A 230686-nucleotide genomic window follows, 5' to 3' on the forward strand; every position below is an offset into this window, starting at 1 on the left:
AAGATAAGGGAACTAATTAGTGCAGAGATAAAAAATCCGAACCGCTTATATAGGGAGCCGAAAATAATTTTACGAAACACTATTTCCTCGAGAATGGGTCCAATCACACTTACTACGATAATGACAAGAGGTGCAGCATTAATAAGCTGCATGATTTGCTCTGTGTTTTCCGATCCAGCTTCTATGCCTAATAGTCGTTCGATTATGCCTGCAAAGGTTTGTGCAAATAAAGATAGAAAAATCCCCCCAATTGCCCAGCCGATAGAAGAAGGAATATTCATCATATCGGAGCGCATTGGATTTCTCATTTCTTTTCTTAACAGAAAAAGACAGATTATAAGGGTAACGACAAAACTAAATATCAACCAAATAATGTTAGATTGAAATTGAATCGCTTTAGATGCTGGGTTATATCCAAGCAAACCAGCGATAAAGAGAATAACAGGAACTCCAACAAAAGTAGAGAGCTGCATGGCAATGTAAGCTATGATGATAATCCAATATTCTTTTTTCAAAATAAAAGCTCCTTTAAATAATGATGGTTTAAAAGTTTGTGACAAAGGAATTATATCTAACCTAATCTGTCTTATTATATTGAAGATAACAGACAATCATACTTTCTATTCTACTAATAAGGAGTGCTTTGTTTCAAATAGTAGCAACTAAAATAATAGAAAGAATGAATATTTAAGGCGTAAAGGTATATACTTTGTAAGGGCAAAAGCAACTAGAAAAAAATTTACAAAAAAATAAGTCTTGTCTCTTGCATTCTGAGAAAAGATTAATTAATATAATAATTGTGTTAGCACTCATTGTGATTGAGTGCTAATAATAAAAATTTGTATATAATTTGAGGAGGTTGTTTCACTTGTTAAAGCCATTAGGAGATCGCATTATTATTGAGCTTGTTGAAACAGAAGAAAAAACTGCAAGTGGTATCGTATTACCAGACTCTGCTAAAGAAAAGCCTCAAGAAGGTAAAGTAGTAGCTGTAGGAACTGGTCGTGTACTAGACAACGGAGAACGTGCTGCGCTTGAAGTATCTGTTGATGACCGCATTATCTTCTCAAAATACTCTGGTACTGAAGTGAAGTACGAAGGGAAAGAATACTTAATCCTTCGCGAAAGCGACATTTTAGCTATTATTGGCTAATTTTATTTTAACATAAGAGATTACTGATTATAAAAATACATGAGATAACAATACTTGAGGAGGTTTTTCAAAATGGCTAAAGATATTAAATTTAGTGAAGAAGCTCGCCGTGCAATGCTGCGTGGGGTAGACGCTCTAGCAGACGCTGTTAAAGTAACGCTTGGACCAAAAGGACGCAACGTGGTTCTTGAGAAAAAATATGGTTCACCACTTATTACAAATGATGGTGTAACAATTGCAAAAGAAATCGAATTAGAAGATGCGTTTGAAAACATGGGTGCAAAACTAGTTGCAGAAGTAGCAAGCAAAACAAATGATGTTGCTGGAGACGGTACAACAACAGCAACAGTTCTAGCACAAGCAATGATTCGTGAAGGACTTAAAAACGTTACTGCTGGAGCTAACCCAATGGGTATCCGTAAAGGGATGGACAGAGCAATCTCAACTGCGATTGAGGAATTAAAAGCTATCTCTAAACCAATCGAAGGCAAAGCTTCTATTGCACAAGTTGCTGCTATTTCTTCTGCAGATGAAGAAGTAGGACAATTAATTGCTGAAGCAATGGAACGCGTTGGTAACGATGGTGTTATCACAATCGAAGAATCAAAAGGTTTCACTACTGAGCTAGACGTAGTAGAAGGTATGCAGTTCGACCGTGGATATGTATCACCTTACATGGTAACTGACTCAGATAAAATGGAAGCTGTTCTTGAAAATCCATATATCTTAATTACAGATAAAAAGATTACAAACATTCAAGAAATTTTACCAGTGTTAGAGCAAGTTGTTCAACAAGGTAAACCATTATTAATCGTTGCCGAAGACGTTGAAGGCGAAGCAAATGCTACATTAGTATTAAACAAACTTCGCGGTACGTTCACTGCAGTAGCTGTTAAAGCTCCTGGATTCGGTGATCGTCGTAAAGCAATGCTAGAAGATATCGCTGTTTTAACAGGCGGTCAAGTAATTACAGAAGATCTTGGCTTAGAGCTTAAGACAACATCTATTGAATCATTAGGTCGCGCTGCAAAAGTAGTAATCACAAAAGAAACTACAACAATTGTAGAAGGTGCTGGTTCAACAGAAGATATCCAAGCACGTGTAAATCAAATCCGTGTTCAATTAGAAGAAACTACTTCTGAATTTGACCGTGAAAAATTACAAGAACGTCTTGCAAAACTTTCTGGTGGTGTAGCAGTAGTGAAAGTTGGTGCTGCAACAGAAACAGAATTAAAAGAACGCAAACTACGTATCGAAGATGCTCTAAACTCTACTCGCGCTGCTGTGGAAGAAGGTATCGTAGCAGGTGGTGGTACAGCACTTCTAAACGTATACAATAAAGTAGCTGCTATCCAAGCAGAAGGCGACGAAGCAACTGGTATCAATATCGTTCTACGCGCGATCGAAGAACCAGTTCGTCAAATCGCATTCAACGCAGGTCTAGAAGGATCCGTAATCGTTGAAAAATTGAAAAACGAACCAGTAGGAACAGGATTCAACGCTGCTAACGGCGAATGGGTAAACATGATTGAAGCTGGTATCGTTGACCCAACTAAAGTTACTCGTTCTGCATTACAAAACGCAGGTTCAGTAGCTGCAATGTTCTTAACTACAGAAGCTGTCGTAGCTGACAAGCCAGAACCAGCTGGTCAAGGTGCTGCAATGCCTGACATGGGTGGCATGGGCGGAATGGGCGGCATGATGTAGAATAGCTAATAAAACCTTATTATATCAAGGTTTTACAGGCTAGTATGTCTTAATAGGCACCAAAAAGGTGCCAACATTCCGAAATTAGAAGCTTCTCATTAGTTCCGCAAACTTTTGAGAGGCTTCTTTTTTCTGTCTTTAGTAATGTGAAGATAAACTTGTGTAGTTATTTCATCTTCTGTATGTCCCAACCGATCCATGATTTGAAGTAATTCAATGCCATAAAGCTTAGCGGTTACACTATTTTTTATTTTATTTCCCCACTCATTTGCGAATTTTTCTTTTTTTAAATCAGTGTGGTTCTTTACAGAGTCCATTCACATAAATCAGAATGTAGTCATAATTTTTAGAATCCATAGTTGTAATAGTAACTTATCAATATTTTACATTTTCCGCTGTATAAACAAGTTTCTCTTGTTTCTTTTTAACTTTTCTTCTTCCTCAGCTTTCTGTTCTTTCTCTCGTTCCTTTTCAATGGGGAGGATTTTTACAGTGGTGTAGATAGTGGGATTTTTATACCTTTATAATTGTAGCTCTAAATTATCTGATAAAATAATCTATATAGATTAGAAAAGGAGGCCATCCATTGTCAAAAGGTCTTATTCACCATATTGAAATATATGTTTCAAATTTGAAAAGTTCAATCACCTTTTGGGGGTGGTTTTTAGAGGAATTAGGATATGAGTCTTTTCAATCGTGGGAAAGTGGACATAGCTGGAAACTCGGAGAGACATATATTGTTTTCGTACAAGCAGAAGAACGGTTTATGGACACACCTTACCATAGATGTCGGGTAGGTCTAAACCATTTGGCATTCCACGCAAGTTCTCGTCAACAAATAGACGATATGACAAGAAAGTTAGAACAAAAAGGTGTTAAAATCTTTTATACCGATAAGCATCCTTATGCAGGAGGGGAAAAACATTACGCGGTTTATTTTGAAGATCCGGATAGAATTAAGGTTGAATTGGTAGCACCTTGACCACTATATTTATAGAGCTTTTAACATCTCAACAGTTGTGTAACTGGATTTTTGACATGCTAAAATAGTATTTCATTAAAGAATAGAACATTTATAAGGAATAAAAAGTGATGGAAAAACTCCATCACTTTATAGGCTTCTCATCAGTTCACCAAGCTTTTGAGAGGCTTCTTTTTTTTCTGTCATTAGTAATGTGTATGTTCCTACCGGTCCATGATTTGAAGTAATTCATTTCCTGCTTCTGCTAAAAGAAGTGTGATATCTTAATGAATGAGGGTTAATCGTTTGTGGATAGCTGGCGTTAATGGTATGTTCTTCAAAGTCAATACCTTTCCACTTAAAGGCTTATAATCCTCCAGCCCGCAATCTAGGTATAGGCAAGAATTAAGAAAATTACATAGTCATTTGGATATTCGAGCTTTTGGCTGCATCAAGGAATATCATCATTTTTAATCCTTCGGGAGGGAGAGAAGGAAAGGCATAATTGTTTCATAAAAGTAAATCAATAAAGGTTCCAATGTATTACTGTACAAAATTTAATAAGCCCAGCACGGAACTGGATGTTCTGAACCACCACAGTCAGAAATCATTGGTTTCACATCTGAACCAAATACTGGTGATGACACAGAGAAAATTAATCCAAAAACCATTGAATTTTCAAGAGATTTTTTTTCATGAATTCACCGCCTTTCAAACGTAATAAGTATATTTATGGTATATCAAATACTGGAATTATTAAAGGAATAGAATTCCACAAAAAACTAAAAGATTCGACATGAAGTGAAAACAGATAACTAAAGTGAAGCAAGGAGGAGTAAAGTTGGCTAAGGTTTTAGACGATGTCGTGGGAGTATGGTGTTTTAGTTTGATATAGAAAATGAAGACATCGTTTTCATGAAATTAACAAGAATTAGATACGGAAATATGTGATGGACGAAAGCTAATAGTTAAACGTAAGGAAAGTAGATAACAGCTGTGCAATCGGAAAAGAAAAGCTCTAATTTAATACAAAAAGCGTGAGAGAATTCACGCTTCTATTATTACTGACGTTTTTTTAATTGGAGATTCCCTTTAAAGATAATAACAGCATTGAAAGCTTCATATAAAGCATAAACGGGATAGCAAAATGCTAGGAAAATTATTGCTGTGGGGATTTTTTCCGCAATAGGAAAGAAGTTAGTTAAAAAGTTTTTGACAGTGACACCAAGTAAAATAAAGAGAGGAATTATGATTATTGCTACTAAAATTAATATTGGTGTCATCTTTGTTTCTTTTAACTTAGCCTTACAATGCGGGCATTTCATATTAAATGGTGATGGGAAATCTTCAAAATGTTCGATTGTAAGAGATTTATTACAGTTAGGGCATGGGGTAGATGTTTTCATAATTCATTTCTTTCTCCTTAGTATAGATTTAAATACATTATAAGTTGTAATTATTTTAATAGAAAGTAAATTTTATACAAAAACAACTTAAATGAACAGTACAAAGCTTATCCGCAGAAAGGAGAGTAAGAGATGATCAATAAAGAAGTATGTTGACGAGAACTTCTAGACTATAGTTGGTTTATTTAGCCTAAGTTGGATTTTTGATTTTTTACATGTAATCCATAATCTTCAGCATTCATTTTAACTGGCTGTGGCAATTTCCTTAATGTAGAATTTAAAATCCAAAAAATTGATATGAATAAAAATCCAAAACTTAATAATCCGAAGACTAGGGTAATATCAAGAATTGTAGCAACGTAACCGCCTAAAAGGGAACCGATAGGCATCATTAAAGTCCCGATACTAGCTGCAACCGTAATAGTTCTCGCAACCAATTTCTGTGGAATCATTCCTAATATAGCTGAATTCATGACAACATTGGTTACACCTAAAGGTATCCAAGCAAAACCAAACAATATAATAGATAAAGTTTTTGAAGGCATAAAGATGGAACTAATCCAAAAACAAAATCCTATAATAAATGCTATAATTGTCAGAGTACCTAAAGGGAATTTTCCCATAATACTCCCCAATAGAGCTCCTATTAATGTTCCTGCTGATAATGCTGCCATTAAATATCCATATGTCTCAGAACCACCAAGGTATTCACCGTATACTGGTAAAATAGCAAGGGTCGCCCCAATTGCAAAGTTTGCAACAACTATCGATACAAATAATTTAGCAATGATAGAACCAAAAACAAATTTAAATCCATCAGTTAATTCTAACCAATAATTCTTAAGTAATTGTTTCAGTTTTCTTTGTTTATTATCTGGTATTAAGACATCTGGATCCTCATTAACAGAAATTCTAATTGATAAAAATAATACGGCAGCAATAAAAAATACTATGGAATCTATAATGAATAACGTTACTACTCCTAATAATGAAATTAGTATACCCGCAATTGCATTAAAAGCCATATCAATGCCTTGATAAGCAAAACTAAATAATGAATTACCTTTAACTAATTCATCTTTTTTTAATATCAAAGGTAAAGCAGCTGTTTGAGCCGGGTATGCGAATTGATTTAGCAAAGATATCAAAGGAATTATAATTAGTACTGTAGTTACATTTAAATAATTGAATTGATGCGCAATCGGAATAATAGCTATAAGTATGCCTTGAACAAGCTGAGTAATAAATAGGATTTTTCTTAAAGACCAACGATCAACCAATGGACCTGCTAAAAATTGTATTGCTTGTGGTAACAAGGCTAAAAAGCCTGCTAATCCAGTGTGAAATGCTGATCCTCCTAATTCATATACTAACCACATTGCTGCAATATAATAGATACTGTCTGCCATATTAGTTATAATTCTTCCGGAAAATAATCGTGTAAACCTCCAGTTTCTAAATAAGGATATCATTTTAAAATTCACCTTTTTCCTTTTTTACTTCGAAACCTACACTTGAAATATAAAAAGTGCTTATATCTTCTTGGTCCGTATTTTCCATAATTGCTAATTCATTTAAAAGATTATGATACTTTTTTTTCCACTTCATAAACTGTTGTCGATTAATATTAACTTTTGTTTGAATAGAAATTAATGGCCAATCCATATATTCTCCTGAAGATATTGAAAATGATTCCTCGGGAGCAACAATTGCCTCATTTCTTGCATTTGACAAAATTGAATATATTGAAGTTCTAATTGATTCATTCATTTCATTGAGGTGAGGAAAAAGCTTTTGGTCGATAACAATATCTGTTCCATAAGTCTTATAAAATTTCTGTGCAATCCCATTTAGTAATTCCGTTTTTTCAATATATATTATCTTAACTTTTTCAAGTTCCTTTAAATGGTAATGTACCTTAGGGGCAGGGATATTTAAAATATCCCCAATTTGTTTCCCCGTTTTGGATTGGTTTGTTATTTCGGAAAAGATTCTTATTCTTAAGGGATCACTAATCGCTTTTAATTGATCGTAAGATTTAATCAATAATAAATTTGTAGAGGACATCCTTCAATACTCCTTTAACGTTCAAATTTGTTTGAATGTTATTATATAATTTTTAGTTTTACAATTATTTTATTTATTTAGATTAAAGAGAACTTCTTCTTTTAAAAGATACATTTGGAATTTATTAAACTTTATTTCTTGTATTAATGTTTATAGAGGTAAAAATGAAAGCGAATTTAGGGATCCTCTATTCAAATAAAGCTTCCAGTAAAAGTACTAAAAGGAACAATAGCTTAAAAGATTGTTTAGTAGATTATTTTTCTGTTTATTATGTCAACGGGTTGACATATGGAACCGGTTGACATAGAATGATCATTGAAAGTGCTTTCAGTATTTGTTTGGGTTTGTTTTTCTAAATTACTGTAAAGGAGATATGAAAATGAAGAGTTCAAAAAGTCTTTATTGGAAATTAAGTGCATATTTTTTCTTTTTCTTTTTCACTTGGTCATCCAGCTATTCCTTATTTTCAATTTGGTTAGGGCAAGAGGTTAATTTAAATGGGGCGGAAACAGGTATTATCTTTTCTGTAAACGCTATCTTTGCTTTGTGTATGCAACCGTTATATGGATATATTTCAGACAAAATTGGCTTAAAGAAAAACATCTTATTTTTCATTAGTTTATTACTTGTATTTGTTGGACCTTTTTATATCTATGTTTATGGGCCATTATTACAATACAATGTAATGGTGGGTGCAATCGTAGGGGGACTTTACCTAGGTTCTGCCTTTCTAGCAGGAATTGGAGCAATTGAATCGTATATTGAAAAAGTAGGACGTAAGTACAACTTTGAATATGGGAAATCAAGAATGTGGGGCTCTTTAGGCTGGGCGGCAGCGACTTTTTTCGCTGGCCAATTATTTAATATTAATCCTAATATCAACTTTTGGATTGCTTCTGTCTCAGCTATAATCTTAGTCGCCATCATTATTTCGGTACAAGTTGAAATTTCAAATCAGGAGATGGAAAGAGCAGATTCAGTAAAATTAAAAGATGTTGGACAATTGTTTCTTTTAAAGGACTTTTGGTTATTGATGATGTATGTAATTGGGGTCACCTGTGTTTATAGTGTTTATGATCAGCAGTTTCCAATTTATTATTCATCTTTATTCCCAACAAAGGAATTAGGAAATCAAGTATTTGGATACTTAAATTCCTTCCAAGTTTTTTTAGAGGCAGGAATGATGTTCCTTGCTCCGTTTATTGTAAATAAGCTTGGACCGAAAAAAAGTTTACTCTTAGCGGGTTATTTAATGGCTTTCCGAATTGTTGGTTCGGGGCTAGTTGCAGGACCAATCGGAATATCAGCAATGAAATTGATTCATGCAGTTGAACTGCCAATCATGTTAATTGCAATCTTTAAATATTTGGCAGCAAACTTCGATACACGCTTGTCATCTGTGTTATATTTAGTTGGTTTCCAATTTTCGTCACAAGTTGGTGCTTCGATTCTGTCGCCTGTAGCGGGTAATTTATATGATAGTATTGGCTTCCGTCAATCGTATATCATTATGGGAATTTCAGTACTTTTATTTTCCACTATTTCAATTTTTACTTTATTAAATTCAGATAAAAACATAGTCAATAAAACTTCAAAAAATTTGAAAGAGATTAGTTAGGAGGCTTTTCAGATGAAAACAATTGATAAACTGTTACAAGCGGAAGAAGCTCTTCAAAATGCAAAGAAAAAAATCAACAATCGTTATCGTTTAGGTTACCATATTATGGCTCCAGCAAACTGGATAAATGATCCTAACGGATTAGTACAGTATAAGGGAGAATACCATGTATTCTATCAACATCACCCATATGATGAAAATTGGGGGCCTATGCATTGGGGGCATGTGAAAAGTAAAGACTTGGTTCACTGGGAACACTTGCCGATTGCTCTTGCTCCAACAGAAGATTATGAAAAAGATGGTTGTTTTTCAGGAAGTGCAGTTGATCATAACGGGATCCTGACATTAATTTATACAGGGAATATCTTTATTGATCAAGAAAAAGATATTCTTGATCAATCACAATGTATCGCGACAAGTACTGATGGTATTCATTTTACAAAGGAAATTGCAAATCCAGTGATTACAAAGCATCCAGAGGAAGGGTCCGGGCATTTTCGCGACCCGAAAGTGTGGAAACACGGGGATTATTGGTATATGGTATTAGGTACTCGAAAAGGGGATATTGGAAAAGCAGTTCTTTATAAATCAATAGATTTAAGAAAATGGGAGTATCTTGGTGTTTTGGCTGAAAGCGATGGAACTCTTGGATATATGTGGGAGTGTCCTGATTTCTTTGAACTGGACGGAAAGTATGTCTTATTATTTTCGCCACAAGGGATAGAAGCAAAAGGAGATTTATATAATAATTTATTTCAAACAGGATATTTGGTGGGTGAATATAATTACGAAACAAATGAGTTTGTACACGGTGCTTTTATTGAGTTGGATAATGGACATGATTTTTATGCTGTTCAAACATTCCTGGATAATAAAGGTCGCCGTATCTCCATTGGTTGGATGGATATGTGGGAGTCAAACATGCCATCGAAGGAAGATGGATGGTGTGGAGCGTTAACACTGCCAAGGGAACTAAAATTAGGGGAAAATAATAAAATTTTAATGTATCCTGTTGAAGAGTTAACTTTATTGCGGGAAGCAGAGAGAACTGTATGTAAAAATCATATTTTATCCAGTGTTTATTTCGTTGAAATAAAAGAGGATCTACTTGAATTGAGAGTAGAGTTTGACTTGGCAAAAACATCAGCTGAGGCTGTCGGCTTAAAAATTTGTGGGATCAATCAAGAAAAGACAACCATCATGTATCAAAAAGAGAATAAAAAGTTAGTATTGGATTGTTCAAAGTCTGGTAAGGAGGAAGATGGGATTAGAAGTACAATGCTTAAATCAGACCAGTTACTTTCTCTCAGGGTGTTTATTGATCGATCCTCTATAGAGATATTCGCCAATGATGGAGAGGTATCAATGACTAGTCGAATATATCCAAAGGAGGAAAGATTAGGTGTAGAACTTTTTCTGGAAAATGGCGAAGCACAAGTAATTGATTTTACTTATTGGGTATTAAAAGATATTTGGAGATAAATAGCTAAGGAACAGGTGTTATCCACTTGTTCCTTATTTTATATTTCCTAATAAGTCAATTCTGTTTAGACTATTCAAGTTTTTACTAATAAAATACTAGACTATTAATACGAGAGATCTCCGATAGATATAACATCTTCTATATTACTCAATCCAAATTCTGAAGATAATGTGAACTCTCCCAGAGTATTTGCTTAAAGCAAAAAAAGACGTATAATTATTAGTATTAAAAGATAGAAATGGAGTAAACAAATGGTCCAATCAATTAATACAAAAGTCGATTTAGTTATGAACGCAACCTCACACACAGGAATCTCAGAATATGGGAAGATTATGATTGGGGACAAGGGCTTTGAATTCTTTAATAGCCGTGATGCTCGCAAGTTTATCCAGATTCCTTGGGAAGAGGTGGATTATGTAATTGCTTCTATCATGTTCAAGGGGAAATGGATTCCGCGTTATTCTATCCAAACGAAGCGAAATGGGACATATACATTTTCCTCTAAAGACCCGAAAAAAGTTTTACGGACAATTCGTGAGTACGTTGATCCGAAGCGTATGGTTCAATCGTTGAGTTTCTTTGATGTTATTAAACGCGGATTAAAGGGTAAGTCGAAAAAATAATAGATCCGCAGTAGAATGGATAGAGGAAAAAACTATTGCAATTAAAGAATCATAGCATTGTTTGGGAGAGAGGGTTTCAGAAAATGATAGCGGAATCAAAAAAAATAATTTCCCTATTGAAAGAGAAAATCCAGTGTGCTATAATTTTTTTGCAAGCTTACTAAAGTGAAGCAGAAGGATATTAATTACTCCGTTTAAAGCGTTTACAGAATAAATTGAATAACTATCGTCATTATTTTACGTGTTACTGATTCGATCAGGCATGAGTAAAAAAGTATGATTGAATGAAGGGAATAGGGGCATTCTATACCTATAACTTCATTTAAATCGACTTTTTACTCATGCCTTTTTTATTTTTATCAAACACTGTAATCGCTTTTATGTAATCGCTTTAGATGAGTTGGAAAAATGCAGCTTGATAGCTGTAAAAATAATAATGGGAGGTAAAAAGATGGTAGGAATTATCATTGCTAGTCATGGTGAATTTGCCAGTGGTATCTTGCAATCTGGAGCAATGATCTTCGGAGAGCAAGAAAATGTAAAAGCTGTTACATTGATGCCAAGCGAAGGACCTGCAGATGTAAAGGCAAAAATGCAAGAAGCGATCGCCTCTTTCGATAACCAAGACGAAGTACTATTCTTAGTTGATCTTTGGGGTGGAACTCCTTTCAACCAAGCCAATAGCTTGTTTGAAGAACATAATGAAAAATGGGCAATTGTTGCTGGTATGAACTTACCAATGTTGATTGAAGCTTATGCATCACGCTTTACAATGAACACTGCACATGAAATTGCCGCACATATTTTAGGAACAGCTAAAGAAGGAGTTAAAGTAAGACCTGAAGCTTTAGAACCAGCAGAAACAGCTGCTAATACGACTGCTCAGCCAGCAAGTGCAGGTGCTCCTGGAAAATTTGAATATGTGTTAGCACGTATTGATTCTCGTTTACTTCATGGACAAGTAGCAACTGCTTGGACAAAAACGACACAGCCTACCCGTATTATTGTTGTCTCTGATGAAGTAGCGAAGGATGAACTTCGTAAGAAATTAATCCAACAGGCTGCTCCTCCAGGAGTAAAAGCACATGTTGTTCCAGTGAAAAAAATGATCGAACTTGCAAAAGATGATCAACATTTTGGTGGTCAACGCGCTTTACTACTATTTGAAAATCCACAAGATGCTCTTAGAGCAGTTGAGGGTGGTGTTCCATTAAAGACAATCAACGTAGGTTCTATGGCACACTCACCTGGTAAAGTTCAGCCGAATAAGGTGTTAGCTTTTAACCAAGACGATATTGATGCATTTGCGAAGTTAAAAGAAGCTGGTTTAAGCTTTGATGTACGTAAAGTTCCGAATGATTCAAAAGGTAATATGGATGAAATAATCAAGAAAGCACAAGATGAATTAAATAGACGAAAATAATCCGAATATCAAAGAAAAAGGAGGATTAATAAACATGGATTTAAATATGATTCAAATATTATTAGTCATTATTGTAGCGTTTTTAGCTGGTGTTGAAGGAATCCTGGATGAATTCCACTTTCACCAACCAATCATTGCCTGTACGTTAATCGGCTTAGTTACAGGAGAATTAGTACCATGTCTTATCTTAGGTGGTACCCTTCAAATGATCGCTTTAGGTTGGGCGAACATCGGGGCTGCAGTAGCACCGGATGCTGCACTAGCATCAGTTGCATCTGCCATTATTTTAGTTTTAAGTGGTCAAGGAGATGCCGGTGTATCTTCTGCTATTGCGATTGCAGTTCCACTTGCAGTTGCTGGTTTATTATTAACTATCATCGTTCGTACAATTGCAACAGGATTGGTGCATTTGATGGATGCGGCGGCGAAAGAAGGAAACATTAAAAAAGTTGAACTATGGCATATTTTTGCGATTATCTTACAAGGATTACGTATTGCTATTCCAGCTGCATTAATTATCGCTATTGGGGCAGGTCCTGTGAGTGACTTACTTACAGCAATGCCAGATTGGTTGACAAACGGTTTAGCAATCGGTGGGGGAATGGTTGTAGCTGTTGGTTACGCAATGGTTATTAACATGATGGCTACAAAAGAAGTATGGCCATTCTTTGCGATTGGTTTCGTATTAGCGACTGTTTCACAAATTACACTTATTGGTCTTGGGGCTATCGGTGTGGCTCTTGCTCTTATCTATCTTGCGCTTTCTAACAAAGGCGGTTCTGGTAATGGCGGAAATGGGAACACTGGTGATCCACTAGGCGATATTATCGATAATTACTAAGAAGGAGGGGACAGAAAATGGAAAAAGCATTTAAATTATCAAAAAAAGATCGTATTTCGGTTTGGTGGCGTTCCACGTTTATTCAAGGTTCTTGGAACTATGAACGTATGCAAAACGGTGGTTGGGCATTTGCCATGATTCCTGCTATAAAAAGATTATATAAATCAAAAGAAGATCGTGCGGAAGCACTAAAACGTCACTTAGAGTTCTTTAATACACATCCTTATGTGGCTTCACCTATTCTTGGTGTAACATTAGCACTTGAAGAAGAGCGTGCTAATGGAGCACCAGTGGATGATAAAGCAATTCAAGGGGTTAAAGTCGGAATGATGGGACCATTAGCTGGTATTGGAGATCCAGTTTTCTGGTTTACAGTGAAGCCAATCCTTGGTGCTTTGGCTGCTTCTCTTGCTTTAACTGGTAATATTCTTGGACCAATTATTTACTTCTTTGCTTGGAACCTTATCCGCATGGGATTCACTTGGTATACACAAGAAGTTGGCTACAAAGCTGGTTCAAAAATTACGGATGACTTATCTGGTGGGTTGCTACAAAACATTACAAAAGGGGCATCGATTCTCGGGATGTTTATCCTCGGTGCACTCGTAAACCGGTGGGTATCGGTCAAATTTACCCCTGTTGTATCGTCAGTAGAGCTTGATGAAGGTGCTTATATTGATTGGGATAAATTACCTGCTGGAGCAGAGGGGATTAAGACCGCCTTGGAACAGCAAGCTGCTGGTCTTTCATTAGATCCAATAAAAGTAACTACATTACAAAGCAACTTAGATAGCTTAATTCCTGGTTTAGCTGGATTATTGTTAACACTTCTTTGTATGTGGCTGCTTAGAAAGAAAGTTTCTCCAATCGTTATGATTCTTGGCTTATTCGTGGTAGGTATTGTATTCCACCTAATTCACTTAATGTAAGTAAGACAATATAAAAGAGAAAAGCACCTCCTAGTATGATTTTTTTAGGAGGTGCTTTTCACATGACAAATAGGAAGAAAAATGGGATAAATAGTATAATAAATAAATTTTTAGGAGGCTGCTATGCTTACTATTGGTTATATTGGAAATGGGAAAAGCACAAACAGATATCATCTGCCGTTTGTATTACAAAGAGAGAATATCAAGGTAAAAACAATTTACCAAAGAAATCCAAAGCGTGAAAGCTGGGATCGAATTGCAGGAGTCAATTATACATCTGATTTAAATGAATTATTAAATGATAAAGACATTCAATTAATTGTTATTTGCACAAGACATGACAGTCATTTTGAATACACTAAATTAGCACTAGAACATAATAAACACTGTTTAGTTGAAAAACCTTTTATGGAAACTGCCGAACAGGCCAGAGAAATATTTGCATTGGCGAAAGAGAAGAATTTAATTGTGCAGGCGTATCAAAATAGACGTTTTGACAGTGATTTTCTGACTGTGCAAAAGGTCATTGAAGAAGGAAAACTAGGGGATTTGCTGGAAGTGGAAATGCACTACGATTATTACCGTCCGGAAGTGCCAGAATCTGCACAGACCTTTAATCCTGCGGAGTCATTTTTATATGGACATGGCTGCCATACGCTTGATCAAGTCATCAGCTATTTTGGCAAACCTGATCATATTCATTATGATGTAAGGCAATTATTAGGACAAGGAAGAATGAATGATTATTTTGATTTAGATTTATATTATGGGAAGATGAAAGTGTCTGTAAAGTCTAGTTATTTTAGATTGAAAGAAAGACCTAGCTTTGTCGTTCATGGAAAAAAGGGATGTTTTGTGAAAGAAACAAAAGATCGTCAAGAGGAACATTTAAAATTATTTTACATGCCGGATAATAAAGATTTCGGGATAGATACGATAAAACATTATGGAGTATTAACCTACATTGATGATGAAGGGACAATCCATGAAGAAACAGTGAAATCGGTAAACGGCGATTATGGAAGAGTGTATGATGATTTATACAAAGCGATTATAAATGGGGAAGATAAGACCATAACAGACGAACAAACGTTATGGCAAATGGAAGTATTAGAAACTGGCATAAAAAACTTAAAATAGTGAATTTTGGATTAAGACCCCTTATTGGGGTTTTTTCTTTTTCTGCAGGAGCCTTTTCTTTAAAGTTTCTTAAGCAATAGATGTGTTTCTCTTCTTTTTGCATGAAAGCTAAATAAAAAAGAAATAATAACAATATTTAGTGTGCTAAGGAGGAGAATAATGAAAGTGGATGAGAATGCTTTGTCGTTTTTTGCATTAGGCGGAATAAATGAAATCGGAAAAAATATGTATGTCGTTCAATATGAGGATGAAATTTTTGTTATTGATTGTGGAGGAAAATTTCCTGATGAAAGCTTATTGGGTATTGATTTAATAATTCCAGATATAACCTATTTGGAGGAGAATCAGGATAAAATTAAAGCTTTAATCGTTACCCATGGTCATGAAGACCATATTGGTGGAATCCCCTATATTCTAAGGAAATTAAGCATTCCTATTTATGCTACAAGATTTACCTTAGGTTTAATAGAGCTTAAAATCAATGAGCATAAGCTAAACGGAGAGACAAAATTAATAACTATTGATTCTAGCTCCAAGCTAGAGTTTGGAGAAGTGCAAGTTTCCTTTTTTAAGGTAAGTCACAGTATCCCAGACTGTCTTGGAGTTGTTTTCCACACCCCAGAAGGAAATATTGTTCACACAGGTGACTTTAAATTTGATTTAACCCCGGCGAATAACCAATATGCTGATATACATAAAATGGCGGAAATCGGGCAGCAGGGAGTTTTAGCATTAATATCAGAGAGCACAAATGCAGAACGAAAGGGGTTAACTCCTTCTGAACAAATGGTTGGTTCTCATTTAGATGAAGCCTTTATGAAAGCAGATGGGAAAATTTTCATTTCGACATTTGCTTCGAATGTTAATAGAATACAACAAGTAGTAGAGTCTGCTATAAAAACGAATCGTAAATTAGCATTGCTTGGCCGCAGTATGGTAAATGTGGTGAACGTTGCTATAGAACGTGGCTATCTTCATATGCCGGAGGGAATGTTAATTGATGTCAGTCAAGTAGACCAACTGCCAGCAGAGAAAGTTGCCATTCTCTGTACAGGTAGTCAAGGAGAACCAATGGCTGCTTTGTCACGTTTAGCAAGTGGGAACTTTCGCGATGTTACAATATATCCGGGGGATACTGTTATTCTAGCAGCATCTCCAATCCCTGGAAATGAAAAAGACGTCTCTAAAATCATAGATAATTTATTATAACTTGGGGCAAAAGTAATTTATGGTTCTGGCAGTACAACCGGTATGCACGTTTCTGGTCATGGCTATCAAGAAGATCTAAAGTTAATGTTAACCTTAATGAAACCAACCTACTTCATTCCCATTCATGGAGAATCTCGTATGCTCTACCATCATCGAATATTAGCAGAATCAGTGGGAGTGGAAAAAGAAAATACTTTTATTATTAAAAATGGAGAAGTTGTCGATATCAAAAATGGAGTAGCCCGTCAAACACGCTTTGTCCCAGCAGGAGACACATATGTAGATGGGATGGGTGTTGGGGATGTTGGCGATATTGTGTTAAGAGATCGAAAGCAGCTATCGGAAGATGGGATGCTTGTTGTTATTATTACCATCAGCAAGGGCGACAGGAAGATTATTTCTGGCCCAGATACGATTACGAGGGGATTTGTTTATGCCCGTAACTCTGATGAATTACTGAAGGAAGTAAACCGTTTGGTCAAAAAGACTGTCAATGACTTGCAATCAGAGAATATTCATAAATGGAATGTAATGAAACAAAATATTAAAAAATCGGTTGGCCAGTATTTATTTAATCAAACAAAGAGAAAGCCAATGATTCTTCCGATTATTATTGAGATTTAGCATGAAAAATTTGATATTTTCTAAAAAGCAATGGGAGCAATAGATTAAGCACCCATTTCTTTTTAGTTTAGAAGCAACCTAGCGGGATTTTATTGTAAACGGATTCAGTTATGTTCGTTAAAAATATACTTATTCATAAAAGTATTGCGAAACTTACCTTGTGGGTCGTACTTAATAAGTAATTGCTGGAATGCGGGCATTTTTTCATATAGCGATTGTATTTTGGAAGGGGCGGTAGTAAATAGCTTCCCCCAATGTGGCTTTGCCTGAAAAGGCTCGAGCTTGGATTCGATTAACGGGAGTACTTGCTGAACTTCCTTCCACTTATCTTGCCAAGTAAAGTGAATAGCGATGGAATCCTGTTTATAGGATGGGCTTAACCACAGTTCGTCCTTCGCAATTGTCCGCACTTCCGAAATAAATAAAAGGGGTGCGATGTATTCACGTATTTCACTAAGGGCACAAAGAGCGTTATAAGCATGCTCTCGCGGGAATATATATTCACTTTGCAGCTCTTGTCCCTTACTTGGAGTGAAGTCCATCCGGAAGTGTGGCATGCGATCAAGCCAATCTCCTGGAACACCAAGCTGTGCCGTGCAATTAGTTGCAGCGACTCCTCGTACTGGATGAAGATTTTCTTTGGCTGCTTTTGCTCCGTAAAAGTCATCACCTAATGAAAAAGTCTGGTCATCTGTCAGCTTACTCTTTAACCACACTTGATTAAATGTTTCGTCCTGCCAATCTGTAAACAGACTGACACTATAAGCACTGGAAGAAATGGTGTCAAAATGATGAGCTGTTTGAGCAAATGGAAGATTTTCATAAACATCTTGCCGCATTAGATGACTTGGATGAATATCTAAGGTGAGTTTTGTAACAATACCAATTCCTCCTAATCCAACGACTGCACCATGTAATTCCTCTTCTGACTTTTCTCTTGAAAAAGTTATGATACAACCGTCCGCTGTAACGACTTCCATAGCGGAAACTGCAGCAGCTAAATTTTGATTGCTATTACCTGAACCATGAGTTGCTGTAGCACAAGCTCCAGCAATCGAAATGTGTGGAAGGGATGCAAGATTATGTAAGGCATAGCCATGCTGCTGAAGCACGTGGCAAAGATCTCCATACTTCATTCCTGCTTCTACCGTTACTGTTTTTTCTTCGCTATTAATAGCAATAACTTTATTCAGTTTTTGCAAAGAGACGATATTCTCCTCTGAATCAGCGATGCTATTAAATGAGTGACGAGTTCCAATTACACGAAGCTTTTTTAATTTTAAAACTAATTGTTGAATTTCCTCCACTGATTCTGGTTCGTGCCAGTTAGTTGCACTATATTGAAAATTCCCTGCCCAATTCCTTTTCAATCCCATAACGCCACTCCTTTATTGAGTTTATTATACAATTTAACTATATACGTAAAGAGAGAGAATTTTCAAATATTATCATTTGGAAAAAACAAGGTAATTAGACCTATTTTTTGTTTCTTTTATGTGAAGAAAAAATACTGGTATCGACAAAAAATGACAAGTTCCTTATAATGGAATAGTAATATGTATATATGCTATTAGTACTATTGTTTTCCTGAAATTGAAAAAGGCAAACTTATCGAAAGGTAAGGACGCAAAGCTACGAGTCTAAAATCCTTCTGGATAATGATAGTCGGGTTGCCAGGTATACTTTAAGCAATTATTTGGCTATCCCTATTTATGTATGTCTAGGATAGCTATTTATTTTTGCTTTGGACTTGTGGAGAACAATAAAAAACATAAACTATAGAAACTTAATAGAAAAGGAGATTTGAGATGATTGTTGTAGACAAAAAGAAGTATAAAATGGAAATAGATGAAAACTCAAAAGAAGTACGTGTCCAGGTACATGGATTGATGAGAGAGGAAGACGCAGAGGGGTATATGGTTGATTTACAGGATACGATAAGTAAAGTATCTAAAAAGGATTATACTTTTGTCGTGGATGGTACTCATCAAACGCCTGTTCCATCAAAGGTGGTACCTCAGTTAGAACAAACAATGCAATTTTACTCTAGCTTAGGTTTTAAGGATGTTCTTGTAATTAAACCTTCGTCAAAAATTGCCCAAGTGCAAATTAGAAACGCCCTAGAAAGAATTGATTTTGCAGGTACATTTATTGATCGTGCCTCTCATTCTAAGTAATGCCAGGTTTTAATAAAAAAGCTATTTTTTAATCCGATTTGAAAGGGAGTTATGAAGTGCAAAAGGTAGAAATGTCGTATAAATATGAAATTATAACAAAGGAACAAACGGATCTAATCGAAAAGGCTGCTGACTGTCTTGCAAGCTCATTTATTGGAGTGGATATTGCTGGGAAATGGGTTCAAGAGCCAATGGTTGGTCAGTTAAATATAGGCTATGAGGATTTCTATCAGTTCACGAAAGATTATATAGATGCTACTGTGGAGCAAGGATATTGTGCAGTTGCAATAGATAATAATCAAAAGGTTGTTGGTGTTCTTGCTGGAGATACCAATGCTCCAGAGATTATTGGAGAAGATGTATTTGAAGGCACCTTTTTAGATATGAATGTTATTCTGCATGTTCTTGAGGATGTAGATAAACGCTTTTTGGATGATTATAAGCAGCGCACTGGAAAAGAACTGCAGGATGGCGAGATACTTCATTTATTCATGTTAGGAGTAACTGCTGAACTTGAGCGTCACGAAATTATTAAGCAATTAGGAAATAAATTAATAACGAAAGCATCTGAACAGGGATTAAAGGCTGTTGTAGGAGAAGCAACAAATCCTAAGTCTATGCGTGTCATGGAAAAATATCATAATATGAAGAAATATAGAGATGTTAAAGGAAATTATATTGTTCATAAATATCAAGAAAATAGCAGATTAAAAGATATTCCTGCAACAATCGCTGACGGCACTTATATCATTATGAAAGAGTTTTAAAATTTCAGTATGTCTAAACAAATATATAAATAGGAGAGTTATTTATTATGGAGGCTATATTGCTAGGTATTATTGTTATCTTATTGGTTACCACCGTGTATTTTGCTTATCGATATTTTACATTGAAACATCATCCTTATATTAATAAAGAGATCATGAACGGGATGAAAGAAATAGCTGCAGGCAGTATGAGCAGCAAAGTAGAAGGTTCAAGTTCTTATCATGCTACCTTTAATCAATTAATTGAATTTTTAGAGCGTGTAAGGGGAAAGTTCTTTTCTTTTTCCAAAAATGTACATAAAAAGGGAGAAAGTTTAACTGAAATTGGTGAATACGCGATGGAAAAAGCGGACATTGTTAGAGCAGCAATTGACGAGGTTGGCAGAGGCTTACAGAAACAATTAGTCGCTACAGAGGAAAGCGCCCTTTCAATGGAAGAAATGGCTCAGGCGATTGAGGATTTATCCATAAGATCCAATCAAATTTCGGAACAGTCCAATACTACATTAGAATTAACGCAAGAGGGAGACGAAAAGTTAAAGGACTCTTTAGTGCAAATGGAGCAATTTAATCAAACAATTAATACAACTTTTCATGCCATCAATAATCTTGGAGAAAAATCTAAAGAAATTGGAACAATCGTAAAAGTAATTACAGGTATTTCCGAACAAATTAATTTATTGGCTTTAAACGCAGCGATAGAAGCAGCTCGGGCCGGTGAACACGGTAAGGGATTTGCTGTTGTAGCAGATGAAGTACGAAAATTGGCTGAACAGTCCCGTCAGTCCTCTTCAGAAGTATCGAATATTGTGAAAAATATTCAAGAAGAAACGAATATAGTTGTTAAATCAATGCAACAGGGCACAGAAGAATTTAAAGAGACAAATACTAACATCTTAGAGGTTGGAACAATGTTTGAACAGATTCTGTCGACGACAAAGGTTATTGCGGAAAATAATGAGAATTCCTCTGCAAGTACAGAAGAACTATCGTCTGCTTCTCAACAAATCATGGCGACAATTGTACAGATAGCTTCTATCTCACGAGAATCGGTTGAAATGTTTGAGGAATTAATCGAAATCAGCGATGATGAATTACAAACAATTCAAGGTCTAGTACAAGAAGCCGAAAATCTTTTAGAATTGAAAAATGATGTAGATAAACTATTATCCACGTGGAATCAAGCTTCAGAACAAAAATCACATGCTGAAGGTGATATTACTGTAGCGGTTTAAGTTAGAAAAAAGCTTCTCATCGGTATTCAAACTTGTGAGAAGCTTTTACTTTAATTCCACTTTTAACGTAAATAACAGTATTTTGTTATATTCCTTCGAAAATAGCAAACTCATTGAAAAATGAGGACGCAAAGCTGCGGGCCTAAAGAAGTATTTCCATGGTAGCCAGGGTTGCCAAAAGGGTTGGATATTTGCTTATAAAGCAATAGATTGCTTTTTTATGTCCTCCTTCGTGTGGACTTTTTTATTTGGATTTGAGTTTCTAGCAGAAGGGATTGTATGTTGCAACAGGAAAGGGAGTAATTATGTCACAACAAGAGCAATGGAGATCAAAAATAGGATTTGTTTTAGCAGCAGCCGGATCAGCGATAGGATTGGGGGCTATTTGGAAATTTCCTTACGTCGCTGGAACAGGGGGAGGAGGAGCCTTTCTCTTACTTTTTTTAGTATTTACTTTGGTGTTGGGTATGCCCTTATTATTAGGAGAGTTTATGATTGGGAGAATGGGGCAAAGTAATGCGATTCGAACATATGGCAAGCTAGCCTCTAATCCTAAGTGGAATTTTATTGGTAAACTCGGTGTGTTTACAAGCTTTTTACTTCTTTCGTTTTATAGCGTTGTAGGCGGCTGGATAATCCTATATATTGTAAAGGTTTTGAGCGGTGGTTTAGCTGGACTGAGTCAAGATCAATACGGAGAGCTGTTTGGCGAAATTATTTCCAACCCTTATTCCACTATATCGGCACAGCTTGTATTTATGCTAATCACGATTCTTGTTGTTGCCCAAGGTGTGCAAAAAGGAATTGAATTAGCAAGTAAAATTATGATGCCTGCATTAGTTATTTTATTTTTAATATTAGTGATTCGCTCTTTAAGTTTGGATGGAGCAATGGAGGGAGTAAAGTTCCTGCTTGTGCCAGATTTTTCGAAGCTGACATCTGAGAGTATTTTATTTGCATTAGGACAAGCGTTTTTTACCTTGTCATTAGGTGTTTCGGTTATGCTTACATATGCTTCCTATTTACCTAAGTCTCAAAATCTACCCCGTTCGGCCATTTCGATCATTATCTTGAATATCGTTATAGCTTTATTGGCGGGATTAGCTATTTTTCCAGGAGTTTTCTCCTTTGGTATGGAGCCAAATGCAGGACCTGTGTTAATATTCTCTGTTTTACCTGCAGTGTTTGCTCATATGCCCTTTGGTATGGTTTTTTTCTTGGCCTTTTTACTATTATTCTTATTTGCAGCTCTCACTTCCGCATTCTCAATGATTGAAATTATAGTTGCAGCAGTTACTAAAAATGATGCAGCTAAAAGGAAGAAAGCTACTTGGATAATTGGATTCCTTATTTTTATTGTTGGTATTCCATCTTGCCTATCGTATGGTGCTCTTTCCGAAATCTATCTATTCAATAAGACAATTTTTGATTTGATGGATTATCTGGTTAGTAACATCTTAATGCCTCTAGGTGCATTATTAATTGCTATTTTTGTTTCTCAAAAAGTTTCAAAGGCTGATTTATTTGCAGAATTAAAGCGAGGATCAAATGTAGGATATGTATTTTTTATGATTTGTTATGTTCTGTTGAAATACGTTGTTCCTATTGCCATTGTTATCGTTTTTTTAGACGCAGCAGGCTTATCAGATTGGATTATTACTTTGTTTAAATAAAAAATACTTCTAGGAAAAACGTCAAGGAGGTCAAATAAAATGAAGGAAATACAAGCATTGTTTCCTAGCATGGACGGAAATGACTTTCAACGAGAGGAATTACTGTCCTACTTTAAGACAATTTTAACAAAAATAGATGAATTAAAGGATCCTGACAAATTAACACTTGGAGAAATGCCAGAGTACACCGAGGATTATTATAATCGTGTGATTCAAAATGCGAATGTTCCTCAAGCAGGGGTGTCGATCGATGAAGTAATCAAAGAGCTTCTAAAATTGGTAGAAGGTCATCGCTATGTCAATCGTAATTATGTGGCCAATGCAGCACCTTTGCCGAATATTGCTAGTATCATAGGTAATTTAGTCATGGTGCTTGTAAATGGGAATAACCTTTGGGATGTAGAAGGCCCGGCCGCAGCTGCAGCTGAAGTGGAAATCACAAGTATGCTGTCTAAATTAATCGGATATGACGAAAATTTAAGTGCGGGCTATACAACATGGGGAGGGCAAGGAGCTGTTTTCAATTCTTTACGCATCGCTATTGCTCGTTATGCTCCTTCCTCTAACCAAATGGGCATTCCGAAAAATCTTTACTGCTTTTGTTCTGAGTTATCCCACTACAGCTTATATAAATCTGTAGAAGCAGCCGGAATTGGAGTAGAAAATATGGTTAGAGTTAAGGTGAACCAAGATCATTCTATGAATCTAGAAGACTTAAAGGAGAAAATAGAGCAAGTTATTGCAAAAGGTGGGGTGCCTCTTTATATTCTTGCAACAATGGGCACAACGGATACCTTTGGAATTGATGATATAGCAGGAATTAAGCAGCTAGCGGAGGAGCTAGAACGCAAGCATTGTCTAAGCCCGCTCTATATTCATGCAGACTCAGCGATGGGAGGAATGTACACCTTCTTTAATGACTATGATTTTGAGAGAAATGCCCTTCAATTGGAAGATGATGTTAAGGAAGTTTTGCAATCCTATCAACAGAAGTTTAAACAGATCAAGCATGCTGATAGTATGGTATTTGATTTCCATAAGCTAGGACAAACACCGTATATTACAAGTTTATTTTTGATTAAAAACAGAGAAAGCCTTAAGTATGTTGATTTAGACGAAGAGGAAACTCCTTATGTTGGCAATCGTGGTTACGGCAGCTACCATACAGGCTATACATTAGAATGTTCGCGAATGGGAAGTGCGTTAGCAATTTATGCATCGTTATTAGCATTTGGTGTGGAGGGATATCAAATGCTGCTAGCTAACTATATTCGTGTGAATAGTAAATTTAGAGAAACGCTGACAAAAGAAATCCCGAATGTTGCCATTACGAATGAGGTTTCACCGATTACCACTTTCCGTTTTTATCCAGAAGAGCCAAAATGGAAAGAAGAAAGGAACGGTCTTTTAACTGCTGAGGAAATGATTGAAATTAATCAATTTAATGATGCGTTTGCAGAAATAATCGGTGCTGAAAGAGATACGATTTTCTTTGGGAATACAAAAAAGCAGTGCCTAGTAAAAGCAGCAAATTCAAACAAGCAAATCCCTGTATATGCGCATAAATTTTTCAGCATTTCACCATACTCTACAGTAGAAGAGATTGACCGTTATGTGGCATTTTTAAAAGAACACTTATCATTTTTTATGAAAACAACATCAACTTATGACAGCATTTCCCTGCTATAAGGAAGGACTTTTTTTAATTACAAAAAAGCCCTATAGTTTATTTAAGTATATAATGAATTTAAAAAACTTTCTCTTTACAAGGGAAGGTTTTTTAGTTTTCATGACCTTATATATCAAGTGATAGACACTCTTTTATTAAATAGTAGTCTATATTATATGCTGATTATTTCTCCTTAATGCTGTTTTGCCATTTATGATAGAGAATGGAGTCTGTTTTTGTCTCTTTAGAATGAGCAGTTTTTTATTTAAGTACTACGATAACAATTAACCCTATAACCCCTTGGAGGAGAATATGAAAAAAGGCAAATTCAGTTTACAAGCTATCATTATTATTTTTGTATGTATTGTTGTTGCTTTCTCCCTTGGAATTACGGATTTGATTATCAGTAATAGCATTACCTCCAGCGTGGAAGAAACACAGAAAGAGAAGGCACTGGATGTTGCGAGGATGATGGCGATAACTCCGCAAGTAATAGGAGTTCTTGAAGGTCGAGAGAATAGGAAGATGTCCAAGTATTTGCCAATCAAATTAAAACCCAGACGAATGTGAACTTTGTTGTGGTGATGGATATGAACGGAAACCGTCTATCCCATCCGGAAGCTAGTAAAGTTGGAAAGCATTTTAGCGGAGGAGATGAAGGACCAGTGCTTAATGGAAAGGAGTATGTGTCCATTTCCAAAGGAACGCTCGGAAAATCGATGCGGGCATTTACGCCAATAAAAAACGCTGAGGAAGAGCAAATTGGTGCGGTGGCAGTAGGAATTTCTTTAAAGAGTGTAACAGAAGCTGTCCACAAAGGACGGATGGGGATTGGAATAGGGACTTTAATAGGAATTCTCATCGGCATAATAGGGGCTGTCGTGCTGGCGAGGTATTTCAAGAAAATTCTGTTAGGGCTTGAACCCTTTGCTATTGCTAAGCTTTTGGAAGAGCGTAGCTCGATGCTGCAGTCTGTACGTGAAGGAATTATAGCCATTGATCAGGAGGGAAAAATCACGCTTGTGAACAAAGCAGCTAGTAAGCTTTTTCAAAAAGCAGGCATTGGGGAGGATGCTATTGGAAGGAAGATTGAAGATTATTTACCAGAAACTCGGTTAACACGCATCATAAAATCTGGTGAAATGGATTTGGATCAAGAGCAGAACTTGCATGGGGTAACCATTTTGGTAAATAGAGTTCCTGTAGTGGTAGAAAATCAAGTAGTTGGGGCTATTGCCACATTCCGTGATAAAACAGAGGTTCAACAATTAGCTGAGCAGCTGACAGGGGTGCGCAATTATGCAGATGCGCTCCGTGCTCAGGCGCATGAGTTTATGAATAAACTCCATGTTATCCTTGGTTTAGTTCGTACGGAACAATATGAAACCCTTGCTAATTATGTAAGTGAAACGGTTAATCATCGGGAAACAGAGGTAGGCTTTGTTACGAAGAAGGTTCAAGATCCTGTACTTGCTGGATTTTTGATTGGTAAGCTAAGCTTTGCTAGAGAATCAGGCGTTTCCCTTTCCTTTGATTGTGAAAATATCCTTCCAAAACCAGCAGACCCGGAGATCACAAATGAACTAATTACGATTATCGGAAATATCTTTGATAATGCAATAGAGGCAATGGTAGACAGCATAAACAAAAAGATAGATCTCACCTTGGATTATGCAGAAGAAATTTTAACGATCGAAGTGAAAGATACTGGAATAGGAATGACAAATGCACTTCAAAATAAAGTGTTAGATAAAGGCTTCTCTACTAAAGGAAATAATCGAGGATTTGGATTGTACTTATTAGTAATGGCGATTGAAAGGTTGGAGGGGGAGCTTATTATTTCGTCCAAGCCTGGGAAGGGCACCACTTTTGCCGTATATATACCATATAAAGCAGAGGATGAATAAAATGATTAATGTGATGATTGTAGAAGATGATCCAATGGTAGCAGAAATTAATAAACGATATCTTTCTCAAATCAATGGGTTTCATTTAACTGCAACCGCCAATTCAGTAGATGATGCGATTACTTTATTAAAAAAAGAAAAAATAGAGCTTATCCTTTTAGATATTTTTATGCCTGGAAAGATTGGGCTGGAGCTATTAGCTTATCTTCGAAAAAATGATCTTGCTATTGATGTTATCGTGATTTCGGCTGCTTCCGATCTTGAGCGCATTAAGAAAGCTTTAAGACATGGTGTAGTCGATTATTTAATAAAGCCGTTTGAGTTTGAAAGATTTAACACAGCGCTGACAACTTATCTAGAGCAAGCTAGGATTACCAATAAGCAAGCTTCCATTAGTCAACAAGAGTTAGATACGCTTCTTTTACATAGGGAAGAATCTGTGACAGTGGAAGAATTGCCGAAGGGATTAACAAAGGATACGTTAAAACAAGTATGGGAAGCAGTTCAAAAATTAAAAGAGGAACCTTTCTCGACCGATGATGCTGCGAACTTAGTAGGTATATCAAGAGTATCTGCTAGAAAGTATTTAAATTTCTTAAAAGATTTAGGAATACTGGAAGTTAAGGTAATCTATGGCACGATTGGAAGACCTGTTTATCAACATGAATATAATCGCTTAAAAGAACACAGAATAAAAAACTTTTTGTAAGCAGCATGAAAGCTGCTTACTTTTTTTATTTACAAAAAGAATTATTAAACTTTCATAAACTATGAAAGCGTTTAACTGGAGAGTAAGATGAACTTGTAAAAAACAAAACGTTTTGGGCTTAACAATCTCAAACGTATTGATAGAGGCTCGAATGAAGTCAATAGGGAGTAAAAACTTTGTTAGGAGGATTAAAATGCATATTCCAATTAAGAAGACGCTTGATAAAATTCCAGGTGGTATGATGGTTGTACCGTTATTTTTAGGGGTATTAACGAACACATTTTTCCCGCAATTTTTAGAAATTGGTCATTTTACAACAGCTTTATTCAGCAAGGAAGCATCATCCACCATTCTTGCATTATTTATGTTTCTGATTGGTTCACAAATTAATTTCAAACTTGCCCCAAAGGCAATCAAAAAGGGTGCCATCTTACTAACAGGTAAATTTATAGTAGGTGCGGGGATAGGGATTGCAGTCGCCATGCTATTTGGACCTGCTGGAATATTAGGGTTATCGCCATTGGCAATTCTTGCAGCCCTATTAAATGCGAATGGAGGATTATATGCATCGCTTGCTTCTTCTTATGGTGATGAAACAGATGTAGGAGCATATGCATTATTTTCTTTAAAAGACGGACCATTTTTCACGCTAGTTGCACTAGGAGCATCCGGTCTTGCAGCCATTCCTTTTCAGGCACTTGTAGGTGTCTTAATCCCAATTTTGATTGGAATGATCTTGGGAAATATTGATCCAGACATGAGAAAGTTTCTTGGTAGCAGTAAATTATTATTAATTCCATTCTTTTCTTTCCCATTAGGAGCAGGAATGGATCTTAGAACCATTGTAGAAGCAGGAGGGCCAGGGTTATTACTAGGATTAATAGCTGCGTTTACAGGAATTGGAGCTTATCTTCTTTTGAAATTATTTAAAGAAAATCCAATTGTTGGCTTAGCAACAGGCTCTACTGCTGGGAATGCTGTCGCTACACCAGCTGTGGTTGCAGCCGCAGATCCGACCTTATCTTCAATAGCCCCAGCAGCTACTGCTCAAGTTGCAGCAGCATGTGTTGTATCTGCCATTATCTGTCCGATTATTGTTAGCTATGTATTTAAAAGGTCGCAAAGAAAGAAGACCAAAAAGTCGATGGCGAGTGCAGCATGACAGATAAAAACGAGTACTGCATTATTTAGTTACAAAATAATGAATTTAAGTTAAATAACCTAGTGAGAAAGTACAAACAGTAATAACATAGGAATAAAAAAAGCGATCTTTTAATCATATTTTAAATAGAAAGAAGGATTACCCACAATGACTGTGTCAGATAATGTAATTATCACAACGTTAAAAGGAAAAGAAATTCTCTCTAATCCCTTTTTAAATAAAGGAGTAGCTTTTACGAAAGAGGAAAGAGAAGACCTTGGTCTAGACGGTCTGTTACCGCCACAAGTACTTACGCTTGATGAACAAGTAAACAGAGTCTATGAGCAATATTTGATGAGGACCACTAATCTTTTCAAAAACGGCTTACTGAATGATTTATATAATCGCAATGTCGTTCTATATTACCGACTTTTAAAAGAACATCTTGCAGAAATGCTGCCAATCGTTTATACCCCGACTGTCGGTGATGCTATCCAGTCTTACTCTCATAGCTATCATCGTCCAGAAGGATTATATCTTTCCATTGATCATTTGGAAGGGGTGGAAAAGGCGTTTCGTAATCTAGGAAAAGCCAAAAATGATATAGATTTAATTGTTGTCACTGATTCGGAAAGTATCCTTGGAATTGGAGATCAAGGAGTAGGTGGTATTAATATTGCAATAGGAAAACTAGCGGTATATACAGCAGCTGCTGGTATTGATCCTAGCCGAGTTCTGCCGGTTGTACTAGATGTTGGTACAAATAATCAGTCTTTAATTGACGACCCTATTTATATTGGTAACAAGTTTGCCCGTGTTCGTGGGGAACGTTATGATCAATTCATTGATTTATTCATTGATACTGCAAGAAGGTTTTTCCCAGAAGTGCTTCTTCATTGGGAGGATCTTGGCAATGTGAACGCCCGCAATATTTTGGATAAATATGGGGACAAAATTCTTACCTTTAATGATGACATTCAAGGAACAGGTGCTGTAACGCTTGCAGCGATTATGTCTGCATTAAAAGTCACAGGTGGAGCATTGAAGGATCAGCGCATTGTTGTCTTTGGTCCGGGTGCTGCTGGAATCGGTAATGCGGACCAAATGGTTGATACAATGGCTCTAGAGGGACTTACTAAAGAAGAAGCCTATGACCGTTTCTTTGCAATTGACTATCGAGGATTACTGACAGATGAAACACCAGGTGTTTTGAAATTTCAAATGCCTTATGTAAGAAAAGCAGAAGAAGTTAAGCATTGGAATCGAAATGAAGATGGAATCATTTCCTTAATGGAAGTAGTTAAAAGGGTGAAGCCAACCATCTTAATTGGTACTTCTGGCCAAGCGGGTGCTTTTACGGAAGAAATCGTGAAAGAAATGGCAAAGCATGTTGAACGTCCTATTATTATGCCGATGTCCAATCCTACTAATCTGGCTGAGGCTATGCCGGAAAACTTGATTAAATGGACGGATGGAAAAGCATTAATTGCAACAGGAAGTCCGTTTGCTGATGTAGAATATAATGGTGTTTCCTATGAAATTGGGCAGTCGAATAATGCATTTGTCTTCCCAGGTTTGGGACTTGGTGCTATTGTTGCAAAAGCGCAAATTATTTCCAAAGGAATGTTTGCTGCAGCCGCTAATGCGGTCGCCGAAATGTGTGAAACGAACCAACCAGGGGCATCGTTACTTCCTTCGATTGAGAAATTACATGATGTCTCTATCTATGTGGCAGTGGAAGTCGCAAAAGCGGCTATAGAGGAAGGAATTGCAAGAGCCGAGATTACGGATGTAACAAAGGCTGTGGTCGATGCAGTTTGGCAGCCTGAATATAAGAAAATTAAAAGTGTTGGAATGTGGGCCAATGTTTAATGAAATTATAAATTAGAAAAAATGCCTCTACTCCTGGTAGAATCGGATTGTTCGATTAGCCAGTGGTGGTAGGCATTTTTATTTTACAAATTATAAGCCGTTTGTCGTTTTAAAATTCATGGGTTTCTTTCTTTTTCCTATATTGTATAACATCCGTAATTACCCATAGAGGGATAATAAGAACAACAAAAGCAATTTTCAACCAATAATCAACAAAACTAAAGAGAATAAAAAGTATAAATAGAACATAACAAACAAATTTCAAAACTAAATTTACTAATTCAGATTTAAACATCGTTATCAATACCATTCGCTATTTTTACTTTCCTATACGAATAATGAAATCAATAAGTTTTGTTAACCTCGAACAAAATCCACATTTACAAAGCACACTCCCTGATTTTATTTATTTTTAATATGGAAGATAACAGAAATAAAGGCAAAGGAAATGGAGAGACATCCTCTGTGCCCAAAAGGAAGAGAAGCAGAGGAAAAAGGGAATAGAGAAAAACAAACAAACTGGAGCAACTCCTATTCGGAGAGGCATTTTGTCTTTAGTATAATTTGCTTTTACTTAGCTGTTAGCAATCTTCCAAGGTCTTTTCAAACTAACTTAACTTTCTCCTTTTTAAATCGCCATGTATTTTAATCAAATGTAAATAATTTACGCTTCTTTTACAAAAGCTCGCTTTTTTCCTGTAAAATCAATCCCTTCAGCTTAAATAATCAGAATTTTATTTAATGATTTCTTTACACTACTCCCTAATGTAGCTTTATATTTATTTTCTAAAATTTAAATTAATAGAGAAATTAAAGTAATCAAAAGGAGTGAGGTACTTTTATGCATTTTGCGTCCACACTAGCTTGGGCTTATCCGGTAGATCAAGTGGTCCAGCTTGCTAAGCAGAGCGGGTTATCAGGATTAGAAATTTGGGCAGAACATGTATGGTTTCATGGTACAGATCCAAACAAAATTCGTGAAGCGAATCGGAATCAGTCTATCAACCTAACCATGCATGCGGCGAGTTGGGACTTAAATATTAGTTCTCTAGAAAAAGAAATAAGAGAAGGCTCTGTAAAGCAGATCCAGAATTCTATTAAGTTAGCAGATGAGATAGGGGCAGACTCGATAACGTTTCATCCGGGGAGGTTGACACTTCCGCAGATAAAACAGGAAATATATGAATCTTTCATGATGGAATCTATTTTGACATTAATCGAAACAGCAAAGCGGTACAAGAAAACCTTAAGCATAGAATTGATGGAGGTAAAGGCAAAGGAATTCGTGACAACTCCAGAAACAATGAATCGACTGATCGCGGGCTTCTTGCCGGAACTGAAAACAACCTTTGACGTTGCTCATATTTCAGAAGGAACTCCACAGCAAGCCTTTGCTCAGTTAATAAATGTGGACAAAATTCATATTAGTGACAATTCTCGGGGGCAGCTGCATGTTCCTCTTGGTACGGGTATTCTTGATAGAAATATGCTGAAAGAATTTATATCGATCAATGATCTTCCAGTTGTAGTAGAGGGCTTTGATGCATCAGAAAGCTTGAACTGGTGGAATCATAATCTTCATTATTTAAAAAGCCTGGCAATGATGAAGGAGGTACCACAATGAAAGTGCTCGTAACAAACGATGATGGTATTTTTGCTCCAGGTCTCCAGGCACTAGTTGAAGTGCTTCAGCATTTTGCAGATGTTTATGTGTCCTGCCCAGATCAGGAAAGAAGTGCTGTCAGTCATTCGATAACATTAAGAGTTCCTTTAAAAGCAAAACCACTCCCGCTTTTTCCTGGTGTAAAAGGCTGCTGGGCTGTTAATGGAACTCCGGCAGATTGCGTCAAGCTTGGAATAGAAGTGCTGATGAAAGAGCCGCCAGACTTTGTTATTTCAGGGATAAATCTTGGGCCAAATTTAGGGCGTGATCTTTATTACTCAGGCACCATGGCTGGAGCGGTGGAAGGGCTGCTTTATGGCATTCCAGCTGTAGCAGTATCGTTAAACGCTTTTTCTGATATAGATATCAATTATGAAAAAGTGAAAAAGCTGCTTTATCCTATTGTGGAAGTACTTCTGCAAAACAAGATTCCAAAGGGAGTCTTTCTGAATGTGAACTTACCATACCTCTCGAGGGAAGTTTATAAGGGAGTTCGTATTGTTCCTCTAGATATGGATGTTGCCAGGTATTCATATGTTGGACTGAATGATCCGCACGGACAAGTGTACTACTGGCTGAAGGATCAGCTTCATAATATGAAGGACCTTAAAGCAGATAGTGATTACACTTTGTTGAGAACAGGCTATGTGACCATATCGCCAATCGAGTTTAGAACATTTCATAGAAGAAAAAAAGAACAAATTGAACGTTGGTTTGCTCATTTAAATATTGCTAGTACAGATGAGGAGGAAATAGATTATGCGTAAGTGGATGCTTGTATTAATGTTTGGAATACTGATGGTTTTTACAGCAGGCTGTGGCAGTAAGGAAAGCAGTGAGCCCAGTAATGCCTCTAAAGATACAGGTTCATCAGAATCGAAGCTAGAGGGATCCCTTCATTTTTATACCTCACAGCCCGATGCAGATGCTGCTAAATTAGTAGAAGGATTTCAAGCTAAATATCCTGATGTAAAGGTAGAAACATTCCGTTCAGGAACAGAGGAAGTCATTTCAAAAATTAAAGCGGAAAAAATGGCTGGCAAGATTCAAGCAGATGTTCTATTGGTAGCAGATGCAGTAACATTTGAAAGTTTAAAAGAAGAGGATATGCTCAAAGCATATGAATCAAAAGAAGCTGCTGAAATTCCTGCTGAGCTTGTTGATCCAGATCATACTTACTATGGAACGAAGGTCATGGCAACTGGATTAGTTGTAAACACGCAAAAAGTAAAAAAATTGCCAACAAGCTGGAATGTCCTTACTTCTAAAGAAGCAAAAGGGAAAATTATTATGCCAAGTCCATTATATTCCGGTGCTGCTGCCTATAATTTAGGAGTGTTTACTCGCCAAGATAAATTAGGATGGGACTTTTACAAAAATATTGCTGCAAATGATGTAACGGTTACAAAAGGGAATGGCGATGTACTTAAAGGTGTTGCTGGTGGAGAAAAAGACTATGGGATGGTTGTAGATTATCTAGTTACACGCGCGAAAGCAGAAGGATCTCCAGTGGAGCTAATTTATCCTGAAGAAGGGGTGCCTGTTATCACTGAACCAATAGGAATTATGAAGGACGCAGACAATGTAGATGCAGCACAAGCCTTTGTTGATTTCGTTCTATCCGAGGAAGGACAAAAGCTTGCTGCCGAGCTTGGATATACACCAATTCGCAAAGGGGTTGAAGCTCCTGAGGGACTTAAAACGATAGATGAAATGAAAGTCCTTTCTACTGATGTGCAAGAATTATATCGTGCCAGAGACGGTGATAAGAAGGAATTTGAAACGGTAATCAGTGAATAGAACACTATTTATGAAGGAGTGGACATAATGAACTCATCTATTCAGAGCGCTGAAAGGAAGACGGAAGCATTATTTCCGCTCTCCTTTTCTTATCTTTCCCGTAAGTGGTGGGGGATTCTTGGATTTTTGCTGCTTATCTTTGTTTTTTTACTTCCTGTTTGGCGTCTTGTCTGGCTGAGCATATCCTCTGGAGAAGGAATTAGTCTGGAGCTTTATCAGGAAGTATTGGTAGAAAGGGCTACGTGGAAGACGATTCAAAATACTGTTATCATTACGGTCTCAAGTACATTGCTTTCCCTTGTTTTAGGAGTAGGGCTTGCATTTACCATGGCATATTTGAATATTAGGGCAAAAAAGTGGCTGCAATTACTTATCTTTTTACCCTTTTTGATACCATCGTATATCTCAACCCTTGCGTGGGTACAGTTCTTTGGAGGAAATGGACCTATCCAATTTCTTTTCCATCAATCAGTTAATTTGTACAGTATGGGAGGAATCATTTTTGTTCTTGGGCTTTCCCATTATCCCCTTGTTTATTTGATGAGTGTGGAAGTATTTCGCAGGATACCAAGGGAACTGAAATATGCCGCCAATACTTCTGGGGCATCTGGGGGAGTTGTCTTTCGAAAAGTAATTTTTCCAATGGCGCTTCCGGGAATTGCGAGTGGTGGTATTCTTGCGTTTTTATCTAATATTGATAATTTCGGCATTCCGGCTTTTCTTGGTATACCAGCAAATATCCGTGTTTTGAGTACGTATATTTACGAACAGATTATTGGATATGGACCATCTGCCTTTGCAAGAGCTGCTGTTCTTTCCGTTATTCTTGGTGTAATTGCTTTAATTGGGACAGTCCTCCAATGGGCAATTATAAGAAAAAGCAATGTAAGTGAAACAGCAGCACGAGATATAGAGCCAAGGTATTTTCTCCCAAGGGGCTTGCGAAATGCAGTGGAAATAGTGCTCTGGATGTTCCTGTTGCTCACGACACTTTTGCCATTAGTTGTTATGGCTTCTACATCCTTTATCAAGGCATATGGATTATCTCTTGCTTTGGAAAATCTTTCTTTAAAAAACTATTCGTATCTATTATTTGAGGATGGTAAAACAGGCGCTGCGATAGGAAACAGCGTAACGCTTGCCTTGGTGACCATGCTGATTTGTATGGTAATTGGAACAATTATTGCTTATCTTCGTTTTAAAAAGCCATCTGTTTTAGTGAAGGTCTCAGAAATTATTGTAACCATTCCTTATGCTTTGCCAGGAACGGTATTTGCATTAGCAATTATATTGATGTGGCTGCAGCCAGTGCCAGGCTTTCAGCCAGGAATTTACGGCACGATATGGATTTTGCTTATTGCTTATATCACTCGCTTTACGGTACTACAGATGAGAGGAAGCCTGACTGCTTTTTCGCAAATTGATTCTTCTGTGGAGGAAGCAGCAAGAATTTCAGGGGCAAAAGCATTAGCTAAATGGAGAAGCATCCTTTTTCCCTTGCTAATGCCTGGTATATTAAGCGGAGCTGCTCTTGTGTTTCTGACTGCTCTTACAGAGCTGACTGTGTCCAGTTTATTATGGTCTAGCGGTTCTGAAACGATAGGTGTTGTTATCTTTAGTTTTGAGCAAGCTGGATACACTACTTACTCAACGGCATTTTCCACTTTAATTGTGGGATCTGTATTGATCATGGGCATTCTATTTGTTTTATTAGAAAAAATCTGGAAGAAGAAGGTGATGAAGAGTGATTAGTATTGATGGGTTAAAAAAGAACTATGGAAGCTTTACAGCCTTAAATAATATTAACTTAGAATTGCTAAATGGTGAATTTATCGCTATTCTAGGTCCTTCTGGATGTGGAAAGACGACGTTATTAAGGCTTTTGGCAGGGTTTATGAAACCGACAGAAGGAACGATTACGATAGATAATGAGTTAGCAGCAAGCTCTAGTAAACTCGTTCCACCTGAGAAAAGGAATATAAGTATGGTCTTTCAATCCTTTGCATTATGGCCGCATATGACAGTAGAAGACCATATTCGCTTTCCTCTTAAGCATCATCGGTTTGGCAGAACAAATGGCAAAGAGGAGCAGGAGATTAGAATTGGAGAAGCATTAGGAATGGTGGGCCTTACCCATTTGAAAACACGCTATCCGGCTGAACTTTCTGGAGGTCAAAAACAGCGAGTTGCACTTGCTCGTGCTATCGTTCCAAAGCCATCTCTTCTTTTGATGGATGAACCATTAAGTGCACTTGATGCGGAGCTTCGTATGGAGATGAGAAGAGAGATTAGTAGGATTCACCAGAAGCTGGGAACTACCATAATTTATGTTACCCATGATCAAGGGGAAGCTTTGGCGATGGCTGATAGAATTGTTGTAATGAATAATGGAAGAATCGAGCAGATTGGTACTCCGGAAAGTATCTATAATAATCCCCAGTCGGTATTTGTTGCCACATTTGTTGGAAAGAGCAATCTGATCAAAGGAGAGTGGATTGGAGAGGATCGGTTTATTCCCGCGGAGTTTCCTAATGTTTCTTGGAAAGACATCGGAATTTCAAAGGAGATCAAATCCCAAAATCTTTACCCTGTTCGTCCTGAGCAATGGAAGCTTGGCGAGGCAGAGCAAGAAGAGATGACAGGAATTATCCAGTTTGCCCAGTTTCAAGGGAATGAAATTCATTATAGCGTTCAAGTGGGGGAAGAGACAATTAATGTGTATGGATCTGTTTTTGAAAAACGATTTCTGCCAGGAGACGCTGTTTCCTTGAGGATATTTAGTGGAGTAGAGGAAAGAGCTGTGCTGACAGGGAGCAGGTAGACTAGGAGGGAAAAGCATGATGGATTTGCATATACATTCCATCTACTCTGATGGTTTTTGGACACCACAAGAAATTGTAGAGGATAGTATCAAAAAAGGGTTGGAAATTATTGCAATAACGGATCATGATGTATTAACTGGGTATGAAGAAGCTTTATCCTATAGCAAGGATGCATTAAAGGTTATCCCTGGGATTGAACTTAATACAGATGGTCCTCAAGGTGAATTGCATATATTAGGCTATCAATTTGACCCGCATCATCCTAAATTAAAAGATCATGTCTCTTGGAGAGTGGAGGACAGAATTCAATGGGGAAAAGGAATAGTGGAGAAATTAAGAAATCTTGGCTACGACATTTCCTTTAACAATTGCCTTGCGCGTGTTGGAAAGGGCGTACTTGTTCGAACCCATATTGCAGATGAACTAGTATCAGCAGGATATTTTCAAAACAGTAAGGATGCATATGAACAGCTTTTAAAAAAAGGAAAGCCTGCTTTTGAAGAAAGAGGCAGTTTTTCCGCAGAGGATGCTATTAAACTAATCCACGAAGCTGGCGGTCTTGCATTTCTAGCTCATCCAGGCATTTATAAACATGAATTTCAGCTTCAACAGTTAATTGATTCGGGGTTAGATGGTATCGAAGTATATCACTCCAAACATTCCGATAAGGAGCAAAACTACTGGGGGAGAATGGCAGAAGCATTTAATCTCCTTGTTTCTGGAGGTAGTGACTTTCATGGTCCAGAATCGCGGAATCCTTTTCCGATTGGGAGTGTAGAGCTACCACATACTGAAAGAATAACATGGATTAGCGATGCTAAAGTCTTTACGAAAAAATAATATCAATGGAGAAAAAGGCCTCATACAATTAAAGACCTTTTTCTTTTTGTTTACGTAAAATACTCTAGTTTAGCATCAGGGAAAAATTTTTTCATATAAGAATGTAGGTGATCTTTTATGTCTGCTTCTTCTTCTTTTTGATAAATATATTTTCCTATTCCGTATTTTCCCCATTTATATCTGCGCTTTTCTTCATCCAGCTCTAATTTAGTCATTGGATAATTTTTTTGGATTACCCTTTTAGCAGGTTTTGTAAAGCGGTGCTGGATAAACTCAAATGTTAAATCCTTCTTTGCTTCTGGAGGCAGCTCAGCTTCTAGGCGTTCAAACATATGCAGATAGCCTTCTTCCCATCCTTCATGGAGGTAAATGGGTGCCACGATAAATCCTAGTGGATAGCCGGCTCTGGCGACTTTTCCAGCAGCCTCTATTCTCTTTTCCAAAGGAGATGTCCCAGGCTCGAAGTTTTTGATGACGTAATCTGCATTTACACTAAAACGAAAGCGGGTTTTTCCATTGTGCTTCGCATCAAGCAAGTGGTCAACATGATGGAATTTTGTGACAAATCGCAGTTTGCCGTACTCCGATTCCCCGAAGTGTTCAATTGCATGTTTAAGCGTGTGGGTTAAATGATCGATTCCAACGATATCAGATGTACAGGATGCTTCGAAACGTGTAAATTCTGGAGCGCGTTCTTTCATATAGTTATCGGCGGCTTCTAAAATTTCCTCGACATTTACATAGGTGCGGATGTATGGCTTGCTTCCCATCGTTGTTTGCAAATAGCAATAATGACAATGTCCCATACAGCCGGTAGCAAAAGGAATGGCATATTCGGCAGAGGGCTTAGATGTATCAAACTTGAGTGTTTTGCGAATGCCGACAACAAGCGTTGACTTTGCCACTCGGTAACGTTGAAAATCATTGTCGCCAGGAAGATTTCTAACTTGATTATGGGAAGTGGTATAGCGAATCTCTACATCCATCTTTTTGAATTTCTCCAGCAGTTCTTTCCCTAAGGGATACTCTAATGCTTCCGGTTCAAAATAGACAAGCTTTGGAGTGAAGGGTTTAATCATTCCAATCTCCCTTCCGAAACATCTCCATAATAATAATAGTAGGCTTCTTGAGCTTCTGCTTCTGTAGTATATACAGCAACTTCATTTGAGAGAGGGTAGTAATTTTCGTATAGAAATAAAGATAATTCATTGGAATTGTCTGGATTTTTTACAACAGCAGCTGCTTGGATATTCGCTACATCTTGGGTATGCGGGTTCCGGTAAAAAACATAAACGATGTCCCCAGCTTGATAGGCATGATTTTCATTATACAGTTCCATTCACTCACCTTCTACATTGAATATAATGCCATTTTTCCCTTCCTAATCACCAGTTATGTATCACTTTTTATGGAAGTTATGGGAAATGAATAAGGGATAATTAATTCGATTGAAGTTTACTTATAATAAATTTGTTGTACAGCTTAATTAAAAGGAGTGTTTGGAAATGGAAACTAGCAATTCAATAGAATCTACCCTGTTATCGTTTAAAAAGGGGATAGGGGATTTTACACAAAAAATGCCTGAGTTTGCAAGTAGATATAATGCTTTTACAGAAGCCTGCTTTGAGGAAGGTGCCTTAACACAAAAACAAAAGCAATTAATAGCTTTAGGGATTAGTCTTCATGCTCAAGATGAGTATTGTATCATCTATCATACAAAGGGATGCTTGGATCAAGGATGTTCCGAACAGGAAATTTTAGAAGCAGTAGGCGTAACTGCTGCATTTGGCGGGGGAGCGACCATGAGCCAAGGAGTTACCCTGGTGCAAGAATGCATTCAGGAATTGAATCGTTTAGAACAGTAAGAGCACATAAATAAAATAGCCGTAATTAGAGGAGCAAAACAGAATATGACAAATCAAAATTTAAAGAATCAAGTTATTAACATTATTTCAGGTCATCGAACAGGAGTACTTTCATCCGTTGAAAATAATAAACCCCATTCACGGTATATGACGTTTTACCATGAAGATTTAACCTTATACTCGCCTACTCAAATGGATACAGAAAAGGTGGAAGAGATAGAGAAAAATCCTTATGTTTCTGTGTTGTTAGGCTATGAAGAAAAGGGACAAAGCGATTCTTATGTTGAAATATCAGGAACATGCTCTATTAATAATTCTGAAGAAATGAAAAAGCGGTTTTGGGATGAGTCGTTTCAGCAATGGTTCGAAGGTCCAAGGGATCCGAATTATGCATTTCTTCAAGTCCAGCCTGATGTTATTCGAATTTTAAATAGGAATGGCAAACCTGCACAAGAGTTATCATTAGACGATTAATGAACTAAATAGGCTCCTCTTTCCTTTACTTTAGACGGAAAGAGGAGCCATCAATTATATCAACATCCTTTCTGTGGGTTACTTCCTCTATTAGTTTAAAAAGTGCCTCATCCTTCTTTTTAGCTTCTATCATGCAATCGATAACAGGGATGCTTCCTTTTATACGGTTTAGGAAATCGAAAAACATACCTATATCAATATAATCGGCATGATGACGGAAATGCTTTTCATCTTTGGGACTCGAAATATGCATTTTAATTGGTAATGGAGATGTACTCCATGTTTGAAGAATGCGACTCCAGTTATCTTCCCAATTGGGATTATGATGATGGGCGAGATGGTGATGATAATCAAACACAAGCGGAATCCCTAATTTCTCGCATAAGTAAAGAGTATCTTCCAATGTGAAAGAGGTATCATCATTTTCAAGCATTATCATATTTTGAATAGAGTTTGGGACTAGCATCCAATTATCAATAAATTGTTCCAATGATTTCTCGGTATCTTTATAATTTCCTCCCACATGCATAACACAGCGATGAGTTGTATCCATTCCCATTCCCTTTAATAATAAATAGTGTAATCTTAAAGTTTTAATTGAGTTCTTCCATATATGTTTCTGATTGGAATTAAGGAGAACAAAGTGATCAGGATGAAAATCAATCCTAATCTGATGCTTTCTGGCAAATTCACCTATTTCCTTTAAAGGCTCATTTAAAGGTTTCATATAATCCCAATCAAGAAGTTCTTCGTGATTGGCTAATGGGATAAGCCTTGAAGTAAGTCGATAAAAATGGATATCAGAAGCAGCAGTATGTTTTAGGAGCCTAAGCGTATTATGTAGATTTTGCAAGGCGATCCGTTCCAACTTACGAAGACCTGCTTCCCGGTCATCTATTTTTTGAAACTGGGCAAATGTCATCGTCCTTGAAGGAGATGCGTTTTTTACCATCATGCTCATTGCGACATATCCAAGTCGAACAATAGTCATCCATTACACCTCGTTAGCTTTAAATGTAGAGAAACATTACTACCATTCTATTGTTCCACCAGAAATTCTCTTTACTCCTCTAATAGATGTAATATCTTCGATAAGCTTAAACATAGCAAGATTTTTTTGTTTTGCTTCTATCATAATGTCGAAATCTTGATTAAGATTTTTAGCCATTTTTAAAAAGGGAAGTACAAAATCAAATGAGACAAAGTCAGCATGAGAACGGAAGGCCAGAGTGGATTTCGGGGAGGAAATATGGACTTTAGGAACCATTCTATGATTTTTCCACGTTTTAAAAATGCGCTCCAAATAAAGAGCTAAGTCAATATCTTCTTTATTGGCCATATGGTGATGATAATCAAGAATCATGGGAATGTTTTCCTGCTCACAGGTTATCAGTGTTTCTCTCACATTATATGTTTTATCATCATTTTCAAGGGTCATCTGGTTCTTAATTACCATAGGAAGTTGCTGGATGTTTTGCTGGAATCTCTGCAAAGAAGTATCTTTATCACCATAGGCTCCGCCAATATGAATATTAATAAGACTGGTATCAAGGGCGTCCATAGCTTCTAGCATTTTATAATGGAAGGTCATATCTTTTATTGCATTTATGGTTACTTCTTCCCTAGGGCTAGTAAAAAGCGTAAATTGGTTGGGGTGAAAGCTAACCCGCAGCTTAAATTGTTTAACTAATTGGCCAAGTTCTCTCCACTGTTCTTGAAAAGGAGTTATGAAATCCCAGTCTACATCTGGATGCGTTGCTAAGGGCACTAACGAACTGGATAAGCGGTACAATGGAATTTCATTGGCAGCATTATAGTAGAGAATTCTTTTTGTATTTTTTAAATTTTGAGCTGTAACAGCTAGTAGCTTTTCTGTGGCTTCCTGTTTAGGGAGTGCTGAATATCGAGAGAAGGTTAAAGCCTTTGAAGGACTTGCATCCCATAATCCTAGTGCATTTGCCACATAGCCAAAGCGAATCTTCATCTGTTTAGTTCCTTTCCATAGAGTCCAGCAGTTTCGTCTTTTTATATTGCCTTATCTTTTGGAACTCTATGTGTTGTTTTTACTTAGTTAATAAAGAGAAGTACTAAAAAATCCTGAGAATGTCTCTTTCCTATACCACTCATTCCTTCGGCCGAACCCACACTTTTGAAAAATCCACATAGCCAAAATGGCTAATTTTAATATTGCTTATATCGGTTGAAAATGGAATATACCGCTTTTGATAATAAAGGGGAATCATAATCGATTGATTAATCAATTCTTTTTCGATTTCTAGATTTAAAGCTGTCCATTGTTCAAATGGTATTTCCTTATATTTATCCATTAAGTTTGTAAGTGTTTCATTGTTTGCTATCATTTGAGAAAGTGGGGAAAACCCATTCATTAAAAAGTGGTAAAAGGAAAAATCTTGATTGAATTCAAAAACTTCTCCATGTATAAAAAGATCTACGTCTAATGTCTCAGGATGCTTTGTTAATATATCAGCAAAGGAAAACCATTGAATATCTGTAGGGATGTTTTCTTTTGCAAATATTTCTGCAAGCCATTGTGTAGTATTAGCAGTATGTCTGGCACCTCTTATCACAATTGGTTTAGTAAATATGGGCCGTTCTGATTCAGAAATAGTTAGTTGTTGATTTTGGCCAACTATTACACTCTTATCATTCGGTGTTAGTCTTGGACTTAGGTCGCCAATAGTATGACGATATTTAGCGATAATCCAATGAAGGTAATTTCTTACTTCCTTCTGTTTAATAGCAGAATTCCTACATGAGTTCATTACGATAATACCAAACCCCGAGTCGCTTTCTACTTCGAAAGAGGAGGAGGTATTCTCTTTCATAGGAGAATGATAGATTCCTTTAAAATCCTCAGGTACTTGAATAAATTCTACTACATCAATTAATGGTCTCTCTCGAAAATGATCTTGAAAAGCAGTTAAAGTTGTTTTTTTATCATTGTTTTGTTGAAGGATAAAGTAACCAGTCCCCAATATCTTTTCATTGGTCTCTCTATAGATACTTGCACACATCATACTAAGCATAGGAAGGATATAGCTACATCCATTGGGATGGACAATATCAAGTATGAGTGGAGACTTTACTTCTATTCTTTCGATAGGTGTCCATAAATCTTTGTAATAAGCATGTGTTCGAAGTTTTTCAAGGCATTCGGCCACATCATTTGCTGTCAAAACAGAACCGTCATGAAATTTAATGTCTTTTTTTAAATAGAGTCTTAATGTAGTAGGAGTGCTGTCCCAACTATGGGCAATTTCAGGTAATACTTTTCCATCTTCTGTATGAGTGACAAGCCGATTAAACACATTTGCCACTAAATGCGCACTGAAGACATCTCCAGCCTCAAGCGGATGGACGGAATGGAAAGGATATCTTTTTGGTACGATTAATTTATCATTTGACTCTTGGACAAAGCCAAGTTTTGTGTGAAATTTATTCATTAATCTCATTTTACTGTTTGTGGACCAATCATACATTAAGTATTTGCTTGTTTGTTCTACTGGTTCAAGATCAATTCGCTTTAAAACTTCTTCCTCGTAAGAAGTTTCTACCTCTTTTTTCCATAACAAAGTTGAGATGTTTCCGCGTCCTCGTCCGGGTGTAAACGATAGCCAGCCTTCTTCCATCCATTTTTTTAAATAACGTGTTGTTTGTTTCGAGCTCAATTGCAAGGTTTCAGAAATTTCCTCCATTCGAATACTGCCAGAAGGATAATATCTCCAAAGTGTAAGTAATTTGTTATCCATTCTTTTTCCTCCTAAAAGGGGACATTGTTTTATTAATTGTCTATTTTTAGAATTATTCGTCTAGTTTAATATACAGTAATAACAAGGGGGAGACAACATGAAATGGAAGGAATTACCGAGAAATATCAAAGTTAGGATGATTACCTCTTTCTTTAATCGGGCGGTATCATCAGCAGTTATGCCATTTATGGCTTTGTTCTTTGCACAGGAATTAAACAAAATTTGGGCAGGCTTATTTTTGATCAGTACAGTGGTTATTGGATTTCTGATCAATTTAGTGGGAGGATATATTTCTGACCGCTTTCCCAGAAAAAAGGTTTTAATGATAACATCCTGGCTGAATGCACTCTTCTTTTTAATCATGACGATCAGTCTATTTCCGACCAATAAAATAATTGTTTTGTTTGCTTTGGCATACGTTGGATTTATTATCACAAGCAGTCTAGGGCGACCAGCAATGCATGCGATTATTATTGATTCCACAACACCAGAAAATCGAAAAGCTATTTATGCACTCGATTACTGGCTTGTTAATTTATCGATGGCTATTGGGGCAGCACTTGGAGGACTTTTATATTTGAATCATCAGAAAGAATTATTCATCATGCTGACTTGCACATCTACATTGATTCCAATTGCTTACGGGGTTTGGCTGCAGGACAAGTTCACAGATCAGTTACAGAAAAAGCACAAGAATGTCTTGGTTGACTTAATCAGCAATTATAAAGTGGCATTTAAAGATACAGCCTTTGTAAAAGTGGTTACAGGCTCCACCTTTATTTTTGCAGCTGAATTTTCATTAAATAGTTATATTGGGATTCGCCTTGCTGAAACTTTTGAAGCAGTTAGGATTGGGAGTTTTGAAATTGTTGGGGTACGAATGCTAAGTATATTAAATATAGAAAATATGCTGCTCGTAGTCTGCTTTACTTTCATTATTAATCGGTTCACAGATAAGATGAATAAAAAGAATGCTTTAATAACAGGTCTTATTATATATGGAATTGGATATGTGACTGTTACTTCGGCGAATACGTGGTATATGCTCGTTTTATTTAATTTGATAGCAACGATGGGCGAATTAATTTATTCACCGATTCGAAATGCAGAGCAGGCAAATATGATTCCAAGCGATAAACGTGGATCATACTCTGCTTTTTCCAACCTATCATTTAGTGGAGCAGATTTAATTGCAAGAGCTAGTATTATTATCGGGGCATTCTTAATTCCAACAATGATGTCTGTCTACATTGGCTTCATTGTAATGGTGGGGACTATTCTTATTTATACAGGATTATTCGCGAAAACCATAAAAGTAAACAACTTAGTCAATAAAGGCGTTAGCGGCGACTAGAGCAGTAAGTTAGATTTATCGAGGGTGGGACAAAACAAAATAAATAATGGATAAAGACGAACAATCTCTAATTTAGTGGTGAATCCAATTCGTTCCAGTTTTTTTTCAAAAGAAACTAAATGGAGCAGACTGAATACACGTAGACTCCTATGGGAGCTGCGAGAAAGTCCAAGACCCCGCAGAATGCAGTGACCCCTAAAAGTTAGACGCAGTTATTTCATTAGGCAACTTGTTGAAAATGAGTTCGGTATTGTACCGGACTCATTTTGAATTTTCCCTTTAACCGTTTTCTATTATAGTATTCTATATATTTTTCTAATTCTAGTTTAAAGTGGTTCACACTTTCAAATTCCTTAAAATAAAGGAGTTCTGACTTCAGTATCCCAAAGAAGTTTTCCATTACAGAGTTATCGTAACAGTTCCCTTTACGTGACATACTCTGTTTAATCCCTTTTGCTTGAAGCAAGTTGCGATATTGTTTCATTTGATAATGCCAACCTTGGTCGGAATGCATGAGTAATTGATGCCTTTTTGGTAAGGATTCTAATGCTTTTTCTAACATGTCCGAAACTAATGAATACGTTGGTCGAGAACCGATGGTATACGTAATAATTTCCCCATTAAATAAATCTAATACAGGCGATAGATACAGCTTTTCCCCAAATAACTTGAATTCTGTAATATCTGTTACCCATTTTTCATTTGGTGCGTCCGCACTAAATTGACGGTCTAAATGATTTGGCGCAATTTTACCGACTGTGCCTTTATAAGATTTATATTTTTTCATCCTCACTAGACATTTTAAACCCAGCTCTTTCATGATTCGTTGAACCTTTTTATGATTTACTTTTTTTCCACGATTCACTAGCTCATCCCGAATACGTCGGTATCCGTAACGACCTTGATGTTCTTCATAAATGGCTTGGATTTCTCTTTTTATATCGGTGTCTGGATCAGGTCGATTCATTCGTTTTACTAAATCATAATAGGTGCTGCGTGGAATGCCAGCGAGTTTTACGAGTGACTTCACCGAATACTTATGCCTTAACTCATAGACTACTTGTGCTTTGTCTTGTTTGGTGATTTTTCCTTGTTTTGAACTAAGGCATTCAACTTTTTTAAATACTCATTTTCCATTTCCAGTTGTTTTATTCGATCTTCTAGTGCTTCAAAAGAACGATCAGTAGAACTTTGTTTATTTGAATCTTTTTTCATGGATAGACGCCCCTGTTCCTGTGACTGAAGGGCCTCTATCCCTTGTGTTTCAAACTTTCTTTTCCAAACAGCTAGAGTGGAATGCGCTGGGATATTAAAAATAGCTGCCGTTTCACATAGAGAAGTACCATTTTCAGTCATATATTGTAGTACTTCTAGTTTAAACATTTGTGTATAACTTGTACAACGTTTCATCAATGCCTCTGCACCATTGTAGTTGTATTGTCTTACCCATTTAACAATCGATTTGTGATCTATTCCAATTGATTTTCCAATTTCTCTGTAACTTTCTTTTCCGCTTAAATAGCGAGTTACGGCTTGTAGCTTCATTTCCGCAGTAAATTTGGACAAAAAAACTGCACCTCCAATTATTTGATATGCTCCCCAATAAGTAGACAGGTTAAAAAAATAAATCTGTTTAGTTATTGGGGAGATTTTTTTATGAAAAAATATAGTCACTCTAAAGAAGAAAAATTAGAGATTTTAAATTTTTATAATAATAGCCATTTTACTCTTAACGAAGTTTCAGAATTATATAAAGTAAATACTAGAACAATCAAAGATTGGCAAAATAATTATCTATTTTTTGGAGAAGACGGTCTTGAAAGACAAACAAACCACAATAATTATTCTAAAGAAGTAAAATTGGGAGCTGTTCAAGACTATATATCGGGTAAATACTCATTAAGAGAGACCGTTAGACGATATAAACTTTCAGGTACAACCGTTTTAAGAAATTGGATTAAAAAGTATACTAGTCATAGTGAATTAAAAGATTCGGGTAAAGGAATGAGCCAAACTATGACTAAGGGAAGAAAGACTACGATAAAAGAGCGTATTGAAATTGTACAAACTTGTATTGCTCAGGGGAAAAGCTACAGAATTGTAGCTGAACAATATGAAGTTTCTTACCAACAAGTATATCAATGGGTAAAGAAATATGAAGAAAAAGGTGTGCAAGGATTACAAGACCGTCGTGGCCATACAAAAGCAGAAGAAGAATTAAGTAATGAAGCTAAACTACGTTTAGAAATCCAACGGATAGAACGTGAAAATGAACGATTACGTGCAGAAAATTTATTCTTAAAAAAGTTAGAGGAAATAGAAAGGAGGCATCGTTAACCAAAACTCGTAATACTAACCGATATGTCGTAATCAAGGAATTAGCTACGAATGGATCACTATCTATCGTTTTATTATGTAAAATAGCTGGTGTTACACGTGCTGCTTATTATAAATGGCTAAAACGTCAACCATCCAAAAGAGAAGTTGAGAATGAACAACTCCTAGAATCAATCAAGTTACTTTATAAGCAAGTAACTGGCATTTATGGGTATCGTCGTATCACACTTACTATCAATCGTCATCGTGAAAATAATAATTTGCCGAAGGTTAATAAAAAACGTATTTATCGTTTAATGAAATTGTGTCGATTGAAATCGGTTATTCGTCAAAAACGAAAAAAATATCGTAAATCTACTTCTAATTATGTTGCAGAGAATATACTTAGTCGTGATTTTAATGCCGAAAAGCAAAATCAGAAATGGTGTACTGATGTTACAGAATTAAAATATGGTAATGGTAAAAAGGCATATTTAAGTGCCATTATTGACCTATATGACAAATCAATTATTAGTTATATATTGGGACATTCAAATAATAACAAACTTGTCTTTCAAACTATAGTACCGGCCATACAAAGTTTAAAAGAAGATGAGCATCCACTAATACATAGTGACCGTGGCTATCAATATACTTCAAAGTTCTTTAAACAAATAATAGATAATGCTGAAATGGTGCATAGTATGTCCAGAGTGGGACGTTGTATTGATAACGGACCAATCGAGGCTTTTTGGGGTACGCTTAAATCTGAGAAATACTACCTGAACAAATATGATACATATGCGACACTTGAAGAAGCGATTCATTCCTATATTGCATTCTATAATTTAGAGCGTTATCAAGAAAGATTAAACGGCATGAGTCCCTTAGAATTCAGGAATCAAGCCGTTTAAGGTATTTTTATTATTTCCACTGTCTACTTGACAGGTAGCACTTCAATTGTAGATAGTGTCTAACAATTGGGGTGCAGTTCAGAACGAGGAGGCTTGGCGCTCGCCCCATGGAAAGCGAAGTGTATTCAGGCTGCGGGTGATTACCACAAACCTTCGTTCTTAAAATAAATAAAAAACCCAAACAATTATACGAATTTTTTTATTGTTCGGGGGTTAGATTTGGTTGAAATACTTATGTCCCACTCTCTTTGAATCTTAGTCTTCTTCTGGATTTCCGCCGAAGGCTTCGGGAATCATTGTAAATCCTTCGATTACGGTGTCTTCTTCGACTTCAATCATTAAGTAGCGTTTGCCGCTAAATTCGATTTGCTTCACATATCTTAAGTCAGGAGGGCTGATCGCAATGTTAGCAATCTTGGTGCTGATCTTAATCGATTTTGATGTGAATTTTGGCAAGATATTACTTGCTTTTAATTCATATTTATCATCATCAATAATTTTTTTGAAGGCAAACTCGACTTTTTCTGGACTAATGTCCTCTACTCCGCTCATCTTTAAGACTTGTTCCACGTCTTTGGAGTCTAATTTTGGAACCTCTTCTTCTTCATTTTCGACAATCATTCGGTTAATTTCCTCGTATACATTCGAAAGAGTAGAAGTGCTCAATTGATCTCCAGTCACATCTTTAATGATTTCCTCAAACACAATTTTATCATCTTGAGCAGTCATCATTTCCTCGCCGTTGAGAACTTCCTCGATAAATTGGTAATCTGGCTCATGGATTTTGCCGGCAGCATAGAGAATATGATTAACATCTGCTGCGTTATCTGTGAAGCTTGGGAAAAGAAATCCACCCATTGGCGCATTCAGATTAATAATGGGGTCAACAACAATATTGTATTTAAATTCTTTCTCTACATAATCAAAAAGCAATTCTTTTTTCGGCTCTTGGGTGTTGTTGATACTGCATAAAATGAAAGGATGAGAGAAAACTGTATCTCGGTCACTTTCTTCAGACTCTTCACTGCGGCGCTTCTTTGGCTTTAAATATTCCCCGCGAATAAATGTGATGACAATATCTTTGTCATATTGTCTGCTATTAAGCATCTTGTCTACCATCAGTAGCATTTGCTCTTTCCAATCCTCTGTTTCTGAGCTAAGTAATCCTTTATGTAAAATAAGCTGGCTATTATTTTCTGCTTCTCTTTGAAACTTTAATTCAAACAGCTTTTCATCCAAATTACCGGCAAGTAATTTCTTGAAGTTATGTAAAAATAACTCTTGTTGATCTTGATCAAGCATGCCAAAGGGCTGACTTTGATAATGGAATATATCACTTGATTCTTTCATGACATAAACATTAAACATATCTGTTATTCTAAGTAGATCATTATTCATTTTGAATTGTTTTCGGATGTTTGCGATATCTTTTTTATTCATTTTAAGTTACACTCCTAAGTTACTTTGAAAGTAAATGATGGATGTTTGATTAGCCTTAGAGCTCTGTGTTCACACTCATTTTAGTCATTTATCCATTCTATCATATTTGGTTTCCCTATTATAAGAATCAATCTGTTGTTTCTAGAAAAACAATATGCTGTTAGCATCTAGTCAATAGGAATGCTGTATGCTTAAATAGAAGATAATCTTAAAAACGGGCGGGGGTACGAAATGAATGAGAAGGATTGCTTGCTGCTGATTTATTTACAGAAAGAGCAAAATATAACAAAAGCAGCGGAACATCTGTTTATGACGCAGCCTGCTTTGACCTATCGTATTAAACAGCTGGAAAAGGAGTTTCAGGTTGAAATTCTCTCGAAAAATGGTAAGTATATAAAAATGACGCCAGCTGGTGAATATTTGGTAGAATATGCGAAAAGAATTCTGAATGATTTGCGCAAAACAAAAGAGTTTTTATTGAATATAGAAAATGAACTGATTGGACATTTGAAAATTGGTGTTAATAGTCACTTTGGATTGCATACTCTTCCAGCTATTCTGAAAGAGTATAGAAAAAATTTTCCGAAGGTTCAATTAAATGTAGATACGGGATTTAGTACAGAAATGATGGATTTATTAGTGGATGGGCAAATTGATGTAGCGATTGTTAGAGGAGATTATAATTGGCCGGACGCTAAATATCTTCTTGATGAAGAAAATGTCTGTGTTATTGCAAACGAACCAATTGCTATTCACAAACTTCCGCAAATGGCGATGATTAATCGAAAAGAGCCTAAAGTGCTTCTTAAATATAAGACAAGTCCTTATAATCCCTTTGAGCAAAGTATCGAGTATTGGTGGAATCAAAGGTTTAGTGATCCACCATTGATAACAATGCAAGTTGACAGTTATGAAACCTGTAAGGAAATGGTGAAAAAGGGACTTGGATATGCCATTATCCCAAGTGTATTTCTGAAGAAGAGTGATGACTTATATTCTTGTCCTCTAGTTTTTAAAAATGGTCAGGAAATGAAAAGAAGAACCTGGATATATTATCGTGAAGCATCGATGAGTCTGGCCACAGTAGCAGCATTTGTTCAATATGTAATGAATATAGATTAATGGTACTAACAAGGAAGAAGAGGAGAACTTTTAAGATTCTCTTTTTTTGTTTTATTTTGTATAAAAATAAAAGTAAATACATAATTTTGTCTGTATAATCTATAAAAAATTTTTATAGATTATAAAAAAAAGCTTAATTTTACTTAATTTAATAAGAGAATTAAAATGGTATATACATTATTGTTTAGTCAGAATATTTAGGAGGTTGTATATTTTATGCATAATAAAAGTGTTCAAGAAAAACAGACACTTATCGATAAAGTGGATGCAATGGATATGGAATTACGAGAATTATCGTTGAAAATCCATCAGAATCCAGAAGTTAGTTTCCAAGAATATCAAGCAATGAACTGGCTTACAGAACCATTGAAAAAGGCTGGATTTATGATAGAAACAGGTCTTGCCAATCTGGAAACATCATTTAGGGCAACATGGGAAGGCGAAGCTGGAGGACCAACCATTGCCTTGCTTGCGGAATATGATGCATTGGCTGGATTAGGGCATGGTTGTGGACATAATATCATTGGCACATCTGCTGTAGGTGCGGCTATCGCGTTAAAGGAGGCGGTGCCTCATTTGCAAGGGAAAATTGTTGTACTGGGAACACCTGCTGAAGAGTTAGGCGGTGGAAAAATTATGATGGTAGAGGATGGCATTTTTGATCAAGTTGACGTTGCAATGATGTGTCATCCCCATAAGAAATCGATGGTTTTACGTGGTGGCTTAGCTTGTGTAGATGCGACTTTCAAATACTATGGCAAGGCGGCTCATGCAGCTGCAAGTCCTGAATTAGGAATAAGTGCATTGGATGCGGTAATTCATACGTTTGTTGCAGTCAATTCTTTACGTCAATTCTTTAAAGATGATGTAAGAATCCATGGAATCATTACAAAGGGTGGAGAGGCGACAAATGTGGTACCAGCATATTGTGAGGCTGAATTTTTATTAAGGGCAGAGAATGTAGAGCAGCTCGAAATTGTCCGAGAAAAGGTCTATGCGGCCGCTCGCTATTCGGCAGAAGCAGTAGGTGCAGCATTAGAGATTGAAGAAGGACTTATTTATGCGGAAAGGAATAATAATCACGCACTTGCCAAGATGTTTAAAGAAAATTTGGAATACCTAGATGAAGAAGTAAGCGATCCACCTAAAAAAGGGGGAATAGGCTCTTCTGATATTGGCAATGTTGGCCAAGTGACAGCTACCATTCATCCTTATATTAAAATTACTGATTCAGCGAACACACATACACCAGAGTTTGTAGAGGCAGCAGGTTCAGAGGAAGGTATGCAGGGGTTAAATAAAGCAGCAAAAGCATTAGCTATGACGGCTTACGATGTGTGCTCCAATCGTGAATATTTACAGGCTATCCGCAGTGAATTTGAAGATTGGAAAAGCAGCAAAATACTAAAATAGTAAATTAAAAAATGGTAAAGGATGAAGATATTGAAAACCAATAAAGTAGTCTCTCAGATGCACTCCATTAAACAGTCGAGACCAAAAAGAGTAAAAATGCCCCATACATTTGTCATTATATTAACGATGGTATTATTTGCGGCAGTTCTGACCTATATTCTTCCAGCAGGAGAGTTTGATCGAGTTGAAGATGCAAGCTCAGGTAACACCGTTGTTGTTCAAGATTCTTATCATCATGTTGAACAGAATCCTATCAGTCTATTTAATCTTCCGTTAGCAGTTGTTCAAGGATTGGTTAGTGCAAGTGATACAGTTTTTTTCATTTTTATTGTTGGCGGTGTGTTTCAAATTATTAATTCAACTGGAACAATTGAGGCGATTGCTGGTAGAGTCGGAAAAACCTTTATGAATCGAGGCCTCGTAATTATTCCCATTTTCTTGACCTTGTTTTCATTCGGCGGATTTACGATAGGGATGTCTGCAGAGGTAATGGCGTTTGTTCCAATTGGAATCGCGATTGCTAGAGCATTAGGATATGATGCGTTAACAGGGACAGCGATGGTTATGTTGGGTGCAGCAGCAGGGTTTACAGCGGGATTACTAAATCCCTTTAATGTAGGGATTGCTCAGTCAATTGCCGAAATTCCAATGTTTTCTGGTATGTGGTTACGTGCTATTATCCTTGTTGTTCTATTAATAGCCACTAGTTATTATATTATTCGTTATGCGAAAAAGGTGAAAAAGAACCCATCTTCAAGTATTGTTGCTCAACTGGAAGCAGAGGAAAGTCATAATAATGTAGATATATCATCCTTATCATCTATGAAGATAAGCCACTATTTAACTATCATGGTAATATTAGCTGGTTTTGGTCTATTGATTTGGGGTGTTTCGGAAAAAGGTTGGTGGATGCAGGAATTAGCAGCATTTTTCCTAGCCCTTGGTGTTATAGTAGGATTTCTGTCTAAATATGGCCCTAGTAAAATTGCCAGTGAATTTGTAGCTGGTGCAAAAGATATAACCTTTGGCGCTTTCATCGTCGGATTAGCGAAAGGGATTGTGATCGTTTTAGAGGATGGCCATGTTATTGACTCTGTTGTGAACGGGCTAGCAATAATGGTTGATCACATGCCTAGCTATATTCAAGTACTAGGAATGTATTTCTTCCAAACAATCATGAATGTCTTTATTACTTCTGGAACAGGATTGGCAGCAACGACGATGCCGATTATGGTGCCGTTAGCCGATTTGATTGATGTAACAAGACAAACGGCTGTTTTAGCTTATCAGCTAGGAGACGGATTATCCAATTGTATCCTTCCTACGTCTGCCATGTTAATGGGAAGCTTGGCAGTGTCCAAAATTAAATATCAAGAATGGGTAAAATTTTTCTGGCCATTATTATTAGTATGGCTTATTATTGGAGGTATTTTTGTTATCGTGGCAGATGTTATTCACTATTCATAATGGGGTGAAAAATAAGTGACAAGCCAGTATATAGATTTAATTGATAAAGATCTTTTGTATGATCACATTCAAGTACTTACTAAGTATGAAAGGTTAACTGGAGAAGAAGAGGCGGAGAGAGCCGCAGATTATATAATAGAAACTCTAAAGCAATATGAAGTGTCGTATAATCGTTATCAGTTTGTTGGGTATTTTAGTAATCCTATTCATGGAGAAGTATATGTGGGTGGAGCGAAGAAAAAAGTGATTATAGCGAAAGCAAGATCGTTTGGCGGTCACTTTCCAAAAGGGATAAAGGGTAACCTTTTATATGATCGTTATAGTGAAACACTAAGAGGAATAAACGGACCAGCTGATCGTTATGAAAAAATGAAAGATAAAATAATAATCAGCTGGAATTATTATGAAGATTATGTAAAAAAAATAGAGCGCGCTGGTGCAATTGGACTCATTCATATATGGCCGTCGAAGGAAATTGCTATCCATGAAGAAACAGTAGGAACTATCTGGGGAACACCTACATCGGAAAATATTGATCAACTTCCAAAAATTCCGGTGGTTGGGATAAATTATGAGGATGGAGTTACCCTACTTGATTGGATAAAAGAGAATGGTTCTTTGGAAGCGGTCGTGAAAACAAAATTAGAAAATGCGCTTAAAAAGACGAGTTTGCCGGTTGCTACTCTTCGAGGTGAATCAGAGGATTATATTCTGATTTCTGGTCATTATGATTCTTGGCATAAGGGAGCAACAGATAACGCAACTGCAAATGCGCTTATGCTGGAAATGGCCAGGATATTTTCTAAAAAAAATAGTAGAAGAACCATTAAACTAGCATGGTGGGCAGGACATTCGAATGGAAGATATGCAGGATCTGCTTGGTATTGTGATCAATTTTGGGAGGAAATTAATGAGAACTGTGTAGCACATATTAATATTGATTTTCCTGGAACAAAAGAAAATGTTGAAGTAGTACCTAGATCAACTGCGATGGAAAATCACGAGTTATTAATAAACATCATTCGTAAATACACAGATAGAGAGCCGTCTAGGATAGAGTATTTACCTAGAGGAGCCGATCAATCTTTTTGGGGGACGAATATCCCAATTCATTTAATGCTTAAATACGAACCGCCACATCAGAAAAAAAGCTATCAAACACCAGGAGGAAACTGGTGGTGGCATACAGAAGAGGATTTAATAGATAAAGTGGATAGTAATCTATTGGTGAGAGATACTGGAATGCATATAGAGCTAGTGGATTATTTAGCGAATATTTCTCTTTTACCGGTTAACCTTATTCGCTTTTTGAGTAAAAGCAAAGCGATTATTAACGAACTGGATGCAGATTCGGATGAGGCTTTTGACTTTACAATGATTCATTCTATTTTTGAAAAGGTCACAACTATGGTTGAAAAGCTTTTAGAAAAAGAAGTCACTGATGTTGATTCCTATAATCAACTTTTAAAAACAGTTGGTGGGATATTGAATAGACTTAAATTCTCTTCTTCTAGTAAGTATGATTATGATAATACAGACCCTTTTCAGCCATATCCTGGCTTAGCGAAGGTGAAATCGGTTTATTGGAGCAATACGTCTCCAGAAGAATTTCTTTTTCTAAGCACATTATTTGTCCGCCAACGAAATCGCCTTGTAAATGAGATGAAAGAAGTAATAAAAGAGATAAAGAGATATTTAGACTAAAATGGTATTAAATTTAATGGGTTTTCACTTAAGTGGAAGCCTTTTTCCTATCCCTTAGAAAGCACGCTATTTGAAAAAGAAACAATTGGATGAAATAATAGTAGAAAATGGATTAGAAAGGAGTCAGTGCTGTGAAAGTATTAGTGGTTGGAGCAAACGGGCAAATAGGTAAACAGCTTGTGACATTATTACACGAAAGTAATGAGTTTTCTGTTAGAGCATTGGTAAGAACGTCAGAACAGCAGAAAGCTTTTGACAAAGTCGGAATAGAAACTGCTTTAGGTAATTTGGAAGAAACGGTGGAACAGCTAGAGTCTGCAGTGAAAGGTTGTGATGCCGTCGTATTCACAGCAGGTTCAGGTGGGAAAACGGGATATGATAAAACATTATTGATTGATCTTGATGGTGCTGTGAAAATGATGGAGGCAACAAAGAATGCAGGGGTAGAACGGTTTGTAATGGTTAGTGCGTTGCAGGCGCATCATCGAGAAAACTGGAATGAACAAATTAAGCCATATTATGTAGCAAAACACTATGCTGATCGCATTCTTATGGAGAGTGGATTAACCTATACCATTATTCGTCCGGGCGGATTAACAAATGAAGCTGGTACTGGTTTGGTTGCAGCTGCTGAGAATCTGGAAAGAGGAGTGATCCCAAGAGAAGATGTAGCAGCGACAATAATGGCTTCTATAAAAGAAAAAAATGTGTTTAATAAATCATTTGATTTAGTCTCTGGTGAAACGGAAATGGAGAAAGCAGTGAAGAATTTATAAAGAGTAATTAGTGAAGCAGCGTCTATGCAGCAGGATGTTTTAGCTGGTAGATCAGTCAAATTCGTAATATTTTGTAAATTATAATCACTGTCGTTTAGGAAATTCGCTATGCAGCCCACTTCTTCATGTAGCTTAGCAGTCGCATAGAAAAAGAAAGTAGTTAGATCAGTTGTTGGTTCATCTAGGTAATAAATTCTGTGATACGTACCCTTTTGCCAAGTTATTATATCTGACTTGATGGGTGTATATAATGACCCAAAAGGGTATGTACCTGTTATTATTTGTTTGTAGCCAAGGATGAATTTTAGCTATAGTATCTAGTTTGAAGCCTCTCCATCAAAAAGGAGCTTTATCAAAAAAAATATTAGTGAATAAGGGAGTGTTATTATGGACTTTAAAAATGCATGTGAAAAAAATGAACTTAGTGAATTACTAAAGATAGGCGTGTTATTGTTAATTTATGTATTATCAACAGTGGCATTATTTTTTCTTATACATTAATTGGGAAAAGGGCTTACAAGGATAATCGTCTTGGAAGCCCTTTTTAAACAATTAATGTAAATTTGTCACCGAGCATAATTTGTTTTGAGGAATGAATTGTGCTACCTTTAATATCTTTTACCAAACTTTCTATACATAAGACAGGATGGCCTTCCTTTACGTTCAGATACATGGCTTCTTCAAAAGAGGCACTTACAATCTGAATTGCCTTTCTAGAGTTACCAAATTTAATGTTACTCTTCTCTTTTATGATGTCATAAAGTGAGGTGTTATTTAAGTCTTCAGTTAGTAGATAATCGAAGTCCATTGGAAATCGAGAATATTCAACTGAAACAGGGATGTCATCAGCAGTTCTAACTCTGACAATACTAATTTGTTTTGTATTACCAAGAGTACCGAATACGTTTTGCTCTTCTTCTTCTAAGTCAATTATTTTATTTTCAATTACCCTCGCACCAGGTTTTTTTCCTTGCATTCTAGTATTTTCGCTAAATCCTATTGTATTACCAATGTCTTTTAATAGCTTGTTTTCAGTTATAAAAGTTCCTTTACCTGGAATTCTGATCAGATAACCTTCTTCTGTTAGGGAGTCTAGAGCTTTTCTTACAGTTACCCGGCTAATTTGATTATTTTTACTTAATTCATTTTCAGTGGGAATTTTATCTCCCTTCTTCAAAATGCCTCTCTCAATATCATTCAGTATTTTCATTCTCAACTGCTCATATTTTGGTATTGATTCATTAATATCCATAATTATAATCCCTCATTAGCTCGTTTTGTTTTTTAAATTATAACAAATAAGAGAGTGAAAATAAATATGAAAGCGCTGTTGCAATTTGTATTGCTTTGTATTATAATTGAAATATACAAAGTGATACAAATTAGGATAGGAGGAGTCATAATGAATATTAAAGAGATTATCAGAAAGATTATTAGTGATAAAAAGGAAGATGGGGGTGTTAAGGAAGTTTATTACGTTGCATGCGGAGGATCTTACGCTGCTTTTTACCCAGCTAAAGCATTTTTAGAGAAAGAGTCCAAGGAAATTAAAGTGGGGCTATATTCTAGTAATGAGTTTGTACACAACCTTCCAAAAGCATTTGGAAAAAACTCTGTTCTTGTAGTTGCATCGCATAAAGGGAATACACCTGAGACTGTTAAAGCAGCTGCAATTGGAAAGGAAAAAGGAGTACCAGTTATTGCCCTAACTTGGATATCTGATTCACCTATAACAAAAGAAGCAGACTATATTGTTGATTATACTTTTGGTCCAGACAAAGATATAGCTGAAGAAAAAACAATGCAAGCTTTACTGACAGCTGTCGAACTTCTGAATCAAGTGGAAGGTTACCCATATTACGAAAAATTTATGGATGGTCGTCAAAAGATTGATCTTATCGTAAAAAATGCACGCAAACATGTTGAAAAGCGTGCAAAAAGATTTGCTGATGAGCATAAAGATGACAATGTTATATATACTTTGGCAAGTGGAGCAAGTTATGGAGCTGCTTATTTACAAAGTATTTGTATCTTTATGGAGATGCAGTGGATTAATTCATCTACAATTCATACAGGAGAGTTCTTCCATGGACCTTTTGAAATTGCAGATGCTGAAATTCCGTTTGTCATCCAGGTTTCCGAAGGAAGTACACGGGCTCTTGATGAGCGTGCACTTACGTTCTTAAAGAAATATGCGAGACGTATTGAAGTATTGGATGCTAAAGAGTTAGGATTATCTACTATTGATGCTGATGTAATTGATTACTTTAACCACTTATTATTTAATAATGTGTATCCTGTTTATAATGAGGCACTAGCAACAGTTCGAGAGCATCCGCTTTCAACAAGAAGATATATGTGGAAAGTAGAATATTAAGAGAGGCCCCATATGCGAAAATATAAAGTTATTGGTATAGGGGATAATGTAGTCGATAAATATGTCTTGGAAGGAAAGATGTACCCGGGAGGAAATGCTCTGAATTTCAGTGTATATGCCAAAATGAATAATATTAAATCTGCTTACATTGGGAAATTTGGCGACGATGATGTTGCTGAATATATTAAAGCTGTTTTGGATGAACTTCAAATAGATTATTCTTACTCTAAAACTTATAGTGGTGAGAATGGGTATGCGAAGGTAAAACTAGATAAGAATGAAAGAGTGTTTTTAGGCTCTAATAAAGGCGGTGTCGCCAAAGAAAAAAAATGGGAACTTACTAATCAGATGATTTCTTATATAAGTGAATTTTCCCTAATTCATACAAGCCTAAATAGCTATATTGAATCAGAACTGAAGACTTTAAAATCTCTAGATATTCCAATATCCTTTGATTTTTCTGTCCGATGGAATGACGAATATTTGAAGGAAGTATGCCCCTATATAGATATAGCCTTCCTCTCTTGCAGTCATTTAACAAGTTCTGAAAGAGAAAGGGAAATGAAAAAGGCTGAAGAGCTTGGAGCCGATCTTATAGTCGGCACTGTGGGGGAGAATGGTTCATACGCGTTATATAAAGGTGATTTTATATATCAACCAGCAATTATAGATGAAGACGTTGTTGATACTATGGGAGCAGGAGATGCTTATTTAACCGCCTTCCTCATTGAATTGTTAGATCAATCAAATGGTTCATTTAGGTTTAAAGATGACGATCTAACCTTTGAAGTAATACAGAATGCAATGAAAAAGGGTTCAAAGTTTGCAGCTGAAATTTGCAAAATCGAAGGTGCATTCGGATATGGTAAGCAAGTAAGAGTTTAAAATTCTTACTTGCTTAGCAATAAATGAAAGTGCTTACAATGAGGCGGGAGGGATTCCGATGTTTTGGATACAATTGATACTAATAATTGTACTGATTTATTTTGGCTCTAGAGTAGGTAATGTCTTTATGGGATTGTTGGGTGGAGTTGGCGTGGGGATATTTGTCTTTGTATTCGGTATGCAACCTGCTAGTCCGCCAATCGATGTTATGCTCATTATATTGGGGGTCGTCTTAGCCGCTTCGGCCTTACAGTCCTCCAAAGGGTTGGATTATCTAGTGATCATAGCTGAAAAGATACTGAGAAAATCCCCGAGCAATATTACTATAATAGCACCAATAGTGGCTTGGATATTCACTTTCTTATCTGGAACAGGTCACGTTGTATATAGTTTACTGCCAGTAATGAATGAATTATCAATAGATAACCGTATTAGACCAGAACGACCAATTTCTAATAGTATCATTTCATCTCAACAAGCCATAACATGTTCACCTATGTCAGCAGCAACGGCAGCCATGATTGGTTTTATGGCAACTATTGATGTATCTTTTTCAAAATTATTAATGATAACGATTCCAGCAACTCTTATTGGAGTAATAGCAAGTTCTGTTTTAACAATAAAAAAGGGCAAAGAACTTCACCAAGATCCTGAATATATAAGACGGTTGGAAGAAGGTTTTATCAAGAAGTTTGAGAGGAAAGAAATTAAGGATATAGCGAATTCTCAAAAATGGTCTGTTTTAATTTTCTTACTTGCTGTGGTTTCTGTTATTGTTTTGGGATTATTTACAGGTTTACGACCTTCTTGGGTAATTGAGGGAAAAGTTACTCCATTATCAATGCCATATACTATTGAGATTATCATGTTGACCTGTGCAGCTCTAATAATAATAGTATGTAAGCCGAAAATTGAAGAAATCTTAAGTGGCTCTATCTTTAAAGCAGGTGCTTTAGCTATAGTTTGTGCTTTTGGTTTAGCTTGGATGAGTAATACTTTTATATTAGCACATCAGGAATTTGTCGAAGAGAATGTAGCTCAAATTGTCAACAGATATCCATGGCTATTTGCAGTTGTTGTATTCGCAGTAGCTGCCTTGATAACAAGCCAAGGAGCGACAACGCTCATCATGATTCCTATTGCCATAGGATTAAATCTACCTCCAGCAATAATAATAGGTGCATGGATGGCGGTTAACGCGAACTATTTTCTACCTGTTTCAGCTCAAACGTTAGCAGCAATATCCTTTGATACAGCGGGTACTACAAAGATTGGTAAGTATGTCCTTAACCACAGCTTTATGGTTCCTGGATTAATAAACACTATAATATCAGTAATTGTAGCCACAATTTTAGGAAGTATTATTCTATAAAGGGAGTGTATTTATGAAGATAGATAGAATAGCACCTGGTAATTATCACTTTAAGAGATACACGATTGATTATTTTTTGGATTCTGTAAGTGAGTTAGGTTTTAAATATATTGAATTATGGGCTTCAGGTCCTCATTTTCATCTTGATTATTTTACTTTGAACGACATTAAGGAGCTGAAGAAAAAAATTGATTATAGGAATCTGAAAGTGGATTGTTTAACTCCAGAACAAGCTGTCTATCCAATTAGCATAAGTCACCCCGATAAACAATACAGACAGAATAGTATTGATTTTTTTAAGAGACATATTGAAGCAGCTACAGTATTAGATTGTAAAAAAGTGTTAGTAACAACAGGTATTGCATATCTTGATATACCTATTATTCAGCAATGGGAATGGTGTAGACAATCTTTAGAAGCTATTTCTAAAGCGGCGGAAAACGAAGGAGTCACTTTAGTTCTTGAAGCATTTACAAAGTATTCAACACATGTATTTAATACTTCTTCACATATTGTAAAAATGATTGAAGAGGTGGGGAGTCATGCATTAAAGGGACTTATAGATATCGATGTAGTCGCTTCAACAGGTGAGGAATCGATTGACAGCTTCATTGATACATTAGGTGACAATCTGCATCACGTCCATTTTGTAGATGGTAATCCTGGTGGACATTTAGTGCCAGGCGATGGAAGCTTAAATATGCAACATGCACTGGAGAAAATAGCATCAACAAGTTATCAGGGGTGCCTTGGTCTTGAGTTTCTTGATCGAAGGTACTTCTTAGAACCCGAGAAAGCCTTAATTAAGACGATAAAATGGCTAGAAGATAATAACAATGAGGCAAAGCAATGACTATAATTGACGTACACGCCCATCCTTCCCTGTATAGCCCTATTAGTGAGAGTGAAGAACGTCTGAATTTTAGAATGAAGGAAATGGGTCTAGGCTTGATGAGTCCATCAGATCTCACTGTCATAGATAAGCAAAATGATCTTGCGAAAATCAGTAAAACAATATTACTTCCTTTAGACACAACGACAACAACAGGTGATACCCTTATTTCTAATGATGAAATTAAGAAGCTGGTTTATTTAAGACCAGAAAGATTTATCGGTTTTGCAAGTGTTGATCCGAATAGAGCTGATGCTCTAGAAGTATTGGAGCATGCTTTTGGCACACTTGGTTTGAGTGGTTTAAAACTTAACCCAGCGAAACAACAATTTTCACCTGATCATCCAGATTATTACCCCATATATGAAAAATGTTTGCAATATGATAAGCCTATCATGTTTCACGCGGGTTTTTCCTGGGATAAAAATTCGATATCCGAGTTTGCTCATCCTTTTAGATTTGAAAGAATTGCAATTAAGTACCCCAAGTTAAGAATGTGCTTAGCTCATTTTGGGTGGCCATTTGTAAAAGAAACAGCGATACTACTCGTAAAATACCCTAATGTTTACACTGATACATCAATGCTTTACATGGATAGTCCTGAGCTGTTCTTTGAACAGGTGTTCACAAGAGACATGGGGAAATACTGGTTAGATCATAACTTTCCGGATAAAGTAATGTTTGGCTCTAATACTCCTAGATTTAGACCCATTAGAATTTTGCGCGGCCTAGAGAAAGTATATATGTCTGAAAAAACTCGCTCAAAGGTTCTTTATAAAAATGCTATGCGATTCTTGGGGGAAAAGGGGGATATTGATGAAAACAGAGCTACTGATTAAACATCTTTGTTCTGATATGGAAACACAATTAATCAAAATCACCGAAGAAGTAAAAAAAGCAGTCTCTAATAGTTCGATTGAAAATGGTGTTGTGTTTATTATTTGCTCTCATACGACTTGCGGAATTACAATAAATGAAAGTTTGGAATGCGTAGAAACGGATATCCTTGACTTTTTGGATACTATAGTCCCAGTAGATTCTCCTTATACTCACGCACATTTTTTAATGTCTTATGGCACGACGAGTGGAAATTCACCGGGGCATTTAAAACAGATGATTGTGGGCAATAATTGTGTATTACCAATAAAAAATCGAAAGCTGGTTCTAGGTCATGCTCAGGACATCTATTTCGCAGAATTTGATGGAATAAAAAATAGAAAATATTTTATTCAATTATTGGGTGAATAAAATGAAGAAACAGGAAAAGGTATTGGCAATAGGTGATAACTGTGTAGATATTTATTTAAAAGAGAAAACTTTTTACGCTACAGGAAATGCTGTTGACTTTGCGATCAACTTAAAGAAACAAGGTATAGATGTTTCTTTAATAACTGTTTTTAGTAATGATATATTTGGTGAATTCATAAAAAAGACCTTACAAGAGAACGGCGTCGATATTAGCAATTCATACAACAAAGATGAGCCAACTGCTATGGCAAAGATGAAACTTATCAATAATGATAGATTTCACGAGTCTTTCTATGAAAACGTATTAGCTGATTTTAAACTACCTGGATCTATCTCTAAAATTATAGAGAATTCTAGTATTATCTACTCAGAAAAGCGTTCAAAGATTTATAGATATTTAGATTCAATTTATGATCAAAATAAGATTTGGATTCATGATTTTTCAAAGAGGTTAGATGATGAATTAAATGATAAAATTCTCCCGTACATGAATTATTCCTTCTTTTCATATGAAAAGAAGGATGAAAGAATCAAAGAATTTCTGAAAATCACTCAATCAAAAACAAAGAATGGTGTTGTAATAGCGATGTTAGGGGAAGATGGCAGTTTAGCTTATGATGGCAATTCGTTTACTTATGAAAAAGCAAAGACTTCTCACATTGTTAATACTGTCGGTGCAGGAGATTCCTATATATCTGGCTTTATTTCAGGAATTTACAATGATAGGAGTTTGCAAGAGTGTATGGAAATAGGTACTAATATTGCGTCAGAAACTATATCTAAGTTTGAACCATATTAAACGTGAATTTAGTCTTCGTAACAGGAAATACCTTCTTTTTTCCGGAAACCTTTAGGTACGTGATGTGTATACGAGACTGGGACAAAAACATCTCTAAGATGGAAAAACCGGTGAAATTTTACGACAAGTAAAATTTCATCGGTTTTGATTATTTTTACAATAAAAATAAGGACAACTTCTGATGAAATTAAGTTACCACACAAAATTTAATCAGAAAGAAGTATCCTTATGTCTAAAGATTATACTTTCCTTTAACCACGCTTCTTCTTTTTCAATATAAATAAAGGAATTTTTATAAATACTTCTTTTTACTTTTTTCATCGTATTGGTTTCACGCTCTCCTCTTCTGTATTAGCATTTCATTCCTCCTTAAAAGCATCAATAATTATTAAGTATTCCCATAATAATTCATTAATTCTAATAAAAGTGTAAATAAATTGCAAAAGTTGTTAATGCAATTGTCACATTTTAGTACTATTTTTGAATTGTATTCCAAAAGAAATGAAGTTATAATGTACTCATAACTACCATATTAGTATATTAATATGTTTTGGAGGAGGCGATTATTGAAATTAATGAAAAGGAATGACATTTCCCCCTCCTTTTTATATACTAAAAAAATATAAAAAGGAGAAGAGGGTCCCTCATGTCAAATAATAGTGCGAAAGTATTTGCTTATAACCAATTGAAAGATGAAATTTTAAAATTAAAGCTTATACCTGGTACAAAGATCAGTGAAAAAATCATGTCAGATGAATTGCAAGTCAGTAGAACACCTATTAGAGAAGCATTTATAAGATTAGCGCAAGAAGAGTTATTAACGATTGTTCCGCAGAGTGGTACATTTGTCTCTCTAATTAACCTTAGCCTTGCCGAAGAAGCGCGCTTTGTTCGTGAGATAATTGAGACAAATATCGTTGGTCTATGTTGTGAGAATATAACTGATGAAATTTCCCTGAAGTTAGAAATGAACTTAAAGATGCAGGAAATGCTGGCAAGCAATGAAGTAGGAAAACAGGAAAAAGTAAAATTCTTCGATTTGGATGAAAGTTTTCATAAGGAACTTTTTATTTGCTGTGGCAAAGAGCGAACTTGGAAAATGATTCAAGATATGGCTGGCCATTTGAATAGATTTCGCTTATTAAGATTAAAAGACATAAAGGATTTAGACTGGGAAATATTAATTAGTCATCATAAAGAAATTTATGAAGCAATCTTAGAAGGAAATCGGACAAAAGCAGAACAATTAATGTCTGATCATATGAGATTAATGCTTTCTGAAAAAGGTGTTTTATTACAAGAGTTTCCTGAATATTTTTATCCGCAGCAATACTAATGGAAAAAGTATGATGGTGCGACAAAGGAGGAAAACAAAATATGCAAATGACGTTTCGATGGTATGGAGAAGGGAATGACACCATCACTTTAAAACAAATACGCCAAATTCCAGGGGTTAAAGGGCTAGTGTGGGCTCTGCATGATGTACCAGTTGGAGAAGTTTGGCCAGTGGAGCGTATTGCGGAAGTAGTAAATCAGGCAAAGGAGTATGGCTTTCATACAGATGTTGTTGAAAGCGTTAATATTCACGAAGATATAAAACTAGGATTAAATTCCAGACAGCAATATATTGATGCATATAAACAAACATTAAAGAATCTTAGTCAATTTGGCGTAAAAGTAGTATGTTATAACTTTATGCCTGTCTTTGATTGGCTGCGTACAGATTTATTTAAAGAAACAGAAGATGGCAGTACGGCATTGTATTTTGATGCTACAAAAGTCATTTCTCTTACACCTGAGCAAGTAGTAAAAAACATGGAAGAAAATACAAAAGAGTTAACGCTGCCTGGATGGGAACCAGAGAGACTAAAAGATTTACAGCATTTATTTACTTTATATAAAGATGTATCAGAAGTGGATTTGTTCGATAATTTGGTGTATTTTCTAGAAGAAATTACTCCTGTTGCAGAGCAATATGGAATTAAAATGGCTATTCATCCGGATGATCCGCCTTTTTCTATCTTTGGGTTGCCGCGGATTGTCAAAAACAGAGAAGATATCGAACGGATTTTAACTAGTGTAGACAGTCCAGCTAACTGTTTAACTTTTTGCTCCGGCTCACTTGGAGCAAATTCAAGTAATGACTTAGTTGATATTGTGAAAACATTCACTAAGAGAATCCCTTTTGCCCATATTAGAAATGTTAAACGTTTTGAAGATGGTAGTTTTATAGAAACTTCTCATCATGTGGAGGATGGATCTGTACCTATTACTGAAATTGTTAATGGATTATATGAAAACGGTTTCTGTGGGTATGTTCGACCAGATCATGGGAGACATATTTGGGATGAAGTATGCAGGCCGGGATATGGGTTATATGATCGCGCGTTAGGGGTAATGTACTTATTAGGAGCTTGGGATACAAACAAAATTTTAACAAAAGAGAAAATGCAAAAAATATAAAGAAAAGATAATAGGAAAAGGAGAGGTTCCTGATACTTTCTTTTTTCCTATTATGCTTTCAGATAAATGAAAACGTTTTACCTATGTTCGTATTGATAATAAAAATAGGAGGCGTTAGAAATGGGAAAAAAACAAAAAGACGTTACGCTTGCAAGGAGTATTGGATACGGCCTAACAGACATGATGGGCGGAGGGGCTTTTACCATTATAGGCGCATGGCTTTTGTTCTTTTATACAAGTTATGCTGGTTTGACTCCAGTTCAAGGTGCTTCTATTATTGCGATTGCTCGTATAGTAGATGCAGTCGTCAGTTTATTTATGGGAAGCTTTTCAGATAACTTTTTAAAATTTAAGTTAGGAAGAAAATTTGGACGGCGAAGATTTTTCTTATTGATTGGTTCACCACTTATGCTTGTATATGTATTACTCTGGACTTCGGGAATGAATTATTTATATTATCTCCTTACTTATTTAGCATTTGAAATTATTGCAGCGATGGTTTTAATTCCATGGGAAACACTCCCTTCTGAAATGACAACTGACTTTAATAAACGAACGAAATTATCAACTGCTAGAATGTTTATCTCAGGACTTGGAACCTTTTTAGCAACATTTATACCTGGACAGCTCTTTAGTATTTTAGGACAAGATAATTCCCTTGCTTTCTTCATTAATGGTGCTTTTTTTGCAGTTGTTTTTGCTATATGTGTGTATATTTCTTTCCGTTCTACATGGGAACGAGAAGTTTCGCCTGAAGAATTACAGATACTGATGAGCCAGAAGAAAGAACGAAAAAATGGTTTAAAGGTAGTGATACAAACGTTTGTGGATTTTGCTTCCACTTTCAGGGTGAAAAGCTTTCGTAAACATTTATTAATTTATATTTGTTCGATGACAGCGAAAGATGCTTTTAACGCAGTATTTGTATTCTTTTGTGTATACGCTTTAAATAGTACTTCCACTGTAGCAGCGAATCTACTTTCATTTAGTATTATTGGGCTCCCTGGAGCTATTCTTTATGGATTTTTAATGATTAAAATTGGACCAGCAAATTTATTTAAAATATCGTATTCTACCATGATTTTATGTTTATTAGGATATGGGGCGGTTTATTTATATCATCCTAGTAATTTAATCCTAGTGTTAGGGGTTATTTCCTTCTTTTATCAAATTGGAAGAAGTATGCTGGAATTCATTCCTTGGAATTTCTTTCCATTTATTCCAGATGTAGATGAAATGATTACGAGGAAAAGAAGAGAAGGAATTTTTGCTTCTGTAATGACGTTCTTTAGAAAGTCTTCTGTAGCGCTTGCCACCTTTTTAGTTGGAGCCATCTTAGAGGCAGGGGGATTTGTACAAGGCTCGGCAACGCAGCCACAGAGTGCTGTTCATACTATAATGTCTATCATGATTATTGGGGTAGGTCTTCTGCTTTTTATTTCATTAATTACAGCATTCACCTTTAAATTAAATAAAGAAACGCATGGTGTTCTTGTAGAGGAAATTGAACGTTTAAAGAACAACGGTTTAAAAAAGGATGTAGATCCAAAAACGAAGAAAGTGGTCGAATCTTTAACAGGTTATTCCTATGAAAAGCTTTGGGGTGGAAAGACAGATAAAGCTTTTACACAAGTGAAGATGAATTAAGAGGAGGATAACAAAGTGAAGCCTTTTATGAATAAAGATTTTTTACTTGAGACAGAAACAGCGAAAAATTTATTTCATAACTATGCGGCGACAATGCCAATCTATGACTATCATTGTCATTTAGAGCCAAAGGAAATTTATGAGAATCGAAGATATGAAAATATTACAGAGCTGTGGCTAGAAGGGGACCATTATAAATGGCGTGCCATGCGTGCTAATGGCATAGATGAATTCTATATAACTGGAGATGCAGATGATTACAGTAAGTTTGAGAAATGGGCTGAGACCGTAGAAAGGTTAATTGGAAATCCACTTTATCATTGGACGCAGTTAGAGTTAAAACAATATTTTGGAGTGGAAGCAATTCTAAAAAAAACGTCAGCAAAGGAAATATGGGAAATTTGTAATCGCAAAATACAGAGTCCAGATTTTTCAGCAAGAAGCTTAATTGAAAGGTCAAATGTAGCTCTTATTGGTACTACAGATGATCCGATTGATGATTTAGTTTTTCATAAGTTATTACAGGAAGACAAAACTTTTTCGCCAACTGTTTTACCAGCATTTCGTCCAGATCACCTAATGGCAATTCAAAGCAATTATTGGGCAGAATATGTTGGAAAACTAAGCAATCTTACAGGAGTGGAAATAACGAGTTATAGCACTTTGATGGAGGCAATAGATCATAGGATAGAGTATTTTCATGGGATTGGCTGCAAATTGTCTGACCATAGTTTAGAAATGGTTGTATATGAACCAGCAACAATGGAAGAGTTAAATATGATTGTAAAAAAAGCGTTGACTGGTGAGGCTATTACTCAAAAAGAAAATAATCAGTTTTTGACTAGTTTACTTGTTAGCCTTGGTAAAGCATATAGCCAAAGAGGATGGGTGATGCAATATCATATCGGAGCATTAAGAAGTGCGAACTCTCGTTTATTTCAATCAATTGGTGCAAATATAGGCTGTGATTCGATGCAAGACAGTCCTATTGCTATTCCATTAGCGAAATTATTAGATGAGCTGGATCGAGATGACAACCTCCCTAAGACCATTCTGTATGGATTAAATCCGAATGCTAATGAAGTTTTAGCAACGATGGCTGGGAATTTCCAAGAAGGTGGAATTCCATCCAAAGTACAATTCGGATCTGGCTGGTGGTTTAATGATCATATCGAAGGTATGGTAGCACAAATGAAAACACTTGGGAACCAAGGGCTATTATCGAGATTTATTGGAATGTTGACAGATTCACGCAGTTTTTTATCTTATAGCCGTCATGATTATTTTAGAAGAATTCTATGTAATCTAATAGGGAATTGGGTGGAAAATGGAGAGTACCCAAATGATATAGAATGGCTCGGGCAAATTGTTCAAGATATATCTTATTATAATGCTCAGCGTTATTTTGATTTTCAGTTAAAAATGGATTACTGAATCGATGCAAATAAAAATAAAGAAGGCGAAGAATGTTGTTATTACTAGATAAAGAGGCTATTCAATCCAAGAAAGATAGTTTTTCAAGAATAGGAATAAAAACACCTAATTATGATTATAGAGGAATATGGGAAGAGACAAAGAAAGAGCCTATTTGGTTACATATAGGGGGTGGGAATTTATTTAGAGCTTTTCATTCGGTATTACAGCAGCATTTAATTGAAAAACAAAAAACGAAAAAAGGAATAATCGTTGTATCTACCATGGATGATGGATTAATCGAAAAAATTTACCATCCATATGATAACTTAAGTCTAAATGTAGTAATGAAAAGTAACGGTACGCTAGATATGGAAGTCATTGCAAGTGTGGCGGAAAGTATAGCTGCCTATAGTAATAATTATTCGTGGCAGCGTCTGATAGAGATATTTACAACTTCATCCTTACAATTCATTACTTTATCGATTACAGAAAAAGGGTATGAATTAAGAGATATAAAAGGAAATCTTCAACCAACTATAATAAAAGAATTAGAACAAGGACTTTATCAACCAAAACATACGATGGTTATGTTAACTTCGCTGTTGAATGAGCGATATAAGGCTGGAAAGATACCTTTAGCATTAGTTAGCACAGATAATTTCTCCCATAATGGAGATAAGCTGAAAGATGCTATTCTCACGGTTGCTGCTTATTGGCAAAAAAGAGGGGTTGTGGACAAAGGATTTATTGAATATCTAACAGATCAAACAAAAATTGCCTTCCCATGGACCATGATAGATAAGATTACGCCACTTCCTTCTGTTGCAGTAAAAGAAAAGTTATCTGACCTTGGTTATGGAAGTACAGAATTGATTAAGATAAGAGAAAATGCTCCCACTATTGCTCCATTTGTGAATACCGAAGAAAGTGAATATTTGGTTATGGAGGATTGTTTTCCAAATGGAAGACCATCATTAGAAGAAGTAGGTGTATTCTTTACAAATAGAGATACAGTGGATCAAATTGAAAGAATGAAGGTATGTACGTGTTTGAATCCTCTTCATACAGCATTGGCTATATTTGGCTGTTTACTAGGATATACTTCCATTGCGGATGAAATGAAAGACAACGATCTTAAAAGTTTAGTAGAGAAAATAGGCTATGAAGAGGGGATGAAAGTCGTAACTGATCCCGGAATTATTCATCCAATGCAGTTTATAAAGGAAGTAATAGAAGTACGTTTCCCCAACCCAAACAATCCAGATACACCGCAGAGAATAGCAGCTGACACCTCTCAAAAACTAGCTATTCGTTTTGGAGAAACAATTAAATTATATGTAAAAAGAGATGATTTGGATGTTGAGGATTTACACTTTATCCCACTAACGATTGCTGCCTGGTGTCGATATTTGATGGGGATTAATGATGGTGGTAAGGAAATGTCGTTAAGTCCTGACCCTTTGTTAGAGGAATTACAAAAGCAAATAAAAAAAATAAAGTTTGGCAGCCCTGGCTCAGTAGGAAATTACTTACAGCCAATTCTATCAAATGAGCGAATATTTGGTAGCAATTTATATGCAATAGGGTTAGGAGACAAAGTAGAGCTGTTTTTTAAACAATTCATACAGGGATTAGGAGCTGTTAGAAAAACACTTCATAATCAAATAAGTTTAAAAGCTTGATGCATAACGCCGTGAAAAAATTATCGAAAGTGTAGGAAAAGAAGAGGCACATCTAAACCGGCACTATGTCAAGGACACAATAAAAAAGAGATTAAGCAAAGAGAAGTATAAAATTTGAAAGATGGATTGGAATGGCATTTAAGTAGGGAATAAAAAATTAACTTTTCTAAAAAGAAAGCGTTGACATATTTTGCAAGACGTGATAAATTACAGATATCAAATAACAAAACTTAAAAGTTCCGTGAAGGAATGTTACCTTAAGTGGGCATAACCTGAACTGACTAGAAGAACATGCTATTGTTTTGCGTGTATTTTAGTCAGGTCAGGTTTTTTTATTTGTAAAAACCAAATTCCATAGCTGAAGGAAGGGTAAAAAAATGAAATATGAGCAATTAGCAAAGGATATTATTGCCAATGTAGGTGGAAAAGAAAACGTTTCCAGTGTTGTGCACTGTATTACACGTCTTCGCTTTAAGCTTAAAGATGAAAGTAAAGCGAATACAGAAGTCCTAAAAAATATGGATGATGTTGTAACTGTCATGAAAAGCGGCGGTCAATATCAAGTCGTTATCGGCAACCATGTTCCCGATGTATACAAAGCAGTTGTTTCAGTAGGGGGTTTCCAAAACCAACAGCCTGTAGAGGAAGAGGAAGGTCCTAAAGGTTCACTTTTCAATCGATTTATCGACATGATCTCAAGTATTTTTACGCCAGTTCTTGGTATTTTAGCAGCTTCAGGGATGATTAAAGGGTTTAATGCACTATTTCTATCAACAAAATTGTTAACGGAATCATCTGGTACTTATCAAATTCTAAATGCCACAGGTGACGCACTATTTTATTTCTTACCAATTTTCTTAGGATATACAGCGATTAAAAAATTTGGTGGAACACCGTTTATTGGAATGGCGATAGGGGCTGCATTAGTTTATCCAACCTTATCCACTTTAACGACAGGTGATCCATTATATACTTTGTTTGGAGGTACATTATTTGAATCGCCAGTCCATGTTACGTTTTTAGGGATACCAGTAATTTTAATGAGTTATTCGTCTTCGGTTATCCCAATTATTTTATCGACATTCTTTGCATCTAAAGTAGAGAAATGGCTAAGAAGTGTAATTCCAGATGTAGTGAAAACATTTATTGTGCCATTATTTACATTAGTGATTGTAGTTCCAGTTACATTTCTTGTTATTGGCCCGATTGCAACATGGGCAAGTACATTAATTGGTCAAGGATCTTTATACTTATATAATTTAAGCCCCGTTATTGCAGGATTATTGTTAGGTGGATTCTGGCAAGTGATTGTTATTTTCGGTCTTCATTGGGGATTAGTACCAATTTCTATCAACAATGTAGCGACACTTGGCTATGATACGATTTTATCTCCTGTCTTCGCAGCGTCTTTTGCACAGATTGGGGCAGTTCTTGCAATTTTGATCAAGACAAAAAATCAAAAGTTAAAAACATTGAGTTATCCAGCGTTTATTTCCGGTATCTTTGGTGTAACGGAGCCAGCTATTTATGGAATTACCTTACCTTTAAAGAAACCATTTATTATTAGTTGTATTGCTGCAAGTATTGGTGGTGCTATTGCCGGGTTAACAGATATAAAGGGTTATATCGTTGGCGGTCTTGGAATTTTTGGTCTTCCTTCTTATATTACACCTGAGGGAATCAATATGAACTTATGGGGAGCAGTTATTTCCATCACAGTTGGCTTTATCGTAGCGTTCTTATTGACATTGTTCTTTGGCGGCATTAACAAAGGACAAAATTCAACAGGAAATACTACAGCATCGAACCAAGTAGCAGCAACAAAGGTAGAAAAAGAGGAAGTGCTAAGCCCTCTAAAGGGAGAGGTAAAACCTTTATCAGAAGTAAAAGATGAAGCATTCGCATCTGGTGCACTTGGCCATGGTATCGCTATTGAACCAAGTGAAGGGAAATTATATGCTCCTGCTGATGGGACGGTTTCTGCTTTATTTCCGACGAAACATGCAATTGGGATTACAACAGATACTGGTGCAGATATTTTGATTCATATCGGAATGGATACTGTTCAATTAGAAGGCAAACATTTTATTGTACACACTACACAAGGTGAGTTAGTGAAAAAAGGACAATTACTTATTGAATTTGATATGGATGAAATAGCAAATTCAGGCAAGCTTTTAACAACACCAATTGTGATTACAAATTATAGAGAGTTTCATTTAGAGATGACAGATAAAAAACAGATTCAACAAGGAGATTCTTTATTCCACCTCGAAACTAAGTAAAAATAAGCAAGAATTAGGAGAAAGGATGAGACATTATGGCATTTCCAAAAGGTTTTTTATGGGGCGGTGCAATTGCCGCTAATCAAGCAGAAGGAGCCTATTTAGAGGATGGAAAGGGGTTAACTACTGTTGATTTATTACCAACTGGTGATAAAAGATTTGAAATTATGATGGGGAAGCTTCCTTCCTATCAACCACTTGAAGGAGAATTTTACCCTTCACATGAAGCGATTGATTTTTATCATCGTTATAAAGAAGATATTGCTTTATTTGCAGAAATGGGATTTAAAGCATTGCGCTTATCAATTTCATGGGCAAGAATTTTTCCAAACGGAGATGACGCTACTCCAAATGAAGCGGGATTGAAATTTTATGATAATGTTTTCGATGAGCTCTTAAAATATGGAATCGAGCCAGTCGTAACCATTGCTCATTTTGATGTACCAATAAATTTAGTAAAGAATTATGGCAGCTGGAAAAATCGTAAATTAGTCGATTTCTTTGAAAAATATGCAACTACCTTATTTGAGCGATATAAGGATAAAGTGAAATATTGGATGACCTTTAATGAAATCAATATGCTTTTACATTTACCGTTTGTTGGAGCAGGTTTGGTATTTGAAGAAGGAGAAGATAAGCTTCAAGTGAAATATCAAGCAGCCCATCATCAATTGGTTGCTAGCAGCTTAGCTGTAAAGGCTGGACATGAGATTAATCCTGATATGAAAATTGGCTGCATGCTGGCGGCGGGTCAAACATATCCATATTCCTGTAATCCAGATGATGTCTTGGATGCAATGGAAAAAGATAGAGATTCTTTCTTTTTCATAGACGTTCAATCTCGTGGGAAATATCCTGGCTATGCGAAAAGGTTTTTCCGAGATAAGAATTTAAAGATTGAAATGGAAGAGCAGGATGAAGCGTTATTAGAGAAGTATACGGTTGACTATATAGGCTTTAGTTATTATGCAAGTCGTACGACAAGTACAAATCCAGAGGTCAATAAGCAGACTTCGGGCAATGTGTTTGGTTCTATTGAAAATCCATACTTGGAAAAGTCGGAATGGGGTTGGACGATTGATCCTAAAGGTTTCCGTATCACTGCAAATCAATTGTATGATCGCTATCAAAAGCCACTATTTGTAGTAGAAAATGGGTTAGGTGCTGTCGACATTCCTTCGGAAGATGGAGAGGTAAAGGATGATTATCGGATAGATTATCTACGAAAGCATGTGTTAGAAATGTCTGAGGCCATAGAGGATGGTGTAGAAATGATCGGATATACGAGCTGGGGGCCAATTGATATTGTAAGTGCCTCTACTGGTGAAATGAAAAAACGCTATGGCTATATTTATGTAGATAAAGATAACGAAGGGAACGGAACATTAGAGCGATCAAAGAAAAAAAGCTTTGATTGGTATAAAGAGGTTATAGCCTCTAATGGAGAGAATGTATAATTGGAAATAGGAAAGTTGATTTTTCAGCTTTCCTTCTTTCCTATTTTTAAACCATTATCACGATCACTTATCCATGATAAGGAAAAAAAGCCATATTAAACTACAGGTGGTCAAATGAAAATAGAAAAAGTATATAACAATAATGTAATTGCTGCGTTTAATGAACAAGACGAAGAATTAGTAGTAATGGGTAGAGGTATAGCTTTTCAAAAGAAGCCTGGTGATTTAGTGGAAGAAGCAAAAATAGAAAAAGTATTTGCTTTGAAAAATAATGATATGTCGGAAAAGTTTAAAACACTTTTATATGAAGTACCTGTTGAATATATCGAAATCACAGAGGAAGTCATTAAGATTGCTAGCAGCAGGCTAGGCAGAAAGTTAAATGATAGTTTTTATATCTCTTTAACCGATCATTTGCATTTTGCTGTTCAGAGAATCCAAAAGGGGTTTGAAATTAAGAACGCTTTATTATGGGAAATAAAAAGGTTTTATAAGGAAGAGTTTGCTATTGGATTAGAGACCATTCAACTAATGAAAGAGAAATTAGGTATTGAGCTGCCAGAAGATGAAGCTGGTTTTATTGCAATGCATCTAGTTAATTCAGACCTGAGTCAAGAAATGCCTAATATTGCAAACATCACAAAGGTTATGCAAAATATATTAAATATTGTTAAATACCATTATAAGATGGAATTTGATGAGGACTCTTTAAACTATTTTCGATTTCTTACTCATTTGAAGTTCTTTGCACAAAGGCTCTATAGCAAGACATACATGGATGATGATGATCCATATCTATTCGAAATGGTGAAACATAAGCATAGAGAAGCCTTTAGATGCACGGAAAAAATAAATGAATATATTGAAAGTCAATTCAATTATTCTTTAACAGATAATGAAAAGTTATATTTAGCTATTCATATACAAAGAGTTGTTAATCGTTAGTTATTCCATTAGTGGTCCAAATATAACCATCAGTGCGGAGGAAGAACCTCCCGCTGATAGAAGTTTTAATTATTGAAGATAAGTTAAATCATTTAGGCTTTGTTCAAGTAAAATATTGTTTAGAAAGTATTTATTTTTTTGCCAAAACGATTCATTGAACAAAGCCTTAAATGAAGAAGGGATAGAATTTTATATGATAAATGATTACTGTGTAATCGATCGATCTGTAATATCTTTTTCCTCTGCTTGTTCCTCTATGGTGTCTTCTTGTACTTTCTCGTATTCTTTTCTTACTTCTCCGCAAGTGATGCATATACCACTGTAATAATAATTATATTTATGATATTTTCGTATCTTACAAATAAGGGAACCCAATAACATACATAACAACTCCTTTACCTATTCCATTCTACAGTACAAGTGAATTTTGTTCGGTTAAATAACCGTTACGAACCTACCAAATTCATGACAAACATGTCTACTTTATCTTTTTTATGACAAACCTCCAAAAAAAATTACAAATTAGAAGAGAAAAGGTATAGAAAGAAAAAGGATAATAAGGAGTTGCTAAAAGAAGAAACTTTTTCATGTTTTATATCGTAAAAGGGGTAGTTGTAATATAACTGTAAATGAATATACGTACAATTACCTAGATAATGCTGTAAAATAATAGGTATCGATAGTTGGAAGAATTTGAATGTAAAAAAGGAGAGGTTCTTTGTGGGGGTTATGCTAAGCAAGGGTCAAAAGATAGATTTGACAAAATCACATCCTGGGTTAAGGAATGTAGTAATTGGTTTAGGCTGGGATATCAATCAGCATGGTGCCAACTATGATTTAGATGCGTCAGCTTTTTTGTTGGGCGATAATCATAAAGTATGGAGTGATAATGATTTTATATTTTATAATAATCCAACTGGTCCTAATGGATCGGTAGTATATAGTGGAGATAACCGGAACGGGCATGGCAGAATGGACGATGAACAAATTCGAGTGGATTTATCCCAAGTACCTTCCACTATTCAACGCATTGCTTTTACCATTACCATTCATGACGCTTATAATAAAGGACAAAATTTTGGACAAATATCTAATGCCTATGTCAGAGTATTTAATGAGGGAGATCAAGTAGAACTTCTTCGTTTTAATCTTGGAAGAGATTATACAGTTGAAACTGCTATTGTTGCAGCAGAGCTATACCGACATCACGGAGAATGGAAATTTAATGCTGTCGGAAGTGGCTTTCAAGGTGGGTTAGCTGCCTTATGCAGCAATTTTGGAGTAACAGTTGATGATGAACCCCAAGCACCTGCCTATCCTAATGATTCTATCCAACAAGCTTATCAAGAACCTAATAGGCCTTACTACCAGTCATTTGAAACGCAAACTTATCCGGCTTCAAGTAGCGGGGCTTATCAGCCAAACTGGCAACAGTCTTATACTAATAGAAATCCACAAATGTATGGACAAGATGCTGTTAATGACGCTTATTCTAGTGATCATATGCAGTGTATAAGATGTAGAAGTACAAATGTCCGTACCGGCGAAAAAGGCTTCGGAATTGGCAAAGCGGCAATTGGAGGATTGATTTTAGGACCTGTCGGTTTATTAGGTGGATTTATCGGAAAAGGACAGCTGAAAATAACTTGCAATAGTTGTGGCTATAGTTGGTCTCCATCTCAGACGGATTATGCTGAATGGGGAAGGCAGCAGAAACAAAGAGCTAGAGATCTCTTTATGCGCTATAAAAATCCAGATGTACTTGACGCTGTTGTCGCTGCATGTGCATTAGTAGGAATGGCTGATGGAAGGCTAGACCATGCAGAAGAACAAAAAATGATGGAGTTTATCCATCAAAGTGAGGAATTACGTGTTTTTGATACAAATAAAGTAATTCAGCAATTTAATTACTTTGTCCGAAAAATAGAATATGATCAAATTATTGGTAGAGCTGAAAGCTTTCGAGCACTAGGAAAAGTTCGTTCAAAGCCAGAGATTGCTAGACTTGTAGCTCGGTATTGTATTGCGATTGGATATGCAGATGGTCATTTCGATCAAAGGGAAAAACAAGTGGTGACAGAAATTTGTCGAGAATTAGGTTTAAATCCACAGGAATTTTTATCTTAAAAAATGGCAATGCTAGATATAGAAGCTAGATGAAAAGAATCGATTGGTTACTAGTAAGAAAATGATTGCTTAGTTGAAAGATAGGGTCGTAACAATCACATAAACTAGCAAGTTACTAGAAATGCAACAGGAGGAGAAGAATGGCAGGAAATCATAGTTTGGCAATTAACAGAATAATCGGTAATATCGAAAAGGTGATGATTGGGAAAAGGGATGTAGCAGAACTGAGTTTAATTGCTTTGCTTGCCCAAGGGCATGTTTTATTGGAAGATGTTCCAGGAGTTGGGAAAACAATGATGGTGCGAGCTTTAGCGAAATCAGTGGGAGCTAATTTTCGTAGAATTCAATTCACTCCAGACCTCTTACCTTCTGATGTAACGGGAGTGTCTATTTATAACCCGAAAGAGCTAGAATTTCAATTCGTGCCAGGACCAATCATGGGAAATATTATTCTAGCTGATGAAATAAATCGGACATCTCCAAAGACTCAGTCAGCTCTTTTGGAAGCGATGGAGGAAAGTAGTGTAACGATTGATGGTGTGACACATCAGTTACAAAAGCCATTCTTTGTTATGGCAACCCAGAACCCAATTGAATATGAAGGAACCTATCCTCTACCAGAAGCACAATTAGATCGCTTCTTATTGAAAATGAATATGGGATATCCAACTGTAGAAGAAGAAATAGAAGTGTTAACTAGAGTCCAAGTAGCAGCGCCAATTGAAAAATTAGAGTCAGTTGTTAGCTTAGATGAGTTACTTACTCTTCAAAATGAAGTAAGACAAGTGTATGTGGATGAGACGATTAAAAAATACATTGTGGAACTCGCTACTGCAACAAGAGAAAATGCGAGTGTTTATCTAGGGGTCAGTCCGAGGGGTTCCATTGCATTAATGAGAGCATCACAAAGCTATGCCTTTATTCAAGGAAGAGATTATGTCATCCCAGATGATGTGCAATTCTTAGTAAAAGCTGTTTTTGCTCATCGAATGATTTTAAAATCAGAAACAAAGTTCGATGGGATAACAGCAGAAGAAATTATTAATCGAATTATTGGGCAAGTATCTGTCCCGGTACAAAGGTTAGTGAAGTAATGAAAAGATCTTTGCAAAAATTAAATCGGATTTGGAAATTAATTTTGCTATTTTTATTAATAGTGATGGTATTTTCCTATGCTATGTTTCAAGGTGGGTTTGTAAGCTGGTTTTTATTTTATAGTTTTTTACCATTTGCTTTATATGGTCTTTTTATTGCAGTCTATCCAATGCGGGATTGGCAAGTGAAACGAAAGATTTTGAAATATGAATATAGTGCGAAAGAAGAAATGCATGTAGAAATTGAATTAACGAGAAACTCGTTTTTTCCTGTTTTTTATATGGTGGTGAGAGATTCCTTTAGTTCCACAGTGGGGCAGAAAATAGAAGAAAAGAGAATGCTAATGCCTGGATTAAAGCGGAGACTACGCTTTAATTATACAGTGAAGGAGTTGCCAAGAGGAGAGCATGTATTTGATCAAATCTGTCTCCAATTAGGCGACCCTTTAGGTCTGATTGAGAAGGAGAAGGTCTATATTCAAGTAGAACGGATTCTAGTGTATCCTCCTATTGAAGAAATGATATATAAACCGCTGGAAAATCACTATGAGCAGGGAATGACTTCATCGAAGGAGCGAGTGCAGCGAGATACGACAATGGCAGTTGGTGTGAGAGAGTATCAGCCAGGTGACCGCTTTTCATGGATTAACTGGAAAGCAAGTGCAAGGCGCAATAATATGATGACAAAGGAATTTGAACAAAAGCAGTCGCATGACATTATGATTGTGATGGATTGCCAAGAAAATAAAAGAATGGAAACGACAGTGTCTTTCACCGCTTCTATCATTCGAGCTATTTTAAAAAAAGGTGCGCAAGTAGGCTTATTATCGGTAGATACGGATCGTAAAATTTTTCCAATAAGAGGAGGGGAAAGTCACCAACAATACCTTCTCCATCATTTAGCGAAAGTACGTACTACAAAGGAAATCACATTAGCAGAGGTTTTAGATAATGAAAGTAGTCAATTGCCCCCACAGGCCACTATCATGTTAATTACTTCCCAAGTAACGAGAGAACTTATAGATAAAGCTGGGTGGTTGGCAAGTAAAAGATATAATATTGTGATATTTACCATCACGGGACAAAAGGAAGGTTTATCTAATGAAGAAAGAACATTAAGTGCATTTGCTGGAAAAAAGGGCATTCGAATCATTCCTGTTTCTAAGGGGAGATTTAAAGAGGCTCTTGGAGAGGGGGTGGCATAAATGGGAACACCCTATAGCAAACAACATATCACAATTGCCAATTTTTTATTATATATTTTAGGTTTTTTATTAATTTGTGAATGGCTCGGACCGTTGGAAGCATTAACGAATACAGAGAATGTGATTGTTTTTCACTTATTTCTTGCGTTATCTTTATTGTTAGCCTTTTTCCGGACACCGAGCTGGGTAAGCGGCACATTAAAGACTGTTTATATTATATTTATTCTTCAATATTTATATTATGAGGAATCATTTTTTACTTTTCAATGGATTCAACCTTTTGCAGCCGAATTTATCGATAATTTAGCATTGGTATTTAATACAAAGTGGCCGGAAATGACAAATATGTTTAAAAGCAGTCTCTGTTTCATTTTATTATGGCTGATGGCGTATTTAATTGATTATTGGCTAATTAAGCGAAGAAAGATTTTTACATTCTTTTTGCTGACAATTATTTATATTACCGTATTAGATACTTTTACGATTTATAGTGCTGATGCGGCAATTATTCGTACGGTAATCATAGGTTTTACAGCAATGGGCATGTTAACATTCTTTCGATTAAGTGATAAAGAAGGAGCTAGAAATACTAACAGTTCGATCGTAAAATGGATGATTCCTTTACTTTTATTCGTAATTGGAAGTGCTGGGATTGGCTACTTATCACCAAAGGCAGATCCTATTTGGCCAGATCCTGTTCCTTTTATCCAGACAATGGGGGATAAAGGAGGAGAAGAGGACGGAGATATTCCAGGAAGCGGTGTTCATCGAGTTGGTTATAGTGTCGATGATTCGAGGTTAGGGGGAGACTTTATTGGTGATTCTTCCTTGGTCTTTGTTGCGGAGGTAGAAGAGCCTCATTATTGGAAGGTAGAAACGAAAGATACTTATACCGGAAAAGGCTGGGTCCAATCAGAGGAATCTTTAAAATTAAATCGGGACAACTTTGAAGTATTAGATCAAGGTGGCGAAATTCCTTTTGTCTCTTTTGTAGAAGGGGAAAATGTGAAGCGGACAGAGTCTGAAAGCACCGTGCAATTTACCAATGGCTTTTCTTATTTACTATACCCATTAGGGGTAAAAGAAGTATCTGCTGCTAATTCGTTCATGGAAATTGAAAGTGGGAATGAACGTGGTGTTTTTAATGGATATGTAGAAAGTTACTCGGTTAAATTTGATGTGCCGGAATACAGTCTAAATGCGTTAACAACAGCTGATATGGAAGACTTTATAAGAAATAATCCAGACATGGTGAAACGCTACCTTCAGCTTCCCGATTCATTGCCGCAAAGAGTGAAAGATCTTGCTGTTGATATAACGAAAAATGATGAAAATCTATTTGCAAAGGTACGTGCGATAGAAACTTATTTCTCCTCTAATGGTTTTGCTTATAGTCAAAATAATGTTGCAGTCCCGAATGAGGAAGAGGATTATGTGGATCAATTCTTATTTGAAACAAAGCTGGGTTATTGTGATAACTATTCGACTTCTATGGTTACCCTGCTGCGTTCTATTGGGATTCCCTCAAGATGGGTTAAAGGTTTTACAGAGGGAGAATTTGTAGAAGCGGACGGGGATATTCGCCGCTATGAGGTTACAAATAATAATGCACATTCATGGGTAGAGGTTTATTTTCCAGAAGTAGGCTGGGTTTCCTTTGAGCCAACGCAAGGATTCTCTAATGCGAATACGTATATTAATGATGTGGAAAGCAATCGAAATACTGAGAATAATGAAACACAAACACCAGAGGAAAAGGCACAACAGCCAAAAACGCCAGAGCAAAAACCAGAAACTCCAGAGCAAACAATAGAGCAAGCATCACCATCTACAGAAGGATGGGAAAGTTATAAAACTACTGCTAAAGAAAATTGGCAGTGGGTCACTATAGTTCTAGTAATCATCATTACAGCAGGATTAGCAGCCTATAAATTTCGCTATAAATGGCTTCCTTATTATTACATTTGGAAATTCCGAAATACAACAGAGGAAGCTAATTTTCCGAAAGCTTATATGGTGCTGCTGCATCTACTAGAGATAGCCGGACTCCGCAAGAAGGAAGAAATTACCTTAAGAGAGTATGCAAAGCAAATAGATCATATTTATTCAAGTGAAGAAATGAGCCAATTGACTGCTAAATATGAGGAATATCTGTATAAAGGTTATATACAAAAAGAGACTTGGGAAGATGTGAAAGAATTGTGGGAAAATTTAATTAAAAAAACAACAGCTTGACCATCGATTCGACATGTTGTTACAATATTCACATCTATATATAATTCCTTCATATATCCTCGATGATATGGTTCGAGAGTCTCTACCGGGTCGCCTTAAATGATCTGACTATGAAGGCAGATAAGTCTTTGATTTATTTAGCTTTTATGAAGAAGACTAGAATTCTGCCTTCGTTTTTATTTGAGGCGGATTCTAGTCTTTTTTTGTTGGTATTTTATAAAAGGTGGTTGTTTTCTTTCGAAATCAGCTTTTTTGTAAAAAACAAAATCTGATTAAGAGAAAAAGATAAACATGAATAATGAAGGTATTTGGAAATAGTAAGAAGAGAAATTCAAATAGAGTAGTTGGGGTGAATAGGAATGGGGAAAGCGCATATAGAAGGTCAGGAAATGATCGTTGTCCTAGATTTTGGTAGTCAATATAATCAATTGATTACAAGAAGAATAAGAGAATTTGGAGTATATAGTGAGTTGCATCCACATACCATTACAGCTGAAGAGATTAAGGAATTAAACCCTTCTGGAATCATTTTTTCAGGCGGACCTAATAGTGTATATGATGAAAATGCATTTGGCGTAGATGAAAAAATATTCGATTTAGAACTTCCTATTTTTGGTATTTGTTATGGAATGCAATTGATGACCCAGCATTTTGCCGGAAAAGTGGAAAAAGCAAAGCATCGTGAATATGGAAAAGCAGCAATTAATATTGAAAACAACTCTAAGTTATTCACTGACCTTCCAACAGAACAAATTGTTTGGATGAGCCATGGTGATTTAGTGGTCGAAGCTCCTGCTGGATTTACAATTGATGCAACAAGCGCTTCTTGTCCGATTGCTTCGATGAGTAATGAAGAAAAAGGATTATATGCTGTTCAATTCCACCCAGAAGTACGTCACTCTGTATATGGAAATGAATTATTGAAAAACTTTGTATTCGGTGTTTGTGGCTGCAAAGGTGACTGGTCAATGGAGAACTTCATTGAAATTGAAATGGAAAAAATTCGCCAGACAGTCGGCGACAAGAAAGTTCTTTGCGCCTTAAGTGGTGGAGTAGATTCTTCTGTTGTTGCTGTGTTGATTCATAAAGCTATTGGCGATCAATTAACCTGTATATTTGTAGACCATGGACTTCTTCGCAAAGGCGAAGCGGAAGGGGTAATGAAAACTTTCACAGAAGGCTTTAACATGAATGTCATTAAAGTAGATGCGAAAGAACGTTTTATGTCTAAGTTAGAAGGTGTAAGTGACCCTGAGAAAAAACGAAAAATTATCGGAAATGAATTCATCTATGTGTTTGATGATGAAGCAGCAAAATTAGAAGGAATTGATTTCTTAGCACAAGGTACTCTTTACACAGATATTATTGAAAGTGGTACAGCTACTGCACAAACCATTAAGTCCCATCATAATGTAGGCGGACTTCCTGAAGACATGCAATTCCAATTAATTGAACCTTTAAATACGCTATTTAAAGATGAAGTACGTGCTTTAGGTTCTGAATTAGGAATAGCTGATGATATTGTGTGGAGACAGCCATTCCCGGGCCCAGGTTTAGGGATTCGTGTATTAGGAGCTATTACAGAAGAAAAACTAGAAATCGTCCGTGAATCAGATGCCATTTTACGCGAAGAAATTAAAAAAGCTGGCTTAGAACGCGATGTATGGCAATACTTTACTGTCCTTCCTGATATCCGCAGTGTTGGAGTTATGGGAGATGCACGTACGTATGATTATACAATCGGTATTCGAGCAGTTACTTCTATCGATGGAATGACATCTGACTGGGCAAGACTGCCATGGGATGTACTAGAAGTGATTTCGACAAGAATCGTTAATGAAGTAGCCCATATTAACCGCGTCGTGTATGACATTACTAGTAAGCCGCCTGCGACGATTGAGTGGGAATAAGAATACATTTGAAGAGGGAACACCGATTTATAAGGATTTAACCTTGTAAAAAATGATCAATTACTATATAAAATAATATGGTTCCCTACCAAAAACCCTACCAAGAAACAATTTTGGTAGGGAATTTTGTTTGTTCATTGAATTTTGGTAGGGAACATTTTCTGAGATAACTTGGTTATATTATAATAAATATCTCTATGTATAATGTTATTCCATAATTAGCTTGTAATCATCATAATGACCACAATAAACAGCAGAATTAAGTATATTTTGGAAAAAAGTTTGTCAGATAACTTTTGAGCCCAAGATCTTCCAATAGGTACGCCAACAAAACCACCGATTGTAAACCCGATTAGCGCAGGTAAGTATATAAACCCTAGAGTGGATGAAGGCATTGTATCTATCTGTATTCCTGTAATTAAATAAGTAAGGGCTCCAACGATAGCAATTGGCAGACCTAATGGGGTAGCCAGAGCTACAGAGTGTATCATACGCATACCTCTATTTCTAAGGTAAGGAATTGTCATGGTACTTCCGCCAATACCTAACAAGGTTGAAAGAAATCCAATGCCTATTCCAATAAAAGATGCTGAACTTTGCTTAGGCATATGAAATGATTGTTCATCAATCTCTCTGGTGAATGATTTTTTGAAAATGTTTGAAACCAAAACGTAAATTAAGAGACCAATGAACGCAAACCTAAGGAAATCGCTATCAATATAGACTGCAAGCATACCACCTATTAAAGAACCTATTGCAATATACCCTACTAATAGTTTGAAGACTGACCATGTCACATTGCCTTTTTTCGCATGATTATATGTTGAATTGAATGAATTTATAATCATAACTGCTAATGATGTACCAATAGCTGTATGCATTAAATATTCGCTTGGAATAGAATCTGGTAAAAATGCAAATAGGATAGGAACTACTACGAATCCACCCCCAAAGCCAAACATACTTGATAGAATTCCAATAATAACACCAATTAATGCAAACATTAAAAATGATAATTCCACTAAAAATCATCTCTCTTTACTTATATTAATTAAAAATTGTTCTTAGAATCAATATAATGTTAGCATACTACAAAGAGAAGTTGGGCTAATTCAAGCTGTTTGTCATTCATTGAATTTCTTAAGAAAAGAAGGTGGAAATATAGAGGAATAAGAATAAGTGCTGGTATGCAATATTGTTTTATCGGAAAAAACGGATCATTATTTCATGTAATTGAATAATCGAGAATGCGTTGATTCAAAAAGAAGTAAGTATCCACCGGCTCTACCAGTGGATACTTACTTCTTTTAGATGTTTTTCTACTAGATAAGCTGTTTCCTCAATTGATTTATCTGTTACATCAATAACATAGGCATTATGCTTTTTAAATACTTGTTTTGAATACTCTAGCTCTTCATAAATTCTTTCTAAATTTGTATAACTAGATGAGTGACTCAATCCTAAAGAATCTAAGCGATTACTTCTGATTCTGGATAGTTTTTCTGGATTACAAATCAAGCCGATTATCTTCCGCCCCTCTAGCTTCTCTAATATGGTAGGTAAGGGGACTTCAGGTATAAGTGGTAAATTTGATACTTTATAACCTTTATTGGCTAAATACATACTCAAAGGAGTCTTGGAAGTACGGGAAACACCGAGTATTACAGCATCGGATTGAAGAAATCCTTGCGGGTTCTTTCCATCATCATATTTTACTGCAAATTCGATTGCTGCTATTTTATTAAAATATTCTGTATCTAACTTATGTACAATACCAGGTTCTTCTATGGGGGTATAACCTGTTTTAGATTTAATAATCTCAAAAAAGGGATTCATTAAATCCAAGTAATGTAACTTTGTTCGCTTACTGAAGTCTTTAGCAACATTAGCTAAATGGTTATCAACTAATGTGCTAACTACTACTGCATCATCTTTTAACGCGTCATTTAATATATCAACTAACTCTTCTTCTTTGTTAACAAAAGAAAAACGGTAGCTGTTGTTGAATACCAAATCTGGAAATTGAGCAGTTACAGCTGCTAATAATTTTTGTGAAGTTTCTCCTATTGAATCGGAAATGGTATATACAATGATTTCATTTTTCATAAAAAATCTCCTCTATTCATTTAATTCTGCCTTTCTTGCCTGTTGAATAATGAAATTTAATATTCTGGTTTTAGTGATTTTTCCAATCACTTTTCTTTCATTTTCATCATCCACAACAGGTAATGAGTCCACCTCAAAATCTTGAAGAATACTTGCCGCTTCTAAGATATCCATGTCTTTTTTACAAACTTTAATATGAGGTACGCGAGTCATACAGACCGCTACAGGTGTCTGATCTATATTCGTATTTAATGAGGCTCTTAATAGGTCCTTTCTTGATAAAACCCCTAATAGAAGCTTTTCTTCTCCAGTGACATATAATGAACCTACATCATACATAAATAAAGTTGTTATAGCATCTCGAATGGAAGTATCTTGATTAACCATTAACGGCGGCATCATTATCTCATTTACTTTTGTATTGAAAGTTTTAAAAAAGAAAAATTTCTCTAAATCTGATCCCGAATAGGTGTACCCAATTTTGGGGGTAGCTTGTAAGATTCCAACAAGCGTTAAAAAAGATAAATCTGATCGCAGGGTGGCTCTTGATACATCCAACAAATCAGACACCTTTTCTCCACTTACAGGTTGATATTCTTTGACTATTTTAATAATTTTTTCTTGTCTTTCACTTAGTTTCATTATTATCTCCCGAAAAATAGATAGTTTAAATAGATAATAGGATTATCATCATTATGGCTCTATTATACATCGATAATTTAATTATTCAACTTTAATATGTGTGTTATTTTTAATATTGACAACTATATATGTATCATATTAAAGTGTAAATAAAGTTAATGTGATACATATTTAAAATATGGAGGTAGACGATGGCAAAGTTGATTTATTTTTTCGAGGAAGGAAGTAGTGAAGATAAAGGATTATTAGGCGGCAAAGGGGCAAATTTAGCTGAAATGACTCGTTTAGGGTTACCGGTGCCAGCAGGATTTACGATCACAACGGAAAGCTGCATGAAGTATCTGGGAGAACCTTCTTTTTTTGAAAGCTGGTTAAAAGAGGATATTTTGGAAGCGGTTATAAAATTGGAGACAGAGACGAAAAAATCCTTTACAGGCGAGGAAAATATTTTATTAGTTTCTGTAAGAAGTGGTGCAGCATTTTCTATGCCAGGTATGATGGATACGATTCTTAACTTAGGATTAAATGATCTACGAGTTCAATCTTTAGCTCAATTAACTAGTATAGATTTTGCATTTGATTGTTATCGAAGATTATTGCAAATGTTTGGTGATGTAGTTTATGGCATACATAAGGATAAATTTAATATACGACTCCGAAAAATGGAAAAACAACTTAGTAAAACAGTTGCAGAATTTCAAGAAAAGGACCATTTGCAATTAATCGAGTCTTTTAAAGAGCTATATATGGAAAACAATAGGGTTTTTCCACAAAATCCAATAGATCAATTATTTGAAGCTACTAAAGCTGTTTTTAAATCATGGAATAATCATCGAGCAAAGGTTTATCGTGAATTACATGAAATTCCTCATCATTTAGGAACAGCAGTAAATATTCAATCAATGGTTTTTGGGAATAGCGGAAATGAAAGCGGTACAGGTGTTGTGTTTACAAGGAATCCCTCCACTGGCGAAAATAAATTGTTTGGTGAATTTTTGCTAAATGCTCAAGGGGAAGATGTGGTAGCGGGTATCCGTACACCAGAATCTATCGAATCATTACAACAAATCCTTCCGAAAGCATATGCAGATTTTAAAAGATATGCCAATATACTGGAACAGCATTATAAAGATATGCAAGATATTGAATTCACGATTGAAAAAGGGGAATTATTTATTCTGCAGACAAGAAACGGAAAGAGGACGGCTAAAGCGACACTGCAAATTGCAGTAGATTTAGTTAAGGAAGGATTAATTACAAAGAGTGAAGCTTTATTACGTATTTCACCTGGAACGATTGATCAGTTGATCCATCCTATATTTGATCCACATGCTATTCAAAACGTCGAATTACTGGCAGAGGGTTTACCGGCCAGTCCTGGCGCAGCTACTGGTGCCATTGTTTTTACTTCGGAAAAAGCAAAAGAATGTCATGCTCTTGGCCAGAAAGTAATTCTTGTGCGACAAGAAACTTCACCCGAAGATATTGAGGGAATGGTTGTCAGCGAGGCTATCGTTACAAGTCGAGGAGGAATGACTTCGCATGCAGCAGTTGTTGCCCGAGGAATGGGAACTTGCTGTATAACAGGATGTGAAGGATTAACTGTCAATGAAGAATTGAAAACAATTACATGTGGAGAAAGGATTTTGACTGAAGGCGACCTTTTCTCTGTAGATGGTACTGCTGGTAAATTGTACTTGGGCGAAGTCCCTACTGTTACAGCGGAAAACGACCAGAATTTACAGCTTCTTCTTTCTTGGGCTGATGCATATGCTGATTTACAAGTACGTGCGAATGCTGAGACAGTTCACGATTTAAAAACGGCTATTGAGTTTGGAGCAACTGGTATAGGATTAGCGAGAACGGAGCATATGTTTTTTGGTGAAGAACGAGTGCTGGAAATGCGCCGTTTGATATTAGCGGAGAATAAAGAAGAAATCAGAGATGCATTAGACAAATTGCAGGCCTTCCAACAAGAAGATTTTTACCAGATGTTTCAAGTTGTTGAAGATAAACGAATGGTCATTCGCTTATTAGATCCGCCTATGCATGAATTTCTGCCTCGTGACCTAAATGAGATGAAACAGTTAGCGGCAAAGTTAAATAAACATCCATCGATTGTTGAAGAACAAATTAAGAGGCTGCAAGAAACGAACCCAATGTTAGGCCATCGTGGGTGTCGTCTAGGAATAACTGAACCACAAATTTATCAGATGCAAGTAAGGGCTATCTTCCATAGCGCAATCCAGTTAACAAAAGAAGGCTATACTGTCTTTCCTGAAATTATGATTCCGCTTGTGGCAGAAAAAGAAGAACTGGCCTATGTGAGGGCATTTTTAATAGAAACAATTGAAAATATCTTTGTTAATCATCAAATGGAGCCTTTTCCGTATGAAATCGGAACAATGATTGAATTACCACGTGCCTGTATAATAGCCGATCAACTTGCTCAAGAAGCCGATTTTTTTAGTTTCGGTACAAATGATCTTACACAAATGACATATGGCTTTTCTAGAGATGATATTGGGAAATTTATTAATTCATATAAAGAGAAAAATGTTATGACGAATGATCCTTTTCAAACTCTCGATCAAAATGGAGTAGGGGAATTAATTAAATTAGCAGTAATGAAAGCACGACAGACTAAAGAAAACTTGATGATTGGTATTTGTGGAGAGGTTGGCGGAGATCCTAAATCGATAGCTTTCTTCCGGAATATTGGTATCGACTATGTTTCTTGTTCGCCATATCGTATTCCTGCTGCTCGCTTAGCCATTGCCCACGCAAGTATAAATAAATAAATATTTGTTAGAAAGCGAACGATTATTAATTTTTAATTATAATTGTTCGCTTTTTGTATTGACGAGTATTCGTCAAGCTGATAAACTGAATTTACAACTGAAAAAGATTTTACTCGTATAATATCGGGGAATACGGCCCGAAAGTTTCTACCGAGCTACCGTAAATAGCTTGACTATGAGGTAAGTGTATATATAGGGAATCGTAATGAAATCATTTTTATTTTATTAAGTAATTTGCCCTTCCTATATAACACAAACCCTTAGTCAACGCTCCTTAATCGTAGGAGTGTTTTTTTTGTTTTAGTAGATAATTAAAGCATTATGAGAGGGGAAAGATTAATGAAGAAGTTTTTCAAATTTGAAGAACTAGGCACAAATTACCGCAAAGAGTTTTTAGGTGGTTTCACTACATTCCTTGCGATGGCTTATATTTTAGCGGTAAATCCATTTACATTATCATTAGGGGATGTAGCTGATCTTCCTGATGCGCTGCGTATGGACTATGGAGCAGTGTTTGTTGCAACAGCTCTTGCTGCTGCTGTGGGTTCTCTTATTATGGGTATTTTCGCTAATTATCCTATTTCTTTAGCACCAGGATTAGGGTTAAATGCATATTTTGCTTATACCGTTGTTTTAACACAGGGACATCCATGGGAATATGCGTTAGCAGCAGTATTTATTTCAAGTGTATTTTTCTTATTGTTAACAATCTCTGGGCTTCGTGAGAAATTAATTAATGCTATTCCAGTAGAATTAAAGCTTGCGGTTGGCGCAGGTATAGGGCTATTTATAACGTTTATCGGATTGCAAAATTCTAAAATTATTGTTGATAACTCAGCGACACTTGTCCATATTGGTGATTTAACCAATCCAAGTACATTGCTAGCGATATTTGGTATTTTCATTACTATTATTCTTATGGTTAGAGGGATTCATGGCGGTGTATTCTATGGAATGATCATTACAGCAGTAGTCGGCATGATTTTCGGTGTAATTAATACTCCTTCTGCTGTGGTATCTGCTGTGCCAAGCATTAAACCAACATTTGGAGCGCTATTCTCTGCGCTTGGTGATCCAGGATTTTATACACAGAGCATGTTAGTGGTCGTTTTAACATTTTTATTTGTAGACTTCTTTGATAATGCGGGCACATTAGTTGCGGTTGCTAATCAAGCAGGACTTATGAAAGAGAATAAATTACCAAGAGCAGGAAAAGCGTTATTCGCAGATTCCATTGCTTCTATGGTAGGTTCTATATTCGGTACTTCTACCACAACTTCCTTTATAGAGTCTTCAGCAGGTGTAGCGGCTGGTGCTCGTACTGGGTTTGCGGCAGTAGTGACAGCTGGATTCTTCTTGCTATCCTTGTTCTTCTTCCCGCTATTGGAAGTAGTCACATCAGCAGTTACAACACCAGCTTTAGTAGTAGTAGGTATTTTGATGGTTTCGTCCCTAGGTAAAATTGATTGGACAAAGTTTGAAGTGGCTGTGCCGGCCTTCCTTACTATTGTTGCGATGCCTTTAACATACAGTATTGCAACAGGTATAGCGGTAGGATTTATTTTCTATCCAATCGTAATGATTGTTAAAGGTCGTATCAAAGAAATTAATCCAATTATGTACGTATTCTTTGTTATCTTTGCATTGTACTTTATCTTCTTGCAATAGTAGAAAGAGATTTGAAAATAAAAATAGTGTGAGATTTTATGAGTTTAAGAGAGTATATTTTCTTAGTAGGATGAGGATATCCATTTTTGGGTATCCTTTTTCTCATTTTTTCGTTGACTTACTATAAAGACTTTAATAACATTGAGTTACCGAGATGTCTGTCGAAGTGGGGAAATAAGTATGCCTAATTTACTAATAAAGAAAGCGCTGAATAATAATGTGCTCATTGGAGACCATCCAACCTATGGAGAAGTAGTGCTTATAGGAAAAGGTATAGGCTTTAATCAGAAAAGCGGGGATTATATTGATATTAGTGTTGTGGAAAAGTTATTTGTCTTAAAGGATGAAAAGGAGCAGAGCAATTATTTAAAGCTTCTTCCTCAAGTGGATAATGATTTATTAGATGTAATAGTATCATCTATTGAATTGATTAAAAACAAGACAAATGCAAAGTTGAACGAGCATATTCATATAGCGTTAACAGATCACATTATGTTCGCTTCCTCCAGAGTTTCGAACGGACTAGTATTAAATAATCCATTTTTGATTGAAACAAAGGCGTTGTACCCGTTTGAGTATTCAATAGCTGAAGAGGTTGTAAAATTAATCGGAGAACAATCAGGACTTCAATTACCAGTAGGTGAAATCGGTTTCATCGCTTTGCATATTCATAGTGCCATGATGAACAAAAATTTATCAGAAGTTAATCGGCATTCACAGTTAGTCACACATCTAGTGAATTTAATAGAAGATCAACTAGAAACGAAAATTGATAAAGATAGCATCGATTATATGCGCCTTGTTAGACATTTGCGTTTTGCGATTGAACGGGTCAATACAGGAGAAAAAGTAGAAGAACCAGAAAAAATAACATTGCTATTGAAGAATGAGTATCCCCTATGCTATAATCTTGCGTGGAAGCTCATAAAAGTAATGCAACAAGTACTTAAAAGGCCAGTCTTTGACGCAGAAGCGGTATATCTGACAATGCATTTACAAAGACTTCAGAAAAAAATTAAATAGGTATTATCTTATCAACGTGTTACTGATTCGATCAGGCATGAGTGAAAAAGATGGTTGAGTTAAATGTTTTAGGGTAACCTACCCTTGAAGGTTTTTTCAATCTCTCTTTACTCATGCCTTTTTTGTTTTTTTACTCTTGATTGAGAAAGCTTTTTGAGCCGAAAAATAACTTAGGAGGATTATGAAATGTTTAAAAAGATTTTTGGTGTTTTACAGAAAGTCGGTAAAGCACTTATGCTCCCAGTAGCTATTCTTCCGGCTGCCGGTATCTTGCTTGCCTTTGGTAATGCACTGCAAAACCCAACACTTGTAGATATTGCGCCATTTTTAAATAATAGTGGGGTAGAGATGGTTGCATCTGTAATGGAGGATGCAGGGAACATTATATTTGGTAACCTTTCCTTACTATTTGCTGTCGGAGTTGCCGTTGGTCTAGCTGGCGGTGAAGGGGTTGCTGGTTTAGCGGCTATTATTGGATTCCTTATTATGAATGTTACAATGGGTACTGTTCTAGGCATTGATGCGAAGGACTTAAAAGGCAGTACAGAATATGCAGCTGTTTTAGGGATACCAACTCTTCAAACTGGTGTGTTTGGTGGCATTATTGTTGGTATTGTTGCTGCCTCGATGTATAATCGTTTCTTTGAAATTGAGTTACCATCCTATTTAGGATTCTTTGCTGGAAAACGATTTGTTCCAATTGCGACAGCTGCAAGTGCTGTTATTTTAGGCTTGATCATGATTATTATTTGGCCGCCAATACAACATGGATTAAATGTTTTCTCTGAGAACATGTTGGGTGCTAATTTAACTTTATCAGCATTTATTTTTGGTTTAATTGAAAGATCATTAATTCCATTTGGTTTACACCATATCTTCTATTCTCCTTTCTGGTTCGAATTTGGTAGTTATACTACGAAAGCAGGAACAATTGTAAAAGGTGACCAAGCTATCTTTATGAGCCAAATTAAAGATGGAGTTCAAAATTTAACGGCAGGTACATTTATGGTTGGTAAATTCCCATTTATGATGTTCGGGTTACCTGCAGCAGCTCTTGCAATTTATCATGAAGCACGTCCAGAGAAAAAGGCAATTGTTGGTGGATTAATGGGATCTGCAGCATTAACTTCTTTCTTAACTGGTATTACAGAACCACTGGAATTCTCATTCTTGTTTGTAGCTCCAATATTGTTTGGGATTCATGCTGTTTTTGCAGGTTTATCCTTTATGACAATGCATTTATTAAATGTAAAAGTAGGAATGACATTCTCTGGTGGTTTAATCGATTATGTGTTATTCGGTTTAATTAATCCGCAAACAAATGCATGGATTATTATTCCAGTAGGTTTAGTGTTCGCGGTTATTTACTATTTTGGTTTCCGTTTTGCGATTCGTAAGTTCAATCTTAAAACACCTGGTAGAGAAGACGAGACAGAAGAAAGTGACAGTAGTTCAACAGGAGCAACTAGCGATCTTCCGTACGATGTGTTAGAAGCAATGGGTGGACAAAACAATATTGCCCATTTAGATGCGTGTATCACTCGTCTTCGTGTATCTGTTAATGATATTAAGTCTGTTGATAAAGATCGTTTGAAAAAACTCGGTGCTGCTGGAGTGCTTGAAGTAGGGAATAATATTCAAGCTATCTTTGGTCCTCGTTCAGAAACGATTAAAGGTCAGATGAGAGATATTATGAGTGGGAAAAGACCACGTCCTGCTGCACAACCATCTATGGATAAAGAAGTACAAGAGCAAATTGAAGAGGTAAATCCAAGTGCCATGCAAAGCAATATAACAAGTGAAGATTCATTTGTTGCTCCTATTAAAGGAGAATTGGTTCCTATTACAGATGTACCAGATGCAGTATTTGCAGGCAAAATGATGGGAGATGGTTTTGCGATTATTCCTTCTGAAGGAACAGTTGTTTCTCCAGTTGACGGAAAAATCGTTAACTTATTCCCAACGAAACATGCTCTTGGAATTTTGGCTGACAACGGTCGTGAAATTTTAATTCACTTTGGTATTGATACAGTTAAATTGAAAGGGGAAGGTTTTGAAACACTTGTGACTGAAAATGATCAAGTGAAACAAGGACAGCCTCTATTGAAAGTAAACCTTGACTACATTAAGGAAAATGCAACAGCAACAATTACTCCTGTTGTGTTTACGAACTTAGCTGAGGGTGAAGCTGTACAAATTAATAAACGTGGTAATGTAGAACTTAAAGAGGAAGGCGTAATAACTATTACTAAGTAATAGAATATATAGAAAAAACTCGGTCTCTTGATCGAGTTTTTTCTATATTATAATGAAGTTTTTTAACGAGAGGTATGATGTTAGAAATAATCATTTAGTTTAGGTTTTATTCTTTTGGAATAATATATTCGAAGATGCTTAAGAGAGAGCGAGATGCTAGGATCGCGGGTGGTTTTTATTTTTTTAGTATTTATTTATATTTATTATTGACTAAACTGTGAAAAGTTGCTATTATATGAAAACAGCCTTGCTAATGCTATTGATTCATTTAAGTTGATAGTAAAATAAAAATTATATTAAAAAAGTAATTGACTTATTTAGCAAAGGTTGATATGATATAAAAGTTGCTTCTGATAGCAACGATAAATTGCTCTTTGAAAACTGAACAAACAAACGTCAACAATAATCGTTTTATAACTAGCGTTATAAAACAAAAAAAGTAACAAAAAGCTAGAGTTTAGCAATGAGCTAATCAACTCTTTATTGGAGAGTTTGATCCTGGCTCAGGACGAACGCTGGCGGCGTGCCTAATACATGCAAGTCGAGCGGACTTTAAAAGCTTGCTTTTAAAGTTAGCGGCGGACGGGTGAGTAACACGTGGGCAACCTGCCTGTAAGACTGGGATAACTTCGGGAAACCGGAGCTAATACCGGATAATCCTTTTCCTCTCATGAGGAAAAGCTGAAAGACGGTTTACGCTGTCACTTACAGATGGGCCCGCGGCGCATTAGCTAGTTGGTGAGGTAACGGCTCACCAAGGCGACGATGCGTAGCCGACCTGAGAGGGTGATCGGCCACACTGGGACTGAGACACGGCCCAGACTCCTACGGGAGGCAGCAGTAGGGAATCTTCCGCAATGGACGAAAGTCTGACGGAGCAACGCCGCGTGAGTGATGAAGGTTTTCGGATCGTAAAACTCTGTTGTTAGGGAAGAACAAGTACAAGAGTAACTGCTTGTACCTTGACGGTACCTAACCAGAAAGCCACGGCTAACTACGTGCCAGCAGCCGCGGTAATACGTAGGTGGCAAGCGTTGTCCGGAATTATTGGGCGTAAAGCGCGCGCAGGCGGTCCTTTAAGTCTGATGTGAAAGCCCACGGCTCAACCGTGGAGGGTCATTGGAAACTGGGGGACTTGAGTGCAGAAGAGAAGAGTGGAATTCCACGTGTAGCGGTGAAATGCGTAGAGATGTGGAGGAACACCAGTGGCGAAGGCGACTCTTTGGTCTGTAACTGACGCTGAGGCGCGAAAGCGTGGGGAGCAAACAGGATTAGATACCCTGGTAGTCCACGCCGTAAACGATGAGTGCTAAGTGTTAGAGGGTTTCCGCCCTTTAGTGCTGCAGCAAACGCATTAAGCACTCCGCCTGGGGAGTACGGCCGCAAGGCTGAAACTCAAAGGAATTGACGGGGGCCCGCACAAGCGGTGGAGCATGTGGTTTAATTCGAAGCAACGCGAAGAACCTTACCAGGTCTTGACATCCTCTGACACTCCTAGAGATAGGACGTTCCCCTTCGGGGGACAGAGTGACAGGTGGTGCATGGTTGTCGTCAGCTCGTGTCGTGAGATGTTGGGTTAAGTCCCGCAACGAGCGCAACCCTTGATCTTAGTTGCCAGCATTCAGTTGGGCACTCTAAGGTGACTGCCGGTGACAAACCGGAGGAAGGTGGGGATGACGTCAAATCATCATGCCCCTTATGACCTGGGCTACACACGTGCTACAATGGATGGTACAAAGGGCAGCAAAACCGCGAGGTCGAGCAAATCCCATAAAACCATTCTCAGTTCGGATTGTAGGCTGCAACTCGCCTACATGAAGCTGGAATCGCTAGTAATCGCGGATCAGCATGCCGCGGTGAATACGTTCCCGGGCCTTGTACACACCGCCCGTCACACCACGAGAGTTTGTAACACCCGAAGTCGGTGGGGTAACCTTTTGGAGCCAGCCGCCTAAGGTGGGATAGATGATTGGGGTGAAGTCGTAACAAGGTAGCCGTATCGGAAGGTGCGGCTGGATCACCTCCTTTCTAAGGAAAATGGAATTTACATTCCATCAAAGATTGTTGACGATTTGATTGTTCAGTTTTGAGGGAGCAATTAATTCCTCAAAACAGTAATAAGTTTGAGGGTAAAGAGAAACAAGTAGATCAAGGAAGCAAATGCGCGAGCACCGGAGCGTACGACAGTACGTGAGGAGCAGAGCGAAGAAGCTGACGAAGAGATGCGAAGTTTATCTTTAGCCGAAATTGTTCCTTGAAAACTAGATTATGAATAGTAAGAACCAAGAAAGAAACCGAGTAATCGCCATCTTAGATTCTCTATTTTAGAGAATTACTTCTTTGGAAAGTAGTCGTATTAAACGAATACTCCTTCAAAGATTGGAGAGCAAAGAGAAGCAAGTAGGTCAAGGAAGCGACCGAACGAGCACCAGAGCGTACGACAGTACGTGAGGAGCAGAGTGAAGAAGCTGACGAAGAGATACGCCGCTTATCTTTGGTCGAAACTAAGTTAAGTTAGAAAGGGCGCACGGTGGATGCCTTGGCACTAGGAGCCGATGAAGGACGGGATTAACACCGATATGCTTTGGGGAGCTGTAAGTAAGCTTTGATCCAGAGATTTCCGAATGGGGAAACCCTCTATCCGTAATGGGATAGAATCTTTACCTGAATACATAGGGTACTGAAGGCAGACCCGGGGAACTGAAACATCTAAGTACCCGGAGGAAGAGAAAGCAAACGCGATTCCCTGAGTAGCGGCGAGCGAAACGGGATTAGCCCAAACCAAGAGGCTTGCCTCTTGGGGTTGTAGGACACTCTATATGGAGTTACAAAGGAACGGGGTAGACGAATCGATCTGGAAAGGTCAGTCGTAGAAGGTAAAAACCCTGTAGTCGAAACTTCGTTCCCTCTTGAGTGTATCCTGAGTACGGCGGGACACGAGAAATCCCGTCGGAAGCAGGGAGGACCATCTCCCAAGGCTAAATACTCCCTAGTGACCGATAGTGAACCAGTACCGTGAGGGAAAGGTGAAAAGCACCCCGGAAGGGGAGTGAAATAGATCCTGAAACCGTGTGCCTACAAGTAGTTAGAGCCCTTTTATGGGTGATAGCGTGCCTTTTGTAGAATGAACCGGCGAGTTACGATTACATGCGAGGTTAAGTTGAAGAGACGGAGCCGCAGCGAAAGCGAGTCTGAATAGGGCGAAATAGTATGTGGTTGTAGACCCGAAACCAGGTGATCTACCCATGTCCAGGGTGAAGTCCAGGTAACACTGGATGGAGGCCCGAACCCACGCACGTTGAAAAGTGCGGGGATGAGGTGTGGGTAGCGGAGAAATTCCAATCGAACTTGGAGATAGCTGGTTCTCTCCGAAATAGCTTTAGGGCTAGCCTCAAGATTTAGAGTATTGGAGGTAGAGCACTGTTTGGACTAGGGGCCCCCATCGGGTTACCGAATTCAGACAAACTCCGAATGCCAAATACTTATTCTTGGGAGTCAGACTACGAGTGATAAGATCCGTGGTCAAGAGGGAAACAGCCCAGACCACCAGCTAAGGTCCCAAAGTATACGTTAAGTGGAAAAGGATGTGGAGTTGCTTAGACAACCAGGATGTTGGCTTAGAAGCAGCCACCATTTAAAGAGTGCGTAATAGCTCACTGGTCGAGTGACTCTGCGCCGAAAATGTACCGGGGCTAAACGTATCACCGAAGCTGTGGATTGACATCTTTGATGTCAGTGGTAGGAGAGCGTTCTAAGGGCGTTGAAGCTAGACCGTAAGGACTGGTGGAGCGCTTAGAAGTGAGAATGCCGGTATGAGTAGCGAAAGATGAGTGAGAATCTCATCCACCGAATGCCTAAGGTTTCCTGAGGAAGGCTCGTCCGCTCAGGGTTAGTCGGGACCTAAGCCGAGGCTGAAAAGCGTAGGCGATGGACAACAGGTTGATATTCCTGTACCACCTTTAAATCGTTTGAGCAATGGGGGGACGCAGGAGGATAGGGTAAGCGTGCTGTTGGATTAGCACGTCCAAGCAGTTAGGCTGGTAATGAGGCAAATCCCATTACCACATAAGCGGAGCTGTGACGGCGAGGGAAATATAGTACCGAAGTTCCTGATTCCACACTGCCAAGAAAAGCCTCTAGCGAGATTTAGGGTGCCCGTACCGCAAACCGACACAGGTAGGCGAGGAGAGAATCCTAAGGTGAGCGAGAGAACTCTCGTTAAGGAACTCGGCAAAATGACCCCGTAACTTCGGGAGAAGGGGTGCTCTTGCGGGTGCAAGCCTGCGAGAGCCGCAGTGAATAGGCCCAGGCGACTGTTTAGCAAAAACACAGGTCTCTGCGAAGCCGCAAGGCGAAGTATAGGGGCTGACACCTGCCCGGTGCTGGAAGGTTAAGAGGAGGGGTTAGCACGTTAGTGCGAAGCTCTGAATTGAAGCCCCAGTAAACGGCGGCCGTAACTATAACGGTCCTAAGGTAGCGAAATTCCTTGTCGGGTAAGTTCCGACCCGCACGAAAGGTGTAACGATCTGGGCACTGTCTCAACGAGAGACTCGGTGAAATTATAGTACCTGTGAAGATGCAGGTTACCCGCGACAGGACGGAAAGACCCCGTGGAGCTTTACTGCAGCCTGATATTGAATTTTGGTACAGCTTGTACAGGATAGGTAGGAGCCTTGGAAGCCGGAGCGCTAGCTTCGGTGGAGGCATTGGTGGGATACTACCCTGGCTGTATTGACATTCTAACCCGCACCCCTGATCGGGGTGGGAGACAGTGTCAGGTGGGCAGTTTGACTGGGGCGGTCGCCTCCTAAAAAGTAACGGAGGCGCCCAAAGGTTCCCTCAGAATGGTTGGAAATCATTCGTAGAGTGTAAAGGCACAAGGGAGCTTGACTGCGAGACCTACAAGTCGAGCAGGGACGAAAGTCGGGCTTAGTGATCCGGTGGTTCCGCATGGAAGGGCCATCGCTCAACGGATAAAAGCTACCCCGGGGATAACAGGCTTATCTCCCCCAAGAGTCCACATCGACGGGGAGGTTTGGCACCTCGATGTCGGCTCATCGCATCCTGGGGCTGTAGTCGGTCCCAAGGGTTGGGCTGTTCGCCCATTAAAGCGGTACGCGAGCTGGGTTCAGAACGTCGTGAGACAGTTCGGTCCCTATCCGTCGTGGGCGTAGGAAATTTGAGAGGAGCTGTCCTTAGTACGAGAGGACCGGGATGGACGCACCGCTGGTGTACCAGTTGTCTTGCCAAAGGCATCGCTGGGTAGCTATGTGCGGAAGGGATAAGTGCTGAAAGCATCTAAGCATGAAGCCCCCCTCAAGATGAGATTTCCCATAGCGTAAGCTAGTAAGATCCCTGAAAGATGATCAGGTTGATAGGTCAGAGGTGGAAGCATGGCGACATGTGGAGCTGACTGATACTAATAGATCGAGGACTTAACTAAAATAATCTTAGCGTAAGCTAAGAAAGATTACTTGTTCTTTCTTTTACTTCATAATCTAGTTTTGAGGGAATAACCTCAAAAATTAAATAGTCTGGTGGCGATAGCGAGAAGGTCACACCCGTTCCCATACCGAACACGGAAGTTAAGCTTCTCAGCGCCGATGGTAGTTGGGGGTTCTCCCCCTGTGAGAGTAGGACGTCGCCAGGCACAAAAAGACCTAAAAGTATATAGCTTTTAGGTCTTTTTGTGTGTGGATAAGTAGACTGATGTAATTTAAAAGCAGTAAGGGGGATTTCCGTAATCACAAACTTTTTTGTAACGTTGAGGCCGTGGGTGGAAAAACGGATTTTCATCTTATCCTTTAATTTTCTCATAAGCTCTAGTAATTTTTTTCTTCCTTCTGGATTTCTAAGGTGGAAACTGGTTCATTTTCTCGGTTAGTCCAACGAATGAAAGGCTATTATTTATAATTCATTTAAAATTTCTTGGGAGTCATCCAATTAAAGAAACTAGGATGCTGGGGCATAAAGTCAATATGTTTACGATAGTCATTTTCTCCGTTGGAAGAGATGGAACCTTTTGTTGGGGATAGCGAAGCAGCGAGCATATGAAGAAGAATAGTTGGTTTCCCCAGCTTCATTTGGACCTAATAATGCTGTACAACAATTATTTTTAATGGTGAAAGGAGATTTACTTATTGCTTGATGGTCTTTAAAATGTTATTTCTAATGATTTACTTGTACGAACGTTTTAGTGTCTCCTAATTTTTTTCTTCCTATGCCAAAATATATAAAATTGGTCCGAGTAAACTAATGAATAAAAAGAAGAGTGGAGGCATCTTCGTTTCCTTCTTTTGCAAATCTAATAAGTCTTTTCTCATTGTCCAAAGTAAAATCGATGCCTCCTTTTTCTTTTTCAAATCATAAGACGGTTAATCACTGCGAATCGTTCATTTAATTTTATTTTTTATTCTATATTTACTATTACTAAAAAAATCTTTATGGAATAATGTTCATAAAAAGGATGTATGTTAAGCTTCTATTACCTTAATTGATTTCTAAATGTTATGAAAAGATGAAGAGATGGTTAGGGGAAATTGGGAGCAGATTAGGCAAGGAAATGATTGAAACTATTATTTGTAAAAACGGATTTCTTTAATCTTATAAGTGTATCTTAAGATGCGCATTAGATTATAGGTAACGTTTTTAACAACTGTTTAATAAGGGTGAAATAGCCAAGTATGCTTTAATACATTTTTTAACTGTCATTCGCATCTATTGATGATTTTGTTAAAGCGTATAATAAAGAGGTAATCTGGATTCATAACTAACTTGTTCTTTTTTTATAAAGAATCGCTTATGATATATCAACAATCAATAGCTTTATGTGAAGTTTCGAATAGGGATAAGAAAAATAGAAATTAGTCTAGAAAAAGTAAGAAATAATAACTTGTATGAAGTTTTGAGAAAGTTCCTTAGTGAAAAATATTTCATGGGGGTTAAAATAGAAAGACTGCGGAGGTACTAAAGTGCAATTTAATGAAAGGATAGGTCGGGATATAAAGGGAGAATACCAGAAAATTCGTCGCCGAGTAGCAGTAAGGGCTGTGATGATTGAGAAGCAAAAGATTTTACTTATGCAAACAAATAAAGGTGACTTTAAGTTTCCGGGAGGAGGGACTTGTAGAAGCGTTATGGAGAGAAGTGAAAAGAATATCTAGGAAAAGTAATAGATAATCAAGTTGATTAGTACGATAAGCATATATATTTTCAAATGGTATCTCATTATTATCTGTGTGAGCTTGTAAAAGATGAAAAGATGGAGCAAGAGCTAGACGCTTATGAGTTTGAACTCGATTCTACGCCAGTATGGATATTTGTTGATAAGGCGATTGAAGAAATAAATATGCATTATCTCAATTAAATTACAATCCTTGGATAGCTAGAGAAAATTCGATTTTAGAAAAAATAAAAGACACTATCTATTAAATAAAGGAGAAGATTGCGATGTATGCAGTAGTTGCATTGTTTAATCTAGAATTAGAACAAAGAATAAAAATGATATGGGAAGGCTTAGAGAGTAACGAAATATCCTATTATGCGAGAGAAGTCGGTGATAGAGTGCCACATATTACACTAGCAAACTATAAAGATATTCCGGTCATGAGCTTTATACATAAGATGGGAACTTTTTATAAAGGTAAAGAAAAAGTTAGAGTTGATTTTCAGACAATAGGATCTTTTATAAATACAAAAACGTTATTTTATTCCCCGACTATAACTGAAGAGTTACTTGATTTACATTCTGATCATCATAGAAATTTCGCCTCCTTTATTGATGATGAAGAGTCGGTATATCTTCCGGGTAAATGGGTTCCGCATTGCACCTTAGCTAATAGACTTTCAGAAGAAAAACTTAAGGATGCATATAATTATTGTTTAAAGATGGATGAAAAGCTAAAAGGGGAAATAAACCGAATAGGATTAATTAGAATAGATAGTAAAAAGCATGCTCCTCTTATATATTCTGAGAGTTTAATTTGATTGGAAAAATATAAAAAACTGTTGACGATTGTATGGATAATTGTTATTATGTAAAAGTTACCTTGAATGGTAACGGAAATTGATAATTTAATAGTTGAAAGTTTTTAAGAAAGTTATTGACTAGTAACTATTAAATGTGATAATATATAAAAGTTGCATCTGATAGCAACGATAAATTGCTCTTTGAAAACTGAACAAACAAACGTCAACAATAATCGTTTTATAACTAGCGTTATAAAACAAAAAAGTAACAAAAAGCTAGAGTTTAGCAATGAGCTAATCAACTCTTTATTGGAGAGTTTGATCCTGGCTCAGGACGAACGCTGGCGGCGTGCCTAATACATGCAAGTCGAGCGGACTTTAAAAGCTTGCTTTTAAAGTTAGCGGCGGACGGGTGAGTAACACGTGGGCAACCTGCCTGTAAGACTGGGATAACTTCGGGAAACCGGAGCTAATACCGGATAATCCTTTTCCTCTCATGAGGAAAAGCTGAAAGACGGTTTACGCTGTCACTTACAGATGGGCCCGCGGCGCATTAGCTAGTTGGTGAGGTAACGGCTCACCAAGGCGACGATGCGTAGCCGACCTGAGAGGGTGATCGGCCACACTGGGACTGAGACACGGCCCAGACTCCTACGGGAGGCAGCAGTAGGGAATCTTCCGCAATGGACGAAAGTCTGACGGAGCAACGCCGCGTGAGTGATGAAGGTTTTCGGATCGTAAAACTCTGTTGTTAGGGAAGAACAAGTACAAGAGTAACTGCTTGTACCTTGACGGTACCTAACCAGAAAGCCACGGCTAACTACGTGCCAGCAGCCGCGGTAATACGTAGGTGGCAAGCGTTGTCCGGAATTATTGGGCGTAAAGCGCGCGCAGGCGGTCCTTTAAGTCTGATGTGAAAGCCCACGGCTCAACCGTGGAGGGTCATTGGAAACTGGGGGACTTGAGTGCAGAAGAGAAGAGTGGAATTCCACGTGTAGCGGTGAAATGCGTAGAGATGTGGAGGAACACCAGTGGCGAAGGCGACTCTTTGGTCTGTAACTGACGCTGAGGCGCGAAAGCGTGGGGAGCAAACAGGATTAGATACCCTGGTAGTCCACGCCGTAAACGATGAGTGCTAAGTGTTAGAGGGTTTCCGCCCTTTAGTGCTGCAGCAAACGCATTAAGCACTCCGCCTGGGGAGTACGGCCGCAAGGCTGAAACTCAAAGGAATTGACGGGGGCCCGCACAAGCGGTGGAGCATGTGGTTTAATTCGAAGCAACGCGAAGAACCTTACCAGGTCTTGACATCCTCTGACACTCCTAGAGATAGGACGTTCCCCTTCGGGGGACAGAGTGACAGGTGGTGCATGGTTGTCGTCAGCTCGTGTCGTGAGATGTTGGGTTAAGTCCCGCAACGAGCGCAACCCTTGATCTTAGTTGCCAGCATTCAGTTGGGCACTCTAAGGTGACTGCCGGTGACAAACCGGAGGAAGGTGGGGATGACGTCAAATCATCATGCCCCTTATGACCTGGGCTACACACGTGCTACAATGGATGGTACAAAGGGCAGCAAAACCGCGAGGTCGAGCAAATCCCATAAAACCATTCTCAGTTCGGATTGTAGGCTGCAACTCGCCTACATGAAGCTGGAATCGCTAGTAATCGCGGATCAGCATGCCGCGGTGAATACGTTCCCGGGCCTTGTACACACCGCCCGTCACACCACGAGAGTTTGTAACACCCGAAGTCGGTGGGGTAACCTTTTGGAGCCAGCCGCCTAAGGTGGGATAGATGATTGGGGTGAAGTCGTAACAAGGTAGCCGTATCGGAAGGTGCGGCTGGATCACCTCCTTTCTAAGGAAAATGGAATTTACATTCCATCAAAGATTGTTGACGATTTGATTGTTCAGTTTTGAGGGAGCAATTAATTCCTCAAAACAGTAATAAGTTTGAGGGTAAAGAGAAACAAGTAGATCAAGGAAGCAAATGCGCGAGCACCGGAGCGTACGACAGTACGTGAGGAGCAGAGCGAAGAAGCTGACGAAGAGATGCGAAGTTTATCTTTAGCCGAAATTGTTCCTTGAAAACTAGATTATGAATAGTAAGAACCAAGAAAGAAACCGAGTAATCGCCATCTTAGATTCTCTATTTTAGAGAATTACTTCTTTGGAAAGTAGTCGTATTAAACGAATACTCCTTCAAAGATTGGAGAGCAAAGAGAAGCAAGTAGGTCAAGGAAGCGACCGAACGAGCACCAGAGCGTACGACAGTACGTGAGGAGCAGAGTGAAGAAGCTGACGAAGAGATACGCCGCTTATCTTTGGTCGAAACTAAGTTAAGTTAGAAAGGGCGCACGGTGGATGCCTTGGCACTAGGAGCCGATGAAGGACGGGATTAACACCGATATGCTTTGGGGAGCTGTAAGTAAGCTTTGATCCAGAGATTTCCGAATGGGGAAACCCTCTATCCGTAATGGGATAGAATCTTTACCTGAATACATAGGGTACTGAAGGCAGACCCGGGGAACTGAAACATCTAAGTACCCGGAGGAAGAGAAAGCAAACGCGATTCCCTGAGTAGCGGCGAGCGAAACGGGATTAGCCCAAACCAAGAGGCTTGCCTCTTGGGGTTGTAGGACACTCTATATGGAGTTACAAAGGAACGGGGTAGACGAATCGATCTGGAAAGGTCAGTCGTAGAAGGTAAAAACCCTGTAGTCGAAACTTCGTTCCCTCTTGAGTGTATCCTGAGTACGGCGGGACACGAGAAATCCCGTCGGAAGCAGGGAGGACCATCTCCCAAGGCTAAATACTCCCTAGTGACCGATAGTGAACCAGTACCGTGAGGGAAAGGTGAAAAGCACCCCGGAAGGGGAGTGAAATAGATCCTGAAACCGTGTGCCTACAAGTAGTTAGAGCCCTTTTATGGGTGATAGCGTGCCTTTTGTAGAATGAACCGGCGAGTTACGATTACATGCGAGGTTAAGTTGAAGAGACGGAGCCGCAGCGAAAGCGAGTCTGAATAGGGCGAAATAGTATGTGGTTGTAGACCCGAAACCAGGTGATCTACCCATGTCCAGGGTGAAGTCCAGGTAACACTGGATGGAGGCCCGAACCCACGCACGTTGAAAAGTGCGGGGATGAGGTGTGGGTAGCGGAGAAATTCCAATCGAACTTGGAGATAGCTGGTTCTCTCCGAAATAGCTTTAGGGCTAGCCTCAAGATTTAGAGTATTGGAGGTAGAGCACTGTTTGGACTAGGGGCCCCCATCGGGTTACCGAATTCAGACAAACTCCGAATGCCAAATACTTATTCTTGGGAGTCAGACTACGAGTGATAAGATCCGTGGTCAAGAGGGAAACAGCCCAGACCACCAGCTAAGGTCCCAAAGTATACGTTAAGTGGAAAAGGATGTGGAGTTGCTTAGACAACCAGGATGTTGGCTTAGAAGCAGCCACCATTTAAAGAGTGCGTAATAGCTCACTGGTCGAGTGACTCTGCGCCGAAAATGTACCGGGGCTAAACGTATCACCGAAGCTGTGGATTGACATCTTTGATGTCAGTGGTAGGAGAGCGTTCTAAGGGCGTTGAAGCTAGACCGTAAGGACTGGTGGAGCGCTTAGAAGTGAGAATGCCGGTATGAGTAGCGAAAGATGAGTGAGAATCTCATCCACCGAATGCCTAAGGTTTCCTGAGGAAGGCTCGTCCGCTCAGGGTTAGTCGGGACCTAAGCCGAGGCTGAAAAGCGTAGGCGATGGACAACAGGTTGATATTCCTGTACCACCTTTAAATCGTTTGAGCAATGGGGGGACGCAGGAGGATAGGGTAAGCGTGCTGTTGGATTAGCACGTCCAAGCAGTTAGGCTGGTAATGAGGCAAATCCCATTACCACATAAGCGGAGCTGTGACGGCGAGGGAAATATAGTACCGAAGTTCCTGATTCCACACTGCCAAGAAAAGCCTCTAGCGAGATTTAGGGTGCCCGTACCGCAAACCGACACAGGTAGGCGAGGAGAGAATCCTAAGGTGAGCGAGAGAACTCTCGTTAAGGAACTCGGCAAAATGACCCCGTAACTTCGGGAGAAGGGGTGCTCTTGCGGGTGCAAGCCTGCGAGAGCCGCAGTGAATAGGCCCAGGCGACTGTTTAGCAAAAACACAGGTCTCTGCGAAGCCGCAAGGCGAAGTATAGGGGCTGACACCTGCCCGGTGCTGGAAGGTTAAGAGGAGGGGTTAGCACGTTAGTGCGAAGCTCTGAATTGAAGCCCCAGTAAACGGCGGCCGTAACTATAACGGTCCTAAGGTAGCGAAATTCCTTGTCGGGTAAGTTCCGACCCGCACGAAAGGTGTAACGATCTGGGCACTGTCTCAACGAGAGACTCGGTGAAATTATAGTACCTGTGAAGATGCAGGTTACCCGCGACAGGACGGAAAGACCCCGTGGAGCTTTACTGCAGCCTGATATTGAATTTTGGTACAGCTTGTACAGGATAGGTAGGAGCCTTGGAAGCCGGAGCGCTAGCTTCGGTGGAGGCATTGGTGGGATACTACCCTGGCTGTATTGACATTCTAACCCGCACCCCTGATCGGGGTGGGAGACAGTGTCAGGTGGGCAGTTTGACTGGGGCGGTCGCCTCCTAAAAAGTAACGGAGGCGCCCAAAGGTTCCCTCAGAATGGTTGGAAATCATTCGTAGAGTGTAAAGGCACAAGGGAGCTTGACTGCGAGACCTACAAGTCGAGCAGGGACGAAAGTCGGGCTTAGTGATCCGGTGGTTCCGCATGGAAGGGCCATCGCTCAACGGATAAAAGCTACCCCGGGGATAACAGGCTTATCTCCCCCAAGAGTCCACATCGACGGGGAGGTTTGGCACCTCGATGTCGGCTCATCGCATCCTGGGGCTGTAGTCGGTCCCAAGGGTTGGGCTGTTCGCCCATTAAAGCGGTACGCGAGCTGGGTTCAGAACGTCGTGAGACAGTTCGGTCCCTATCCGTCGTGGGCGTAGGAAATTTGAGAGGAGCTGTCCTTAGTACGAGAGGACCGGGATGGACGCACCGCTGGTGTACCAGTTGTCTTGCCAAAGGCATCGCTGGGTAGCTATGTGCGGAAGGGATAAGTGCTGAAAGCATCTAAGCATGAAGCCCCCCTCAAGATGAGATTTCCCATAGCGTAAGCTAGTAAGATCCCTGAAAGATGATCAGGTTGATAGGTCAGAGGTGGAAGCATGGCGACATGTGGAGCTGACTGATACTAATAGATCGAGGACTTAACTAAAATAATCTTAGCGTAAGCTAAGAAAGATTACTTGTTCTTTCTTTTACTTCATAATCTAGTTTTGAGGGAATAACCTCAAAAATTAAATAGTCTGGTGGCGATAGCGAGAAGGTCACACCCGTTCCCATACCGAACACGGAAGTTAAGCTTCTCAGCGCCGATGGTAGTTGGGGGTTCTCTCCCTGTGAGAGTAGGACGTTGCCAGGCACTAAAAGACCTAAGAGCATATGCTTTTAGGTCTTTTTTCTATACTAAATATTATCCGAATCATAAATCTGATTTTAGGGATTAATTTGTCAAAGTTGAATTAGATATGAAAATGAAAAAATTCTACTTTCTTCTATTATTTAATCCTTTTTCTGATTTATCTGTCTTCTGTATGTAGAGGGAAGATTGTTTACTTCTCTCTAAATAGGTAATTATAAGTATAATATAGGAATGATTAATACATCTGGGAGTGAGAAAGTATATGCTTGAAAATAGTGTTACAATGATATTGATTATTCTTGTAATTAATATTGTTTATGTTTCTTTTTTTACGATACGAATGATTTTAACTTTAAAGGGACAAAGATACTTAGCTGCCTTCATCAGTATGATTGAGGTAGTCATTTATGTTATTGGATTAGGGCTGGTTTTAGATAATTTAGATCAAATTCAAAACTTGGTTGCCTACGCTATTGGTTATGGAATAGGAGTCATTGTAGGGATGAAGATAGAGGAAAAACTGGCTTTAGGATATATAACAGTAAATGTTATTACAAAGGAATATGATCGAGATTTACCGAAATCATTAAGAACACAGGGATATGGAGTAACAACGTGGACTGCACAAGGATTAGAAGGCGACCGTATGGCTTTGCAGATATTGACTCCTCGAAAATATGAATTAAAATTATATCAAACAATTAAAGAATTAGACCCAAAAGCATTTATAATTGCATATGAGCCAAAAACAATATATGGCGGGTTCTGGGTGAAAAGTGTTAAGAAAGGAAAGTTATTTAATGAGTAAGAAAAAAAGATTTGAAGTGCAAACAAATGAGTCGATTGATGACTGTTTAGACAGAATGAAACAGGAAGGCTATATGCCAATAAAGCGGATGGAAAAGCCTGTTTTTAAAGAAGTAAAGGTAAATGGTCAAATGTCTTATGAGCCTGTGTCACAGCAAATAATCTTTGAAGCTATCCAATTAGAAGGTTAAATCACGAACAATAAAAATAAAACTATATTAATTGTTCGACATTTAGTGTTGACAATATATAAATATGCTTGTTAAGATGGTATAGTGTTAACTAACAGATAAACGAAATAATTGTTTAATTAAATAGCCCTCATATAATAATGGGAATATGGCCCATAAGTTTCTACCCGGTAACCGTAAAATACTGGACTATGAGGGAAAGTGAATGAAAAAGAGCTGAAAAAAGTAGAAACCTACTTTATTCAGGTTTATTTAAGCTCTGGACAGATACTTTCTCTCTTTTAGTGTAGAAGTTTTCTGTCTAGGGCTTTTTAAATTGGAATCAGGGGGGAGAGCATGACCGCATCAGTTGGTATTATCATGGGGAGTAAATCAGATTGGGAGACAATGAAGCATGCTTGTAGCATATTAGATCAACTGGAAGTAGATTACGAGAAAAAAGTAGTCTCTGCTCATCGTACTCCTGACTTAATGTTTGAATATGCTGAAAGCGCGAGAGATAGAGGAATTAAAGTAATTATTGCGGGAGCAGGAGGAGCAGCACATCTTCCAGGGATGGTTGCAGCTAAGACAACTTTGCCTGTTATAGGAGTTCCTGTTCAATCAAGAGCTCTAAATGGGCTGGATTCATTATTGTCAATTGTACAAATGCCTGGAGGAGTTCCTGTAGCTACTGTAGCAATTGGAAAAGCTGGGGCAACTAATGCTGGACTTCTTGCAGCCCAAATCCTTGGTGCCTCAGACTTAGAAATAGCAGAAAGACTTTTTTCCATGAGAGAAAGAACAAAAAAAGAAGTGATGGAAAGTAGTGATGAGCTTGTCTAATCGAGTAATCTTACCTGGGCAGACGATTGGCATTATAGGTGGCGGTCAGCTAGGGAGGATGATGGCAATTGCGGCAAAAGCACAAGGGTTTAGAATTGCTGTATTAGATCCGACTGAAGACTCTCCTTGTGGGCAGATAGCTGACTATAAAATAGTAGATGCATATGATAGTCTATCTGCTATTAAGAAGCTAGCAGAGATTAGTGATGTCATTACGTATGAATTTGAAAATATAGATGCTGTTTGTCTCGAATGGCTAACGAATAATGCGTATGTTCCTCAGGGTTCAGCTTTATTAGAAATAACGCAAGATCGGGTGAAGGAAAAAAAAGCAATCGAACAAGCTGGTATTAATATAGCTCCATATGTTGTCGTAGAAAAAGCTAGGGATATTTATAATGGATTAGCAGAATTAGGTTATCCAGCTGTTTTAAAAACGGCCCGTGGAGGTTATGATGGAAAAGGCCAATATGTTATTAAAGAAAGCAGCCAAATAGCAGAAGCGGAAAAGCTTTTGAATAATGGAGTCTGTGTATTAGAAAAATGGATTTCTTTTAATAAGGAAATATCAGTTATTATCACTAGAAGTGGAAAGGGAGAAGCTACTGTTTTTCCAGTTAGTGAAAATATTCATCTTAATAATATTTTGCATGAATCAATTGTTCCAGCTCGCATTAGTGACTTAGCAAAGGACTTAGCGATTGAAAAGGCAAGTAAGCTTGCTGAAAATCTAAATTTGGTAGGAACATTAGCAGTAGAAATGTTCCTGACCGAGGATGAAGAGATTTATATTAATGAGTTGGCACCTAGACCACATAACTCTGGGCATTATACAATTGAGGCATGCGAGACTTCACAGTTTGAGCAGCATATCCGTGCGGTGTGCAATTGGCCGTTAGCAAGCACTAGATTATTAAGACCTACTGTTATGGTTAATATTCTCGGTCAGCATCAAGAAAAGATAATCGAACAAATTCCTGAATTACAGGATTGGAAGATCCATCTTTATGGAAAACAGGATCCTAAAGAAAATAGAAAGATGGGGCATGCTACCTTGCTTCGTTCTTCTGTTGAAATGGCTTTGGATGAAATCGAGAATACGCACATATGGAAGGTACAGAAAGAAAAAATCGGAGGATAAACAATGATTGATCGTTACACAAGACCAGAAATGGGAAACATTTGGACAGAGGAAAATCGCTTTAAAGCGTGGTTAGAGGTAGAAATTTTAGCATGTGAGGCTTGGGTAAAGCTTGGTGAAATTCCACAAGAGGATGTAAAAAAAATCCGCGAAAATGCTTCATTTGATATCGAGCGTATTAAAGAAATAGAAATGGATACAAGACATGATGTTGTAGCATTTACTAGAGCGGTATCGGAAACACTTGGAGAAGAACGAAAATGGGTGCATTACGGTCTAACTTCTACAGATGTTGTAGATACAGCACTTTCCTACTTAATTAAACAAGCAAATGAAATTTTATTAAAAGACGTAGAGAACTTTATTGATGTTTTAAAAAACAAAGCGCAAGAACATAAGTATACCGTTATGATGGGACGTACACATGGCGTACATGCAGAACCTACAACATTCGGTTTGAAACTAGCACTATGGCATGAAGAAATGAAACGTAATCTGGAAAGATTTAAAGCAGCTGCTGAAGGTATTGAATACGGTAAGATTTCTGGTGCGGTAGGAACTTATGCTAATATTGATCCTTTTGTTGAGCAATATGTTTGTAAAGAATTAGGATTAAAGCCAGCGCCGATTTCAACCCAGACGTTACAGCGCGATCGCCATGCGGATTATATGTCTACTTTAGCGTTAATCGCTACATCCATTGAAAAATTTGCAGTAGAAATTCGTGGATTGCAAAAAAGTGAAACAAGAGAAGTAGAAGAGTTTTTCGCAAAAGGACAAAAAGGTTCTTCAGCAATGCCGCATAAACGTAACCCAATTGGTTCAGAAAATATGGCTGGTCTTGCTCGTGTGATTCGTGGTTATATGCTGACTGCTTATGAAAATGTTCCTCTATGGCACGAAAGAGATATATCTCACTCTTCTGCTGAGCGGATTATTATTCCTGATGCAACGATTGCCTTAAATTATATGTTAAATCGCTTCAGTAATATCGTGAAAAACCTAACTGTATTCCCAGAGAATATGAAGCGTAATATGGATCGTACACTGGGATTAATTTACTCACAACGAGTATTACTAGCTCTAATAGATAAGGGGCTTACAAGAGAAGAGGCGTATGATACTGTACAGCCTAGAGCAATGGAATCATGGGAAAAGCAAGTACCATTCCGTGAGCTAGTAGATAGCGATGCAGTCATTTCTTCTAAGTTAACAAAAGAAGAAATTGATGATTGTTTTGATTATCACTTCCATATTAAACATGTTGATACGATTTTTGATCGTCTTGGACTATAAAAAAATAAGAGCTGTCACCTAATATGGCAGCTCTACTATAAATTATGAAAACAGAATATACCGAATTTTGAGTAAGAAATTGCAAGTTAGAATTTTTCGTTTTATCCCTAATTTTTTTGATAAGGAGACTCTTCAAATGGAAAAGAGAGCTTTATTGTATGAAGGAAAAGCAAAAAGAGTGTATGAAACTTCGGATGAGAATATAGTTTGGCTGGAATATAAGGATTCCGCTACTGCCTTTAATGGAGAGAAGAAAGCAACTATTACAGGCAAAGGTCGATTAAATAATGAGATTACTAGTTTACTATTCTTAAAATTAAAAGACTTTGGTATTCCATCGCATTTCGTGGAAAGATTGTCAGAAACAGAACAGCTTGTGAAAAAAGTGGACATTATTCCGTTAGAAGTTGTTGTTCGAAATTTAGCAGCAGGCAGTTTTTCAAAAAGATTAGGAATAGAAGAGGGAATTTCGTTATCAAAACCGCTAGTTGAGTTTTACTACAAAGATGATGCATTAGGTGACCCAATGATTACGGAGGACCATATCGAAGAGTTAAAGCTTGCATCAACAGATGAAGTTGCCATTTTAAAGAAAAAGGCATTGGAAGTAAATGAAGTATTATGCAGATTTTTTGGAGAATTGGGAATTAACCTGGTTGATTTCAAATTAGAATTTGGCAAAGACAAAGAGGGAAATGTTCTTCTTGCGGATGAAATTTCGCCGGATACATGCCGACTCTGGGATAAAGAAACTAATGCGAAATTAGATAAAGACGTATTTCGCCGCGATATAGGAAATTTAACAGATGCATATGAAACTATTTTAGCGAGATTAGGGGGCAGTCAACATGTTTAAGGTTAAAGTATATATCACATTAAGAGAAAGTGTATTAGATCCACAAGGAAATGCCGTAAAAGGATCACTGCATTCATTAAATTATAAAGAAGTAGAAGATGTACGTATCGGTAAATATCTAGAATTAACAATTGATAAATCAGAAAAAAACATTGATGAGCTAGTGAAGGAAATGTGTGAAAAGCTGCTTGCTAATACAGTTATTGAGGATTACCGCTATGAGGTGGAGGAGGTTGTTGCACAGTGAAGTTTGCAGTAATCGTATTTCCAGGATCCAATTGTGATGTTGATATGTTTCATGCGGTGAAAGACGAGCTTGGAGAAGAAGTAGAATACGTTTGGCATGATACAGACAGCTTAGAAGGCTTTGATGGAATTTTGCTTCCAGGAGGTTTCTCTTATGGTGACTATCTTCGTACAGGAGCGATTGCAAGATTCAGTAATGTAATGAGAGAAGTAATAAAAGCAGCAGAAGCAGGCAAACCAATTCTAGGTGTATGTAATGGATTCCAAATATTATTAGAAGCAGGTTTACTGCCTGGCGCGATGAGAAGAAATGAAAGCTTAAAGTTTATCTGTAAGCCAGTTGAACTGCAAGTAGTAAATAATAATACGATGTTCTCCTCTGCATATAAGGAAAACGAAGTAATCACTGTCCCGATTGCGCACGGAGAAGGCAATTACTACTGTGATGAAGAAACATTAGCAAACTTAAAAGCAAATAACCAAATTATCTTTACTTACAATGGTACAAATCCAAACGGAAGTTTAGAAAATATTGCGGGAATCATAAATGAAAAAGGTAATGTCCTTGGCATGATGCCACACCCAGAAAGAGCGGTAGATGAGCTTTTAGGTGGAGCAGATGGTCTGAAAATATTTAAATCAATCGTTAGTCAGTGGAGGGAAGCAAATGTCGTTAATGCTTGAACCAAGTCCAGAACAAATTAAATCAGAAGAAATTTACAAACAAATGGGTGTGACGGATGAAGAGTTTGCGATGGTAGAAGGAATTCTTGGTCGTCTTCCAAACTATACAGAGATTGGGTTATTTTCTGTTATGTGGTCAGAACATTGCAGTTATAAAAATTCGAAACCAGTATTAAGAAAATTCCCAACGACAGGACCTCAAGTGTTACAAGGTCCTGGTGAAGGTGCAGGGATTGTAGATATCGGTGATGGTCAAGCTGTTGCGTTTAAAATCGAGAGTCACAACCATCCATCTGCTATTGAACCATATCAAGGCGCAGCAACAGGCGTAGGCGGAATTATCCGTGATGTCTTTTCCATGGGAGCAAGACCAATTGCGATTCTTAACTCACTACGATTCGGTGAATTAGATAATGAACGGACAAAATACCTTTTTAAAGAAGTAGTTGCTGGAATTGCTGGCTATGGTAACTGTATAGGGATTCCAACAGTTGGTGGAGAAATTGCATTTGATGATTCCTATGCTGGAAATCCGCTTGTAAATGCGATGTGTGTTGGGTTAATTAATCATGAAGATATAAAAAAAGGCCAAGCGCATGGTGTGGGGAATACGGTTATGTATGTTGGGGCCAAAACAGGACGTGACGGTATTCATGGTGCGACATTTGCTTCTGAGGAATTAACAGAGAACTCAGATGAAAAGCGTCCAGCAGTACAAGTTGGAGATCCATTTATGGAAAAGCTTCTTTTGGAAGCATGTCTTGAACTGATTCAATCAGATGCATTAGTTGGTATTCAGGATATGGGGGCTGCAGGACTGGCAAGTTCCAGTGCAGAAATGGCGAGTAAAGCCGGCTCTGGTATTGAAATGAACTTAGATTTAGTACCACAGCGAGAAACAGGAATGACTGCTTATGAAATGATGCTTTCTGAATCACAAGAACGTATGTTGATTGTCGTGAAAAAAGGAAGAGAACAAGAAATTAAAGATCTTTTCCATAAATATGATTTAGAAGCAGTAGCAATTGGTGTTGTAACAGGTGATAAAATGCTTCGTCTTCTTCATAAAGGAGAAGTAGTAGCAAATGTGCCTGCAGATGCTTTGGCAGAGGATGCGCCTGTCTATCATAAGCCATCTAGTGAACCAACATATTATCGTGAGTTCCAAGCAATGGAAAACTATATTCCTACCGTAAACAACTATGGAGAAACACTTCTTAATCTGTTAAAACAGCCTACAATTGCAAGCAAAGAGTGGGTTTATGATCAATATGACTATATGGTTCGGACGAATACAGTTGTTGCACCAGGCTCTGATGCTGCAGTAGTACGTATTCGCGGAACGAAAAAGGCATTAGCGATGACAACGGACTGTAATGCAAGATATTTATACTTAGATCCAGAAACAGGCGGCAAGATTGCAGTAGCAGAAGCAGCACGTAATATTGTTTGTTCTGGGGCAGAACCACTTGCCATTACAGATAACTTGAATTTTGGAAATCCAGAGAAACCAGAGATTTTCTGGCAAATTGAAAAAGCGGCAGATGGAATTAGTGAAGCTTGCTTAGCTTTGAATGCACCAGTAATCGGCGGGAATGTCTCTTTATATAACGAAACAAATGGAACAGCTATCTATCCTACTCCTGTCATTGGCATGGTCGGATTAATAAAGGATACGAAAGACATTACTACACAAAGCTTTAAATCTGCTGGTGACTTAATTTATGTGCTTGGGGAAACAAAAGCAGAGTTTGGCGGAAGTGAACTGCAAAAATTGCTTGAAGGAACTATTTCTGGCAAGGCACCTTCCTTAGATTTAGAGCTTGAAAAAATGTATCAGCAAGCAGTACTGGAGGCAATTCGTGCAGGCGTTGTAGAATCTGCTCACGATTTAGCGGAAGGTGGCTTAGCTGTTGCTTTTGCGGAAAGCTTAATCAACTCAAAAGGATTAGGAGCCAAAGTAAAGGTTACAGAAGATGCTGTAACAGCACTTTTTAGTGAATCACAATCACGTTTCTTGCTTTCAATTAAACCAGAAAACAAAGAGACTTTTGAAAAATTAGTTCCTGCTACACTAGTAGGAGAAGTTACAGATACAGCCGTTCTTACCATTAGTCAAGGGGAAACTATTCTAGTAAATGAACAGGTTGATTCGTTAACGAATGCCTGGAGAGGAGCAATTCCATGCTTGCTGAAATAAGAGGGTTAAATGAGGAATGTGGCATTTTTGGTGTTTGGGGACATGAGGATGCATCTCAATTGGCATATTATGGACTGCATAGCTTACAGCATCGTGGTCAAGAAGGCACTGGCATTGTAGCGACAGATGGAGAAAAATTAAAAGGAATTAAGGGAGAAGGATTAGTCTCTGAAATTTTCACGCAAGAAGCAATAAAAGAGTTAAGCGGAAAAGCTGCAATTGGGCATGTACGTTATGCCACAGCAGGGGGCGGCGGATATGAAAATGTCCAGCCTCTTCTGTTCCACTTCCAAAGCGGAAGTATGGCACTTGCTCACAATGGAAATTTAGTAAATGCCACAGCTTTAAAAAGCCAGCTAGAAGCACAAGGAAGTATCTTTCAAACAAGCTCTGATACAGAGGTGCTTGCACATTTAATTAGAAGAGGCGGCTTTGCGGCTTTTAAAGAAAGAGTGAAAAATGCGCTGACAATGATTAAAGGTGCCTATGCTTTTCTTATTTTAACGGAAACAGAATTAATGGTTGCCCTAGATCCAAATGGAATGCGTCCTCTTTCTTTAGGGAAATTAGGTGATGCTTATGTTGTTGCATCTGAAACATGTGCCTTTGATGTGGTTGGAGCAGAGTTTGTTCGTGATATATTACCAGGTGAACTGTTAATCATTGACGATAACGGTTTTCGTTCAGAGATGTTTTCTGTCGCTTCTAATATTGCAATGTGTACGATGGAGTATGTTTATTTCTCTAGACCTGATAGCAATATCAATGGGATCAATGTCCATACTGCGCGTAAAAATCTTGGGAAAAGATTAGCAATCGAAGCACCAATTGAAGCAGATGTAGTAACGGGAGTACCTGACTCTAGTATTTCAGCAGCAATTGGATATGCGGAAGCAACAGGCATTCCGTATGAGCTTGGATTAATTAAAAATCGTTATGTTGGCAGAACATTTATTCAGCCTTCGCAATCCCTTCGCGAGCAAGGTGTCAAGATGAAGCTTTCGGCTGTTCGTGGAGTGGTAGAAGGGAAAAGAGTAATAATGGTGGATGATTCTATTGTACGTGGTACAACAAGTAGACGCATTGTAACGATGCTAAGAGAAGCAGGAGCAACAGAAGTACATGTATTAATCAGTTCTCCACCAATTAAAAATCCTTGCTTCTATGGAATTGATACGTCAACAAAAGAAGAGTTAATTGCATCGAAATATTCTGTAGAAGAACTGCGTGAAATCATTGGTGCTGATTCGCTCGTCTTCTTAAGTACAGAAGGAATGATTGATGCGATTGGCCGTACAGATGATGGGGAAAACAGAGGGCATTGTTTAGCTTGCTTTACTGGCAAGTACCCGACAGAAATTTATCCGAACGCTGATCATCCATATGAAAAAGTGTAACAATAACGGTAAATAAAAGAAAAGCGGCATGCGATAATGTCGCTTTTCCATTGAATTATCACAATTTAGGAGGCATAAAATGGCTGAGGCTTATAAACAAGCAGGCGTTAATATAGAAGCAGGCTATGAGGCAGTAACAAGAATGAAAAAGCATGTGAAGAAAACGATTCGTCCAGGCGTTATGGGGGGATTAGGCGGATTTGGCGGCATGTTTGATTTATCTGTTCTAAATTTACAAAACCCCGTTTTGGTATCGGGGACAGATGGGGTAGGAACAAAGCTAATGCTTGCTTTTATGCTGGATAAGCACGATACGATTGGAATTGATGCTGTGGCAATGTGCGTAAATGATATCGTCGTCCAAGGGGCAGAACCAATCTATTTCCTTGACTATATTGCTTGTGGAAAAGCTGAGCCTGGTAAAATCGAGGCCATTGTCAAAGGAATTGCAGACGGTTGTGAGCAAGCCGGATGTGCGTTGGTTGGCGGAGAAACAGCTGAAATGCCGGGCATGTATGAGGAAGAAGAATATGATCTAGCAGGATTTGCTGTGGGAGCTTGTGAGAAAGAAAAACTTATAACAGGTGAAAAAATCCAAGCTGGAGATGTCTTGATCGGTCTCGCTTCTAATGGTATTCATAGCAATGGCTATTCTCTTGTGCGAAAATTATTTTTCGAAAAAGCGAGTATGTCTTTATCTGATTATATCGAGGAATTCGGCTGTACATTAGGTGAAGAGTTAATCAAGCCGACTAGAATTTATGTAAAGCCCGTTCTTTCTGCTTTAGCAGAATTTGAAATTAAAGGTCTCGCTCACATTACTGGGGGAGGATTTATCGAAAATATTCCAAGAATGCTTCCAGAAGGTTTGGGAATGGAATTGGATGAAGCTAATTGGGAAGTACCTGCTGTTTTTGAAAAAATGGAGGGAATTGGCGAAATCGATCGTAAAGAGATGTATAACATCTTTAATATGGGAACGGGAATGGTTCTTGCTGTAAGCAAAGAGGACGAAGAACAGATCATTGATCACTTTACTCGAATAGGAGAAAAGGCGTATACAATTGGAAAAGTAACAGACGACGGGGAAATAAATATCATCCTCAAATAAAGGCGGAGGACTGTATATGAAGCGGATTGCTGTTTTTGCTTCTGGTAATGGATCTAACTTTCAGGCAATAATAAATGCAGTGAAACGAGGCGAATTAAATGCATCTATTACTTTATTAGTCTCGGATAAACCAGGAGCTTATGTGATAGATAGAGCGATAAAAGAAGAAATTCCCACCTTTGTTTTTGCAGCGAAGAATTATCCAGAAAAAGCAGATTATGAAAAAGAAATTTTAATGCATTTAGATAAGAATAAAATTGATTTAATTGTTCTTGCAGGATATATGAGATTAGTAGGCGACACACTTTTACAAGCTTATGCAGGAAAAATAATCAATATTCATCCATCTCTTCTGCCATCTTTCCCAGGCAAGGATGCCATAGGCCAAGCTATAGAGGCAAGGGTCGAGCAAACGGGCATTACGATTCATTATGTGGATGCAGGAATGGATACCGGTCCCGTGATTGCGCAAGAATCAATTATCTTAACTGAAGAAGATACTAGGGAAAGCGTGCAGGAAAAAATTCAGGCGTTAGAGCACCAGTTATATCCAAAGGTAATTCAACAATTGCTCCATAAAGCAGAAGCATTTCATTAATAAGTACGTAATCAACAGGCATGAAATATCAGGAGGAATAATAATGAAAAAAAGAGCGTTAATTAGTGTTTCTGATAAAACAGGTATTACAGATTTTGCAAAAGAGCTTCATGAATTAGGTTTTGAGTTAATTTCGACAGGCGGAACAAAAAAGGCAATTCAAGATAGTGGGATTCCTGTAATGAGTGTTAGTGAAGTCACTGGCTTTCCTGAAATATTAGAAGGAAGAGTGAAAACTTTAAATCCTTATATTCACGGGGGATTGCTTGCTAAATTTGATGAACCTAGCCATGCTGCTCAATTAGAAGAGCATAAGATTGATCCGATCCAACTCGTATGTGTCAATTTATATCCTTTTCAACAAACGATTGCGAAGCCGGATGTAACCGTAGAAGATGCAATTGAAAATATCGATATCGGCGGACCAACAATGCTTCGTGCTTCGGCAAAAAATCATCAGTATGTAACTGTAGTGGTAGATCCGGTTGATTATCAAACGGTTATTTCGGAATTAAAGCAGGGAGCGGAAGTCTCATTTGAAACGAGACGCAGACTTGCTGCAAAGGTATTCCGTCATACAGCTGCTTATGATGCGATGATTGCAGAATATATGACAGAGCTTACGGAAGAGGAAACACCAGAGAAATTAACGGTTACATATGAACTAAAGCAACCTTTACGCTATGGAGAAAATCCACATCAAAAGGCAGCTTTTTACCGCAAGCCTTTAGGATCTGAATTTTCGATTGCAAATGCGACGCAACTGCATGGAAAAGAACTGTCTTACAATAATATCAATGATGCAGATGCTGCTATCCAAATTGTAAAGGAATTTACAGAGCCTGCTGCAGTTGCGATTAAACATAGTAATCCTTGTGGAGTTGGAACAGGCGAAGATATTTTCACAGCTTTCTCGAAAGCATATGAAGCAGATCCAGTCTCTATTTTTGGCGGAATTATTGCATTAAATAGAGAAGTAGATGCAGAGACAGCTAGCAAACTGCATGAAATTTTCTTAGAAATAGTAATCGCTCCTTCGTATTCCCAAGAAGCATTAGATATTTTACAAGCAAAGAAAAATATCCGTTTATTAACGATTCCTTTTGGAACAGGAAGCAGCAAAGAAATGAAATTCACTTCGATTGAGGGTGGATTATTAACACAAGATTTTGATCGCTATTCTTTAGAGGATGCAGCCATCACCATTCCTACAGAGAAGAAGCCTACAGACGAAGAGTGGGAAGCGCTGAAATTCGGATGGAAAATTGTGAAGCACGTTAAGTCAAATGCAATTGTAGTAAATAACAAAGAAATGACGCTAGGTGTTGGTGCAGGGCAAATGAATCGTGTTGGTTCTGCAAAAATTGCTTTAGAGCAAGCGGGAGAAAAAGCAGTAGGGGCAGTATTAGCATCAGATGCATTTTTCCCGATGGATGACACGGTTGAAGCGGCTGCAAAAGCGGGAGTAACAGCAATTATTCAAACAGGTGGAAGTATTCGTGATGAAGATTCCATCAAAAAAGCCAATGAATACGGAATTGCAATGGTATTAACAGGAGTAAGACATTTCAAACATTAATATCTTGAAAGCTTGGGGGATATAAAAGAATGAAAGTACTTGTTATTGGCCGCGGTGGTCGGGAGCATGCGATTTGTACAAAAGTAAGCGAAAGTGAAAAAGTTGAAACAGTTTTTGTAGCGCCAGGAAATGTCGGAATGACTGATGTGGCAGAGCGTATTGAAATAGCAGAAACAGAGGTCGAAAAACTGGTTGATTTTGCACTTACACAAAAGATTGATTTAACCATTGTCGGCCCAGAAGTACCGTTACTTCTTGGTGTAGTGGATGCATTTCAAGCAGCTGGCTTAAAGGTATTTGGTCCGAATCAATGTGCTGCAGAAATAGAAGGAAGCAAATCTTTCGCGAAAGATTTAATGAAGAAATATCATATTCCAACAGGGGAATACCAAACCTTTTCGGATTATGAGGCGGCGAAAGCGTATATTGAGGAAATGGGTGCTCCAATTGTTATTAAAGCAGACGGATTAGCAGCAGGAAAAGGTGTAACCGTGGCGATGAACATGGAAGAGGCATTAGAAAGCATCCAAGAAATGCTTGTTGGCGAAAAATTCGGAAGTGCATCTGCAACAGTTGTTATTGAGGAGTTTTTAGCCGGGGAAGAATTTTCTTTAATGTCTTTTGTGAATGGAGAAACCGTGATTCCATTAGAAATTGCGCAAGATCATAAACGTGCTTTTGACGGAGATAAAGGGCCAAATACAGGGGGAATGGGAGCTTATTCTCCTGTTCCACACATTGATCCGGCAATCGTGCAAACTGCTATTGAAACGATTGTAAAACCTACGGCAAAAGCAATGATAGCAGAAGACAGAACATTTACAGGTATTTTATACGCTGGCTTAATTGCAACGGATAAAGGCCCAAAAGTAATTGAGTTTAACGCAAGACTAGGGGACCCAGAAACACAAGTCATCTTACCACGGATGAAGTCCGATTTAGTGGAAGTCATTTTATCTATTTTAAATGGAGAAACTCCGTCGATTGAATGGTATGAAGAGGATATGCTAGGAGTAGTTATTGCGGCAAAAGGCTATCCAGAAGCATATGAAAAAGGTGCGGTTATCCAAGGATTAGATAAAATGGAGGATGTCTCTATTTTTCATGCGGGAACCGACTTAAATGAAGCTGGTGCATTTACCACGAATGGCGGACGTGTTTTGTTAGTTGCTGCTAAGAGCCGTACATTAAAAGAGGCACAGGATAAAGTATATAAAGAACTAAAGAAATTAGAGAGCGATGGCATTTTTTATCGAAAAGACATTGGCTTTAAAGCAGTAAAATAAGAAGGAATCCCTGTATGTGAGACTTTGTTGATGATTGCATATGGGGGTTTTTTGTTGTTTTAGTATGTTAGTGGAAAACATAAGTATATATAGTGAAAGGCAACAGAGAAAGGCTGTCTGTGCCGGGAAGCAGGAAAAAGAAGGAGCATGGGTAAAAGAGGAAGTCCTCATAGCCCGATAACATGTAAAAAGCAATGTCATAGGTAACGAAAGAACTTCCTCTTTTATAATTAATTTATGCTAATTCAATTCCGCCTGTTATACCGTATATTTGTGCGGTAACATAGCTAGATTCATCGGATGCTAAGAAAACATAAATACTAGATAGTTCGACTGGTTGTCCAGCTCGTTTTAATGGAGCTTGCTGACCGAATGTTGGGATGGCTTCACTTGGCTGTCCGCCTGTAATTTGTAAGGCGGTCCAAATTGGGCCTGGAGCAACGGAGTTTACCCGGATTCCTTTAGATGCTAATTGTTTGGCAAGTCCACGAGTAAAGCCATTGATAGCAAATTTAGATGGAGCATAATCTAATAAATTGGGACTAGGGTTATAGCCTTGAACAGACGTAGTTGTGATAATAGAAGCTCCCTTTGGCAAGTATGGAAGTGCTGCTTTCACTACCCAATAGAGAGAGAATACATTTACTTCGAAAGTTTTTCTTAGCTGCTCTGTTGAAAGTTCCATAATATCATCAACTGCTTGTTGTTTTCCTGCAACTAAGGCTAATACGTCGAGTCCACCAAGTTCATTATAGGCTTTGTCCACTAAGTCCTTGCAGAAACTTTCATTACTTAAATCTCCAGGTATAAGAATGGCTTTTTGTCCTTCTGCTTCGACTAACTTTTGTACTTCATCAGCATCTTCTTGTTCTTCTGGTAGGTAGTTAATCGCTACATCTGCACCTTCACGAGCATAAGCGATGGCAGCTGCACGCCCAATTCCAGAATCACCACCGGTAACTAATATTTTTCGATTTTTTAATTTACCAGATCCTTGATAGCTAGTTTCTCCACAGTCAGGTTGTGGATCCATTTTAGCTTGGACACCAGGAGGTTCCTGATATTGTTTTGGAAAGTCATCGTTATAGTATAGATCTAATGGGTTTTTTGGCTTTGTCATTTGACCAGCTCCTTCGTTCGTTTCTGTTAATGCATTTACCACATCCTAGCATTCCTAAACCTATATTTAGCAAGAGATAAAGGCTATCCAATCTCTCGGATAGCCCGTGCAGTAATTATTTTTTCATATCATCTGGGGAAAATATCTTCTCTGGACTAAATTGCTCCATCATCTCAGTAACTTCCTTAGATGATGACTCAGAATTATTGGTTTTACTTTCATCTGATGAGGGGATATTGGAACTTTGACTTTTGGAATGGTTGTGCTCAGATTTTGGCATAATTGCATCCTTTTTCTCATAAAGAGCAACAACTGGACAATAACGAACAATCCCTTCTGCAATTTTCATTCCAGCAAGTAGAGCAATAAGAAAATAAGATTGTTTATAAGGCTTTTTTGCCATTTTTGCTGTGCTCCATGCGAGAAATGCACAGCCGCAGGTAATTCGAATAAGCGCATTGATCAAACTTATATTTTGTTTTGGATTCATAAGTTTCGTTCCTCCTACATAAATTTAACAAAACGGTAATATGAATTGTTACTTTATATGGTAAAATAATGTTAATCTTAGGGAATTCCATACAAATTCTTCATCTTATAAAGAAAAATCGTTACATTTTTATATACAGGTAACAGATATGAAAAGGGAGGAAGCGTAGTGTTAGCTCAGCGATATCGATGGAAAAACAAAGTTTTGCGTGACCATGTATCCATTTTGAATGGTGAAAAATCCCCTTCAATCGTTTTAAAAAATGCAACATATTTAAATCAGGTATTACGAAAGTGGTTACTTGCTAATATATGGATATATCAAGATAGAATTATTTATGTGGGCAATGATATGCCCAAACAAATAGATCAAGCAGAAATTGTTGATTGCACTAATCTTTTTTTAGTTCCAGGATACATTGAACCACATGCGCATCCTTTTCAAATTTATAATCCCCTAACCTTAGCCCAATATACATCACAATTTGGAACAACGACACATGTGAATGATAACTTAGTTTTGGCTATGCAGTTAGAAAAAAAGAAAGCGTTTACTTTTTTAAACTTCATGAAAGATATTCCTTCCACTATATTATGGTGGAGCAGATATGATGCCCAAACAGAGTTGCAAGAGGAAGAACTAATATTTTCTCATGGGAATGTAAAAAGTTGGCTGGAGCATGATGCAGTTATTCAAGGAGGAGAGCTAACGGGATGGCCGAGGCTTCTCGATGGTGATGATATGATGCTTCATTGGATGCAGGAGACGAAACGATTAAGAAAAAGAATTGAGGGGCATTTTCCAGGAGCATCGGAGAAAACACTGGCCAAATTGATGTTGCTGGGAGTGGATAGTGATCATGAAGCAATGACTGGGAAAGAAGTGTTAAATCGTTTGCTCCAAGGATACAAAGTTAGTCTTCGTTATTCGTCTATTCGCCCAGATTTACCGAAATTATTAAAGGAAATAAAAGAATTGGGCATTGAACAATATGATTATTTTATGCTAACAACAGATGGATCTCCTTCTTCCTTTTATGAAAATGGCCATATTGATCAGCTTATTCGGATTGCGATGAATCATGGCGTACCAGTAATAGATGCCTATAATATGGCAACCATTAATATCGCTAAATATCATGGAATGGAACATTTGCATGGGAATATTGCAACGGGAAGAGTTGCAAATATCAACTTTCTGAAGGATAAAAAAAATCCAACTCCTGTTTCTGTATTAGCAAAAGGAATTTGGGTGAAAAAAGATGGAAGAGAAATGAGAGATGCGTACCCTATTGTTGATTGGAAACAGTTTGATTTAAGTCCATTAGATATAAAGTGGAATGTAAATAGTCTTGATATGCAATTTTCAATGCCGTTTGGAATAAGCTTGGAAAATGCCGTCATTACAAAGCCCTATTCCATTTCAATTAATGTTTCTGATACTATTCTCACAGAGGAACATGATGAATGTTATTTCATGTTGATTGACCGAGAAGGAGAATGGCGAATCAATACTTTATTAAAGGGTTTCTCCAATAGAATCGGAGGAATGGCGAGTTCTTATACAGGTGATGGAGATATTGTGTTATTAGGAAAAAGCCAAAAAGATATGATAACCGCATTTGAACGATTAAAAGAAATAGGCGGAGGGATTGTCTTAGTGAAAGATGGCAAGGTTGATATAGAAATTCCTTTGCCATTAAGAGGGATGATGGCTTCCATGTCGATGGAAGAATTAATTGAAAAGGAAAAAGAACTATTCGACTATATAAAGGACAGAGGTTATCGTTATGAAGACCCAATTTATACAATTGTATTTTTCACCTCCACTCATTTACCATATATTCGGATAACCCAAAAAGGTTTATATGACGTAATGAATAAAACTGTACTCTTTCCAGCGATAATGCGTTAAAATATAAAAGAGTCCTATTGTTTAATTAGAATATTCTGATATATTTAATAGGTAAAGTTCTATTCTCTTATAAGGAGAGTAGTTATATAGTCACAACATTCCCATTGCACCAATAACGAAATAGGAGGGGACTATGAAGAAAAGGTGGTTTGTTTCTCTATTTCTGCTTTTTGTCTTAACAGCCTGCAATAGTGAACCGAAAGATGTTGGAAAACATAATGGTAATCAAACTGGCAATGGAGCTAAGGAAGAAGAGGGAATAAAAGATCTTTCTACTTTGTATCCACTAACTGGGCTCCCTAGTAACACAGAAAGTACGAATCGTGCAGTTTCTGTTATGATTAATAATCATCCTAAAGCGAGACCTCAAACAGGACTGACAGAAGCAGATATTGTGTATGAAGTATTAGCAGAAGGAGAAGTTACCCGATTTCTAGCGATTTTTCAAAGCTCAATCCCTAAGCTTATTGGTCCTGTCCGTAGTTCCCGAGACTATTATATCGAGCTAGCAAAGGGTTATAATAGTTTATATATTGCACATGGATATAGTCCAGAAGCAAAAAAACTACTTACAAACGGTTATATTGATAATTTAAATGGGATGGAGTATGATGGCACCCTCTTTAAAAGGTCCCCTGACCGAGTTGCACCTCATAATTCTTACATAAGCTTTGCTAATATTGAGAAGGGGGCAAATGCAAATAATTATTCACTAAAAGGGGCACCAGAATCTTTGTTATTTTTAAATACAAAGGAGTTAGAGGAAATCGAGGGAGAAGAGTCAAGCTCGATCAACATTAATTATGGGAAAAATCCAAACTATAATTCACAGTTTTTATATGATCAGGATGTTCAGAAATATATTCGTTTTTCAAATGGAGAACAAACAATAGATAATGAAACAAAAGCAACTGTGGCGGTAGATAATGTTTTTATTATTGAAACGAGTCATAAGGTTGTTGATAATAAAGGAAGAAAAGACATTGATTTACTATCTGGCGGCAATGCGTATTTGTTACAGCATGGAAGATGGCAGGAAATAGATTGGAAAAATATAAACGGGCGAATTCTCCCCTTTAAAGAAGATAAACAAGTTGGACTCATACCAGGAAAGACATGGATAAATATTATTCCTTCTACTCCAGGATTAAAGAGTGCTGTTACGCTGAAAAAATAATTAAATAGTTTTTTATAATCCATGTAGTTAATTCATTAAGGAAAAAATGGAGGTATCCTATGCAAATAGATAAATTAAGAGGAAGAGAGTTGGATCAATTATTTGAGTCCATTCTCTCCCTAGAGAGTTTAGAAGAATGCTATCAGTTTTTTGATGATTTATGCACAGTGAATGAAATTCAATCACTATCACAGCGGTTAGAAGTTGCAAGGATGCTTCGAGAAGGCAATACTTATCATACAATTGAAAAAGAAACAGGTGCAAGTACCGCAACTATATCTCGTGTAAAACGATGCTTAAATTATGGTAATGACGCGTATGAACTAGCATTATCAAGAATTAAGAAAGAAGAACAGACCGAAACGGAAGAATAGGATAAAGGGATGTCCCCAAAAAAGATTAAGTCCACGCGATTTTCTTTTTTCGGACAACCCTTTTTTTATTTTAGAAAGAATAAACATACTTACTTGTTTTGTGAATCATGAAACAATTGCTTTGCCTATTTCGTCCAATAGTAAAAGTGCTATAAATTCTAACCAGGTGCCCTGCGCTTTTCTGATTGTCTAGCTCCGGCGCCTACCGCCTAGCAAACTTCAGGACATCTCCCTACGATAAGTCAACATCGGCTCACTAGTGTTCACCGTGTTTCCTATATCTTAGTCGATGCCCCTCCAGTTTGAGCGGCGGTAATCAAGGCGCCTACGCTTTTCTGATTGTCTAGCTCCGGGCACCCAGGAGCTGCTGGGTTTCGCGCCCTTTCCCTACGATAAGTCAACATCGGTTCACTGACGTTCACCGTGTTTCCTATATCTCAGGAAAGGTCACTCCATCCCACACGCTCCTAACCAGGTGCCCTGCGCTTTTCTGATTGTCTAGCTCCGGGCACCCAGGAGCTGCTGGGTTTCGCGCCCTTTCCCTACGATAAGTCAACATCGGTTCACTGACGTTCACCGTGTTTCCTATATCTCAGGAAAGGTCACTCCATCCCACACGCTCCTACCGGGTGCCCTGCGCTTTTCTTGGCACCAAGAAAAATTTACAAGAAATTATACGGTAGGATTTCTTTTTTGATGGAATATCTAATGCTATAATGAAATGATGTAATGGTTAGAATGGAGGAAGTTTGCATGTATGATGTGCGCGAATGGCGTCATGTATTTAAATTAGACCCAAATAAGGAAATTTCAGATGATACATTAGAAAGTTTATGCGAATCTGGTACAGATGCAATCATCATTGGCGGAACAGATGGAATTACGTTGGATAATGTATTGAATCTCATGGCTCGTGTTCGTCGCTATACAGTTCCTTGTATATTAGAAGTGTCAACAATAGATTCGGTTTCACCCGGATTTGATTTATATTTTATTCCTACGGTTTTAAATAGCAGTGATCCAAAATGGATAACTGGTCTTCATCATGAAGCAATGAAGGAATACGGAGAACTAATGGATTGGGATGAATTTCTTATTCAAGGCTATTGTGTTTTAAACGAAGATTGTAAAGCTGCAAAATTAACGAGTGCGAAAACAAATTTATCAGAAGAAGATATTGCAGCCTATGCTTTAATGGCAGAGAAGATGTTTCATTTGCCTATTTTTTATATGGAATACAGTGGGAGTTATGGAAATCCTTCGTTTGTTAAAGCGGCTAAAAGTCAATTGAACGAGACGGTCTTGTTTTACGGTGGAGGAATTGAGACTGTGGAACAGGCAGAGGAAATGGGAAGATATGCGGATGTCATTGTAGTCGGAAACGTTATTTATAAAGACCTATCAGCCGCATTACACACAATTGAAATAAAAAAGAGCAAGCGTTGAATAAACAATAAAGCTAAGTTAAAATAGAATATATGTTCTTATGGTGGTGAAAAGATGCAATTTTTAACAGATAAAATTTTAAATGGATTAAATCCTGAGCAAAAGGAAGCAGTAAAAGCAACAGATGGCCCTCTCTTAATAATGGCAGGGGCAGGAAGTGGAAAAACCCGAGTTTTAACACAGAGAATTGCTTATCTTATGGTGGAAAAGGGAGTCAATCCATACAATATCTTAGCAATTACGTTTACCAATAAAGCAGCGAAGGAAATGCGTCAGAGAATAGCAGCTGTTTTAGGTGGAGCAAGCGAAGAAATATGGATATCAACTTTTCACTCTATGTGTGTACGTATTTTGAGAAAAGATATTGATCGAATTGGATACAATCGTAATTTTACAATATTGGATACGACTGATCAGCAATCTGTTATTAAAGGTATTTTAAAAGACCGTAATATCGATCCGAAGAAATATGATCCCCGTGCTATTCTTGCAAGTATTAGTTCTTCCAAAAATGAACTTGTAACTCCAGAGGAATTTGCGAAGACTGCTGGTGATTACTTCTCACAAATAGTTAGTGATGTATATACAGAATATCAAAGACGTTTACGAAAGAACCAAGCATTAGATTTTGATGATCTAATTATGCAGACCATTAATCTTTTTCAAAGAGTACCGGAAGTTTTGGAATACTATCAACGTAAATTTCAGTATATTCATGTGGATGAGTATCAGGATACGAATAGATCGCAATATATGCTGGTCAAGCTTCTAGCAAGTCGATTCCGCAATTTATGTGTAGTTGGTGATTCTGATCAGTCTATTTACGCATGGCGTGGTGCAGATATTTCAAATATCCTTTCTTTTGAAAAGGATTATCCAAATGCAAAAGTAGTAATGCTGGAACAAAATTATCGTTCCACCAAAAGAATTCTACAAGCAGCAAACCAAGTCATTGCTAATAACTCTAGCCGTAAAGATAAAAACTTATGGACAGAGAATGAAGACGGAAGCAAAATTTACTATTATCGAGCAGATAGCGAGCAAGGAGAAGCACAATTTGTTATTGGGAAAATTCAAGAATTAAGAAGAGAAAGCTCTTTGAATTTATCAGATATAGCTATTCTGTATCGAACAAATGCACAATCTCGTGTTATGGAGGAAATGCTTCTTAAAGCCAATATTGAATATTCGATTGTTGGAGGTATAAAGTTCTATGATCGAAAGGAAATTAAGGATACGCTTGCTTATCTTCGCTTAATCGCTAATCCTGACGATGATATTAGTTTTCAACGAGTGATTAATGTTCCAAAACGTGGAATTGGCTCTAGTTCTGTTGATAAGATTGCCAATTTCGCAGCAATGCATGATATGTCTATGTATCAAGCATTAGAAGCTGTTGAATTAATTGGTTTAAGTCCAAAGATTACAAAAGCTGCCAGTGAATTCCGTGATTTGATTCAAAATTATACAAGAATGCAGGAATACTTATCTGTAACAGAACTTGTCGAAGAAGTTATTGATAAATCTGGTTATGTAGATATGCTAAAGGCAGAAAAGTCGATTGAGGCTCAAAGTAGATTAGAAAACATTGAAGAATTTATGTCCGTATCGAAGAACTTTGAGGAAGCTAACGATGATAAATCGTTAATTGCATTCTTAACAGATTTAGCATTGGTTGCTGATATTGATAAGTTAGATGATGACGGAAATCAAGCGGATTCGGTTGTCTTAATGACCTTGCACTCTGCAAAAGGTTTGGAATTCCCAATTGTTTTCTTAATTGGTCTGGAAGAAGGTGTGTTCCCTCATTCCCGTTCATTAATGGAAGAAACGGAAATGGAGGAAGAACGACGCCTTGCATATGTAGGCATTACGCGAGCTGAAAAGCAATTATATTTAACCAATGCACAGATGAGAACGTTATTTGGACGTACCAATATGAATCCACCTTCTCGTTTTGTAAAAGAAATTCCAGAAGATTTACTAGAAGGATTAAATCCAGTTTCAAATAGGCAAAGAATGGCTTCTCCTCAAAATAGTAGTCGAAGCTCTTACACACAACAACAGCCAACAAGAAAGGCTGTTATTCGTCCTGCGGCAGTTGCAACAGGCGGTGAAGGAATCGGATGGAGTATAGGCGATAAAGCAGTCCATGGAAAATGGGGCACTGGTACAGTTGTAAGTGTAAAAGGCGAAGGCGATTCAAAAGAATTAGATATTGCTTTTCCGAGCCCAGTAGGGATTAAACGATTATTGGCTAAATTTGCACCGATTCAAAAAGGATAAGGAAAGGAAACGGATATATGGAACAAAACCTTGCAGAGAAGCGAGTAAAAGAGCTGCATAATTTATTAAATCAATATGGATATGAATATTATGTTCTGGATAATCCTTCTGTTCCTGATTCGGAATATGACGCATTATTAAATGAATTAATCCAGTTGGAGGAAAAATTCCCAAGCTTAAAAACCAATGATTCTCCATCCCAGAGAATCGGAGGAGAAGTATTGGATATGTTCTCAAAGGTTCAGCATCAAAAGCCGATGTTGAGCTTAGGAAATGCATTTAATGAGGCGGATTTACGTGATTTTGATCGGAAGGTTCGTGCAGTTATCGGTGATGATTTTTCATATGTTTGTGAATTAAAGATAGATGGGCTTGCTGTTTCTCTTCGATATGAGAATGGTTTATTTGAGCAAGGAGCTACACGAGGAGACGGAACCACTGGAGAAGATATTACAGCGAATCTCAAAACAATTCGCTCCATTCCGCTCCGATTAAATCAGGCGGTGAGTTTAGAAGTCCGTGGAGAAGCATTCATGCCAAAAAAGTCGTTTGAGGCACTGAATAAAGCGAAAGATGAAAATGGAGAAGAGCCATTTGCAAATCCACGGAATGCTGCAGCAGGCTCGTTACGTCAATTAGATCCTCGCATTGCGGCTTCTCGAAATTTAGATATTTTTCTCTATGCGATTGGAGACGCTGGGCAGACTGGTATTCAATCTCATAGCGAAGGCCTTGATTTATTAGATACTCTTGGCTTTAAGACGAATAAAGAAAGAAAAAGATGTGCAACCATCGAAGATGTTTTACATTATATTGAAGGCTGGCAGGAAAAACGCCCTCACTTGCCATACGAAATAGATGGTATTGTGATAAAGGTAGATAATTTAGTACATCAAGAACAGCTTGGAACAACCGTGAAAAGTCCAAGATGGGCGATAGCATATAAGTTTCCAGCTGAAGAAGTAATGACGAAGCTTCTAAGCATCGAACTAAATGTTGGAAGAACAGGTGTGATTACACCTACTGCTGTACTTGAGCCAGTAAAGGTTGCGGGTACAACAGTGAAAAGAGCTTCCTTGCATAATGAAGACTTAATAAGAGAAAAAGATATTAAGCTTGGCGATATGGTCGTAATAAAAAAGGCTGGAGACATTATTCCAGAAGTAGTAAATGTTTTAGTAGAAAAAAGAACTGGTGAAGAAGAAGAATTTCTGATGCCAACTCATTGTCCTGAATGCGAGAGTGAACTTGTTCGTATCGAAGGGGAAGTGGCCTTACGATGTATTAATCCAAAATGCCCAGCACAAATTAGGGAAGGCTTGATTCATTTTGTTTCTCGAAATGCAATGAATATAGACGGACTAGGTGAGCGAGTAATCAGCCAATTATTTTCCGAAAAACTAATCGAAGATGTTGCTGATTTATACACTTTACAATTCGACCAATTAATTCAATTAGAAAGAATGGGCGAAAAATCTGTTCATAATTTATTAGAAGCAATTGAAGCATCAAAGCAAAACTCCCTTGAAAGGTTATTATTTGGTTTAGGAATTCGACATGTAGGGGCCAAGGCGGCCAAAACAATTGCGATGGAATTTAAAACAATGGACCAGCTTATGGTAGCCACTAAAGAGGATTTAACAGCTATTAACGAAATTGGTGAAAAAATGGCTGATTCGATTGTTACTTTTTTCGAACAAGAAGAAGTAATCGAATTAATTACTGAGCTTAAAACATATGGTGTTAATATGGAATATACCGGTCCATTACCAATAGCAGTAGAAGAGAGTGATTCAGTCTTTTCTGGCAAAACAATTGTATTAACAGGAAAGCTAGAGCAGCTTTCTCGTAATGAAGCAAAAGAACAAATTGAATTATTAGGTGGTAAAATAACAGGAAGTGTTTCAAAGAAAACAGATTTAGTGATTGCAGGGGAAGAGGCAGGAAGTAAACTGACAAAAGCGGAACAGCTAGGCATTGAAGTTTGGGATGAGGAAAGACTTATGGCAGAATTGAAGAATAAAGGTGTGTTTAACGAATGAAGAAACACGTATTGATGGTGTTGGTACTAGTATTGGTTCTATCAGCTTGTGCACCAAACTTTAATAAAGAAGAAAAAGTAAAGACAGAGGATGTAGATAGTAATACGACGGAAACAGCTATTCTGCCGAACTATAAAATCTCTGATGATTATTATAAGGTAGTGGTTCCATTTAAGCCATCTGAAGCAAGAGGATTAGTAGTAAACAATTTAAATACTCGTTATGACATTGCTGAATTTGAAACAGGCTTAATGAGAATTGCACAAAATGCCTATGACCCTGAAGAATATTTTTTTCAAGAAGGTCAGTATTTAGATAAAGATTTAATCACCAGCTGGCTGGGCAGAAAGTCAGAAAAGAATCCTGATGGGCTAAACCCAGCAGGCAAGGACAACGGTAAAGTACCTGTTTATTTAGCTCATATACTGGAGCATGATTATTTGGTGAAAACGGATGATAAGAGCTTAAAGCTTGGGGGAATTTCCATTGGTTTAGCAATGAATTCTGTATACACCTATGAAGAAAAGGGCGCGGCTAAGGAGCTTAAAATTGATCGAACAAAGCTTGAAAAAGAAGGAAAGAAAATTGCAGCAGAAGTAGTCAAAAGAATAAGAGGAGTCGAAGGTCTTGGACAGGTTCCGATTATTATCTCTCTTTTTGAGCAAAAGGAAAGCTCTTCAGTTGTACCTGGAAACTTCTTCGCTTACGCAAAGATTGCAGGAAACAGTAATAGTATTGGTGATTGGGAAAGTATTAACGAAAAATATGTATTATTCCCAAGCTCTGATACAAAATATAAATCAGAAGTAGATGCATTTTCTTATTTCAAGCAAGATATCGAGAAATATTTTCCTAACTTTAATGGTGTGGTCGGAAGAGCTTTCTACGTGAATGATAAAATGCAGAATTTAAGTATCGAGATTCCGATTCAATTTTATGGAGAAGCAGAAGCGCTCGGCTTCACACAATTTGTCGCAGGAAAGGTGATGGAGCATTTCCCTCCAAATAATTCTTCTTCTGTACAGGTTAGCATTACATCTGTTTATGGACCAGAAGCATTAATTGTTCGTGATGTAGATGCAGAAGAGCCGTATATTCATATTTATCAATAATGATGGAGAGTGTTCAGCATCATGCTTCCCTTAAACGAGTGGAATGAATGATGCTTGTCACTCTTTTTTTTGTATGATGACAAAAAAAGTTCAAAAAGGTACAAGGTTTTTTACTAGCGGATTAGAGTATAGTATGGAAAGAGGAATCTATTTAAAGGAGTTGTGAGTATGTCATCAAACCCTAACTTAGATGATTATATGCAAAAGGGGATGTATGGGGCGAAGGAAACAAAGCCAGAAGAACGAAGAAAATTTCTCAGTACCTTAAGAGAAAGAGTGGTGATTGCATTACAGCAATCACAAGTAATGGAACCATCCCCCTATAAGGAAATATTAGATGCGATGAAACAGAATCCGGGTGCGAAGCTATATTTAAATGGTCATCTAGACTATTCGTACTTATCGAAGTATATCAAGGAAGCTAACGAAGCCCATATGGAATACACGATTGTAACCAATAAGGAGGCAGACAGTGATATTGGTTTATTAATTGCTTTTGATCATGCGATTAATAAAGAAGATATATATATCGGAGAGCCAAAAACGGATTTAGTTGCAGAGGAATCTTCAAAAACAGATCAGAAAAAGGGATTGCTTACGACGATTGGAAAATGGTTTAGTAAATAAGAAATGGCCCAAAAGAAAATCTTTTGGGCTTTTTATTATGGATTAACATTGCGTGCATGTTTACTTCTCTTGAAATAGGTAAATAAAAAAAGAAAGAAAGTAAAAAACATTTGTGTTGTCCAATTATATTGTGTACAATGTAATTGTAAAAACAAAATTTATTGGAGGAATGAATCATGAGCGATACAATTCTTACAACGTCTGTTACAGCAACTGGAGGAAGAGAAGGAAGAGTAGAATCTGAAGATTATGTTATTCAATTTGATACAGCTATGCCAGGTACACAAAGAGCGAAGGAATTGGAAGATGCGACAAATCCAGAGCAATTATTTGCAGCAGGATATGCAGCATGTTTTGACGGGGCGCTACAATTAATGGCACAGAGAGAAAAAGTTAATTTTGAATCTGAAACAACAGCTAGTGTCAGCTTATTAAAGGATGAAACAGATCAAGGATTTAAACTAAGTGTTAAGTTATCTGTAAAAGGAACTGGAATTGAAAAGACAGTACTAGAGAATTTAGTACACAAAGCTCATAATTTCTGCCCGTACTCAAAAGCAACAAGAGGTAATATCGAGGTACAATTAGAAGTTGTTACAGCTTAATATTTTGTAAAAGAGAGAAGAAGGAATTTGAAATTTCTTCTTCTCTCTTTTATATTTCCTTATGTTATTTCGTTAAATTTTGCAAAAGCAATTGAAGGGATTGCTTTAAATCATTGATTTCCTTATCCGATTTTTCGAAAAGTTTTAGGATCTCTGTTGGAATACACTCAGCTTTTTGTTGTAAAGAAGCACCTTTTTCCGTTAATGTAATTAGTACCGAGCGCTCATCTTCAAGGGAACGTTTGCGTTCTAGTAGTTGTTGCTGTTCCATTCTTTTTAGCATCGGTGTTAATGTACCCGAATCAAGATATAAATGATGTCCCATTTCCTTTACACTAAGGCTTTTATGCTCCCAAAGTAGTAAAAGTACTAAGTACTGTGGATACGTTACATCGAGCTCTTCCAACAATGGTTTATATTTTTTCGTCAATTCACGAGAACTTGCATATAAAAGAAAACAAAGTTGATTTTCTAATTTTAATGCATCTAATTCATTCATTTTTGTCACCTAGCTTTTTAGTCTTCTTCTAAATATAAACTATTGTAGCGGATTTTGCTTCCTTTTCCTATCTATTTGCAGAGAATAACCTGAAAAAGAAGGAGTTTATAAGTAATTAGCGAAATAAAGTAGGAAAAGGGAAAAAATGGAGAGTGAATATGGATATCACAGCGTTAAGACCAAAAAAAAGATCAGCCTTGCGCCTTTATGTCGGAAAGAAATACTATATAACCAAAAGATATACCCAATGGATCATAGCAAGAAAACAATATGCGATGAAAAAACAAACCGCTTTATTACCCCATTCTTATTTTACCCATAAAACAATGCTCTTAAGAGAACTAAAAGATGTAGATATGAAACTGCAATATAATAAAATTGTTAATTTGAAAATAGCTGTTTCAAAAATAAATCAGATCGTACTAGAACCAGGAGAAACCTTTTCCTATTGGAGAACAATTGGAAGGCCGACATATAAAAAAGGTTACGTTGATGGCATGGTTCTTTTTGCAGGAAGTTATCGGACGGGCGTTGGCGGGGGACTATGTCAGTTGTCTAATCTTATTTATTGGATGGCCTTGCATACCCCGTTAACCGTAGTGGAAAGACATCGGCATAGTTATGATGTTTTTCCGGATTCTAACAGAACACAGCCGTTCGGAAGTGGAGCAACCTGTTCCTACAATTATTTAGACCTGCAAATTAAGAATGAAACAGATACCTCTTTTCAACTATGCCTCGAAGTGACAGATTCTCATTTGAAAGGAGAATGGAGAGGAGCATCGCCAAGTTTATATCGTTATGATGTATTTGAAAAGGCACACCAAATAACCCCCGCTTATTTCGGAGGTTATATCCGCCATAACCAAATTTATCGGAAAAAGTATAACAGGAGAGGAGTATTATTGGAAGAAGAGTATATTACAGAAAACCATGCAATAATGATGTATGAGCCACTCCTTACTTCTGATGAGGAAAATATACCATAAAAAAAGAAGAGAAAACAGCTCTTCTTTTTTTGTATTTAAAGGAAGGGACAATCATCTTAGACAAGATGGTATAATAAGAGAAATGATACTGATTAAATGTAAAGATTTTTTATTTTGGAAATAGCTAATGGAAATTCAATTAGGTTAATGGTAGTGGAAAGACATTATTTTTTGTAGAAATCGCCTTCTGACAAGATATATTCCTTCTTTCGGTTGCTTTCCTATTGATTTGTTTGCTATTATCAGATTATTGTGTTGTACGTATAATGATGGAGGTGACATACATAATGTCAAGAATAACAAAGGAAGAAGTAAAACATGTTGCCAATCTTGCTAGACTTGAAATATCAGAAGAGGAAGCAGAGCTTTTTCAAAAGCAATTAGATGCTATTATTTCTTTTGCAGAAGAACTAAATGAGCTAGACACAGAGGGGATCGAGCCAACTTCCCACGTTTTAGATATGAAAAATGTGTTGCGTGAAGATGTACCAACAAAAGGTCTGCCTGTTGAGGAAGTTTTACGTAACGCACCAGATCATCAAGATGGGCAAATTAAAGTTCCATCTATTATGGAGTAAGGAGGGGAAACTACATGAGTCTTTTTGATCAAAAAATGACAGATTTACAAGAACTATTACATAAAAAAGAGATATCTGTATCGGATTTAGTAAAGGAATCGTATAGTCGTATAAAAGATGTAGATGAGAAAGTACAAGCATTTTTAACATTAGATGAAGAAAATGCTTTATCTAAAGCTAGTGAATTAGATAGTAAATTAGTGAACGGGGAACATTCAGGCAGCTTATTCGGAATGCCAATTGGTATCAAAGATAATATTGTTACGAAGAATTTAAGAACAACCTGTTCAAGCAGAATCTTAGAAAATTTCCAGCCGATTTATAATGCTACAGTTATAGACAAGCTGCAAGCAGCAGGAGCAATAACAATTGGAAAACTTAATATGGATGAATTTGCTATGGGTTCTTCAACTGAGAATTCCTATTATCAAAAGACGAAAAACCCTTGGAATCTTGAGACCGTTCCTGGTGGATCATCAGGTGGATCAGCAGCATCTGTAGCAGCAGGGGAGGTATTATTTTCTCTTGGATCAGATACTGGTGGTTCTATTCGTCAACCAGCAGCATTTTGCGGAGTGGTCGGCTTAAAACCTACATATGGAAGAATTTCTCGTTTTGGCTTAGTAGCATTTGCCTCCTCATTGGATCAAATCGGCCCAATTACACGTACGGTAGAAGATAATGCTTTCTTACTTAATGCTATTTCTGGAGTAGATCCAATGGATTCTACGTCGGCAAATGTAGAGGTTCCTGATTTTACAAAGGGGCTTACTGGAGATATTAAGGGCATGAAAATAGCTGTGCCGAAAGAGTATCTAGCAGAGGGTGTTAGCGAAGTTGTGCGCCAATCAGTTCTAGATGCTTTGAAAGTATTGGAAAAATTAGGGGCAACATGGGAAGAAGTATCCCTGCCACATAGTAAATATGCCCTGGCAACTTACTATTTACTATCTTCTTCAGAAGCATCAGCAAACCTATCTCGTTTTGATGGAGTTCGTTATGGATATCGTGCGGATAATGCGGAAACGTTAATCGATCTATACAAACGTTCTCGTGCTGAAGGGTTCGGAGATGAAGTGAAGCGTAGAATTATGCTTGGTACTTTTGCTTTAAGCTCTGGCTACTATGACGCTTATTATAAAAAAGCACAAAAGGTACGTACTCTTATTAAAAAAGACTTTGAAGATGTTTTTGAAGAATATGATGTAATTGTTGGTCCAACTACACCGACTCCTGCCTTTAAATTGGGAGAAAAGGTAGATGATCCTTTAACTATGTATGCAAATGATATTTTAACAATTCCAGTGAACCTTGCTGGAGTTCCAGGTATTTCTGTTCCTTGTGGATTCTCTAACGGTTTACCGCTTGGTTTACAAATTATTGGAAAACACTTTGATGAAGCATCTGTTTATAAAGTAGCGTATGCGTTTGAACAGGCTACAGACTATCATAAACAAAAACCAACGCTGTAAGGGGTGAAAAAAATGGAATTTGAAACAGTCATTGGGCTAGAAGTCCATGTAGAGTTAAAAACACAATCAAAAATATTTTCCGCAAGTCCTAACCATTTTGGCGCTGCACCAAATACAAACACAACAGTAGTAGATTTAGGATATCCGGGTGTACTGCCTGTTTTAAATAAAAAGGCTGTAGAATATGGCATGAAAGCTTCTCTGGCATTAAATTGTGAAATAGCTACAGAAACGAAATTTGACCGTAAAAACTATTTTTATCCGGACAATCCGAAAGCTTACCAAATCTCTCAATTTGATAAGCCTATTGGTGAACATGGATGGATTGAAATTGAAGTCGATGGCTATAAAAAAAGAATTGGCATTACTCGTGTTCATTTAGAAGAGGATGCTGGGAAATTGAATCATGAGAAAGGATATTCGTTAGTGGACTTCAACCGTCAAGGAACGCCATTAATTGAAATCGTTTCTGAGCCAGATATTCGTACACCAAATGAAGCATACGCATATTTAGAAAAATTGAAATCCATCATTCAATACACAGGTGTATCTGACTGTAAAATGGAAGAAGGTTCTTTGCGCTGTGATGCCAACATTTCCATTCGTCCAGTAGGACAAGCGGAATTTGGAACAAAGACAGAGCTGAAAAACTTAAACTCCTTTAACTTTGTCCGCAAAGGATTAGAATACGAAGAGCAACGTCAAAGAGAAGTTGTTTCTTCCGGCGGTGTTATTAATCAGGAAACACGCCGCTTTGATGAGGCAACAAGTACGACATTGTTAATGCGTGTAAAAGAAGGTTCTGATGATTATCGCTACTTCCCTGAGCCGGATTTACCAGATTTATATATTGATGAAGACTGGAAGGCAAGAATCCGTGCGGAAATTCCAGAGTTGCCAGATGCAAGACAAAAGCGCTATATGGAAGAATGGGGCTTACCAGAGTACGATGCAAAAGTATTAACCGTTACGAAGGAAATGGCTGACTTCTTTGAAGGTACTGTGGCAAATGGAGCCGAGCCAAAGTTAGCTTCTAACTGGGTAATGGGAGATGTCTCTGCTTATTTAAATGCCGAACAAAAGGAGCTGGCTGAAGTAAAGCTTACTCCAGAAAACCTTGCTGGCATGATTAAGCTGATTGGAAATGGGACAATCTCCAGTAAGATTGCGAAACAAGTTTTTAAAGAACTGATTGAAAACGGCGGCGATGCGGAAGCCATTGTAAAAGAGAAGGGGCTAGTGCAAATCTCTGACGAAGGTGCATTACTGAAAATTATTGGTGAAGTGTTAGATAATAATCCGCAATCCATAGAAGACTTTAAAAACGGAAAACAAAAAGCAATTGGTTTCCTTGTTGGGCAATTAATGAAAGCAACAAAAGGCCAAGCAAATCCACAAATGGTCAACAAGTTATTAGTTCAGGAAATGAATAAAAGATAATAAGAAGATTTATCTCTTTAGCTGCCAGCAAATGTTCTTTGTTGGCAGCTTTTTTTATGGAGAAAGGAGGATAGTATGGAAAAAATAGCTTTATTAAGTGGAATTAAGTGAATTTCGATAGTGGCTGATATAAATGGTATTTGAGCGAGGACGGAATCAGCCAAAGTGAGTGGGGAATCAGCCAAAGCGGGGAGGGAATCAGCCAAAGTGGGGAGGGAATCAGCCAAAGTGAATGGGGAATCAGCCAAAGTGAGGAGGGAATCAGCCAAAGCGGGGAGGAAATCAGCCAAAGTGAGGAGGGAATCAGCCAAAGTGAGTGGGGAATCAGCCAAAGTGAGGAGGAAATCAGCCAAGTGAGGAGGGAATCAGCCAAAGTGAGTGGGGAATCAGCCAAAGTGAGGAGGAAATCAGCCAAAGTGAGTGGGGAATCAGCCAAAGCGGGGAGGAAATCAGCCAAAGTGAGGAGGGAATCAGCCAAAGCGAGGAGGAAATCAGCCAAACAGAGGAATATCAACCAAACCACCTCATCCCAGCAAGCACTCCTTACCACCAAAAAACTACAAAAATAAAGGAGCTGCTCTCCAAAGAGCAACTCCCTGATTTGATTTCCAACCATTCGACAGTATTTCCCAGGAAAAGTTCATAATCAACAATTTCTTAAAAAGCTTGTCCAAAGAAGGGGATTAGACAATCTTCTTCGGGTTAATTCGATCCTTTTTTACGTTTTTATCGTTTACTTTAGGTTCTTTGTGATGAATAAAATTTATAATATTAGAGCGATGTAAAAAGATTAATAGTAATAAAAACAAGAAAAAGAGCCAGTCATGCTGGATATCGGGTGAAAATAGCGCATATAAGAAGATGGTTATTCCAACAGAAATACTACCAAGAAACACATATTTTGTAATAATTATAATAGCAAAGAAAGCGAAATAGGAAATCAAAAATAGAGCAGGATTAGCAACGAGTAAGGTGCCAGCAGTTGTAGCGATTGCCTTTCCGCCGCGAAAACCTGCAAAGATTGGAAAACAATGACCAACAACAGCTATCAATCCAGTATATAAGGGATTAACATCTACCATTAGTAAGTAGGGCAGACTTGCCGCGAGTGCTCCTTTTCCAACATCGAGTAGAAGAACAGCAATTCCGGCTTTTTTGCCTAACACGCGAATCGAATTAGTCGCTCCTGGATTATTGCTTCCATGTTTCCGAATATCAATGCCGTAAAAAACTTTACCAATAATTAAGGCGGTCGGAAAAGAACCAATTAAGTAGGAAGCTAATAGTAGAATAAGCAAATACATTACTCCTTTCCTATAAATGAAGTTTACTAGTTTAAAACACTATCTTTGTTCTCCTTTTTTATTCTATGCAGAAAGAGGGAGAAGTTTGTTCCCTTCTCCCTATATTATAAACAATAGATACTATTTTTTTGTTAAATTCCATTCTTTTTAGGTATTTGCATAGGAAAGACTTTTAATTATTTAATTCTTGATTGCTAATTTTTAATTTTTCAACCGTAACGATCATTTCTTCTGTATCCACATAATCTACGGTTAGCTGCATCCCTTTTTCTAGGAAAATACTATAAGGGAAATCATTTGACGAAACTTGGAAAATGGTTTTATTTCCTTCTAACATAAATTTAACAATCGTGCTATTTTCTACTTCTGCTTTATATACATAGTCGATAGTGCCAGTGATTGTTTTTTTGTCCGCGATATTGTTAGGAACGGTTTTATCATTCTTTAATAAGGTGACAAGCGCATATTTATAATCATTAAACAGCTTTGTTTTTTCTGTATGATAACTATAAACTTTTTCATCCTTGGCGTTGATTAACATAATTTCTCTTAATACATGATTGCTGTCCATGAGCGGAACAACCCATGTGAACTGACCATAAATCGTATAGAGTAGCGGAGTACCAGCCTCGTATTTTTGAGCACGGAAGGTTTTCTCTGCAACATTTATGGCGGATTTTCCATTTAAAGATCCATTTGCCTCTGTGTAGAAGGTAAGAGCCCCAGTACGAGCATTAAGCATCGAATAGCCAACCATGCTTCCACTATCTGTTTTTGGACGTGTGAAGTCAGTAAACCAATGCAATTGTAAGTCTTCATTAAAAACGCCATTTACTTCATTCATATCTTCCCAAGCAGTTGGTAGTTTCATATCTTCTTTTGCAAATAGTGTATTCCAGAAGCCGTGAATATATTTACCATACCATTCATTCCAATCTTCCGCCACACTTGTAGGAATAACATGATCAATAAAATCAGGTATATTGTCCATTCCATAATCCTTTATTTTCCCAGTGGCAGGGTCAATAATATATATTCCTTTAATATCTACTATCTCGCGGAATTTATTGTACTGACCATATGGTACGACATAATATGGTTTATCATTATCGTCTGGCTCGAAGCTGGCTTCAAGTAAAATTGTATCTTTGTGCTTACTTCTTACTAATCTTTTTAAGTCTTCTTGGAAGAATGCAGAAGGTACATATTTCATGGATGATTTAACCAAAATGGCATCCTCATTTTCATCCTCTGCACTCATTTTAATAAAACCAGGCACGTCGTCTCCTTTGATCCATTTGAAGAAGCCAGTATATTCAATCGGTGTTACCCAATACAGATGATCATTAATCTTTTGCAAGGTAGAGGTTCCTAAATCGTAATAGGAAGGATGAGAAACCTCTCCAAGTTTTTTCTCACTTCGATAGCGTGCGTAGCTTTCAGGAACAACAACAATATGCTTTTCATTTGTGGAAACAGCTTCTTTATCAATAACGGTTGCTTTTTCCTGAACAAACTGATATTTATCTCCTGTAATCGTTAAAGGATAAATAAATTGGACATATAGGCTAAATAAGACAAAATACAGGAATAAAATTCCAGTTATTCTGTATCCCTTTACCTTTCCAAATAGTAAGTCTAAGAGTAAGAAAAAGGCAAGAAAAATAGAGCCGAATTTAAAGAGAGCCTGTAAAGAATGATCAACTAGTTGAAAGTAATCAAGACAAAATATGATAAGAATCCCAGCGAGTAAGCGAGTAATTTGAAAGACAAGAAATATTTTTTTATGAAAATGACTTTTCCATATAAATGGATTTAGTGTTAAAGCTAGTAATGCAAATAAATAATGCATGCACATTCTCCTTTTGATAATTTGCTATAGATGAAATACGAAAGTAAGGCTAAAAAGTTTCATGTAATAATGATACTATTACAAAAGAGAGTCTATAAGCATGAAAAAAATAAAAAAACTGTAGGGGTATGACCATCCAATACCGTCTATTATTATAGAATGGCAGGAAAGGGGGGAGAGGCCATTAGTGATCAAGTATTAATTGAAAAGATAAAAGCAGGAAATGATCACGCATTTCGTTTGTTAGTAGAAAAGCATCGGGACTACTTGTTTCGTTCGATATATAGCATTTTAAAGGACCAAAAAGAAGCGGAAGATGCTACACAAGAAGTGTTTATTAAAATCTATACCTCTCTCCCCAAATATGAGAATCAAGGATTTAAAACATGGATAACAAGAATTGCTATCAATCATGCTATTGATATGAGAAGAAAAAAACAAAGAAGAAAAGAAGAGATGGCAGAAGAATTGGAATCCCATATAGGAGGCTCTCAGACTGATGATGTAGAACTAGAAGTGTTGAGGCGCGAACGACAAAGACTTGTGCAGAAAAGACTGGAGGAAGTCCCCGCTAATTACAGGGACGTCATTTATGGTTTTTACATTCAAGAAAAAAGTTATCAAGAAATGGCAGCAGAACAAAATGTTCAAGTGAAAACAATTGAAACGAAGCTGTATCGCGCAAGACTCTGGATCAAAACGCATTGGAAGGAGGAAGAATTTTTATGACAGCACATTATTCTAAAGATTATTGGATGAAGTATGTAAAAGATGAACTAGGTGAGAAGGAAAGATCACTACTCGAAGATCATTTGTATACATGCGATCAATGCTTAGAATTATATATAGATGCAGTAGACAAGCAAGAGGAGACACTTCCTTCAATTTCAGATGAAGCAGCTTTTATGAATGATATTATGCAAAAAATATCCTATGAAAATATGGAGATAAAAACAACAGAAGAAAAGAAACGTCGTATTTATCAGTCATCCATATTCCATTATGCAATTGCCGCGAGTCTTACTTTGATTCTCATGTCGGCAGGATTTTTTCAGTCCATTGTAAAACATACAGAAACAATTCAAAAAACGGAAGTATCTTTTAAAAATGAGCCAAAATCAGGTGGCTTAGTGGATAAGACATTTGCCTGGATGGATTCATTTGATGGTAGTAAGAAGGAGGAAGTTAAAAAATGAAAAACCCGATTGTCGCGACAATCTTAGCATTTTTTCCAGGAGGCGGGCTATTCTATATTGGAAAAAAGCTGCGAGGCTTTTTTTATGGGCTAGCAGTATTTGGACTAGCGTTTGTGTCCATTGTGATGCTTAGTGCAGGATCTCTCAATGAGTTAACATTTATAGTAGTTTTTATTGGTTTTATTATATACTGCATTAGTTTTATCGACACATTAATTACAACCAGCAGCTATTTAAAGAAACGAGTAAGTTTGGCAGCGGATTCTGAAACTGGGGAGGCTGCACCTATACTGGCAAAAACAACGGAGTCTGAGCGGTTTTATACGATTGTTTTATCGTTTTTCCCTGGATTAGGTCATATCCAATTAGGATTAGTTTATCGAGGAATAACCCTCCTAACGACATTTTTAGGCTTAGGAATTATGATTATATTTATCGCGTTTTTGACCTATACAAATGAGTTTCTTCTATTTTTAGCGATTTTGCCAGTAATCTGGGTTTATGGTTTTTACGACGTTTCTCAGCAGTTTAATAAAAAACTAAAAGGAGAAGCATTAGAAGATATTACAATTTTTCAAGACTTTGAAAAGAACAGAGAAGAGGGAAAGAAAAGCAAATTTATTGCGACCTTCTTATCAGTGTTTCCTGGTGCAGGGCATTTATATTTAGGGTTACAGCAAAGAGGGATTCAGCTAATGGCTGCATTCTTGTTCTCTATTTTTATTCTTAACGAATTAAGATTAGGGCTATTTTTATTCGTTATTCCGATTATCTGGTTCTACAGTTTCTTTGACGGATTACAAAAGGCCTCGAAAGTAGGAGAAGAAGAGTTGGAGGACGTCCCTGTTATTGCTTATTTGATTAACTATCAAAAATGGTTTGGCATTGGTCTACTAGTAGTTGGTTTATATTATTTAATGATTAATATTATTTTGCCGATCTTTTCCCCTATTATCCAAAAGGAAATAAATATTGATTTACACTTTTTCTTTTATCAATATTTCCAGACAGGAATTGTGTGCTTAGTTCTTATTATCGGTGGTATTCATCTACTAAAAGGGACGAAGAAGAAAAAAATCTAAGTTATGGCCTTGCTTTTTTGTAGCTGTTTCAAAATAGCTAAGGCTTTACATAAGGAGAGAAGAGAATGCGAACATGGCGAGTGGGCACTTTTTCGATGGGCTTATCTTTAGTATTTCTTGGTGTATTTCTATTATTTACGCAGTTTTTTGATTGGAAAATAGTGACTGTTTTAAAAGTTTGGTGGCCAATTATTTTAGTTATTCTTGGAATAGAAATTTTATTATACTTGTTTTCTTCTAAACAAGAAAAACCATATTTAAGCTTTGATCTTTTCAGCATCATTATCGTTGGAATAATTGGGACAGCTGGAATTGCAATGGTCTTTCTCCAATCCTCAGGGATTATGGATTTAGTTGAACAAGGGTTAAAAAGAGAGGAAGTAACAAGTGATTTACCTGAATTTAATTATGCAATGAAGGACGATATTAAAAGAATTGTCATTGAATCTGACAATCGGCAAAATCCAATTACGATTGAAGGAACAAACGATGATGTTCTTTCTCTATTTGGAACCTATCGAGCTGTTCAATCGAAGAAGGAAGATGTTTTAAAGCCAGAGGATTATTTACTTGTATCGCAAAAGGGTGATACGTTATTTATCCGTTTAAAGCAATTGCCATATCGCGTTTCTGAATTTTACAGAGACTATGCTTCTATAAATACTACTATTCTTGTTCCAACGAGCAAAAAGTTAGATATTATTGATTTGCAAAATGACATTACAGTAAATCCGCGTAATTTAAAAAATAATTGGACAATCAATAATGTTCCACAAATTGATTTAATATTAGATGAAACAAAAAATGTGAAAGTTTCCGTAGATGATACACTCATTAACAATCAGGAACAGGAGGATTGGGAATTTCCAAATAAAGAAAAGAAGCATATAGAAGAAATAACTAATGCATTTTTGCAAAAAGGGAAGGGTGGCTCTTCCATTAACATTTTTGATAGTGGTACTTTAAATGTAACAAATCATTAATAAAAGGAGGAAAGATTGGACTCAGATGATTAAATATGGAGGAAGATCTTTCTTTTTGAATAAGGCATTGTCTAGCAATTTCTGTCTTTCTATTTTGTCAAAATTCCTCTATAAAGGATGAATAGCTGTAAGGAATGGCGAAAAAAAGTTAATCAAACGTTTGATTAATAGAAAAAAACAGGAATAAGAATGAGAAAAGTATGATGAACTAATAGATTGGGTTATAATGTGGGAAGATGCTTGAGACATGGACATTTATCATGAAAAAAGATACATATCATGGTAATAACTAGAGTTAAACATTGCCTAAGCAAGTAGTATCGTATATGATGTTATTGGTTATGGAAAAAATTGAATCTTGATTATAGGATGATGAATATGAAAAGGGCAAGAATAATATATAATCCTACTTCAGGTCGGGAAGCTTTTAAAAGACATTTACCAGAGGTGCTAAAAAGATTAGAAGAGGCAGGGTATGAAACTTCCTGTCATGCAACGACTGGACCAGAGGACGCAACATATGCAGCGAGAGTAGCCGTAGAAAGACGATTTGATCTCGTCATAGCTGCAGGCGGTGATGGAACGATTAATGAAGTAGTCAATGGAATGGCAGAACAGGAATATCGTCCAAAGCTTGGAATTATTCCAGTAGGAACGACAAATGATTTCGCAAGAGCATTGCATATTCCTAGAGATGTCATTGGTGCAGTAGATGTTATTGCAAAAGGTGATACTATTCCGATTGATATTGGAAGAATGAATGACAAATACTTCATTAATATTAGTGGTGGCGGACATTTAACAGAAATTTCTTATGAAGTTCCTAGTAAATTGAAAACCATGCTTGGACAGCTAGCATACTATTTAAAAGGTATCGAAATGCTGCCTTTCATTAAAGCTTCGCATGTCAGAATCGAGTACGACGGCAAGTTATTTGATGGAGAAGCCATGTTGTTTCTTGTAGGTCTGACTAATTCTGTTGGCGGTTTCGAAAAATTAGCCCCTGGCGCATCTATTAATGATGGGTTATTCTCTCTATTGATCTTAAAAAAGGCAAACCTTGCAGAGTTTATTCGAATTGCGAGCCTTGCGTTACGTGGAGAACATATAAATGATCCTAATGTCATTTATACGAATGCGAATTATATAAAGGTTAGCTCAGATGAGAAAGTACAAGTAAATCTTGATGGAGAATTTGGCGGATTATTGCCAGCTGAATTTATTAATTTGTATCGTCATTTTGAGTTATTTGTACCGCTTGACGCGATTCGCGATGAAGACCGACCAGATGTCAAGGATTATAAAGAGATGTTACAAATAGACAATAATAAGGAGTGAGTGGAAGAAGAAATCCCCTCACTTTTTGTTTTGGGTAACATTCAAAGATTATGTATATACCAATGACGCTTTCCTCATAATATGATACAATTACCACGCTTATTTTTTTCGGAAATATCGACGTAAAGGAAGACGATAATGAGTAAAACATTACCCGTTCAAAAGAACGATATAATAGATATAGTTTTTGAAGATTTAACCCATGAAGGTTCAGGTGTGGCAAAGATAGATGGTTACCCCCTCTTTATCCCCAATGGACTTCCAGGTGAAAAAGCAACTGTAAAAGTAATTAAAACAAATAAGAATTACGGTTTTGGTCGTCTGCTAGAGATTAAAGAAAGAAGTCCCTATCGTGTAGAAGCGCCATGCCTTATATACAAGGAATGCGGCGGCTGTCAATTACAGCATTTAAGCTATGAAGGACAATTGAAAACAAAACATAAACACGTGAAGGATGTTTTAGAACGAATTGGAAAAATCAATACGATTGTTCATCCAACACTCGGGATGGAAAACCCTTGGCGTTACCGTAATAAATCCCAAGTTCCAATTGGAGAACAAGAAGGTGGCCTCATTGGCGGATTTTATCAACAGCGCTCTCATCAAATTATTAATATGGAGCAATGCCTCATCCAACAAGAAGAAAATGATTATGTCGTAAATACAGTAAAAGATATTTGTTCAAAATATGGGGTTCGTGCATATGACGAAGCTCGTCATAAGGGAGATTTACGTCATATTATGGTAAGAAGAGGATTGGTTACGAAGGAAATCATGATTGTCTTAATTACCCGTACACAGGATATCCCCAATCGCAAAGCAATTGTTGATGAAATTGTTCAAAAGGTGCCAAATATTAAATCGATTATCCACAATGTGAATAACAAAAAAACAAATGTGATAATGGGAGATACTACTCGCGTACTTTGGGGAGAAGAGACGATTACGGATTATATTGGCGATGTAAGATTTGCTATTTCAGCTCGTTCTTTTTATCAAGTAAATCCGGAACAAACAAAGGTGCTTTATGAGAAAGCATTGGAGTATGCTGATTTGAGTGGAGAAGAGAAAGTAATTGATGCCTATTGTGGAATCGGCACCATTTCTTTATTTTTGGCAAAAAAGGCAAGGAAAGTATTTGGAGTTGAAATTGTCCCACAAGCAATTGAAGATGCAAGAAATAACGCTGTGTTAAATGATATCCACAATGTCGATTTTGCAGTAGGAGAAGCAGAAGTAGTTATCCCCAACTGGTATAAAGAAGGAAATGAAGCAGATGTTTTAGTAGTAGATCCACCAAGAAAAGGCTGTGATGAAGCATTACTGCAAACAATTCTTGATATGAAGCCAAAGAAAGTCGTCTATGTGTCCTGTAATCCAGCGACTTTAGCTCGTGATTTGCGCATATTAGAGGATGGTGGCTATAAGACAGAAGAAGTACAGCCTGTGGATATGTTTCCTCAAACGATGCATGTGGAGGCAGTGGCGAGATTAACGTTGAATATGTAACCCAATATTAAACTCTTCCGAACCAAAAAAAACATTTCCGATTCAGGCTCGATTACAGTGAAAATAAACATTTCCGATTTTCGACTCTGACTCAATATCATCCCGGTTTTTCCTCATTAGGAACCCGGGCTTTTTTCTGTTATAATTCAATAGGAAATCAATAAAAATTCAATAGTTTTATCCTAACTTAATCCTGTTTGAACCCTTACCAATTCAGGCTTTTTTCAATATTTCACTCAGGTATTTATTCAATAAGAGACCGAAGGTCTCATTCAATCTTTTCTCAATGCTTTTTCTTATTTCCCTTATTCTTTTTCTCCTTTTCTCCTTCTTCCAAAATCGGAGGACTTTATTTTAACTCTCGAAAAAAGGTGAAAAAAATGAGGAAAAACAGGCGGAAAAACGGTCATATTTGAATCGAAAATGGTCCAAAATAGGGGTTCAGTCGGAAATCTTTATTATAACTCGAACGGAAGAATGCGGATTTGAGGAGCGGGATTTCGGAAGGGTTTATTTGGGGTATACATAGGAGGAAAGAAGAATTTAGTTTGGTTTGTAATATTTCATCTATAATATGGAAAATAGAGAAAAGAGTGCAGTAGAGCATTACGTACTCAATCTTAACTCAGTTTTATAGATTCAAGTAATAAAAAGGAGAATGTTCTCCTTTAGGTCTTTTATTTCCTTTCGTATTCAATGTCACCGATAATCTATTTTTCTTCTGCTAAAGTTTTCAAATCCTTAAACTTTTTCAGAGTCAAAAGCTCTGTATTGTGAGACTTTAATATCTCATGTAAGGCTTCCTCTGGCGAAACAACCCTCCCATAATCTTTTTCTCCTTGCCATTGTGTACCGTAAATGAGTACATACCTGCCATCTTTTAGCTTAGTGATACCCAAATGCCTTCCTACTCCACCATTTGTCCAATTGTGACCATCCCAATAATCAAGGATTTCATTGTATTTAACCCTTGTTACTACTTTGGAATGGAATTCGTCTTCGAACACATTGATTCGATATAAAGTTGTCATATTCACATCATTCCTTTCATTTTTTATTCATTATCATCATATCGTGTTGAGATTTATATCAATACTAAAAAAAGTTCGAGCTGGTTCTAGCTCAAAGAGTTTGACTGTAAATTTGATATTATTTGCTTGGTATGGGGAGCCTGTTCCTTATCCGAAGGTTTTTCCGGTATTTTTCCCGGCAGACCTTCGGTTTTTTTGTGTAAAATTCGTTGGGGTTCCAATTGTAGTCCAATCCCATTTTCAATCAAAATTCAATCCGAATCCAATCGTTTTTTTAATTCTATATTCCTCCAATCCTTTGTTCAGCAAGGGTTTAGTCCAACTCAAGTTCTTTTTCAGTTGGTTTCCTCACGCTATTGAATCGGTATCCTTTCTAGTGTTTTTTTCACACGTTTTAAATCAAATGGCCCCTCACCATCTACTCCGTATTTATTCGAAAAGGAACGAAATTTTTTTATAAAAATCATTGCGAAATCGGTACAATTTTGGGCGAAAATCGGGAAAAAGGCGGGAACGTAATTATTCTATAACAGAAAATGGAAGGTAATGTGAAGGGGGCGTGAGCCCTTGGGAGAGAAGGGCTTGAGTAGAAATGCTATTTTAAATATGTACAATAATGCTTGGATAAATATGTACAAATTTGCTTTCATTTTACATACTAGTCTTGAGGTGACTAGTCATGTATATATCATTAAATGTCGATGTTAATTTTGAGATTAATAGTCTTTCAGACTTACCAAAATTCAAACAAATAATGGAGCATATGAAAATGAAAATTAATAAGAGTAAATTGGCTGAAGAACTTGGAGTAGATCGACGAACAGTTGAGAAATATCTAAATGGTTTTGTCCCCAAGAGGACAAGAAAAAAGTCCTCAAAAATTGATGAATATTATGAAGTGATCGCTGCTCTTTTATCTGAGGATTCTAAACAGGTGTTTTATTATCGGCGGGTGCTTTGGCAGTACTTAAAGGATAATCACGGTTTAGACTGTGGTGCTTCGACCTTTCGAGCCTATATCGCTCGAATACCTGAATTTAATGCTTACTTTGTGGAGGACAAACGTATTGCTTCTCCGAAGGGGACGGTTCGCTATGAAACTCCGCCAGGTAAACAAGCTCAATTAGATTGGAAGGAAAATATTCAATATGAAACAAAAGATGGCGAGCAGGTCGAGATCAATGTAGCTGCGCTTATTCTATCTACTTCAAGATTGCGAGTATTCCACTTGAGTATTTCCAAGTCACAAAGTACGCTGTTTTCCTTTCTAACAGAAGCTTTTGAAACGTTTGGCGGTGTTCCTGAGGAACTCCTTACGGATAATATGAAAACAGTGATGGATGAAGCAAGAACGGAACATTATCCGGGTAAAGTGAATGCAAAGTTTGAGCAATTCGCAAAAGACTTTGGCTTTAAAGTGAAAGCCTGTATCGCTGGCAGACCAAGGACAAAGGGAAAAGTCGAAACGACAATGAAATTGTTAGACGAAATTCATGCCTATCAAGGACAATTCTCTTTAGAGGAACTGCATCAATTTATACAAGAGTTAGCCAACAGAGTGAATCACCAGATTCACCAAGGGACAGGAAGAATACCAATGATTGAATATAAAAAAGAAAGGAACCACTTACTCCAGCTACCAACTGATAAAGTAAGAGATTCCTATCGCATTAAGCACACACAAGTAAAAGTCAATGCATCCAACATGATCTCCTACAAATCAAACCAGTATTCCGTACCACCAGAATATCAAGGAAAGAAAGTAGGTTTACAAGTGTATGATAACAACTTATGGATTTATTATAACATGAAACTTATTGCACAGCATCCAATCAGCAAAGCGAAGCTAAATTATCAGGAAGCACATTATAAAGCAGGTTTGGCTGTTTCAGCCCCTTACTATAACTATCCGGAAATCGATGATTTGGCAAAGAAAAATCTAGCAACGATTGGAGAAGTGTATAAATAATGAATCTATCCACTAATTATCAACAATTATTAAGAAACCTAGAGTATCTAAAGCTGAAGCAAATGACTCTACATTTAAATGAAGTAATTGATTTCGGAGTCCAGAACCAGCTGTCATTTATTGATACGTTAATCAAGTTAACCAACTATGAAATTGATGTGCGAGAACAAAATATGACGCAGTCGATGGTAAAGGTGGCTGCATTTCCACATATGAAAGAAATAAAAGATTTTGATTTCACTTTCCAAACCTCAGTCAATCAGCAACAGATTCAAGATTTTCTAACCTTTCGCTTTATTGAAGAGAACGAGAATATTGTTTTCTTAGGACCAAGTGGTGTTGGCAAAACACACTTGGCCACCGCCATAGGGATTGCGGCAGCAAAGAAAAGAACAAGTACCTATTTCATTAAATGCCATGATTTAATTCAGAATTTAAGACGAGCACGATTGGAGAACCGCTTAGAAACTCGTCTAAAACATTATACAAAATATAAACTATTAATCATTGATGAGATTGGTTATTTGCCAATTGATCAAGAAGATGCGAAATTATTTTTCCAACTGATTGACATGCGATATGAAAAGCGCAGTACGATCTTAACAACGAACGTAAACTTTAAGGCATGGGATGAAGTATTTCAGGAGCCTAAGCTGGCAAATGCCATCTTAGATCGCATCTTACACCATGCGAAGGTTGTGACAATGGTGGGAAATTCCTATCGTTTAAAGGATCATTTAGTGCAAGAAAACGAGTGATTTTGTACATCCTTAAACGAGCGAAAATGTACATATTTGTGTTGACATTTATACTTGAGGGTGATGTGAGGAAGGAGGGGTGTGGGAAGGTTAATTATTCGATTGGGGACATAGTAGATGGACTTGGATTTTCATAAATGAGGTAAATGGAGATAGGGATTGTTTGTACCTGATGTTCAAAGTAATTGATAATGGGGATACTAACTAAAGAAATAAATGGACGGAGAAAAAAGAAACCCCCTCCTAAATTACTTAGGAAGATTTGTTTGATGGATCACACTGTATGTAATGCGTACTAGCACAACTATATAGTTGCTACTTTCTACTTCCCCATGCTAAATAGTTGGTATCCGAACGGCAAAGGTATCGGGAAGGAGCAGCGGGCAACCCATATGTATTCAATCCTTAAACAATTAGTTGTTTTCATCACAAATCAATCAAAATTCAGGCTAGATTCCATTAGCGGGTCCAGTTTTGTTTCTGTTGTTCAATAATTATATAATCCTTTGTCCAATAAGGATCCAATCATCTAAACTGCTTTTCTTTTCGTTTAAAATTCCTAATAAATAAAACCCAGAAGTCCTGCTCCATTAATTATGGAAGCATATTTGACAATAATAAAAGATGCAAGTAAAATAAAACGTATAATCAATATTTTGATTGTACAATCAATATTTTATTTGGATAAGTAATATGATTTAAAGGAGATGTTTTTAAAAATGGGTGAATCTTTTATTGCGGAAGCACGAAGAGAGCAGATTATTCAATCTTGTATTGACACACTTGAAGAAGTTGGTTATACAAAAGTGAGTTTAACTAAAATTGCCAAAAAGGCAAAGGTGAGCACAGGTTTAATTTCTTATCATTTTTCCGACAAGATGGATTTAATTAATCAAACTTTACTGTACTTGTTAGAAAAAAAATTGGATTTTATTAGTGGAAAAGTGGTTCAAGAGGAAACACCTACTTCGCAATTAACTGCATATATTGAAGCGTGTTTGGCTTATCAAGTGGCTAACTTTAAATATAATATCGCATTAATTGAGATTGTCTTTAATGTTGAAAATGAAGAAGGAATTCCATTCTATAGAGCTGACAATGGGGAAGAAGACGAAGATCCAATATATACATTGCTCAAAGAGATTCTATTAGATGGGCAACAAAAGAAGGAGTTTTCTAATCAGTTTGATGTTGAAATGATCTGTGTCCTGATTCAAGGAGCAATTGAGGAAAGTATGCTTAAACATAATAAAACCTTTAGTTTTGAGAAATATAAAAATGAATTAATTAAAATGGTGTTAAAAATAGTCATATAGCACTAATTTAGGAAATAGAATCATCTATTAAAAAAAATAGAATGAAGGAGTAAAAAAATAATATGAAAGATACATCCACAATTGGTATGGGTTTCTTGGAAAAGCTCTTTGCTGTTTTATTTCCTATTGTGTTAGGAACGATTGGTTGGTTTCTTCCAAGATTATTGGATTTCATCATAAAAATTCCGCTTTTTAATGATTCAAAGGTCATTGTACTCTTGGAGTCACTTGACCCTTTTTGGACTTCTATTGTCTTGATGATTATAGGTGCGATTATAGGGGTTCTTTTGTCATTAACAGTCTATAGTGAAGCCTTGAAAGTGAGTATTAGTGATACAGAAATTTTGATTAATAAAGATGATAAAGAAAATAGAATTAACAGTTCAGACGTAAAAGAAATCTTTATGGAGGATCAAACAGTTATCATTACAGGTAATAAAGGACAAGAATTATTGAGAGAAAAGACAGACATAAAAAAAGGAATCATACGAGAAAAATTCCTGAATCATCACTATCCTTGGAGTGAACAGGATTCATATGCCGATCAATATAAACTCTGGACGCTTGAAGATCGCACGGTTGGAGAAAATGTCTATGCCATCTTATATGAACGTAGGAATGCAATTAGAGAAGGAGATAAGAAAAAAATAAAACATTTAAGAATGGACTTAAATGAACTTGGAATAGTTGTGAAAGATGAGGGAGAGGTTCAATATATACGTAATATTCATAACTAATATTGTCTCTATTATTTCAAAAAATATGATTTGGATGTGATGAGTAATGAGTAAAACAAAAAAGGAAGTATTGGAAATTGCAGAAAAACATGGTCTCCAATTGATAGAGGACTTTTTTGTTTTTAATGAATCTGGATTAGACTTTCAGGTGGTATTTGCTAAGGATCAGGAAGGAAAAGAATGGGTGCTGCGTATTCCGAGGCGGTTTGATGTATTCCCTAGAACAAAGGCAGAAAAAACAGCACTGGACTTAATAAACAAGTATGCTAGTTTTGAAGCTCCTGATTGGGGAATTTACACAGAAGAGCTGATAGCGTATAAAAAGTTAAATGGAGTTCCAGCAGGAACCATTGATCCTGAAGCTAAAAGATATGTTTTTGAAATTGATGAAAATAATATACCGAAATGTTTTTATCAGACGCTTGGAAAAGTATTGGCTACACTTCATAGCATTCCAAGGGAGAAAGCATCTGAAGCAGGTGTTATAGTTCAAACACCAGAGGAAGTAAAACAAATCATGAACAATCGTATGGATGCGGTTAAGGAAAAATTTGGTGTGGGAGAGCCGTTATGGAATAGATGGCAGACGTGGTTGAATGATGAAGAAATATGGCCAAAAGAAACCGGACTGATTCATGGAGATTTGCACCCAGGACATATCCTCGTTGAAAGTTCAGGAAATGTAACGGGGTTAATTGATTGGACAGAAGCAAAGGTAGCTGATATTTCCACTGATTTCGTTGGCCATTACAGAGTATTTGGTGAAGAAGGTCTTGATACACTTATCAAGGCTTACAAAGAAGCTGGAGGGTATCATTGGCCTAAGATGAGGGAACATATTATTGAATTAAATGCTGCTTACCCTGTTGGAATTGCCGAATTTGCCTTAATATCTGGGATGGATGAATATATTCAGATGGCAAATAAAGAATTAGGTTTAGCTGGAATGTAATTTGAAATTACATTAAGTAGCGGGTAGTGGACGCAGGGACATGGGGACAGGACTCGGATTAGTTATTGCCAAAAGTTTAATGGTAAAAATGAATATGAAGATGAGGTGTCATTAATTATGAAACCAAGAATCACAGTAATCACATTAGGTGTAGATGATTTGGAAAAAGCATTAGAATTCTACCGTGATGGATTGGGACTACCCACAGAAGGTATTGTAGGTAAAGAATTTGAGCATGGAGCAGTAGCCTTTTTTGAACTACAATCAGGTTTGAAACTTGCTATTTGGAAACGAGAAGATATTGCATATGAGGCAAAAGTTACACAGGCTCCAGCAAGTCCTACTGAATTTACAATTGGTCACAATGTAAATAGTAAAGAAGAAGTAGATAAGGTATTAGAACAAGCCGAAAAAGCGGGTGCAACAATAACGGACCCTGCACACAACACTTTTTGGGGTGGATATTCCGGTCACTTTCAGGACCCGGATGGGCATTTGTGGGAAGTAGTCTGGAACCCAGCTTGGGAGATAGAGGAATAGACATGTGTTAAGGAAAGAGTATTATAGGGGATGTTTAAATTATGAAACAAAACAAATATGATGATGCTGTGTTTTTTTCTGAATATGAAAAAATGCCAAGATCAGTTAAAGGGCTTGAAGGTGCAGGAGAATGGCCGGTTTTAAAATCCTTATTTCCAGAGTTGAAAAATAAGAGTGTACTTGACTTGGGGTGCGGATTCGGTTGGCATTGTCGATACGCACGTGAACACCAAGCAAGTTCGGTAATTGGAGTAGATATATCCGAAAAAATGCTTGAAACAGCCCGTGAAAAAACAGATGATCCTTTAATTACGTATATTAAAATGCCAATTGAAGACATCAATTTTTCGGACGCACAATTTGACGTAGTGATCAGTTCTTTAGCTTTTCACTATATTAAATCGTTTGATACTATTTGCGAAAAAGTTTATCAATATTTAAAACCTGGAGGTTCTTTTATTTTTTCCGTGGAACATCCGATTTTTACTTCTCGGGACGAACAAGATTGGTATTATGATGATCAAGGAAATCGCCTTCATTGGCCAGTGGATAATTACCAATCAGAAGAAGTACGTAATACAACTTTTCTAACCGAGAATGTGATCAAATATCACCGTACAATTTCTACTTATATTAATGATTTAATTCATATAGGTTTTAAAATAAAAGCGGTTAAGGAACCTATGGCTACGGAAGAAATGGTAAGGAATGATCCAGGGATGAAAGATGAAAACAGAAGACCCATGTTTTTAATCATTTCAGTAGAAAAGTAATAGTAATAGTTTGCTAAATAAAAAGTACACAAATAGAAATCTGAGAACAGTAATTTTCTGAGATTTCTTCGTATACGGCACATAAACTACTTTTCAACAAATTGGAGGATTAATACAATGAGAAGTGAACAAGAAATGAAGAATTTGCTCATTAGTTTTGCTAAGAACGATAATCGAATTCGCTTGGTAACTTTGGAAGGTTCACGTGCAAACAAAAACATTCCCCGTGATTCATTGCAGGATTATGATATTTCTTATTTTGTAACAGATATGGATTCCTTCAAAAAGAATGATGAATGGCTGAATGTTTTTGGGAAACGTTTGATAATGCAAAAACCGGAAGACATGGAGCTTTTTCCGCCGGAGTTAGGGCATTGGTTTTCCTACCTTATGCTATTTGAAGATGGCAATAGAATTGACTTAACACTTATTCCGATAAACGAAGTAGATGATTACTTTTCTAATAGTGATGGGCTAGTAGAAGTCCTACTTGATAAGGGTGGTCTTGTCAAAAATAAAGTGGTCGCAAATGATCGGAAGTATTGGATTAAAAAGCCCACAGCAAGAGAATTTGATGATTGCTGCAATGAATTTTGGTGGGTTTCTACATATGTAGTAAAGGGATTGGCTAGAAAAGAAATTCTATTTACAATTGACCATTTGAACGAGATAGTACGGCCTAATCTGTTAAGAATGATGTCTTGGCAAATAGGATTAGAGCGAGGGTTTACCTTTAGTGTGGGGAAAAACTATAAATTTATTGAACAGTATTTACCGAAAGATGATTGGGAAACATTACTCACAACTTATTCTGAGAGTAGCTACTCAAACATGTGGAAGTCTTTATTTACTTGTTATGAGTTATTTAGAAAATACTCTAAATCTGTGGCAGAAAGTCTTGGATATAAGTATCCAGATTATGACGAGGCCATCACGAAGTATACGCAAAACATTTATCAGTCATTGAATGAGTAATAAAGGTCAAATATAGGTGAGCTAATCAGAACTAGGTAAAGATAGGGTTTGAATATAATTAAGAAAAGGAGTCACCAAAGCAACTCCTTAACTAAATTTATTAAGCTACATCATCAATACTTATGAGAGCCAATCAAGGCAGTTATTAGAAAGTTGCTGTAGTTCCTCTATAAAAATACTAGCATGAAATCCATCACAAACCGCATGATGTACCTGTAAAGAAATAGGCAATAATATTTTATCTTCCTGATTACAGTATTTTCCGCCAGTAATTATTGGTAATAAGTAGTTATGATTATTATTTACGTTTAGGTTGAAGCCAGTAAAACTAACCCATGGAATACTAGATATAGGAAAGGAATTCTCTGGTACATTTTCTTTTATGAAAAATCCTTTAACCTCTGAATATTGTTTCATATCGTCTTGAAAGTTTTTATAGAAGACAGGAAATTCATCAGAGAATTCGGTCCATATGCTTGAGAATGATTTGTTATCATTATGGAAGATTGTATAGCTAGGCAACAAACTTTCCCAATAACCCAGAGTACCATCATCTTTTAAGCAAGTTCTAAATTCTTTATGAGAATTTACTATTCTAGTGACCATGTAAATAAAGGATGGATATAGCTTTATCCCTTTGTTCCTGAGCTGTTCCAATAACGTTGTAATATCTATATTTGCTGTAATACTAAATGTGCACTTCTGATTTAAGTAATGCTCGAAATACGGCAATCTATCCCATTTTTCTTTTTCAATTAGATTAAATTTCATTTGATTAGCCTCCTAAAAATGTGTTTTTGATTTTTAGGAGGCTAACTTGTCTGCTTTCACCAATACCCTCACCTCATAAATAATGCTTTAAATAAGATACTAAATCATTTGAAATTCATATTCAACCATTCTAATACGCATATGTATGGCTTTTTACAATAATTAAAGGGCAACCTCGAATTGTGTTATACTTTTTCCGTGTTGTAAGTTTTTACTGGAGGGGCTAGGATGAATCAAGTAAAAAGTATATTAAAAGACTTTTATGACATAGAGATTAATGTTGTGTCGCCTCAGCAGGGTGGTTGGGCATCCCTCGCATATAAAGTGTCAAATAAAAATCAAAGCTATTTTTTGAAGGTATATGAAAAAAGCAGAGCTTCCACACCGAAGTTGACTGCTCTGATTGATCAATATGTTCCAATCTTGGTATGGCTTATAAAGAATAGCAATTTAAAAGGGAAAATCTCCGTTCCTATGATGACAAGTGAAAGAAAATATAAATGTGAAGATGAGTATGGGATTTATTTGCTTTATGAATATATTGAGGGGGAAACGATTGGGGATCGAGATTTAACAGAGAATCAGGTTTATCAGCTTTCAAAGATCATAACAGAGCTTCATTCATATAGTGATAACATTCCAATTGGGACTGATGCTTTTATAGAAGATTTTGAGGTTCCATTTTTACCGATGTTGAGACAAACATTGCAAAAAGGGAGAAATGATTTTCCGTCTGAGGTATGGGAATTGATCCATTCCTACATTCTACAATTAAATGATCTGATTTATACACTTGAGGAGCATTCACAGAACTTGAAAAACTCAAAATTAAGAATGGCCTTATGTCATACAGATTTACACAATTGGAATTTAATGCAGTCGGGACAAGAGCTAATATTAATTGATTGGGAAGGATTGAAACTAGCCCCGCCTGAAGCTGACTTGATGTTCTTAGATGATAAACCCTACTTTAATGAATTTTTAAGAATCTATCGGAAAACTCATCAAAACTTTTCAATTAATCCTGAAGCAATGACCTTTTATAAGGGAAAGAGACGATTGGAAGATATATGGGAATTTATGGAACAACTTTTATATGATAAACAAGGGGAACAAGAAAGAGTTATAACGATGAACTATTTACAGGAAGAGTTGAATGAAATAAATAAATGGTAAGGTAAATCTATCCCATTGTTGAATAGGAGGGGGTGAACATATGAGTATTACAGGATCACAGTTTGATAAAGTGGCTGAAGAGTATGACTTTGTAACTAATCTTCTGAATGACAATACCTTTTTTATTGCTAATATGCCAATAGAAAAAGGGAGAGCATTAGATATTGGATGTGGGACGGGAATATTAGTCTATGAATTATCCAATTACTTTAGCGAGGTAGTTGGTATTGATATATCGGAAGGGATGCTTGAGTTTGCCAACAAGAAGCGTCAGTGTTCGAATATTTCATACTTGAAGATGGATGCAGAAAATCTTAGTTTGGGGTATAAGTTTGCTTATATCGTAAGCAGGACGACTTTCCATCATTTGAGGGATATATCAATTGTAATTAATCAAATGAAAGAATTGCTGTACGAAGGTGGGAAAATTGTTATTCTTGATAATGTGTCTAAGGTTGAAACCCCACCAACGTACGTTTACATATTAGGAGCAATCCAAGAATTTCTTCCTAACTGTTTCAAATTCGGTGTGAAAAATGCTGTGAGAGTATTCAAGTATAACACTTCAAAGTCGTGGCTCGAACATTTAGCATCTGACAAGTACCTTTCAGAACAGAAATACTATGAGATATATGGAAAATTATTGCCTAATTGTACCTTTCGTAGAATGAATTGGGCAATGGGGATTATTTGGGAAAAACCGATTGTTTCGATGATAACTGAGTGAATGTTATTAACCATAGGATAAAAATAGGAGTTGAAAATTGTTGAGCGTAGAAAACATTTTACAAGAAATTAACAATGAATTAAAAGATGTCCCGGGCATTGTTGGAGTGGTATTAGGAGGATCAAGATCAAGAGGTACGAATCACCCAACTTCCGATATAGATATTGGAATATATTATGATACATCGGCAGGGTTTGATGTCAGAGGGGTTAGTGAAGCTGCTACTAGATTGGATGATGACCATAGAGAAAATCTAGTTACATCTTTAGGTGAGTGGGGTGCCTGGATAAATGGTGGTGGTTGGATTGTCGTTCAAGGGTACCATGTAGATTTGATTTTTCGGGATATAAAAAGGGTATCTCAAGTAATTGATGATTGTTTACAGGGCAAGGTTTCTACTCATTATCATACAGGACATCCACATGCCTATCTAAATGTTATGTATATGGGGGAAATCTCCATTTGTAAAATATTGTATGAATGTACCAATCAAATTTCAGATTTAAAAGCTAAGACTAGCCCTTATCCAAAATCATTAAAGGATGCCATAATCGGCTATTTCATGTTTGAAGCATCTTTTTCTTTGATGTTTGCGAAGGACAATGTGGATAAGGATGATATTACATATGTTACGGGGCACTGCTTCCGAACTATTTCATGTTTAAATCAAGTATTATTTGCTTTGAATGATGAATACTGTATCAATGAGAAAAAAGCTGTCCGAATGATTGAGAGCTTTAATCAGAAACCCAATAATTATAAGAAAAACATCGACCAGATTGTTACATTAATTTCTTCCGATTCAGATCATACGAGTGAAGCGGTTAAAATGTTGCATGACCTTGTGTCGGAAACGGAAAAGATACTAAAATAAATATCAAGTTGAAGGTAAATAACCGTCTCTAATTGTAAAAGCACTATTTATCTTTGACTTTTTGTAAAAGAGAACCTATAATAATCACTATACTTTTAAACGTTAAGGAGGATTATTAAAAAATGACACATTTTATGAGACTACGATTCCCAACTTTGAACCAGTAATTGAATACGTTCAAAGGCTCTGTTTGTGTATGCAGAGTAAACGGGATTAGTCTGTCCTTTTTTAATAATCTTCATTTCATAGTTATTCACCACATCCAGCAATTTATTTCCCCCAATCAACTTATGGGTGGATCCTTATTGCCTGTTTATGTGTGGAAAATATGTAATGTAAGGAAAGGCGACTTATTTGCCTTTCTTTATTTTTGTCTAATTTAACCTTTCGTTGTTTAGATCAAGGGCAGGTTTTATTTGCTGACGGCTTTTAATAGCTCCCCCTAATAGAATAAGGATGGGTCTCTTTCCCTTTACTCTCAAATCACAGGCAGATGCTTGTGATTTTTTTATTTGAAAGGAAGAGAAACCATGATTAATAAAGAAAAAAGTGCTGAATTAGTTAATAAATATGTTCATGTATTTAGTTGTCCGCTTTGTAAAAGTCCAATGAAGGTCACTCATTTAAAGAGCCTAGTCTGCCTGAATAATCATACGTTTGATTTTGCGAAACAAGGCTATGTAAACATGATGACTCATTCTACAAATAGCCATTATGCCAAGGAATTATTTAAAGCACGACAAAAAGTCATTATGGAAAATAACCTTTTTGCCCTCCTACACAAGGAAATTTCAGAAATTATCATTGAAAATATGGATGCTTTAAAGGGTGAAATTATAATTTTTGATGCAGGGTGTGGAGAAGGATCACATTTACAAAGGATCTTAGATGAATGTAAGAATGAAACAATTGCAGGAATTGGTTTAGATATTTCAAAAGAGGGCATACGAATGGCGGCACGCAATTACAAAAAGTCCATTTGGCTTGTCGGTGATTTAGCAAATTCACCATTACAGGATCAATCATGCCATATCATTTTGAATATCCTATCACCTGCAAATTATAAGGAATTCCAAAGGATCTTAGTACCTAATGGTCTCATTATTAAAGTTGTTCCTCGTTCAAATTATTTAAAAGAACTACGAGAAGCACGATTCGATGAGAAAGATAAAACGTCTTATAAAAATGATGAAACGGTATCTCTTTTTAAACAGCATTTTCATCTTATGGACACTTTCGAAATTAGTTATACCAAGGGACTAAATGTAAAAGATTTAACAAATTTAACTCAAATGTCGCCACTTTCCTGGAATATGAGCAAGGACGATATGGAACAAATTATAAATCGTGGAATTTCCAGGATTACCATTGACTTAGATATTTTGGTAGGAATAAATAAGTCAAATAATACTAATGAACGGCCAAATTAGACTCGAAAAAGTGTAATGGGTGTCCCATAGCTGTACCATTTTCTATACGAATTGGTATACAACGTGCAAATGAGTAGCTATTCTTATGATTATTGGGGAAGAGATGAAGATACTAAGGAAGTTGTCACTTCACCTGCCTACCAGCATGGAGTAGTGGGGGAAGTTACAATCAGCGTTGTTAGAACTGTGGATATGCTGCTGGATTTTGAAGATTCAAGTGAGTTTGACTCCGTTGAAATTATTTCTAGTGATTTTGAGGAAAGATATTATCGCTCTTGTTTTGAAGATGACTATGATGATATTCCAAATGCTTACGGCATGTGCCCGGATTGTGCGAAAAAAATCAACGTAGAGAATGATGGTGGCAATGGCTTTTGTGCAGACTGTGCACCTAATCATTAAAATTCTCATGAAATAATTTAATATTGAGTAATACCAGTAAAATTGAAATTGTGGATTTATGATTTGGTAAACAGTTTTCTGAGATTAATAGACTTAAATTTAGAAGGAGAAAATAATGAAAAGTGAAATTACCGAAGCAGCAGAAAAATTACTAAGGGGTTTCAAAGAAATCGTAGAAATAAGAGACGTATCAAAACACATTGCAATTCCACTAATTACATTAACTGGTATTAATGAGGCGATTGAGGCAATTGAGGAATTTTTATATAATAATAATCCACAAGAAAATGACTGGGAGGGATTTGATACATTATTATCAAAGCTGGTCGTTAGACATGCTGGAGAAATAAATGTGCCAGATGAATTTAGCGTATCACCAGAAATAAAGAAGTCCTTAAAAGGAAAATCTGGAGAGCATTTTGTTGCAGGGGAACTTTTTAGAAGAAATACTATTGTCGCTTTACCACCTCAAAACACTCCATTGTTCGATTTAATTGTTACAAGTCCGAATGGCATGAAAACTTGTATGGTTCAAGTAAAAACCTCATTTTACGACAACACATACGGTGTTGTATGGGAATTAAATGAAAATTTCACTCGACACACGAGTAGAGACGATCTATTTGTTGTATTAGTAGATGCTAGAAAACAGCCGGAATATTTTGTTTTTGCCTATAATGACTTGGTTGATTTAGTAAATAAAATACTTGAACTAACATCTATGAAAAGTAAGAGAACTGGTAGTCGAATATTTATTTCATATGCAGATACATTTGAATTAAGTATCGCAGAGGTGTTCTACAGTAAAAAGAGCTTAGATTGGGATGTTTTACTGAACTATTTAAAATAGACCAAGAGTACCATTTACTACCCTGATTTCGTTTGGAAATCAGGGCTTTTTAATGAAATATTTAGTTATTCCAATATTTTCTATTATATACTAATAGTAGAAGAATAGAGAAAAGAGGAGCATATATGTATATTTCCGAAGTTAAAATTTTAAACTATAGAAGTTTTGAGCAATTTAATGTTAGTTTGAATGATGGCCTATCAATTATTATAGGGGAAAATAACGTAGGAAAATCAAACTTCTTAGAGGCTCTAAGTCTTATCTTTAATAGTAATTATTCTATTAGGAAAAGAACGCTACTACAGGAAGACTTCTGGAACGGTTTAATCATCAGAGATGTTTGGCCAGAGGTTGTAATTGAAGCAACTTTAAAGGGGATTGATACAGAAAATGAACTTGCAATTACCAGTAGATGGTTAACTAGAAAACCAGGAGAAGGTAGACTAACTTACAAATTTAGACCGAAGGCTAATATATCAGTGAAACCTCCAACTAGAGCTATATCTATTGAAAAGATTCAGCTTCCATTAAATGAATATGAGTGGGTAATATACGGTGGAGAACGTGAAACGCTAGATACCTTTGATTTTAATATGCTATCGAAGTTTGGGATTGAGTATGTAGGAGCACTTAGAGATGCAACAACAGAACTTAAAAAGTCATCTGGACAGTTGCAACGGATTCTTAGAAATTTTGATATTAAAGAAGCAGAGCTTAAAAAAATTGCAGATAAGATTGATGAGCTTAATAGACAAATAACTAAAGGGAAGGAAATTCAAAAGGTCCAAAGTGATATTAATAGATACCTAGGACGAATAACCGGCATATCAAGTCAAACAGTAAAAATACAAATGGGAGAAAGTGATTATGATTCTCTATTGAAAGATTTGAGGGTGTTAATTGGAACAAATGAGGATAATGTCCACTCTGTTGAAATGAACGGATTAGGATATAACAACTTACTTTATATCAGTCTTTTGCTTACACAATACACTGCTATAAAAGAAAAAAGAATACAAAACCACGATTATATGTATCCTATTCTAATTGTGGAGGAGCCTGAAGCACATTTACATAGTCACTTGCAAAAATTTTTGGCAAACTATTTATTTGAACAAAAGGTAGCTGGACAAGTCATAATGACTTCTCATTCTACCCACGTTAGCTCCCATTCAAGTTTAGATAGCTTAATAATATTTTATAAGGTTGAAGGGGAGACGATTTCTAATCGTGTAGGGTCCATTTTTGACTTGAAGGTAAAAGAACACCGTCAATATAAACGATATTTAGAAAGATGGTTGGATGCCACAAAATCAGATATTTTCTTTGGACGAAAGGTACTTTTGGTAGAAGGAATTGCCGAAAGACTTCTAATGCCCAAATTCTTTTCTATGTTATATAAAGAAAAAATAGTTATTAACGGTGAGGAAGTAGAACGTGGAAAGACTCTTGAGGGCGAGGGGATTTCAATTATTTCAGTTGACGGAGTTGCTTTTCGCCCATTTTTACAGTTGTTTGGACAGAATGGATTGAATATTAAATGTGCAGTTTTGACCGATAGTGATCCGGCGGCAATACCTGTTAAAGACAACGAAGGAAATGACATAATTTTAGGTAATAATAAGATTTTAAAAGAAGAGGCTTATCCGTCAAAAATGGGGGAAATTGAAAGCTGTCAAAGAACTCTTAACCTATTAAATGATTTCCATTCTACTCCAAATGTCTATATTTCTAATAATATAAAAACATTTGAATATGACTTATTACTTGAAAAAAATACCTCTTTCTTTTCAGAACTTATTCAAGAGAATAAATTGGGAACGCAAGAAAATCGAGAAAGAATTCTTTTACTTAAAGGGAAGGATTTCGCTAGAGATTGCTACAATCTAATTTCTAAAGAAAAAGGGGAGTTTGCTCAATTAGTATTAGATAAATTAAACGAGGGTAAAAGGTTAAATATCCCTTCATATATCAAACAAGCGTTTGACTTTTTATTAGAGGAAGAAGGTGAATAAAGAATTGACTGATAATGATAATTTCCGTAAAAGTATTGCAATTGCACCGTTAACTCAATCTGTTGTAGTTCAAGCGGGACCTGGAAGTGGAAAAACTACATTATTGATTCAAAGATTGAAACATATTATCGAAAAACGTCCTATGTCTTTCTCAGGTATTGCATGTATTACCTATACCAATGCTGCAAAGGATGAAATCATTGGTCGTTTACAAAAAGAAGGAGTGCAGTTACCAGCAGGACTTTTTATAGGAACCATTCATTCTTTTTTATTAGATTTTGTGATAAAGCCGTATTCACATTTTGCGAGAAAGGACCGTACATCTTATAAACTGGCTCCACCTGGTTTTGCAAGGGGTTACAAAACCGAGATAAGAAACATATTGAATAGCCCTAATTATTTCATTGATGAATCCACCTTGGCGGCGTTTGAAAGTTTAGGAAGAGATGAAAATGGATTTCCTTGCTGCTTTAAAGAAAAGATTTCTCCAGAGGCGACTAGAAAGTGGAAGGACTTTATTAAGGAAAAAGGATACATTGATCAACAAGATGTTATATTTTTATCTTATCTAATACTTAATAAGTATGAACATATAAGGAAGGCAATTAGTTCAAGGTTTCCCTTTATTTTAGTGGATGAGTTTCAGGATGTAACATCATATCAGGATAAAGTGTTCTCCATGTTAGTCCGTTCAGTATTCTTTTTCGTCGGAGATAAAAACCAATCTATTTTTAGTTTTACCGGTGCAAAACCTGAATTTTTTCAATCTAGGATTAAAGATAAAAAATTCTTGAATTACAGGTTAACTAATAATTTTCGTAGTACAAAGCATATTGTAAAGTTTACCAACCGTAAAACTAATGTTCAACAAGAGGAAGCTGGTGACAATGCAGCCAGTAACCAAAAAGTATTATTTATAAAAAATATTGAGGAACTTTCTGAGGTTATACCATTATTTCACTCTATACGTAAAAAAGTAAGATGTGATGAAAAGTATAATCCCTACATGATATTAGCAAGAAAGAATGAGTATTTATCCAATATATCTCACTTAATACACAAACAAAATGTTGAAATTAATCCGTTTCTTAAAAAACTAAGCAAAGAACACTATCGTCGCTTTAAAATATTACAAAACATTTTATTGGCCATTTCCCATAAAAAAGAAAATCAATTTGAAGATTCAGTCGAAAAAATGGCAGAAGCACTTAGTTATCTTATTTTTAATGAACATCCAAGTTTTGTGTCTTTAGCAGAGATCGGATACAACAAATTCATGTGGAGGAAATTACAAATATTTACGTTGCATTTTTTGATTGGCCTAAATCTAAAGGAAACCTCAGTAGAATCACTGTTTATACAATTAAAAGAATTCCTATCTGAACAATCGAAAAAATTATTTGGAAAATCAATCGGTAATAAACTTAGAATGCTTAGTTACGATTGGAAAAATCAAGTGAGGGCTTCTAAGAAAACTACTGTTTCAGATTTATTAGAGGATACAGGTAACTATGACAATAGTTCAGATTTTCAAAGTCATGTGTTTAATATACATACAGCAAAGGGACAAGAGGCAGAGTGTGTTTTAGTTATAGCTGAATCAGAAACTCAATTGCTAGAGTGGCTGGGAGATAATAATGATTCTGAAGAGGCACGTGTAGGTTATGTAGCATTTTCAAGAGCGAGAAAACTATTGTGTGTCTGGGCACCTTCTATTAAAGAGGAAAACTATAAATACCTCGAACAAAATATAGAATTCGTAGATAAGTCGTACTACGATAGCAATCTAGTAATAGATGAAGAGTTAATTATTTCTTAAAAAATCTATATGTACTCTTCATAGATTAGATGGCCTGTTATTTATTCTCTAAAATGTTAATAAGACAAATCAAATTGGACTTTGGTGGAGTATCCTTGGGGGTGATTAGTTGGTGGACTTAAAATATATGACTCAGGATGAAAGAGAGAAACTTTACGATGAAGTATGGAATAAACCACTTGCTGAAATAGCAGGAAAATATAAGGTTTCAGAAGCCACAATGCGAAAGCATTTAAAGAGGCTGATGATTCCATTACCGCCGAGGGGGTATTGGCAGAGAATAAGAAATGGTGAATCAGAAGAAAGAATTGATTTGCCACCAGTATATGGGACTTTAAAGAAATATATTAGAAACTATGTTATAAAACATAGAACTGATATTGATTCATTATCAGATGCAGAACTAACTTCTAAAGAAGAGCTACATTTATTGAGAGATGAAACAAAAAAACTCATTATTGAAAAATGTACCAACATTGAAATTGGTCATCAACTTAGAAACCCGCACCAATTAATTTCAAAACACAAAGAAGAAACACAAAATAGAGTGAAAAAAGGCAGGAAAATAAAAGGAACTCAAAAAAATATAGACCAGACAAGTAAAATTATTGAAAACGATGCTATCTTGCCTATCCATGTTTCTCGACCCAATCTTAATAGGGCTTATAGAATCCTAGATACCATAATAAAAACCCTAGATGATATGGAAGGAAAAGTAAGGGTTGAAACGAAAGAAAATCGGGACATTGCTTATTTTTTCATTATATATACAGCTTTTCAATTTGAATTAGATGAAAAGGGTAGTAACTTAATTTTAAAAATAACCGCAAATGACTGGATGAGCTTTACAAATAAAAGTAAGGTAAATACTGAATTTAAAGATATGACAGAACTTCCTTTAGAAAAGCAAGTTGGTAAGATTATTTATCAGATGTTTGTGATTGCGAATAACTTTTTTGCTGATTACAAAATGGAAGAGCGAAGTGACCAAAGAGAGCAAGATGAAAGAGAAAGACAGAGAAGACTAGAACAAATGCGAAAAGGTGAGTTAGAGGAAATCAAGCAACTAAGCCAGGCTGTTGACGATTGGGATAAGGCAAGAAAAATTAGAGAATTCGCAGATGATATGGAATTAAATGTTCAAGAAATAAACGATATAGCAAAAAAAGAGAAACTATTAAATTGGGTAAAATGGGCGAGAAGTAAGGCGGACTGGATAGATCCACTGCTTGAGAAAGAAGATGATTTGTTAGGGAAAAAGGTAAGTTTTTTTGATCAAATTGTAGAGGAAAAGGAGTGATTAAGCCTTAATATAAACAATATTTATTAAACTTAATAAATTTTGAAGGGAAAAACAGAATGGGAAAAAAGTGGAGATATATTAATGACCGATATGTATATAAACCAAAATTAAAATTAGGTCAAGGTGGAAACGCTACTGTTTACATTGCTAGGATTGCAAAAGAAAAAGAAAGTAAGGAATTTGCTCTGAAAATTTTAGATGATTCACCAAATAATTTCAGTGAGAAAATTGAAAGATTTAAAATAGAAACAGAGCTAGTTATGAGTATCCAAAATGAAATAAATGGAGTAATTCCTATTTATGATTTTAATTTCAAAGAAAATGAAAGTGAAAAGTTTTGGTATATCATGCCTCTAGCCACCCCAATTAACGAACATTTTACTTATGATACAAGCATTGATGAAAAGGTAAAGTGTATCATTGAAATATCAAGAGTAATGACTCAATTACATAGAAAAGATATTGTTCATAGAGATATTAAGCCAAGCAATATTTATTTTTATGATAACAGCTACGCATTGAGTGACTTTGGTTTGGTTGATTATCCAGAAAAAAGCGATTTAACAAGAATAGGAGAACCAATTGGTGCAAAAGCAACAATAGCACCAGAAATGAAAATAGACGCTATTAATGCAGATGGGAAAAAAGCAGATGTTTATTCTTTAGCTAAGACCCTATGGATGTTACTTGTTGGAAAAGATTATGCTTTTGAAGGTACATATAACCCAGAGAGTGAACTAATGGGTTTAAGAAAATTTTATAAAAGTATGCACCTTGTAGAGCTTGAACAATTATTAATTGATTCAACATTGGATAATCCTTATCTAAGGCCATCAATAGAAGAATTTTCACAAAGATTAATAGGGTGGTCTAATATATACAATGATTTTAAAAGGAGCAATCTTAGTCAGTGGAGGTATATTCAGGAAAGATTGTTTGTAAAGGCTATACCAAAAATTGCTGCTTGGGATGATATTGATGACATAATTACTGTTTTGAACCTATTGGGAAGTATGCCTAATTTGAATCATATGTTTATTCCTTCTGGTGGTGGTCAAGATTTGGATAATGCTGAAAGGGCAACTGAAGTAGGGTGTATAAGGCTAAAATGTGGTGGTGGATATTATATTATTAAGCCTAAAAGATTAATAGTTGAGAGTATTGATAAGGATTTTATGTGGAGTTACTTTCGGTTAGAGCTCGATAACTTGAATCCTATTTTTAGCACTGACGATAATCAAATGAGGGAACTTCTAACGGAGGATTTACCTGGACACTATATTTCTTGGAAGAATGGTAATTACGGGTATTATGACGATGGAAGTAAGTTGCCGGGTGGTTACAATCTAGTTGACCGTTTTCTTCAGGGATCATTTGTATTCTTTTCAAAGGCATCTGTTTACAATGATATTGCAGGTACCTATGATGCAAGACATAACAAGATGGATGCAGAAAAATATAGAGCATATATAGAGCAAATGAAGAAAGACTATACGGGTATTGACTTTGATCATTTTTATTCAAAATACAACCAAGATACTTTGAGAGAAGAAATCCAACAATCAAATAATCAAGATGAGATAGATTTTATAAATTACGAACGTGTCATTGAGTTTGTAAACAAAAATTACAAGACATGGGATTTTTCAAGTATTTGTGGAAGGTTTCAAGGTTCCCCAAATGAAAATGTAGTTTTTTCTCTACAATTTAATTTTACTGTATCTGATTTTTTTTCTCCCACTCTCTATATATCAGAGAAAGGGAATATTGAAGAAGATCAAAAAAAACTCTATCTTTACACTTATACTTCAGATGATAGGTTTATTTTTGGGAAGTTTGAAGACGCAGTATGTGCAATTAAGGAAATGGAGTCGTATATTCAGTATGAATGTGAACAAAAAGGACTATTGTGGGAAGAGAATATCATTTACTTTTCAATAAAATTGCATAAGATTAAATCTCCAGCACACTTATTTACAAAAACGGAATTAGAGGCTGAACTAAGGAATGGTGATGATTCAAAACATAATACTCTTGTTATTGATTCGAATGGTTATTTTAAGTTAGTAGAAGATGATGAATACATTAAACAACGTTATCCAGTAAGACATGAATCTTTTAATGCTTATAATAATTATGTTGGTCAATATTCTTCATTAAATCATTTAGACGACACTTATCTATCTTCATTACAAGGTTGGCTAAGATATTTGAAAACGGGTAAAAGTCAGTATATTTCCTATATCTCTGAAAATTCGAATGAAGTGGAACTAATTAATTCAATAAAAGAATATATGGAGTAAAGTATTCACAACAAAATCTTTTCTCTCCTATGTAACCCAATATTAAACTCTTCCGAACCAAAAAAAACATTTCCGATTCAGGCTCGATTACAGTGAAAATAAACATTTCCGATTTTCGACTCTGACTCAATATCATCCCGGTTTTTCCTCATTAGGAACCCGGGCTTTTTTCTGTTATAATTCAATAGGAAATCAATAAAAATTCAATAGTTTTATCCTAACTTAATCCTGTTTGAACCCTTACCAATTCAGGCTTTTTTCAATATTTCACTCAGGTATTTATTCAATAAGAGACCGAAGGTCTCATTCAATCTTTTCTCAATGCTTTTTCTTATTTCCCTTATTCTTTTTCTCCTTTTCTCCTTCTTCCAAAATCGGAGGACTTTATTTTAACTCTCGAAAAAAGGTGAAAAAAATGAGGAAAAACAGGCGGAAAAACGGTCATATTTGAATCGAAAATGGTCCAAAATAGGGGTTCAGTCGGAAATCTTTATTATAACTCGAACGGAAGAATGCGGATTTGAGGAGCGGGATTTCGGAAGGGTTTATTTGGGGTATACATGAATATTGTCTAATTAATAAAATCTCTTGCTCGTGAAAATAAAGATTTGCTGATACGACCTTGTTTTCGTTATAAATATTTTTGCGAATCAGGGTCTATTCATGCTTTAAACTCTTGCAATTACTAGATTCTCGTTTTTTCTTATTTTATTATAACTCTAAAAAAGGTGTAAAAGCAGGCGTGCTAGAGGGTAGAAAGTACTTATTTCTGAAAGAAAAACATCAAAAATGTGGGGGATAAGATTCCCATTGTTACACTTATCTTTTCTTTAGTTACAAATTTATCTAAATTCAATTGTACCTCAACATTAGGTTTTTACTCTTAACTCCAAATATAACTTAATGTCTTTTCATTACTATGTACAATCAAATTAAACTTCTGCATTTTAAAACGGGAAGAGCAGCGGGCAGTTACGGTTTGTATCTAATGCTTATCTGCCTGTATATTCATAAAAATTCGGGCTGGATCCAATAGTGATTCAGTATTTTTTATGCTCAATATTCCTCCAATCTCTTATCCTTTCCCTCATCTTTCCATTCCATAAATTCGTAGGATTTTTAATATCTATTCAGTTAGTTTCCTAAGAGTAACACCCTATCCCCAAATTGCCAATGTGTTATAAAGAAGAACTTTATAATACATTGGCAATAGGTCAATTATTTGAATGAAATTTACTTGTTAGTTGTCTTATTAGAGTCGGTGAAGACATTATTAGCAACCTTTAGAAATTCTTTAACAGCCGGGGAGGCCTCAGAGATTGCAGAGCAAGCTAATGAAACTTCGCGGTAATTTGTTAAATTTAGATTTCCTATTTTGATATTTTGTTGTGTTTTTAAAAACAGTTCCGGACCAATTGTAATCCCAAGTCCTTCTTGTACCATATTAGCAATGGTATTGCAATCATGTACTTCAAAACGGATAAAGGGTTTAATTTGTGCTTGTTTAAATAACTCCTCTACATGAGATTGGTACATTCCTGTTGGCATGATAAAAGATTCCTTCTCTATATCGCGTATATCTATTGTGTCCTTGTGAAGGAATTTATGCTCGGCATGAAATGCTACAACCATTTTATCTTTAATGAGAGGTACTAGCTCAAAGTTGGTATTTGATTCCTTTTCTACAACAAACCCGATATCAATAATTCCAGATAGTAACCATTCTGTTATCTCTTCATAAGTACCTTCATAAAACTTAAATTCGATATTAGGGTGTTTTTTTTGAAATTTTACAAGCAATTTTGGTAATAAACAGGAAGAAGCACTCGCAAAGGTACCAATACGAATTGTCCCAGTCTCTATACTTTTTGCTAATGCAATTTCTTGATTAATACTTTCCATTCTATTCAATACTTCTCTTATATGCGGAAGAGTATTTTTTCCTATTTCAGTAAGTGATATTCCTTTTCTGCGGTCACGAATTAATAACGAAACTCCCCATTCGGTTTCTAAACTGGAAATAGCGTGACTTACTGCTGACTGTGTCATATTTAATCTTTTAGCTGCCTTGGTAAAACTCCCTAATTCTATTACTTTAGAAAAAATTTCTAAACGAACAATACTCATGAGTATTTGCTCATCTCCTTTGTCGAAAATATCAATTTTACTTATATTAGCATGACATTTAAAATGAAATCAACTTGTTAAATACTAAAGGAGATGTGCAATTTGAAAAAAAACATTAATCAAGTAATTATTATTCTATTATCTCTAGGAGCTTTTGTAATGGGGACAGCAGAGTTTGTTGTTTCTGGTATATTAGAGATTATATCTTCTGATTTAGGTATATCTATCTCAATAGCAGGACAATTGATAACCGTATATTCATTATCCTATGCGATGGGGGCGTTGGTGTTAGTAGTATTAACGGCAAAATTTGAGCGTAAAAAGATATTATTATATTCTATTATCACGTTTATTATAGGAAATATAGTCGCCTTTTTTAGCTATGATTATTTCTTATTAATTCTTTCTAGGGTCATTAAAGCAATAAGTGGAGGATTATACATAGTCGTTGCGACAAACTATGCCGCTCAAATTGCTATAACAGAAAAAAAGGGGAGTGCCATGGCAACAGTTATCACTGGTTTTACTGTATCATTAGTACTTGGTGTACCCATCGGAACATTTTTAGCTGCTTATCTAAATTGGCGTTATATTTTTCTGATTATTGCTGTCTTTACAGTTTTTCTTTTATTATTACTTTACAAATTATTACCTAGTATAAAGGGAAAGAAGCCTATACCATTTAAACAACAGATTCAAATTATCAAGGATAGACGAGTTATTATGGGGTTAATAACTACTATTTTTTGGATATTGGGGTATACGATGGTATTTGCTTATATTTCTCCGTTATTAAGTAATGGTGCAAACTTTTCCATAGAAATGACTAGCATCGCTTTATTTGTTTTAGGCACTTTTGCTTTTCTAGGTTCACGTTTTGGCGGATATGCCGTTGATAAGTGGGGACCAAATCGAACGATATCCATTAGTTTGTTAGTACATGCAATTTCTTTATTTGTGTTAACAGTTACACAGTATTCAATAATAGGTGTATTTATAACTTTGGCAGTATGGGGTGGAGCGACTTGGACAACAACATCCGCAAAGCAATTTTATTTAATTTCACTAAAACCACAATCATCTGAAACTATACTAAGTTTTAATACAGCTTTAATGAATATTGGGATGATGCTTGGTTCAGCTTTAGGGGGAATCCTTATACAACATACAAATATTATAAATTTAACTTGGATTGGTGGGTTATTTGTAATTCTTGCTTTCATTTTTATCAATTATTCTTTTAACTTAAACAAAGCAAAATTAAGGAAAGTTAGGATATAATAATTAGTTAAAATGCCAATGTATAGTATCTTCTAAGAATTCTACTTGCTGTTTTTTATTGTCTTCTAAAGCTCACTTACAATATAATACTTGATTTTAAACAAAAAGAAGGAGCAGTGGCTGCATGTTAATAAATTACTTAAACTTTTGAATGACAATTCCATCAAAATCCGAGCTAGTCTTAATAAATTAAGCTCTTTTTATTTTTCTAAACAGTTATAGCTTCCTATATCTACTTTGAATGTTCCTCTATTATAAGTAATAACTCATATTAATTATGAAAAACATTAATTTTACTAATTTAGATAAGAGTTGTAATCTAAATATAGTAAATTTACTTTTTTGAAATTGAAGTAAGGAAGTGATTTTTTTTGAAAGCGTTGATACATGATAATTTAAATAAGAATGGCCAATTGTGTATTAGAAAAATTCCAGATAGCAGCCCCAAAAAAAACGAAGTGAAAATAAAAATAAAGGTTGCGGGGCTTAATAGACGTGATTTATTTGTGATGAAAAATAGAGATGAAGAAGAAGGTGAATTCATTCCAGGATCAGATGGTGCAGGGGTTATTGTAGAAGTTGGGTCAGACATTTATTCCGACGTATTAAATCAGGAAGTTATCATTAATCCTACTTTAAATTGGGAGAGGTCAGACGATGTTCCAATTTCTCCAGATATATTGGGTGGACCTACAAACGGCACTTTTGCTGAATATGTTACGGTTCCATTTAAAAATGTGGTTCAAAAGCCTCGACAATTAAGTTGGGAAGAGGCGGGAACACTTGGTTTATCTGCTGTTACAGCTTATAGAGCACTTTTTACCAAAGGAAAACTAAAATCAGATGAAATAGTACTTATACCTGGTATAGGTGGTGGTGTTGCAACATTTGCAATGCAATTTGCGAAAGCAGTAGGTGCAAAGGTAATAGTTACATCTCGTCATAGTCAGACATTAAAGAAGGCACAAAGATTAGGAGCCGATATTACTCTTAATAGCAACATTGATTGGAAGGATGCTTTAGGCGATACAAAAGTAGATCTTATTTTAGATAGTATTGGTCCAGCAACATTTTCAAAGTATTTGGAAATTATTAAACCTAATGGCAGGATTGTATGTTTTGGTGCAAGTTCAGGAGATAGTATAACATTACCCTTGCGTAGTCTTTTCTATCCTCAAATTCAATTGATTGGTACATCTATGGGGAGCACTCAGGAGTTTGAGGAAATGATTCATTTCGTTATGAAACATTCAATTTCTACTGTTACTGAAAATGTGTATCCTTTTGAGGAAGCTAAGATTGCTTTAGAACATTTAGAAAATGGAGTGCATTTCGGTAATATTGGTTTAGCAATGTATTAACTTTTTCTATAAAAAACGAAAGTGAATTTATTACTTTTCCATTTCCTATCGTTATTATTCTCTTGTTACTAGATAAATTTATCTCAATATAAAAGGGCGTGAGATCTAGAAAAGAGAAGTGTTTGGTCGTACAAAGAAAATAAAATTTTTTGTTAATGAACCTGTATTATTGTTTGGCAGATAACTATTCTGATGAGGCAAATGTTCCTGGTGTCGAAAGGAACATTTTTAGATGAAGGACATATCATTGCTGATTCTCTCGGAAGGATCTCAAATTCTTATCATATCATGCCTCAAGATAGTACGCTTAACCGACATGGCGATCAATCCTAGAGAATAAGTAGAAGGTAAAATCGTACTGAATAATAGGAAAGAATCACTTAAAAGTCTACGAAACAAGTGTTTCTTTGAATATGACTTTCAGTAATTGCCGGGGAATTTGCTGATGATGGAAGATCTGCAAAATCCCTTTTAGAGTTAGTTTATATCCTGATAGTTTGTCTTTATAATTATGAATGGCGTTGGCTTCAATATTGATGTGATCTTTAAAAATAATAATGCGGATGAATTTTTTTTCGACATAAAAAGAAGGTGATTTAGCTCACATTTTTTCAGCAATATATGATCAATATGGTTCCAATGAGAAAGATTTAATTATATATTATCAAATTTATTAAAGATAAATGTGATAATATAACAAAAATTAGAAGGAATAAAAACGAATATTAATCAAATATAGAAAAGAAGCTTATAAAACCGTTGAATCCCGGCGATGGCATAACGAGGAAAGAGAAGCTGGAACATCATTAGGAGAGATAACTACTAGAATAAAATAGTGAAATTTGCAATCCAGCTTTTCTTTAAAAGTTGGATTGCATGGCATGAAAATTTGTTGTGTAGTTGCTTAGGATGCAAGACATTTGTTACACCAAGTAAATTTCCGTCAGGATCTTTAAAACTAAATCTTCCAAAACCATGGTTAGGATCAATATTCAACGTACCAACAACTACATTTTTCTCTTTTAGCCAACTATGAAACTCGGCTAAGGAAGGAGTGAAGAAGTCGATTATGCTATGTACGTTTTCTGTAATTGTATTTTTGAATGATAGCTTGTTTAATTCCTTTGTTTCGACCAAGTAGATTGTTGGTACTCCTTTAGTTTCAAATGTGAGCATAGCAGTAATACTATCCTGATAATGAATTTTTAAGTCAAAGATAGCTAAATACCAATTTAGTGAATTTTTTAAATTTGAAACTGGAATTTCCAAGGTTGCTACATGCGGCGTGAATTTACCCATTTTAAGACCTCCTAAAATTAATCATTATTTAATTATTAGCTAAAGAGATAAACTTCCCTTTATTTTATTTAAATAAATAGAAGAATCGCAGAAGAATTAGCTGAGAAACTACACCGGACATCTTAGAAGATGAAATGGAACAGGCTCGAATATTATTTCTAGTGAGATGTGGACATTTGGGATAAAATCGGTGATTGTACTGGATGGAGAAGTAATATTAATCTTAAGAACCAACATAAGGGAAAAGGGGGGAAGGTCTATAAATAAGATGTTGAAGGTTGCTCAAATAGAGAACCAAGATCTATCAGTTTATAAACTTCCAAAAGATATAAATTATTCGAATATAAACTCTGATAACTTTAACTTTAAATAAAAATATTGTCTATATTACCTGGTTAAAAATCTTTTCTTTTTTAGAAAGGATTTTTTTGTCTGTTTTGTAAACTAATAGGGATATAGTTATGAAATAATATAGAAAGGAGGATTAAAATATATTATCGACGATCTATAAGTACACGATAAGAAAATAAGTTGTCCTTTGTGTGAAAGAGAAAGACGATTGTATTAGAAGATAAATGTAAGCCTTGCTCATACTAGGGGGGGTTACATGACATTATCATAATAGATTAGATTTTCACTCTCCTTCCATCCGTTGGGAGAGTGAGGGGAGAAGAATCCCTAATGAGATTTTTTTTTCCCGCATCTAATACAACTATTTGAGTAATAGCTGTATTTATGATTCCGTCTAAGGAAACAGATTATAGATTTAAACTTCAAGGAAACCACCTCGATCAGACTTTTTTTTTAAGTTTAAAGTTAAGTATTCATAAAGTAAATCAATAATGGGAAAATTGTTAAAAACAGGGAAAAAGAAGTGGTGAAAAAGCAGGTATTAATGCCTTAACTAATTGTGGTAATAGGTATATTTTAGTAGATTTTTCATCAAGAAAGCCGTTAAGAATGGTGAGATTGATTTCTACGGTACTTTGCGATGTCATACGCTGCTCTAAGGGAAAATGCGAGTATGGCGACCACATTAAACAAAGTACCTAGAGTTGTGGAATGGAAAAGGAAAATAAGAGGGATTATATAGCATACTAGATTGGTAATCAAGCTAGCAAATTCAGATTTAAACACAGATACCATCACCCTTTGGATTATTAACTAGTGGATAGGGTTGATGGTAAGAAAAGTTTCATTAGAGGAAAATAGGATGCCTCTGACGGGATTCGAACCCGCACTCCTTTCGTAAGCATAGGCTAGGGGGAACACGCTTCCCTACGGACTTTCACCGGCTAGGAATTTCACCTGCCTCAGCTTTTTTGCTTTTCGGTGCTTCTGAAACCCTTGCCTTGCGACCCGGTACCAACAATGTTTTCCGGCGCTCTTCCCTTCTATAGCTACAGAGGCATATTGATATATTTTATTATACAAAGAAAGCGAATAGAAGAAAATGTTTTGATTATCAAGAATTAAAATTTATCCACAGACTCAGGCGTCCACAGATTTTGGTGGAAGTAAGAAATGGATACATCGAAAAACAAACAAAATGAAAAGTTGTTGGAATTTTGTATAGAATTAGTTGTTTGTTATGGTTGATGGTATAAAACTAATCAGATAAGATATTTTAAACTTTTCCAGTACAGAGGGGACTTCTAACAGGCAAGAGAGATACTGATTTGACAGAGGAATTAAAGCCTTTTAATATAGAAGACGGTATAATTTTAAAAGATTTTACTAATAAATGATAAATTTTCGATTTAAGTAATCGATGATATAACTTGTTGAGACGAAAAGGGTCAAGTAGGCAGGGATATTTTTCGTTTTAATTGTGAGACGAGAAGTTTAACATTGGATTTATATGAAAGGAACTGAGTTTTATATGATAGATAATTTTTGGCGGGAATTACCACGGCCATTTTTTGTATTAGCACCGATGGAAGATGTGACGGATGTTGTTTTTCGTCATGTAGTCAGTGAGGCGGCTAGACCGGATGTGTTTTTTACGGAGTTCACTAACACGGAGAGTTATTGTCATCCCGAGGGAACACAGAGTGTACGTGGACGTTTGACTTTTACAGAAGATGAACAGCCAATGGTTGCACATATTTGGGGAGACAAGCCTGAATATTTTCGACAAATGAGTATAGGCATGGCAAAGCTAGGTTTTAAGGGAATCGATATCAATATGGGCTGTCCAGTTCCTAATGTCGCAGCAAAAGGGAAGGGAAGCGGACTTATCCTCCGTCCAGAGGTTGCTGCGGAAATTGTACAAGCAGCAAAAGCAGGTGGACTGCCTGTCAGTGTTAAGACAAGACTTGGTTATACGGAGATAGAGGAATGGCAGGACTGGTTAACACATATCTTGGAACAAGATATCGCGAATCTTTCGATACATCTGCGTACAAGAAAAGAAATGAGTCAAGTGGATGCACATTGGGAATTGATTCCGGAAATCAAAAAACTTCGTGATCGTGTGGCACCAAATACACTCTTAACGATTAACGGTGATATTCCTGATCGTCAAACTGGCTTGGAGCTTGCTGAAAAATATGGAGTGGATGGTGTTATGATAGGGCGCGGTATTTTTAAAAATCCATTTGCCTTTGAAAAAGAACCGAAAGAGCATAGCAGTAAAGAACTGCTTGATTTATTACGATTACATCTTGATCTTCATGACAAATATTCACAGGAATTAGAAACCCGATCTTTTAAAGCCCTTCATCGTTTTTTCAAAATTTATGTGAAAGGATTCAGAGGGGCAAGTGAATTGAGAAATCAATTGATGAGTACACAATCGTCTGATGATGTCCGTGCTATGCTTGATGATTTCGAAGCGAAGAATGCTGATGAGACAGGGATAGTAGGCTAATATAACTTAAAAAGCATAAATTGAAATAGAAAATTGGTTGGCATGAATCGGTAATACCCGAACTTTTGCCAACCAATTTTTTTGCATTCTAGCACTGCTTTATAATTGTGTGAAAAGCCTCTCAAATGGAAACGAAATGGATTCCATTTGTGGCAGCGGCACGATTAAGTGAAAATGTCTCGGAAGAAAATTTAGATAAGCTTTTAAAAATAATTCATCATTATTTGTATCGATAGAAATGAAACTAAATATCGTATTACTTCGTAATAATAAAGGAGATGATAAAACAGAAACAAAGATATAACAAAAAAAGGAGCGTAATAATATGGAAAGCAAAGGCTGTGTAAAATGCGGGGGAACAGATATAGGAACAAAAGATGTGGCCATGACAGGAACGGGTTTATCCAAGTTAATGGATATTCAGCATAATACATTTACGGTTGTCTTTTGCAAGAAATGCGGGTACTCAGAGTTTTATAATAAACAAGCATCGAAAGGTTCCAATATTTTAGATTTATTTTTAGGATAAGTAGCACAAAATTTAAACAAATAGAAAATTAGTTAAAATAAAGAGACCATATTAGTATATCGGGTCTCTTTATTTTAAGGGCAGATAGGAAAGAAGGGTTAGAGATTATCAAGCTTTATTAAATAAAATATAATTTGTGAGTGAAAAAAATGTACCGACTATTCTATTTTGTTATAACCATACTCATGATGTTATTAGGATTATCTTCTAGAAAATTTAGTAATCATCTTCCTGATTTTATAGCTGTTCATGCAGGAGATATGATTTGGGCGATGATGGTTTACTTTGGGTTTCGGTTTCTATTTATTAGAAAAAGCCTCCTATTAGCAGGAGTACTGAGCATACTATTCAGTTTTGGAATCGAAGGCAGTCAATTATATCAAGCGGATTGGCTTAATCAGCTTCGAGATACAACAATTGGAGCGTTAATTCTCGGAAAGGGCTTCCTATTTATGGATTTAATACGCTATTCATCAGGAATTTTACTGGCTTGTATAATAGATACATTCTTTGTTTGGAGAAGTAAAGGAGACTGATCTACAATTGATTTTTCTGGTAGTTATACCATCCTTATGGCCATTTCAGCTATAATGATAGGTATAAACTAAAAACGCAGGAGTAGCTTTCAAAATGAATAAGACAATTGGAATATTAGCACATGTTGATGCGGGAAAAACTACTTTTTCAGAGCAGCTTCTATATCATACAAATAGTATAACTAAACGTGGCCGTGTAGATCATAAAGATTCCTTTTTAGATAGTCATATAATTGAAAAGCAACGAGGGATTACGGTTTTTGCAGACCAAGGAATCATTGAACATGGAGATTCTACTTATTATTTAATTGATACTCCTGGACATATTGATTTTTCTCCAGAAATGGAAAGAGCGATTCAAGTAATGGACTTTGCTATTGTGATTATTAGTGCGGTAGAAGGGATTGAAGGGCATACCGAAACGGTGTGGAATCTATTAAGGAAGCATCAGATTCCTACATTTTTCTTTATTAATAAAACAGATCGGACAGGAGCGGATGTAGCACGTGTTCTGAAAGAAATTCGTTCCCAATTTACGACAGATGTATATGATATTTCCTCTTTAGATAATAGCAGTATGTCGGATGTGCAAATAGAATTTATTGCAGAGCGAGATGAAGAGCTCTTGGATTACTATATGGATAATGGCTATCAACCAACATTGTGGATGGAAAAAATCCAAGAAATGATTATTTCGTCGCGGCTATTTCCTTGTGGATATGGTTCAGCACTTCAGGATATTGGGATAAAGGAATTTTTCGATCAGTTTCATCAATTAACAAAAACAATGTATAGGAAGAATCAACCTTTTGCAGGAAGAGTATTTAAAATTCGTTATGATCAAGCTGGGACAAGAATTACTTTTCTAAAAGCAATAACTGGTACTCTGCATGTCAGAGATGAACTTCCATATGGAAATGGAATCGTAGAGAAAATTACGCAAATTCGTAAATATACTGGAAAACAATTTCAACAAGTGAATGAAGCCGGTGCTGGAGAGATTTTTGCTGTAACAGGTCTTACAGAGGCCGTTGTGGGAGATGGAGTCGGGGCAATGCTTGAAAAAGCAGTATATGAATTGGTGCCAACGCTTCGTTCAAAAGTGGTAGTTGAAAAGGGAGTAAATAGAAAAGAGGTACTAAAGCTTTTTCAGATATTAGAAGCAGAGGATCCATCTCTTCAGATAACATGGGAGGAGAAACAGCAAGATATTCACTTGCATGTGATGGGAAAAATACAGTTAGAGGTACTTCAGGAGCTAGTATTAGAAAGATTTTCTTTAAATGTGCACTTTGGTCAACCGGAAATTTTGTATAAAGAAACAATCGAAACAGCTACTGTCGGATATGGACACTTTGAACCATTACGTCATTATGCGGAGGTACATCTCCATATAGAGCCAGGAAAAAGAAATACAGGTATTACATTTGAGAGTAGATGCCATACAGAAGACTTATCTCTAGCAAATCAACATCTCATCTGCCAGCATCTTTTTGAGCGAGATCATCATGGGATTTTGACTGGTTCCCCCTTAACAGATATAAAAGTGACATTATTAACAGGGAGAGCCCATAATAAACATACACATGGCGGTGATTTTCGGGAAGCTACTTTTCGAGCATTGCGCCAAGGACTAGAAAAAGTACAGAACCGGTTATTAGAGCCCTATTATGCTTTCAAAATAAAAGTAGCTATCGAACAAATGGGCAGAGTGCTGGCTGATATTCAAATGGCCCATGGAGCATTTGATACGCCCGAAACAATAGATAATAAAGCAATTATTACCGGCAAGGCTCCCGTTGCCACATTTATGGAATACAGCACAATCTTAGCCTCTTTTACACAAGGAAAAGGTCAGCTTTCCTTTACCTTTGCGGGTTATTACCCTTGTCATAATGAACAAGAAGTGATTGCTGGACTAGACTATGATAAAAATGCTGATCCAGCATATACATCCTCGTCTATTTTCTGTGCGAAAGGCGCAGGATATACGGTTCCTTGGCAAGAAGCGGAAAAAATGATGCATTGTCTATAGAAAGGATGAACGATTGATGAAGATTCGTAAGCTTAGAGAAGGAGAAACTCCCCCTTTTGATTTATTATTATTAGCAGACCCATCTGAACATTTAATCAGAGAATATCTTAAAAAGGGCATTTGCTATATGGCGGAAGATAGGGATCAAACTATCGGTGTCTATGTTTTATTACCAATGGAAGAAGAAACAATAGAATTAATCAATCTAGCTGTTGGCGAAAGCTATCAAGGAATAGGCTTAGGGAAAAGGTTAGTTATGCATGCCATTGAAGAGGCGAGAAAACTAGGATATAACAGAATAGAAGTAGGGACTGGGAATAGCAGCATTTCACAACTTGCTCTCTATCAAAAATGCGGGTTTCGGATCGATCGAATTGAGAAAGATTTTTTTCTTCAACACTATGAAGAGGAAATCTATGAAAATGGAATTCAGTGTATGGATATGATAAAGCTCACACAGGATATATAATCCAATTTTGAAAAGGTTAAAAATTAAAAATTAACAGAATTATTACAAAGGTAACAAAGGGTTATTCTCCCTTCTAGACTTACAGAATGCTAGAAAATATACGATATTTAATAACTAGCTTGTAAACTAATTTTAAAAGGATTGACTTATTATTTTAATAGAATTGTAATTTAGAAGCCTCTTTCATGTGTTATAACAATAGAGAAAGGGGTTTTTAGATGCGTTCCTTAAAAAAACTAATGGCCATTTCGTTAAGTAGTGTCATCTTTTTGACATCAGCGATTATGGTACAAGCAGAAACGAGTCAAGAAACACTGAACAAGGCAAAAAATCAGTTGGATCAAAATCAGCAATTGATTAATGAAAAAGAAGCAGAAAAGCAAAAAACTTTAAAAGAGTTGGAAGCTGTTCAAGAGGAATTAAAATCTATTGAAACAGTAATGCAGCAAAATAAAGATAAAATAGCAAATCTGCAGGTGAAAATTGAAGAAACGCAACAACAAATAGAGAAAAAGAAAGAAGAAATTGTTGTTCTAGAAGATAAAGTATTGGCACGTAAAGACGTGATGAAAGATCGTCTCGTTTCCTTGCAGAATACAGACCAAACAAATGTTGTTTTAGAAGTGCTGTTTAATTCAAAGGACTTCGCTGACTTTCTTAGTAGAGCAACAGCTATTTCGATGATTTTTGATGGTGATAAAGATATATTAGAGCAGCAGCAAGCTGATCTTCAGAAAATTGAAGAAGAAAAGGCAGCAATTGATCAGCAAGAAGAAGAATTAACAGGACAATATGATGAATTAGCAGCTACTCAAAATGAACTGCAGCAAAATGTTGCTCAAAGACAAGAGGCAGTAACGGCTGTTCAGAAAAAATATGCTTCTGTTTCTAAAGAAGTAGAATTGGCTGAGAGCCAGAAAAAAGCAGTACTTGATCAAATAGGTGCAGCAGAGTCCGCATTGAAGAAAGAGCAAGAAGAAGCGAAGAAAGTCGTAAAGGTAAATAGTCCAGCTAAAAAAGTTGCTAGTGCATCGACTAAGTCAAAACCTACTACGAGCAAAGCATCTTCTAGTAAGTCTTCAAGCAGAAAAGATGTTATTTATGTAACCTCAACTGCTTATAGTCATCAAGATACAAAATCTGATTTTACGGCACTTGGATATAATATTAAAAAGAATAAGAATATGAAATTAATTGCAGTAGATCCAGCAGTCATTCCATTAGGTTCTAAAGTTTGGGTAGAAGGTTATGGAGAAGCAGTGGCAGGAGACACAGGCGGAGCAATTAAAGGACATAAAATAGACGTCTTAATGCCATCAACTAGCAAAGCAAAGGCGTGGGGACGGAAGACAGTCAAAATAAAAATCTTGGATTAATTTAATACTATTCTTCTTATTATATAGACTCTCAGGTGTGAAGAGTCTTTTTTTTTGCTAAAAAAGAGGAATGCCTTTTATTTGGCATTCCTTCATACTGTCTATTTTCAAGGGGGGACTTGAAAAAGCAATTTAATGACTATAGCTATATCATACCCATCTATTATGAATAATATATGACAAAACTATCAATAAATCTTAAATAAATTGTTAAGATAAGATAAACGTATAAATATTAGCTAGTATCTTATATTGTGAATCTACTATTTTTTAAGTTTAGCCCATGTATCGTCCAATGCTTTCATTGTTTCCTCGCGTGATTTTTGACCTCCTACATATGCTTGAAGACTAGCACCGAACTCCTGTCCAGCACCATCAGGATATTTCGTGAATTGCCATGTATATGTTTTGCCTTCTTGAGAGTAGTTTTGAATCTCTGCGCCTAAGGGACCGATATCTTCAGCCGTGGCAGTGATTGTTTCAAATGCTGGAACATATTTAAAGTCCTTTACAATAGATTCTTTTGCGAAATCGGAAGTAACCATCCAGTTTAAGAAATCTAATGCTGCTTCTTTATCTTTTTCAGGAGCATCCTTATGAACAACCCAGTTTGTAGGTACATCCACCATTAGCTTATCCGATTTTTCCTTCTCATCACTTAATGGCATTGGGATAAAGCCTACTTCCAAGTTAGGAGAAATTTTATCAATCATCGGCTGAATCCAGTTTCCTTGCTGGATCATTGCAGCTTCACCTGTTGCAAAAAGAGTTACTTGGGTATTGTAGTCTGTTGTTAATGGATTCTTATTACCATAATCAATGGTTAAATCCAATAAATCAAAGTATTTGTCAAAATGCTCATTCCCTTCGATTTTTGCTGATCCGTCATTTAATCCTTTAATAAAGGCGTCGGCATCTTCTTGATAAGCAAAAGGAACATTTAATCCATGGTTAGCTAAAACCCACCATTCACCATAACCGATTGAAAAAGGTGTAATTCCAGCAGCTTTTAACTTTTTAGCAGCCGCTTCTAGTTCAGAAAATGTTGTTGGTATTTCCGTAATACCTGCCTTTTTAAATAATGCTTTATTATAGGCAAATCCATATCCCTCCAGGTTAACTGGCTGGCCATAAATTTTTCCATCTACTGTCATGGGAACTAAGGCACTTTCATATGCGTCCTTTACCCATGGTTGATCTGACAAATCCTCTAATTTATCCAGCCAAGTTAAGGCCTCTTGATATCCACCATTTCCAAAAATATCAGGAGCTGTATTGGAGGCGAATTTTGCTTTTAAAGCAGCCGTTCCATCTGCTCCTCCACCGACTGTTTCAATATTAAAGGTTACATCTGGATGTTCTTTTGAATATTGATCAGTCAATGCTTTTAATTGATCCGCAATTTCTACTTTTCCGTTAAACAAGTCCACCACTACTTTATCTCCTTTGCTTGAAGAGGTGTTACTTGAGGCACCCTCATTTGAACAAGCACTTGCAAAGAGCAGAGAAGCAGATAAGATACCAGTTAATAAGGAATACCTTTTCATTTTGTTAAATTTCATTTGATTTCCTCCTGTTTATAGAAATAGCTTATTTATATGGAAGAGGTGGCTTTGTGAACACAGCCTCTTAGCTCCCTATTTAATAGATCCACTAGTAATCCCTTGTATAATATGCTTTTGCATCGAAAAGAAGAAGATTAACAGTGGGACAATTCCTATCATTAGTGCTGCTAGAGCGAGATCCCATTGCTTTGTGTATTGGCCAAAGAAGAAGAAAGTAGCAAGTGGGATTGTCCGCAGTTCTGGATTTTGTAGGACAAGTGATGGTAATAAGTAGTCATTCCATATCCAAAGACTATTTAAGATAATGATTGTTACGGTAATTGGTTTTAATAATGGAAAAACAATTCTCCAGAACACCCCAAAACGAGAGCAGCCATCCATAATAGCAGCTTCTTCTAATTCAACTGGAATTCCTTTAATAAAACCATGATATAAAAAGATAGTCATCCCAGACCCAAAACCTAAATACATAAATACTAGCCCCCAAATACTATTAAGTAAGTGTAAACTTGAGGCTGTTTTAATAAGTGGAATCATAATAGATTGGAAAGGGATAATCATGGCAGCAACAAAAGCCATGAAAATGATCGTGCTAATTTTCTTTTTCGTCCGGACCAGCATATAAGCAGCCATCGAACAGAATACGACTAATACAATATTGCTAGCTATCGTTATAAGAAGAGAGTTGCTAAAAACCTTTAGGAAATTTAACTTTTCAAAAGCATTTAGATAGTTTCCAAATTCAAACGTACTTGGTAAGGAAGAGGTATTTGTTAGTATTTCTGAAAAAGGCTTGAGTGAATTAGAAATCACATAATAAAAGGGAATCAAGAATAATAAGCCTAGTATAATACCAAGCAGTTCCATTAAGAAAGTTTTGCTAGTATACCTGTTTTCCATCAAGATTCCACCTCTTTTCTCTTAGTAATTGTAACCTGTAAAATGGAGATGGCAGCTACAACAATAAAGAAGATAAGTGCTTTGGCTTCCCCAATTCCGTAGCGATTGTTAACAAAGGCTTCGGTATAAATATTAAGTGCCAGCATTTCCGTTGATTTAAAAGGACCTCCATTGGTTAACGAAAGGTTGGCGTCGAATATTTTAAAGGAAGATGCAGTTGTTAAGAATAAGCATATTGTCACAGCAGGAGCAACAAGTGGAACTTTAATATTTCGCAGCACTTGAAAGCGGTTTGCTCCATCCATTTTTGCTGCTTCAATTAGCTCTTTTGGAATGTTTTGCAATGCAGCTATATAAATGAGCATAATATATCCTGCTCCTTGCCATACACTGACAATTACAATTCCCCAAAAGGCGGTATTTTTATCTCCTAACCATGCTAACTCAAATAGTGGTATTCCTGTAAGTTCTCCAATAGAAGCGAATCCTCTAATAAAGATAAATTGCCAGATAAAGCCGAGTAAGAGACCGCCGAGTAGATTAGGCATAAAGAATACAGTACGTAATAGATTGCTGGATTTTAGTTTTTGAGTAACAAGCAGTGCCAGGCTAAAACCAATGGCGTTTGTCAAAATAATCGCTACAACAGTGTAAACAGCAGTCAGCTTAAAAGATTGGAGAAACTGTTTATCGTCTGTGAAGATATACTTAAAATTATCCAATCCAACCCACTTAATCTCTCCAGTTATGCCATTCCAATCGGTAAAGGAATAATAGATGCCAGAAAAAAATGGAACAAGCACCACAATTGTAAAGGCAATAAAAACGGGACCTACAAATAGAGAAAATAAACCTGCTTCCTTCCAGTTCTTTTTCTTTTTGGTAGAGAGTGATTTTTTTCTCGTTACACTTGTCTGGTGTATAGGGGGAGTTTCTACTTTTTCTATATTATTTGGATTATTCACTTTCTGCACCTCCTAATTTTATAATATAATGGTTATACCTTTTGAGGTAACCGCTTACATTGACAAGGAAGGTGTAATATATTGACCACTCCTTTTGTATTCTTTTTATAAGGAATGGTTTGGAGAGGAGGAGAGAAAGATTAGAATAATATCCACTTTAGACGTATATCAAAAAAACGGAGTTTATTTAAGGCTTCTCGACCGAAAATGAAATGGGGTATTCGAAAAAAATTAATGATTTTCTTGCTTCTTGCTACTATTCTTCCCTTTGGAAGCAGTATCGTCCTTACCTATTTTCAAACAATCCATCATGTTAACAAGGAATCAGTTGCATACAATACAGAGTTAATGAAGAAGGGAAAGGAAGAGTTAGGTACGTACTTAGAGGATATTGCTTTAATGTCTACCGTATTATATCGTTATACTCCTTTCATGAATGTACTAACACAGGGAGTGGGAGAAAATAACAAGGAGAATATGGAAGAGGTACGTCGAGTGCTGGCATATGTGTACAATTCTCGTTCAGAAATAGAGCAAATGCATTTATATATTAATAAAGGGAGAGATTCTGTTACAAACTATCACTCACGCATAAGTGGGAGAGGTGAAAATAAAAATATCTATTTTCATCCATATTATCGGAGATTAGAGGAAAGTGAAACAAACTATTCGCTTATCGAACCACCACATACGATATACAGTTATAATGGCTTATCGATTATTCCTAACTCTGAGAAATCAACTGTTCTATCCCTTCATAATAAGATTAGAAATGTGCCATCTAATGATATTTTGGGATTTATGTCTATTGATATAAATCTTTCCATAATAGATGGAATCGTGAATAGACTATATAACGATAATGAAGGTATTTCCATTATAAATGAAAATGGAACTGTAATTTACTCTTCCAATAAAGCTGTAATCGGCAAAAAAACAAAGGATAAATGGTTTTATAAAGTTCAAACAAATCCCCAACAAAATAACATGAAGTGGGAAAGTAAAGATTTTTCAGGGGTTATTTTTTATGAAAATATTGCTGTGCAAGATAATAGTTGGTATATGGTAAAAAGTATCCCTTACTCTAGTCTCTATCAAGGGGCGAAGGCAACAGCATTTATGAATACGATGATTGCCCTAGTGGCTTTAGTTATTGTATTAGTTATAACAATGATTATTTCCTTTAAGATTACTGCTCCAATTAAAGTTTTAATGGAAAATATGAAAAAGGTCGAGAAGGGGATTTTTGTGGCAAACTTTGAGGCGGGAGGATATGATGAAATCGGAATGCTTGGTAGGCGTTTCAAATCGATGGTATTACAAATCAATAGATTAATAGACAAAGAATATAAGCTGCAAATTGAAAATAAGTCAGCTCAATTAAAGGTATTGCAGTCACAAATAAATCCCCATTTTCTATACAATAGTTTTCAGTCCATTGGCACACTTGCTCTAAAAATGAATGCAGTTCCTGTTTATACATTATTGACTTCTCTCTCGGATATGATGCGATACAGTATGGATATGAGAGAGGACGTGGTGCCGCTAACGAAAGAATTAAAACATACACAATCTTATCTGAGTCTCCAAAAACAGAGGTTTGAGGAGGATTTGAATATAATATTAACAATCGAACAAAGTACGCTTGAAATTCCTGTTCCGAAAATGCTGCTACAGCCAATTATTGAAAACTGCTTTAAACATGGTTTTAGTCAAAAAATGGAGGATGCAGGAATCACAATCCGTGCTTATACAGAGGATGGTGATTTAGTTATTATTGTCCAGGATAATGGGATTGGAGTAAGCAGTGAAAGACTTAAAATGATTCATGAAGAATTATATGATGAGGAACGTAGAAAGGAGAATAAAGAAAGAGAATCAATCGGATTAATTAATATTTACGATCGTTTGCAACTTTACTATGAGGGACAAGCAAGCTTTGTCATCGATAGTATTGAAAAGAAAGAATTTACCGTAATGATTCGTATTCCTATATTTTTATATGAAGGAGTGATTGATGATGAAGGCACTAATCGTTGATGATGAAAGGCATGTTCGTGAAGGAATTAAGCTTCTTGCTGATTGGTCAGGAAATGAAATTACAGACATTTACGAAGCAAGTAATGGAGAAGATGCTATTCAAATAATAGAAGCGGCAAATCCCGAAATTATTTTTTCTGATATGAAAATGCCAAAGGTCGACGGTACTCAGCTTTTAAAATGGATGGATGAGCATTACGCTCATGGGAAGACGATAGTAGTTACGGGCTATGATGATTATCATTACATGAGAAAAGCAATGCATTATGGAAGCTCAGACTATTTATTGAAGCCTATTAACCCTGAAATGCTGAATGATACCCTAAGGAGGGTAGTGAATGAGTGGAAACAAGAGGAAGAGGAAAGAAAAAGGAAGCTTAATAGAACAAAACTTATTAATAAAATGAAGCTAGCATACCGTGATCACCAATTGACACAGATGTTAAATAATGATCTATTCGATAAACATGTCCTGGAGGAATTTCTTTTAACCAAAGCACAGGTCTATACAATCGGACTTTTACAGGTAAGTAATGGAATTGTGGAAGAATTTAACGGGGATAAGGATCTTACTCTTTTTACACTCTTGAATGTAATAAATGAGGAGCTTAGCAGCAATAATAAGGGAATTGCTTTTCATTATGTAACCGGAAAAGGAGAAATTGTCCTCCTTCTTATAAGAAGGAAAGAGGAAGCGGTTGTCATCATGAGAGAGGTACATACTACTATCCTAAAGTTATTAGGAATCTCTTGTACTTTATCAATGGGATTAGAAGTTACTTCGATTAACCAGTTGAATCTTTCTTATCAGCATGCTAAGTCTATTATGATGAATCGAGATGTTTTAGATAATCAACAAGGAAAAATAATGATAGAGAAAAAAGAACATGAGATAAAAAGCTTAATGGGTTATTCTAGCTCGATAAAAATGGCGATTCAAACGGGAGAAATACATGCTTTTCACTCACTTATTGGGCAGATTCAAAAAGATATAACGAATAATCCACCATTATCATTAAGCCAGCTTTTGCATTTGGAGCATGAATATTTAATGATAAGTACAAGATGGTATAAGGAGTTCAATCTTTCGATAAGAATTCCCTCCAATATAGAGGAGCGAATTTATTCATTTATGGACAAAGAGGGGATTTTTCAGTTGGAAGCATATAAAGCAAGGAAGAAAAAAGAAATATCATTGTTTCTTCGCCGAGTAAAAAGACAAAATACCCGAAGAACGCAAAATGTTATTCACGAAATTGAAAAGTACATAAAAGCAAATTTTCATCGGGAGATTAAGCTTCAAGAAATATCGGAACACTTTTACATCAGTAGAGAATATATTTCAAGAAAATTCAAACAAGAGTATAATATCAATATTTCTGAGTATTTAGTTACCATCCGAATGAAAAAAGCCCAAGAATTATTGAAGAGCAGTAATTTGAAAGTGTATGATATTGCTAATATGATTGGATACCAAGATGATAAATATTTTCGCAAAGTATTTAAAAAAATCATAGGTGTTTCACCAAATGAATATCGTGAGATGGAAATAAGATAAAGTGAAAATATATATTTCGGATTTTTTAGATATTAGGAAACTAGACGAAAGGTGAATGTTTTGAACTACGATAAATTATTACATATTGGAACAGAAGAAGTACAAGTAGGATTCCATAAGTCCTATCATTATCATCGATATGAACCAACTCCATATGAGCATTTGGAGCAATTATTTCGCGAATTTCCGCTTCGGGAAGCAGATCATATAGTTGATTTTGGATGTGGGAAAGGGCGTTTAAACTTTTATATTCATTATGTATTTCAGTCGACTGTAAAAGGAGTTGAAATCAATGAAGATTTTTATCATCAAGCGCTTCATAATCTAGAACGATACGCAAAAAACAGGAAGAAAAAGAAAGAAAAGATACATTTTTATTTAGGAAGAGCAGAGGATTATTTGGTACAGCCAGAAGATAATTATTTCTATTTCTTTAATCCCTTTTCCTTGCCTATCTTTCAAAAAATTATTAGTAATATCATATACTCACTGGAAGAAAGTAGTCGCAAGGTCAACATTATTCTCTATTTCCCCTCAGATGAATATCGATTTTTTATGGATAATCATGCATTATTCAAACAGCAAGGAGAGGTGAAAGTCGGGAATAGGACAGATAAGGATACGTTTATCATTTATCAATCTCTCTATTAGGCGTTATTTCTTGCCTGTTAAATCTTTAAAGATTTAACAGGCTTTCATTTATTTTAAATAGTTGGAAGATGATACCATTATTGAAAGGTTGTCTAAAGTGGATTTTTCCTTTATATTCAATTTATACAAGCGGAAAGTCTTAGGTAAAAAGTTTTGAATATACCATGCGTTAATCAAAAGTGAAAAGAGATAACCAGGAGAAATCGCTTATAAGAATATTTTTAGAGGGGAAATTACTATTTTTACGTTGCCTAGTGCTGATTCAGTAACTTATTTACAAGTGGAATATTCTATTCCTATTATTCTATTATCAATCTTAATCGCATGTTTAGCATCTTATACGGCGCTTTCCATGAATGAGCGGATTGTTTACAATAGTTTTTTTCATCGATATATTTGGTTAGGATTAGCGTCTATTACGATGGGATTTGGAATTTGGTCGATGCATTTTATTGGAATGAGCGCCTCTATGCTCCCAGTAAATATGAAATATAATATTCCATTAACGATACTTTCAATAGTACCAGCTATTCTAGCTGCTTTTTTGGCTTTCCTCCTATCAAGTAAAGCTAGAAATTCTAGTAGATTAATTGTATTCGCTGGGATATTTATGGGGATTGGTATTAGTGCTATGCACTATATTGGAATGAAAGCAATGAATATAGAGGCTAATTATGCCTATCATTTTGGCTATTTTACTTTATCTGTTGTTATTGCCATGCTTGCTTCTTTTGCTTCCTTATTTATTTTTCTAAAGTTGCAGCCATATATGAATAACTTTATTGTGAAATGTATTACCTCCCTTTTGATGGGAATTACGATATCAAGTATGCATTATACTGGAATGTATGCTGTCAGGTATTATGTGGATTCAGAAAGAGAACTTATTCATTCCCACACAAATCATCTTAGTATAAAATCAATCATTCTCGGTGTATCAATTGGTATGGCTATTCTTTTTTTATTTTCTTTTTTATCTAGCTTGCTGGATCGCTATGTCGACTATCGTTTAAATCATTTTGATGCATTAACGAAGCGTCCAAACCGCAGGCAGTTTGAAAAAGTGATAGATTCTGCTGCTTATTTAAGTGGGATAGCAATTCTTCATATTCATAATATAAATAAATGGAATAGTAAGTATGGCTACTGCTTTGGTGATAAAATCATTATTTATATAGACGAATTATGTAGGAAGCTAGTGGGCCATAATATAGAATTGTTCCGAATAGAAGGAAATCGTTTTGCGTTCTTAAGTAGGACAAATGAGGATCTAGAAAATTTAATTTTAGAACTTAATCAGCTAACAGCCATCATATCTAGTCCTGTAATAATTGATGATCAAATAATCAAGATAGAGACAGCTATTGCATTGTCTGTTAATGAGAAAAAGGTTTCTGCCAAACAAATATATATAAATGCTGTAGCAGTTTTAGCCCATTATTCGCTTCGCTATGAAAATGAAATAATAAAGTATGATTCAGATAAACATAAACGAACATTTGCTAATCACCTTGTGAGTGAGATAGAAGATGCCCTTATAAAAAAACAATTATACTTAGTTTATCAACCTAAAGTAATTTTACATTCAAAGGAAGTAGCAGGAGTGGAAGCTTTATTAAGATGGAAACATCCTAAGTATGGGGAGCTTTCTCCAGGGATTTTTATTCCTATCTTAGAAGCGTCTGAAAAAATGTGGGAAGTTACCGACTGGATTATGGAAGAGATCTGCAAGCAAATGGCAAGATGGCAAAATCAAGATAGAAGACTACCTGTAGCGTTTAATATTCCTGGTCCCTATGTTACTTCTCCACGATTAATGAGAAACTTAGTAGCGTATGTGGAGAAATATAGGCTAAGTCCGTCATTAATCGAGTTAGAGATTACAGAAACAAGTGCCGTTGGTAATATGGAAGGAGCGATTCAATCCGTACAAGCCTATAGAAATGCAGGCTTTTCTGTTGCTCTTGACGATTTTGGTACTGGGGTATCTTCCTTGTCCTATTTAAAAAGAATTCCAGTCAATACATTGAAAATAGATAAAACCTTTATTGACGAGGTTCCAGAATCGCAAAAAGACGGAGAAATTATTAAAGCTATTATTGCCTTGGCAAGTTCTTTGCATTTAAGCATTGTGATAGAAGGAGTAGAAAGAGAAGAACAGATTGAATATTTATCTTCCATAAATAAATGGCCGATTATCCAAGGCTATTATTACGCTAAACCAATGAATAACCTTGCTTTAGAAGAGTGGCTTTATATGTTTGCAGAAGAAAAAACAGGATAGAAGTTAGAAAAATAAGATCATCCGCTTGTATGTTAAAAGAAAGGATGATCCTTTTCTTTTCGTGTGATCTTTGAGATGAATAGAAATGATAAGTGAAATCTGTGGTTGATATACGTGACTATTCTGCAGATAATTTAATATCTTTAGAGAAGACTCCTGTATTTTCTAATTTACAGGAATCATTTTCTAATTTAATAGTTGGTGAAATGGGAGCACTTGCCTTTCTAGTTTTAGCGAAGAAAGACTGATAAAATATGAAAGAGAAACAACAAAAGATCATTACTAAAAATAAGCTGTTTAGAACGAAACTCATTTATTTATCCTCCTTTTGATGGGGCCGATATGGTAACTATACCGTTTATTGATGAAGGGAGTATAAAGAAAGAGTTAAGTTTAAATGGAGTCAGTGTAAAGATGCATAGCAAATAGATGAAAAGAGGTGTTTTATGTATTTATCCGTACAAGAAACCGCAGAACTGCTGTCGATTTCAGAAATAAAAGTTAAAAACTTGATTTTACAAAACCAGATCAGAGCCATTTATGATGGGACGGATTATCTTATTAACAAGGAGCAATTTAATACGCATTTCAAGCAAGTGGAAAAATATAAAACGTTTGTAGAAGAAGTATTAAGTGAGCCGATTCCTGAGGATTTAGACATTAAAGATGAGGATTAGTGCTTATTTAGATTGTCTAATAATAAGGCTGAGAAACAACAAATTTACATTATTGCGTTGCTGACACTCTGTTCGCCAGGGCATGCTGTTGAGAGGTTTAGAGCGTCTATCCTTATTGTAGGAGTGGAGTGTCTTTATCTCCACTCCACTTTTATTTTGTTCTATAATTATTTGGGTTATCCACGACCGGAAAACTTTTGTCCCGGTCTCTCTATATGGTTAAACTTCTAGCCACGAATGAGACCAATTTTCGATTTCTTTCATAATTGGTTCTAATGAGCGCCCTTTTTCTGTTAGAGAATATTCAATTCTAACCGGCGTTTCAGGATATACCTCTCGTACCACAATATCTGCTTGCTCTAAATCCTTTAATCTCTCCGATAAAAGTCTTCCGCTTATTCCAATGGAGGATTCTATAGAACAGAAACGTTGAGGACCGTTTAACAGCTGATAAATAATTAAACCAGTCCAGCGTTGGCTTAAAATACTCATTGCTTTTTCAAACCGTGGACAAATCGTTGAATGGTTCATCTTACATCCCCCCCTCGTAATAATTATACAATAATTATTATTTTAAGTAAAAATATTATGAATCATAACTTGATTACTTTACAACTGTTGTTTATTAAAATAAAATTACTTACATAAAGTAACTTATTAAGGGAGGAAAAAGAATGACATTTCATAACGAGTCAACTATTTATGCAAAATCAATAACTTTAAAAGTATCTAATCTAGAAAAGTCTCTTTTGTTTTATACGAAAATAATTGGTTTTTCAGTTGTGAGTCAAGATAAAATGACGGCATCTTTACGTGCGGGAAAAGGGGTACCTTTTTTATTTTTAGAAGAATTAAAAGAAGTCGAGCCTAAAATGGTACGAACAACAGGACTCTATCATTTTGCTATCTTGGTGCCATCAAGAGAAGAATTAGGGATAATATTGAACCATTTGCTAGAAACAGGTTATCCACTACAAGGAGCTTCTGATCATTATGTTAGCGAAGCGATCTATCTAGCAGATCCAGATGGAAATGGTATTGAAATCTATCGAGATAGAAAGGCGACAGAGTGGGAGTGGGAAGATGGATTGGTGAAGATGGATACAGCTTATATGGATACAAAAGGAGTGCTTGCATCTGCCGGAAATCGCCCATGGAAAGGACTTCCCGAGCAAACTATCCTTGGTCATATCCACTTACATGTTGCGGATTTAACGGAGACAGTCGATTTTTATGTGAAGGGATTAGGGTTTGATATTGTTCAAAAATATGGTTCCCAAGCATTCTTTCTTTCAACAGCACAATATCACCATCATATCGGCTTAAATGTTTGGAATGGAATAGGGGCTCCTGCTCCAGAAAAGAATCATGTTGGTTTAGCTTACTTTGATTTGAAAATACCTGATCACGAAAAACTAGAAGAAATAAAACATAGAATTGTGCAGCTAGGGGCATTAGTGAAAGAAAAAGAGGGTAAATGGTATACATGGGATCCTTCTGGAAATGCGATTCATTTAACAGTTACTTGAATATATAAAGCAATGCTTAATTTCTATTTTCTTATTAAACTGTTAATTAGAGTATGCCATTTCAGAGTTGAACGATAATCAACATTTATTAGGGGTGAGGAATTAGTTGCACTATAATCAAGGTGTTTATCAATATTTCATCGACAATACAGAAAGATTAACAGCAGAATGGTATAAAGATTTGACAAAAAATGATCCAAAAGGTGTGTATGCAACAACTGATCCATATACGATTGAGACAATGAAAAAGCAGAATAATGATTTTCATCTTCGACTTGCTGGTCTCTTCATTAAAGAAAGGGAAGAGTTCCTCGAAGACATTAAGGAATGGATTTATCAAATTGCAACCGATCAGGCGCATTTAGATACACCTATTCATTTTATTATTCGTGAATTTATTCGAACGAGGGAGCAATATTTTCAGTTGATTGAAGAATATGCAGTCAAACATCATGTTGAGCAGGAACGTGTCACGGAATGGAGCCATTCTGTTGTAAAGGTTCTCGATAAAATTATCTTGAAATATACCGAGGAACATCATAATTATTCTAATAGGCAACTTATAGCACAACAGGAAATGATTAATGAATTAAGTTCACCAGTCATTTCTTTAAGCAAAACAAGTGCACTCTTGCCTCTTGTTGGAGATATTGATACAGCACGTGCTGCTTTTATATTAGAAAATACGATTAAGCAATGTGCAGAGAAGAAAGTATTCAGATTATTTATTGATTTATCTGGTGTAATTATTATTGATACAATGGTTGCCCATCAAATATTCCAACTGATTCATGGTTTAAGCTTAATTGGAGTGAATACGACATTATCAGGTATTCGCCCAGAAATAGCAACAACCGCAATACAGTTAGGATTATCCTTTGCAGATATTTCAATTGCTTCCACGCTTTCTAAAGCAATTGAGCAAGATGGTAATTTCGAAAAATAAGTAGTAAGATTATGAATCAATGGAAGGGACGAGTGCCGTATTTATGGTGCCGCTAATCGCTGTTGCCCAAAATTGTCGACTTGTATGCAGGTTATCCTATCGAGGGGACAAGCAACTTTTGTCTTAACATTATCGTTCATGTATATTGGTAGAGGAAATTTTACGCCAGGATTACCTAGCTGGCTTACGCAAATTCCAGCTCGCCGTAAAAAGGTTTACCTGACGTACTTGATCTCTTTCATCGATTTAGAATTAGTAAAGAATGTACATATTATTTAAAGTGAAAATCAATCGTTTTTGCTTCTCCTAATATTTTGTCTTGTTCAGTATAGGCATCACTAGTAGTTAACTGGACTTTATTAATGGCAGAATCTTTTACAATAAAACCTATATTCCCTTTTTTTCGTTCTCCTGGTTTTAATACTCCATTAAGCTCTTCTAAGTAGATATCCTTTTCCCAAGTAATCATTTCATCCTTATTTGTTTGAATGAAAGCAACTGGAGAGAATTTCTTTCTTTCATCCGAGAGATTTTCTATTTCCACAAAAAACTTGATGAAGGTGAATTGTTCATCATGTGTATAAGTATGATAAAAGTCTATTAAACTATATGCGGGTCGATAATCGATAAGTTTGACGTCTTTTATAGTTAGCCTTATGGAATCAACCTGAACGTTTTTTGCTTCTTTCATAATGGCTTTTAATGTAGCTTCTCCTTTTCTATCACGGTAAAAGTCACCAGCAGTTAGTAAAGTGGCATCATCAATTACTTGCGGATTGGGAGCATAAATGTCTGTTGATACAGTTCTTATATCATCAGTCTCCGTGCTCATTGCTTCTTTCTTTAAATTATGCTTATTTGTACTGGTGTTTGTCTCCTTACTGCTACAGCCTGCTAATAAAAGGAAGATGAATAAATAGATCATAATTTGTTTCAATGGTGTTCCTCCTAATGGAAAAGCTTCCCTTCTAAATTGGAGGGAAGCACTTCTTTTATTACAATAAAGAAAGTACAAGTTTATAGAAGGCAGCAGTCCCCACGGGAAATGTCGCTCCAGCCCCCACGCTCCAAAACAGGTACCCTGTGCCTTTCTATTTGTCTAGCTCCGGGTACCTAGGAGCTGCGGTGCTTCGCGCCAAGTCCCTACGATAAGTCAACATCGGTTCACTAACGTTCTCCGTGTTTCCTATATCTCGGGAAATGTCGCTCCAGCCCCCACGCTCCAAAACAGGTACCCTGTGCTTTTCTATTTGTCTAGCTCCGGGTACCTAGGAGCTGCGGTGCTTCGCACCAAGTCCCTACGATAAGTCAACATCGGTTCACTAACGTTCTCCGTGTTTCCTATATCTCGGGAAATGTCGCTCCAGCCCCCACGCTCCAAAACAGGTACCCTGTGCTTTTCTATTTATCCGTTATTTTTATTTTTGTGTTTAGTAGGTTGAAGATAATTTTTGCATGATCTGTATTATCCTTTTGCCCTGCAAAAAGGTTGCTAGATGGTCCGTAGGCATAGACAGGAACGTCTTCACCTGTATGTCCTCCAGTTGTCCAGCCTGTATTGGTACGTTTATTGAAGATATCTTCAATAGCATTGTCGATACTAGTGAGATCCTTTGTATCAGCAGCTTTTTGAACGGCCTGAATTTCCTCTGAAGTTAATGATAACTGAATATTATCCTTTAAGGTCGACTCTACATTCGCGCCATTTACAATTAATTCTGCCATAAAATCAGGTGTTTTCTTTGCTGCTTTGATTGGCTCGCCATACCAGTTATAATCCCCATTCGCTGCAATAGAGAATCCGCCAGTTGAATGGTCTGCTGTAGCAACAACTAAAGTATTTTTATCCTTTTTAGCAAAGTCAATTGCTGCTTTATATGCCTTTTCAAAATCCTCCATCTCACTCATTGCAGCGACAATGTCATTATCATGGCCCGCCCAGTCAATTTGACTACCTTCCACCATAAGGAAAAATCCTTTTTTATTTTTATTTAAACTATTGATCGCAGTTTTTGTCATTTCCTCTAATGAAGGTGTATCCTTGTCTCTATCTATCATTTTCGGCATTCCTGCCTCCGCAAATAGACCGAGCAATTGTGTATCTTTATTCTTCAGTAAATCTTTACGATTCTTTACATAATTGTAGCCAGCCTTCTTAAAGTCCTTCGTTAAGTCTCGATCTTGACGAACGAAAAGGTCTGTTCCTCCACCTAAGAGAACATCCACTTTATGCTTACCATTTATCATCTCATCAAAATAATCATCTGCAATAGCATTCATGTTTTTACGATTGATATCATGTGACCCAAAAGATGCTGGGGTTGCATGGGTAATTTCAGAAGTGGCAACAAGACCTGTGGATTTGCCTTTTTCTTTTGCAGCTTCTAAGACGGTTTTCACTTCCGAATGGTCATTGTCTACAGCAATAGCATTATTGTATGTTTTAATACCAGCAGACATTGCGGTCGCGGCTGATGCAGAGTCTGTGACATTTTGTTCGGGATCTTCTGGGTATGTCATTTGCTGTCCTACTAAATAAGGATCAAAATATGTACTTTCTGCCGTTTTTGTTTTCGGATTATCTTTTAAATAGCGATAGGCGGAAGTGTATGAAACACCCATTCCATCTCCTATCAGAAAGATAACATTTTTCGGTTTTCCGTTATTGTTTCCCTTGTTTTTTGCTTCTGCATCTGTTCCTGTTAGTACAGTTGCTAATCCAGCAACAGTTAAAGAAGAGATTACAGCGATAGGCAGCAGCTTTTTTTTCCATGATTTTAAGTTCAAATTTTTCCCCTCCATTATTTAGACTCGCTTTATTATCACGGAAAAAAGTTAAGCTTGTTTTACAGTAGTTTAGAAAAAAAGTAAAAAAAACTAGGATAAATGTACCCTAGTTCGATAGTAACGATATAGATTGTTTGCCTATGGCTAAGGAAAAGAAAGTTTTTTACTTTAAAACAAAGTTTTGACCGAGTGCATAGGAAACGGCTGCTTTAGCATGTAAAAAAGTTGTATCAAATAATGGAATAGAACTGTCTTCTTGTTTTATAAGTAAGGGAATCTCGGTACATCCTAAGATTATCCCTTCAGCGCCTTGAGCTTGAAGTTTCTCTATAATACGCAAATAGATAGCCTTTGATTCTGGGAGAATTATCCCTTTGCATAGTTCATCAAATATAATTTGATGAACTGCTTCTCTATCCTCTTTGTCAGGAATAATGGTTTCAATTTCTTGCTGAAAAAGTGCGTCTTTATAAAAAGACTGCTCCATTGTAAACATCGTTCCTAATAAGCCGACCTTTTTTAAGGCAGTTTTTTTTATTTCATTTCCAGTAACATCTGCGATATGCAGCAGAGGAATATTGATAGCTGCTTGTACTTCTTTTGCCATTTTATGCATAGTATTGGTACAGATAATTACGATATCAGCACCGCCTGCTTCCAATGTTTTCGCGGCATTTATCATTAATACAGTGGCCTCATTCCAATGTCCAGCTTTTTGCAGAGCAACAATTTCTTCAAAGTCAAAGGAATATAGAAGCGATTTAGCAGAGTGTAATCCACCCATTTGTTCTTTTACGAATGTATTTATATAGCGATAATAATCAGCTGTTGATTCCCAGCTTAACCCGCCAATTAGTCCAATTGTTTTCATTGTGTACTCCTTTATCTCCATTTTTTCACATCATAACATGGTATACTGGTATAGAGTAGAGCCAGTAATTATATACTTTTATAGTACCAGTTTGTCTTTTTAGGAGGATTCTGCATGATCTTTATTACGATTGACCGATCCCATTCTATTTCTTTAACACAGCAAATTTATGAACAAGTTCGTAATGGAATATTGGAAAAGCGATTAAAAGAGGGGGATAGGCTGGCTTCTTCAAGAGAATTAGCAAACTCAATTGGAGTTTCGCGAAATATTGTACTGGAGGCGTATGAGCGTTTAATTGCAGAAGGATATTTAGAAGTGAAACCAAAATCTGGAACCTTTGTAGCAAGTGGGACTTCTCTGTCGTTTACAGAGAATACAAGAAGGAAAGAAACTCCTAAAAAAAGCGATGCAAATAAAAAGATGTACATTGATTTTAAAGCAGGGAATCCAGCAATCGATTATTTTCCAAGGAAGAAATGGGCACAATTGACAAAGGAAATTTGTTTGCATTCCCCTGAAGCAGTCTTTGGATATGGAGAAGCCTCGGGAATGAAAGAATTAAAGAATGCTCTTGTTGACTATTTAAAAAGAGTTAGAGGGGTACAATGCAGTGCAGAGCAAATTTTTATTACATCTGGCGCTACACAAGGATTGAAGCTAATCACAGAAATGCTTGGGAAAGGAAATAAAACGATAGCAGTTGAGGATCCTGTAACAGATGAAATGAGAAATATTTTTACTTTTAGCAATGGACAAATCATTCCTGTTCCTGTAGATGAAAATGGGATCGATCCAAAGGAATTACCGACGCAATCGCCAAGCTTTGTTTTTGTTATTCCTTCCCATCAATTTCCTTTAGGTGGTATTCTTTCTATTCAAAGAAGGCTGCAATTAATCGAGTATGCGAAAAAGATGGATTGCTATATTGTAGAAGATGATTATGATAGCGAATTTACCTATGAAGGGGCTCCAGTACCATCTATCCAAGGAATTGCACCTAACCGCGTTATATATGTAGGCACATTTAGCAAAATTCTTTCACCAGGTTTACGGATTGGATATGTCATTTTACCAGAGGAATTAATAAGTGATTTTGAACAAATTAAGTGGTTTTCAGACAGACATACTTCCTCCCTCGAACAATTAGTATTAGCCCGTTTTATCAGGGAAGGCTATCTAGATCGGCATGTTCGCAAAATGAAAAAAATATATAAAGAAAAACGAGAACGGTTAGTCTTAGCTATTCAGCAAAATTTTAAACATGCTACCATCATTGGTAAATCGGCAGGAATGCATTTAGTTGTGGAAATTCCAGATACAGATTTTCATTCCACATTCATACATAAAATCGAGGAATATGGAGTAAAGGTATATCCGATTGAACAGTATAGTTTAGTTAAAGGAAAGCATAAGAGTAGAATTGTAATGGGCTATGGGGGATTATCTCTCGAACAGATTGAAAAAGGGGTGCAATTATTGCGAGAAATTCTTGAGAGAGATAAATAGCCTTTTTAATGGAAAAACTATCTGAAATTCATTCTTTTTTAATATGATGTATGTAAATATAGTTTATATAAGTAAAATTAATATCCTAAGGAGTATGTAGATATGAATAAATCAAGAAAAAGCATCTTTTCAAAAAAGTGGTTAGCCATACTTTTTGGGGTACTCATTATTCTCTTATTTATTCCGACCCCATATTATTTAAATCAACCAGGATCGATTGAAGCACTTGCATCAAAAGTGACGGTAGAGGATGGTACGAAGTCGGAAAAGGGAAGTCTCAATCTAACAACTGTTTATTCGATTAAAGTAAATAATCCCTATATTTACCTATACGGATTGGTCGCACCACATACGGAAATCCGAAAAGAAGAAGAAGTTAAAGGGAATTTAAGTGATGAGGAGTACAACAAACTGATGCTTCATATGATGGCTACATCGAAGCAAAATGCGATTGTTGCCAGTCTGCATGCAGCAGGGAAAAAAGTAGAGTTTACTTATAACGGTATTTTCGTTGCACAAGTATTAGATAACTCTAAGGCAAAATCAATTATTCAAGTTGGAGATATTATCAAAAAAGTGGATGGAAAGTCGTTTACAAAAAGCGAGAAGTTAATTGCTTATTTAAAGGAAAAGCAAGCAGGAGATATAGTCCATCTTGAATTTTTACATGGCAAGGAAAAGAAAGAAGCAGATGTAGAAGTAATTGAATTAGACAAAAGGACAGGGCAGGTGGGCATTGGGATTGCTCCAGAAGATAATATGACTATCCACCCTTCTGTTGATGTAGAAATTAATAGTGAAAATATCGGAGGTCCTTCCGCTGGATTTATGTTTTCATTAGAAGTCTATAATCAAATTGTCAAAGAAGATTTAACAAGAGGCTACAAAATAGCCGGTACCGGAACGATGGATGCCGAAGGAAATGTGGGGCAAATCGGTGGAATCAAGCATAAAATCGTTGCGGCACATAAAGAAGATGTGGATATATTCTTCTATCCACGTGATATAACAGAATATGATACGAATGAAAAGGAAATTAAAGAGCAAGTAAAAGAAGAGGGATATACAGACATTAAGATCGTACCAGTAAGCACGCTGCAAGAAGCCATTGATTATTTAGAAAAACTTCCAGAGAAGAAATAAATTTATGGTTAAGCGAAGTCTCCTTACATAGTAGGGAGACTTTTCTTTTTATAAGAAAGGAGACAGGGAGATTCCTGTAAAATTCTAGCGTTTAGAAAAGCCTGAAATGGGAAAGTTATATATAAGAAATGAAAAGCACGTATAGTCGGTAAAACGGCATTTATAAGGAGGTTCACGATGTCAGAATTTTTCAGTGGTTTTTTTAATATTCTTTATGGAGCTTTCGGAGTTCCTCTACTTTTAATCGTTCTCATTATTCTTGTTATCGTTGTTTCACAAAGAAGACGAAAAAAGAAAATGAAGCAAGAAGACTGGATGGGGCATTCGTCAGTAGAGAAAATCGAAAAAGATAATAAGAAGAAGTAGCAATAGCATTTTCCTTCCTTTAGATGAAGTAAATTTGGCCATAAATTCAAGTATAAGAAGAACCTGAACAAGTATCCATTTTTACAATCTGGATACTTGTTCAGGTTTTGTAGGTTGTTTCTTAAAGTTTGTTGCCAAAAAAGGCTGTTATCAATATCAATAAAGCTAGAAACTGAACTCACTGAATATTAAATCTTTAAGACCTTTTATCCGATGTTTGCTCACTGGTAAACTTTCTTTAGAGTCAATTAGAACCAGATTATATGAATTCATAAATTCATCTTTTTGAATTTTTTTAACTCTTTCTAGGTTGACTAAATAGGATTTATGGATACGGTAAAATCCGTGCTTTGCTAATTTTGCTTCAAGAATTTCAAGTTTCTCGTTACTTTCAATAAGTTCTCCGGTTGTAAGATGTATTGTGGTTTTTCGAATAGTTTTACCAATAAAGTTGATCTCATCCTTTTTAATTAATAAGTAACCAGTTGATGTCTTAACCCCTACCCGAAGGTCGTCTTTATTTACATAATTAACTCGAGTTAGTGTTTGGAATAATCTAAATACATCAACAGGCTTTACTATATAATCTAAGGGATAAAAATTATATGCATCCAATGCAAAGGATTTGTGATTACTGATGAAAACAATTTTTATATTTTTGTAATACTGATTGATATGTTCTGCTAGTTTAAATCCAGATTGAGATGCAATTTCTATATCTAATAATGCAATATCTACTTTATTCTCACTTAAAAAAATTGGAAGAGAATCACCATTTGTAGAGGTATATACTAAATTATATGGTGATTCTTTGAAAATATCTTTATATAGTTCTAATTGTATCGGGTCATCGTCTATAGCTATGATACTTAATTTAGACATTTTTATTTAGAATCATTCTTTTGGTCTTTACTAGGAAGCTCAGGTTCGTATGTAAACCAGTACGATGCTAGAGTACCCTTTGAGGCCATAAAACCAACCTTACCTATAATTTTTGCTAGTACTTTCGTAAATAAGTTCATAAATAATCCACCTTTCTTGTAGTTTTTTTATCTAACCAATCGGTCATGTCATGATGCCATTTTGTAAGTGAAATCGATTGGAAGAGAACAGATAGCCAAATACTTGAGATAATACTTGATTTATCTATAGGTGACAATATCGTGAGGATGAACAGTGTTGTAATAAAAAATAATGAAATATGTTTGAATAACATTTTCTTATTGTTATTAAATAAAGCTCTAGTTTTATGTAAGACAGGAGCTTTTTTATTATAAATAAACATAGAAATTAAATAAATTATAAGGACAGCGATCATATTAAGAGCTAGAAAATGCTTGGTTGCTATCGAAAGTATAAGGATTAAAATAGTACTGTAGACCACACATTTTAAATAACTTTTAAAGTGTGCTCCTCCACCAAAAGTTCTTAGAAAAGCTCCTGTAAAAAGAGATACGGTGGCTTCAATAAAAACTCCAAATAAAGCCGATAGTATTAGAATAACTGAAATTTGAATAGTTAATGAGATTATCCACTCTAGTCCGTATCGTATATACTCTTTATTATCTTTGTATTCTGGGGCATGTTTGATAACAAAATTAGTTACTTCATTACTAATTATATTAGGATTAACCATAAATTATTTCCTTTCTTTAGGTGGTATGAGGACAAACATACTTAAAGTTCGATTATTAAGTTCTGGATATATGTATCCGTTATATCTCTCTAAAGTCATCATAATATTGCTTAGTCCTAATCCATTTTCATAAGTAGTTTTTGTACTATAACCATCTTGAAATATGTTTTCCAAATCTAGCAGCTCTGGATTCACTTCATTTAACACTTCGACTATTAAATACTGATTTTTGTAAAATTTAATGACTATTTCTCTAGAAGCTGTTTCGTTTGATTTTATAAATTCATATGCATTAGAAATTAAGTTTCCGATAACATTGTTAAATTCATAAACTGGCATAGGAATGAGTTCAAATGTATCGGAGATAAAAATATTAAAATTAATACCGTCTTTTTTTAAAACCTGTTTGTATTGAATAAGTAAACCGGCTATTGACATGTAATGTAAAGGTAGAGTTTCAGAAGTTGTCTGAAACTCTTCCGTGAGTTCACTCAGATAAGCTTTTAAATCATTTATTCTATTTAGATGGACTAGAGAATTGATAGTGTTAAGTTGAAAGATAAAGTCATGCCTTTGTGCTCGTATACTTCTTAGATAGAATTTAGCACTTTTCTCTTGCTCAGTTAATAATTTCTTTTCTGCTTTAATAGTGTTTAGATAAACTAAGTACCTTGTAAGGTAAATAAATGCAATACTTGAGGTAATTATTAAATAAGCAGAGGTAATCGATATACCGTCATCTTGAATGACTTTAATTACAATTAACATGAATAACACAACACATAGGGGGAAAATCCACCAAAACTTTGGGGGCTTAGCTTGAGAAATGTCCTGGTTAGGTATAAGACTCCTCCTAAATGCTCTTAGAAATAATAATAGTAGAGTTAATAATGAACCGTTAACTAATCCAGAGATAAATCGTATTTGATTAAATGTTGAAGAGCCTGCAAAAAGTAGATCAAAAATAATAATATTTATCAATTGTACAATCAAAAGAAGAGTCATACTTAATAATAGGGATAATATTGAAAAAGTGAATTTCACTTTATAGAGCTTGGATATAAAAATAGCTAGAATTACTACAGCTAAAGGCAATTTAATAAAGGGATAACTTAGTGATAGTGTTAAAAATATGGCTGTTCCTAGACTTATAGAAAATAAATAAAGTATCTGTATTTTACTAAAATGAAATTTATTTAATAATTGTAGGGTTATTAAAAGCATTGGGATTGTTTCAAACAGAGCTCCAAAAAAATCAATAAAAATCAAGGTCTTCTTACACTCCTATAATTAAGTATAAAAAAGTTGGAAAATTTAAAAATCAAATAACGAAAGTATTCGAGCCTATTTTTATGATGATTCAAACAATTAAGCGTTACCCATTTTAAATATACCCTTTTATGTACTGTAAATGTCCTAATATGCAGCTTTTTATCCCTTTTATAATTTTCGAGGTATTTATAAACCTGTTTCATTTTATAATGGAAAATATAGGATAAAAGGGTGGTGGTTTAAATACTAAAATACATTTCTATTTATTACTGAATAAAGAAATTTAAAAATGTAAGGAACAAATAACCTCTGAAAAAAGGTTGTATGGATTGGATTTATTTTCCTATTCCTTAAATAACAATGTAACATCAAATTTAAAATAAATCAATTTTTTTACACAAATAGTAAATAATGTTCTCGGATACTCGATGACCTTATGTAAATATATTAGTACTGTTATAATCCATATGATTCCAAGGAATTAATTGCTGATAATTAATTCTTAATATTCTGATATTAGGATACAGTGTTAAGTTTAGTACCTTTTAATACACAGATAGTATTAAATAAATTATAAACGCTGGTGATAAATTATGAATGCACAGTTTAAAAAAGGTGTACTAGAATTAATAGTCTTAATAATAATAAACAAAGAGGATGAATACGGTTATTCACTAATAAAGAAGATCTCGAATAAGATCGTTATATCGGAAGGTACTGTTTATCCGATTTTAAGAAGATTAGTTAAAGAAAAGTATGTCACGACATATCATGAAGAATCAAAAGAAGGACCATTTAGGAAATACTACAGAATTACAAAGGAAGGTATAGCTAAACTTGAATCCTTAAAGATGGAATGGAATGAGTTTTTCTTAACAATAAATCGTTTTGTCGAGGAGAATGATAAACTTGAACAAAAATAATTTTTTGAAACTACTCAAAAATAGTTTGAAGTTTATGTCTGAAAAAGAAAAGAAAGATATATTAGAAGAGTATAGCATGCATTTTACGGAGGGATTAAGTGAAAATAAAAGTGAAGAGGAAATTTCTAAAGAATTAGGAAATCCTGAAGAAATCGCTAAGGAATTAAACGCTGTTTATGCGATTAATAAGGTCGAAGAAAAGAAAAGTATAAGAAGTATGCTTACAGCAATGATGTCCATTATGGGTTTAAGTTTAATGAATTGCATTATTATAATAGTGAGTTTATTCTTTATGTTATTATTAACTCCATTTATATTGGCTTATGTCATTGGTGTGCCTATAATGATCCTATCTCCCATTATTTTAATCGTAATGGGGTTTGTAGATGGTTCTACCATTGGAATTGGGGAAATTCTCGAGTCTATAAAAGGAGTTATTATAGGAGCTATTTTAGCCATCCTAGGGTATTATATTGGGAAGTCATTTATTAAATTATTTATTAAATATCTAAAATGGAACGCATCAATAGCAAGGGGGAAAAATGGATTATGAAAAAAATTTTTTTAAGTATCCTATTTCTCTTTATATTAAGCGCGTGTTCAAATGAAGAAAATATTGGCACCTCTGAAAACCAAATACCCGATACAAAGAATGTAGAAATCCCTAGTATTATTTTTTCTTCTGACAAACAAAACAGTGTAATTGATGAAAAGGAAATGAAATCAAGTATAAAAACGTACCTAGACACTTATGAAGCATTACAGCTTGCTAGCTATCCATTTCAAGAAATGATCGATGAAGAAAAGGAATTGACTAAAAGTGAATTGGAGAAATTAGACCAAATTTACAGACTAACAAAAGAAAATGATGAAAATTTCTCTAATTATATTTCACAAAATACATTACCTGAAGGATATCTAGAGGAGTCTGAAAGAATTAGTAGATATATTACAGGTGTAAATGAGATTATTTACGAAATAGATACAATGCTTAATCAACTTACAGACGACATCGAGAAAGAAGTTATTCCGACAGTAAACTTTGATTCAATAAATAAAAAAAGTGATGTAGTGAATGGAAGAGAACAGAAAAAAATAGAAGAGTTTCTTGAGAGGAAGAATATTGATACTAAAGCATTCGGGAAGAATTCACAAGGAAAAACAGAATAACTTTATAGATATAAAAAAAGGTGTACCGAATTTATTTTTAGGTACATCTTTTTTTGCATGAGAAGTATTCTAGCTTAAGATTAACCTCGATATTTATACGGTAATTCCAAAGGTGTATTTGGCAAGCAAAAAATGCATAAAACGGCAATCAAAAATGTAACCACTTGCCAACGAAATTTAATTCTGAATAATTGACTCCTTATAACGATAACTATCGCCTTTAAATACAATCAAATGCGAATGATGGATGAGTCGATCAATTACTGCCTCCGTTAATATTGGATCCCCAAAAACGTGATTCCATTGACCGAATTGAAGGTTTGTCGTGATTATGATGCTTTTGGTTTCATAACACATCGAAATAACCTGAAACAATAATTCAGCCCCTTGTTTGTGAAGAGGAATGTAACCTAACTCATCCAAAATCAAAAGATCCAATTTCTCTATTTGCTTAAAAAGCTTATTGAGATTACCTTTTTCATTTGCTTCTAATAATCGATTAACTAATGATGCCGCTGTATAGAATTTAACAGCTTTGCCATACCTTTGTATGGCATTCAATCCAATTAACGTAGCTAAATAGGTTTTACCTGCACCTACACCCCCATAGAAAATTAGATTTTCTTGCTGCTCCATGAATACTCCATTTAATAGGTCTTCACTACTTAGTCCTGCTGTTAGGACAATGTCCTTCCAATCAAAAGGTTTCCCATTGACTTTAGGTAAGCTTGCTTGTGTAAGTAAAAGATTTGTTTTTCGTTCTTCTCGTTGCTCAATTTCTTTTTCAAAAAGCTTCAGTAAATACTCTTCATTTGATGTGGCTTCTATCTCTTGATAATGTTCTCTAATCCAACTTAATTTCAATCGTTTAGCGAATTCTTGAATCTGCGTACTCAATTTATTTCAGCTCCTTTTAGAAGCTGATTATAATGCTGTAGACCTCTAGTAGCCTCCGGCATAATAGGCAATGACTTTTGGAGATGTACTTCTTCGCGTATCCCTCGACCATTAATTAGTTGGTAGAATACTTGTTTAATTGATTCAACCGAAGGATGACCATGCTCTGATGCAATCTTCAGCGCTTCAGTAATTTTACTAAAATCATAATCTTTCATCACTGTACCTAATAACTTCAGGGCTTCTGATTTTTCAGAGGAAGTACATGAATTAAAATATGTTTGCCATTCTTGTGGTAACTGCTCATAGAAACTAGTATATTTAAGTGCCATAGGACGTTTGGCCATTAGATTTAAGTATGGCTGCCAATTAATCGATTTTCTATATTGACCATAGAGTCGAGGATGGCTAACGACTAGTTGATAATCATCTGTAAGAATATCAATTGAATTATATGAAATACGAATTAGAACCTTATTTAAAGCGTATCTTGGTGAAGTAGAATATAGATTTTTTTCTACTTTAATATAACCGTACTTATCGGCTTTCACTGTTTCGTATCTGATGCATTGGTATTCCTTACTTGGTAAAACCAAAAAGGCTTTCCGATCCTCTTCAAACAGCTGGGATATGAAAGATTCCTTTTCATAATGTTTTCTCTCACGATCTTTCTCAGCTTTTTCCCACAACGTCTTATTAAGTTCGTCTAAATTCAGTACGTGGAGACCAGGCAATAAATAATTGTTTCTCACATATTTCACCATTGCTTCCACATGACCCTTTTCATTCCCACTATTAGGATTACAAAATTCACTTTCGAACCCATAGTGTAGAACGAAGTTCTGAAATTCCTCTGTTAACTGCCGTTCGCCATTTGGCAATACCTTCTTTACGGCAGCTGAAAGATTATCGAATCTAATTGTTCTTGGAACACCACCCATATGGTGAAAAATACGCTTTAATCCTTCTAAAAAACACTCTTTGTTTTGAGCGGGGAATACCTGAAAATAAAATGAATTACTATATGGATAAGAAAGAACCAGATAGGGTAGAGTTATCTGTTCCCCTTGATATTTAAACGGAGCTTCTCCAAAATCCACTTGAGCTGACCCAGGTTTGCTCTCTAGTGATAACGCTGCTTGATTCGCTTCATTTAATAGTTCTTTTTTTCGATGGGATATGTAGTTTCTTACTGTTCGATCAGAACCCTTAAAATCAAACTCCTCTTTTAATTGCTCCCAAATTCTCTTTGCAGTTCTACGGAATTTTCTCTTTTGTTTAAAATCTTCTATTAACCATTCATCTACTATATGTTTAATAGGATCCATCACTGGAGATGGTCTGTCTTGTTTGATATTTTCTACAGGACTAAAATCATCCTGTTCTGCATACTTCTTAACAGTTCTACGATCTCTTCCTATTCTTTGTGCAATCTCCGAATAGTTACTGTCTTTTATGTTTACCTCATGTCTGATATAATTAATTTCGGCCACTGCCAACATCTCCTTAATACCTCCTGCGCTTGTTTGTCCCAACAGGAAGTGTATGTGTATTTTGGAATGTTGACAAGTGGTTTTTTAATTTGTGCAGGGCCTACGGCCCTATTGCACAAATTTAATGCCATACCCTACATTTTTATGATGCCATAAACATTCCAAAGGGAAATGCGTGTAATGTCCGGGTTTTTTTAGATGTTCTAGGAAGTGTGCTGCTGGGACCCAGTCAAGTTATTTCTTATTTAGTATTATACATAGAATGATATTATCCTTAAAACATTACTATGAAAATAAAATATTGAATCTCTTATATTTTGGTAGTATTGTTTTTTTATACCAGTCAAAGGAATGAAGAATAATGTTTAAATTATCTATGGATGAAAATCAAATAATGAACACAGGAATATTGAAAATAAAACAAAATAAAACCAAATTTATAAGTAACGCTTCACTAGTTATGGGATTGAAATATCCATTAGTTTGTACTGCTGCACATTGTGTTTTTGATTGGTATAAGCAAACAAATGCAAATGAGATCACCTTTATAACTTATGATAACCAAGAATATGAAGTGGAGGAAATCTACGTCAGTAAGGAGTGGGTTAAAAATGGAATAGTAGATTATGATACTGCTTTTCTCACTTTAAAAGAACCACCTTTAGAAATAGACAATATAATTAAGCCTATATTTAATAACACCTCGAAAAAACAGCATGCATTAATACCTTACATACAGAAAAAATTTCTCCGGAAGAACAAAATCGAAATAATAAAAAACATAACTTTTGAGGACTATATACACAATTCATCCTTGTTAGGAGTAAAAGGGAAAGCGGGAGTAGGTAGCTCAGGCAGCCCTTGGATACTAGAAAAAGATCGTGATTATTTCCAATTTTCAAATACAAGTTTATCTTTTAATAGTGTTAAAGATATAGTTTGGGGCCCTTATTGGGGGGAACACATAGAAAATTTATATCTACATGCAAATAAAAAAGGGAACAACTTAGAAAGTATTAAAACCTATAAATTATAAAACTAGAAAGGAGGTGGGACTATGTCTAGAACGGATGTTTTATCTTTGCAAAGTTTAAGATATAAAAAGAACGATGAGCCGCCAATTGGCTCAAATGTTAGCGTTAACTGCAAAACACATAGTGGATTAAGCCTTTTTTTCTGTGTAGTTCCTAGATAAGAAATTCAAAAAATTAAGCACAAATTAACTTGGTTAATTTGTGCTTATAATGAGGTGAACTAATGGATAATAGATATATAAAGTACATAAATGAAGGCTATTATTATAATGTTGCTAGTGAAAACAATCAAAGATTGCTTCATTTAGACTGCCCACCAGATAACTACATAGTAATTGACGGAGAACATTGGATAAATGTTTTGGAAAGAAACATTAAACTACCTAATCAGGGCTGGAAGATTCATATTAGTACGAACATGAAAGAGGCGCAAACAACTTTAGATATTGTATCTAAGTTAATGATAGAAAGAAATATATCATTTAAGTACGTTAAAAGTATTACAGAGCTACTAATGAAAGATTCCAAATATGGCGATAGAGGTTCTTCAGGAAAATTTATAACAATATATCCTGTAAATACTAATCAATTTATCGAGTTATTAAGTTTACTAGAGAATAGCTTATCTCATTTAAAACCTGGTCCGTATATACTAAATGATAAAAGATGGTATGAGTCTAACGTCTATTTTAGATACGGTGCCTTCGCTCCAAGATTTACATTTATAGATGGAGTAAAAGTCGATGCAATAGAAAATTTACAGGGGGAACTTATTGAAGATAAAAGGGTTCCTTACTATTATCTGCCTGACTTTGTAAAAGAGCCTCCAGAAATTATAGCCATGGATAAAGCAATGGATCAAAATGATACTTATTCACCCCTTGAAAATTATGATATTAAAGAGGCTCTACATTTTAGTAATGGCGGTGGAGTTTATATCTGCGAGAATAAATTAAAAAACAATACAAAGGTCATTCTAAAAGAGGGAAGGCCTCATGCTGCGGTAGATGCACAAGGGCGTGATGCATTTTCTAGGATTGTAAATGAAAGTGAGATACTGGATAAATTAGAAAAAACAACATTCCCAGTTAAAAAAATAAGTTCCTTTCGTGCGTGGGAGCATTATTTCATCGAAGAAGAGTATATCGAAGGCGATTCACTGTCTGAGTGGCTAGTTAAGAACTATCCTTTCAGCTCTTCCCTAAAAAATGAGTCTTACACTGAAGCATGTATAAATATTATTAATCAACTTATTGAGGCTATACATGAAATTCATGAGCATAATGTAGGAATGGGCGATTTACAGCCTGCAAATGTTATAGTCACTCCCGAAGAGAAAGTAAGATTAATAGACTTTGAAACAGCAAGCACAACAAATGATTCTCTTTCAGGATTAATGACTCCTGGTTATATAGGCCATCAAGAAATGAATAAAGAACAAAGTGATTGGTTTGCATTACTAAGGATCGCAAAACAGTTATTTGTACCAATTGGAAGTGTTCAAGATATTTCCTGGAATTTAGATACCATTCATAGTAAATGGGTGCAGGTTGTATTTGGAGAAAAAGCGGCTAAAATAATTGACAAAGTTAAATCGCTGTGTGACTTCTATCAATCACGTCCTATGGACGAGTTATTGAGTACAAATGGACAGTTAAAACAAGATTTTGATTTATCAATCTTAAAATTAAAATTACGTAATTCCATTTTAAAAGACGTTAAAATGGAAGATAGACTCTTACCGGGAGATATTCGTCAATATGAAATGGAAGCAGGAATAATAAATGTATTGACCGGTGGCTTTGGTACGGCAATGGCTTTACATAGAACCGGTGGAATAAATCAAACAGTTAAAGATTGGATTGAAAAACAAGAAATCAATCAATTACTTCATTTAGAAAATGGCTTATTTACTGGAAAAATGGGGATAGCTGCAGTTTTATGGGAATTAGGTTATCAAGAGAAGGCAAAAGCCCTATTTGATTCAGACATTGATATTAAAAACATGGAAGATATTTCTCTTGCAGCAGGTTTAAGCGGGATTGGATTGGCATACTTAGGATTTAGCTACGAATATGATAATCCTAGATACTTAGATATTTGTCTCTCTATTGGAGAAATATTAATAGATAAATTAAATTCTAATGCTCCTATCATTACTTTTGATTACGACGTGGTTGATAAGGGAGTCATGACAAGTTGGTCAGGAGTTTCCCTGTATTTTACTGCATTATATAAAAAAACAAAGGATCAAAAGTGGCTGGAATTATCAGAAAAGGCATTAGAAAAGGACTTAAAGCTAGGGGTATTTGATGATGATGGCTTGTATCATATAGATGATGATTTTAGGATATTACCATATCTCGCTGGTGGAGGAAGTGGACTGGCTATTCCTATAGTTGAATTAGAGCTGAATGCAGACATAAAGAAATGGGATAAGGAAATCGATGGAATTTGCAAAATTTCGAAAAGTAAATGTTTTTACAATGCTGGATTATTTCAAGGAACTACTGGTATTTTAGCTATTGCAAATCTCTTAGAGTTATATACCCATAAAAACAGTTTAGTCAGCTCTGCTTTATTTACTCTTAATCTGCACTTATTAGAGAATGATGACTGTATATTTGTCCCTGGTGATTCATGCTTTAGACTTTCTGGCGATATCATGTCTGGTTCTGCTGGATTACTGTTAGTAATAAACGATATTTTAGAGAATAGAAACTACTCCTGGTTACCAATACTCAACTTAGAAAAGGTATTTAATTCTTCCATCTTAATAGGGGGAAATTCGCAAAGGAAGGTAGAACTATCCTTCTCTGGTAATTAATTGACTCTCATGATGTAAAATATATCATTTTATGTAAATAACAGGATTCAAACATGATGAGGAAAATTATTTATTATAGGAGGTGATAAAAATGAAAAACGTTCTTGGTTTACAAAAAATAGATAAAAAAGAACGGAAAAATGGAGAAGTAATAAAGTCATCTGTAAGTTTAGGCTGTTCTCCATCAAGTAATACTAGCTGGTTCTTTTGTTAATTCTTAAAAAATACTATTAAGAAAGAAGGAATGAGGAATGAACAAGGTATTATCATTACAAAAACAAGCTGTATCAAAAGACGTACAACTAAAAGCAAAGTCACTTGCGAGTATTCAATGTAAAGGAAGTAGCAACGCAAGCTGGTTCTTTTGTTAATTCTAAAAAAATACTATTAAGAAAGAAGGAATGAAAAATGAACAAAGTATTGTCATTACAAAAACAAGCTGTATCAAAAGACGTACAACTAAAAGCAAAATCACTTGCGAGTATTCAATGTAAAGGAAGTAGCAACGCAAGCTGGTTCTTCTGCTAATCTTAAAAATACTATTAGAAAGAAGGAATGAGAAATGAACAAAGTATTATCTTTACAAAAAGAAGCAATATCAAAAGATGTACAACTAAAAGCAAAATCCTCTAAAAGCGTTCAATGTAAAGGAAGTAGTCATGCAAGCTGGTTCTTCTGTTAATTCTTAAAAAATACTATTTGAAAGAAGGAATGAGAAATGAACAAGGTATTATCTTTACAAAAAGAAGCTGTATCAAAAGATGTACAACTAAAAGCAAAATCCTCTAAAAGCGTTCAATGTAAAGGAAGTAGTCATGCAAGCTGGTTCTTCTGTTAATTCTTAAAAAATACTATTAGAAAGAAGGAATGAGAAATGAACAAAGTATTATCTTTACAAAAAGAAGCAATATCAAAAGATGTACAACTAAAAGCAAAATCCTCTAAAAGCGTTCAATGTAAAGGAAGTAGTCATGCAAGCTGGTTCTTCTGTTAATTCTTAAAAAAACTATTAAGAAAGAAGGAATGAGAAATGAACAAAGTATTATCTTTACAAAAAGAAGTTATTTCAAAAGATGTACAACTAAAAGCAAAATCGCTAGCAAGTATTCAATGTAAAGGAAGCAGCAACGCAAGCTGGTTCTTCTGTTAAGACTAGTAAATGATTTCTGTAAAGACAATAAAGTTTGGTTAATCAAGCTTTATTGTCTTAATTAATGAGGTGAATCTTAATTGAATGCGTATAAAATGCTCCTATTAGCAATTAATGATACAAAGAAGAAATTACTTTTGGTCACAATTATAATTGCATCTATTTTATTTACAGCAGCAACTTTATTTTTCCCACTTTTGGTAAAGGATATTGTTGATGAATTTTCAATGAATGAGATTAGCCTATGGATGGTTGGAGGTTTAGTTTTATTCTTAGTAATAAAATCTATAATTGAAGCAGTTAATCAGTACATAATATCTAAATTTGGTAACATGGTAATTCGTGATTTGCAAAAAAATATATACAATAAGGTTATTTATTTTAAAGTTGATTTTTTTGATGATTACCACAGCGGAGAATTATCAAGTAGAATCGTAAATGATACAGAAATTGTTAAAGATTTAATCACATATCACATCCCTAAATTAGTTACGGGAATTATAATGATACTTGGTGGATTAGCATTAACAATTATTCTAGATTGGAAACTAACGGTTGTGGTACTAATAATTGCTCCATTTATATTTGGGATTATATTTCCTCTAATGAGGAAAATGGAGAACACTGGGGATAGACAACAAAAGGAAACTTCTGTTTTTATTTCAAAAACGCAAGAGACTTTTAAAAATATAAAGATGGTGAAGGCCTCAACGGCTGAAAAACAGGAAAAATCATTAATGTATAAGTGTATTGATAGATTATACAATGCCAACTTATACGAAAGTAAAGTTTTTGCTATAGTAGCACCTTTAGTGAATTTTTTACTTATTCTAGGCTTATTAATAGTGGTAGGGTATGGAGTATATAGAATCTCAGTAGGAACATTAACTATAAGTACATTAGTTGCGTTTGTAATCTATGCATTTCAAATGATGACCCCAATGAGTTCCATTAGTGGATTTATTGGAGAGTACCATAAAGCTAATGGTGCAATTAAAAGTTTAAATAACATAATGAATAATAATGAAGTAGAATTTACTGGTAATATCGAGTATAAATTTCTACATGAATTATCCTTTAATCAAATTACTTTTGGGTACAAAGATAAACCTATGCTTAGTGATATCAGCTTTACTATTAAACGAGGAGAGTCTCTAACGATTGTTGGTCCTTCAGGATCTGGGAAAACAACTTTAATTAATCTATTGGAGAAGTTTTATCACCCAGAAAGTGGTTCAATAACAATAGACAATATCAATATCAGTCATTTGAACACATATGAACTTCGAAAAAACATTGGTATAGTGAGCCAAGGTTCCTCCTTAATTAGCGGTACCATTTTAGATAATTTGCTATATGGGCTTGATGAGGACCAAATTGATGAATCAAAAATAAGAGAGGCCTTAAAATATGCGAATTTACAAGAGTTTGTTGATAGACAGAAGGACAAACTTAATACGAATATAGGGGAGAGTGGCGACAAATTATCAGGGGGAGAAAAACAAAGATTAAATATAGCTAGGCTATTTTTGAAAAACCCGGATATAATTTTATTGGATGAACCTACCTCAAACTTAGATATTGAATCTAGAAATTTAGTATTGGAATCAATAAACAAACTTACTAAAGATAAAACAGTGATTAAAGTAACTCATAACCTAGAAGAAGTAAAACCAGGTGACAATGTATTATTCATTGAAGATGGGGAAATTGTATGCGAAGGTTCCCATGAAAGAATGAGTGAGATGAATAAAAGATATAAAGAGTTTATTTCTACAGCCGCGGTGTAGTTTTAGGATTACAGTAAGTAGATTAAATGTTTATCTACTTACTGTTTTTTAGTGTTGATTTTATGCTAATTCCAACATTTTTTCCGCGATTTATTCTTCCCTTTATCTTAAGTAATTTCTTGCTCATTCCTTAAACTTCTAAGGGGGTGCTCATCTGCCATACCCCCTGTCCATTCCAATGGATCAATATAGAAAAATCTTCTTCATAAGCAGAGTTACTATCGGAGTCTTTTTTCTCCTTAAGTCGTAATCCCCATAACCAACGATAATCTTCATGATGTCTAGACAAATCACCGCCATTCACTTCCATAAGTTAGTTTCCAGAGAATAATTTCTTATTTGATTGGGGAGTTTCTTCTACTTGGAGATAGATGGAAGGAATAGGATGGACCAAAAGCGATTATTTTCCAAAGAGTATGTTCCTTTATAATTTAAAGGTCTATTGCTATTTTCCCTTGAATAATCCACACTTTGTTAATTGCGATAGTGAACTAGGTAAAAAGACGGAGAGGATAAATAAAAAACAGGGAAGAAAGGTACGATGGACACTAGAGGATGGGGGTAATAATCAGTAATCTAAATATAATAGTACTTATAAAATAGCACTAAATATATGAAGAAATACCAACATTCTAGAACGATTACTTAGCCTGTTATTATATTGTAAAGAGATTGAATCGGTTTCGAAATCCATGAAATAATCTGATTTGCTACAATGAAGGATAGCCTACATAAGACATAATGATGATGGATAAGCATAAATATATTATTTAGAAATGATAAAAAACCACTCTAAATGAATAGCAGGGGGAAGTTATGACATTAGAAAAAAAACTAATTGAAAAAACATATTATGAAGGATACTTACAGGATAGAGATGAGTCGCCAATTGAAGTTTTAGGCCAATTATATATAGCAGAACAAAGAAAGAATGTTCCAGATTTAACTTCCATCCGTTTCGCACAAGGTGAATTATATTTTCAATACCAGGATTATGAAGCGGCAATTTTTAAATGGGAGAATATTAGCAATGAATTGGAGCCGTGGGCAAAGAAAAATCTTGCTGATGCTTATTTGGAATTAGAGGAATATTCTACAGCGGAAAGTTTTTATAAATCCGTTGTGACAGATTCAGAGCTTCTGCAAACAGAAATATCGCTGCAACTGTTTTCTTTGTATCTCCAAAAAGAGAATCATGAAATGGCATTGGGGATTATCAATAATCTGGTCCTTACCAATCCAGACTATGCCAATATACCAACTATTGCGAAGTCTTATTATGAAGAACAGCAAAATTGGGAGAAGGCAGTAGAGCTTGCTGTTAACGAAGGTAAAAGAACGGATGGATTAAAGTGGTATGAAGCATTAATTCATTACAGCAACTTAGGAGTGATTCAGCAGTTTGAGCCTGCGTACTTTATAGAGAGCTTAAAAAATCTTCAAGAATTAGACTTTGCTACTTTTGAGAGATTATCTATTTCGTTATGGAAAAACTATGAAGACACAGCCTATTATCTAACATGGGTAACGGCATTTAATAGCATTTATGAACCTGTTCCTTGCGAGGGAGAAGAAGGATTAGCGCATATTTTGGAAAGTGCGTACGCTCATTTAATTGATGGCAGTTATTCGATTAAGGAAGTGGAAGAAATCGTTCCGACTCTTTTATCCAATTACTTCTTATCTTCAACTGGACAACAGATTGTATCGGCAGCATCTGCAGTTCTAGCTTGGAATGAAATGTATAAACACTCGATGGAACAATCTGTTGTATCAAAAGCAGAGATGGTGATTAATGAAACAACAGAAACAAATGTATCATTCCAGCAATTTATGAATTTATTTGAATCTATTATCGAGTGGGCAGATAAGCATGATATTCCATTAGACAAGAAGTTTACACAAAAGGTACATGATTTTCTTCCATCAGATCATTATCAGTTATTAATGGTGGGATCTGCTGGAAGTGGTGTAAATGCCTATATTAACGAGCTAGTAGGAGAGACTATTTTAGCAGAAGATACAAATGCTATTTTGACGATAAAGGATAATGACTATCTTGAAATAAACGAAGTAACCAATTCTGGTTTAGAATCAATTGATACACTCACAAATTTTTATAAGGAATTGCTTGTTCAACAGGAAAGCCCGAGAGTATTTCAGTTAGACACTCCTTCTCATTATTTAAACCAAAATAGATGGACAGTTACCACTGCTCCATTTGTAGAAAATGCATCTTATGCAGATTATGCTATGCTTGCTGACAGTCTCTTATTTGTTATTAATGAGCGGTCTGTTTTTTCTTATACGGAATATGAACAATTAAAGCAATGGAAGGAAAAATCGCCATTTTTAACACTGCAATTTTTAATTTATATCGATGATTTAGATAATGAAAAAGTAGCATCCAAGCGTTTGCAAAAGGCGATGTCTGCAATTCAGCATTATTTTCCAGATAGCAAGATCTTTATTTATTCCAAGCAAGAGGAGAGAGAAGTTCAGCTAGATGAAATTAGCCGTTATTATTACCACCATTTTGCAGCCAGAAAGATGAATGAAGAACGATTGCAAAGCTGTATTTCTATTATTCAAGATTTAATTACTAATCTATTGGATAAACGATTGGATATGGAAGATAGTTTAAAAGCATCACTCCAGCTTTATGAGGAAATGGTAAGCAAGCTGACTGGGGCAAAAAATCAACTGATTGATATGGAAGCCTCTAAAAGTGAGATCATAACAAAGCAGTTTGATGAAATCAAAACAGAAACGCATGAGGCAATAAAAAAAGAAATTCCAGCCATTTTAAAAGGATGTAAGGATTTTATAAAAGAAGATAGTGATTATAGTAAAATGCATATTTCTCTAAATAAAGAGATGAATAGACGAGTAAACGAGTATTTAAATGAAACCTTATCACCGAAAATCCATCGAAGCATTGAAGAATGGATTCAAGCAGCTCATAAACAATTAGAGGATGGCCAACTATTCCTTAATGAGCTAAGCCAAGGCTTTAATGGAATTTACAACGAGCATCCAATAGAGTTATCTTGTGATTTTGTGATTATAGAAGATTGGAAAAGAGATGCACGCCGGTTATCAAGCGGACTTCGCATCGAACCATTAAATATTTTCAACCGTTTTAATGCATCTCAAGTATTTCTGAAGAGTGCTGGAAAGTTACTTGGTGCAATTCAGCAAAATAATAAAATGCTTCAATCAAGATACCAAAAGTATCTGGAAACAGAGGATTTTTCTGAATTGGCAGCATCTGTTTCGACAGCTGTTTTACAGCATTTTGATTTCTATGAAAAGGGATTGGAAAATGATATTAAAATGTTCTTTGTTCGTCCAAAAGTAACATTAGAGCAATTTGCTGAGGAAAAATCAAAAGATATAGTAGAATATAAGAATTTATTAGAACGATTAAAGAATAATCCAGAATTGTTCCATGACCCATTGAAGTTATTCGAACTACGCCTCTTGCAGTATGACTGGCTTGCCAATACAACCAAGCCAGCAACCACATGGATGTAAGTCAATATAAAAAAGGAGGAGAATAGTCGACTTTTTCGATTATTCTCCTCCTTTTATTGTATTGCTTATAGTTTAAAGGAACTCTTCAAGGAAACGATACGGTTAAATACCGGCTTTTCTGGAGTGGAATATTTAGGATCCACATTGAAGTATCCGTGACGGAAAAATTGGAATTTATCTTGTGGTTTAACATCCTTCATATTTGGCTCAATAAAGCCTTGAATTCTTTCTAGAGAATTTGGATTAACATAATCTAAGAACGTTTTTCCTTCTTCCATTTCTTCATCTTCATCTGTAATTAGTGGTTCAAATAAACGGAACTCCGCAGGGATAGCCTGAGATGCTTCGACCCAATGCAATGTCCCTTTTACTTTTCTACCAGTAAACCCAGTTCCACTTTTTGTTTCTTTATCATACGTACAATGAAGCTCGATTACATTGCCTTCTTCATCTTTAATTACTTCTTCGCACTTAATAAAGTAAGCATGCTTCAAGCGCACTTCATTACCAGGGAACAAGCGGAAATATTTTTTGGGAGGATTCTCCATAAAGTCTTCTTGTTCAATATAAATTTCACGAGAGAATGGAATTTGTCTAGTTCCCATCTCTGGATTTTCCGGATTGTTTTCCGCTTCTAGCATTTCTACTTGACCTTCCGGATAGTTAGTAATAACTACTTTTAACGGATTTAGGACACCCATTGTACGAGGTGCTTTTAACTTTAAATCTTCCCGTACAAAGTGGTCAAGCATGGCAGAGTCAACGGCACCAGAGCCTTTTGAAATTCCTAATTCCATACAGAAATTACGGATTGCTTCAGGTGTAACGCCTTTTCTTCTTAAGCCAGAAATAGTAGGCATGCGTGGATCATCCCAACCATCTACATATTTCTCGTCCACAAGAAGCTTTAATTTACGTTTGCTCATTACGGTATTCGTAATATTTAAACGGCCAAATTCGATTTGTTGTGGCGTGCTTTCCATCTCACATTCGCGAACAACCCAATCATATAGAGGACGTTGATCTTCGAATTCTGTTGTACAAAGAGAGTGTGTTACGCCCTCAATTGCATCCTCTATTGGATGAGCGAATGCGTACATTGGATAAATACACCATTTATCGCCTGTATTGTGGTGAGTAGCATGGGCAATACGATAGATAACAGGATCCCTTAAGTTAATATTAGGGGAAGTCATATCAATTTTTGCACGAAGAACCTTCTCGCCATTACCGAATTCGCCATTGCGCATTGCTTCAAATAATTGAAGATTTTCTTCAACTGCGCGATTACGATAAGGACTTTCCTTTCCTGGCTCTGTTAACGTTCCGCGGTATTCGCGAATTTCATCGGCTGATAAATCATCAACATAAGCGAGTCCTTTTTTTATTAATAAGACTGCACGGTTGTACATTTCCTCGAAATAGTCAGATGCAAATAATAAATTTTCCCATTCATATCCGAGCCATTCTACATCTTCCTTAATAGAGTTTACATATTCAATGTCCTCTTTTAAAGGGTTTGTATCGTCAAAGCGTAGGTTGGTCTTACCTCCAAATTCATCTGCTAGTCCAAAGTTAATAAAAATAGACTTTGCATGACCAATGTGCAGATATCCATTTGGTTCTGGCGGAAAACGCGTGATAACCGTATCATGCTTCCCAGTTTCTAAATCTTCTTTCATGATGTTTTTTATAAAATTAGAGCCCATCTCCAAGATTATAGCCACCTTTCTAATATGTATGAATACTTTTAGAATAAAATATTTAGCTTAGCCATTCGTCTATATCGAAAATATCCAAACGATCTTAGTATGATTATATCAATAATATAACCAATATTTTATTATAAACTTCACAGAAAGGAAACGAAAGTACAATAAATTTGTTAATTTTTATGGATTTGGATGGTTTATTTACAAGTTATGGAGTTTTTGTTAGGGATATCCATTTATTAAGTGGTGATTGTTCATAAGGCGGATGAAAACCGAAAAAGGAGGAGGTAGAGGGAAAAGTGGTGTTCATAAGACAGATGAAAACTGATAAGGAAAGAGCTAGAAGAAAAAGTGTTCATCAAAATAAAAAGCCTCTTTATATAAACAAAAAGAAGCTTTTTACAACATAGCTACAATACCAATCTCACGACAGCCATACACACAACTCCGAATAATACGGTAGTTAATAAACTTTTACTAAGAAAGGCAACAATAACAGTAGGAATCGTCGCAAGAAGCGCTTCCCAATTAATGCTAATACTATTGCTTCCGCCAGTTTCTAAAAGACTTTCTACGATTAAACCGGTAAAAATGCATACAGGAAGATAAGAAAGCCACTTTTCGACAGATGGAGAAATAGTAAAATTACGTGCCACTAAAAAGGGGATTACTCTCGGAATAAACGTTACAAGTGTACAACCGATTAATAAAAGAAAAAAGGTCATATTGCTCATCATTTATCTGTCACCACCCCAATTGTAGCAACGACGATAGTCGATATAATAACACTTAAGCTGCTTGATAAAAAAGTCGAGAAAATAAGCATGCAGACAATCATCAATGTGATTAACAATAAATAGTGTTTCAGTTTAGTAGGTTCAATTGTTTGCAGCTGGAGAATAAGCAAAGCAATAAACATAGCTGGCAAGGCATAATCTAATCCGAATTGTTCAGGATCAGGAAACCAGCCTCCAATATATCCTCCGACAGTACAAGCTGCAATCCAAACAAGGTAGGCAGTAAGATTTAATCCGTTCATCCATCTATCATTGATTGGCTCTTTTCTAGCAATTTTGGTAATAGCTACTCCAAATGATTCATCTGTTACAAGACTGCCAATGCCAATATTTTTTTGTATAGAATATTGGGTAAATTTAGGTGCTAGGGCGGAGCTTAATAATAAGTGACGTAAATTTACAATGAATGTTGTAAGAATAATCGCACTGATAGGACTTGCAGCTGCAATCATCGCACAAATAATAAACTGGGAGGCACCAGCATAAACAAATGCAGCAAGCAGGAAAACATGCAGGATAGATAAGCCGGATGATACACCGACTACTCCCATTGCAAGACCGATGCTGATATAACCAAGCAAGGTTGGAATACAGTCTTTTACTCCATCCAAATAGGAGAGTGTGTGTTGTTGTTCTTGTTCTACTACTTTAATACTTTCCACAGTCAATCCCCTTTATCGCAAATTAGTAATTGCATATATTATATAAGGACGTAATGTTTTAGGCAATGTCTTATTGTATAGGGGTAAGAGGGAGAGAATGCAGCTGAGAGATTAAGATTACATAAAGAATAAATAGTTAGCAAGAGTATATGTAGAGGATATTAGCGTATCAAATAAAATAGCCATATGTACGCGAAAAAATGAAACAATCCCGGTAGGGGTAGACAATTTTAGAAAGGGGTGTAGAGAAGGATATCCAAGAAAAATATTAAATTAAAAAATAAAAACCATTCTCATCATATCTAGAAGAATGGTTTTGTTTATATTTCTTTTCATTTCGCGTTAATCGTTCTTTCTTTGTTTTCGTTATTTTCGTGATTGGTACAATGCTGCCCCAGGAACCTCTGCGCATCGTTGTATCAAATCCATTTTCACGCAGCACTTTGTCGCGTTTCTTTCTAGCCTTTGATTTAGCCATAGTTATCCTCCTTATGATGACAATTATTTTTCCATTTTATTATACATCATAAAGGAGGAAAATGGTTATTATTTACACAGCAGCTAAATCTTTAGGAAATCGAATGTTTAGCTAACTTAGGATGGCGGTGCATCATAGTAAATAGGAAAATACCGCTTGCTAATAAGAGAATACTAGTTGAAAAGAATACCATAGAGAAACCAAAGTTACCTGCGATTAGTCCACCAAGGGCAGGACCGATTATATTTCCGAGAAAACGAAGACTTGTTTCATATCCCATTACTTCTCCTTGCATAGCAATAGGTACTTCTTGTCGAATATAAGCAATACGTACAGGAACCATGCCCCCAATTGCAACGCCGAGAATAAAGCGGATAATCAGCAATTGCCAGTATTGATTAACAAATCCTCCTGGGAAATAGATAATTCCGGCAATAAACAGGAGAATAACAAGTACTTTGAGGTGACCAGAGCGATCCCCCATTTCTCCCCATTTCCGTGCCATTAGTAAATTCCCTAAACCTGCAGCGGAGAAAGCTAAGCCAGCGAAAAAGGCGATATTTTCCGGACCATGCAATTTACTGACATATAAAGACAGAATAGGCTGGATGCTGAAATGGGCAATTTGTATAAAGGCTGAGATAAGCAGAACGGTAATGAATACAGGGTTTTTAAGAATATAGGCCAATACCTCTTTGCTTGTATAGCTGCTTTTTGTACCCTTTTGAGCAGGCAGAACAAATTCTTTAGTTGTAAATACTAGAATAGCAGATATAAAGATGGCAAGAGAAGTAAATCGGAAAGTCGCCGCATAGCCGAAACTATCCGCTAATACGCCTCCAAGTAAAGGACCAATCAATGATCCAGTAATACTTCCTGTCTGTAAGGTTCCTAATACTTTACCAGCAACTTTTTTGGGAGTTTGAGTGGAGATAAACGCTTGTGACATTGGGATAAAGCCTGTGAAAAATCCTGTGAAAAAGCGAAGAATAAAGACTTCCCATACAGAATCGGCAAAACTCATTAGAAATATGGAAATGCCTAATCCGATTGCTAAAATGATAAGAATCGTTTTTCTTCCAAATTTATCGCCAATTTTTCCCCATATCGGTGAAAACAAGAAAGCTGCTACAAAGGTCACAGAGAAACAAAGCCCCGACCAATGCTGCACAAATTCAGGTGAATATTGACCAAATGATTCAATATAAAGCGATAAAAATGGGAGAACCATAGTCATGCAGGCACTAATAAAGAAGTTAGCGAACCACATGATTCCTAAGTTTCGTTTTGAATATTTTTGGTTTTCCATTTTGTAAAACACTTCTTTCTAAATATAGTAGAAATTTTATTAAGGTTCCTCCATCTGAAATGGATGGAGTACAAAAGGAGGGATGAGGAGATTGTTAGTAATTGCACAATAAATTTCGTTTAACTAAATATTAGTTTAACGTAAAATTTACATAAATGAAAGTATTTTGGATTATTATTTCCAATAAACAACGTTAAGTGACGCTCAAATTTTTGGATGAAAGTCTTTGTTATAGGTATTTATAGTGATTAACTCAAAATGAAAATCACATTAATTACCAGTTTTATTTTAAGATTTAAGGAGTAGAAGCCAAGTGGAAAAATACATTTGTTTACTCTATAAAAACAAATGTATTTTTAGAGAGGAAATGACTTGATTATTTATCATGAAATAGTGATAATAGCCATAGTGAACAATTTAGAAAATTGTTACTATTTAACAATCAGTGGGAGTTGGCGAAATGAAGGTTGTCAAATTTGGGGGTAGTTCTCTAGCTACAGGGAAGCAATTGGAAAAAGTGTTACAAATAGTAAAGGCGGATAAGGAGAGAAGGATTGTCGTCGTGTCTGCTCCTGGAAAAAGATATGATTCAGATACGAAGGTAACGGATTTATTAATTCAATGTGCGCAAGCTGTGGTAAATGGAAGTGGTTATTCTTCTTATTTAGAGGAAGTGTTAGATAGATATGCTAGTATTGCTAAAGAATTGGATTTATCGAGTGATATTATAACGAATATTAAAAGCGACTTATTGGATTTAATAAATACATCTTCTAATATAGATGCTTTTATGGAAGCAATGAAGGCTAGCGGAGAGGATAATAATGCTAAATTAGTTGCACATTTCTTTAAAGCTAGAGGATTAGATGCCATTTATATTAGTCCAAAGGAAGCGGGCTTGATTGTTAGTGATGATCCCGGAAATGCTCAAGTACTTTCTGAATCTTATGATCGGTTATATTCCTTAAGAGAAGAGAAGCGAATAATTGTATTTCCAGGTTTTTTTGGTTACAGTGAAGCGGGAGATGTAGTGACATTTTCAAGAAGTGGATCAGATATTACGGGAGCGATTCTCGCCAATGGCGTGAAAGCGGAGTTGTATGAAAACTTTACAGATGTGGATGCTGTTTACTCTGTAAATCCTTCCATTGTAACGCAGCCGAAAGAAATTAAGGAACTTACTTATCGGGAAATGCGTGAATTATCATATGCCGGTTTCTCTGTATTTCATGCGGAAGCTTTAATTCCGGCGTATCGTGCAGGTATTCCAGTTCAAGTAAGAAATACAAATAATCCATCCGCACAAGGAACAAGAATAGTCGCTTCTAGAAATAATACGAATGGTCCTGTAATTGGCATTGCTAATGATAAGGGATTTTGTTCTATTTATATTAGTAAATATTTAATGAATCGTGAAGTAGGGTTTGCCAGAAAAGTTCTATCGATATTAGAGGATTATCATATTTCGTATGAACATATGCCGTCTGGAATTGATGATTTAACAATTGTTTTACGCCAAGATCAATTGACAGGGAAAAGCGAACAAGAGATATTGGCTAGAATATCAGAGGAACTACAAGTGGAAGAAATAAAAGTGGAACACGATTTAGCGCTTATCATGCTTGTAGGGGAAGGGATGCGACGTAATATCGGTACAAATGCCCGTGCATCCAAAGCACTTGCGAAAGCGGAAGTGAATATTGAAATGATTAACCAAGGTTCTTCTGAAGTAAGCATGATGTTTGGAGTAAAAGAAACAGTTGTCAAAAAGGCTGTAAAAGCTTTATATGAAGAGTTTTTTGTATAGTAGAGAAAAAAGAAGTTCCTTTTTAAAATTAGAAAGAGGGACTTCTTTTTAACTCTTAAATTTTATGAAAATTCAAAAAAAGTTTGCTTG

At 36.1% G+C, this 230686-nt stretch carries 192 protein-coding genes, 6 rRNA genes, 3 pseudogenes and 5 riboswitches (1 of these 206 cut by a window edge); of the genes and pseudogenes, 154 read left to right on the forward strand and 47 right to left on the reverse strand.

Annotated elements, in window-relative coordinates; translation table 11 throughout:
* Positions 1-515 carry the 5' portion of a CPBP family intramembrane glutamic endopeptidase gene (locus NX902_RS02395; RefSeq protein ID WP_095332938.1) on the reverse strand. Its footprint begins 220 nt before the window's first position, so only the first 515 of its 735 coding nucleotides appear in the window; its start codon is at positions 513-515; its stop codon lies beyond the left edge, outside the window.
* Positions 516-868: 353 nt separating this feature from the next.
* On the opposite strand from NX902_RS02395, the gene groES reads away from it, so the two are divergent.
* Both groES and groL read left to right on the forward strand, forming a co-directional pair.
* On the forward strand, positions 869-1153 hold the full coding sequence (gene groES / locus NX902_RS02400) for a co-chaperone GroES (protein ID WP_047943330.1): 285 nt from the start codon (positions 869-871) through the stop codon (positions 1151-1153).
* A 72-nt stretch (positions 1154-1225) separates the two neighbouring features.
* A complete protein-coding gene (gene groL / locus NX902_RS02405; RefSeq protein ID WP_047943331.1) occupies positions 1226-2860 on the forward strand; it encodes a chaperonin GroEL in 1635 nt (544 codons plus the stop codon).
* A gap of 98 nt (positions 2861-2958) precedes the next feature.
* Here the strand turns inward: groL and NX902_RS02410 are convergent, their stop codons facing one another.
* Positions 2959-3177, reverse strand: a complete 219-nt coding sequence (locus NX902_RS02410) for a hypothetical protein (protein ID WP_341160529.1) — start codon at positions 3175-3177, stop codon at positions 2959-2961.
* Positions 3178-3446: 269 nt separating this feature from the next.
* On the opposite strand from NX902_RS02410, the gene NX902_RS02415 reads away from it, so the two are divergent.
* Positions 3447-3842: a VOC family protein gene (locus NX902_RS02415; protein ID WP_163187734.1), complete on the forward strand. Its 396-nt coding sequence runs from the start codon at positions 3447-3449 to the stop codon at positions 3840-3842.
* Between the two features lie 1040 nt (positions 3843-4882).
* On the opposite strand, the gene NX902_RS02420 is transcribed toward NX902_RS02415, so the two are convergent.
* The 3 genes from NX902_RS02420 to NX902_RS02430 form a co-directional block, all read right to left on the reverse strand.
* Positions 4883-5227, reverse strand: a complete 345-nt coding sequence (locus NX902_RS02420) for a hypothetical protein (protein WP_163187736.1) — start codon at positions 5225-5227, stop codon at positions 4883-4885.
* Between the two features lie 185 nt (positions 5228-5412).
* Positions 5413-6699, reverse strand: a complete 1287-nt coding sequence (locus NX902_RS02425; RefSeq protein WP_163187738.1) for an MFS transporter — start codon at positions 6697-6699, stop codon at positions 5413-5415.
* Position 6700: 1 nt separating this feature from the next.
* Complete coding sequence (locus NX902_RS02430) at positions 6701-7294, reverse strand: helix-turn-helix domain-containing protein (protein WP_163187740.1); 594 nt, start codon at positions 7292-7294, stop codon at positions 6701-6703.
* Between the two features lie 379 nt (positions 7295-7673).
* Between NX902_RS02430 and NX902_RS02435 the strand changes: the two genes are divergently transcribed.
* The 8 genes and pseudogenes from NX902_RS02435 to NX902_RS02470 all read left to right on the forward strand — a co-directional run bounded on the left by NX902_RS02435 (position 7674) and on the right by NX902_RS02470 (position 17184).
* Positions 7674-8912: an MFS transporter gene (locus NX902_RS02435; RefSeq protein WP_123260038.1), complete on the forward strand. Its 1239-nt coding sequence runs from the start codon at positions 7674-7676 to the stop codon at positions 8910-8912.
* A gap of 21 nt (positions 8913-8933) precedes the next feature.
* On the forward strand, positions 8934-10394 hold the full coding sequence (locus NX902_RS02440) for a sucrose-6-phosphate hydrolase (RefSeq protein WP_172859860.1): 1461 nt from the start codon (positions 8934-8936) through the stop codon (positions 10392-10394).
* 252 nt (positions 10395-10646) lie between these two features.
* On the forward strand, positions 10647-11018 hold the full coding sequence (locus NX902_RS02445) for a DUF956 family protein (protein WP_095332946.1): 372 nt from the start codon (positions 10647-10649) through the stop codon (positions 11016-11018).
* Between the two features lie 451 nt (positions 11019-11469).
* Complete coding sequence (locus NX902_RS02450; RefSeq protein WP_095332948.1) at positions 11470-12441, forward strand: mannose/fructose/sorbose PTS transporter subunit IIA; 972 nt, start codon at positions 11470-11472, stop codon at positions 12439-12441.
* A gap of 34 nt (positions 12442-12475) precedes the next feature.
* Positions 12476-13282, forward strand: a complete 807-nt coding sequence (locus tag NX902_RS02455; RefSeq protein WP_047943343.1) for a PTS mannose/fructose/sorbose transporter subunit IIC — start codon at positions 12476-12478, stop codon at positions 13280-13282.
* A gap of 17 nt (positions 13283-13299) precedes the next feature.
* Entirely contained in the window at positions 13300-14211 is a 912-nt protein-coding gene (locus NX902_RS02460; protein WP_047943344.1) for a PTS system mannose/fructose/sorbose family transporter subunit IID, read from the forward strand.
* A 123-nt stretch (positions 14212-14334) separates the two neighbouring features.
* A complete protein-coding gene (locus NX902_RS02465; RefSeq protein ID WP_095332950.1) occupies positions 14335-15351 on the forward strand; it encodes an oxidoreductase in 1017 nt (338 codons plus the stop codon).
* A 159-nt stretch (positions 15352-15510) separates the two neighbouring features.
* A pseudogene (locus NX902_RS02470) lies at positions 15511-17184 on the forward strand (ribonuclease J).
* Positions 17185-17288: 104 nt separating this feature from the next.
* Here the strand turns inward: NX902_RS02470 and NX902_RS02475 are convergent.
* Positions 17289-18560 carry an FAD-binding protein gene (locus NX902_RS02475; RefSeq protein ID WP_163187744.1) on the reverse strand — a complete coding sequence of 424 codons (1272 nt, stop codon included), beginning with the start codon at positions 18558-18560 and terminating at the stop codon, positions 17289-17291.
* Positions 18561-18775: 215 nt separating this feature from the next.
* Positions 18776-18862, forward strand: a riboswitch (cyclic di-GMP riboswitch).
* A gap of 130 nt (positions 18863-18992) precedes the next feature.
* Here NX902_RS02475 and NX902_RS02480 point away from each other — a divergent pair.
* From NX902_RS02480 to NX902_RS02550, 15 genes and pseudogenes are all read left to right on the forward strand, one after another.
* Positions 18993-19361 carry a hypothetical protein gene (locus NX902_RS02480; protein ID WP_047943348.1) on the forward strand — a complete coding sequence of 123 codons (369 nt, stop codon included), beginning with the start codon at positions 18993-18995 and terminating at the stop codon, positions 19359-19361.
* Positions 19362-19417: 56 nt separating this feature from the next.
* Positions 19418-20128, forward strand: a complete 711-nt coding sequence (locus tag NX902_RS02485) for a hypothetical protein (RefSeq protein ID WP_235850340.1) — start codon at positions 19418-19420, stop codon at positions 20126-20128.
* Between the two features lie 47 nt (positions 20129-20175).
* Entirely contained in the window at positions 20176-21363 is a 1188-nt protein-coding gene (locus NX902_RS02490) for a methyl-accepting chemotaxis protein (protein ID WP_341160530.1), read from the forward strand.
* A 93-nt stretch (positions 21364-21456) separates the two neighbouring features.
* A riboswitch (cyclic di-GMP riboswitch) is annotated at positions 21457-21542 on the forward strand.
* A gap of 126 nt (positions 21543-21668) precedes the next feature.
* Positions 21669-23036, forward strand: coding sequence for a sodium-dependent transporter (locus tag NX902_RS02495; RefSeq protein ID WP_163187746.1), 1368 nt, complete (start codon positions 21669-21671; stop codon positions 23034-23036).
* Between the two features lie 39 nt (positions 23037-23075).
* Entirely contained in the window at positions 23076-24725 is a 1650-nt protein-coding gene (locus tag NX902_RS02500) for a pyridoxal phosphate-dependent decarboxylase family protein (RefSeq protein ID WP_163187748.1), read from the forward strand.
* Between the two features lie 292 nt (positions 24726-25017).
* Positions 25018-26612: pseudogene (gene dcuS / locus NX902_RS02505) on the forward strand (DcuS/MalK family sensor histidine kinase).
* Position 26613: 1 nt separating this feature from the next.
* Positions 26614-27321, forward strand: a complete 708-nt coding sequence (locus tag NX902_RS02510; RefSeq protein ID WP_095332964.1) for a response regulator — start codon at positions 26614-26616, stop codon at positions 27319-27321.
* A 193-nt stretch (positions 27322-27514) separates the two neighbouring features.
* Complete coding sequence (locus NX902_RS02515; RefSeq protein WP_095332966.1) at positions 27515-28483, forward strand: 2-keto-3-deoxygluconate permease; 969 nt, start codon at positions 27515-27517, stop codon at positions 28481-28483.
* A gap of 147 nt (positions 28484-28630) precedes the next feature.
* On the forward strand, positions 28631-30334 hold the full coding sequence (locus NX902_RS02520; RefSeq protein WP_095332967.1) for an NAD-dependent malic enzyme: 1704 nt from the start codon (positions 28631-28633) through the stop codon (positions 30332-30334).
* An 841-nt stretch (positions 30335-31175) separates the two neighbouring features.
* Complete coding sequence (locus NX902_RS02525) at positions 31176-31958, forward strand: sugar phosphate isomerase/epimerase family protein (RefSeq protein WP_123258814.1); 783 nt, start codon at positions 31176-31178, stop codon at positions 31956-31958.
* Positions 31955-32764, forward strand: coding sequence for a 5'/3'-nucleotidase SurE (gene surE / locus NX902_RS02530; RefSeq protein ID WP_095332973.1), 810 nt, complete (start codon positions 31955-31957; stop codon positions 32762-32764). Before NX902_RS02525 ends, surE begins: the two co-directional genes overlap by 4 nt.
* Complete coding sequence (locus tag NX902_RS02535; protein WP_095332975.1) at positions 32757-33797, forward strand: ABC transporter substrate-binding protein; 1041 nt, start codon at positions 32757-32759, stop codon at positions 33795-33797. Before surE ends, NX902_RS02535 begins: the two co-directional genes overlap by 8 nt.
* 27 nt (positions 33798-33824) lie before the next feature.
* Positions 33825-35549 carry an ABC transporter permease subunit gene (locus tag NX902_RS02540; RefSeq protein WP_163187750.1) on the forward strand — a complete coding sequence of 575 codons (1725 nt, stop codon included), beginning with the start codon at positions 33825-33827 and terminating at the stop codon, positions 35547-35549.
* Positions 35542-36618 (forward strand): ABC transporter ATP-binding protein, encoded by a 1077-nt coding sequence (locus NX902_RS02545; RefSeq protein WP_123258816.1) that lies wholly within the window; start codon positions 35542-35544, stop codon positions 36616-36618. Before NX902_RS02540 ends, NX902_RS02545 begins: the two co-directional genes overlap by 8 nt.
* A gap of 16 nt (positions 36619-36634) precedes the next feature.
* A complete protein-coding gene (locus NX902_RS02550; RefSeq protein WP_123260034.1) occupies positions 36635-37459 on the forward strand; it encodes a PHP domain-containing protein in 825 nt (274 codons plus the stop codon).
* Positions 37460-37509: 50 nt separating this feature from the next.
* Here NX902_RS02550 and splB read toward each other — a convergent pair whose 3' ends face one another.
* Together splB and NX902_RS02560 are read right to left on the reverse strand one after the other, a co-directional pair.
* Positions 37510-38538, reverse strand: a complete 1029-nt coding sequence (splB, locus tag NX902_RS02555) for a spore photoproduct lyase (protein ID WP_123258818.1) — start codon at positions 38536-38538, stop codon at positions 37510-37512.
* Positions 38535-38798 (reverse strand): transcriptional regulator SplA domain-containing protein, encoded by a 264-nt coding sequence (locus NX902_RS02560; protein WP_123258819.1) that lies wholly within the window; start codon positions 38796-38798, stop codon positions 38535-38537. The genes splB and NX902_RS02560 overlap by 4 nt, the downstream gene beginning before the upstream one ends.
* Positions 38799-38958: 160 nt before the next feature.
* On the opposite strand from NX902_RS02560, the gene NX902_RS02565 reads away from it, so the two are divergent.
* Positions 38959-39324, forward strand: coding sequence for a carboxymuconolactone decarboxylase family protein (locus NX902_RS02565; RefSeq protein WP_275068564.1), 366 nt, complete (start codon positions 38959-38961; stop codon positions 39322-39324).
* 45 nt (positions 39325-39369) lie between these two features.
* Positions 39370-39798, forward strand: coding sequence for a pyridoxamine 5'-phosphate oxidase family protein (locus tag NX902_RS02570; RefSeq protein ID WP_171509263.1), 429 nt, complete (start codon positions 39370-39372; stop codon positions 39796-39798).
* 25 nt (positions 39799-39823) lie between these two features.
* Here NX902_RS02570 and uvsE (NX902_RS02575) read toward each other — a convergent pair whose 3' ends face one another.
* The 3 genes from uvsE (NX902_RS02575) to NX902_RS02585 form a co-directional block, all read right to left on the reverse strand.
* A complete protein-coding gene (uvsE, locus tag NX902_RS02575; RefSeq protein WP_171509264.1) occupies positions 39824-40789 on the reverse strand; it encodes a UV DNA damage repair endonuclease UvsE in 966 nt (321 codons plus the stop codon).
* A gap of 39 nt (positions 40790-40828) precedes the next feature.
* Positions 40829-41782 carry a UV DNA damage repair endonuclease UvsE gene (gene uvsE, locus NX902_RS02580; protein WP_341160531.1) on the reverse strand — a complete coding sequence of 318 codons (954 nt, stop codon included), beginning with the start codon at positions 41780-41782 and terminating at the stop codon, positions 40829-40831.
* A gap of 139 nt (positions 41783-41921) precedes the next feature.
* A complete protein-coding gene (locus tag NX902_RS02585) occupies positions 41922-43568 on the reverse strand; it encodes an ABC transporter substrate-binding protein (protein ID WP_341160532.1) in 1647 nt (548 codons plus the stop codon).
* Between the two features lie 97 nt (positions 43569-43665).
* On the opposite strand from NX902_RS02585, the gene NX902_RS02590 reads away from it, so the two are divergent.
* Positions 43666-44922: an MDR family MFS transporter gene (locus tag NX902_RS02590; protein ID WP_095332998.1), complete on the forward strand. Its 1257-nt coding sequence runs from the start codon at positions 43666-43668 to the stop codon at positions 44920-44922.
* 220 nt (positions 44923-45142) lie between these two features.
* Here the strand turns inward: NX902_RS02590 and NX902_RS02595 are convergent.
* Positions 45143-46488 (reverse strand): IS3 family transposase gene (locus NX902_RS02595; RefSeq protein WP_095334233.1). Its coding sequence is split into 2 segments (ribosomal slippage): positions 45143-46044 and positions 46044-46488, totalling 1347 coding nucleotides; the frame shifts between segments, so codons are not numbered across the junction.
* 90 nt (positions 46489-46578) lie between these two features.
* Between NX902_RS02595 and NX902_RS02600 the strand changes: the two genes are divergently transcribed.
* Positions 46579-48152, forward strand: a protein-coding gene (locus NX902_RS02600) for an IS3 family transposase (RefSeq protein ID WP_341160533.1) whose coding sequence is annotated in 2 segments (ribosomal slippage) — positions 46579-47221 and positions 47221-48152 — 1575 coding nt in all. Because the reading frame shifts where the segments join, the coding sequence is not laid out codon by codon here.
* Positions 48153-48407: 255 nt separating this feature from the next.
* On the opposite strand, the gene NX902_RS02605 is transcribed toward NX902_RS02600, so the two are convergent.
* Positions 48408-49592 carry a DUF4317 domain-containing protein gene (locus NX902_RS02605; RefSeq protein WP_095333005.1) on the reverse strand — a complete coding sequence of 395 codons (1185 nt, stop codon included), beginning with the start codon at positions 49590-49592 and terminating at the stop codon, positions 48408-48410.
* A gap of 231 nt (positions 49593-49823) precedes the next feature.
* On the opposite strand from NX902_RS02605, the gene NX902_RS02610 reads away from it, so the two are divergent.
* The 5 genes from NX902_RS02610 (at position 49824) to NX902_RS02630 (ending at position 56074) form a co-directional block, all read left to right on the forward strand.
* A complete protein-coding gene (locus NX902_RS02610) occupies positions 49824-50714 on the forward strand; it encodes a LysR family transcriptional regulator (RefSeq protein ID WP_095333007.1) in 891 nt (296 codons plus the stop codon).
* Positions 50715-50930: 216 nt separating this feature from the next.
* A complete protein-coding gene (locus NX902_RS02615) occupies positions 50931-52127 on the forward strand; it encodes a M20 family metallopeptidase (protein ID WP_095333009.1) in 1197 nt (398 codons plus the stop codon).
* A gap of 57 nt (positions 52128-52184) precedes the next feature.
* Complete coding sequence (locus NX902_RS02620; RefSeq protein ID WP_123260927.1) at positions 52185-53594, forward strand: YfcC family protein; 1410 nt, start codon at positions 52185-52187, stop codon at positions 53592-53594.
* 15 nt (positions 53595-53609) lie between these two features.
* The gene (locus NX902_RS02625; RefSeq protein WP_163187707.1) at positions 53610-55298 is read left to right on the forward strand and encodes a M28 family peptidase; all 1689 of its coding nucleotides are present in this window, start codon (positions 53610-53612) and stop codon (positions 55296-55298) included.
* Between the two features lie 131 nt (positions 55299-55429).
* The gene (locus NX902_RS02630) at positions 55430-56074 is read left to right on the forward strand and encodes an SDR family oxidoreductase (RefSeq protein ID WP_095333013.1); all 645 of its coding nucleotides are present in this window, start codon (positions 55430-55432) and stop codon (positions 56072-56074) included.
* Between the two features lie 544 nt (positions 56075-56618).
* On the opposite strand, the gene NX902_RS02635 is transcribed toward NX902_RS02630, so the two are convergent.
* On the reverse strand, positions 56619-57326 hold the full coding sequence (locus NX902_RS02635) for a GntR family transcriptional regulator (RefSeq protein WP_217279800.1): 708 nt from the start codon (positions 57324-57326) through the stop codon (positions 56619-56621).
* Between the two features lie 150 nt (positions 57327-57476).
* On the opposite strand from NX902_RS02635, the gene NX902_RS02640 reads away from it, so the two are divergent.
* From NX902_RS02640 to licT, 15 genes are all read left to right on the forward strand, one after another.
* The gene (locus NX902_RS02640) at positions 57477-58451 is read left to right on the forward strand and encodes an SIS domain-containing protein (protein WP_095333017.1); all 975 of its coding nucleotides are present in this window, start codon (positions 57477-57479) and stop codon (positions 58449-58451) included.
* A 12-nt stretch (positions 58452-58463) separates the two neighbouring features.
* Positions 58464-59336 carry a fructoselysine 6-kinase gene (locus NX902_RS02645; RefSeq protein ID WP_123258826.1) on the forward strand — a complete coding sequence of 291 codons (873 nt, stop codon included), beginning with the start codon at positions 58464-58466 and terminating at the stop codon, positions 59334-59336.
* Positions 59337-59394: 58 nt separating this feature from the next.
* Positions 59395-60708 carry an anaerobic C4-dicarboxylate transporter family protein gene (locus NX902_RS02650; RefSeq protein ID WP_095333021.1) on the forward strand — a complete coding sequence of 438 codons (1314 nt, stop codon included), beginning with the start codon at positions 59395-59397 and terminating at the stop codon, positions 60706-60708.
* Between the two features lie 13 nt (positions 60709-60721).
* Positions 60722-61561, forward strand: coding sequence for a sugar phosphate isomerase/epimerase family protein (locus NX902_RS02655; protein ID WP_095333023.1), 840 nt, complete (start codon positions 60722-60724; stop codon positions 61559-61561).
* Positions 61558-62439 (forward strand): amidohydrolase family protein, encoded by an 882-nt coding sequence (locus NX902_RS02660; protein WP_095333025.1) that lies wholly within the window; start codon positions 61558-61560, stop codon positions 62437-62439. The genes NX902_RS02655 and NX902_RS02660 overlap by 4 nt, the downstream gene beginning before the upstream one ends.
* Complete coding sequence (locus tag NX902_RS02665) at positions 62417-62848, forward strand: secondary thiamine-phosphate synthase enzyme YjbQ (protein WP_095333027.1); 432 nt, start codon at positions 62417-62419, stop codon at positions 62846-62848. The genes NX902_RS02660 and NX902_RS02665 overlap by 23 nt, the downstream gene beginning before the upstream one ends.
* A gap of 1 nt (position 62849) precedes the next feature.
* Positions 62850-63647 carry a PfkB family carbohydrate kinase gene (locus tag NX902_RS02670; RefSeq protein ID WP_095333029.1) on the forward strand — a complete coding sequence of 266 codons (798 nt, stop codon included), beginning with the start codon at positions 62850-62852 and terminating at the stop codon, positions 63645-63647.
* 646 nt (positions 63648-64293) lie between these two features.
* Positions 64294-64983 (forward strand): GntR family transcriptional regulator, encoded by a 690-nt coding sequence (locus NX902_RS02675; protein WP_123258827.1) that lies wholly within the window; start codon positions 64294-64296, stop codon positions 64981-64983.
* Between the two features lie 41 nt (positions 64984-65024).
* A complete protein-coding gene (gene uxuA / locus NX902_RS02680) occupies positions 65025-66110 on the forward strand; it encodes a mannonate dehydratase (protein WP_163187709.1) in 1086 nt (361 codons plus the stop codon).
* A gap of 120 nt (positions 66111-66230) precedes the next feature.
* Positions 66231-67757, forward strand: a complete 1527-nt coding sequence (locus NX902_RS02685; protein WP_341160534.1) for an MFS transporter — start codon at positions 66231-66233, stop codon at positions 67755-67757.
* Positions 67758-67772: 15 nt separating this feature from the next.
* Positions 67773-69191 (forward strand): glucuronate isomerase, encoded by a 1419-nt coding sequence (gene uxaC, locus NX902_RS02690; RefSeq protein WP_163187713.1) that lies wholly within the window; start codon positions 67773-67775, stop codon positions 69189-69191.
* A gap of 32 nt (positions 69192-69223) precedes the next feature.
* On the forward strand, positions 69224-70855 hold the full coding sequence (locus NX902_RS02695) for a mannitol dehydrogenase family protein (RefSeq protein WP_164463754.1): 1632 nt from the start codon (positions 69224-69226) through the stop codon (positions 70853-70855).
* A 377-nt stretch (positions 70856-71232) separates the two neighbouring features.
* Positions 71233-73140, forward strand: coding sequence for a beta-glucoside-specific PTS transporter subunit IIABC (locus NX902_RS02700; RefSeq protein WP_095333039.1), 1908 nt, complete (start codon positions 71233-71235; stop codon positions 73138-73140).
* Positions 73141-73175: 35 nt separating this feature from the next.
* A complete protein-coding gene (locus NX902_RS02705) occupies positions 73176-74597 on the forward strand; it encodes a 6-phospho-beta-glucosidase (protein ID WP_095333041.1) in 1422 nt (473 codons plus the stop codon).
* A gap of 114 nt (positions 74598-74711) precedes the next feature.
* A complete protein-coding gene (licT, locus tag NX902_RS02710) occupies positions 74712-75542 on the forward strand; it encodes a BglG family transcription antiterminator LicT (protein ID WP_095333043.1) in 831 nt (276 codons plus the stop codon).
* Positions 75543-75746: 204 nt separating this feature from the next.
* On the opposite strand, the gene NX902_RS02715 is transcribed toward licT, so the two are convergent.
* Positions 75747-75923 carry a hypothetical protein gene (locus NX902_RS02715; protein WP_163187717.1) on the reverse strand — a complete coding sequence of 59 codons (177 nt, stop codon included), beginning with the start codon at positions 75921-75923 and terminating at the stop codon, positions 75747-75749.
* 339 nt (positions 75924-76262) lie between these two features.
* Between NX902_RS02715 and NX902_RS02720 the strand changes: the two genes are divergently transcribed.
* The 5 genes from NX902_RS02720 (at position 76263) to guaA (ending at position 84113) form a co-directional block, all read left to right on the forward strand.
* Entirely contained in the window at positions 76263-77669 is a 1407-nt protein-coding gene (locus NX902_RS02720) for a TerD family protein (protein WP_123260029.1), read from the forward strand.
* A gap of 140 nt (positions 77670-77809) precedes the next feature.
* Positions 77810-78763: an AAA family ATPase gene (locus NX902_RS02725; protein WP_163187719.1), complete on the forward strand. Its 954-nt coding sequence runs from the start codon at positions 77810-77812 to the stop codon at positions 78761-78763.
* The gene (locus tag NX902_RS02730; protein ID WP_123258830.1) at positions 78763-79968 is read left to right on the forward strand and encodes a DUF58 domain-containing protein; all 1206 of its coding nucleotides are present in this window, start codon (positions 78763-78765) and stop codon (positions 79966-79968) included. The genes NX902_RS02725 and NX902_RS02730 overlap by 1 nt, the downstream gene beginning before the upstream one ends.
* Complete coding sequence (locus NX902_RS02735; RefSeq protein ID WP_163187721.1) at positions 79969-82203, forward strand: transglutaminase TgpA family protein; 2235 nt, start codon at positions 79969-79971, stop codon at positions 82201-82203.
* 29 nt (positions 82204-82232) lie between these two features.
* Positions 82233-82334, forward strand: a riboswitch (purine riboswitch).
* A 228-nt stretch (positions 82335-82562) separates the two neighbouring features.
* Positions 82563-84113, forward strand: coding sequence for a glutamine-hydrolyzing GMP synthase (guaA, locus tag NX902_RS02740; protein ID WP_095333053.1), 1551 nt, complete (start codon positions 82563-82565; stop codon positions 84111-84113).
* A gap of 218 nt (positions 84114-84331) precedes the next feature.
* Here guaA and NX902_RS02745 read toward each other — a convergent pair whose 3' ends face one another.
* The 3 genes from NX902_RS02745 to NX902_RS02755 form a co-directional block, all read right to left on the reverse strand.
* Complete coding sequence (locus NX902_RS02745) at positions 84332-85135, reverse strand: sulfite exporter TauE/SafE family protein (RefSeq protein ID WP_095333055.1); 804 nt, start codon at positions 85133-85135, stop codon at positions 84332-84334.
* Positions 85136-85397: 262 nt separating this feature from the next.
* Positions 85398-86219: a pyruvate, water dikinase regulatory protein gene (locus tag NX902_RS02750; protein ID WP_123260026.1), complete on the reverse strand. Its 822-nt coding sequence runs from the start codon at positions 86217-86219 to the stop codon at positions 85398-85400.
* Positions 86220-86231: 12 nt separating this feature from the next.
* The gene (locus tag NX902_RS02755) at positions 86232-86861 is read right to left on the reverse strand and encodes a CBS domain-containing protein (protein WP_095333060.1); all 630 of its coding nucleotides are present in this window, start codon (positions 86859-86861) and stop codon (positions 86232-86234) included.
* A 191-nt stretch (positions 86862-87052) separates the two neighbouring features.
* Between NX902_RS02755 and ppdK the strand changes: the two genes are divergently transcribed.
* From ppdK to purD, 26 genes are all read left to right on the forward strand, one after another.
* Positions 87053-89662, forward strand: a complete 2610-nt coding sequence (gene ppdK / locus NX902_RS02760; RefSeq protein ID WP_172859965.1) for a pyruvate, phosphate dikinase — start codon at positions 87053-87055, stop codon at positions 89660-89662.
* A 93-nt stretch (positions 89663-89755) separates the two neighbouring features.
* Positions 89756-89858: riboswitch (purine riboswitch) on the forward strand.
* A gap of 143 nt (positions 89859-90001) precedes the next feature.
* Positions 90002-91330 (forward strand): NCS2 family permease, encoded by a 1329-nt coding sequence (locus NX902_RS02765; protein ID WP_095333064.1) that lies wholly within the window; start codon positions 90002-90004, stop codon positions 91328-91330.
* Positions 91331-91510: 180 nt separating this feature from the next.
* Positions 91511-92353 carry a glucose PTS transporter transcription antiterminator GlcT gene (gene glcT / locus NX902_RS02770; RefSeq protein ID WP_095333066.1) on the forward strand — a complete coding sequence of 281 codons (843 nt, stop codon included), beginning with the start codon at positions 91511-91513 and terminating at the stop codon, positions 92351-92353.
* Positions 92354-92539: 186 nt separating this feature from the next.
* On the forward strand, positions 92540-94609 hold the full coding sequence (ptsG, locus tag NX902_RS02775) for a glucose-specific PTS transporter subunit IIBC (protein ID WP_095333068.1): 2070 nt from the start codon (positions 92540-92542) through the stop codon (positions 94607-94609).
* A 480-nt stretch (positions 94610-95089) separates the two neighbouring features.
* Positions 95090-96637: ribosomal RNA gene (locus tag NX902_RS02780) — 16S ribosomal RNA — on the forward strand.
* A 479-nt stretch (positions 96638-97116) separates the two neighbouring features.
* Positions 97117-100052 (forward strand): 23S ribosomal RNA (locus NX902_RS02785).
* 90 nt (positions 100053-100142) lie between these two features.
* Positions 100143-100259, forward strand: a 5S ribosomal RNA gene (gene rrf, locus NX902_RS02790).
* Together the 16S, 23S and 5S rRNA genes form the textbook arrangement of a ribosomal RNA operon.
* Positions 100260-101580: 1321 nt before the next feature.
* Complete coding sequence (locus tag NX902_RS02795; protein WP_095334372.1) at positions 101581-101772, forward strand: hypothetical protein; 192 nt, start codon at positions 101581-101583, stop codon at positions 101770-101772.
* Between the two features lie 286 nt (positions 101773-102058).
* Positions 102059-102595: a 2'-5' RNA ligase family protein gene (locus NX902_RS02800; RefSeq protein WP_095334373.1), complete on the forward strand. Its 537-nt coding sequence runs from the start codon at positions 102059-102061 to the stop codon at positions 102593-102595.
* Positions 102596-102883: 288 nt separating this feature from the next.
* Positions 102884-104431: ribosomal RNA gene (locus NX902_RS02805) — 16S ribosomal RNA — on the forward strand.
* A gap of 479 nt (positions 104432-104910) precedes the next feature.
* Positions 104911-107846, forward strand: a 23S ribosomal RNA gene (locus NX902_RS02810).
* 90 nt (positions 107847-107936) lie between these two features.
* A 5S ribosomal RNA gene (rrf, locus tag NX902_RS02815) occupies positions 107937-108053 on the forward strand.
* Positions 108054-108315: 262 nt separating this feature from the next.
* Positions 108316-108861: a DUF2179 domain-containing protein gene (locus NX902_RS02820; protein WP_095333460.1), complete on the forward strand. Its 546-nt coding sequence runs from the start codon at positions 108316-108318 to the stop codon at positions 108859-108861.
* Positions 108854-109051, forward strand: a complete 198-nt coding sequence (locus tag NX902_RS02825) for an NETI motif-containing protein (RefSeq protein ID WP_047944722.1) — start codon at positions 108854-108856, stop codon at positions 109049-109051. Before NX902_RS02820 ends, NX902_RS02825 begins: the two co-directional genes overlap by 8 nt.
* 110 nt (positions 109052-109161) lie before the next feature.
* Positions 109162-109263: riboswitch (purine riboswitch) on the forward strand.
* Positions 109264-109387: 124 nt separating this feature from the next.
* Positions 109388-109876 carry a 5-(carboxyamino)imidazole ribonucleotide mutase gene (gene purE, locus NX902_RS02830; protein ID WP_095333458.1) on the forward strand — a complete coding sequence of 163 codons (489 nt, stop codon included), beginning with the start codon at positions 109388-109390 and terminating at the stop codon, positions 109874-109876.
* On the forward strand, positions 109863-111017 hold the full coding sequence (gene purK / locus NX902_RS02835; protein WP_171509280.1) for a 5-(carboxyamino)imidazole ribonucleotide synthase: 1155 nt from the start codon (positions 109863-109865) through the stop codon (positions 111015-111017). The genes purE and purK overlap by 14 nt, the downstream gene beginning before the upstream one ends.
* A 3-nt stretch (positions 111018-111020) precedes the next feature.
* Positions 111021-112313, forward strand: coding sequence for an adenylosuccinate lyase (gene purB, locus NX902_RS02840; protein WP_123260021.1), 1293 nt, complete (start codon positions 111021-111023; stop codon positions 112311-112313).
* Between the two features lie 136 nt (positions 112314-112449).
* Positions 112450-113169 carry a phosphoribosylaminoimidazolesuccinocarboxamide synthase gene (gene purC, locus NX902_RS02845; protein ID WP_095333454.1) on the forward strand — a complete coding sequence of 240 codons (720 nt, stop codon included), beginning with the start codon at positions 112450-112452 and terminating at the stop codon, positions 113167-113169.
* Positions 113162-113416 carry a phosphoribosylformylglycinamidine synthase subunit PurS gene (purS, locus tag NX902_RS02850; protein WP_163187586.1) on the forward strand — a complete coding sequence of 85 codons (255 nt, stop codon included), beginning with the start codon at positions 113162-113164 and terminating at the stop codon, positions 113414-113416. The genes purC and purS overlap by 8 nt, the downstream gene beginning before the upstream one ends.
* A complete protein-coding gene (gene purQ, locus NX902_RS02855) occupies positions 113413-114099 on the forward strand; it encodes a phosphoribosylformylglycinamidine synthase subunit PurQ (protein ID WP_163187588.1) in 687 nt (228 codons plus the stop codon). The genes purS and purQ overlap by 4 nt, the downstream gene beginning before the upstream one ends.
* Positions 114083-116299 (forward strand): phosphoribosylformylglycinamidine synthase subunit PurL, encoded by a 2217-nt coding sequence (gene purL, locus NX902_RS02860; RefSeq protein ID WP_172859140.1) that lies wholly within the window; start codon positions 114083-114085, stop codon positions 116297-116299. The genes purQ and purL overlap by 17 nt, the downstream gene beginning before the upstream one ends.
* Entirely contained in the window at positions 116284-117696 is a 1413-nt protein-coding gene (gene purF / locus NX902_RS02865) for an amidophosphoribosyltransferase (RefSeq protein WP_163187592.1), read from the forward strand. The genes purL and purF overlap by 16 nt, the downstream gene beginning before the upstream one ends.
* Positions 117697-117775: 79 nt before the next feature.
* Positions 117776-118807 (forward strand): phosphoribosylformylglycinamidine cyclo-ligase, encoded by a 1032-nt coding sequence (purM, locus tag NX902_RS02870; RefSeq protein ID WP_123260020.1) that lies wholly within the window; start codon positions 117776-117778, stop codon positions 118805-118807.
* A 16-nt stretch (positions 118808-118823) separates the two neighbouring features.
* Entirely contained in the window at positions 118824-119405 is a 582-nt protein-coding gene (gene purN / locus NX902_RS02875) for a phosphoribosylglycinamide formyltransferase (RefSeq protein WP_095333445.1), read from the forward strand.
* A gap of 43 nt (positions 119406-119448) precedes the next feature.
* Positions 119449-120984: a bifunctional phosphoribosylaminoimidazolecarboxamide formyltransferase/IMP cyclohydrolase gene (purH, locus tag NX902_RS02880; protein ID WP_095333442.1), complete on the forward strand. Its 1536-nt coding sequence runs from the start codon at positions 119449-119451 to the stop codon at positions 120982-120984.
* 29 nt (positions 120985-121013) lie between these two features.
* On the forward strand, positions 121014-122270 hold the full coding sequence (purD, locus tag NX902_RS02885; protein WP_123258836.1) for a phosphoribosylamine--glycine ligase: 1257 nt from the start codon (positions 121014-121016) through the stop codon (positions 122268-122270).
* 235 nt (positions 122271-122505) lie between these two features.
* Here the strand turns inward: purD and NX902_RS02890 are convergent, their stop codons facing one another.
* On the reverse strand, positions 122506-123390 hold the full coding sequence (locus tag NX902_RS02890; protein WP_095333462.1) for an SDR family oxidoreductase: 885 nt from the start codon (positions 123388-123390) through the stop codon (positions 122506-122508).
* A 115-nt stretch (positions 123391-123505) separates the two neighbouring features.
* Positions 123506-123880: a YgaP-like transmembrane domain gene (locus NX902_RS02895; protein WP_095333438.1), complete on the reverse strand. Its 375-nt coding sequence runs from the start codon at positions 123878-123880 to the stop codon at positions 123506-123508.
* Positions 123881-124048: 168 nt separating this feature from the next.
* On the opposite strand from NX902_RS02895, the gene NX902_RS02900 reads away from it, so the two are divergent.
* The 9 genes from NX902_RS02900 (at position 124049) to NX902_RS02940 (ending at position 135463) form a co-directional block, all read left to right on the forward strand.
* Positions 124049-125794 carry an adenine deaminase C-terminal domain-containing protein gene (locus tag NX902_RS02900; RefSeq protein ID WP_095333436.1) on the forward strand — a complete coding sequence of 582 codons (1746 nt, stop codon included), beginning with the start codon at positions 124049-124051 and terminating at the stop codon, positions 125792-125794.
* Between the two features lie 133 nt (positions 125795-125927).
* Complete coding sequence (locus NX902_RS02905; RefSeq protein ID WP_095333434.1) at positions 125928-126971, forward strand: DUF3048 domain-containing protein; 1044 nt, start codon at positions 125928-125930, stop codon at positions 126969-126971.
* A gap of 59 nt (positions 126972-127030) precedes the next feature.
* A complete protein-coding gene (locus NX902_RS02910) occupies positions 127031-127345 on the forward strand; it encodes a YerC/YecD family TrpR-related protein (RefSeq protein ID WP_095333432.1) in 315 nt (104 codons plus the stop codon).
* Positions 127346-128098: 753 nt separating this feature from the next.
* Positions 128099-128791 (forward strand): heptaprenylglyceryl phosphate synthase, encoded by a 693-nt coding sequence (locus NX902_RS02915; RefSeq protein WP_095333430.1) that lies wholly within the window; start codon positions 128099-128101, stop codon positions 128789-128791.
* A gap of 54 nt (positions 128792-128845) precedes the next feature.
* Positions 128846-131077 carry a DNA helicase PcrA gene (gene pcrA, locus NX902_RS02920; RefSeq protein ID WP_095333428.1) on the forward strand — a complete coding sequence of 744 codons (2232 nt, stop codon included), beginning with the start codon at positions 128846-128848 and terminating at the stop codon, positions 131075-131077.
* A 17-nt stretch (positions 131078-131094) separates the two neighbouring features.
* Positions 131095-133119 carry an NAD-dependent DNA ligase LigA gene (gene ligA / locus NX902_RS02925; protein ID WP_095333426.1) on the forward strand — a complete coding sequence of 675 codons (2025 nt, stop codon included), beginning with the start codon at positions 131095-131097 and terminating at the stop codon, positions 133117-133119.
* Positions 133116-134231 carry a CamS family sex pheromone protein gene (locus NX902_RS02930; RefSeq protein ID WP_163187596.1) on the forward strand — a complete coding sequence of 372 codons (1116 nt, stop codon included), beginning with the start codon at positions 133116-133118 and terminating at the stop codon, positions 134229-134231. Before ligA ends, NX902_RS02930 begins: the two co-directional genes overlap by 4 nt.
* A 168-nt stretch (positions 134232-134399) precedes the next feature.
* Positions 134400-134858: a DUF1694 domain-containing protein gene (locus tag NX902_RS02935; RefSeq protein WP_163187598.1), complete on the forward strand. Its 459-nt coding sequence runs from the start codon at positions 134400-134402 to the stop codon at positions 134856-134858.
* A 176-nt stretch (positions 134859-135034) separates the two neighbouring features.
* Positions 135035-135463 (forward strand): organic hydroperoxide resistance protein, encoded by a 429-nt coding sequence (locus NX902_RS02940; RefSeq protein ID WP_047945001.1) that lies wholly within the window; start codon positions 135035-135037, stop codon positions 135461-135463.
* 64 nt (positions 135464-135527) lie between these two features.
* Here NX902_RS02940 and NX902_RS02945 read toward each other — a convergent pair whose 3' ends face one another.
* Positions 135528-135962 carry a MarR family winged helix-turn-helix transcriptional regulator gene (locus tag NX902_RS02945; protein WP_095333420.1) on the reverse strand — a complete coding sequence of 145 codons (435 nt, stop codon included), beginning with the start codon at positions 135960-135962 and terminating at the stop codon, positions 135528-135530.
* A gap of 158 nt (positions 135963-136120) precedes the next feature.
* Here NX902_RS02945 and NX902_RS02950 point away from each other — a divergent pair, with 158 nt between their 5' ends.
* The 5 genes from NX902_RS02950 (at position 136121) to NX902_RS02970 (ending at position 141010) form a co-directional block, all read left to right on the forward strand.
* Positions 136121-136951, forward strand: a complete 831-nt coding sequence (locus NX902_RS02950) for a VanW family protein (protein WP_095333418.1) — start codon at positions 136121-136123, stop codon at positions 136949-136951.
* 287 nt (positions 136952-137238) lie between these two features.
* Positions 137239-137529, forward strand: coding sequence for an Asp-tRNA(Asn)/Glu-tRNA(Gln) amidotransferase subunit GatC (gene gatC, locus NX902_RS02955; protein WP_095333415.1), 291 nt, complete (start codon positions 137239-137241; stop codon positions 137527-137529).
* Between the two features lie 14 nt (positions 137530-137543).
* On the forward strand, positions 137544-139001 hold the full coding sequence (gene gatA / locus NX902_RS02960; protein ID WP_095333413.1) for an Asp-tRNA(Asn)/Glu-tRNA(Gln) amidotransferase subunit GatA: 1458 nt from the start codon (positions 137544-137546) through the stop codon (positions 138999-139001).
* 12 nt (positions 139002-139013) lie between these two features.
* Entirely contained in the window at positions 139014-140441 is a 1428-nt protein-coding gene (gene gatB, locus NX902_RS02965) for an Asp-tRNA(Asn)/Glu-tRNA(Gln) amidotransferase subunit GatB (protein WP_123260016.1), read from the forward strand.
* A 140-nt stretch (positions 140442-140581) separates the two neighbouring features.
* Positions 140582-141010 (forward strand): hypothetical protein, encoded by a 429-nt coding sequence (locus NX902_RS02970; protein ID WP_163187600.1) that lies wholly within the window; start codon positions 140582-140584, stop codon positions 141008-141010.
* Positions 141011-141124: 114 nt separating this feature from the next.
* On the opposite strand, the gene plsY is transcribed toward NX902_RS02970, so the two are convergent.
* Both plsY and NX902_RS02980 read right to left on the reverse strand, forming a co-directional pair.
* The gene (plsY, locus tag NX902_RS02975; RefSeq protein WP_164463757.1) at positions 141125-141745 is read right to left on the reverse strand and encodes a glycerol-3-phosphate 1-O-acyltransferase PlsY; all 621 of its coding nucleotides are present in this window, start codon (positions 141743-141745) and stop codon (positions 141125-141127) included.
* Between the two features lie 172 nt (positions 141746-141917).
* Positions 141918-143597 carry a hypothetical protein gene (locus NX902_RS02980; protein ID WP_123258840.1) on the reverse strand — a complete coding sequence of 560 codons (1680 nt, stop codon included), beginning with the start codon at positions 143595-143597 and terminating at the stop codon, positions 141918-141920.
* A gap of 159 nt (positions 143598-143756) precedes the next feature.
* On the opposite strand from NX902_RS02980, the gene NX902_RS02985 reads away from it, so the two are divergent.
* From NX902_RS02985 to rlmD, 6 genes are all read left to right on the forward strand, one after another.
* A complete protein-coding gene (locus NX902_RS02985) occupies positions 143757-144326 on the forward strand; it encodes an RNA polymerase sigma factor (RefSeq protein ID WP_164463758.1) in 570 nt (189 codons plus the stop codon).
* Positions 144323-144793: a hypothetical protein gene (locus NX902_RS02990; protein ID WP_095333402.1), complete on the forward strand. Its 471-nt coding sequence runs from the start codon at positions 144323-144325 to the stop codon at positions 144791-144793. The genes NX902_RS02985 and NX902_RS02990 overlap by 4 nt, the downstream gene beginning before the upstream one ends.
* Entirely contained in the window at positions 144790-145875 is a 1086-nt protein-coding gene (locus NX902_RS02995) for a hypothetical protein (RefSeq protein ID WP_095333400.1), read from the forward strand. Before NX902_RS02990 ends, NX902_RS02995 begins: the two co-directional genes overlap by 4 nt.
* Before the next feature lie 65 nt (positions 145876-145940).
* Complete coding sequence (locus NX902_RS03000) at positions 145941-146858, forward strand: hypothetical protein (protein WP_095333397.1); 918 nt, start codon at positions 145941-145943, stop codon at positions 146856-146858.
* 378 nt (positions 146859-147236) lie between these two features.
* Positions 147237-148196, forward strand: coding sequence for a diacylglycerol kinase (locus NX902_RS03005; RefSeq protein WP_095333395.1), 960 nt, complete (start codon positions 147237-147239; stop codon positions 148194-148196).
* A gap of 138 nt (positions 148197-148334) precedes the next feature.
* Positions 148335-149705 carry a 23S rRNA (uracil(1939)-C(5))-methyltransferase RlmD gene (gene rlmD, locus NX902_RS03010; protein WP_163187602.1) on the forward strand — a complete coding sequence of 457 codons (1371 nt, stop codon included), beginning with the start codon at positions 148335-148337 and terminating at the stop codon, positions 149703-149705.
* Positions 149706-150415: 710 nt separating this feature from the next.
* Here rlmD and NX902_RS03015 read toward each other — a convergent pair.
* A complete protein-coding gene (locus tag NX902_RS03015; RefSeq protein WP_018665455.1) occupies positions 150416-150736 on the reverse strand; it encodes a hypothetical protein in 321 nt (106 codons plus the stop codon).
* Positions 150737-151415: 679 nt separating this feature from the next.
* On the opposite strand from NX902_RS03015, the gene istA (NX902_RS03020) reads away from it, so the two are divergent.
* The 8 genes from istA (NX902_RS03020) (at position 151416) to ant(6) (ending at position 158756) form a co-directional block, all read left to right on the forward strand.
* Complete coding sequence (istA, locus tag NX902_RS03020) at positions 151416-152705, forward strand: IS21 family transposase (RefSeq protein WP_061801336.1); 1290 nt, start codon at positions 151416-151418, stop codon at positions 152703-152705.
* Complete coding sequence (gene istB, locus NX902_RS03025) at positions 152705-153463, forward strand: IS21-like element helper ATPase IstB (protein ID WP_061801337.1); 759 nt, start codon at positions 152705-152707, stop codon at positions 153461-153463. Before istA (NX902_RS03020) ends, istB (NX902_RS03025) begins: the two co-directional genes overlap by 1 nt.
* 719 nt (positions 153464-154182) lie before the next feature.
* Positions 154183-154779, forward strand: coding sequence for a TetR/AcrR family transcriptional regulator (locus NX902_RS03030; RefSeq protein ID WP_026562326.1), 597 nt, complete (start codon positions 154183-154185; stop codon positions 154777-154779).
* A gap of 62 nt (positions 154780-154841) precedes the next feature.
* Positions 154842-155516 carry a YqeB family protein gene (locus NX902_RS03035; protein WP_026562327.1) on the forward strand — a complete coding sequence of 225 codons (675 nt, stop codon included), beginning with the start codon at positions 154842-154844 and terminating at the stop codon, positions 155514-155516.
* A gap of 46 nt (positions 155517-155562) precedes the next feature.
* The gene (locus NX902_RS03040) at positions 155563-156468 is read left to right on the forward strand and encodes a macrolide 2'-phosphotransferase (RefSeq protein ID WP_341160535.1); all 906 of its coding nucleotides are present in this window, start codon (positions 155563-155565) and stop codon (positions 156466-156468) included.
* Between the two features lie 117 nt (positions 156469-156585).
* The gene (locus NX902_RS03045; protein ID WP_026562329.1) at positions 156586-157008 is read left to right on the forward strand and encodes a VOC family protein; all 423 of its coding nucleotides are present in this window, start codon (positions 156586-156588) and stop codon (positions 157006-157008) included.
* Positions 157009-157049: 41 nt separating this feature from the next.
* A complete protein-coding gene (locus NX902_RS03050; RefSeq protein WP_026562330.1) occupies positions 157050-157781 on the forward strand; it encodes a class I SAM-dependent methyltransferase in 732 nt (243 codons plus the stop codon).
* A gap of 117 nt (positions 157782-157898) precedes the next feature.
* Entirely contained in the window at positions 157899-158756 is an 858-nt protein-coding gene (gene ant(6), locus NX902_RS03055) for an aminoglycoside 6-adenylyltransferase (RefSeq protein WP_026562331.1), read from the forward strand.
* A gap of 120 nt (positions 158757-158876) precedes the next feature.
* Here the strand turns inward: ant(6) and catA are convergent, their stop codons facing one another.
* Positions 158877-159527, reverse strand: coding sequence for a type A chloramphenicol O-acetyltransferase (gene catA / locus NX902_RS03060; RefSeq protein WP_026562332.1), 651 nt, complete (start codon positions 159525-159527; stop codon positions 158877-158879).
* Positions 159528-159755: 228 nt separating this feature from the next.
* Between catA and NX902_RS03065 the strand changes: the two genes are divergently transcribed.
* From NX902_RS03065 to NX902_RS03115, 10 genes are all read left to right on the forward strand, one after another.
* A complete protein-coding gene (locus NX902_RS03065) occupies positions 159756-160703 on the forward strand; it encodes an aminoglycoside phosphotransferase family protein (RefSeq protein ID WP_018665431.1) in 948 nt (315 codons plus the stop codon).
* A 40-nt stretch (positions 160704-160743) separates the two neighbouring features.
* A complete protein-coding gene (locus NX902_RS03070; protein ID WP_018665430.1) occupies positions 160744-161430 on the forward strand; it encodes a class I SAM-dependent methyltransferase in 687 nt (228 codons plus the stop codon).
* A 40-nt stretch (positions 161431-161470) separates the two neighbouring features.
* A complete protein-coding gene (locus NX902_RS03075) occupies positions 161471-162304 on the forward strand; it encodes a nucleotidyltransferase domain-containing protein (RefSeq protein WP_018665429.1) in 834 nt (277 codons plus the stop codon).
* 530 nt (positions 162305-162834) lie between these two features.
* Complete coding sequence (locus NX902_RS03085) at positions 162835-163734, forward strand: putative RNA methyltransferase (protein WP_018665427.1); 900 nt, start codon at positions 162835-162837, stop codon at positions 163732-163734.
* Between the two features lie 69 nt (positions 163735-163803).
* Positions 163804-164136 (forward strand): hypothetical protein, encoded by a 333-nt coding sequence (locus NX902_RS03090; protein ID WP_163187727.1) that lies wholly within the window; start codon positions 163804-163806, stop codon positions 164134-164136.
* A gap of 115 nt (positions 164137-164251) precedes the next feature.
* The gene (locus NX902_RS03095; protein WP_341160536.1) at positions 164252-164986 is read left to right on the forward strand and encodes a hypothetical protein; all 735 of its coding nucleotides are present in this window, start codon (positions 164252-164254) and stop codon (positions 164984-164986) included.
* A gap of 125 nt (positions 164987-165111) precedes the next feature.
* On the forward strand, positions 165112-167001 hold the full coding sequence (locus NX902_RS03100) for an ATP-dependent nuclease (protein WP_034333178.1): 1890 nt from the start codon (positions 165112-165114) through the stop codon (positions 166999-167001).
* A complete protein-coding gene (locus NX902_RS03105) occupies positions 166994-168820 on the forward strand; it encodes an ATP-dependent helicase (RefSeq protein ID WP_232230208.1) in 1827 nt (608 codons plus the stop codon). The genes NX902_RS03100 and NX902_RS03105 overlap by 8 nt, the downstream gene beginning before the upstream one ends.
* Positions 168821-168929: 109 nt before the next feature.
* A complete protein-coding gene (locus tag NX902_RS03110) occupies positions 168930-170120 on the forward strand; it encodes a hypothetical protein (protein ID WP_198025768.1) in 1191 nt (396 codons plus the stop codon).
* A gap of 59 nt (positions 170121-170179) precedes the next feature.
* Positions 170180-172426, forward strand: coding sequence for a protein kinase domain-containing protein (locus NX902_RS03115; protein ID WP_163187729.1), 2247 nt, complete (start codon positions 170180-170182; stop codon positions 172424-172426).
* A gap of 1233 nt (positions 172427-173659) precedes the next feature.
* Here the strand turns inward: NX902_RS03115 and NX902_RS03120 are convergent.
* Complete coding sequence (locus NX902_RS03120; RefSeq protein ID WP_123258844.1) at positions 173660-174553, reverse strand: LysR family transcriptional regulator; 894 nt, start codon at positions 174551-174553, stop codon at positions 173660-173662.
* 93 nt (positions 174554-174646) lie between these two features.
* On the opposite strand from NX902_RS03120, the gene NX902_RS03125 reads away from it, so the two are divergent.
* From NX902_RS03125 to NX902_RS25790, 3 genes and pseudogenes are all read left to right on the forward strand, one after another.
* Positions 174647-175834: an MFS transporter gene (locus tag NX902_RS03125; RefSeq protein WP_123258845.1), complete on the forward strand. Its 1188-nt coding sequence runs from the start codon at positions 174647-174649 to the stop codon at positions 175832-175834.
* 371 nt (positions 175835-176205) lie between these two features.
* Entirely contained in the window at positions 176206-177195 is a 990-nt protein-coding gene (locus NX902_RS03130; protein WP_163188367.1) for a zinc-binding dehydrogenase, read from the forward strand.
* A 185-nt stretch (positions 177196-177380) separates the two neighbouring features.
* Positions 177381-177525, forward strand: a pseudogene (locus NX902_RS25790) (DNA/RNA non-specific endonuclease); the annotation flags it as partial.
* 492 nt (positions 177526-178017) lie between these two features.
* Here NX902_RS25790 and NX902_RS03135 read toward each other — a convergent pair.
* Positions 178018-178494, reverse strand: a complete 477-nt coding sequence (locus NX902_RS03135; protein ID WP_123258847.1) for a VOC family protein — start codon at positions 178492-178494, stop codon at positions 178018-178020.
* 1861 nt (positions 178495-180355) lie between these two features.
* Here NX902_RS03135 and NX902_RS03140 point away from each other — a divergent pair.
* The 6 genes from NX902_RS03140 (at position 180356) to NX902_RS03165 (ending at position 186311) form a co-directional block, all read left to right on the forward strand.
* Positions 180356-181366, forward strand: a complete 1011-nt coding sequence (locus NX902_RS03140) for a tRNA dihydrouridine synthase (RefSeq protein ID WP_213086482.1) — start codon at positions 180356-180358, stop codon at positions 181364-181366.
* Positions 181367-181691: 325 nt separating this feature from the next.
* Positions 181692-181895, forward strand: coding sequence for a zinc ribbon domain-containing protein (locus NX902_RS03145; protein ID WP_047941808.1), 204 nt, complete (start codon positions 181692-181694; stop codon positions 181893-181895).
* A gap of 185 nt (positions 181896-182080) precedes the next feature.
* Complete coding sequence (locus NX902_RS03150; protein ID WP_341160537.1) at positions 182081-182431, forward strand: ribosomal maturation YjgA family protein; 351 nt, start codon at positions 182081-182083, stop codon at positions 182429-182431.
* A gap of 94 nt (positions 182432-182525) precedes the next feature.
* Complete coding sequence (locus NX902_RS03155) at positions 182526-184466, forward strand: elongation factor G (RefSeq protein WP_163188361.1); 1941 nt, start codon at positions 182526-182528, stop codon at positions 184464-184466.
* Between the two features lie 16 nt (positions 184467-184482).
* A complete protein-coding gene (locus tag NX902_RS03160) occupies positions 184483-184935 on the forward strand; it encodes a GNAT family N-acetyltransferase (protein ID WP_095333385.1) in 453 nt (150 codons plus the stop codon).
* Positions 184936-185153: 218 nt separating this feature from the next.
* A complete protein-coding gene (locus tag NX902_RS03165) occupies positions 185154-186311 on the forward strand; it encodes a 3D domain-containing protein (protein WP_123258851.1) in 1158 nt (385 codons plus the stop codon).
* 263 nt (positions 186312-186574) lie between these two features.
* Here NX902_RS03165 and NX902_RS03170 read toward each other — a convergent pair whose 3' ends face one another.
* From NX902_RS03170 to NX902_RS03180, 3 genes are all read right to left on the reverse strand, one after another.
* Complete coding sequence (locus NX902_RS03170) at positions 186575-187873, reverse strand: ABC transporter substrate-binding protein (RefSeq protein ID WP_095333381.1); 1299 nt, start codon at positions 187871-187873, stop codon at positions 186575-186577.
* Between the two features lie 75 nt (positions 187874-187948).
* Positions 187949-188776, reverse strand: a complete 828-nt coding sequence (locus tag NX902_RS03175; protein WP_047941802.1) for a carbohydrate ABC transporter permease — start codon at positions 188774-188776, stop codon at positions 187949-187951.
* Positions 188776-189699 (reverse strand): carbohydrate ABC transporter permease, encoded by a 924-nt coding sequence (locus NX902_RS03180; protein ID WP_370999803.1) that lies wholly within the window; start codon positions 189697-189699, stop codon positions 188776-188778. Before NX902_RS03180 ends, NX902_RS03175 begins: the two co-directional genes overlap by 1 nt.
* Positions 189700-189948: 249 nt before the next feature.
* On the opposite strand from NX902_RS03180, the gene NX902_RS03185 reads away from it, so the two are divergent.
* The 4 genes from NX902_RS03185 to NX902_RS03200 all read left to right on the forward strand — a co-directional run bounded on the left by NX902_RS03185 (position 189949) and on the right by NX902_RS03200 (position 196274).
* Positions 189949-191781 (forward strand): sensor histidine kinase, encoded by a 1833-nt coding sequence (locus NX902_RS03185; RefSeq protein WP_341160538.1) that lies wholly within the window; start codon positions 189949-189951, stop codon positions 191779-191781.
* On the forward strand, positions 191762-193339 hold the full coding sequence (locus tag NX902_RS03190) for a response regulator (protein ID WP_095333373.1): 1578 nt from the start codon (positions 191762-191764) through the stop codon (positions 193337-193339). The genes NX902_RS03185 and NX902_RS03190 overlap by 20 nt, the downstream gene beginning before the upstream one ends.
* A gap of 51 nt (positions 193340-193390) precedes the next feature.
* Entirely contained in the window at positions 193391-193990 is a 600-nt protein-coding gene (locus NX902_RS03195; protein WP_095333371.1) for a class I SAM-dependent methyltransferase, read from the forward strand.
* A 247-nt stretch (positions 193991-194237) separates the two neighbouring features.
* The gene (locus NX902_RS03200; RefSeq protein ID WP_303985077.1) at positions 194238-196274 is read left to right on the forward strand and encodes a bifunctional diguanylate cyclase/phosphodiesterase; all 2037 of its coding nucleotides are present in this window, start codon (positions 194238-194240) and stop codon (positions 196272-196274) included.
* A 118-nt stretch (positions 196275-196392) separates the two neighbouring features.
* Here NX902_RS03200 and NX902_RS03205 read toward each other — a convergent pair whose 3' ends face one another.
* Entirely contained in the window at positions 196393-196587 is a 195-nt protein-coding gene (locus tag NX902_RS03205) for a hypothetical protein (protein WP_095333366.1), read from the reverse strand.
* Between the two features lie 133 nt (positions 196588-196720).
* Between NX902_RS03205 and NX902_RS03210 the strand changes: the two genes are divergently transcribed.
* The gene (locus tag NX902_RS03210) at positions 196721-196951 is read left to right on the forward strand and encodes an excisionase family DNA-binding protein (RefSeq protein ID WP_095333364.1); all 231 of its coding nucleotides are present in this window, start codon (positions 196721-196723) and stop codon (positions 196949-196951) included.
* 219 nt (positions 196952-197170) lie between these two features.
* Here NX902_RS03210 and NX902_RS03215 read toward each other — a convergent pair whose 3' ends face one another.
* Entirely contained in the window at positions 197171-197482 is a 312-nt protein-coding gene (locus NX902_RS03215; RefSeq protein WP_047941794.1) for a winged helix-turn-helix transcriptional regulator, read from the reverse strand.
* A gap of 143 nt (positions 197483-197625) precedes the next feature.
* Here NX902_RS03215 and NX902_RS03220 point away from each other — a divergent pair, with 143 nt between their 5' ends.
* Both NX902_RS03220 and NX902_RS03225 read left to right on the forward strand, forming a co-directional pair.
* Positions 197626-198480: a VOC family protein gene (locus NX902_RS03220; RefSeq protein ID WP_341160539.1), complete on the forward strand. Its 855-nt coding sequence runs from the start codon at positions 197626-197628 to the stop codon at positions 198478-198480.
* A 106-nt stretch (positions 198481-198586) separates the two neighbouring features.
* Positions 198587-199426 (forward strand): STAS domain-containing protein, encoded by an 840-nt coding sequence (locus tag NX902_RS03225; protein WP_341160540.1) that lies wholly within the window; start codon positions 198587-198589, stop codon positions 199424-199426.
* Positions 199427-199697: 271 nt separating this feature from the next.
* Here NX902_RS03225 and NX902_RS03230 read toward each other — a convergent pair whose 3' ends face one another.
* The 3 genes from NX902_RS03230 to NX902_RS03240 all read right to left on the reverse strand — a co-directional run bounded on the left by NX902_RS03230 (position 199698) and on the right by NX902_RS03240 (position 203084).
* Complete coding sequence (locus NX902_RS03230; protein WP_095333358.1) at positions 199698-200363, reverse strand: DUF4352 domain-containing protein; 666 nt, start codon at positions 200361-200363, stop codon at positions 199698-199700.
* A 464-nt stretch (positions 200364-200827) separates the two neighbouring features.
* A complete protein-coding gene (locus NX902_RS03235; protein WP_275068565.1) occupies positions 200828-202213 on the reverse strand; it encodes an alkaline phosphatase in 1386 nt (461 codons plus the stop codon).
* Positions 202214-202376: 163 nt separating this feature from the next.
* Positions 202377-203084: an aspartate/glutamate racemase family protein gene (locus tag NX902_RS03240; protein ID WP_095333353.1), complete on the reverse strand. Its 708-nt coding sequence runs from the start codon at positions 203082-203084 to the stop codon at positions 202377-202379.
* Between the two features lie 114 nt (positions 203085-203198).
* Here NX902_RS03240 and pdxR point away from each other — a divergent pair, with 114 nt between their 5' ends.
* The 3 genes from pdxR to NX902_RS03255 all read left to right on the forward strand — a co-directional run bounded on the left by pdxR (position 203199) and on the right by NX902_RS03255 (position 206102).
* A complete protein-coding gene (gene pdxR, locus NX902_RS03245; RefSeq protein ID WP_123258860.1) occupies positions 203199-204593 on the forward strand; it encodes a MocR-like pyridoxine biosynthesis transcription factor PdxR in 1395 nt (464 codons plus the stop codon).
* Between the two features lie 102 nt (positions 204594-204695).
* A complete protein-coding gene (locus tag NX902_RS03250) occupies positions 204696-205736 on the forward strand; it encodes a SepM family pheromone-processing serine protease (RefSeq protein WP_163188353.1) in 1041 nt (346 codons plus the stop codon).
* Between the two features lie 177 nt (positions 205737-205913).
* Positions 205914-206102 (forward strand): hypothetical protein, encoded by a 189-nt coding sequence (locus NX902_RS03255; protein ID WP_047941786.1) that lies wholly within the window; start codon positions 205914-205916, stop codon positions 206100-206102.
* Positions 206103-206267: 165 nt separating this feature from the next.
* Here the strand turns inward: NX902_RS03255 and NX902_RS03260 are convergent, their stop codons facing one another.
* The 4 genes from NX902_RS03260 to NX902_RS03275 are packed head-to-tail and all read right to left on the reverse strand — an operon-like array spanning position 206268 to position 209007.
* Positions 206268-206984, reverse strand: coding sequence for a LytTR family transcriptional regulator DNA-binding domain-containing protein (locus NX902_RS03260; RefSeq protein WP_163188351.1), 717 nt, complete (start codon positions 206982-206984; stop codon positions 206268-206270).
* A gap of 2 nt (positions 206985-206986) precedes the next feature.
* Positions 206987-207124 (reverse strand): cyclic lactone autoinducer peptide, encoded by a 138-nt coding sequence (locus NX902_RS03265; RefSeq protein ID WP_095333342.1) that lies wholly within the window; start codon positions 207122-207124, stop codon positions 206987-206989.
* Positions 207121-207738, reverse strand: coding sequence for an accessory gene regulator B family protein (locus NX902_RS03270; protein ID WP_163188349.1), 618 nt, complete (start codon positions 207736-207738; stop codon positions 207121-207123). The genes NX902_RS03265 and NX902_RS03270 overlap by 4 nt, the downstream gene beginning before the upstream one ends.
* A gap of 3 nt (positions 207739-207741) precedes the next feature.
* A complete protein-coding gene (locus tag NX902_RS03275; RefSeq protein ID WP_163188347.1) occupies positions 207742-209007 on the reverse strand; it encodes a GHKL domain-containing protein in 1266 nt (421 codons plus the stop codon).
* Positions 209008-209603: 596 nt separating this feature from the next.
* Here NX902_RS03275 and NX902_RS03280 point away from each other — a divergent pair.
* Genes NX902_RS03280 through NX902_RS03290 form a run of 3 tightly spaced genes read left to right on the forward strand, consistent with a single transcriptional unit; the run spans position 209604 to position 211103 of the window.
* Complete coding sequence (locus NX902_RS03280) at positions 209604-209933, forward strand: PadR family transcriptional regulator (protein ID WP_047941782.1); 330 nt, start codon at positions 209604-209606, stop codon at positions 209931-209933.
* A 4-nt stretch (positions 209934-209937) separates the two neighbouring features.
* A complete protein-coding gene (locus NX902_RS03285) occupies positions 209938-210486 on the forward strand; it encodes an HAAS signaling domain-containing protein (protein WP_341160541.1) in 549 nt (182 codons plus the stop codon).
* Positions 210483-211103 carry an NDxxF motif lipoprotein gene (locus NX902_RS03290; protein ID WP_163188343.1) on the forward strand — a complete coding sequence of 207 codons (621 nt, stop codon included), beginning with the start codon at positions 210483-210485 and terminating at the stop codon, positions 211101-211103. Before NX902_RS03285 ends, NX902_RS03290 begins: the two co-directional genes overlap by 4 nt.
* A gap of 177 nt (positions 211104-211280) precedes the next feature.
* Here the strand turns inward: NX902_RS03290 and istB (NX902_RS03295) are convergent, their stop codons facing one another.
* Together istB (NX902_RS03295) and istA (NX902_RS03300) are read right to left on the reverse strand one after the other, a co-directional pair.
* Positions 211281-212000 (reverse strand): IS21-like element helper ATPase IstB, encoded by a 720-nt coding sequence (gene istB, locus NX902_RS03295; RefSeq protein ID WP_036179323.1) that lies wholly within the window; start codon positions 211998-212000, stop codon positions 211281-211283.
* Entirely contained in the window at positions 211997-213502 is a 1506-nt protein-coding gene (gene istA / locus NX902_RS03300) for an IS21 family transposase (RefSeq protein WP_171509407.1), read from the reverse strand. Before istA (NX902_RS03300) ends, istB (NX902_RS03295) begins: the two co-directional genes overlap by 4 nt.
* 367 nt (positions 213503-213869) lie before the next feature.
* Here istA (NX902_RS03300) and NX902_RS03305 point away from each other — a divergent pair, with 367 nt between their 5' ends.
* From NX902_RS03305 to NX902_RS03355, 11 genes are all read left to right on the forward strand, one after another.
* Positions 213870-214529 (forward strand): trypsin-like serine peptidase, encoded by a 660-nt coding sequence (locus NX902_RS03305; RefSeq protein WP_341160542.1) that lies wholly within the window; start codon positions 213870-213872, stop codon positions 214527-214529.
* Positions 214530-214550: 21 nt separating this feature from the next.
* Entirely contained in the window at positions 214551-214688 is a 138-nt protein-coding gene (locus tag NX902_RS03310) for a class III lanthipeptide (RefSeq protein ID WP_123258863.1), read from the forward strand.
* Positions 214689-214750: 62 nt separating this feature from the next.
* Entirely contained in the window at positions 214751-217354 is a 2604-nt protein-coding gene (gene lanKC / locus NX902_RS03315; protein ID WP_341160543.1) for a class III lanthionine synthetase LanKC, read from the forward strand.
* Positions 217355-217445: 91 nt separating this feature from the next.
* On the forward strand, positions 217446-217568 hold the full coding sequence (locus tag NX902_RS03320) for a class III lanthipeptide (RefSeq protein WP_341160544.1): 123 nt from the start codon (positions 217446-217448) through the stop codon (positions 217566-217568).
* Positions 217569-217605: 37 nt separating this feature from the next.
* Positions 217606-217725: a class III lanthipeptide gene (locus tag NX902_RS03325; protein WP_201781392.1), complete on the forward strand. Its 120-nt coding sequence runs from the start codon at positions 217606-217608 to the stop codon at positions 217723-217725.
* 37 nt (positions 217726-217762) lie between these two features.
* Positions 217763-217882 carry a class III lanthipeptide gene (locus NX902_RS03330; RefSeq protein WP_201781392.1) on the forward strand — a complete coding sequence of 40 codons (120 nt, stop codon included), beginning with the start codon at positions 217763-217765 and terminating at the stop codon, positions 217880-217882.
* Between the two features lie 34 nt (positions 217883-217916).
* On the forward strand, positions 217917-218036 hold the full coding sequence (locus tag NX902_RS03335; RefSeq protein ID WP_201781390.1) for a class III lanthipeptide: 120 nt from the start codon (positions 217917-217919) through the stop codon (positions 218034-218036).
* 36 nt (positions 218037-218072) lie between these two features.
* A complete protein-coding gene (locus tag NX902_RS03340) occupies positions 218073-218192 on the forward strand; it encodes a class III lanthipeptide (protein ID WP_341160545.1) in 120 nt (39 codons plus the stop codon).
* 36 nt (positions 218193-218228) lie between these two features.
* Positions 218229-218348, forward strand: a complete 120-nt coding sequence (locus NX902_RS03345) for a class III lanthipeptide (RefSeq protein ID WP_201781390.1) — start codon at positions 218229-218231, stop codon at positions 218346-218348.
* 36 nt (positions 218349-218384) lie between these two features.
* A complete protein-coding gene (locus NX902_RS03350) occupies positions 218385-218504 on the forward strand; it encodes a class III lanthipeptide (protein ID WP_201781388.1) in 120 nt (39 codons plus the stop codon).
* Positions 218505-218584: 80 nt separating this feature from the next.
* Positions 218585-220294: an ABC transporter ATP-binding protein gene (locus tag NX902_RS03355; RefSeq protein WP_341160546.1), complete on the forward strand. Its 1710-nt coding sequence runs from the start codon at positions 218585-218587 to the stop codon at positions 220292-220294.
* A gap of 130 nt (positions 220295-220424) precedes the next feature.
* Here the strand turns inward: NX902_RS03355 and NX902_RS03360 are convergent, their stop codons facing one another.
* Positions 220425-220604, reverse strand: a complete 180-nt coding sequence (locus NX902_RS03360; RefSeq protein ID WP_341160547.1) for a hypothetical protein — start codon at positions 220602-220604, stop codon at positions 220425-220427.
* Between the two features lie 506 nt (positions 220605-221110).
* Here NX902_RS03360 and NX902_RS03365 point away from each other — a divergent pair.
* On the forward strand, positions 221111-223831 hold the full coding sequence (locus tag NX902_RS03365) for a tetratricopeptide repeat protein (RefSeq protein WP_341160548.1): 2721 nt from the start codon (positions 221111-221113) through the stop codon (positions 223829-223831).
* A 65-nt stretch (positions 223832-223896) separates the two neighbouring features.
* Here the strand turns inward: NX902_RS03365 and NX902_RS03370 are convergent, their stop codons facing one another.
* The 5 genes from NX902_RS03370 to NX902_RS03390 all read right to left on the reverse strand — a co-directional run bounded on the left by NX902_RS03370 (position 223897) and on the right by NX902_RS03390 (position 228789).
* The gene (locus tag NX902_RS03370; protein ID WP_163187371.1) at positions 223897-225546 is read right to left on the reverse strand and encodes a glutamine--tRNA ligase/YqeY domain fusion protein; all 1650 of its coding nucleotides are present in this window, start codon (positions 225544-225546) and stop codon (positions 223897-223899) included.
* A gap of 407 nt (positions 225547-225953) precedes the next feature.
* A complete protein-coding gene (locus NX902_RS03375) occupies positions 225954-226280 on the reverse strand; it encodes an AzlD domain-containing protein (protein WP_095330634.1) in 327 nt (108 codons plus the stop codon).
* Positions 226277-227002: an AzlC family ABC transporter permease gene (locus tag NX902_RS03380; protein ID WP_095330636.1), complete on the reverse strand. Its 726-nt coding sequence runs from the start codon at positions 227000-227002 to the stop codon at positions 226277-226279. The genes NX902_RS03375 and NX902_RS03380 overlap by 4 nt, the downstream gene beginning before the upstream one ends.
* A 268-nt stretch (positions 227003-227270) precedes the next feature.
* Complete coding sequence (locus tag NX902_RS03385; RefSeq protein WP_095330638.1) at positions 227271-227480, reverse strand: hypothetical protein; 210 nt, start codon at positions 227478-227480, stop codon at positions 227271-227273.
* A 91-nt stretch (positions 227481-227571) separates the two neighbouring features.
* Entirely contained in the window at positions 227572-228789 is a 1218-nt protein-coding gene (locus NX902_RS03390; protein WP_095330640.1) for an MFS transporter, read from the reverse strand.
* Between the two features lie 460 nt (positions 228790-229249).
* On the opposite strand from NX902_RS03390, the gene NX902_RS03395 reads away from it, so the two are divergent.
* A complete protein-coding gene (locus NX902_RS03395) occupies positions 229250-230596 on the forward strand; it encodes an aspartate kinase (RefSeq protein ID WP_163187369.1) in 1347 nt (448 codons plus the stop codon).
* Positions 230597-230686 lie beyond the last annotated feature (90 nt).

Origin of the sequence: Niallia sp. FSL W8-0954, from assembly GCF_038005605.1 — a bacterium.
Taxonomy (GTDB): Bacteria; Bacillota; Bacilli; order Bacillales; family Cytobacillaceae; genus Niallia; species Niallia circulans_A.

What these genes read in the sequence shown, in the direction of transcription:
- groL (WP_047943331.1), top strand. Translation starts at nt 1,226, where the DNA reads ATGGCTAAAGATATTAAATTTAGTGAAGAAGCTCGCCGTGCAATGCTG.
- NX902_RS02410 (WP_341160529.1), bottom strand. Translation starts at nt 3,177, where the DNA reads ATGGACTCTGTAAAGAACCACACTGATTTAAAAAAAGAAAAATTCGCA.
- NX902_RS02420 (WP_163187736.1), bottom strand. Translation starts at nt 5,227, where the DNA reads ATGAAAACATCTACCCCATGCCCTAACTGTAATAAATCTCTTACAATC.
- NX902_RS02425 (WP_163187738.1), bottom strand. Translation starts at nt 6,699, where the DNA reads ATGATATCCTTATTTAGAAACTGGAGGTTTACACGATTATTTTCCGGA.
- NX902_RS02430 (WP_163187740.1), bottom strand. Translation starts at nt 7,294, where the DNA reads ATGTCCTCTACAAATTTATTATTGATTAAATCTTACGATCAATTAAAA.
- NX902_RS02435 (WP_123260038.1), top strand. Translation starts at nt 7,674, where the DNA reads ATGAAGAGTTCAAAAAGTCTTTATTGGAAATTAAGTGCATATTTTTTC.
- NX902_RS02445 (WP_095332946.1), top strand. Translation starts at nt 10,647, where the DNA reads ATGGTCCAATCAATTAATACAAAAGTCGATTTAGTTATGAACGCAACC.
- NX902_RS02450 (WP_095332948.1), top strand. Translation starts at nt 11,470, where the DNA reads ATGGTAGGAATTATCATTGCTAGTCATGGTGAATTTGCCAGTGGTATC.
- NX902_RS02455 (WP_047943343.1), top strand. Translation starts at nt 12,476, where the DNA reads ATGGATTTAAATATGATTCAAATATTATTAGTCATTATTGTAGCGTTT.
- NX902_RS02460 (WP_047943344.1), top strand. Translation starts at nt 13,300, where the DNA reads ATGGAAAAAGCATTTAAATTATCAAAAAAAGATCGTATTTCGGTTTGG.
- NX902_RS02465 (WP_095332950.1), top strand. Translation starts at nt 14,335, where the DNA reads ATGCTTACTATTGGTTATATTGGAAATGGGAAAAGCACAAACAGATAT.
- NX902_RS02475 (WP_163187744.1), bottom strand. Translation starts at nt 18,560, where the DNA reads ATGGGATTGAAAAGGAATTGGGCAGGGAATTTTCAATATAGTGCAACT.
- NX902_RS02480 (WP_047943348.1), top strand. Translation starts at nt 18,993, where the DNA reads ATGATTGTTGTAGACAAAAAGAAGTATAAAATGGAAATAGATGAAAAC.
- NX902_RS02490 (WP_341160530.1), top strand. Translation starts at nt 20,176, where the DNA reads ATGGAGGCTATATTGCTAGGTATTATTGTTATCTTATTGGTTACCACC.
- NX902_RS02495 (WP_163187746.1), top strand. Translation starts at nt 21,669, where the DNA reads ATGTCACAACAAGAGCAATGGAGATCAAAAATAGGATTTGTTTTAGCA.
- NX902_RS02500 (WP_163187748.1), top strand. Translation starts at nt 23,076, where the DNA reads ATGAAGGAAATACAAGCATTGTTTCCTAGCATGGACGGAAATGACTTT.
- NX902_RS02510 (WP_095332964.1), top strand. Translation starts at nt 26,614, where the DNA reads ATGATTAATGTGATGATTGTAGAAGATGATCCAATGGTAGCAGAAATT.
- NX902_RS02515 (WP_095332966.1), top strand. Translation starts at nt 27,515, where the DNA reads ATGCATATTCCAATTAAGAAGACGCTTGATAAAATTCCAGGTGGTATG.
- NX902_RS02520 (WP_095332967.1), top strand. Translation starts at nt 28,631, where the DNA reads ATGACTGTGTCAGATAATGTAATTATCACAACGTTAAAAGGAAAAGAA.
- NX902_RS02525 (WP_123258814.1), top strand. Translation starts at nt 31,176, where the DNA reads ATGCATTTTGCGTCCACACTAGCTTGGGCTTATCCGGTAGATCAAGTG.
- surE (WP_095332973.1), top strand. Translation starts at nt 31,955, where the DNA reads ATGAAAGTGCTCGTAACAAACGATGATGGTATTTTTGCTCCAGGTCTC.
- NX902_RS02535 (WP_095332975.1), top strand. Translation starts at nt 32,757, where the DNA reads ATGCGTAAGTGGATGCTTGTATTAATGTTTGGAATACTGATGGTTTTT.
- NX902_RS02540 (WP_163187750.1), top strand. Translation starts at nt 33,825, where the DNA reads ATGAACTCATCTATTCAGAGCGCTGAAAGGAAGACGGAAGCATTATTT.
- NX902_RS02550 (WP_123260034.1), top strand. Translation starts at nt 36,635, where the DNA reads ATGATGGATTTGCATATACATTCCATCTACTCTGATGGTTTTTGGACA.
- splB (WP_123258818.1), bottom strand. Translation starts at nt 38,538, where the DNA reads ATGATTAAACCCTTCACTCCAAAGCTTGTCTATTTTGAACCGGAAGCA.
- NX902_RS02560 (WP_123258819.1), bottom strand. Translation starts at nt 38,798, where the DNA reads ATGGAACTGTATAATGAAAATCATGCCTATCAAGCTGGGGACATCGTT.
- NX902_RS02570 (WP_171509263.1), top strand. Translation starts at nt 39,370, where the DNA reads ATGACAAATCAAAATTTAAAGAATCAAGTTATTAACATTATTTCAGGT.
- uvsE (WP_171509264.1), bottom strand. Translation starts at nt 40,789, where the DNA reads ATGACTATTGTTCGACTTGGATATGTCGCAATGAGCATGATGGTAAAA.
- uvsE (WP_341160531.1), bottom strand. Translation starts at nt 41,782, where the DNA reads ATGAAGATTCGCTTTGGCTATGTGGCAAATGCACTAGGATTATGGGAT.
- NX902_RS02585 (WP_341160532.1), bottom strand. Translation starts at nt 43,568, where the DNA reads ATGGATAACAAATTACTTACACTTTGGAGATATTATCCTTCTGGCAGT.
- NX902_RS02590 (WP_095332998.1), top strand. Translation starts at nt 43,666, where the DNA reads ATGAAATGGAAGGAATTACCGAGAAATATCAAAGTTAGGATGATTACC.
- NX902_RS02605 (WP_095333005.1), bottom strand. Translation starts at nt 49,592, where the DNA reads ATGAATAAAAAAGATATCGCAAACATCCGAAAACAATTCAAAATGAAT.
- NX902_RS02610 (WP_095333007.1), top strand. Translation starts at nt 49,824, where the DNA reads ATGAATGAGAAGGATTGCTTGCTGCTGATTTATTTACAGAAAGAGCAA.
- NX902_RS02615 (WP_095333009.1), top strand. Translation starts at nt 50,931, where the DNA reads ATGCATAATAAAAGTGTTCAAGAAAAACAGACACTTATCGATAAAGTG.
- NX902_RS02620 (WP_123260927.1), top strand. Translation starts at nt 52,185, where the DNA reads ATGCACTCCATTAAACAGTCGAGACCAAAAAGAGTAAAAATGCCCCAT.
- NX902_RS02635 (WP_217279800.1), bottom strand. Translation starts at nt 57,326, where the DNA reads ATGGATATTAATGAATCAATACCAAAATATGAGCAGTTGAGAATGAAA.
- NX902_RS02640 (WP_095333017.1), top strand. Translation starts at nt 57,477, where the DNA reads ATGAATATTAAAGAGATTATCAGAAAGATTATTAGTGATAAAAAGGAA.
- NX902_RS02645 (WP_123258826.1), top strand. Translation starts at nt 58,464, where the DNA reads ATGCGAAAATATAAAGTTATTGGTATAGGGGATAATGTAGTCGATAAA.
- NX902_RS02650 (WP_095333021.1), top strand. Translation starts at nt 59,395, where the DNA reads ATGTTTTGGATACAATTGATACTAATAATTGTACTGATTTATTTTGGC.
- NX902_RS02655 (WP_095333023.1), top strand. Translation starts at nt 60,722, where the DNA reads ATGAAGATAGATAGAATAGCACCTGGTAATTATCACTTTAAGAGATAC.
- NX902_RS02660 (WP_095333025.1), top strand. Translation starts at nt 61,558, where the DNA reads ATGACTATAATTGACGTACACGCCCATCCTTCCCTGTATAGCCCTATT.
- NX902_RS02665 (WP_095333027.1), top strand. Translation starts at nt 62,417, where the DNA reads ATGAAAACAGAGCTACTGATTAAACATCTTTGTTCTGATATGGAAACA.
- NX902_RS02670 (WP_095333029.1), top strand. Translation starts at nt 62,850, where the DNA reads ATGAAGAAACAGGAAAAGGTATTGGCAATAGGTGATAACTGTGTAGAT.
- NX902_RS02675 (WP_123258827.1), top strand. Translation starts at nt 64,294, where the DNA reads ATGTCAAATAATAGTGCGAAAGTATTTGCTTATAACCAATTGAAAGAT.
- uxuA (WP_163187709.1), top strand. Translation starts at nt 65,025, where the DNA reads ATGCAAATGACGTTTCGATGGTATGGAGAAGGGAATGACACCATCACT.
- NX902_RS02685 (WP_341160534.1), top strand. Translation starts at nt 66,231, where the DNA reads ATGGGAAAAAAACAAAAAGACGTTACGCTTGCAAGGAGTATTGGATAC.
- NX902_RS02695 (WP_164463754.1), top strand. Translation starts at nt 69,224, where the DNA reads ATGTTGTTATTACTAGATAAAGAGGCTATTCAATCCAAGAAAGATAGT.
- NX902_RS02700 (WP_095333039.1), top strand. Translation starts at nt 71,233, where the DNA reads ATGAAATATGAGCAATTAGCAAAGGATATTATTGCCAATGTAGGTGGA.
- NX902_RS02705 (WP_095333041.1), top strand. Translation starts at nt 73,176, where the DNA reads ATGGCATTTCCAAAAGGTTTTTTATGGGGCGGTGCAATTGCCGCTAAT.
- licT (WP_095333043.1), top strand. Translation starts at nt 74,712, where the DNA reads ATGAAAATAGAAAAAGTATATAACAATAATGTAATTGCTGCGTTTAAT.
- NX902_RS02715 (WP_163187717.1), bottom strand. Translation starts at nt 75,923, where the DNA reads ATGTTATTGGGTTCCCTTATTTGTAAGATACGAAAATATCATAAATAT.
- NX902_RS02725 (WP_163187719.1), top strand. Translation starts at nt 77,810, where the DNA reads ATGGCAGGAAATCATAGTTTGGCAATTAACAGAATAATCGGTAATATC.
- NX902_RS02730 (WP_123258830.1), top strand. Translation starts at nt 78,763, where the DNA reads ATGAAAAGATCTTTGCAAAAATTAAATCGGATTTGGAAATTAATTTTG.
- NX902_RS02735 (WP_163187721.1), top strand. Translation starts at nt 79,969, where the DNA reads ATGGGAACACCCTATAGCAAACAACATATCACAATTGCCAATTTTTTA.
- guaA (WP_095333053.1), top strand. Translation starts at nt 82,563, where the DNA reads ATGGGGAAAGCGCATATAGAAGGTCAGGAAATGATCGTTGTCCTAGAT.
- NX902_RS02750 (WP_123260026.1), bottom strand. Translation starts at nt 86,219, where the DNA reads ATGAAAAATGAAATCATTGTATATACCATTTCCGATTCAATAGGAGAA.
- NX902_RS02755 (WP_095333060.1), bottom strand. Translation starts at nt 86,861, where the DNA reads ATGAAACTAAGTGAAAGACAAGAAAAAATTATTAAAATAGTCAAAGAA.
- ppdK (WP_172859965.1), top strand. Translation starts at nt 87,053, where the DNA reads ATGGCAAAGTTGATTTATTTTTTCGAGGAAGGAAGTAGTGAAGATAAA.
- NX902_RS02765 (WP_095333064.1), top strand. Translation starts at nt 90,002, where the DNA reads ATGAAGAAGTTTTTCAAATTTGAAGAACTAGGCACAAATTACCGCAAA.
- glcT (WP_095333066.1), top strand. Translation starts at nt 91,511, where the DNA reads ATGCCTAATTTACTAATAAAGAAAGCGCTGAATAATAATGTGCTCATT.
- ptsG (WP_095333068.1), top strand. Translation starts at nt 92,540, where the DNA reads ATGTTTAAAAAGATTTTTGGTGTTTTACAGAAAGTCGGTAAAGCACTT.
- NX902_RS02800 (WP_095334373.1), top strand. Translation starts at nt 102,059, where the DNA reads ATGTATGCAGTAGTTGCATTGTTTAATCTAGAATTAGAACAAAGAATA.
- NX902_RS02820 (WP_095333460.1), top strand. Translation starts at nt 108,316, where the DNA reads ATGCTTGAAAATAGTGTTACAATGATATTGATTATTCTTGTAATTAAT.
- NX902_RS02825 (WP_047944722.1), top strand. Translation starts at nt 108,854, where the DNA reads ATGAGTAAGAAAAAAAGATTTGAAGTGCAAACAAATGAGTCGATTGAT.
- purE (WP_095333458.1), top strand. Translation starts at nt 109,388, where the DNA reads ATGACCGCATCAGTTGGTATTATCATGGGGAGTAAATCAGATTGGGAG.
- purK (WP_171509280.1), top strand. Translation starts at nt 109,863, where the DNA reads ATGAGCTTGTCTAATCGAGTAATCTTACCTGGGCAGACGATTGGCATT.
- purB (WP_123260021.1), top strand. Translation starts at nt 111,021, where the DNA reads ATGATTGATCGTTACACAAGACCAGAAATGGGAAACATTTGGACAGAG.
- purC (WP_095333454.1), top strand. Translation starts at nt 112,450, where the DNA reads ATGGAAAAGAGAGCTTTATTGTATGAAGGAAAAGCAAAAAGAGTGTAT.
- purS (WP_163187586.1), top strand. Translation starts at nt 113,162, where the DNA reads ATGTTTAAGGTTAAAGTATATATCACATTAAGAGAAAGTGTATTAGAT.
- purL (WP_172859140.1), top strand. Translation starts at nt 114,083, where the DNA reads ATGTCGTTAATGCTTGAACCAAGTCCAGAACAAATTAAATCAGAAGAA.
- purF (WP_163187592.1), top strand. Translation starts at nt 116,284, where the DNA reads ATGCTTGCTGAAATAAGAGGGTTAAATGAGGAATGTGGCATTTTTGGT.
- purM (WP_123260020.1), top strand. Translation starts at nt 117,776, where the DNA reads ATGGCTGAGGCTTATAAACAAGCAGGCGTTAATATAGAAGCAGGCTAT.
- purN (WP_095333445.1), top strand. Translation starts at nt 118,824, where the DNA reads ATGAAGCGGATTGCTGTTTTTGCTTCTGGTAATGGATCTAACTTTCAG.
- purH (WP_095333442.1), top strand. Translation starts at nt 119,449, where the DNA reads ATGAAAAAAAGAGCGTTAATTAGTGTTTCTGATAAAACAGGTATTACA.
- purD (WP_123258836.1), top strand. Translation starts at nt 121,014, where the DNA reads ATGAAAGTACTTGTTATTGGCCGCGGTGGTCGGGAGCATGCGATTTGT.
- NX902_RS02890 (WP_095333462.1), bottom strand. Translation starts at nt 123,390, where the DNA reads ATGACAAAGCCAAAAAACCCATTAGATCTATACTATAACGATGACTTT.
- NX902_RS02895 (WP_095333438.1), bottom strand. Translation starts at nt 123,880, where the DNA reads ATGAATCCAAAACAAAATATAAGTTTGATCAATGCGCTTATTCGAATT.
- NX902_RS02905 (WP_095333434.1), top strand. Translation starts at nt 125,928, where the DNA reads ATGAAGAAAAGGTGGTTTGTTTCTCTATTTCTGCTTTTTGTCTTAACA.
- NX902_RS02910 (WP_095333432.1), top strand. Translation starts at nt 127,031, where the DNA reads ATGCAAATAGATAAATTAAGAGGAAGAGAGTTGGATCAATTATTTGAG.
- NX902_RS02915 (WP_095333430.1), top strand. Translation starts at nt 128,099, where the DNA reads ATGTATGATGTGCGCGAATGGCGTCATGTATTTAAATTAGACCCAAAT.
- pcrA (WP_095333428.1), top strand. Translation starts at nt 128,846, where the DNA reads ATGCAATTTTTAACAGATAAAATTTTAAATGGATTAAATCCTGAGCAA.
- ligA (WP_095333426.1), top strand. Translation starts at nt 131,095, where the DNA reads ATGGAACAAAACCTTGCAGAGAAGCGAGTAAAAGAGCTGCATAATTTA.
- NX902_RS02930 (WP_163187596.1), top strand. Translation starts at nt 133,116, where the DNA reads ATGAAGAAACACGTATTGATGGTGTTGGTACTAGTATTGGTTCTATCA.
- NX902_RS02935 (WP_163187598.1), top strand. Translation starts at nt 134,400, where the DNA reads ATGTCATCAAACCCTAACTTAGATGATTATATGCAAAAGGGGATGTAT.
- NX902_RS02940 (WP_047945001.1), top strand. Translation starts at nt 135,035, where the DNA reads ATGAGCGATACAATTCTTACAACGTCTGTTACAGCAACTGGAGGAAGA.
- NX902_RS02945 (WP_095333420.1), bottom strand. Translation starts at nt 135,962, where the DNA reads ATGAATGAATTAGATGCATTAAAATTAGAAAATCAACTTTGTTTTCTT.
- NX902_RS02950 (WP_095333418.1), top strand. Translation starts at nt 136,121, where the DNA reads ATGGATATCACAGCGTTAAGACCAAAAAAAAGATCAGCCTTGCGCCTT.
- gatC (WP_095333415.1), top strand. Translation starts at nt 137,239, where the DNA reads ATGTCAAGAATAACAAAGGAAGAAGTAAAACATGTTGCCAATCTTGCT.
- gatA (WP_095333413.1), top strand. Translation starts at nt 137,544, where the DNA reads ATGAGTCTTTTTGATCAAAAAATGACAGATTTACAAGAACTATTACAT.
- gatB (WP_123260016.1), top strand. Translation starts at nt 139,014, where the DNA reads ATGGAATTTGAAACAGTCATTGGGCTAGAAGTCCATGTAGAGTTAAAA.
- plsY (WP_164463757.1), bottom strand. Translation starts at nt 141,745, where the DNA reads ATGTATTTGCTTATTCTACTATTAGCTTCCTACTTAATTGGTTCTTTT.
- NX902_RS02980 (WP_123258840.1), bottom strand. Translation starts at nt 143,597, where the DNA reads ATGCATTATTTATTTGCATTACTAGCTTTAACACTAAATCCATTTATA.
- NX902_RS02985 (WP_164463758.1), top strand. Translation starts at nt 143,757, where the DNA reads ATGGCAGGAAAGGGGGGAGAGGCCATTAGTGATCAAGTATTAATTGAA.
- NX902_RS02990 (WP_095333402.1), top strand. Translation starts at nt 144,323, where the DNA reads ATGACAGCACATTATTCTAAAGATTATTGGATGAAGTATGTAAAAGAT.
- NX902_RS02995 (WP_095333400.1), top strand. Translation starts at nt 144,790, where the DNA reads ATGAAAAACCCGATTGTCGCGACAATCTTAGCATTTTTTCCAGGAGGC.
- NX902_RS03000 (WP_095333397.1), top strand. Translation starts at nt 145,941, where the DNA reads ATGCGAACATGGCGAGTGGGCACTTTTTCGATGGGCTTATCTTTAGTA.
- NX902_RS03005 (WP_095333395.1), top strand. Translation starts at nt 147,237, where the DNA reads ATGAAAAGGGCAAGAATAATATATAATCCTACTTCAGGTCGGGAAGCT.
- rlmD (WP_163187602.1), top strand. Translation starts at nt 148,335, where the DNA reads ATGAGTAAAACATTACCCGTTCAAAAGAACGATATAATAGATATAGTT.
- NX902_RS03015 (WP_018665455.1), bottom strand. Translation starts at nt 150,736, where the DNA reads ATGACAACTTTATATCGAATCAATGTGTTCGAAGACGAATTCCATTCC.
- istA (WP_061801336.1), top strand. Translation starts at nt 151,416, where the DNA reads ATGTATATATCATTAAATGTCGATGTTAATTTTGAGATTAATAGTCTT.
- istB (WP_061801337.1), top strand. Translation starts at nt 152,705, where the DNA reads ATGAATCTATCCACTAATTATCAACAATTATTAAGAAACCTAGAGTAT.
- NX902_RS03030 (WP_026562326.1), top strand. Translation starts at nt 154,183, where the DNA reads ATGGGTGAATCTTTTATTGCGGAAGCACGAAGAGAGCAGATTATTCAA.
- NX902_RS03035 (WP_026562327.1), top strand. Translation starts at nt 154,842, where the DNA reads ATGAAAGATACATCCACAATTGGTATGGGTTTCTTGGAAAAGCTCTTT.
- NX902_RS03040 (WP_341160535.1), top strand. Translation starts at nt 155,563, where the DNA reads ATGAGTAAAACAAAAAAGGAAGTATTGGAAATTGCAGAAAAACATGGT.
- NX902_RS03045 (WP_026562329.1), top strand. Translation starts at nt 156,586, where the DNA reads ATGAAACCAAGAATCACAGTAATCACATTAGGTGTAGATGATTTGGAA.
- NX902_RS03050 (WP_026562330.1), top strand. Translation starts at nt 157,050, where the DNA reads ATGAAACAAAACAAATATGATGATGCTGTGTTTTTTTCTGAATATGAA.
- catA (WP_026562332.1), bottom strand. Translation starts at nt 159,527, where the DNA reads ATGAAATTTAATCTAATTGAAAAAGAAAAATGGGATAGATTGCCGTAT.
- NX902_RS03065 (WP_018665431.1), top strand. Translation starts at nt 159,756, where the DNA reads ATGAATCAAGTAAAAAGTATATTAAAAGACTTTTATGACATAGAGATT.
- NX902_RS03070 (WP_018665430.1), top strand. Translation starts at nt 160,744, where the DNA reads ATGAGTATTACAGGATCACAGTTTGATAAAGTGGCTGAAGAGTATGAC.
- NX902_RS03085 (WP_018665427.1), top strand. Translation starts at nt 162,835, where the DNA reads ATGATTAATAAAGAAAAAAGTGCTGAATTAGTTAATAAATATGTTCAT.
- NX902_RS03090 (WP_163187727.1), top strand. Translation starts at nt 163,804, where the DNA reads ATGAGTAGCTATTCTTATGATTATTGGGGAAGAGATGAAGATACTAAG.
- NX902_RS03095 (WP_341160536.1), top strand. Translation starts at nt 164,252, where the DNA reads ATGAAAAGTGAAATTACCGAAGCAGCAGAAAAATTACTAAGGGGTTTC.
- NX902_RS03100 (WP_034333178.1), top strand. Translation starts at nt 165,112, where the DNA reads ATGTATATTTCCGAAGTTAAAATTTTAAACTATAGAAGTTTTGAGCAA.
- NX902_RS03115 (WP_163187729.1), top strand. Translation starts at nt 170,180, where the DNA reads ATGGGAAAAAAGTGGAGATATATTAATGACCGATATGTATATAAACCA.
- NX902_RS03120 (WP_123258844.1), bottom strand. Translation starts at nt 174,553, where the DNA reads ATGAGTATTGTTCGTTTAGAAATTTTTTCTAAAGTAATAGAATTAGGG.
- NX902_RS03125 (WP_123258845.1), top strand. Translation starts at nt 174,647, where the DNA reads ATGTGCAATTTGAAAAAAAACATTAATCAAGTAATTATTATTCTATTA.
- NX902_RS03135 (WP_123258847.1), bottom strand. Translation starts at nt 178,494, where the DNA reads ATGGGTAAATTCACGCCGCATGTAGCAACCTTGGAAATTCCAGTTTCA.
- NX902_RS03140 (WP_213086482.1), top strand. Translation starts at nt 180,356, where the DNA reads ATGAAAGGAACTGAGTTTTATATGATAGATAATTTTTGGCGGGAATTA.
- NX902_RS03145 (WP_047941808.1), top strand. Translation starts at nt 181,692, where the DNA reads ATGGAAAGCAAAGGCTGTGTAAAATGCGGGGGAACAGATATAGGAACA.
- NX902_RS03150 (WP_341160537.1), top strand. Translation starts at nt 182,081, where the DNA reads ATGATGTTATTAGGATTATCTTCTAGAAAATTTAGTAATCATCTTCCT.
- NX902_RS03155 (WP_163188361.1), top strand. Translation starts at nt 182,526, where the DNA reads ATGAATAAGACAATTGGAATATTAGCACATGTTGATGCGGGAAAAACT.
- NX902_RS03160 (WP_095333385.1), top strand. Translation starts at nt 184,483, where the DNA reads ATGAAGATTCGTAAGCTTAGAGAAGGAGAAACTCCCCCTTTTGATTTA.
- NX902_RS03165 (WP_123258851.1), top strand. Translation starts at nt 185,154, where the DNA reads ATGCGTTCCTTAAAAAAACTAATGGCCATTTCGTTAAGTAGTGTCATC.
- NX902_RS03170 (WP_095333381.1), bottom strand. Translation starts at nt 187,873, where the DNA reads ATGAAATTTAACAAAATGAAAAGGTATTCCTTATTAACTGGTATCTTA.
- NX902_RS03175 (WP_047941802.1), bottom strand. Translation starts at nt 188,776, where the DNA reads ATGGAAAACAGGTATACTAGCAAAACTTTCTTAATGGAACTGCTTGGT.
- NX902_RS03185 (WP_341160538.1), top strand. Translation starts at nt 189,949, where the DNA reads ATGAAATGGGGTATTCGAAAAAAATTAATGATTTTCTTGCTTCTTGCT.
- NX902_RS03190 (WP_095333373.1), top strand. Translation starts at nt 191,762, where the DNA reads ATGAAGGCACTAATCGTTGATGATGAAAGGCATGTTCGTGAAGGAATT.
- NX902_RS03205 (WP_095333366.1), bottom strand. Translation starts at nt 196,587, where the DNA reads ATGAGTTTCGTTCTAAACAGCTTATTTTTAGTAATGATCTTTTGTTGT.
- NX902_RS03210 (WP_095333364.1), top strand. Translation starts at nt 196,721, where the DNA reads ATGTATTTATCCGTACAAGAAACCGCAGAACTGCTGTCGATTTCAGAA.
- NX902_RS03215 (WP_047941794.1), bottom strand. Translation starts at nt 197,482, where the DNA reads ATGAACCATTCAACGATTTGTCCACGGTTTGAAAAAGCAATGAGTATT.
- NX902_RS03220 (WP_341160539.1), top strand. Translation starts at nt 197,626, where the DNA reads ATGACATTTCATAACGAGTCAACTATTTATGCAAAATCAATAACTTTA.
- NX902_RS03240 (WP_095333353.1), bottom strand. Translation starts at nt 203,084, where the DNA reads ATGAAAACAATTGGACTAATTGGCGGGTTAAGCTGGGAATCAACAGCT.
- pdxR (WP_123258860.1), top strand. Translation starts at nt 203,199, where the DNA reads ATGATCTTTATTACGATTGACCGATCCCATTCTATTTCTTTAACACAG.
- NX902_RS03250 (WP_163188353.1), top strand. Translation starts at nt 204,696, where the DNA reads ATGAATAAATCAAGAAAAAGCATCTTTTCAAAAAAGTGGTTAGCCATA.
- NX902_RS03255 (WP_047941786.1), top strand. Translation starts at nt 205,914, where the DNA reads ATGTCAGAATTTTTCAGTGGTTTTTTTAATATTCTTTATGGAGCTTTC.
- NX902_RS03260 (WP_163188351.1), bottom strand. Translation starts at nt 206,984, where the DNA reads ATGTCTAAATTAAGTATCATAGCTATAGACGATGACCCGATACAATTA.
- NX902_RS03265 (WP_095333342.1), bottom strand. Translation starts at nt 207,124, where the DNA reads ATGAACTTATTTACGAAAGTACTAGCAAAAATTATAGGTAAGGTTGGT.
- NX902_RS03270 (WP_163188349.1), bottom strand. Translation starts at nt 207,738, where the DNA reads ATGGTTAATCCTAATATAATTAGTAATGAAGTAACTAATTTTGTTATC.
- NX902_RS03280 (WP_047941782.1), top strand. Translation starts at nt 209,604, where the DNA reads ATGAATGCACAGTTTAAAAAAGGTGTACTAGAATTAATAGTCTTAATA.
- NX902_RS03290 (WP_163188343.1), top strand. Translation starts at nt 210,483, where the DNA reads ATGAAAAAAATTTTTTTAAGTATCCTATTTCTCTTTATATTAAGCGCG.
- istA (WP_171509407.1), bottom strand. Translation starts at nt 213,502, where the DNA reads ATGTTGGCAGTGGCCGAAATTAATTATATCAGACATGAGGTAAACATA.
- NX902_RS03305 (WP_341160542.1), top strand. Translation starts at nt 213,870, where the DNA reads ATGGATGAAAATCAAATAATGAACACAGGAATATTGAAAATAAAACAA.
- NX902_RS03310 (WP_123258863.1), top strand. Translation starts at nt 214,551, where the DNA reads ATGTCTAGAACGGATGTTTTATCTTTGCAAAGTTTAAGATATAAAAAG.
- lanKC (WP_341160543.1), top strand. Translation starts at nt 214,751, where the DNA reads ATGGATAATAGATATATAAAGTACATAAATGAAGGCTATTATTATAAT.
- NX902_RS03320 (WP_341160544.1), top strand. Translation starts at nt 217,446, where the DNA reads ATGAAAAACGTTCTTGGTTTACAAAAAATAGATAAAAAAGAACGGAAA.
- NX902_RS03325 (WP_201781392.1), top strand. Translation starts at nt 217,606, where the DNA reads ATGAACAAGGTATTATCATTACAAAAACAAGCTGTATCAAAAGACGTA.
- NX902_RS03330 (WP_201781392.1), top strand. Translation starts at nt 217,763, where the DNA reads ATGAACAAAGTATTGTCATTACAAAAACAAGCTGTATCAAAAGACGTA.
- NX902_RS03335 (WP_201781390.1), top strand. Translation starts at nt 217,917, where the DNA reads ATGAACAAAGTATTATCTTTACAAAAAGAAGCAATATCAAAAGATGTA.
- NX902_RS03340 (WP_341160545.1), top strand. Translation starts at nt 218,073, where the DNA reads ATGAACAAGGTATTATCTTTACAAAAAGAAGCTGTATCAAAAGATGTA.
- NX902_RS03345 (WP_201781390.1), top strand. Translation starts at nt 218,229, where the DNA reads ATGAACAAAGTATTATCTTTACAAAAAGAAGCAATATCAAAAGATGTA.
- NX902_RS03350 (WP_201781388.1), top strand. Translation starts at nt 218,385, where the DNA reads ATGAACAAAGTATTATCTTTACAAAAAGAAGTTATTTCAAAAGATGTA.
- NX902_RS03360 (WP_341160547.1), bottom strand. Translation starts at nt 220,604, where the DNA reads ATGGAAGTGAATGGCGGTGATTTGTCTAGACATCATGAAGATTATCGT.
- NX902_RS03365 (WP_341160548.1), top strand. Translation starts at nt 221,111, where the DNA reads ATGACATTAGAAAAAAAACTAATTGAAAAAACATATTATGAAGGATAC.
- NX902_RS03375 (WP_095330634.1), bottom strand. Translation starts at nt 226,280, where the DNA reads ATGATGAGCAATATGACCTTTTTTCTTTTATTAATCGGTTGTACACTT.
- NX902_RS03385 (WP_095330638.1), bottom strand. Translation starts at nt 227,480, where the DNA reads ATGGCTAAATCAAAGGCTAGAAAGAAACGCGACAAAGTGCTGCGTGAA.
- NX902_RS03390 (WP_095330640.1), bottom strand. Translation starts at nt 228,789, where the DNA reads ATGGAAAACCAAAAATATTCAAAACGAAACTTAGGAATCATGTGGTTC.
- NX902_RS03395 (WP_163187369.1), top strand. Translation starts at nt 229,250, where the DNA reads ATGAAGGTTGTCAAATTTGGGGGTAGTTCTCTAGCTACAGGGAAGCAA.